At 72.1% G+C, this 227,893-nt stretch carries 196 protein-coding genes, 2 tRNA genes and 7 pseudogenes (1 of these 205 cut by a window edge); 119 read left to right on the forward strand and 86 right to left on the reverse strand.

Annotation, left to right across the window (positions count from 1 at the left end):
* The coding region (locus ACFWJX_RS04080) for a DUF397 domain-containing protein (protein ID WP_383237341.1) at nt 1-100 on the forward strand (100 nt) is incomplete at its 5' end.
* Between the two features lie 74 nt (nt 101-174).
* Here the strand turns inward: ACFWJX_RS04080 and serC are convergent.
* Nucleotides 175-1,293 (reverse strand): phosphoserine transaminase, encoded by a 1,119-nt coding sequence (gene serC, locus ACFWJX_RS04085; RefSeq protein WP_383236483.1) that lies wholly within the window; start codon nt 1,291-1,293, stop codon nt 175-177.
* 134 nt (nt 1,294-1,427) lie between these two features.
* Here serC and ACFWJX_RS04090 point away from each other — a divergent pair, with 134 nt between their 5' ends.
* The 11 genes from ACFWJX_RS04090 (at nt 1,428) to ACFWJX_RS04140 (ending at nt 16,940) form a co-directional block, all read left to right on the forward strand.
* Nucleotides 1,428-4,334: an FAD-binding and (Fe-S)-binding domain-containing protein gene (locus ACFWJX_RS04090; protein WP_383236486.1), complete on the forward strand. Its 2,907-nt coding sequence runs from the start codon at nt 1,428-1,430 to the stop codon at nt 4,332-4,334.
* 117 nt (nt 4,335-4,451) lie between these two features.
* A complete protein-coding gene (locus ACFWJX_RS04095) occupies nt 4,452-5,576 on the forward strand; it encodes a lipid II:glycine glycyltransferase FemX (RefSeq protein ID WP_383236488.1) in 1,125 nt (374 codons plus the stop codon).
* A 153-nt stretch (nt 5,577-5,729) separates the two neighbouring features.
* Nucleotides 5,730-6,677: a DMT family transporter gene (locus ACFWJX_RS04100; RefSeq protein WP_383236490.1), complete on the forward strand. Its 948-nt coding sequence runs from the start codon at nt 5,730-5,732 to the stop codon at nt 6,675-6,677.
* A gap of 155 nt (nt 6,678-6,832) precedes the next feature.
* Nucleotides 6,833-7,624, forward strand: coding sequence for a TIGR03084 family metal-binding protein (locus ACFWJX_RS04105; protein ID WP_383236492.1), 792 nt, complete (start codon nt 6,833-6,835; stop codon nt 7,622-7,624).
* Nucleotides 7,624-9,306, forward strand: a complete 1,683-nt coding sequence (locus ACFWJX_RS04110) for an acyclic terpene utilization AtuA family protein (RefSeq protein ID WP_383236494.1) — start codon at nt 7,624-7,626, stop codon at nt 9,304-9,306. The genes ACFWJX_RS04105 and ACFWJX_RS04110 overlap by 1 nt, the downstream gene beginning before the upstream one ends.
* Nucleotides 9,303-10,901, forward strand: coding sequence for an acyl-CoA carboxylase subunit beta (locus tag ACFWJX_RS04115; protein ID WP_383236497.1), 1,599 nt, complete (start codon nt 9,303-9,305; stop codon nt 10,899-10,901). Before ACFWJX_RS04110 ends, ACFWJX_RS04115 begins: the two co-directional genes overlap by 4 nt.
* Nucleotides 10,902-10,912: 11 nt before the next feature.
* The gene (locus tag ACFWJX_RS04120; RefSeq protein WP_383236499.1) at nt 10,913-12,760 is read left to right on the forward strand and encodes a biotin carboxylase N-terminal domain-containing protein; all 1,848 of its coding nucleotides are present in this window, start codon (nt 10,913-10,915) and stop codon (nt 12,758-12,760) included.
* A gap of 55 nt (nt 12,761-12,815) precedes the next feature.
* Nucleotides 12,816-13,952 carry an acyl-CoA dehydrogenase family protein gene (locus tag ACFWJX_RS04125; RefSeq protein ID WP_383236502.1) on the forward strand — a complete coding sequence of 379 codons (1,137 nt, stop codon included), beginning with the start codon at nt 12,816-12,818 and terminating at the stop codon, nt 13,950-13,952.
* Nucleotides 13,953-13,987: 35 nt separating this feature from the next.
* Nucleotides 13,988-15,556, forward strand: coding sequence for a 4-coumarate--CoA ligase family protein (locus tag ACFWJX_RS04130; RefSeq protein ID WP_383236505.1), 1,569 nt, complete (start codon nt 13,988-13,990; stop codon nt 15,554-15,556).
* Between the two features lie 47 nt (nt 15,557-15,603).
* Nucleotides 15,604-16,341, forward strand: coding sequence for an enoyl-CoA hydratase family protein (locus ACFWJX_RS04135; protein ID WP_383236508.1), 738 nt, complete (start codon nt 15,604-15,606; stop codon nt 16,339-16,341).
* Entirely contained in the window at nt 16,329-16,940 is a 612-nt protein-coding gene (locus ACFWJX_RS04140) for a TetR/AcrR family transcriptional regulator (RefSeq protein ID WP_383236510.1), read from the forward strand. The genes ACFWJX_RS04135 and ACFWJX_RS04140 overlap by 13 nt, the downstream gene beginning before the upstream one ends.
* Before the next feature lie 42 nt (nt 16,941-16,982).
* On the opposite strand, the gene pdxH is transcribed toward ACFWJX_RS04140, so the two are convergent.
* Entirely contained in the window at nt 16,983-17,612 is a 630-nt protein-coding gene (gene pdxH / locus ACFWJX_RS04145; protein WP_383237344.1) for a pyridoxamine 5'-phosphate oxidase, read from the reverse strand.
* A 278-nt stretch (nt 17,613-17,890) separates the two neighbouring features.
* Here pdxH and ACFWJX_RS04150 point away from each other — a divergent pair, with 278 nt between their 5' ends.
* Complete coding sequence (locus ACFWJX_RS04150) at nt 17,891-18,991, forward strand: citrate synthase 2 (RefSeq protein ID WP_383236513.1); 1,101 nt, start codon at nt 17,891-17,893, stop codon at nt 18,989-18,991.
* A 16-nt stretch (nt 18,992-19,007) separates the two neighbouring features.
* Here ACFWJX_RS04150 and ACFWJX_RS04155 read toward each other — a convergent pair whose 3' ends face one another.
* Nucleotides 19,008-20,036: an isopenicillin N synthase family dioxygenase gene (locus tag ACFWJX_RS04155; protein ID WP_383236516.1), complete on the reverse strand. Its 1,029-nt coding sequence runs from the start codon at nt 20,034-20,036 to the stop codon at nt 19,008-19,010.
* A 650-nt stretch (nt 20,037-20,686) separates the two neighbouring features.
* Here ACFWJX_RS04155 and ACFWJX_RS04160 point away from each other — a divergent pair.
* From ACFWJX_RS04160 to ACFWJX_RS04170, 3 genes are all read left to right on the forward strand, one after another.
* Nucleotides 20,687-21,118, forward strand: a complete 432-nt coding sequence (locus ACFWJX_RS04160) for a RidA family protein (RefSeq protein ID WP_383236518.1) — start codon at nt 20,687-20,689, stop codon at nt 21,116-21,118.
* A 31-nt stretch (nt 21,119-21,149) separates the two neighbouring features.
* Nucleotides 21,150-21,602: a GNAT family N-acetyltransferase gene (locus ACFWJX_RS04165; RefSeq protein WP_383236521.1), complete on the forward strand. Its 453-nt coding sequence runs from the start codon at nt 21,150-21,152 to the stop codon at nt 21,600-21,602.
* 126 nt (nt 21,603-21,728) lie between these two features.
* Complete coding sequence (locus tag ACFWJX_RS04170) at nt 21,729-23,180, forward strand: PAS domain-containing protein (protein WP_383236524.1); 1,452 nt, start codon at nt 21,729-21,731, stop codon at nt 23,178-23,180.
* Between the two features lie 33 nt (nt 23,181-23,213).
* On the opposite strand, the gene ACFWJX_RS04175 is transcribed toward ACFWJX_RS04170, so the two are convergent.
* Entirely contained in the window at nt 23,214-23,969 is a 756-nt protein-coding gene (locus ACFWJX_RS04175) for an SIS domain-containing protein (protein ID WP_383236527.1), read from the reverse strand.
* A 605-nt stretch (nt 23,970-24,574) separates the two neighbouring features.
* On the opposite strand from ACFWJX_RS04175, the gene ACFWJX_RS04180 reads away from it, so the two are divergent.
* Nucleotides 24,575-25,267 (forward strand): metal-dependent transcriptional regulator, encoded by a 693-nt coding sequence (locus ACFWJX_RS04180; protein ID WP_086767908.1) that lies wholly within the window; start codon nt 24,575-24,577, stop codon nt 25,265-25,267.
* Between the two features lie 523 nt (nt 25,268-25,790).
* On the forward strand, nt 25,791-26,738 hold the full coding sequence (locus ACFWJX_RS04185) for an alpha/beta fold hydrolase (RefSeq protein WP_383236530.1): 948 nt from the start codon (nt 25,791-25,793) through the stop codon (nt 26,736-26,738).
* A gap of 41 nt (nt 26,739-26,779) precedes the next feature.
* On the opposite strand, the pseudogene ACFWJX_RS04190 reads toward ACFWJX_RS04185, so the two are convergent.
* Both ACFWJX_RS04190 and ACFWJX_RS04195 read right to left on the reverse strand, forming a co-directional pair.
* Nucleotides 26,780-27,055 (reverse strand): annotated as a pseudogene (locus ACFWJX_RS04190) (ATP-binding cassette domain-containing protein); the annotation flags it as partial.
* Between the two features lie 95 nt (nt 27,056-27,150).
* On the reverse strand, nt 27,151-27,813 hold the full coding sequence (locus ACFWJX_RS04195; protein WP_383236533.1) for a bifunctional DNA primase/polymerase: 663 nt from the start codon (nt 27,811-27,813) through the stop codon (nt 27,151-27,153).
* A gap of 288 nt (nt 27,814-28,101) precedes the next feature.
* Between ACFWJX_RS04195 and ACFWJX_RS04200 the strand changes: the two genes are divergently transcribed.
* Nucleotides 28,102-29,487: a transcriptional regulator gene (locus tag ACFWJX_RS04200; protein WP_383236535.1), complete on the forward strand. Its 1,386-nt coding sequence runs from the start codon at nt 28,102-28,104 to the stop codon at nt 29,485-29,487.
* 200 nt (nt 29,488-29,687) lie between these two features.
* Nucleotides 29,688-31,340, forward strand: a complete 1,653-nt coding sequence (locus ACFWJX_RS04205; protein WP_383236538.1) for a hypothetical protein — start codon at nt 29,688-29,690, stop codon at nt 31,338-31,340.
* Nucleotides 31,341-31,367: 27 nt separating this feature from the next.
* On the opposite strand, the gene ACFWJX_RS04210 is transcribed toward ACFWJX_RS04205, so the two are convergent.
* Nucleotides 31,368-32,696 carry an ABC transporter substrate-binding protein gene (locus tag ACFWJX_RS04210; protein WP_383236541.1) on the reverse strand — a complete coding sequence of 443 codons (1,329 nt, stop codon included), beginning with the start codon at nt 32,694-32,696 and terminating at the stop codon, nt 31,368-31,370.
* 118 nt (nt 32,697-32,814) lie between these two features.
* Here ACFWJX_RS04210 and ACFWJX_RS04215 point away from each other — a divergent pair, with 118 nt between their 5' ends.
* Both ACFWJX_RS04215 and purU read left to right on the forward strand, forming a co-directional pair.
* The gene (locus ACFWJX_RS04215; protein WP_383236544.1) at nt 32,815-33,315 is read left to right on the forward strand and encodes a hypothetical protein; all 501 of its coding nucleotides are present in this window, start codon (nt 32,815-32,817) and stop codon (nt 33,313-33,315) included.
* Nucleotides 33,316-33,389: 74 nt separating this feature from the next.
* Nucleotides 33,390-34,274: a formyltetrahydrofolate deformylase gene (gene purU / locus ACFWJX_RS04220; protein WP_383236547.1), complete on the forward strand. Its 885-nt coding sequence runs from the start codon at nt 33,390-33,392 to the stop codon at nt 34,272-34,274.
* Nucleotides 34,275-34,309: 35 nt separating this feature from the next.
* Here the strand turns inward: purU and ACFWJX_RS04225 are convergent, their stop codons facing one another.
* Nucleotides 34,310-35,506, reverse strand: a complete 1,197-nt coding sequence (locus ACFWJX_RS04225; RefSeq protein WP_383236550.1) for a maleylpyruvate isomerase N-terminal domain-containing protein — start codon at nt 35,504-35,506, stop codon at nt 34,310-34,312.
* Nucleotides 35,503-36,087: a sigma-70 family RNA polymerase sigma factor gene (locus ACFWJX_RS04230; RefSeq protein WP_383236553.1), complete on the reverse strand. Its 585-nt coding sequence runs from the start codon at nt 36,085-36,087 to the stop codon at nt 35,503-35,505. The genes ACFWJX_RS04225 and ACFWJX_RS04230 overlap by 4 nt, the downstream gene beginning before the upstream one ends.
* A gap of 350 nt (nt 36,088-36,437) precedes the next feature.
* Between ACFWJX_RS04230 and ACFWJX_RS04235 the strand changes: the two genes are divergently transcribed.
* Both ACFWJX_RS04235 and ACFWJX_RS04240 read left to right on the forward strand, forming a co-directional pair.
* Nucleotides 36,438-36,818, forward strand: a complete 381-nt coding sequence (locus ACFWJX_RS04235) for an STAS domain-containing protein (protein WP_383236556.1) — start codon at nt 36,438-36,440, stop codon at nt 36,816-36,818.
* A 163-nt stretch (nt 36,819-36,981) separates the two neighbouring features.
* Nucleotides 36,982-37,494: an EF-hand domain-containing protein gene (locus tag ACFWJX_RS04240; protein ID WP_383236558.1), complete on the forward strand. Its 513-nt coding sequence runs from the start codon at nt 36,982-36,984 to the stop codon at nt 37,492-37,494.
* A gap of 72 nt (nt 37,495-37,566) precedes the next feature.
* On the opposite strand, the gene ACFWJX_RS04245 is transcribed toward ACFWJX_RS04240, so the two are convergent.
* Nucleotides 37,567-39,087: a class I adenylate-forming enzyme family protein gene (locus ACFWJX_RS04245; protein ID WP_383236560.1), complete on the reverse strand. Its 1,521-nt coding sequence runs from the start codon at nt 39,085-39,087 to the stop codon at nt 37,567-37,569.
* Between the two features lie 156 nt (nt 39,088-39,243).
* Here ACFWJX_RS04245 and ACFWJX_RS04250 point away from each other — a divergent pair, with 156 nt between their 5' ends.
* From ACFWJX_RS04250 to ACFWJX_RS04265, 4 genes are all read left to right on the forward strand, one after another.
* Nucleotides 39,244-40,437, forward strand: coding sequence for an amidohydrolase family protein (locus ACFWJX_RS04250; RefSeq protein WP_383236563.1), 1,194 nt, complete (start codon nt 39,244-39,246; stop codon nt 40,435-40,437).
* A complete protein-coding gene (locus tag ACFWJX_RS04255; protein ID WP_383236564.1) occupies nt 40,437-41,570 on the forward strand; it encodes an acyl-CoA dehydrogenase family protein in 1,134 nt (377 codons plus the stop codon). The genes ACFWJX_RS04250 and ACFWJX_RS04255 overlap by 1 nt, the downstream gene beginning before the upstream one ends.
* Before the next feature lies 1 nt (nt 41,571).
* Complete coding sequence (locus tag ACFWJX_RS04260) at nt 41,572-42,510, forward strand: acyl-CoA dehydrogenase family protein (protein ID WP_383236566.1); 939 nt, start codon at nt 41,572-41,574, stop codon at nt 42,508-42,510.
* 519 nt (nt 42,511-43,029) lie between these two features.
* Nucleotides 43,030-43,551: an ATP-binding protein gene (locus tag ACFWJX_RS04265; protein ID WP_383237347.1), complete on the forward strand. Its 522-nt coding sequence runs from the start codon at nt 43,030-43,032 to the stop codon at nt 43,549-43,551.
* Nucleotides 43,552-44,011: 460 nt separating this feature from the next.
* On the opposite strand, the gene ACFWJX_RS04270 is transcribed toward ACFWJX_RS04265, so the two are convergent.
* Nucleotides 44,012-44,938, reverse strand: coding sequence for a cyclase family protein (locus ACFWJX_RS04270; protein ID WP_383236568.1), 927 nt, complete (start codon nt 44,936-44,938; stop codon nt 44,012-44,014).
* A gap of 86 nt (nt 44,939-45,024) precedes the next feature.
* Between ACFWJX_RS04270 and ACFWJX_RS04275 the strand changes: the two genes are divergently transcribed.
* The 3 genes from ACFWJX_RS04275 (at nt 45,025) to ACFWJX_RS04285 (ending at nt 48,220) form a co-directional block, all read left to right on the forward strand.
* Nucleotides 45,025-45,891 (forward strand): SDR family oxidoreductase, encoded by an 867-nt coding sequence (locus ACFWJX_RS04275; RefSeq protein WP_383236570.1) that lies wholly within the window; start codon nt 45,025-45,027, stop codon nt 45,889-45,891.
* 125 nt (nt 45,892-46,016) lie between these two features.
* Complete coding sequence (locus ACFWJX_RS04280) at nt 46,017-47,162, forward strand: acyl-CoA dehydrogenase family protein (RefSeq protein ID WP_383236573.1); 1,146 nt, start codon at nt 46,017-46,019, stop codon at nt 47,160-47,162.
* 8 nt (nt 47,163-47,170) lie between these two features.
* Entirely contained in the window at nt 47,171-48,220 is a 1,050-nt protein-coding gene (locus ACFWJX_RS04285) for a Zn-dependent alcohol dehydrogenase (protein WP_383236576.1), read from the forward strand.
* 274 nt (nt 48,221-48,494) lie between these two features.
* Here ACFWJX_RS04285 and ACFWJX_RS04290 read toward each other — a convergent pair whose 3' ends face one another.
* Nucleotides 48,495-49,556: a GlxA family transcriptional regulator gene (locus tag ACFWJX_RS04290; RefSeq protein ID WP_383236579.1), complete on the reverse strand. Its 1,062-nt coding sequence runs from the start codon at nt 49,554-49,556 to the stop codon at nt 48,495-48,497.
* Nucleotides 49,557-49,690: 134 nt separating this feature from the next.
* Between ACFWJX_RS04290 and ACFWJX_RS04295 the strand changes: the two genes are divergently transcribed.
* Entirely contained in the window at nt 49,691-51,004 is a 1,314-nt protein-coding gene (locus ACFWJX_RS04295) for an MFS transporter (protein WP_383237350.1), read from the forward strand.
* Between the two features lie 140 nt (nt 51,005-51,144).
* On the opposite strand, the gene ACFWJX_RS04300 is transcribed toward ACFWJX_RS04295, so the two are convergent.
* On the reverse strand, nt 51,145-51,900 hold the full coding sequence (locus tag ACFWJX_RS04300) for a helix-turn-helix domain-containing protein (protein WP_383236582.1): 756 nt from the start codon (nt 51,898-51,900) through the stop codon (nt 51,145-51,147).
* 232 nt (nt 51,901-52,132) lie between these two features.
* Between ACFWJX_RS04300 and ACFWJX_RS04305 the strand changes: the two are divergent.
* The 3 genes and pseudogenes from ACFWJX_RS04305 (at nt 52,133) to ACFWJX_RS04315 (ending at nt 54,682) form a co-directional block, all read left to right on the forward strand.
* Nucleotides 52,133-52,799: pseudogene (locus ACFWJX_RS04305) on the forward strand (DUF4097 family beta strand repeat-containing protein).
* A 102-nt stretch (nt 52,800-52,901) separates the two neighbouring features.
* Nucleotides 52,902-53,894: an ATP-binding cassette domain-containing protein gene (locus ACFWJX_RS04310; protein ID WP_383236585.1), complete on the forward strand. Its 993-nt coding sequence runs from the start codon at nt 52,902-52,904 to the stop codon at nt 53,892-53,894.
* Nucleotides 53,891-54,682 (forward strand): ABC transporter permease, encoded by a 792-nt coding sequence (locus tag ACFWJX_RS04315; protein WP_383236588.1) that lies wholly within the window; start codon nt 53,891-53,893, stop codon nt 54,680-54,682. The genes ACFWJX_RS04310 and ACFWJX_RS04315 overlap by 4 nt, the downstream gene beginning before the upstream one ends.
* A gap of 226 nt (nt 54,683-54,908) precedes the next feature.
* Here ACFWJX_RS04315 and ACFWJX_RS04320 read toward each other — a convergent pair whose 3' ends face one another.
* The 7 genes from ACFWJX_RS04320 to ACFWJX_RS04350 all read right to left on the reverse strand — a co-directional run bounded on the left by ACFWJX_RS04320 (nt 54,909) and on the right by ACFWJX_RS04350 (nt 64,540).
* Nucleotides 54,909-55,493 carry a flavin reductase family protein gene (locus ACFWJX_RS04320; protein WP_383237353.1) on the reverse strand — a complete coding sequence of 195 codons (585 nt, stop codon included), beginning with the start codon at nt 55,491-55,493 and terminating at the stop codon, nt 54,909-54,911.
* Between the two features lie 113 nt (nt 55,494-55,606).
* Nucleotides 55,607-56,446, reverse strand: a complete 840-nt coding sequence (locus tag ACFWJX_RS04325) for an enoyl-CoA hydratase/isomerase family protein (RefSeq protein ID WP_383236591.1) — start codon at nt 56,444-56,446, stop codon at nt 55,607-55,609.
* A gap of 88 nt (nt 56,447-56,534) precedes the next feature.
* A complete protein-coding gene (locus tag ACFWJX_RS04330; protein ID WP_383236593.1) occupies nt 56,535-58,760 on the reverse strand; it encodes an acetate--CoA ligase family protein in 2,226 nt (741 codons plus the stop codon).
* Between the two features lie 170 nt (nt 58,761-58,930).
* Entirely contained in the window at nt 58,931-60,436 is a 1,506-nt protein-coding gene (locus tag ACFWJX_RS04335; protein WP_383236596.1) for a flavin monoamine oxidase family protein, read from the reverse strand.
* Nucleotides 60,437-61,018: 582 nt separating this feature from the next.
* Nucleotides 61,019-61,189, reverse strand: coding sequence for a hypothetical protein (locus ACFWJX_RS04340; protein WP_383236599.1), 171 nt, complete (start codon nt 61,187-61,189; stop codon nt 61,019-61,021).
* Nucleotides 61,190-61,361: 172 nt separating this feature from the next.
* Complete coding sequence (locus ACFWJX_RS04345; protein WP_383236602.1) at nt 61,362-62,555, reverse strand: flavin-containing monooxygenase; 1,194 nt, start codon at nt 62,553-62,555, stop codon at nt 61,362-61,364.
* 404 nt (nt 62,556-62,959) lie between these two features.
* A complete protein-coding gene (locus tag ACFWJX_RS04350; protein ID WP_383237356.1) occupies nt 62,960-64,540 on the reverse strand; it encodes a subtype B tannase in 1,581 nt (526 codons plus the stop codon).
* A 231-nt stretch (nt 64,541-64,771) separates the two neighbouring features.
* Here ACFWJX_RS04350 and ACFWJX_RS04355 point away from each other — a divergent pair, with 231 nt between their 5' ends.
* From ACFWJX_RS04355 to ACFWJX_RS04375, 5 genes are read left to right on the forward strand one after another with little or no spacing between them, the layout of a single operon-like run.
* The gene (locus ACFWJX_RS04355; RefSeq protein ID WP_383236604.1) at nt 64,772-65,221 is read left to right on the forward strand and encodes a DoxX family protein; all 450 of its coding nucleotides are present in this window, start codon (nt 64,772-64,774) and stop codon (nt 65,219-65,221) included.
* Nucleotides 65,222-65,261: 40 nt separating this feature from the next.
* Nucleotides 65,262-65,663: a Zn-ribbon domain-containing OB-fold protein gene (locus ACFWJX_RS04360; RefSeq protein WP_383236607.1), complete on the forward strand. Its 402-nt coding sequence runs from the start codon at nt 65,262-65,264 to the stop codon at nt 65,661-65,663.
* 42 nt (nt 65,664-65,705) lie between these two features.
* A complete protein-coding gene (locus tag ACFWJX_RS04365; RefSeq protein WP_383236610.1) occupies nt 65,706-66,311 on the forward strand; it encodes a GNAT family N-acetyltransferase in 606 nt (201 codons plus the stop codon).
* Between the two features lie 4 nt (nt 66,312-66,315).
* Nucleotides 66,316-67,125: a CbrC family protein gene (locus ACFWJX_RS04370; RefSeq protein WP_383236613.1), complete on the forward strand. Its 810-nt coding sequence runs from the start codon at nt 66,316-66,318 to the stop codon at nt 67,123-67,125.
* A 9-nt stretch (nt 67,126-67,134) separates the two neighbouring features.
* A complete protein-coding gene (locus tag ACFWJX_RS04375; protein WP_383236616.1) occupies nt 67,135-67,944 on the forward strand; it encodes a methyltransferase domain-containing protein in 810 nt (269 codons plus the stop codon).
* 380 nt (nt 67,945-68,324) lie between these two features.
* Here ACFWJX_RS04375 and ACFWJX_RS04380 read toward each other — a convergent pair whose 3' ends face one another.
* The 3 genes from ACFWJX_RS04380 to ACFWJX_RS04390 are packed head-to-tail and all read right to left on the reverse strand — an operon-like array spanning nt 68,325 to nt 70,459.
* On the reverse strand, nt 68,325-68,990 hold the full coding sequence (locus ACFWJX_RS04380) for a pyridoxal 5'-phosphate synthase (protein WP_383236618.1): 666 nt from the start codon (nt 68,988-68,990) through the stop codon (nt 68,325-68,327).
* 14 nt (nt 68,991-69,004) lie between these two features.
* Nucleotides 69,005-69,280, reverse strand: coding sequence for a hypothetical protein (locus tag ACFWJX_RS04385; protein WP_383236621.1), 276 nt, complete (start codon nt 69,278-69,280; stop codon nt 69,005-69,007).
* A 9-nt stretch (nt 69,281-69,289) separates the two neighbouring features.
* Nucleotides 69,290-70,459, reverse strand: coding sequence for an acetyl-CoA acetyltransferase (locus tag ACFWJX_RS04390; RefSeq protein ID WP_383236623.1), 1,170 nt, complete (start codon nt 70,457-70,459; stop codon nt 69,290-69,292).
* A 113-nt stretch (nt 70,460-70,572) separates the two neighbouring features.
* Here ACFWJX_RS04390 and ACFWJX_RS04395 point away from each other — a divergent pair, with 113 nt between their 5' ends.
* Both ACFWJX_RS04395 and ACFWJX_RS04400 read left to right on the forward strand, forming a co-directional pair.
* The gene (locus ACFWJX_RS04395; RefSeq protein ID WP_383236626.1) at nt 70,573-71,760 is read left to right on the forward strand and encodes an acyl-CoA dehydrogenase family protein; all 1,188 of its coding nucleotides are present in this window, start codon (nt 70,573-70,575) and stop codon (nt 71,758-71,760) included.
* Nucleotides 71,757-72,329: a nitroreductase family deazaflavin-dependent oxidoreductase gene (locus ACFWJX_RS04400; protein WP_383236628.1), complete on the forward strand. Its 573-nt coding sequence runs from the start codon at nt 71,757-71,759 to the stop codon at nt 72,327-72,329. Before ACFWJX_RS04395 ends, ACFWJX_RS04400 begins: the two co-directional genes overlap by 4 nt.
* On the opposite strand, the gene ACFWJX_RS04405 is transcribed toward ACFWJX_RS04400, so the two are convergent.
* A complete protein-coding gene (locus ACFWJX_RS04405; RefSeq protein WP_383236631.1) occupies nt 72,253-72,876 on the reverse strand; it encodes a LysE family translocator in 624 nt (207 codons plus the stop codon). The genes ACFWJX_RS04400 and ACFWJX_RS04405 overlap by 77 nt on opposite strands.
* Before the next feature lie 82 nt (nt 72,877-72,958).
* Between ACFWJX_RS04405 and ACFWJX_RS04410 the strand changes: the two genes are divergently transcribed.
* Entirely contained in the window at nt 72,959-73,411 is a 453-nt protein-coding gene (locus ACFWJX_RS04410; RefSeq protein ID WP_073493728.1) for an Lrp/AsnC family transcriptional regulator, read from the forward strand.
* 147 nt (nt 73,412-73,558) lie between these two features.
* Here ACFWJX_RS04410 and ACFWJX_RS04415 read toward each other — a convergent pair whose 3' ends face one another.
* Nucleotides 73,559-74,194, reverse strand: coding sequence for a TetR family transcriptional regulator (locus ACFWJX_RS04415; RefSeq protein WP_086771955.1), 636 nt, complete (start codon nt 74,192-74,194; stop codon nt 73,559-73,561).
* A 134-nt stretch (nt 74,195-74,328) separates the two neighbouring features.
* Between ACFWJX_RS04415 and ACFWJX_RS04420 the strand changes: the two genes are divergently transcribed.
* Nucleotides 74,329-75,051 carry a VOC family protein gene (locus ACFWJX_RS04420; RefSeq protein ID WP_383236634.1) on the forward strand — a complete coding sequence of 241 codons (723 nt, stop codon included), beginning with the start codon at nt 74,329-74,331 and terminating at the stop codon, nt 75,049-75,051.
* A gap of 257 nt (nt 75,052-75,308) precedes the next feature.
* Nucleotides 75,309-77,678, forward strand: coding sequence for a PQQ-binding-like beta-propeller repeat protein (locus ACFWJX_RS04425; RefSeq protein ID WP_383236636.1), 2,370 nt, complete (start codon nt 75,309-75,311; stop codon nt 77,676-77,678).
* A gap of 43 nt (nt 77,679-77,721) precedes the next feature.
* On the opposite strand, the gene ACFWJX_RS04430 is transcribed toward ACFWJX_RS04425, so the two are convergent.
* The 4 genes from ACFWJX_RS04430 to ACFWJX_RS04445 form a co-directional block, all read right to left on the reverse strand.
* Entirely contained in the window at nt 77,722-78,168 is a 447-nt protein-coding gene (locus ACFWJX_RS04430) for an anthrone oxygenase family protein (RefSeq protein WP_383236639.1), read from the reverse strand.
* A 177-nt stretch (nt 78,169-78,345) separates the two neighbouring features.
* On the reverse strand, nt 78,346-79,119 hold the full coding sequence (locus ACFWJX_RS04435; protein WP_383236642.1) for an enoyl-CoA hydratase/isomerase family protein: 774 nt from the start codon (nt 79,117-79,119) through the stop codon (nt 78,346-78,348).
* Nucleotides 79,116-79,532 carry a Zn-ribbon domain-containing OB-fold protein gene (locus ACFWJX_RS04440; RefSeq protein ID WP_383236645.1) on the reverse strand — a complete coding sequence of 139 codons (417 nt, stop codon included), beginning with the start codon at nt 79,530-79,532 and terminating at the stop codon, nt 79,116-79,118. Before ACFWJX_RS04440 ends, ACFWJX_RS04435 begins: the two co-directional genes overlap by 4 nt.
* Before the next feature lies 1 nt (nt 79,533).
* On the reverse strand, nt 79,534-80,682 hold the full coding sequence (locus ACFWJX_RS04445; protein WP_383236648.1) for a lipid-transfer protein: 1,149 nt from the start codon (nt 80,680-80,682) through the stop codon (nt 79,534-79,536).
* Between the two features lie 94 nt (nt 80,683-80,776).
* Between ACFWJX_RS04445 and ACFWJX_RS04450 the strand changes: the two genes are divergently transcribed.
* Nucleotides 80,777-82,387 carry a FadD3 family acyl-CoA ligase gene (locus tag ACFWJX_RS04450; protein ID WP_383236649.1) on the forward strand — a complete coding sequence of 537 codons (1,611 nt, stop codon included), beginning with the start codon at nt 80,777-80,779 and terminating at the stop codon, nt 82,385-82,387.
* A 54-nt stretch (nt 82,388-82,441) separates the two neighbouring features.
* On the opposite strand, the gene ACFWJX_RS04455 is transcribed toward ACFWJX_RS04450, so the two are convergent.
* From ACFWJX_RS04455 to ACFWJX_RS04465, 3 genes are all read right to left on the reverse strand, one after another.
* Entirely contained in the window at nt 82,442-82,894 is a 453-nt protein-coding gene (locus tag ACFWJX_RS04455; protein WP_383236651.1) for a phospholipase, read from the reverse strand.
* Between the two features lie 246 nt (nt 82,895-83,140).
* On the reverse strand, nt 83,141-83,335 hold the full coding sequence (locus tag ACFWJX_RS04460; protein ID WP_383236653.1) for a hypothetical protein: 195 nt from the start codon (nt 83,333-83,335) through the stop codon (nt 83,141-83,143).
* Between the two features lie 216 nt (nt 83,336-83,551).
* Entirely contained in the window at nt 83,552-86,521 is a 2,970-nt protein-coding gene (locus ACFWJX_RS04465) for a BTAD domain-containing putative transcriptional regulator (RefSeq protein WP_383236655.1), read from the reverse strand.
* A gap of 244 nt (nt 86,522-86,765) precedes the next feature.
* Here ACFWJX_RS04465 and ACFWJX_RS04470 point away from each other — a divergent pair, with 244 nt between their 5' ends.
* The 6 genes from ACFWJX_RS04470 (at nt 86,766) to ACFWJX_RS04495 (ending at nt 94,219) form a co-directional block, all read left to right on the forward strand.
* Complete coding sequence (locus ACFWJX_RS04470; protein WP_383236657.1) at nt 86,766-88,001, forward strand: amidohydrolase family protein; 1,236 nt, start codon at nt 86,766-86,768, stop codon at nt 87,999-88,001.
* A 5-nt stretch (nt 88,002-88,006) separates the two neighbouring features.
* The gene (locus tag ACFWJX_RS04475; RefSeq protein ID WP_383237359.1) at nt 88,007-88,921 is read left to right on the forward strand and encodes an LLM class F420-dependent oxidoreductase; all 915 of its coding nucleotides are present in this window, start codon (nt 88,007-88,009) and stop codon (nt 88,919-88,921) included.
* A 9-nt stretch (nt 88,922-88,930) separates the two neighbouring features.
* Nucleotides 88,931-89,701: an SDR family NAD(P)-dependent oxidoreductase gene (locus ACFWJX_RS04480; protein ID WP_383236660.1), complete on the forward strand. Its 771-nt coding sequence runs from the start codon at nt 88,931-88,933 to the stop codon at nt 89,699-89,701.
* A 126-nt stretch (nt 89,702-89,827) separates the two neighbouring features.
* Complete coding sequence (locus tag ACFWJX_RS04485) at nt 89,828-90,946, forward strand: LLM class flavin-dependent oxidoreductase (protein WP_383236663.1); 1,119 nt, start codon at nt 89,828-89,830, stop codon at nt 90,944-90,946.
* 97 nt (nt 90,947-91,043) lie between these two features.
* Nucleotides 91,044-92,774: an amidohydrolase family protein gene (locus ACFWJX_RS04490; protein WP_383236666.1), complete on the forward strand. Its 1,731-nt coding sequence runs from the start codon at nt 91,044-91,046 to the stop codon at nt 92,772-92,774.
* Nucleotides 92,771-94,219, forward strand: a complete 1,449-nt coding sequence (locus tag ACFWJX_RS04495; protein WP_383236669.1) for an aldehyde dehydrogenase family protein — start codon at nt 92,771-92,773, stop codon at nt 94,217-94,219. The genes ACFWJX_RS04490 and ACFWJX_RS04495 overlap by 4 nt, the downstream gene beginning before the upstream one ends.
* Nucleotides 94,220-94,271: 52 nt before the next feature.
* On the opposite strand, the gene ACFWJX_RS04500 is transcribed toward ACFWJX_RS04495, so the two are convergent.
* From ACFWJX_RS04500 to ACFWJX_RS04510, 3 genes are all read right to left on the reverse strand, one after another.
* Nucleotides 94,272-94,568, reverse strand: coding sequence for a type II toxin-antitoxin system PemK/MazF family toxin (locus ACFWJX_RS04500; RefSeq protein ID WP_383236672.1), 297 nt, complete (start codon nt 94,566-94,568; stop codon nt 94,272-94,274).
* Nucleotides 94,565-94,795: a hypothetical protein gene (locus ACFWJX_RS04505; RefSeq protein WP_383236675.1), complete on the reverse strand. Its 231-nt coding sequence runs from the start codon at nt 94,793-94,795 to the stop codon at nt 94,565-94,567. The genes ACFWJX_RS04500 and ACFWJX_RS04505 overlap by 4 nt, the downstream gene beginning before the upstream one ends.
* 64 nt (nt 94,796-94,859) lie before the next feature.
* Nucleotides 94,860-95,252 carry a nitroreductase/quinone reductase family protein gene (locus ACFWJX_RS04510; protein WP_383236678.1) on the reverse strand — a complete coding sequence of 131 codons (393 nt, stop codon included), beginning with the start codon at nt 95,250-95,252 and terminating at the stop codon, nt 94,860-94,862.
* 86 nt (nt 95,253-95,338) lie between these two features.
* Between ACFWJX_RS04510 and ACFWJX_RS04515 the strand changes: the two genes are divergently transcribed.
* Entirely contained in the window at nt 95,339-96,148 is an 810-nt protein-coding gene (locus ACFWJX_RS04515) for an endonuclease/exonuclease/phosphatase family protein (protein ID WP_383236681.1), read from the forward strand.
* Between the two features lie 6 nt (nt 96,149-96,154).
* Here ACFWJX_RS04515 and ACFWJX_RS04520 read toward each other — a convergent pair whose 3' ends face one another.
* Nucleotides 96,155-96,715 (reverse strand): Scr1 family TA system antitoxin-like transcriptional regulator, encoded by a 561-nt coding sequence (locus tag ACFWJX_RS04520; RefSeq protein ID WP_383236684.1) that lies wholly within the window; start codon nt 96,713-96,715, stop codon nt 96,155-96,157.
* A gap of 27 nt (nt 96,716-96,742) precedes the next feature.
* Here ACFWJX_RS04520 and ACFWJX_RS04525 point away from each other — a divergent pair, with 27 nt between their 5' ends.
* Entirely contained in the window at nt 96,743-97,156 is a 414-nt protein-coding gene (locus ACFWJX_RS04525; RefSeq protein ID WP_383236687.1) for a cytidine deaminase family protein, read from the forward strand.
* A gap of 29 nt (nt 97,157-97,185) precedes the next feature.
* Here ACFWJX_RS04525 and ACFWJX_RS04530 read toward each other — a convergent pair whose 3' ends face one another.
* Nucleotides 97,186-98,163, reverse strand: coding sequence for a helix-turn-helix transcriptional regulator (locus ACFWJX_RS04530; protein WP_383236690.1), 978 nt, complete (start codon nt 98,161-98,163; stop codon nt 97,186-97,188).
* A gap of 137 nt (nt 98,164-98,300) precedes the next feature.
* Between ACFWJX_RS04530 and ACFWJX_RS04535 the strand changes: the two genes are divergently transcribed.
* The 4 genes from ACFWJX_RS04535 to ACFWJX_RS04550 all read left to right on the forward strand — a co-directional run bounded on the left by ACFWJX_RS04535 (nt 98,301) and on the right by ACFWJX_RS04550 (nt 103,262).
* On the forward strand, nt 98,301-98,696 hold the full coding sequence (locus tag ACFWJX_RS04535; protein ID WP_383236693.1) for a RidA family protein: 396 nt from the start codon (nt 98,301-98,303) through the stop codon (nt 98,694-98,696).
* Between the two features lie 330 nt (nt 98,697-99,026).
* Nucleotides 99,027-99,893: an LLM class F420-dependent oxidoreductase gene (locus ACFWJX_RS04540; RefSeq protein ID WP_383236696.1), complete on the forward strand. Its 867-nt coding sequence runs from the start codon at nt 99,027-99,029 to the stop codon at nt 99,891-99,893.
* A 124-nt stretch (nt 99,894-100,017) separates the two neighbouring features.
* Nucleotides 100,018-102,603: a bifunctional FO biosynthesis protein CofGH gene (locus ACFWJX_RS04545; RefSeq protein ID WP_383236698.1), complete on the forward strand. Its 2,586-nt coding sequence runs from the start codon at nt 100,018-100,020 to the stop codon at nt 102,601-102,603.
* A gap of 83 nt (nt 102,604-102,686) precedes the next feature.
* A complete protein-coding gene (locus tag ACFWJX_RS04550; RefSeq protein WP_383236701.1) occupies nt 102,687-103,262 on the forward strand; it encodes a hypothetical protein in 576 nt (191 codons plus the stop codon).
* Here ACFWJX_RS04550 and ACFWJX_RS04555 read toward each other — a convergent pair whose 3' ends face one another.
* Nucleotides 103,263-103,766 (reverse strand): DUF2165 domain-containing protein, encoded by a 504-nt coding sequence (locus ACFWJX_RS04555; protein ID WP_383237362.1) that lies wholly within the window; start codon nt 103,764-103,766, stop codon nt 103,263-103,265. It abuts the gene before it with no gap.
* A gap of 123 nt (nt 103,767-103,889) precedes the next feature.
* Here ACFWJX_RS04555 and ACFWJX_RS04560 point away from each other — a divergent pair, with 123 nt between their 5' ends.
* Nucleotides 103,890-105,008, forward strand: a complete 1,119-nt coding sequence (locus tag ACFWJX_RS04560) for an ADP-ribosylglycohydrolase family protein (RefSeq protein WP_383236704.1) — start codon at nt 103,890-103,892, stop codon at nt 105,006-105,008.
* Here the strand turns inward: ACFWJX_RS04560 and ACFWJX_RS04565 are convergent, their stop codons facing one another.
* Nucleotides 105,009-106,580, reverse strand: coding sequence for a sodium:solute symporter family protein (locus ACFWJX_RS04565; protein ID WP_383236707.1), 1,572 nt, complete (start codon nt 106,578-106,580; stop codon nt 105,009-105,011). It abuts the gene before it with no gap.
* Between the two features lie 126 nt (nt 106,581-106,706).
* A complete protein-coding gene (locus ACFWJX_RS04570) occupies nt 106,707-107,492 on the reverse strand; it encodes an SDR family oxidoreductase (protein WP_383236710.1) in 786 nt (261 codons plus the stop codon).
* An 89-nt stretch (nt 107,493-107,581) separates the two neighbouring features.
* Between ACFWJX_RS04570 and ACFWJX_RS04575 the strand changes: the two genes are divergently transcribed.
* Nucleotides 107,582-108,421, forward strand: a complete 840-nt coding sequence (locus ACFWJX_RS04575) for a hypothetical protein (protein ID WP_383236713.1) — start codon at nt 107,582-107,584, stop codon at nt 108,419-108,421.
* A gap of 20 nt (nt 108,422-108,441) precedes the next feature.
* Here the strand turns inward: ACFWJX_RS04575 and ACFWJX_RS04580 are convergent, their stop codons facing one another.
* Together ACFWJX_RS04580 and ACFWJX_RS04585 are read right to left on the reverse strand one after the other, a co-directional pair.
* On the reverse strand, nt 108,442-110,340 hold the full coding sequence (locus ACFWJX_RS04580) for an MFS transporter (RefSeq protein ID WP_383236716.1): 1,899 nt from the start codon (nt 110,338-110,340) through the stop codon (nt 108,442-108,444).
* 170 nt (nt 110,341-110,510) lie between these two features.
* Entirely contained in the window at nt 110,511-113,069 is a 2,559-nt protein-coding gene (locus tag ACFWJX_RS04585; protein WP_383236719.1) for a D-alanyl-D-alanine carboxypeptidase, read from the reverse strand.
* Nucleotides 113,070-113,231: 162 nt separating this feature from the next.
* Here ACFWJX_RS04585 and ACFWJX_RS04590 point away from each other — a divergent pair, with 162 nt between their 5' ends.
* The 3 genes from ACFWJX_RS04590 to ACFWJX_RS04600 all read left to right on the forward strand — a co-directional run bounded on the left by ACFWJX_RS04590 (nt 113,232) and on the right by ACFWJX_RS04600 (nt 115,578).
* Nucleotides 113,232-113,987 (forward strand): GPP34 family phosphoprotein, encoded by a 756-nt coding sequence (locus ACFWJX_RS04590; RefSeq protein ID WP_383236722.1) that lies wholly within the window; start codon nt 113,232-113,234, stop codon nt 113,985-113,987.
* Nucleotides 113,988-114,288: 301 nt separating this feature from the next.
* Nucleotides 114,289-115,143 carry a helix-turn-helix domain-containing protein gene (locus tag ACFWJX_RS04595; protein WP_383236725.1) on the forward strand — a complete coding sequence of 285 codons (855 nt, stop codon included), beginning with the start codon at nt 114,289-114,291 and terminating at the stop codon, nt 115,141-115,143.
* 243 nt (nt 115,144-115,386) lie between these two features.
* Nucleotides 115,387-115,578 (forward strand): DUF397 domain-containing protein, encoded by a 192-nt coding sequence (locus tag ACFWJX_RS04600; RefSeq protein WP_383236728.1) that lies wholly within the window; start codon nt 115,387-115,389, stop codon nt 115,576-115,578.
* Between the two features lie 121 nt (nt 115,579-115,699).
* Here the strand turns inward: ACFWJX_RS04600 and ACFWJX_RS04605 are convergent, their stop codons facing one another.
* The 3 genes from ACFWJX_RS04605 to ACFWJX_RS04615 form a co-directional block, all read right to left on the reverse strand.
* Nucleotides 115,700-116,554, reverse strand: coding sequence for a MerR family transcriptional regulator (locus ACFWJX_RS04605; protein WP_383236731.1), 855 nt, complete (start codon nt 116,552-116,554; stop codon nt 115,700-115,702).
* 91 nt (nt 116,555-116,645) lie between these two features.
* Nucleotides 116,646-117,149, reverse strand: a complete 504-nt coding sequence (locus tag ACFWJX_RS04610) for a glutathione peroxidase (RefSeq protein ID WP_383236733.1) — start codon at nt 117,147-117,149, stop codon at nt 116,646-116,648.
* Between the two features lie 9 nt (nt 117,150-117,158).
* On the reverse strand, nt 117,159-118,205 hold the full coding sequence (locus ACFWJX_RS04615; RefSeq protein ID WP_383237365.1) for an ArsR/SmtB family transcription factor: 1,047 nt from the start codon (nt 118,203-118,205) through the stop codon (nt 117,159-117,161).
* Nucleotides 118,206-118,281: 76 nt separating this feature from the next.
* Between ACFWJX_RS04615 and ACFWJX_RS04620 the strand changes: the two genes are divergently transcribed.
* Nucleotides 118,282-119,493: an MFS transporter gene (locus ACFWJX_RS04620; RefSeq protein WP_383236736.1), complete on the forward strand. Its 1,212-nt coding sequence runs from the start codon at nt 118,282-118,284 to the stop codon at nt 119,491-119,493.
* Here ACFWJX_RS04620 and ACFWJX_RS04625 read toward each other — a convergent pair.
* Nucleotides 119,478-119,588 (reverse strand): annotated as a pseudogene (locus tag ACFWJX_RS04625) (MarR family transcriptional regulator); the annotation flags it as partial. The gene ACFWJX_RS04620 and the pseudogene ACFWJX_RS04625 overlap by 16 nt on opposite strands.
* A 183-nt stretch (nt 119,589-119,771) precedes the next feature.
* Between ACFWJX_RS04625 and ACFWJX_RS04630 the strand changes: the two are divergent.
* The 3 genes from ACFWJX_RS04630 (at nt 119,772) to ACFWJX_RS04640 (ending at nt 121,185) form a co-directional block, all read left to right on the forward strand.
* A complete protein-coding gene (locus ACFWJX_RS04630; RefSeq protein ID WP_383236739.1) occupies nt 119,772-120,233 on the forward strand; it encodes a hypothetical protein in 462 nt (153 codons plus the stop codon).
* Between the two features lie 59 nt (nt 120,234-120,292).
* A complete protein-coding gene (locus ACFWJX_RS04635) occupies nt 120,293-120,670 on the forward strand; it encodes a winged helix-turn-helix transcriptional regulator (protein ID WP_383236741.1) in 378 nt (125 codons plus the stop codon).
* 203 nt (nt 120,671-120,873) lie between these two features.
* Entirely contained in the window at nt 120,874-121,185 is a 312-nt protein-coding gene (locus tag ACFWJX_RS04640; RefSeq protein ID WP_383236744.1) for a hypothetical protein, read from the forward strand.
* A 194-nt stretch (nt 121,186-121,379) separates the two neighbouring features.
* On the opposite strand, the gene ACFWJX_RS04645 is transcribed toward ACFWJX_RS04640, so the two are convergent.
* The 5 genes and pseudogenes from ACFWJX_RS04645 to ACFWJX_RS04665 all read right to left on the reverse strand — a co-directional run.
* Nucleotides 121,380-122,015, reverse strand: a complete 636-nt coding sequence (locus ACFWJX_RS04645; RefSeq protein ID WP_383236747.1) for a hypothetical protein — start codon at nt 122,013-122,015, stop codon at nt 121,380-121,382.
* A 503-nt stretch (nt 122,016-122,518) separates the two neighbouring features.
* Nucleotides 122,519-122,668: pseudogene (locus ACFWJX_RS04650) on the reverse strand (IS701 family transposase); the annotation flags it as partial.
* A gap of 135 nt (nt 122,669-122,803) precedes the next feature.
* Nucleotides 122,804-123,346 carry a GNAT family N-acetyltransferase gene (locus ACFWJX_RS04655; RefSeq protein ID WP_383236750.1) on the reverse strand — a complete coding sequence of 181 codons (543 nt, stop codon included), beginning with the start codon at nt 123,344-123,346 and terminating at the stop codon, nt 122,804-122,806.
* 98 nt (nt 123,347-123,444) lie between these two features.
* Nucleotides 123,445-123,738: pseudogene (locus ACFWJX_RS04660) on the reverse strand (NUDIX domain-containing protein); the annotation flags it as partial.
* Nucleotides 123,705-123,800 (reverse strand): annotated as a pseudogene (locus tag ACFWJX_RS04665) (XRE family transcriptional regulator); the annotation flags it as partial. The pseudogenes ACFWJX_RS04660 and ACFWJX_RS04665, both read right to left, overlap by 34 nt.
* Nucleotides 123,801-123,909: 109 nt before the next feature.
* Here ACFWJX_RS04665 and ACFWJX_RS04670 point away from each other — a divergent pair.
* Nucleotides 123,910-124,113 (forward strand): annotated as a pseudogene (locus ACFWJX_RS04670) (tyrosine-type recombinase/integrase); the annotation flags it as partial.
* 71 nt (nt 124,114-124,184) lie between these two features.
* On the opposite strand, the gene ACFWJX_RS04675 reads toward ACFWJX_RS04670, so the two are convergent.
* From ACFWJX_RS04675 to ACFWJX_RS04685, 3 genes are all read right to left on the reverse strand, one after another.
* Nucleotides 124,185-124,257: transfer RNA gene (locus tag ACFWJX_RS04675), tRNA-Arg, on the reverse strand.
* A 62-nt stretch (nt 124,258-124,319) separates the two neighbouring features.
* Nucleotides 124,320-125,942 carry an IclR family transcriptional regulator C-terminal domain-containing protein gene (locus tag ACFWJX_RS04680; protein WP_383236753.1) on the reverse strand — a complete coding sequence of 541 codons (1,623 nt, stop codon included), beginning with the start codon at nt 125,940-125,942 and terminating at the stop codon, nt 124,320-124,322.
* Nucleotides 125,943-126,058: 116 nt separating this feature from the next.
* The gene (locus ACFWJX_RS04685) at nt 126,059-127,387 is read right to left on the reverse strand and encodes a M6 family metalloprotease domain-containing protein (RefSeq protein WP_383236756.1); all 1,329 of its coding nucleotides are present in this window, start codon (nt 127,385-127,387) and stop codon (nt 126,059-126,061) included.
* A 353-nt stretch (nt 127,388-127,740) separates the two neighbouring features.
* On the opposite strand from ACFWJX_RS04685, the gene ACFWJX_RS04690 reads away from it, so the two are divergent.
* Nucleotides 127,741-128,388, forward strand: a complete 648-nt coding sequence (locus tag ACFWJX_RS04690) for a TetR/AcrR family transcriptional regulator (RefSeq protein WP_383236759.1) — start codon at nt 127,741-127,743, stop codon at nt 128,386-128,388.
* Nucleotides 128,389-128,659: 271 nt separating this feature from the next.
* Nucleotides 128,660-130,195 carry an MFS transporter gene (locus ACFWJX_RS04695; RefSeq protein WP_383236761.1) on the forward strand — a complete coding sequence of 512 codons (1,536 nt, stop codon included), beginning with the start codon at nt 128,660-128,662 and terminating at the stop codon, nt 130,193-130,195.
* A 27-nt stretch (nt 130,196-130,222) separates the two neighbouring features.
* On the opposite strand, the gene ACFWJX_RS04700 is transcribed toward ACFWJX_RS04695, so the two are convergent.
* Nucleotides 130,223-130,732 (reverse strand): MarR family winged helix-turn-helix transcriptional regulator, encoded by a 510-nt coding sequence (locus ACFWJX_RS04700; RefSeq protein ID WP_383236764.1) that lies wholly within the window; start codon nt 130,730-130,732, stop codon nt 130,223-130,225.
* A gap of 170 nt (nt 130,733-130,902) precedes the next feature.
* On the opposite strand from ACFWJX_RS04700, the gene ACFWJX_RS04705 reads away from it, so the two are divergent.
* Complete coding sequence (locus ACFWJX_RS04705; RefSeq protein ID WP_383236767.1) at nt 130,903-131,712, forward strand: dioxygenase; 810 nt, start codon at nt 130,903-130,905, stop codon at nt 131,710-131,712.
* A 30-nt stretch (nt 131,713-131,742) separates the two neighbouring features.
* Here the strand turns inward: ACFWJX_RS04705 and ACFWJX_RS04710 are convergent, their stop codons facing one another.
* On the reverse strand, nt 131,743-132,261 hold the full coding sequence (locus ACFWJX_RS04710) for a GNAT family N-acetyltransferase (protein ID WP_383236770.1): 519 nt from the start codon (nt 132,259-132,261) through the stop codon (nt 131,743-131,745).
* A 205-nt stretch (nt 132,262-132,466) separates the two neighbouring features.
* Here ACFWJX_RS04710 and ACFWJX_RS04715 point away from each other — a divergent pair, with 205 nt between their 5' ends.
* Together ACFWJX_RS04715 and ACFWJX_RS04720 are read left to right on the forward strand one after the other, a co-directional pair.
* Nucleotides 132,467-133,462, forward strand: a complete 996-nt coding sequence (locus tag ACFWJX_RS04715) for an RNA polymerase sigma factor RpoD/SigA (protein WP_252555591.1) — start codon at nt 132,467-132,469, stop codon at nt 133,460-133,462.
* A 578-nt stretch (nt 133,463-134,040) separates the two neighbouring features.
* Complete coding sequence (locus ACFWJX_RS04720) at nt 134,041-134,814, forward strand: TetR family transcriptional regulator (protein WP_383237368.1); 774 nt, start codon at nt 134,041-134,043, stop codon at nt 134,812-134,814.
* 8 nt (nt 134,815-134,822) lie between these two features.
* On the opposite strand, the gene ACFWJX_RS04725 is transcribed toward ACFWJX_RS04720, so the two are convergent.
* Entirely contained in the window at nt 134,823-135,833 is a 1,011-nt protein-coding gene (locus ACFWJX_RS04725) for a helix-turn-helix transcriptional regulator (protein ID WP_383236774.1), read from the reverse strand.
* Nucleotides 135,834-136,030: 197 nt separating this feature from the next.
* On the opposite strand from ACFWJX_RS04725, the gene ACFWJX_RS04730 reads away from it, so the two are divergent.
* The 5 genes from ACFWJX_RS04730 to ACFWJX_RS04750 all read left to right on the forward strand — a co-directional run bounded on the left by ACFWJX_RS04730 (nt 136,031) and on the right by ACFWJX_RS04750 (nt 142,638).
* The gene (locus ACFWJX_RS04730) at nt 136,031-137,470 is read left to right on the forward strand and encodes an MFS transporter (RefSeq protein ID WP_383237371.1); all 1,440 of its coding nucleotides are present in this window, start codon (nt 136,031-136,033) and stop codon (nt 137,468-137,470) included.
* A gap of 242 nt (nt 137,471-137,712) precedes the next feature.
* Complete coding sequence (locus tag ACFWJX_RS04735) at nt 137,713-138,474, forward strand: DeoR/GlpR family DNA-binding transcription regulator (RefSeq protein WP_383236777.1); 762 nt, start codon at nt 137,713-137,715, stop codon at nt 138,472-138,474.
* On the forward strand, nt 138,471-139,418 hold the full coding sequence (gene pfkB / locus ACFWJX_RS04740) for a 1-phosphofructokinase (RefSeq protein WP_383236780.1): 948 nt from the start codon (nt 138,471-138,473) through the stop codon (nt 139,416-139,418). The genes ACFWJX_RS04735 and pfkB overlap by 4 nt, the downstream gene beginning before the upstream one ends.
* A gap of 601 nt (nt 139,419-140,019) precedes the next feature.
* Nucleotides 140,020-142,101: a fructose-specific PTS transporter subunit EIIC gene (locus tag ACFWJX_RS04745; protein ID WP_383236782.1), complete on the forward strand. Its 2,082-nt coding sequence runs from the start codon at nt 140,020-140,022 to the stop codon at nt 142,099-142,101.
* Nucleotides 142,102-142,209: 108 nt separating this feature from the next.
* The gene (locus tag ACFWJX_RS04750; protein ID WP_383236785.1) at nt 142,210-142,638 is read left to right on the forward strand and encodes a hypothetical protein; all 429 of its coding nucleotides are present in this window, start codon (nt 142,210-142,212) and stop codon (nt 142,636-142,638) included.
* Between the two features lie 44 nt (nt 142,639-142,682).
* Here the strand turns inward: ACFWJX_RS04750 and ACFWJX_RS04755 are convergent, their stop codons facing one another.
* The 4 genes from ACFWJX_RS04755 to ACFWJX_RS04770 all read right to left on the reverse strand — a co-directional run bounded on the left by ACFWJX_RS04755 (nt 142,683) and on the right by ACFWJX_RS04770 (nt 147,385).
* Nucleotides 142,683-143,429 carry a DUF6227 family protein gene (locus tag ACFWJX_RS04755; protein WP_383236788.1) on the reverse strand — a complete coding sequence of 249 codons (747 nt, stop codon included), beginning with the start codon at nt 143,427-143,429 and terminating at the stop codon, nt 142,683-142,685.
* Nucleotides 143,430-143,627: 198 nt separating this feature from the next.
* Nucleotides 143,628-144,848 (reverse strand): Ig-like domain-containing protein, encoded by a 1,221-nt coding sequence (locus tag ACFWJX_RS04760; protein WP_383236791.1) that lies wholly within the window; start codon nt 144,846-144,848, stop codon nt 143,628-143,630.
* Nucleotides 144,849-144,995: 147 nt separating this feature from the next.
* Nucleotides 144,996-146,054: a P1 family peptidase gene (locus ACFWJX_RS04765; RefSeq protein WP_383236794.1), complete on the reverse strand. Its 1,059-nt coding sequence runs from the start codon at nt 146,052-146,054 to the stop codon at nt 144,996-144,998.
* Nucleotides 146,055-146,134: 80 nt separating this feature from the next.
* A complete protein-coding gene (locus ACFWJX_RS04770; protein ID WP_383236797.1) occupies nt 146,135-147,385 on the reverse strand; it encodes a low temperature requirement protein A in 1,251 nt (416 codons plus the stop codon).
* A gap of 190 nt (nt 147,386-147,575) precedes the next feature.
* On the opposite strand from ACFWJX_RS04770, the gene ACFWJX_RS04775 reads away from it, so the two are divergent.
* Nucleotides 147,576-147,758, forward strand: a complete 183-nt coding sequence (locus ACFWJX_RS04775) for a hypothetical protein (RefSeq protein ID WP_073495991.1) — start codon at nt 147,576-147,578, stop codon at nt 147,756-147,758.
* 61 nt (nt 147,759-147,819) lie between these two features.
* On the opposite strand, the gene ACFWJX_RS04780 is transcribed toward ACFWJX_RS04775, so the two are convergent.
* The 6 genes from ACFWJX_RS04780 to ACFWJX_RS04805 form a co-directional block, all read right to left on the reverse strand.
* A complete protein-coding gene (locus ACFWJX_RS04780; protein ID WP_383236800.1) occupies nt 147,820-148,284 on the reverse strand; it encodes an MscL family protein in 465 nt (154 codons plus the stop codon).
* 138 nt (nt 148,285-148,422) lie between these two features.
* Nucleotides 148,423-149,082 (reverse strand): RcpC/CpaB family pilus assembly protein, encoded by a 660-nt coding sequence (locus ACFWJX_RS04785; RefSeq protein WP_383236803.1) that lies wholly within the window; start codon nt 149,080-149,082, stop codon nt 148,423-148,425.
* Nucleotides 149,083-149,232: 150 nt separating this feature from the next.
* A complete protein-coding gene (locus ACFWJX_RS04790; protein ID WP_383236806.1) occupies nt 149,233-150,066 on the reverse strand; it encodes an S-methyl-5'-thioadenosine phosphorylase in 834 nt (277 codons plus the stop codon).
* Between the two features lie 140 nt (nt 150,067-150,206).
* A complete protein-coding gene (locus ACFWJX_RS04795; protein ID WP_383236809.1) occupies nt 150,207-150,521 on the reverse strand; it encodes an FmdB family zinc ribbon protein in 315 nt (104 codons plus the stop codon).
* 67 nt (nt 150,522-150,588) lie between these two features.
* Nucleotides 150,589-151,881, reverse strand: a complete 1,293-nt coding sequence (locus tag ACFWJX_RS04800) for an MFS transporter (protein WP_383236812.1) — start codon at nt 151,879-151,881, stop codon at nt 150,589-150,591.
* A 276-nt stretch (nt 151,882-152,157) separates the two neighbouring features.
* A complete protein-coding gene (locus tag ACFWJX_RS04805) occupies nt 152,158-153,660 on the reverse strand; it encodes a potassium/proton antiporter (RefSeq protein WP_383237374.1) in 1,503 nt (500 codons plus the stop codon).
* Between the two features lie 269 nt (nt 153,661-153,929).
* Between ACFWJX_RS04805 and ACFWJX_RS04810 the strand changes: the two genes are divergently transcribed.
* Nucleotides 153,930-156,770 (forward strand): penicillin acylase family protein, encoded by a 2,841-nt coding sequence (locus tag ACFWJX_RS04810; RefSeq protein WP_383236815.1) that lies wholly within the window; start codon nt 153,930-153,932, stop codon nt 156,768-156,770.
* Between the two features lie 84 nt (nt 156,771-156,854).
* Here ACFWJX_RS04810 and ACFWJX_RS04815 read toward each other — a convergent pair whose 3' ends face one another.
* A complete protein-coding gene (locus ACFWJX_RS04815; protein WP_383236818.1) occupies nt 156,855-157,472 on the reverse strand; it encodes a 5-formyltetrahydrofolate cyclo-ligase in 618 nt (205 codons plus the stop codon).
* 93 nt (nt 157,473-157,565) lie between these two features.
* Here ACFWJX_RS04815 and galU point away from each other — a divergent pair, with 93 nt between their 5' ends.
* The 7 genes from galU (at nt 157,566) to ACFWJX_RS04850 (ending at nt 163,377) form a co-directional block, all read left to right on the forward strand.
* A complete protein-coding gene (gene galU, locus ACFWJX_RS04820) occupies nt 157,566-158,477 on the forward strand; it encodes a UTP--glucose-1-phosphate uridylyltransferase GalU (protein WP_383236821.1) in 912 nt (303 codons plus the stop codon).
* Nucleotides 158,474-159,796 (forward strand): gephyrin-like molybdotransferase Glp, encoded by a 1,323-nt coding sequence (gene glp, locus ACFWJX_RS04825; protein WP_383236824.1) that lies wholly within the window; start codon nt 158,474-158,476, stop codon nt 159,794-159,796. The genes galU and glp overlap by 4 nt, the downstream gene beginning before the upstream one ends.
* A 108-nt stretch (nt 159,797-159,904) precedes the next feature.
* Entirely contained in the window at nt 159,905-160,417 is a 513-nt protein-coding gene (moaC, locus tag ACFWJX_RS04830) for a cyclic pyranopterin monophosphate synthase MoaC (RefSeq protein WP_383236827.1), read from the forward strand.
* On the forward strand, nt 160,414-160,929 hold the full coding sequence (locus ACFWJX_RS04835; protein WP_383236831.1) for a molybdenum cofactor biosynthesis protein B: 516 nt from the start codon (nt 160,414-160,416) through the stop codon (nt 160,927-160,929). The genes moaC and ACFWJX_RS04835 overlap by 4 nt, the downstream gene beginning before the upstream one ends.
* Complete coding sequence (locus tag ACFWJX_RS04840; protein ID WP_383237377.1) at nt 160,926-161,594, forward strand: GNAT family N-acetyltransferase; 669 nt, start codon at nt 160,926-160,928, stop codon at nt 161,592-161,594. The genes ACFWJX_RS04835 and ACFWJX_RS04840 overlap by 4 nt, the downstream gene beginning before the upstream one ends.
* A 170-nt stretch (nt 161,595-161,764) precedes the next feature.
* A complete protein-coding gene (gene glpR / locus ACFWJX_RS04845) occupies nt 161,765-163,189 on the forward strand; it encodes a gephyrin-like molybdotransferase receptor GlpR (RefSeq protein ID WP_383236834.1) in 1,425 nt (474 codons plus the stop codon).
* A 114-nt stretch (nt 163,190-163,303) separates the two neighbouring features.
* Nucleotides 163,304-163,377, forward strand: a tRNA-Ala gene (locus ACFWJX_RS04850).
* A 115-nt stretch (nt 163,378-163,492) separates the two neighbouring features.
* On the opposite strand, the gene sbnB is transcribed toward ACFWJX_RS04850, so the two are convergent.
* On the reverse strand, nt 163,493-164,524 hold the full coding sequence (sbnB, locus tag ACFWJX_RS04855) for a 2,3-diaminopropionate biosynthesis protein SbnB (RefSeq protein ID WP_383236837.1): 1,032 nt from the start codon (nt 164,522-164,524) through the stop codon (nt 163,493-163,495).
* A 35-nt stretch (nt 164,525-164,559) separates the two neighbouring features.
* Nucleotides 164,560-166,800 carry an MMPL family transporter gene (locus ACFWJX_RS04860; RefSeq protein ID WP_383236839.1) on the reverse strand — a complete coding sequence of 747 codons (2,241 nt, stop codon included), beginning with the start codon at nt 166,798-166,800 and terminating at the stop codon, nt 164,560-164,562.
* 230 nt (nt 166,801-167,030) lie between these two features.
* Here ACFWJX_RS04860 and ACFWJX_RS04865 point away from each other — a divergent pair, with 230 nt between their 5' ends.
* Nucleotides 167,031-167,993 (forward strand): ATP-binding cassette domain-containing protein, encoded by a 963-nt coding sequence (locus ACFWJX_RS04865; RefSeq protein WP_383236842.1) that lies wholly within the window; start codon nt 167,031-167,033, stop codon nt 167,991-167,993.
* The gene (locus ACFWJX_RS04870; protein WP_086769269.1) at nt 167,986-168,762 is read left to right on the forward strand and encodes an ABC transporter permease; all 777 of its coding nucleotides are present in this window, start codon (nt 167,986-167,988) and stop codon (nt 168,760-168,762) included. Before ACFWJX_RS04865 ends, ACFWJX_RS04870 begins: the two co-directional genes overlap by 8 nt.
* 599 nt (nt 168,763-169,361) lie before the next feature.
* Here the strand turns inward: ACFWJX_RS04870 and ACFWJX_RS04875 are convergent.
* Nucleotides 169,362-170,330 carry a LuxR family transcriptional regulator gene (locus ACFWJX_RS04875; protein ID WP_383236845.1) on the reverse strand — a complete coding sequence of 323 codons (969 nt, stop codon included), beginning with the start codon at nt 170,328-170,330 and terminating at the stop codon, nt 169,362-169,364.
* A 231-nt stretch (nt 170,331-170,561) separates the two neighbouring features.
* On the opposite strand from ACFWJX_RS04875, the gene ACFWJX_RS04880 reads away from it, so the two are divergent.
* The 13 genes from ACFWJX_RS04880 (at nt 170,562) to ACFWJX_RS04940 (ending at nt 194,111) form a co-directional block, all read left to right on the forward strand.
* Complete coding sequence (locus ACFWJX_RS04880; protein ID WP_383236848.1) at nt 170,562-170,822, forward strand: hypothetical protein; 261 nt, start codon at nt 170,562-170,564, stop codon at nt 170,820-170,822.
* 323 nt (nt 170,823-171,145) lie between these two features.
* Nucleotides 171,146-171,349: a hypothetical protein gene (locus ACFWJX_RS04885; RefSeq protein WP_383236851.1), complete on the forward strand. Its 204-nt coding sequence runs from the start codon at nt 171,146-171,148 to the stop codon at nt 171,347-171,349.
* Between the two features lie 28 nt (nt 171,350-171,377).
* Nucleotides 171,378-172,382, forward strand: a complete 1,005-nt coding sequence (gene sbnA / locus ACFWJX_RS04890; RefSeq protein WP_383236854.1) for a 2,3-diaminopropionate biosynthesis protein SbnA — start codon at nt 171,378-171,380, stop codon at nt 172,380-172,382.
* Nucleotides 172,379-180,235, forward strand: coding sequence for an amino acid adenylation domain-containing protein (locus ACFWJX_RS04895; protein ID WP_383236856.1), 7,857 nt, complete (start codon nt 172,379-172,381; stop codon nt 180,233-180,235). The genes sbnA and ACFWJX_RS04895 overlap by 4 nt, the downstream gene beginning before the upstream one ends.
* Nucleotides 180,232-187,203 carry an amino acid adenylation domain-containing protein gene (locus ACFWJX_RS04900; RefSeq protein WP_383236859.1) on the forward strand — a complete coding sequence of 2,324 codons (6,972 nt, stop codon included), beginning with the start codon at nt 180,232-180,234 and terminating at the stop codon, nt 187,201-187,203. Before ACFWJX_RS04895 ends, ACFWJX_RS04900 begins: the two co-directional genes overlap by 4 nt.
* 101 nt (nt 187,204-187,304) lie before the next feature.
* A complete protein-coding gene (locus tag ACFWJX_RS04905; protein ID WP_383236862.1) occupies nt 187,305-187,508 on the forward strand; it encodes an MbtH family protein in 204 nt (67 codons plus the stop codon).
* A 64-nt stretch (nt 187,509-187,572) separates the two neighbouring features.
* Nucleotides 187,573-187,827 (forward strand): acyl carrier protein, encoded by a 255-nt coding sequence (locus ACFWJX_RS04910; RefSeq protein WP_383236865.1) that lies wholly within the window; start codon nt 187,573-187,575, stop codon nt 187,825-187,827.
* The gene (locus ACFWJX_RS04915) at nt 187,824-189,044 is read left to right on the forward strand and encodes a beta-ketoacyl-[acyl-carrier-protein] synthase family protein (RefSeq protein WP_383236867.1); all 1,221 of its coding nucleotides are present in this window, start codon (nt 187,824-187,826) and stop codon (nt 189,042-189,044) included. Before ACFWJX_RS04910 ends, ACFWJX_RS04915 begins: the two co-directional genes overlap by 4 nt.
* A gap of 2 nt (nt 189,045-189,046) precedes the next feature.
* Nucleotides 189,047-190,165, forward strand: a complete 1,119-nt coding sequence (locus tag ACFWJX_RS04920) for a beta-ketoacyl synthase N-terminal-like domain-containing protein (protein WP_383236869.1) — start codon at nt 189,047-189,049, stop codon at nt 190,163-190,165.
* Nucleotides 190,166-190,290: 125 nt separating this feature from the next.
* The gene (fabG, locus tag ACFWJX_RS04925; protein WP_383237380.1) at nt 190,291-191,010 is read left to right on the forward strand and encodes a 3-oxoacyl-ACP reductase FabG; all 720 of its coding nucleotides are present in this window, start codon (nt 190,291-190,293) and stop codon (nt 191,008-191,010) included.
* A 53-nt stretch (nt 191,011-191,063) separates the two neighbouring features.
* Nucleotides 191,064-192,179: a class I SAM-dependent methyltransferase gene (locus ACFWJX_RS04930; protein WP_383236872.1), complete on the forward strand. Its 1,116-nt coding sequence runs from the start codon at nt 191,064-191,066 to the stop codon at nt 192,177-192,179.
* Between the two features lie 434 nt (nt 192,180-192,613).
* Entirely contained in the window at nt 192,614-193,810 is a 1,197-nt protein-coding gene (gene metK / locus ACFWJX_RS04935) for a methionine adenosyltransferase (RefSeq protein WP_383236875.1), read from the forward strand.
* Nucleotides 193,811-193,826: 16 nt separating this feature from the next.
* Complete coding sequence (locus tag ACFWJX_RS04940) at nt 193,827-194,111, forward strand: acyl-CoA carboxylase subunit epsilon (protein ID WP_383236877.1); 285 nt, start codon at nt 193,827-193,829, stop codon at nt 194,109-194,111.
* A gap of 89 nt (nt 194,112-194,200) precedes the next feature.
* Here the strand turns inward: ACFWJX_RS04940 and ACFWJX_RS04945 are convergent, their stop codons facing one another.
* Nucleotides 194,201-196,189: a serine hydrolase domain-containing protein gene (locus tag ACFWJX_RS04945; RefSeq protein ID WP_383236880.1), complete on the reverse strand. Its 1,989-nt coding sequence runs from the start codon at nt 196,187-196,189 to the stop codon at nt 194,201-194,203.
* A gap of 173 nt (nt 196,190-196,362) precedes the next feature.
* On the opposite strand from ACFWJX_RS04945, the gene ACFWJX_RS04950 reads away from it, so the two are divergent.
* Together ACFWJX_RS04950 and ACFWJX_RS04955 are read left to right on the forward strand one after the other, a co-directional pair.
* A complete protein-coding gene (locus tag ACFWJX_RS04950) occupies nt 196,363-197,604 on the forward strand; it encodes a sensor histidine kinase (RefSeq protein ID WP_383236882.1) in 1,242 nt (413 codons plus the stop codon).
* Nucleotides 197,589-198,236: a LuxR C-terminal-related transcriptional regulator gene (locus ACFWJX_RS04955; RefSeq protein ID WP_383236885.1), complete on the forward strand. Its 648-nt coding sequence runs from the start codon at nt 197,589-197,591 to the stop codon at nt 198,234-198,236. Before ACFWJX_RS04950 ends, ACFWJX_RS04955 begins: the two co-directional genes overlap by 16 nt.
* Here ACFWJX_RS04955 and ACFWJX_RS04960 read toward each other — a convergent pair.
* Both ACFWJX_RS04960 and ACFWJX_RS04965 read right to left on the reverse strand, forming a co-directional pair.
* A complete protein-coding gene (locus ACFWJX_RS04960) occupies nt 198,229-200,619 on the reverse strand; it encodes an ABC transporter permease (RefSeq protein ID WP_383236886.1) in 2,391 nt (796 codons plus the stop codon). The two genes, ACFWJX_RS04955 and ACFWJX_RS04960, sit on opposite strands and share 8 nt — an antisense overlap.
* Nucleotides 200,613-201,371: an ABC transporter ATP-binding protein gene (locus ACFWJX_RS04965; RefSeq protein ID WP_383236888.1), complete on the reverse strand. Its 759-nt coding sequence runs from the start codon at nt 201,369-201,371 to the stop codon at nt 200,613-200,615. The genes ACFWJX_RS04960 and ACFWJX_RS04965 overlap by 7 nt, the downstream gene beginning before the upstream one ends.
* Before the next feature lie 167 nt (nt 201,372-201,538).
* Between ACFWJX_RS04965 and ACFWJX_RS04970 the strand changes: the two genes are divergently transcribed.
* Together ACFWJX_RS04970 and ACFWJX_RS04975 are read left to right on the forward strand one after the other, a co-directional pair.
* Nucleotides 201,539-202,864: a sensor histidine kinase gene (locus ACFWJX_RS04970; protein ID WP_383236891.1), complete on the forward strand. Its 1,326-nt coding sequence runs from the start codon at nt 201,539-201,541 to the stop codon at nt 202,862-202,864.
* Nucleotides 202,804-203,496: a response regulator gene (locus ACFWJX_RS04975; RefSeq protein WP_383236894.1), complete on the forward strand. Its 693-nt coding sequence runs from the start codon at nt 202,804-202,806 to the stop codon at nt 203,494-203,496. The genes ACFWJX_RS04970 and ACFWJX_RS04975 overlap by 61 nt, the downstream gene beginning before the upstream one ends.
* Before the next feature lie 12 nt (nt 203,497-203,508).
* Here ACFWJX_RS04975 and ACFWJX_RS04980 read toward each other — a convergent pair whose 3' ends face one another.
* On the reverse strand, nt 203,509-203,991 hold the full coding sequence (locus ACFWJX_RS04980) for a GNAT family N-acetyltransferase (RefSeq protein WP_383237383.1): 483 nt from the start codon (nt 203,989-203,991) through the stop codon (nt 203,509-203,511).
* Between the two features lie 80 nt (nt 203,992-204,071).
* Between ACFWJX_RS04980 and ACFWJX_RS04985 the strand changes: the two genes are divergently transcribed.
* Nucleotides 204,072-204,875, forward strand: coding sequence for an exodeoxyribonuclease III (locus ACFWJX_RS04985; RefSeq protein ID WP_383236897.1), 804 nt, complete (start codon nt 204,072-204,074; stop codon nt 204,873-204,875).
* Here ACFWJX_RS04985 and ACFWJX_RS04990 read toward each other — a convergent pair.
* Nucleotides 204,863-205,513: a MerR family transcriptional regulator gene (locus tag ACFWJX_RS04990; protein WP_383236900.1), complete on the reverse strand. Its 651-nt coding sequence runs from the start codon at nt 205,511-205,513 to the stop codon at nt 204,863-204,865. The genes ACFWJX_RS04985 and ACFWJX_RS04990 overlap by 13 nt on opposite strands.
* A gap of 158 nt (nt 205,514-205,671) precedes the next feature.
* On the opposite strand from ACFWJX_RS04990, the gene ACFWJX_RS04995 reads away from it, so the two are divergent.
* From ACFWJX_RS04995 to ACFWJX_RS05010, 4 genes are all read left to right on the forward strand, one after another.
* Nucleotides 205,672-207,192: a flavin-containing monooxygenase gene (locus ACFWJX_RS04995; protein ID WP_383236903.1), complete on the forward strand. Its 1,521-nt coding sequence runs from the start codon at nt 205,672-205,674 to the stop codon at nt 207,190-207,192.
* Complete coding sequence (locus tag ACFWJX_RS05000; RefSeq protein WP_383236906.1) at nt 207,189-208,100, forward strand: alpha/beta fold hydrolase; 912 nt, start codon at nt 207,189-207,191, stop codon at nt 208,098-208,100. Before ACFWJX_RS04995 ends, ACFWJX_RS05000 begins: the two co-directional genes overlap by 4 nt.
* Nucleotides 208,097-208,981 (forward strand): SDR family oxidoreductase, encoded by an 885-nt coding sequence (locus ACFWJX_RS05005; protein WP_383236909.1) that lies wholly within the window; start codon nt 208,097-208,099, stop codon nt 208,979-208,981. The genes ACFWJX_RS05000 and ACFWJX_RS05005 overlap by 4 nt, the downstream gene beginning before the upstream one ends.
* Before the next feature lie 90 nt (nt 208,982-209,071).
* Complete coding sequence (locus ACFWJX_RS05010) at nt 209,072-209,287, forward strand: hypothetical protein (protein ID WP_383236911.1); 216 nt, start codon at nt 209,072-209,074, stop codon at nt 209,285-209,287.
* Nucleotides 209,288-209,465: 178 nt separating this feature from the next.
* On the opposite strand, the gene ACFWJX_RS05015 is transcribed toward ACFWJX_RS05010, so the two are convergent.
* Nucleotides 209,466-212,807, reverse strand: a complete 3,342-nt coding sequence (locus ACFWJX_RS05015) for a S41 family peptidase (RefSeq protein ID WP_383236914.1) — start codon at nt 212,805-212,807, stop codon at nt 209,466-209,468.
* Nucleotides 212,808-212,962: 155 nt separating this feature from the next.
* Here ACFWJX_RS05015 and ACFWJX_RS05020 point away from each other — a divergent pair, with 155 nt between their 5' ends.
* The 5 genes from ACFWJX_RS05020 to ACFWJX_RS05040 all read left to right on the forward strand — a co-directional run bounded on the left by ACFWJX_RS05020 (nt 212,963) and on the right by ACFWJX_RS05040 (nt 217,968).
* Nucleotides 212,963-213,565 (forward strand): TetR/AcrR family transcriptional regulator, encoded by a 603-nt coding sequence (locus ACFWJX_RS05020; RefSeq protein ID WP_383236917.1) that lies wholly within the window; start codon nt 212,963-212,965, stop codon nt 213,563-213,565.
* Nucleotides 213,566-213,692: 127 nt separating this feature from the next.
* Complete coding sequence (locus ACFWJX_RS05025; RefSeq protein WP_383236920.1) at nt 213,693-215,981, forward strand: MMPL family transporter; 2,289 nt, start codon at nt 213,693-213,695, stop codon at nt 215,979-215,981.
* A gap of 290 nt (nt 215,982-216,271) precedes the next feature.
* Nucleotides 216,272-216,499, forward strand: coding sequence for a hypothetical protein (locus tag ACFWJX_RS05030; RefSeq protein WP_383236923.1), 228 nt, complete (start codon nt 216,272-216,274; stop codon nt 216,497-216,499).
* 84 nt (nt 216,500-216,583) lie between these two features.
* Entirely contained in the window at nt 216,584-217,126 is a 543-nt protein-coding gene (locus ACFWJX_RS05035) for a YbaK/EbsC family protein (RefSeq protein WP_383236925.1), read from the forward strand.
* Complete coding sequence (locus tag ACFWJX_RS05040) at nt 217,123-217,968, forward strand: EamA family transporter (RefSeq protein ID WP_383236928.1); 846 nt, start codon at nt 217,123-217,125, stop codon at nt 217,966-217,968. The genes ACFWJX_RS05035 and ACFWJX_RS05040 overlap by 4 nt, the downstream gene beginning before the upstream one ends.
* A 54-nt stretch (nt 217,969-218,022) precedes the next feature.
* Here ACFWJX_RS05040 and ACFWJX_RS05045 read toward each other — a convergent pair whose 3' ends face one another.
* Nucleotides 218,023-218,421, reverse strand: coding sequence for a VOC family protein (locus ACFWJX_RS05045; protein ID WP_383236931.1), 399 nt, complete (start codon nt 218,419-218,421; stop codon nt 218,023-218,025).
* Nucleotides 218,422-218,736: 315 nt separating this feature from the next.
* Between ACFWJX_RS05045 and ACFWJX_RS05050 the strand changes: the two genes are divergently transcribed.
* Together ACFWJX_RS05050 and ACFWJX_RS05055 are read left to right on the forward strand one after the other, a co-directional pair.
* Nucleotides 218,737-219,582 (forward strand): arylamine N-acetyltransferase, encoded by an 846-nt coding sequence (locus tag ACFWJX_RS05050; RefSeq protein ID WP_383236934.1) that lies wholly within the window; start codon nt 218,737-218,739, stop codon nt 219,580-219,582.
* Nucleotides 219,583-219,647: 65 nt separating this feature from the next.
* A complete protein-coding gene (locus ACFWJX_RS05055; RefSeq protein WP_383236937.1) occupies nt 219,648-219,935 on the forward strand; it encodes a DUF1876 domain-containing protein in 288 nt (95 codons plus the stop codon).
* A gap of 26 nt (nt 219,936-219,961) precedes the next feature.
* Here the strand turns inward: ACFWJX_RS05055 and ACFWJX_RS05060 are convergent, their stop codons facing one another.
* From ACFWJX_RS05060 to ACFWJX_RS05085, 6 genes are all read right to left on the reverse strand, one after another.
* Nucleotides 219,962-221,152, reverse strand: coding sequence for a serine hydrolase domain-containing protein (locus ACFWJX_RS05060; protein WP_383236940.1), 1,191 nt, complete (start codon nt 221,150-221,152; stop codon nt 219,962-219,964).
* A 74-nt stretch (nt 221,153-221,226) separates the two neighbouring features.
* A complete protein-coding gene (locus tag ACFWJX_RS05065) occupies nt 221,227-221,631 on the reverse strand; it encodes an organic hydroperoxide resistance protein (protein WP_383237386.1) in 405 nt (134 codons plus the stop codon).
* Nucleotides 221,632-221,830: 199 nt separating this feature from the next.
* Entirely contained in the window at nt 221,831-222,313 is a 483-nt protein-coding gene (locus ACFWJX_RS05070; RefSeq protein ID WP_383236943.1) for a MarR family winged helix-turn-helix transcriptional regulator, read from the reverse strand.
* Nucleotides 222,310-223,068, reverse strand: a complete 759-nt coding sequence (locus ACFWJX_RS05075) for an energy-coupling factor ABC transporter ATP-binding protein (protein ID WP_383236946.1) — start codon at nt 223,066-223,068, stop codon at nt 222,310-222,312. Before ACFWJX_RS05075 ends, ACFWJX_RS05070 begins: the two co-directional genes overlap by 4 nt.
* The gene (gene cbiQ, locus ACFWJX_RS05080) at nt 223,056-223,817 is read right to left on the reverse strand and encodes a cobalt ECF transporter T component CbiQ (RefSeq protein WP_383236949.1); all 762 of its coding nucleotides are present in this window, start codon (nt 223,815-223,817) and stop codon (nt 223,056-223,058) included. Before cbiQ ends, ACFWJX_RS05075 begins: the two co-directional genes overlap by 13 nt.
* A 1-nt stretch (nt 223,818) precedes the next feature.
* A complete protein-coding gene (locus ACFWJX_RS05085) occupies nt 223,819-224,874 on the reverse strand; it encodes an energy-coupling factor ABC transporter permease (RefSeq protein WP_383236952.1) in 1,056 nt (351 codons plus the stop codon).
* Nucleotides 224,875-225,080: 206 nt separating this feature from the next.
* Here ACFWJX_RS05085 and ACFWJX_RS05090 point away from each other — a divergent pair, with 206 nt between their 5' ends.
* Nucleotides 225,081-225,437: an SsgA family sporulation/cell division regulator gene (locus ACFWJX_RS05090; RefSeq protein WP_383236955.1), complete on the forward strand. Its 357-nt coding sequence runs from the start codon at nt 225,081-225,083 to the stop codon at nt 225,435-225,437.
* A 4-nt stretch (nt 225,438-225,441) separates the two neighbouring features.
* Here ACFWJX_RS05090 and ACFWJX_RS05095 read toward each other — a convergent pair whose 3' ends face one another.
* Complete coding sequence (locus tag ACFWJX_RS05095) at nt 225,442-227,109, reverse strand: penicillin-binding transpeptidase domain-containing protein (protein WP_383236958.1); 1,668 nt, start codon at nt 227,107-227,109, stop codon at nt 225,442-225,444.
* Nucleotides 227,110-227,274: 165 nt separating this feature from the next.
* On the reverse strand, nt 227,275-227,893 hold the end of the coding sequence (locus ACFWJX_RS05100; protein ID WP_383236961.1) for a penicillin-binding transpeptidase domain-containing protein. It continues 1,016 nt past the right edge of the window; 619 of the gene's 1,635 nt are visible here — the last part of the coding sequence; its start codon lies off the right edge, out of view; it ends in the stop codon at nt 227,275-227,277.

Consider the following 227,893-nt stretch of genomic DNA (forward strand, 5'->3'; position numbering starts at 1 on the left):
CGACCACGGCCGAGCCGTCCGCGACAGCAAGCGCCAGGACGGCCCCCTGATCGCCGTCTCCGGTCAGAGCTGGCAGACTTTTGTCTGCCAGTTCGCGTAGGTGGCTGTCGGAGCAGGACGTACGAAGGGCGCCCGGTGTGACACCGGGCGCCCTTCGCTGTCGTGCGGGAGCTGCTACAGCTGCTCGATGACGTAGTCGACGCACTTCGTGAGGGCCTCGACGTCCGCCGGGTCGATCGCCGGGAACATGGCGACGCGGAGCTGGTTGCGGCCGAGCTTGCGGTAGGGCTCGGTGTCGACGATGCCGTTGGCGCGGAGGACCTTGGCTACGGCCGCCGCGTCCACCTCGTCGGTGAAGTCGATCGTGCCGATGACCTGGGAGCGCTTGGCGGGGTCCGACACGAACGGGGCCGCGTGCTTGGACTCCTCGGCCCAGCCGTACAGGCGGGTCGACGAGTCCTTGGTGCGGGCCGTCGACCAGGCGAGGCCGCCCTGGCCGTTGATCCACTCCAGCTGCTGGTTCAGCAGGAAGAGGGTGGAGAGGGCCGGGGTGTTGTACGTCTGGTTCTTGCGCGAGTTGTCGATCGCCGTCGGGAGCGAGAAGAACTCCGGGACGTGGCGGCCGGACGCGTGGATGCGCTCCGCGCGCTCGATCGCGGCCGGGGAGAACACGGCGATCCACAGGCCGCCGTCGGAGGCGAAGGACTTCTGCGGGGCGAAGTAGTAGACGTCCGTCTCGGCGATGTCGACCGGCAGGCCGCCGGCTCCGGACGTCGCGTCGACCAGGACCAGCGCGCCCTCGTCGGCGCCCGCGACCCGCTTGACCGGGGCCGCGACACCGGTCGAGGTCTCGTTGTGCGTGAAGGCGTACACGTCGACGCCCGCCTCGGCCTGCGGGTCGGGGTGCGTCCCCGGGTCGGAGGCGATGACCGTCGGCTCGGCCAGCCACGGCGCCAGCTTGGCCGCCTTGGCGAACTTGGAGCTGAACTCGCCGAAGTTGAGGTGCTGCGACTTGTTCTCGATCAGGCCGTGCGTCGCGATGTCCCAGAAGGCGGTGGAGCCGCCGTTGCCGAGGATCACCTCGTAGCCCTCGGGGAGCTGGAACAGCTGGGAGATGCCCTCACGCACCTGGCCGACCAGGTTCTTGACCGGGGCCTGTCGGTGGGAGGTGCCGAGGAGCGACGTGCCGGTGGCGGCCAGGGCGTCCAGCGCCTCCACCCGCACCTTGGAGGGGCCCGCGCCGAATCGACCGTCGGCGGGCTTGATGTCAGCAGGAATCCGGATCTCAGCCACGAGGCGAGCGTATCCGGTGGAGAAACGTGCCCGAAACGTCGTCCGTCCGATGAGACGCCCGAGACACCGTTCGGAGGGGGGCGGCGGACAGGCGTCCCATGTCGGTCGGCCGTACCAGCTGCTTTGCTTGACCCATGTCGGATCTCGAGGCCGAGCTGCGCAAGGCCGTCCGGGGCGATGTCGGCTTCGACGTCACCTCGCGGGCCCTCGTCACCATGGACGCGTCCAACTACCGGCGGGTCCCCGCGGGGGTCGTCGCTCCTCGGGACGCCGATGACGTGGCGGCCGTACTGGAGGTGTGCCGGGCGCACGGGGTGCCGGTCGTGCCGCGGGGCGGGGGGACGTCGATCGCGGGGCAGGCCACGGGTACGGGTGTCGTCCTGGACTTCACCCGGTACATGAACCGGCTGGTCGGGCTGGACGCCGGTGCCCGGACGGCCGTCGTGCAGCCAGGGCTGGTGCTCGACCGGCTCCAGGAGGCCGCCGCCCCGCACGGGCTCCGCTTCGGGCCCGATCCGTCCACGCACAGCCGCTGCACGCTCGGCGGGATGATCGGCAACAACTCCTGCGGGTCGCATTCCGTCGCCTGGGGGACGACGGCGGACAGTGTGCGCGAGCTGGACGTCGTCACCGCGCGCGGGGAGCGGCTGCGGCTCGGGCGGGGGTGGGCCGGCGCGCCCGACGGGCTGCGGGCACTGGTGGAGGGTGAGCTGGCGCGGCTGCGCACCGGATTTCCCGAGCTGCCCCGCCGTATCTCCGGATACGCCTTGGACGCCCTGCTGCCCGAGAAGGGCGCCGACGTGGCCCGGTCGTTCTGCGGCTCCGAGGGCACCCTGGGTGTGCTCACCGAGGCGGTGGTCGGTCTCGTCGAGGCGCCACGCGCGCGTGCGCTCGCCGTGCTCGGGTACGCCGACGAGGCCGCCGCCGCCGAAGCGGCCGCCGGGCTGCTGCCATGGGGGCCGCTGACGGTCGAGGGGATGGCCGCCGACCTGGTGCGTTCGGCGGCGGGGCTGCCGCGCGGCGGGGCGTGGCTGTTCGTGGAGACGGGCGGGGACTCGGCCGGTGAGGCACGCGCGCGTGCGGAGACGATCGTGCGGGCGGCCGACGCCGTGGACGCGCGCGTGGTGACGGACGGCACCGGGCAGCGCGCCCTGTGGCGCATCCGGGAGGACGCCAGCGGTACGGCCACCCGGATGCCGGACGGCACGGAGGCCTGGCCCGGCTGGGAGGACTGCGCGGTGCCGCCCGCCCGGCTCGGCGTGTATCTGCGGGACTTCCGCGCCCTGCTGACCGCACACGGCCTGCGCGGCACGCCGTACGGGCACTTCGGGGACGGCTGCATCCACGTCCGCATCGACTTCGACCTGCTCACCGAGGCGGGCGTCGGCCGCTTCCGCCGCTTCTCGGAGGAACTGGCCGACCTGGTCGTCGCGCACGGCGGCTCGCTGTCCGGGGAGCACGGCGACGGGCAGGCCCGCGCCGAACTGCTGCCGCGGATGTACGGCGACGAGATGGTCGCCCTCTTCGGGCGGGCGAAAGCCGTCTGGGACCCCGACGACCTCCTCAACCCCGGGATGCTGGTCCGCCCCGCCCCCCTCGACTCCGGCCTGCGCTTCGCCGTCCTGCCCCGCGAGCCCGTAGACGTGGCCTTCGGCTACCCCGGTGACGGCGGCGACTTCACCGCCGCCGTCCGCCGCTGCGTGGGCGTCGCCAAATGCCGTACGACCACGGCGTCCGGGCCCGCCGTCATGTGCCCCTCCTACCGGGCCACGGGCGAGGAACGGCACTCCACGCGTGGGCGTGCCCGCCTGCTGCACGAGATGCTCGCCGGTGAGGTGGTCACCGACGGCTGGCGGTCGGAGGAGGTGCGGGAGGCGCTCGACCTCTGCCTCTCCTGCAAGGGCTGCCGCTCGGACTGCCCGGTCGAGGTCGACATGGCCACGTACAAGGCGGAGTTCCTCCACCACCACTACGCGGGCCGCCGCCGCCCGGCCGCCCACTACAGCATGGGCCGCCTGCCGGTCTGGCTGCGCTGGGCGAGCCGTACGCGCACGGCATCGCTCGTCAACGCGCTGGCGGGGGTGCGGCCGCTGGCGTGGGTCGCCAGACGGGTGGGTGGGATCGCTCCGGAGAGGGGCATTCCGCGGCTGGCACGGGAGACGTTCAGCGGGTGGTGGCGGGGAAGGGGGCCGCAGGGAGGCTCCGGTGACCTCGTCGTCCTGTGGCCCGACACCTTCACCGAGCACCTCTCTCCCTCCGTCGGGCGGGCGGCCGTACGGGTGCTGGAGGCGGCCGGGCTGCGGGTGGCGCTGCCGCCGACCCTGCGGATGCGGGGGCGGCCGGTCGGGGACGGGCGGTCCCGGAGTGCGGCGGCTCTCCTGACGGCCCGGCGCGGGCGGGTCTGCTGCGGGCTGACGTACGTCTCCACCGGGCAGCTCGACCACGCGCGCGCGGTGCTGCGCCGCACCCTCGACCTGATGGAACCGGTGCTGGAGACGGACGCGCCGGTCGTCGTGCTGGAGCCGAGCTGCGCCGCCGCCCTGCGGAGCGACCTGCCCGAGCTGCTGCACGACGACCCGCGCGCGGCCCGTCTCGCCGCCCGCGTCCTCACCTTCGCGGAGACCCTGGAACGGCACGCCCCCGGCTGGCGCCCGCCCCGGCTCGACCGCCCCGCCGTCGGCCAGACCCACTGCCACCAGCACGCGGTCCTCGGCGACACGGCCGACCGCCGGCTGCGCGAGGCCGCCGGGCTCGACGGCGAACTGAGCGGCGGCTGCTGCGGCCTGGCGGGCAACTTCGGCTTCGAGACAGGACACTTCGAGGTGTCGGCGGCCTGCGCGGAGGAGCAGCTCCTGCCGTCCGTGCGGGCGGCCGACCCGTCCGCGGTCGTCCTCGCGGACGGCTTCTCCTGCCGGACCCAGCTCGAACAACTGGCCGACGTGCGGGGGTGGCACCTCGCGGAGGTGCTGGCGGAGGGGCTCACGGACGGGCGGACCGACGGGCACGGGGCCGACGGCGGACCGCCGGATCTGGCTCTTTAGGACACCGATTCGGCACGCGCGCGTGACGGACACGCAGGCGCTGGAGGCGTTCGGTCCCGGGGACGGGCGTGGCTGACTTCTACGCTGGCCGGACCGCCGTCCGAAGGAGCCCCGCGCATGAGCCTGCGTGTCCAGACGATCACCCGTGACGAGCACCTGGCGTTCGTCGCGGCACGTCCCTCCGTCAGTCATATGCAGATCCCCGCCTGGGGCGACGTGAAGCCGGACTGGCGGGCGGAGAGCCTCGGCTGGTTCGACGAGCGGGGGGACCTCGTGGGGGCGGGGCTGGTGCTGCTGCGGCCGCTGCCGAAGCTGAAGCGGTACCTGGCGTATCTGCCCGAGGGGCCCGTCGTCGACTGGTTCGCGGCGGACCTCGTCGAGCGCTGGCTGAAGCCGATGCTCGCCCACCTCAAGGCGCGGGGCGCGTTCTCGGTGAAGATGGGCCCGCCCGTCGTCGTACGCCGCTGGAGTGCCGACGCCGTGAAGGACGCGATCGCCGATCCGGGCGCCCGGCGGCTGCGCGACGCCGAGCCCACCTCCACCGAACCGCGCGCCATCGACCTCGCGGAACGGCTGCGCGGCGCCGGCTGGCGGCAGGCCGAGCAGGGCGGCGAGGACGGCTTCGCGGCGGGACAGCCGCGGTACGTCTTCCAGGTGCCGTACGCGGGGCGGTCGCTGGAGGAGATCCAGGGCGGCCTCAACCAGCAGTGGCGGCGCAACATCAAGAAGGCGGAGAAGGCGGGCGTCAAGGTCGTCCGCGGCGACCAGGAGGACCTGGCCGCCTTCTACGGCCTGTACGCCGAGACCGCCGAACGGGACCGGTTCATCCCGCGCCCCCTGGCCTACTTCCGGCGCATGTGGACCGCGCTCAACGCCGAACACCCCGACCGGATGCGGCTCTACCTCGCCCACCACGACGGCGAGATCCTCGCCGCGGCCACCATGATCACCGTCGGCCAGCACGTCTGGTACTCCTACGGCGCCTCCACCAGCCGCAGACGCGAGGTCCAGCCCAACAACGCCATGCAGTGGCGCATGATGTCCGACGCCCACGAGCTCGGCGCCGCCGTCTACGACCTGCGCGGCATCACCGACACCCTGGAGGACGGCAACCACCTCCTCGGCCTCCTCCGCTTCAAGGTCGGCACGGGCGGCCAGGCGGCGGAGTACCTCGGCGAATGGGACTTCCCGCTGAACCGCGTGCTCCACCGGGCGCTCGATCTGTACATGGCGCGCCGCTGAGGCCTACGGGCGGGCGCCCGCGCACCTGGCTCTGCCGGACAGTGGCAAATTCCCTTCACACTCCTGACGTGGTCCATTACCCTGGACTACGCAGTACATCGTGATGCACGCCACGCATTCTGGCACCGAGCCCACCGAACCCCTGGACCGCCCGTGAGTACCCCCGACACCGCCGCGCCCACCCGGCAGCCCGCCACCTCGGCCGGTACGGCCACCACGGCCCCCGCCCCCGCCCGGTGGGGCGCCCTCGGTCCCGTCGGGCTGGTGCTCGCCGGAGGGGTGTCCGTCCAGTTCGGCGGCGCGCTCGCGGTGACCCTGATGCCGCGGGCCGGTGCGCTGGGCGTCGTGGCGCTGCGGCTGCTGGTCGCGGCGATCGTCCTGCTCGTCGTCTGCCGGCCCAGGCTGCGCGGGTACTCCCGCGCCGACTGGGGCACGGTCGTCGTCTTCGGCATCACCATGGCCGCGATGAACGGCCTCTTCTACCAGTCCGTCGACCGCATCCCCCTGGGCACCGCGGTCACCCTGGAGGTCCTCGGTCCGCTCGCCCTCTCCGTCCTGGTCTCGCGGCGCGCCCTGAACCTCGTGTGGGCCGGGCTCGCGCTCGCCGGCGTGTTCCTGCTCGGCGGCGGCGGAGTCGGCGAACTCGACCCGCTGGGCGCCGCGTTCGCGCTGACGGCGGGCGTGATGTGGGCGGCGTACATCGTCTTCAGCGGCCGTACCGGTCGCCGCTTCCCGCAGGCGGACGGGCTCGCGCTGGCGATGGCGGTGGGTGCGGTGCTGTTCCTGCCGCTGGGCATCGTCGAGTCGGGCACGAAGCTCCTCGACCCGGTGACGCTCGGCCTGGGCGCGGCGGTGGCGATCCTGTCCTCCGTCCTGCCCTACACCCTCGAACTCCTCGCCCTGCGTCGGCTGCCCGCCTCCACCTTCGCGATCATGATGAGCCTCGAACCGGCCCTCGCGGCGGCGGCCGGCTTCCTCATCCTCGACCAGACCCTGTCCACCATGGAGGCGGCGGCGATCGCCCTGGTCATCGCGGCAAGCATGGGCGCGGTACGGACCCAGGTGGGGCGGCGGAGGAGTGCGGCGGTCCCGGAGGCGTGAGGGTCCCGCCGGGGGGCGGACGGGTGTGCGGGAGGGGTGCTGCCGGGGCGGGTGGGTGGGGGTCGGGGGCGTGCCACCCGCACCCCCGCCCACCTCGGCAATAAATCATGCAAGCATGCTTGCTTGTTTCTGGGGCCGCTGCCATGCTCCTCCCCATGGCCGACCCGACGCCCGTGCTCGACGACCTGTGTGCCGAAAGCGACGAACTCGACCGGCTGGTGGCCGGGGCGAGTCCGGATCGCTGGGGCCTCCCGACCCCCGCCCCCGGCTGGACCGTCGCCCACCAGATCGCGCATCTCGCCTGGACCGACCGCTCGGCCCTCGTCGCCGTCACGGACGAGGACGGGTTCCGGACCCTGGTCGAACAGGCGCTCGCCGCCCCCGACTCGTTCGTCGACCAGGGCGCCGAGGAAGCCGCCGGACTCCCGCCCGCCGAGCTGCTGTCCCGCTGGCGGGAAGGCCGCGCCGCCCTCGACGAGGCGCTGCGCAAGGCCCCGCCCGGCGCCCGCTTCCCCTGGTACGGCCCCCCGATGGCAGCCGCCTCCCTCGCCACCGCCCGCCTCATGGAGACCTGGGCCCACGGCCTGGACGTGGCCGAGGCCCTCGGGGTCACCCGCGCCCCCACCGACCGCATCCGGCACATCGCCCGCCTCGGCGTCCGCACCCGCGACTTCGCCTTCGGCGTGCACGGGCTCCCCGCCCCCGCCGACCCCGTCCGAGTAGAACTCCACAGCCCCTCCGGCGAGTTGTGGGCGTACGGCCCCGAGGGCACCCCCCAGCGCGTCACCGGCCCCGCGCTCGACTTCTGCCTGCTGGTGACCCAGCGCGCCCACCGTGCCGACCTCGCGCTGCACGCCGAGGGGCCCGACGCCGACCGCTGGCTGGACATCGCCCAGGCCTTCGCGGGGCCGCCCGGCCCCGGCCGCCCACCGAAGGAAGCCAGCTGATGACGGCCCGGCCCCTGCGCGTCGGCAACTCCTCCGGCTTCTACGGCGACCGCTCCGAGGCGATGCGCGAGATGCTCACCGGCGGCGAACTCGACGTCCTCACCGGCGACTATCTCGCCGAGCTGACCATGCTGATCCTCGGCCGGGACCGCCTCAAGGACCCCTCCGCCGGATACGCCCGCACCTTCCTGCGCCAGCTGGAGGAGACCCTCGGCCTCGCCCACGAGCGCGGGGTCAGGATCGTCACCAACGCCGGCGGGCTCGACCCGGCCGGACTCGCCGACGCCGTACGGGCGTTGGCGGACCGGCTCGGCATCGCCGTACGGGTCGCGCACGTCGAGGGCGACGACCTCGGGTCCCGGTATCCGAGCAGCCTCACCGCGCACGCCTACCTCGGCGGGTTCGGCATCGCCGCCTGTCTGCGGGAGGGCGCGGACGTCGTGGTGACCGGGCGGGTGACGGACGCGGCCCTGGTCACCGGGCCCGCCGCCGCCCACTTCGGCTGGGGGCCCACCGAGTACGACCGGCTCGCGGGGGCCGTCGTCGCCGGGCACGTCCTGGAGTGCGGGACGCAGGCCACCGGCGGCAACTACGCCTTCTTCAGGGAGGGTGACGTCCGCAGGCCCGGCTTCCCCCTCGCCGAGCTGCACGCCGACGGCAGCAGCGTCATCACCAAGCATCCGGGCACGGGCGGCTTCGTCGACGTCGGCACGGTCACCGCGCAACTGCTGTACGAGACGGGCGGCGCCCGGTACGCGGGACCGGACGTCACCGCCCGGCTGGACACCGTACGGCTCACCCAGGACGGCCCCGACCGCGTCCGGATCGACGGCGTGCGGGGCGAGGCGCCGCCGCCGGACCTCAAGGTGGGCCGCACGCGGATCGGCGGGTTCCGCAACGAGGTCGTCTTCGTGCTGACCGGACTCGACATCGAGGCCAAGGCGGAGCTGGTGCGCGGGCAGATGGCGGAGGCGTTCGCCAAGTCGGCACCGGAAGAGATCCGTTGGGATCTGGTCCGCACCGACCGTGCCGACGCCGGGACGGAGGAGACGGCGAGCGCGCTGCTGCGGCTCGTCGTCCGCGACCCGGACCAGAGCGTCGTCGGGCGGGCGCTGAGCGGCGCGGCCGTCGAGCTGGCGCTGGCCAGTTGTCCCGGCTTCCACGTGCTCGCGCCGCCCGGCAAGGGCGCCCCCTACGGGGTGTTCGAGGCCGCGTACGTCCCGCAGGGCGAGGTGGACCACGTGGCCGTCCTCGCCGACGGCCGCCGCGTCCCCGTACCCCCGGCCGCCGACGCCCTCGGCCTGGACGACGTACCGCAGCCGCCGCCGCCCGAGCCGCCGCCGGCCGGGCCCGTGCGGCGGGCACCTCTCGGGCTCGTCGCCGGGGCCCGCAGCGGCGACAAGGGCGGGGACGCCAATGTGGGCGTATGGGTGCGGTCGGAGGCGGCCTGGCGGTGGCTCGCCCACACCCTCACCGTCGACCGGTTCCGCGAACTGATCCCCGAGAGCGGCGAGCTGCGCGTCACCCGGCACGTCCTGCCCCGGCTGCGCGCCCTGAACTTCGTCGTCGAGGGCCTCCTCGGCGCCGGTGTCGCCTCCCAGCACCGCTTCGACCCGCAGGCCAAGGCGCTCGGCGAATGGCTGCGCTCCCGCCACCTGGACATCCCGGAGGACCTGCTGTGACCGTCCTGTCGTCGGCGCTGGACCCCCACGGCCCCGACCACCGAGCCCACCGCGACAGCATGCTCGCCAAGCTCGCCGACCTCGACGCCGAGCACGCGAAGGCGCTGGCGGGCGGCGGCGAGAAGTACGTCGCCCGGCACCGGGGGCGCGGCAAACTGCTGGCCCGCGAGCGCATCGAGCTGCTCCTCGACCCCGACACCCCGTTCCTGGAACTGTCGCCGCTGGCGGCCTGGGGCAGCGAGTACGCGGTCGGCGCCTCCCTGGTCACCGGCATCGGGGTCGTCGAGGGCGTCGAGTGCCTGATCACCGCCAACGACCCCACCGTGCGCGGCGGCGCCAGCAACCCGTGGTCGCTGAAGAAGGCCCTGCGCGCCAACGACATCGCGCTCGCCAACCGGCTGCCCTGCATCAGCCTGGTGGAGTCCGGCGGCGCCGACCTGCCGTCGCAGAAGGAGATCTTCATCCCCGGCGGCGCGATCTTCCGGGACCTGACCCGGCTGTCCGCGGCAGGCATCCCGACCGTCGCCGTCGTCTTCGGCAACTCCACGGCCGGGGGCGCGTACGTCCCCGGCATGTCCGACCACGTGATCATGGTCAAGGAGCGGGCGAAGGTGTTCCTCGGCGGGCCGCCGCTGGTGAAGATGGCGACCGGCGAGGAGAGTGACGACGAGTCGCTGGGCGGCGCGGAGATGCACGCGCGCGTGTCCGGTCTCGCCGACTACTTCGCCGTCGACGAACAGGACGCCCTGCGCCAGGCCCGGCGGGTCGTCGCCCGCCTCAACCACCGCAAGGCGTACGACGATCCCGGACCGGCCGAGCCGCCCAAGTACGACCCGGAGGAACTCCTCGGGATCGTCCCCGGCGACCTCAAGGTGCCGTTCGACCCGCGCGAGGTGATCGCCCGGATCGTCGACGCCTCCGACTTCGACGAGTTCAAGCCGCTCTACGGGACGAGCCTGGTGACCGGCTGGGCCAGCCTGCACGGCTACCCGGTGGGCATCCTCGCCAACGCCCAGGGCGTGCTGTTCAGCGCCGAGTCCCAGAAGGCCGCCCAGTTCATCCAGCTCGCCAACCAGCGCGACATCCCGCTGGTCTTCCTGCACAACACCACCGGCTACATGGTCGGCAAGGAGTACGAGCAGGGCGGCATCATCAAGCACGGCGCGATGATGATCAACGCGGTCTCCAACTCGAAGGTCCCCCACCTCTCCGTCCTCATGGGCGCCTCCTACGGCGCCGGCCACTACGGCATGTGCGGGCGCGCCTACGAGCCCCGCTTCCTGTTCGCCTGGCCCAGCGCCAAGTCGGCCGTGATGGGCCCGCAGCAGCTCGCCGGGGTGCTCTCCATCGTCGCCCGCCAGTCGGCCGCCGCGAAGGGCCTGCCCTACGACGAGGAGGGCGACGCCGCCCTGCGCGCCATGGTCGAGCAGCAGATCGAGTCGGAGTCGCTGCCCATGTTCCTGTCCGGGCGGCTGTACGACGACGGTGTCATCGACCCGCGCGACACCCGCACCGTCCTCGGCCTGTGCCTGTCCGCCGTCCACACCGCCCCCTACGAGGGCGCGCGGGGCGGCTTCGGCGTCTTCCGGATGTGAGGGATCTTCCAGTGATCACTTCTGTGCTCGTCGCCAACCGCGGCGAGATCGCCTGCCGCATCTTCCGCACCTGCCGTGCGTCGGGAATCCGGACGGTCGCCGTGCACTCGGACGCCGACGAGAACGCCCTGCACGCGCGCGTGGCCGACACGGCGGTACGGCTGCCGGGTGCCACGCCCGCGGAGACGTATCTGCGGGCCGACCTGATCGTGAAGGCGGCCGTCGCGGCGGGCGCGGACGCCGTGCACCCCGGCTACGGCTTCCTCTCCGAGAACGCCGACTTCGCGCGCGCCGTCCAGGACGCCGGCCTCGTCTGGATCGGCCCGCCGCCCGAGGCCATCGAGGCCATGGCGTCCAAGACGCGCGCGAAGGCGCTCATGGGGCTCGCCCCCCTGCGCGCCGACGAGGTGACCGAGTCCGACCTGCCGGTCCTGGTGAAGGCCGCCGCGGGCGGCGGCGGACGCGGCATGCGCGTCGTACGGGGCCTGGCGGAGCTGAAGCCCGCCCTGGAGGGCGCGCGCGCCGAGGCCGCCGGCGCCTTCGGTGACGGCGAGGTCTTCGTCGAGCCCTACGTGGAGAACGGCCGCCACGTCGAGGTGCAGATCCTCGCCGACACCCACGGCACGGTGTGGGCGCTCGGCACCCGCGACTGCTCCCTCCAGCGCCGCCACCAGAAGGTGATCGAGGAGGCCCCGGCACCCGGACTCCCCGACGAACTCGCCGACGAGCTGCGCGCGCTGGCCGTGCGGGCCGCCCGCGCCGTGGACTACACAGGCGCCGGAACCGTCGAGTTCCTCGTCGCCGACGGCCGCGCCCACTTCCTGGAGATGAACACCCGCCTCCAGGTCGAGCACCCCGTCACGGAAGCCGTCTTCGGCCTCGACCTGGTGGCGGAGCAGATCCGCGTCGCGGAGGGCCACGCCCTGGCCGCCGAGCCGCCACGCGCGCGTGGCCACGCCGTCGAGGCCCGCCTCTACGCCGAGGACCCGGCGTCCGACTGGACCCCGCAGACCGGCACCCTGCACCGCCTCGCCGTCCCCGACGGCGTCCGCCTCGACACCGGCTTCGGCGACGGCGACACCATCGGCGTCCACTACGACCCCATGCTCGCCAAGGTCGTCGCCCACGCCCCCACGCGCGCGGAGGCCGTCCGTACCCTCGCGGGCGCCCTGGAGAAAGCGACCGTCCACGGCCCGGTCACCAACCGCGACCTCCTGGTCGCCTCCCTGCGGCACGAGGAGTTCACCTCCGCCCGCATGGACACCGGCTTCTACGGCCGCCACCTCACGGCCCTCACCGCACCGGCCCCCGACCCGTACGCCCCGCTGGCGGCGGCCCTCGCCGAGGCCCACGGCCGTTCCCGCTTCGGCGGCTGGCGCAACCTGCCCTCCCAGCCGCAGACCCGCCGCTATCTCCTGGCGGGCGAGGAACACGAGGTCCGCTACCACCACACCCGGACCGGCCTCACGGCGGACGGCGTGCACGTCGTCCACGCGGACCCGGCCCTCGTCGTCCTGGAGGCGGACGGCGTACGGCGCAGGTTCCGGGTGGCCCGCTACGGCGACCGCGTCCACGTGAACGCCACCACCCTCACCGCGCTGCCCCGCTTCCCCGAGCCCGAGAACCAGCGCGCCCCCGGCTCCCTGCTGGCCCCGATGCCCGGCACGGTCGTCAAGATCGCGGATGGACTTGTCACCGGATCGAGTGTCCGGGCGGGCGAACCGATCGTGTGGCTCGAAGCGATGAAGATGCAACACGTCATCTCGGCACCGACGGCGGGGACGCTGACGGCACTGCCGGTGACGACGGGACAGCAGGTGGAGGTCAACGCACTACTGGCGGTGGTGCAGACCCCCTAGGCGCGTCAGGAACCGCACGACCAGCCACGGACGAGCCGCACGCGAAGGAGCCACCATGACCACCCTCATCGAGTCCGACGAGCACAAAGCCCTCCGGGCAGCGGTATCCGACTTCGCCAAGGACCACCACGCCTCCACGAACGGAGACCTCTGGCAGGAAGCCGCCAAGCTCGGCTACATCGGCGTCAACCTCCCCGAGGAGTACGGAGGCGGAGGCGGCGGCATCGCCGAACTCTCCCTGGTCCTGGAAGAACTCGGCACCGCGGGATCCCCCCTGCTGATGATGATCGTCAGCCCGGCCATCTGCGGCACGGTGATCGCCCGCTTCGGCACGGACGCCCAGAAGCGGGAGTGGCTTCCCGCCCTCGCCGACGGCTCCCGCCTGATGGCCTTCGGCATCACCGAGCCCGACGCCGGCTCCAACAGCCACCGCATCACCACCACCGCACGCCGCGACGAGGCGAGCGGCGACTGGCTGCTGACCGGCCGCAAGGTGTTCGTCTCCGGCGTGGACATCGCCGACGCCACCCTCATCGTCGGCCGCACGGAGGACTCCCGCACCGGCCGCCTCAAGCCCTGCCTGTTCATCGTCCCGCGCGACGCCCCGGGTTTCACCCGGCGGCCCATCGACATGGAACTGCAGGCAGTCGAGAAGCAGTTCGAGCTGGTCCTGGACGACGTCCGGCTGCCCGCCGAGGCGCTCGTCGGCGACGAGGACGCGGGGCTGCTCCAGCTGTTCGCCGGCCTCAACCCGGAGCGCATCATGACGGCCGCGTTCGCGATCGGCATGGGCCGCTTCGCCCTCGGCAAGGCGATCGCGTACGCCCGCGAGCGCACCGTCTGGAAGACCCCCATCGGCGCCCACCAGGCCATCGCCCACCCCCTCGCGCAGGCCCACATCGACCTGGAACTGGCCCGCCTGATGATGCAGAAGGCGGCCCATCTGTACGACGCCGGGGACGACGTCGGCGCGGGCGAGGCCGCCAACATGGCGAAGTACGCCGCCGGGGAGGCCTGCGTGAAGGCGGTCGACCAGGCGGTGCACACCCTCGGCGGCAACGGCCTCACGCGCGAGTTCGGCCTCGCCTCGTTGATAACGGCCTCGCGCGTGGCTCGTATCGCCCCGGTGAGCCGGGAGATGATTCTCAACTACGTCTCCCACCAGACCCTGGGCCTGCCCAAGTCGTACTGACCGTCCGGTCGTCCGCCGGCCGGCGAGGAGGAACCGTGTTCCGCAGCGAGTACGCAGACGTCCCGCCCGTAGACCTCCCCATCCACGACGCCGTGCTGGGCCACGCCGCCGAGTTCGGCGACCTGCCCGCCCTCGTCGACGGCACCGACGGCACCACCCTCACCTACGAGCAGGTGGACCGGTTCCACCGGCGGATCGCCGCGGCCCTCGCCGAGGCCGGCGTCCGCAAGGGCGACGTCCTCGCCCTGCACAGCCCCAACACCGTCGCCTTCCCCACCGCGTTCTACGCCGCCACGCGCGCGGGGGCCACCGTCACCACCGTGCACCCGCTCGCCACCGCCGAGGAGTTCGCCAAGCAGCTCGGTGACTCGGCAGCCCGCTGGATCGTCACCGTCTCCCCGCTGCTGGAGACGGCCCGCCGGGCAGCCGAACTGGCGGGCGGCGTCGAGGAGATCTTCGTCTGCGACAGCGCCTCCGGGCACCGCTCACTGATCGACATGCTCGCCTCCGCCGCCCCCGAGCCGCAGGTCGCCATCGACCCGGTCGAGGACGTCGCCGCCCTGCCCTACTCCTCGGGCACCACCGGCGTCCCCAAGGGCGTGATGCTCACCCACCGGCAGATCGCCACCAACCTCGCCCAGCTCGAACCGGCGATCACGGCGGGCCCCGGCGACCGCATCCTGGCGATCCTGCCCTTCTTCCACATATACGGCCTCACCGCTCTCATGAACGCGCCGCTGCGCAAGGGCGCCACCGTCGTCGTCCTGCCCCGCTTCGACCTGGAGACGTTCCTCGCGGCCATCCAGAACCACCGCATCACCGGCCTGTACGTGGCCCCGCCGATCGTCCTCGCCCTCGCCAAACACCCGGCGGTCGCCCGGTACGACCTGTCGTCCCTGCGGTACGTCATCAGCGCCGCCGCACCCCTGGACGCCGGCCTCGCCGCCGCCTGCTCCGCGCGCCTGAACCTGCCGCCCGTCGGCCAGGCCTACGGCATGACCGAGCTGTCGCCCGGCACGCACGTCGTCCCCCTGGACGCCATGCGGGAGGCTCCCGCCGGCACCGTCGGCAAGCTGATCGCCGGCACCGAGATGCGCATCGTCTCCCTCGACGACCCCGACAAGGACCTCGACGTCGGCGAACCGGGCGAGATCCTCATCCGCGGCCCCCAGATCATGAAGGGTTACCTGGGCCGCCCCGACGCCACCGACGCCATGATCGACGGCGACGGCTGGCTGCACACCGGCGACATCGGCCGCGTCGACGCCGACGGCTGGCTGTTCGTCGTCGACCGGGTCAAGGAACTCATCAAGTACAAGGGGTTCCAGGTGGCCCCCGCCGAACTGGAGGCCCTGCTCCTCACCCACCCCGGCATCGCCGACGCCGCCGTCGTCGGCGAGTACAACGACGACGGCAACGAGGTGCCGCACGCGTACGTGGTCCGCCAGCCGACCGCCCCCGACCTCGCCGAGGGGGAGGTCGCGATGTACGTCGCCGAACGCGTCGCGCCGTACAAACGCGTCCGCCTCGTCACCTTCATCGACGCCGTCCCGCGCGCGGCCTCCGGGAAGATCCTGCGCCGCGAACTGAGGGACCGCCCATGACCGCACCGGAGCAAGCGCCCCGGACGGCGACGGAGGGAGCAGCATCCATGGCCTCGCTGATCGGCCGCACCCGTGACCGCGGCGTCGAGACCCTCAGCCTCGACGCCACCGGCATCCGCAACGCGCTCTCGGCGCCCCTCGTCGCCGCACTCGCCGACGCGCTCACCGACTGCGCCGAGGACCCCGACGTCCGGGCGGTCGTCCTCACCCACACCGGCGGCACCTTCTGCGCCGGCGCCGACCTGCGCGACCCCCCGGCCCCGGACGCCTTCGTCGCCCTGCTGCGGCAGCTCGTCGAACTGCCCAAGCCGGTCGTCGCCCGCGTCACCGGACACGTCCGCGCCGGCGGCCTCGGTCTCCTCGCCGCCTGCGACATCACCGCCGCCTCCACCGCGTCGACCTTCGCCTTCACCGAGGTACGCATCGGCGTGGCCCCGGCGGTCATCTCCCTGCCGCTCCTCCCGCGCACCGACCCCCGCGCCCTGTCCCGCTACTACCTCACCGGCGAACGCTTCGACGCCCCCGAGGCGGCCCGCATCGGCCTGCTCACCGCGACCGCCGACGACGTCGACGCCGTACTCGCCCCCGTCCTGGACGGTCTGCGCAAGGCCGCGCCCCAAGGCCTGGCGGAGACGAAACGACTGCTCACGGTTAGGGTGCTGGAGGCGTTCGAGCGGGACGCGGCCGACCTCACCGCGCTCTCCGCCCGACTGTTCGCCTCCCCGCAGGCCCGCGAGGGAATGACGGCATTTCTCGAACGACGGGAACCCGCATGGGTGTTGTGAGCCCGATCGACCGCGACCGCGCCCCCAAGCAGGACCGCAGCCGGGCCACTCGGCAGCGGCTCCTGGAAGCCGCCGTGTCCTGCCTCGCCGAACACGGCTGGGCGGGCTCCACGGTCTCCGTCGTCGCCGAGCGGGCCGGCGTCTCCCGCGGCGCCGCCCAGCACCACTTCCCCACCCGTGAGGACCTCTTCACCGCCGCCGTCGAATACGTCGCCGAGGAACGCTCCCTCGCCCTGCGCGCCCTGTTCCCGCAGGGCGCGGCGGGCGACCGGCGCGCCGTCGTCTCCGCCCTCGTCGACCTCTACACCGGCCCCCTCTTCCGGGCCGCCCTGCACCTGTGGGTCGCCGCCTCCAACGAGGAACAGCTCCGCTCGCGCGTCACGGAACTCGAGGCCCGCGTCGGCCGCGAGACCCACCGCATAGCCGTCGAGCTCCTCGGCGCCGACGAGTCAGGGCCCGGCGTCCGCGAAACCGTCCAGGGTCTCCTGGACATGGCCCGCGGCCTCGGCCTCGCCAACCTGCTCACCGACGACGCGCCCCGCCGCGACCGGGTCGTCACCCAGTGGGCGGCCCTGCTGGAACAGAACCTCGGCCGCTGAGCGACCGGTGCGGGGCGATCGTCCGGATCAGGCGGGCGGGCCTCACGGGCTGAGCCGCTCCACCCGCCAGGCGCCGTCCGCCTCCGCCACGTACCGCAGGCGGTCGTGCAGCCGGTTCTCCCGGCCCTGCCAGAACTCCACCGACTCCGGCGCCACCCGGAAACCACCCCAGTGGGGCGGCACCGGCACCTGCTCACCCTCCGGATAGCGGGCCGCCAGCTCGGCGTAGGAGGCGTCGAGGTCGTCGCGGGACGCGATCACCGCGGACTGCACGCTCGCCCACGCGCCGAGCTGCGAGCCGTGCGGCCGGGACCGGAAGTACGCCACCGTCTCGTCCCGCCCGGTGCGCCGTCCCACGCCCCGCACGATGACCTGCCGGGCCATCGGGTGCCACGGGAACAGCAGGGAGACGTGCGGATTCTCCGCGAGGTCACGGGCCTTGCGGGAGTCGTAGTTGGTGTAGAAGACGAAGCCCTGCTCGTCGAAGTGCTTCAGCAGCACCGTGCGGGAGGAGGGCCGCCCCTGGGCGTCCGCCGTGGAGACGACCATGGCGTTCGGCTCGAACAGGTGCGCCTCCGCGGCGGCCTGCTTGAACCAGCGCGCGAACTGCTCCACGGGAGTGGCGGCCAGATCGGCCTCGTCGAGGCCCTCCGCCCGGTACTGCTTGCGCATGGAGGCGGGATCGGGAGAGACGGTTTCTGCGTGGTCCACGCCGTCATCTTGCCGCACCGGAGCGCCCGGCAGCAGGGCCTTCCCCACCCGCAGGTGGCACTGAGTGCCGTGACACTCCCCAAAGGTGGCACTCGGGGATATGGTGCTGGTGCCATCCCGGTGGGGTGACCGCCGACCGCACGGGGCATCACCGGGGTGACCGCCCAGGACCGCGAGTCCCCGCACGGACCGTGGATCCACCGGCGCCATCTGTCGCACACATCACGAGGAGCCGCCTGATGTCCGACTTCGTACCCGGACTCGAAGGAGTCGTCGCGTTCGAGACGGAGATCGCCGAACCGGACAAGGAGGGCGGCGCACTGCGGTACCGGGGCGTCGACATCGAGGACCTGGTCGGCCACGTCTCCTTCGGCAACGTATGGGGCCTGCTCGTCGACGGAGCCTTCAACCCCGGACTGCCGCCCGCAGAGCCGTTCCCCATCCCCGTCCACTCCGGTGACATCCGGGTCGACGTCCAGTCCGCGCTCGCCATGCTCGCCCCCGTCTGGGGCCTCAAGCCGCTCCTCGACATCGACGCCGAGCAGGCCCGCGAGGACCTGGCCCGCGCCGCCGTCATGGCGCTGTCGTACGTCGCCCAGTCCGCCCGCGGCCAGGGCCGGCCCATGGTCCCGCAGAGCGAGATCGACAAGGCCCAGTCCGTCGTCGAACGGTTCATGATCCGCTGGCGCGGCGAGCCCGACCCCAAGCACGTCGCCGCGGTCGACGCCTACTGGACGTCCGCCGCCGAGCACGGCATGAACGCCTCCACCTTCACCGCCCGCGTCATCGCCTCCACCGGCGCGGACGTCGCCGCCGCCCTCTCCGGCGCCGTGGGAGCCATGTCCGGGCCGCTGCACGGCGGGGCCCCCTCCCGCGTCCTCGGCATGATCGAGGAGATCGAACGCACCGGCGACGCCGAGGCCTACGTCAAGCAGGCCCTCGACAAGGGCGAACGCCTGATGGGTTTCGGCCACCGCGTCTACCGTGCCGAGGACCCCCGCGCGCGCGTGCTGCGCCGTACCGCCCGCGAACTGGGCGCACCCCGCTTCGAGATCGCCGAGGCACTGGAGAAGGCGGCCCTCGCCGAACTCCACGCCCGCCGCCCGGACCGCGTCCTGGCGACCAACGTGGAGTTCTGGGCGGCCATCGTCCTCGACTTCGCCGAGGTGCCCGCGCACATGTTCACGTCGATGTTCACGTGCGCCCGCACCGCCGGCTGGTCGGCGCACATCCTGGAACAGAAGCGCACCGGCCGCCTCGTCCGCCCCTCCGCCCGCTACATCGGCCCCGGCTCCCGCGGCCCCCGCGAGATCGAGGGCTTCGACGACATCGCCCACTGAACCGAACCGGCGGCCGTCACGCGGGGCTGAGCAGCTCCGCGTGATGCCGCTCGGCGACCAGCGGATGGGCCCGCAGCTTGCCCTTCAGCTCGTTGAACCCGTACTCCGCGAACAGCGGGTTGGCCGGATCGTCCGTCACACCGGGCGCGGCGGAGGCGTGCGGGAACGGCAGCGGCTCCACGCGGGCGTCCAGCCGCGGGTTGTAGAAGAACGGCACGGAGAACCGCTCGACCGCGCTCGGCGGCGACACCACCCGGTGGTTGGTGGCCAGCAGATAGCCGTTCGTCGCCACCTCCAGCAGCTCACCGAGATTGACGACGAAGGCCCCCGGCAGCGGCGGCACGTCATGGAAGAGCCCGTCCTCGCGCTGCACCTGGAGCCCGCCCACCTGGTCCTGGAGCAGCAGCGTCAGGAACCCGTAGTCCTTGTGGGCGCCGACCCCCTGGCCGGTGCCGTCGCCCGCGCTCCCCGGATAGCGCACCAGCTTCAGATGCGGATGCGCGCGCTCCCCGAACACCGGGTCGTAGAAGTCCGCGGGCGCCCCGATCGCGGCGAGCAGCTCGTGCAGCAGGCTCTGCGCGACACCGCTGAGCCGCTCGACCCACCGCAGCGCGGCCACCCGCAGCTCGGGCAGCCCGGCGGGCCACTGATTGGGCCCCTCCAGCCACCAGTAGGCGGGCTCCCCGGGTCCCGGCACCCGCGCCGGCCGCTCCGCCCCGATGTCCAGCTGGTCGCGCCAGTCCTGCCGGCCGCCGGTCCGCTCGTCACCGGTCCGCGTGTAGCCCCGGAAGTGCGGCGAGTTCACGTTGTCGATCGCGAGCCGCTCGGCCTCGGGCAGCGCGAAGAACCGCCGCATCGCGGAGGTCAGCGCAGCGGTCTCCTCCTCGCTCACCCCGTGCCCCACGAGCTGGAAGAACCCCACGTCGTGCGCGGCGCTGTGCAACTGCGCGTGCAGCAGCGCACGGGCCCGTGGCCCACGGTCGGCGGCGGAGAGATCGATGATCGGCAGTTGCTGGTACGACGGGTTCGTCGACACGTTCGTCATGGTGCGTCCGCAGGGTGTACGGGTCCCGCGCGAGCGCCGTGGGTGGGGCGGGCGCACGGGTGCCAAGTGGGCAGAGAAGGGGGAAACGCGGGCGGCTGCTGTACCGCGAAGGGGGCCGGACAGCTCAGAGGGAGCGTCGACAGCCCATGCTCGTGACGCGGACGTAGTCCACGTGGCGGCGTCGAACGAGCGAAAGCATGCGCTCAGAGTACTCCTCGCCCATGAATCCGTAAGTGGCGCACATCACGCACCGAAGATTCAACGGAGAGGCGGCCAGGACGGCAGGGGTCCCGTAAACGCAGGCGACCCGCGAGTCTGGTCCTCCGGGGGAGGGCCGGCCGGACTTACCGGCGACTCGCGGGTCGGGTGACTGCGTTGAACTGGCCGGCTGCGTGCGTCTCGCACACGCTGGTCCGGCACCCACTACTGGGTGTGGTGGCGGGCCGCTAGCCCGCAGTCACCTCACGAGTCCGGGAATCACACATCTACCGGATCACCTCCTTTCGCGTGTGCCGACACCTTAAGAACCGTTCCGCCGCCCGATCAACCGTTTTTCGGAAGAGGCTCGTCCACGCGCCCGGCGGACGAGTCGGCGGACGACCGGCGGCCGACCGGTGGACGTACGTTTTCCGCTCACCTAGCGTTCCCGCATGACCTCCCCCAGGACCTCCCCCACGGCCGAACGACGGGCCATCCTCAGCGGCTCCACCTTCGAGGAGCAGATCGGGTACGCGCGTGCCGTCGTCGACGGTGACTGGGTGCATGTGTCGGGGACGACCGGCTACGACTACGCGACGATGACCATCTCGGACGACGTGGTCGAGCAGGCCGAGCAGTGCCTGCGCAACATCGGGGCCGCGCTGGGGGAGGCGGGGTGCGGGTTCGCGGATGTCGTGCGGGTGCGCTATCTGCTGCCCGACCGGGCCGACTTCGAGCCCTGCTGGCCGGTGCTGCGCGGCTGCTTCGGCGAGGTGCGGCCGGCGGCGACGATGATGGTGTGCGGGCTGGCCGACCCGCGGATGAGGATCGAGATCGAGGTGTACGCCCGCCGCCCCGCGAGGCAGGACCCGCAACCCCGTTGACGCCCGCCCGGCCGCACGATTGCCTGGGGCCGTGACCGATCTTCGTCTTCGTATCGCGCCGGTCGCCGGCGACGCCATGCTCGAACAGTGGCGGCACGTCCACAACGCGATCGTGCCCCCGGCCGCCATGTCCCCCGACGAGGCACGCACGCGTGCCGACCGCTACCGCCTGGAGAACGCCTACGTCGGTGACGTCCTCGTCGGCTGCTCGACGGTGCGGCCCCCGGCGGGCGAGGAGGCGGTGGCGACCGTCATCGCGCGCGTGCTGCCGCCGTACCGCCGTCGCGGGCACGGGGCCGCCCTGTACGACCACGGTCTCGCCCACGCGCGCCTGCTGGGCGCCCGTGCCGTGGAGACGTGCGTGCTGGCCGTCAACGAGGACGGTCTGCGGTTCGCCGAGGTGCGCGGGTTCGTCGAGACGGAGCGCTATGTGCTGGAGGGCGAGAGCGACGTCTGGGTCGACCTGCGGCTGGCCGCGCTCTAGCAGGACGAGACGTACCTGGCAGGACCGGCGTACAACGATTCCTCAGCAATCTTGCGGGAACCATATGTGGGCTGCGTCACGTTCAAGTTGAATGAGGGCACGTGAGCGAATCCTGAGGGGGTCCAGGTGAGTGCTTCCCGCCGTAGTGGGACCACCGACGAACTGGGACCGGACGAGCCCGAGCGGCCCGGCCCGGAGGGTCCGGACGGCTCGGATCTGCTCGCCGCGCTGCTCGACGGGATGGACGCGGCGCTGTGCGCCTTCGACGCCGACGGCGTCGTCACCCACTGGAACCGCGAGGCGGAGCGCATCCTCGGCTGGACCGCCGCGGAGGCGGTCGGCCGGCCCGGCTTCGCCGGCTGGGCGGTGCGCGAGGCGGACGCCGAGGAGGTCGAGGGCCGGCTGATGGCGGCCATGCGGGCGCCCGGCCGGCAGGTGCACGAGTTCGCGCTGCTGACCAAGGACGGCGGCCGGGTCCTGGTGCGCACCCAGTCCGCCGCCGTCCGCGGCCCCGACGGCAAGCCCGCCGGGCTGTACTGCGCGTTCAGCGAGGTGCACACCCAGATCGACCTGGAGCGCTCCATCGCGCTCAGCGAGGCCCTCTTCGAGGACGCGTCCTGGGGCGTGGTCCTCGTCGACGCCGACCTGCGCCCCGCCGTCGTCAACGCGCACGCGGCCCGCGCGCTCGGCACGGGCCGTTCGGCGGTCCTGGGCCGCCCGCTGGGCGACCTGCTGACCCGCGGCGTCGAGGAGCTGGAGAACGCGCTGACGCACGTCCTCGCCGAGGGCGCCCCGCCCGCGCCCGCCGAGATGTGGGTGGGCGTGCGGACCCCGGAGGGCGAGAAGCGGCGCTGCTGGCGCAGCGGGTTCGTGCGGCTGGCCTCGCCGCTCGCCGAGGAGCCGGTGCCGCTCGGCGTCGGCTGGCTGTTCCAGGACGTCACCGAGGCCAAGCAGAGCGAGCAGGAGGCGGCGCTGCTGCGCTTCCGGACGAACCAGCTGCACCGGGCGTCGCGGGCGGCCGCCGAGTGCGAGGACCCGGCGGAGGCGGCGACGGTCCATCTCGACTTCGCGCTCGCCGGGTTCGCCGACCATGCGGTGATCGACCGTGTGGCGGGCCCGCCGAGGGCCGACGGGGAGTCGGGTGCCCCGCCGCGTCTGGTGCGGGTGGCGGCCACGCCCTCGGGCGCGCCGGGCCCCAGCGTCCTCACCGGCCACGCGGGCCTGCCCGTGGGATACGCGGAAGGCCACCCGGCCCTCCAGTGCGTGGCCCGCGCCGGCTCGGTGCGCGCCTCCGCGGGCAGCGTGGCGTCGGACCGGGCGCGCGAGTGGGCACGCGCGCGTCAGTGGCCCGAGGACACCGTGCACGCGCTGTGCGCGGCCCTGCGCAGCCGGGGCCGCACCCTGGGCGTCGTCACGTTCCTGCGCACGGCGGGCCGTACGGCCTTCGAGCGGTTCGACTCGACGTACGCCGAGGATGTGGCCGTCCGGATGGCGGCGCTCCTGGACCTGGCCGACCTCGTCGATCTCACCGGTGCCGCCGGTGCAGCCGGTTCCTCCGAGGGCGGTGACGACGCCTGACGCGCGCGTGACCCTCGCCCCCGGTGCGGTTCGTCAGCGCCGGTAGAAGATCCGGTCCCGGTACTCGTCCATGATCCGGCCGTTCCACTCGTGGCCGCCGTCGATGTTGCCGGAGCGCAGCAGCGGGGGTTCGATGCCGCGTTCCGCGAGGGAGGCGGCCGCGGTGGCCATGACCGCCTGGAGGAGGGCCGAGGTGACGACGGTGGACGCGGGCGCGAAGGGTGCGGGGACGGTGTCGAGGGTCAACTCGGCGTCGCCGACCGCGATCTTCGAGTCGAGGACGAGGTCGCAGTGATCCTTGAGGAAGGTTCCCGACACGTGCCGGGACGTGGTCTCGGTGGCGTACGCCACCGAGGTCACGCCGATGACCTTCACGCCCAGGGCGCGCGCGTTGAGGGCCATCTCCACGGGCAGGGCGTTGCGGCCCGACAGCGAGACGATCACCAGGGCGTCGCCCGCGCGCACCGGCGAGGTGTCCAGGACGGCGCTCGCCAGGCCGTCCACGCGCTCCAGGGCGGAGCCGAGGGTGGCGGGAACGACGTCGACGCCGACGACGCCCGGCACGGCGAGCAGGTTCATCAGGGCCAGGCCGCCGGCGCGGTAGACGACGTCCTGCGCGGCGAGCGAGGAGTGGCCCGCGCCGAAGGCGAAGAGGCGTCCGCCGGAGGCGACGGTGTCGGCGAGGAGGACACCGGCCGCCTCGACGGCCACCGCCTCCTCGTCGCGAACCCGCTGCAACAGGCCGATCGCGGCGTCGAAGAACTGTGCGGCGGGCGTGCGGTCACTCATCCGAGGGGCCCCTTTGCCGTATCCGGTGTCCGTGTCCGTGTCGCGGATCACCGTGCGGTCTGGACCAGGGCGCTGTCAACATGGCGGGAGGCGCGGTCCGAGTGGAGGCGGCGCCGGGCTGTTCGGGGAGAGGCGGGCGACGCATCGCCGGCGACCGGGGGAGTCGGCGGCTCCACCGGGAGGCGGCAGACCGGCCGCGAAGACCGCTGGGACAGCGCGTCGGTGGCGGTCCGGGGCCGTCCGGAGTACGGCGACCGCCGGGGTGCCCTCAGGGCGCCCGGGGGCACCCCGGGTGCTCCGAGGGCTTCCGGGACCGTCCTGGGGCGCCGGGGAGTCAGACCCGCCCGTGGGAGTGCCCAGGGCCGCCGACGACCGCCCCACGGCCGCCGTGGACGGGTCGGTGCCCCCGGCCGAAGGTGCGTGGCCGTCCGGGAAGGTGGCAGGGTCGTCCGGGGTTGACGTCGCGGGTGGCATGAACCCTGGCGTAACGCCCTTGTTCCAACGGCGCGGCACGCTTGTCAGTGGTATCCGGCAGAATTGAAGCCAGGGCCAGCGCACGAGCCGGAGAGCCGTCCAGCCTCCGGCAATCTCATCAAGGGGCACGTATGTCCGGACTGATCGACACGACGGAGATGTATCTCCGCACCATCCTCGAGCTGGAGGAGGAAGGTGTGGTCCCCATGCGCGCCCGGATCGCGGAGCGGCTCGACCAGAGCGGTCCGACGGTCAGCCAGACGGTGGCCCGCATGGAGCGGGACGGCCTGGTCTCCGTGGCCAGCGACCGGCACCTGGAGCTGACGGACGAGGGCCGTCGCCTCGCCACACGCGTGATGCGCAAGCACCGCCTGGCCGAGTGTCTCCTCGTCGACGTGATCGGCCTGGAGTGGGAGCAGGTCCACGCGGAGGCGTGCCGCTGGGAGCACGTGATGAGCGAGGCCGTCGAGCGCCGGGTCCTCGAGCTGCTGCGCCACCCCACCGAGTCGCCGTACGGCAATCCCATCCCCGGCCTCGAGGAGCTGGGCGAGAAGGAGATCGCCGACCCGTTCCTGGACGAGGGCATGGTGTCGCTCGCCGACCTCGACCCGGGCCTGGAGGGCAAGACGGTCGTCGTCCGCCGCATCGGCGAGCCGATCCAGACGGACGCGCAGCTGATGTACACGCTGCGGCGGGCGGGTGTGCAGCCGGGCTCGGTGGTGAGCGTGACGGAGTCGGCCGGCGGTGTGCTGGTCGGCAGCGGGGGCGAGGCGGCCGAGCTGGAGGCGGACGTCGCCTCCCACGTGTTCGTCGCCAAGCGTTGACCCGAGCGGGGAGCTGAATGCTGAGCGCTGTTCAACTCATGGGGCTGCCGGGGTAGTTGAGGCGTTCTGTCGATCTGGTCGAATCGGTGATTCCCTGGGCCGAATCGCAGCGCTCCGGCGCTGCGCGTGCCAGTCTGTCGCGTGAGGCATATGACCTGAGGGGGCGGGATGATGTGCCGCAGACCATGGGAGGGCCCCGGCGCCTCGCGGCGCCGGGGCCTGTCCTCCCCTGTTCCGACCTGGAGCCCCGAGCTCTCAAGGTCGGTCCCGTCGGACCGGTTTCCCCGATCGGTCCGCCTCCCGCTGAAGGTCTCCCCTGGGCAGCGGCGATCATTCCTTGAGCGTGGTCACTCGAACGAGGGGTGTTGCCGGCGGAAGCGGGTTTCTTCGAATGGGCATTCGATAGCCTGCGTGTGAAGTAAGCAGCACAGCGGTACGACGGCAGACACGACGCGTGACCGGACCGGCCGGCTCGACCGGGAGCGAGGGGTCCGAGCGGGAAGCGAGGGGGGTGCCAGGACCTATGGCGCGACGCATCGACGTGACCGGGGCCGGCGGCGTACGCCTGGCGGCCTGGGAGTTCGGCGACCCGCCCAAGAAGGACCCGGCGGACAACAGGTCGGAAGCCATGATTCCGGCCCAGTCGACCGGCGAGCCGAGCAGGGAGAACGGGGCGGGGCTCGGGTCGACGGCACCCGAGCGCACCACCGGCGTGCTCTTACTGCACGGCCTGATGGGCCGTGCCTCGCACTGGGCGTCCACCGCCCGCTGGCTCTCCGAGCGGCACCGTGCGGTCGCCCTCGACCAGCGGGGCCACGGCCAGAGCGAGAAGCCGCCGAAGGCCGCCTTCACCCGTGAGGCGTACGTCGAGGACGCCGAGGCCGCCCTGGAACAGCTCGGCCTCGGCCCCGCCGTCCTGGTCGGCCACGCCATGGGCGCCCTGACCGGCTGGCAGCTCGCCGCCAAGCGCCCCGACCTGATCTCCGGCCTGATCATCTGCGACATGCGGGCCTCCGCCCTCGGCGCGGCCTCGCAGCGCGAGTGGGCCGACTGGTTCGAGTCCTGGCCCGTCCCCTTCGCCACCCTCGCCGACGTCCGCAAGTGGTTCGGCGAGGACGACCCGTGGGTGGAGCGGCCCAACCCGGCGCGCGGTGAGTTCTACGCCGAGGTGATGCAGGAGTCCCCCGACGGCTGGCGCCCCGTCTTCGAACCCGAGCAGATGCTGAAGTCCCGCGAGACCTGGGTCTACGACGCCCACTGGGAGGAACTCACCCAGGTCCGCTGCCCCACCCTGGTCGTCCGCGGCCTCGACGGCGAGCTGGGGCGCGCTGAGGCACAGGAGATGGTGCGGGTGCTGCCGCTGGGGGAGTACGCGGAGGTGGCCGAAGCCGGTCACCTCGTCCACTACGACCAGCCGGAGGGCTGGCGCACGGCGATCGAGCCGTTCCTGGACGGAGTGCTCGCCCGCTGAGGGAGGGACAGACCTCTGAGAGGGCCCAGGAGCCCCCTCGCACCGGGCAGTCCCCGCAACCGTCCGCTGTAGGCGAGGAGTTCGCGCCCGGAGAGCCGCTCGAACAGCCGCAGCCCCTCGGGCAGCACCCCGATCCGGGCCTTCACCTCGACCGGGTCCCGCCACACGTCGTGCCCGACGACCTCCACCGTGCCCTGGTCGGGCCGCAGCAGTCCGGTCACCATCGACAGCGTCGTGGTCTTCCCGGCCCGGTTGGGCCCGACCAGCCCGATGAACTTCCCCGCGGGCAGATCGAGATCGATCCCGGCGACGGCCACCCGCTGCCCGAACCGAGGTTTCGTACGCGCACGGACGTCATGGCTGAACCCTACGGAGGGAACCGTGCCCCGAAGGGGCGCGAGGCCCCAAGTCCCTAGCGGTCCCTCCCGCACGCGTACGCCAGTGGCGAGATCAGCTCCTCCGCGTCCGGCAGCCACCGGTTCGCGGGCGTGGGCCGGCAGGCCCACTGCACGGCCCCCCGGGACCCGAACCGCGTGGGCGGCGCCGCCACGTACGCCCCCTCGCCCAGCACGACGAGGTCGAGGGACGACAGCGTCCACCCCACCTTGCGCACCAGATCCGGCACCTTGACCGACGCGCCGGGAAGGACGAAGAAGTGCATCCGCCGGTCCGGCGTCAACGTGACGGGACCCAGCGTCAACTCCATCCGCTCCATCCGCGCCAGCGCGAGGAACCCGGCCGTCTCCGGCACGGAGATGGCGTCGAAGGTCCGTCCGGTCGGGAGCAGGATCGACGCGGTGGGCTGCTTCTGCCACATGCGGCGCGCGGCGGTCGCGCTGCCCGTCGCCTGCGTCGCCCACTCGGGCCGGGTCGGATGCGCCCCGGGCGCCGGACACGCCGGGTTGTCGCAGGAGCAGCGCTGCGTCCCGTCGACGGCTTCCAGCCAGGTGCCGGGGAAGACGTCCCAGTGACGTTCCTCGGCGTAGCGAACAGCGGTCTCCAACAGCGATTCTCCGCGCTGCTTCGGGATCTGGGTGGCCTCGGCGCCCGCGATGGTGTCTTCCACGATGAACACAACTCTGGGCGTCACCAGGGGTTACGGCCCGCCCACGTGCGCGGGGGAGGAGCATCGATTCGGCGTCCGGGGCGCACGGGTGCATGGGTGGGGGCGCGCGGGAGGAATGAGCGCGGGAGCGGGTAGGCACGCTTGGGGGCGGCTTCCGTCTTTACCCAGGCAATCCTGGCATGTCTCGCATTCTCGTCGGGTCCGCGGGGCATTGATCTTCGCGGCCGGAATTTTTCGGTGGAAGACACATCAACTCGGTGCGCGGGAAAGGCACCGCAGCCACAGGGGGTAGTGCCCATGGCCGCAAGGCCGCTCGTCGCGCGGCAGCCGAACGAACGGTTGCAGGCGCTCATCCAGGAAGCGGGATGCTCGAACGCCGGGCTCGCCCGCCGCGTGAACATGTGCGGCGCCGAGCACGGCCTCGATCTGCGCTACGACAAGACGTCCGTGGCCCGTTGGCTGCGCGGACAACAGCCGCGGGGGCGCGCCCCGGCGATCATCGCCGAGGCCCTGGGCCGCAAACTCGGCCGTACGGTCACGATCGACGAGATCGGCATGGCCAACGGCAAGAACCTCGCGTCGGGTGTCGGTCTCCAGTTCTCGCCGACGGTACTGGGGGCCATCGAGCAGGTCTGCGAGCTGTGGCGCAGTGACGTGGGCCGCCGGGACTTCCTTTCGGGATCGTCCGTGGCCGCCTCCGCGCTCGTCGAACCGAGCCGCGACTGGCTGATCTCCTCGCCCGACGCGCAGGTGGCGCGCTCGGCGGGTCCCCGGGTGGGCCTGTCCGACGTCGCGGCCGTGAAGGCGATGACCCAGGCGCTCGTCGAACTGGACCACCAGTACGGCAGCGGGCATGTGCGCCCGGTCGTCGTGCACTACCTCAACAGCGTCGTCTCCGGCCTGCTCGCCGGTTCCTACCGGGAGGCGGTGGGGCGCGAACTCTTCGCGTCCGTGGCCCGGCTGACCGAACTCGCGGGCTACATGGCCATCGACACCGGCCAGCCCGGCCTCGCCCAGCGCTACTACATCCAGGCCCTGCGCCTCGCCCAGGCGGCCGGCGACCGCGGCTACGGCGGCTATGTGCTCGCCGCCTCCATGAGCCACCTCGCCGCCCAGCTCGGAAACCCGCGCGAGATCGCCCAGTTGGCGCGGGCGGCACAGGAGGGCGCGCGGGGGCGGGTGACGCCGCGCGCGGAGGCCATGTTCCATGCCGCCGAGGCCCGCGGGCACGCGCTCATGGGCGACGTACGGGCGGCGCAGGTGGCGTCCGGGCGGGCCGTGTCCGCGCTGGAGGCGGCCGATCCGGCGGCCGGGGACGATCCGGCGTGGATCGCGCACTTCGACGAGGCGTACCTCGCCGACGAGTTGGCGCACTGCCACCGCGACCTCGGGCAGGCCGAGGCGGCGGCGCGCTGCGCGGAGCAGTCGCTGGCCGGACACCCGGAGAGCCGGGCCCGCCGACGGGCCATCGGATATGTGCTGTTGGCCACGGCCCAGGTTCAGCAGCGCGAGATCGAGCAGGCCTGCAACACCGGCCTGAAGGCGGTGGAGTTGCTGGAATCGCTCCGCTCCAACCGGGGCGCCGAGTACCTGGAGGACCTCCAGCAGCGGCTGGAGCCGTTCCAGGAGGAGGCCGTCGTCAGGGAGTTCGGGGCGCGACTGGATCTCCAGGCAGCCGCGTGAACATCCGGGGCGCCGTGGCGTGAACGGCCGGGAAACGGCCCGCCGCCGCACGATCGGCGGCGTATACAGCGCACGGCGTCCCGGTTCCGTTACCCACGGCACCGGAAGGAGATCACGACCTGAGCTGCGTGGCACGGGGTTCCGGGAACCCGGTAGCGTGAGCCGACGATTCCGAAGGTCCCCCATCAGTAGGAGTCCCGGTGACGCAGAGTGGACAGGGCGAGGAGCCCTCGGCGCGGACCGCGCACGAAGGCATCGTGCTGCCCTCCGACGGTGGGGAACCCCTGCTGCCGGGCACGACGAACGGCCCGCGGCAGGACCCCTACGCCGGCCAGCAGCAGTACGGCGGCCAGCAGCCCCCGCCGCCGGGCCCGCCGGCCGGCGGGCAGACCTGGGGGCAGCCCTGGGGACCGGAGCAGCAGTCCGGGCAGCAGTCGGGGCAGTCCTGGCCGCCCCCGGCGGACCGGCAGCAGTGGGACGAGGGCCGGCAGTGGGACACCCCGCAGCCGACGGGCCCCGACGCATGGCGTGCCGCCCCGCAGGCCGGACACGGACAGGGCGCGGGCCCGCTGCCGCCCGAGGGCGCCCCGGCACCGTCGTCGTACGGCCACGGCGTGCCGGCCGCGCCGCTGCCGCCCATGGAAGACAGCGCCACCCGGTACATACCTCCCGTCCCGGCACACGCCGACGAGGGCGTCACCCAGTACATACCTCCCGTCCCGGCACACGCCGACGAGGGCGTCACCCAGTACCTGCCGCCCGTCCCGGCGCCGGTGGACGAGGGCGCGACGCAGTACATTCCGCCGGTCGCGCCGGGTGCCCTGCCGCCCGAGTCGCCGGCGGAGTCCACCCACTTCCTCGGCCGCGCCCAGCAGAACGGCCCGGGACCGCTGCCCACCCACGGCGGGCAGCACGGCTCCCACGCCGACGCCGAGGCCACCCAGTACATCCCGCCCGTGACCGGCCAGAGCCCGTACGGCGCCGGCGAGCGGCAGCCGCCCGCCGAGTTCGACAACCTCTTCCGCGGCGGCGCGGGCGACGACGGCCCGGCCGGGGCCACCCAGCAGATGCCGCGCTTCTCGGAGCCCGAACCGCCCGCATACGGCGCCCGCCCCGCGGCCCACGCCCAGCCCGCGCACGCCCAGCCCGCCTACACCCCGCCCGGCGGCGGCTCCGGCGGGCGGCGCGCGATGCGGGACGACGGCCACGGCGGCGGCCGTAGCGGCTCGCGGGTGCCGCTGCTCGCCGCGATCGGTGTGGCTCTCGTCGTCGTCGGGGTCGGCGCGGGCGCGCTGCTCTCCAGCGAGGGCGGTGCCGACCAGGGCGACGACAACAAGACCGTCGCCGCGTCGGCGCCCGCCACCGAAAGCTCGGCGTCGGCGTCGGCCGACGCGGCCGAACAGCAGGCGATCGCTCTGGACAAGCTCCTCGCGGACAGCGGCAGCAGCCGGGCGACGGTGATCGGCGCGGTGGCCGACGTGAAGAAGTGCGGCAACCTCGCCAAGGCCGCCGCCGACCTGCGGGACGCGGCGACGCAGCGCACCGGGCTGGTGACGAAGCTGTCCGGCCTGACCGTCGACCAGCTGCCGGAGCACGCCGCGCTGACCACCGCGCTCACCAAGGCCTGGCAGGCCTCCGCCTCCGCCGACAACCACTACGCGGCCTGGGCCGACCAGGTGGCCGCGGAGAAGGGCAAGCTCTGCAAGAAGGGCCAGGCCCGCTCCACGGGCCAGACGCAGGAGGCCAACCGCGCGAGCGGCACGGCGAGCGCCCAGAAGACGCAGGCCGCCAAGCTGTGGAACGCGATCGCGAAGACGTACGGCCTGACAGAGCGGCAGCCGACGCAGCTGTGAGCCGGGAGGGGGCGGGCCGGCGTCGGTTCAGTCGACGTCGGCGTTCTCCAGCGTCCTCGTGACGTCGACGAAGCCCTCCTTGGCCGCCGCGAGCCGGCCCTGCTTCACGGTCTGAAGCGTCACGTTGGCGTTGACCAGGCGCGGGAAGCCGATCGAGGCCAGCTGGTCCGTGAACTCCCAGCGCAGGGTCGGCGTGAGCCCGCCCGTGCTGACCTTCAGGCCGTCGTCGAGGGCGCCGCTGACGGTGTCGGCGGTCACCGCGCCGCCACCGAGCGACTCCACGACCTTCTTGAACACGGTGTAGGCGATCCAGGTGGTCTGCACGCCGGTGTCCGCCGGGTCGATCCGGGTGTCGGAGAAGGCGCTCTCGCTGATCACCTTCTTCATCGGGTCCCAGCGCGGGTCGCTCGCCACCGGATACCAGCCGGTGACGTAGGCCCCCTCGAAGGCGCTGGACGCGCCGCCGGTGGAGTTGATGACCGTCTGGTCGACGCTGCCGAGGACGGTGGCGGTGCTCACGGTGGGGTAGTCCCCGCGGCCGCGCCGGAAGGAGTCCATGAAGGTGCCGGTGCGGTCGCCGAGGGCGGGGATCACACACCCCTTGCCGTTCTCACCGGACTCGTCCTCGGCGGTCGCCTCCTTCAGCGCGGCATCGGCCTGCGCCGAGTACTCGGTGGCGTCCTCCGCGGCCTGCTGGTCCACGGCCTTGTCGTGGCCGCCCGCCGTGAGCCCGGCGTCGAGCATGGCGGGCAGGGCGTCACCCGCGATGGTGTCGGGGCGTACGAGGGCGACGCGGCCGCAGCCCGCGGCGAGTTCCTTGCCGAGGCCCGCCAGCAGCGCGGGCTGGCCGCCGTTGACGGGGTAGGAGAGCGGGCTGATGAACTCGTCGTTGGTGACGCCGTAACCGCCTATGTAGGGAATGCCGGCGCCTTCCAGATGCGGAAGGAAGGACTCGGAGTGCTGGCTGTAGGAGCCGAGCACGGCGACCGCGTCCGCCTTGACGGCCTGCCGGGCGCACTTCGCGGCGTCCACGGTGTCGTTGTGGTCGTTGCAGGTCAGGACCTTCAGCTTGCGGCCGTTCAGCCCGCCGTTGGCGTTGACCCAACGGGCGTAGGCGCGGGCGAAGGCCGGCATACCGGGCTTGTTGGTGGCCGCGGTGCCCTCGGGCGCCCACGTCATGACGACGATCGAGCCGTCCCCGGAGCCCCCCGTGGCCCCGGGGACGAGCCCGCAGCCGGCGGCGAGTGACGCACTGGCCACCAGGGCGCCCGCCGACAGAGCGGCGAATCTGAAAGGCCTGGTGGGGCGGAGAAACCTGGGGAGGAAGGTGCTTCGCGTGCGTTGCCTGCCGGTCATGTCCACGCACGATTCCGTCACATGACCAACCTCGGAGTGACCCACGGTCAACACCGGGTGACAGGGAGGTGAATTACGGGGGCTGGTGAGGCCAGCGGGACGGGGAAACGTACGATCGATGACCGTGCAAGGTTCGGAGAACTCTTCCCGTCGCGGCCGTCGCTCCTCCACCATGGGCGGCATGCCACTCAACGACATGCCGTGGTGGCGCTGGCGCAGCAATGTGCGCTCCGCGCTGCACATGCTCTCCGATCCGGTGTTCCAGCGGGACGTCTGGCTGGCCGGCGTCGACGGATACGGGGACGTCACCGACGCCGTGTACCGCCTGGTCGAGGACACCTGGCTCGACAACTGGTCCGCCGAGAAGTACGTCGGCACGATCTTCCGCGACTCCCAGGAGGCCGCGCTCGTCGACACCGCCGTGCTGCGCGTCCTGCGGATCATGCACCAGGTCGGTCCCGACGCCCCGGTCTCCGCGTACGTCGACCACGAGGGCTGGCCCGACGCCGTACGGGCGGCACGCGACGCCCACGTACGTCTCGCGGTGGCCGACGGCGAGGAACCGGACACCGCGCCGCGCACGCTGGAGGTCTTGCGGATCATGACGCGGACGGCGTGACGGGGAACGGAGTGTGATTCCGTCCTGCGGACGGCGTTCCTGCGCGTGTGACCTCTCATGAGACCCTGTGCTGCATGAGTGAGCAGTCCACCCGCGCCACGGCGACCCTCGCCGACCAGTACGTCCTCACGCTGTCCTGCCCCGACAAGCAGGGCATCGTGCACGCCGTGTCGAGCTACCTGTTCATGACCGGCTGCAACATCGAGGACAGCCAGCAGTTCGGCGACCACGACACGGGCCTGTTCTTCATGCGCGTCCACTTCTCGGCGGAGTCGCCGGTGACCGTGGACAAGCTGCGGGCGAGCTTCGCGGCGATCGGCGACTCCTTCCACATGGACTGGCAGATCAACCGGGCCGACGAGAAGATGCGCATCATCCTGATGGTCAGCAAGTTCGGCCACTGCCTGAACGACCTGCTGTTCCGCGCCCGGACCGGCGCGCTGCCGGTGGAGATCGCGGCCGTGGTGTCCAACCACACCGACTTCGCCGAACTGGTGGGTTCGTACGGCATCCCCTTCCACCACATCGCGGTGGCGAAGGACAACAAGGCCGAGGCGGAGGCGCGGCTGCTGGAGATCGTCCGCGAGGAGAGCGTCGAGCTGGTCGTCCTGGCCCGCTACATGCAGGTGCTGTCGGACGACCTGTGCAAGCAGCTCAACGGGAAGATCATCAACATCCACCACTCCTTCCTGCCGAGCTTCAAGGGCGCGAAGCCGTACCACCAGGCGCACGCGCGGGGCGTGAAGCTGATCGGCGCGACGGCGCACTATGTGACGGCCGACCTCGACGAGGGGCCGATCATCGAGCAGGAGGTCGAGCGGGTCGGGCACGACGTCACGCCGGACCAGCTCGTGGCCGTCGGGCGGGACGTGGAGTGCCAGGCGCTGGCGCGGGCCGTGAAGTGGCACGCGGAGCGGCGGATCCTGCTGAACGGGCGGCGCACGGTCGTCTTCGCGTAAGCGAGTCCGCTCCTTCCGGCACCGGGCGCTGGTTCCTACATCCGGCTCAGGGACGCCGCCGCGGACAGTACGTCGCTGATGGCCGTACGGTCGCCCACCTGGCCCGCCGCCGCTTCCTCCGGGGAGACGTGGCCCGCCGCGAGCCGGCAGAACTCCACGTCGTCCAGGGCTACATGGGCCACCTCGTGGTCGGCGGAGCCCATCGCGGCGGGGGAGTCGAGGGGGATGAGCCACTCGCCGCCGCCCAGCCCCTCGATCTCCAGCCGCAGGCTGCGGCCGGGGTGGCCCGCGGTCACCAGATGCCGGGTCTCGCCCGGCGAGGTGAGTCCCGCGCGGCGGCGTTCGGCGAGGGCGCCGGGCAGCATCCGGGCGGCCAGGTCGATCATGCCGCGCAGATGGCGCGGCGCGGGCGGCTCGTAGGGGTAGTCGACGGCCTCGGCGATGTCCACGGCGTGCACCCAGCACTCGAAGGCCCGGTCCACCAGTGCGTCCCGCAGCGGCAGTTCGAAGTCGCCGTACGACACCGGCATGGTGCCGGGGCCGCTGCCTGTGAAGGCCGCCGTGCGGACGACCGCGTGGGTCTGGTCCCGCCAGGGGCCGCGCACGGACCGCGTGGGCGGGAAGTGCGAGGCCTCCCAGAACGCCTCGGTCCGCTCGGCGGGCGATCCCACCGGCTTGCCCGCCGTGCCGCCGGTGACCGGGCCCAGCGGATCGTCGAGACCCAGCGCGATGGCGACCAGCCCGTCCACCGCGAGCAGGTGCGCGATCACGCCGGCGACGGTCGTACGGCGGCTGGTGGCGTCCGCGCCGCGGAACCAGCGCAGCCGCACCGGCGCGTGCCACTCCGCGTCCCCGAAGTCCTGCAGCAGCGCGTCCAGCCGCGCGGTCTCGGCGTCGTACGACATCGCCCAGTCGGGCACCGGGATGCGCGGCGGGCGCCGGTCCAGGCAGCTCTCCAGGACGCGGGTGCGCAGGGCCGGGTCCAGGTCGAGGCTGTCGGGGCGCTGGAGCAGGCCGACCGCCTCGCGCAGCCGCCGGGCCTCGTCGGCGCAGGCCCCGCAGTCGCCGAGGTGGTCCTCGACGGCGGCGGTCTCCTCGGCCGAGCAGGCGGCCAGCGCCCAGGCTCCCAACAGCGCCTTGAGCACGGGGTGTTCCAGGCGGAGGGCCGCGGGTGCGCCTTCGGTGCCGGGGTCGTCGCCGTCGTACGGGTCGACAGGGTCTGCGTCGGTCATGCCGCACCCCCGTAACGTCCGGGCGGGGCGCCGGGGGCGGCGGCGTCGTGGGCCGTGGAGAGAAGTTGCAGGCCGAGGCGGAGGCGGCGACGGGCCTCGTCCTCGGTGACGCCGAGGTCGGCGGCGGTCTGGCGGTAGTCGCGGCGCTGGAAGTACGCCAGCTCCAGTGCGGCGCGCAGCGGGGTCGGCATCGACTGGACGATGTAGTCGGCGCGGGCGGCGACCGAGGCGTGACGGACCTTGTTCTCCAGTTCCTCGGTGCCGCCGGAGCCGTCCAGCGCGAGCGCCGCGCTCTCCGTGGCGCGCAGCCGCTGCACGGCCAGGCGGTGGGTCAGGGCGGCGACCCAGCTGCGCAGGGGGCCCTGCCGGGGGTCGTAGGAGTCCGGGTGCTCCCACACGTGCGCGAAGACCTCGCGGGTGACGCCGTCGGCGGCCCGCTCGTCCCCCAGCACGCGATGGGCGAGACCGTGCACGAGCGAAGCGAACCGGTCATACAGCTCACCGAGGGCGGCGGCCTCGCCGCGCGCGAGCCGCTGCTGCATCTTGCGGTCCCAGCGGGGCGGTGCGTCCTTCTTCGCCATGCGGCCCCCTCAGCCCTGCCCGTGCCCGGCGCCCCCCACCGGGGCCTGTCCCTGTCCAGCCTGCGTGCATCGTCGCCTCGAATGTAGTCGGCACGTCCGACGACGCACGCCCCTTTGCTGCAATGTGCGCCCCCTGTGCCGCGGCGGGTGGTAAAGGCATGCTCCGGCGCGTCTACCCGCCCTGCTCGCGATCAGGCTTGATCGGAGCAGATCGAACAGGACCGATACCGACTGGAACAAGCCTCTTTCTCGCATCGACCGTTTTCCACCCTTAGTTTCGGGGAACGGCCGCTGGGCAGCCGCGCTGCGAGGAAGCGAAGGGACAGCTTCCGTTCGGGCGGATGAAGGGCGTGGTGGTGGCTTTCAAAGTGACCGGCGGTGAGCGGGGCGGATGGGCCGTGCTCCGCGTGTCGGGCGAGCTGGACCTGGTGACGTCGCCGGTGCTGCGTCAACGGGTGCACGACGAGGTGGCCGAGGGCCGCCACAGTCTCGTCCTGGACCTCTCCGAGGTGCATTTCTGCGACTCCAGCGGGGTCGGCGTCCTCATCGCCTCCCGGCGGCTGATCCGCTCCTGCCGGGGACGCCTGCGGCTGATCCTGCCGGCGCGTGGCGCGGTGGAGGACTCCCACGTCAACCGGGTCCTGGGCGCGCTGGGCGTGCGCCGCCTCTTCGACGTGTACGGCGATGTCGCCGAGGCCGTCGACGAAGGCAGCGAGCCGCTGTCCGCCTGACCGGCTCCGGTGAACCACGTCACGGTTTCTGCCACATCCTCGTACCGGAATTCCCTCGGTCCTGGCACAGGTGTCACCTTCCCGCCGCCCGGATGTCGCCGGCGTCGTACGCTCCCCTGCGGACACCCACACCCGACGTGATGACGTAAGGCGGCCCAGAGACATGGTGAGCAGCGAGTACGAGCGCAGGATCGCCGCCCGGTTCGCCACCTTCGACCAGGACGGCAACGGCTACATCGACCGCGTGGACTTCGCCTCCGCGGCGAAGGCCGTGCTCGCCGAGTTCGGCGTGGCGGCCCGGTCCGGCAAGGGGCAGGCGCTGTACGCCGGCGCCGAGGCGTTCTGGCAGGGCATGGCCGGGATCGCCGACCGGGACGGGGACCAGCGCATCACCCGCGACGAGTTCGTGGGCGGGGCCGCCAAGCGGCTCCGCGACAACCCCGAGCGGTTCGCCGAGATCGCCCGGCCCTTCCTGCACGCGGCGCTCGACATCGCGGACGCGGACGGCGACGGGCGGGCCACGGTCGACGACACGGAGCGGGTGCTGAGGGCACTGGGGGCGAGCGAGGAAGTCGCCCGCGGGGCGGCGGCACTGCTGGACGCCGACGCGGACGGGGTCGTGGGAGAGGCCGACGTCGTCCCGGCGTTCGCCCGCTACTTCACCGTCCCGGAGTAGCCGGCCGCCACGGGGCTCCGCCCCGGACCCCGGCCGGGATCCGGTCCCCTGGCATCCCTCCCGAGCCTTCCCTCAACCCCCCACCCCCGAATACCTCTCCCGCAACCGGTACTTCAGCACCTTCCTCAGTGTCTCGTTCCGCGGTAGCGCGTCCACCACCTCCAGTTGTTCCGGCAGTTTGTGTACCGAGAGGCCCGCCGCCCGTAGGTATGCCGTCACCGTGTCCAGGGTCAGGTTCTCGGTTCCCTCCTGTTGCTCCACCACCGCGCACACGCGCTCTCCCCGTTCCGGGTCCGGGAGGCCGATCACCGCCACGTCTCCCACCGCGGGGTGGGTGTGGAGGAGGTCTTCTATCTCCTTCGCCGAGATGTTCTCGCCCTTGCGGATGATCACGTCCTTCAGGCGACCGGTGAGGATCAGGTGGCCGGTGCCGGTGACGTGGCCCAGGTCGCCCGTGCGGAGGAAGCCGTCCGGGTCGAAGGCCTCCGCCGTCTGGGCCGGGTCCAGGTAGCCCTGGCAGACCGCCTCTCCGCGCAGGCGTACCTCGCCGTCCACGATCCGGATCTGCATGCCTTCCGGCGGGCGTCCCTCCGTCGTCGCCAGGTTGTCGGCCGTGTCGTCGGGGGAGCCCATGGTGATCATCGGAACCTCGGTCATGCCGTAGCCGTGGGTGAGCTGCACGCCCATCTCGCGGACCACCGAGTGGTACAGCTCGGGGGGTTTGGGCGCTCCGCCGCCCGCGAGGAGGCGGAGGGTCGGGATCACCGGGACGCCCGGCCGTTTCCGCTGTTCCGCGAGGAACATCGAGTAGAACGCCGTCGAGCCGCCCGCCACCGTGACGCCGTGCCGGCGGTACTCCGCGAGCGCGTCCGGCAGGGCGAAGTGCTCGAACATCACCGCCGGGAAGCCGTACAGGAGCAGCATCACCGTGTAGTCGGGGCCGGCGATGTGCGCGTAGGGGAAGGCCATCGAGCCGACGTCGTCCGCCGTGAGGCACAGCGCGTGGGCGAGGCAGGCGCCGCCCGCGATGAGGGAGCGGTCCGTGTGCAGGACGCCCTTGGGGTCGGACGTCGTGCCCGAGGTCCAGTAGATCCAGCGCACGGAGGTGCCCTCGGTGGGCGGGGCGGGGAGTACCGCCGGGTCGCCCTCGGGCAGGTCTTCGTACGCCTCGAAGACGCCCCTCGCGCCCAGCCGTCGGGCCATCTCCGTGTGGTCGAAGCCACGCCACACGCCCGGTACGGCGAAGAACTCCGCCTTGGACTCGCGCAGGGCGAAGCCGACCTCGCGGTCCCGGTAGAAGGGGATCACGGGGGTCTGGACGGCGCCGAGGCGGGCCAGGGCGAAGGACAGGACAGCCGTCTCCAGGCGGGTGGGGAGCTGCCAGGCGACGACCGTGCCGGGGCGTACGCCCATGCCGTACAGGCCCGCCGCGGTGCGCTCGGCGCGGTCGCGGAGGGCGCCGAAGGTCAGGGCGCGGTCGTCCTGGAGGAGGACCGGGCGGTCGGGGGTGAGGGCGGCTCGGCGGGCGAGCACGTCCCAGAGGGTGCGGGACGCGCCCAGGTCGGTGGCGGTGTCGGTGGCGGTGTCGGGCACGGCGACCCCCTCTTCGGCTGACGGTCAGTCAGATCGTGCGCAGAGCGTAGGGCCGGGTGCCTTGTCGGTCCAGGGGTGCGGGGCTAGCCTGCCCGTAGACCTGAACTGACGGACCGTCAGAAAAAGCGGACCGTGTCGGCCCGGCGGAGGGGACCCATGACCGAACTGCCCCGCATCATCAGCGTCGACGACCACGTCATCGAGCCCGCCCACCTCTTCGAGACCTGGCTGCCGCGCAAGTACCGCGACCGCGGGCCGAAGCCGCTCACCGCCGGTATCGGTGATCTGGCCTACGTCGGCGGCAAGTACCGGATCACGATGGACCCGGACGGCCCGCCCACCGACTGGTGGATCTACGAGGACCTCAGGTTCCCGTACAAGCGCAACATCGCCGCCGTCGGCTTCGACCGTGACCAGATGACCCTGGAGGGCATCACACGCGCGGAGATGCGGCCCGGCTGCTGGGACCCGGCCGAGCGGCTGAAGGACATGGACCTCAACCACGTCGAGGGCAGCCTCTGCTTCCCGACCTTCCCGCGCTTCTGCGGGCAGACCTTCGCCGAGGCGCACGACAAGGAGGTCGCCCTCGCCTGCGTGCGCGCCTACAACGACTGGATGGTCGAGGAGTGGTGCGGCGACAGCGGCGGGCGGCTCATCCCGCTGTGCCTGATCCCGCTGTGGGACATCGGCCTCGCGGTCTCGGAGATCCGGCGCAACGCCGCCCGCGGGGTGCGCGCGGTGACCTTCTCCGAGATCCCCACCCACCTCGGCCTGCCGTCCATCCACTCCGGCTACTGGGACCCGTTCTTCGCGGTCTGCCAGGAGACCGGGACGGTCGTCAACATGCACATCGGGTCCTCGTCCCAGATGCCGGCCGCCTCCCCGGACGCCCCGCCCGCCGTCCAGGCCGCGCTCAGCTTCAACAACGCCATGGCCTCGATGATGGACTTCCTGTTCAGCGGGGTGCTGGTGAAGTTCCCGACGCTCAAGCTGGCGTATTCCGAGGGCCAGATGGGCTGGATCCCGTACGCCCTGGAACGCGCCGACGACGTCTGGGACGAGCACCGCGCCTGGGGCGGCGTCCGCGATCTCATCCCCGAGCCGCCGTCGACGTACTACTACCGGCAGATCTTCTGCTGCTTCTTCCGCGACAAGCACGGGGTGGCGTCGCTGGACGTCGTCGGGCGCGACAACGCCACCTTCGAGACCGACTACCCGCACGTCGACTCGACCTTCCCGCACACCAAGGAGGTCGCCCTCGACCACGTCAAGGGCCTCGACGACGAGACCGTCCACAAGCTGATGCGCGGCAACGCCATCCGCATGCTCGGCCTCGACCTCGACCGCTGATGGACCTCGCGGACAGCGCCGAGGAGGCCGCGTTCCGGGCCCGGCTGCGGGAGTGGCTGGGCAAGGCGCTCCCCACCCTCCCGCCGAGGCCGTCCCCCGCCGACTGGCCGGGGCGCAGGGCGTACGACCTCGGCTGGCAGCGGATGCTGTACGACGCCGGGTACGGGCACGTCCACTGGGACGCCCCGCCCGGTGTCCGGCTGGTCTTCCTGGAGGAGACGGAGAAGGCGGGCGCGCCCTACGTGGGCGCCAACTTCGTCGGACTCCTGCACGCCGGGCCGACCGTCGCCGCCGAGGGGACGGACGCCCAGCGGGCCCGCTGGCTGCCGCCGATCCTGCGCGGCGAGGAGGTCTGGTGCCAGGGCTTCAGCGAGCCCGGCGCCGGCTCCGACCTCGCGGCACTGCGCACGCGCGCGTGGCGCGACGGGGACCACTACGTGGTCAGCGGTTCCAAGATCTGGACCTCGCACGCCGAGGTCGCCGACTGGTGCGAACTGCTGGTGCGCACCGACCCGAAGGCGCCCCGGCACCGCGGGATCACCTGGCTCGCCCTGCCCATGGACGCGCCCGGCATCACCGTACGGCCGCTGCGAACCCTCGCCGGGTCCACCGAGTTCGCGGAGGTGTTCCTCGACGAGGTGAGGGTGCCGGTCGACCACCGCGTCGGGGCGGAGAACGACGGCTGGCGGGTCACGATGGTGACGCTGTCCTTCGAGCGCGGCACCGCGTTCGCGGGCGAGGTCGTCGCCTGCCGGCGGGTCCTCGGCGAACTCGCCCACGAAGCGCGGCACAACGGCCGCTGGGACGATCCCGTGCTGCGCCGCCGGCTCGGCGGGCTCAACGCCGAATTCCGCGCGCTGTGGCGGCTCACCCAGTGGAACGTGAGTGCCGCGGAGGCCTCCGGCGGAGTGCCGGGCCTGGCGGGTTCGGTTTTCAAACTGAGGTATGCGCAGGCGCGCCAGGACCTGTACGACGCCGCCGCCGACGTCCTCGGCGACGCCGCCCTCGACCTCGACCGGCCCTGGGTGCTCGACCGGCTGACCTCCCTGTCGTACACCATCGCGGCCGGGACATCGCAGATCCAGCGGAACATCGTGGGCGAACGGATCCTGGGGCTGCCGAAGGGACGATGACGTGCGTTTCCAACTGAGCGGGGATCAGCGGGCCTTGAGGGACGGGGTGCGGCAGGTGCTCGCGCGGCGCTTCGGGCCCCGGGAACTGCGGGCGGCGGCCGACCGGCCGCCCTCGCTCGACCGGGCCCTGTGGCGGGCACTCGGCGACGCCGGGTTCTTCGCGCTGCGGCTGCCGGAGTCCGAGGGCGGAGTCGGACTCGGCCTGCCCGAAGCCGTGTTGGCGTTCGAGGAGGCGGGCCGGGTGCTGCTGCCCGGCCCGCTGATCGCCACCCACCTCGCGGCCGGACGCGTCCCGGGCGCCGCGACCGGCGAGACGGTCGTGACGGCCGTCGACGGCGGCCTGGTGGAGTGGCTGACGCAGGCGGACGTGGTGGTGGGGGGCGGGGAAAGGGGGGTGGCCGGGTCGGGCGCGGTGGTGCTGCGGTCGGTGGATCCGCTGACGCCGTTGCATCGGGTCCCCGCGGCGTCTGCCGTACCCGCAGGCTCGGAAGTCGTCCCCGACCCCGTCGCCGTTCTCCTCACCGCCGCCGAGCAGCTCGGTGGAGCCACGCGCGCGTGCGAACTGGCGGTGCAACACGCTCGGACACGCGAGCAGTTCGGGCAGCCGATCGGAGGCTTCCAGGCCGTCAAGCACCTGTGCGCGGAGCTGCTGGTACGGGTGGAGGTGGCGCGGGCCGCCGTCTACGCGGCCGCCGTCACCGCCGACCCCGCCGACATCGCGGCGGCCCGGCTCCTCGCCGACGAGGCCGCCGTACGCGGCGCGCGCGACTGTCTTCAGGTGTACGGAGGGATGGGGTTCACCTGGGAGGCGGAGGTGCATCTGGTGCTGAAGCGGGCATGGGTGCGCACGCGGCGTGCGGGGGGCAGTACGGAGAGTGAGGAGCTGTTGGCGTGCGAGCTGCTGTCCGGGGCGGGCTCCGAGGGCGCCGGCCTGCGGTGATGGGCGCCGACCGCGAGGTGTGTCGATGATCGTGGCACCGCCCGATCACACAGCGTGAGATGTGGTTGTGGCCGATGCGTGACCCGTCACGGGCCGGAGTCGGGGAGTCGCTCCGGTACCTTCTGTGGGATGCGAGTGGCTACGAGCGCGAGCCGTGCCGGTGGTGCCCCCGGGGCAGTGCCGGATCCGACGGTGCGCGCCCCTGCTCGCAGGCTGGACGGGCGCGGGAGCATGGCCTGTTCGACTCCCCGCAACGAGCGTCGCACAGTATGTCGCACGCGTACTCCTTCGCGCTGGAATATGCCCGAAGCGCTTGTTGGGGTGACTGTATGTCAACCAAGCTGTCTCGTAAGGGAATCACGTTCCGTCACTCCGCCTCTGGCTGTTGTTCTGGTCATGCGGAAAATGGCTACGATCGTGGCCCTCGTCGTCATGGTGCTCGGGTGGCTTGCGTGGTTCACGTGGCGCGCGGCCATGTGTCCGCCGGTTCGGATGGTGTGAGCGGTGCAGGTGCTTCAAGTGCAGCTGGAGATCCGGCCCGACCCCGCTGAAGTGGGTCGCGCCCGGCGGTGGGCCCGTTCGCGCATCGCCGGGTCCGGGATAGAGGCCGACGAGCCACTCGCCGAGACGCTGATCCTGCTCATCTCCGAGCTGGTCACCAACGCCGTGGTGCACACCGGCTGTCCGGCCGTGCTGCGGCTCTCCCTGCCGGGCGTCGCGGCCGGGGAGGCCACCGTCCGGCTGGAGGTGGCCGACAGCAGTAACCGGGCGCCCGTGCCCCGCTGTGTGGGCGACGAGGCCACGGGTGGCCGTGGTCTCGCCCTCGTGGACGGCCTCGCGGACCGCTGGGGCTGGAGCGTCGAGGGCCCCGGTAAGCGCATCTGGTGCGAACTCGACCGCTGCGCCCGGCCCGTCGACGGCGCCGGCCACGGAGGTGCGGCGGAGCGTGGCGGTGCGGCGGAGGGCGGCGTTACGGCGGAGGGTGGGGGCGGTTCCTTCCGGTCGCCGGTCTACGAGGGGTTCGCGTACGAAGCCGTGTGACGGTGCACGGCGTACGGGGTGCCGGACGGCGCGCGGGGCACGGTGCACGGTGTACGGGTGCAGAAAGCGCTGTCGGCCTGGCCGGGGCGGGCGGCGGTGCGCCTGGATGTGCTTCCGTGCGCGCCCGTCACAAAGGGGATGTAAGTCACAAATCCCCGATCGGGTGTTGACGCCGGGTGTCCGTTTGATCACGCTTATGGTCAGCGATTCGCCGCGAGGGGACGACGAGGGTTCCGGTGACGGGGACCCCCGCCGAGTGTGGGTCGTGATTCGGCGTCGGGTCCCGCAGGGCCGGGGGGAGACCGGGGCGGGTACGCCGAGTCGGATGGTGGCGCGCGGTGCCGTGCTCGGGGCGGGCAGCGGCGCGCCGCCATCCGGCGTAGTCCATCGGGTGGTTGGCCGCCCGTGACCCCGTGGCCCCGCGGGGTGTCCGCCAGAGGGGTGACCCCGCGGGTGTCCGTCAGAGCACGGCCACCGGCGCCACCGGCGTCCCGGTCCCGCCGGCGAACGGCTCGGGCATCGCGGAGAGCAGGAACGCGTAACGCTTCTCTTGTCCACAGGCTGTGGACAACTTTTCGAGATTCCAGTTCTGGCCCTGCATCATGCCCATCTCCACCAGGTGCAGCGCGTGCACCGGCAGCCACAGATCCTCGATCTCGGGCGGGAACACCTCGAACGTCAGCGTGTCGTTGGCGACCGCCGCCACGTCGCGCGCGTGGAACCACTCCGGCGTGCGCACCGACAGCCCCGGTGACGGATGCGCGTACGCCTGCCGGTCGCCGGCCAGGTAGAGCCGCATCTGCCCGGTCCGTACGAGCACGATGTCGCCCGCCCGCACCCGCGTCCCCGCCAGTTCCTCGGCCGCCTCCAGGTCCTCCGGGGTGACCGCGTGTCCGCCGTCCAGCCGGTCGACGCCACGCGCGCGTGCCACGTCCAGGAGGACCCCGCGCGAGACGACGTACCTGGCCTTGTCGATGCCGCTGAACTCGGCGCCGCCGTGCGCGGTGACGGTGCCGGCCGGACGGCCGTTGTAGATCCGGCCCGAGTGCGAGACGTGCGGCAGCGCGTCCCAGTGGGTGGCCGCCTGGAGGCCCATCGTCACGGCGTCGTCGCTGCACGCCACCGTGCCCGGTCCGAAGATCTCCTGATTGATCTGCACCATCGTGTGCAGGGGGTTGACCCGCCCCGGGATCATCCCGGTCTGCACGCCGTCCTCGCGCAGTGGCAGCGCGAGCGGGACGCGGCGCCCGGTGCGCACCTCGGCGGCCGCGCGCCGTACGACCTCGTCGGTGATCAGGTTGAGGGTGCCGATCTCGTCGCCGGTGCCCCAGCGTCCCCAGTTGTTGACGCGCTCGGCGATGTCGTGGAACTCGACGGGCAGTGCCATTCGGTGCCTCCCCGGGGCTTGTCGCCGGGTATCCGACGGGACATAAAATCTAACGGTCCGTCAGAAACTGCGGGAAGGGGCCGGGCGTGGGGAACTTCTTGACCGGCAGGGCCGTCGCCGTCACGGGCGCCGGACGAGGGATCGGCCGGGCGGTGGCGCTCGCCGCGGCGGCCGAGGGAGCGAGCGTCGTCGTCAACGACTACGGCGTCTCCATGGACGGCGGCTCGCCCTCCAGTGAGGTCGCCGAGGCGGTCGTCAAGGAGATCGAGGCGGCCGGCGGCCGGGCCGTCGCCGTCGCCGACGACATCTCGACCATGGCGGGCGGCCAACGGGTCGTCGACACCGCCCTGTCGGCCTTCGGACGGCTCGACGGGGTCGTGTGCGTGGCCGGGATCCTGCGCGAGCGGATGCTGTTCAACATGACCGAGGACGAGTGGGACCCGGTCATCGCCACCCACCTCAAAGGTACGTTCACGGTGTTCCGGGCCGCGTCGGCGGTGATGCGCGCCCAGCGCTCGGGCACCCTCATCGGCTTCACCAGCGGCAGTCACCAGGGGTCGTACTCCCAGGCCAACTACAGCGCGGCCAAGGGCGGGATCATCTCGCTCGTGCGCAGCGCCGCACTCGGGCTGCACAAGTACGGGGTGACCGCCAACGCGGTGGCGCCCGTCGCCCGTACGCGGATGTCGGCCGGCGTACCGATGGAGCTGACGGAGATCGGGGAACCCGAGGACGTGGCCGCGCTGGTCGTCTACCTGCTGTCCGAGCGGGCCCGGGAGGCGGGGGTGACCGGACAGGTGTACACGGTGGCGGGGGCGAAGATCGCCGTGTGGGCGCAGCCACGTGAACTGCGTTCCGCCTATGCCTCCGGCGGCTGGACCCCGGAAACGATCGCGGAGCTTCTGCCCGGATCGGTGGGAGTCGATCCGATGCCGTTGCTGCCGCCGGGGTGAGGGGGCTCGGCTGTCGGTCGGGTGCGGTGGGTGGGGGCAGGTCGCGCCCACGCGGCGGAGCCGCACGGCGACGCGGCCCCGCGCCCCTTGGGTCAGATGATCTTCCCCCGATGTGAGGAGTGGCCGTGGAGTTCGGGTTCTCTGCTCTCGACGAGGCCTTTCGGGGCGAAGCCCGGGAATGGCTGGGTCTGCATGCCCCCCATGCCGTCGATCGGCGGGCCTGGGAGCGGGCTCTCGGCGCCGACGGGTGGATCGGGATCGGGTGGGAGGAGGGCGGATACGGGAATCGGGTCGCGAGTCTCACCCAGCAGGTCGTCTGGGCCGAGGAGTACGTGCGGTCGGGGGCGCCGGGGCGGTCCGGGCACATCGGGGAGAAGTTGCTGGCGCCGACGCTGCTCGCGCACGGCACGGCGGAGCAGAAGGAGCGGTTCCTGCCGCCGATCGCCGCCGGGGCCGAGTTGTGGTGCCAGGGATACAGCGAGCCCGGTGCCGGGTCGGATCTCGCGGGCGTGCGGACGCGGGCGGAGCGGGTGACGGACGGGTCGTATCGCGTCACCGGGCAGAAGATCTGGACCTCCCTCGCCCATGAGGCCGACTGGTGCTTCGTGCTGGCGCGGACCGATCCGGCGTCGGTGCGGCACCACGGGCTGAGTTTTCTGCTCGTGCCGATGGACCAGCCGGGGCGGATCGAGGTGCGGCCGATCCGGCAGCTGACCGGGACGAGCGACTTCAACGAGGTCTTCTTCGACGGGGCACGCGCGCGTGCGGAGCATCTCGTCGGCGCGGAGGGTGACGGCTGGCGGGTCGCCATGAGCCTCCTCGGCTTCGAACGCGGGGTGTCGACGCTCGCCCAGCAGATCGGGTTCGCCGAGGAGTTGGGGCGCGTGGTCCGTACGGCCGTGGAGACCGGCGCCGCCGACGACCCCGTCGTACGCGACGGGTTGGTGCGGTTGTGGGCGGAGCTGCGGACCATGCGGTGGAACGCGCTGCGGACGCTGGGGGGTTCGGCCGGGCCCGGCGCGCCCAGCGTGGCCAAGCTGCTGTGGGCGGGCTGGCACCAGCGGCTCGGAGAGCTGGCGGTGCGGGTGCGGGGCGCGGAGGCGGCCGTGGGACCGGCGCGCTGGTCGCCCTCCGCGCCGTACGAACTGGACGAGACGCAGCAACTGTTCCTGTTCTCGCGGGCCGACACGATCTACGGCGGCTCGGACCAGGTCCAGCGCACGATCATCGCCGAGCGGGTGCTCGGACTGCCCAGACAGCCCAAGGGATAGGGGACGTGATGCGGGGCGTGTTGTTCGACGGGAAACGGGCCGAGGTCGTCGACGACCTGGAGGTACGGGAGCCGGGGCCGGGGGAGGTGCTCGTGGCCGTGTCGGCGGCCGGACTGTGCCACAGCGACCTGTCGGTGATCGACGGGACGATCCCCTTCCCGGCGCCGGCCGTCCTGGGGCACGAGGGCGCGGGCGTGGTGGAGGAGGTGGGCGCGGGGGTCACGCACGTGGCGGCCGGGGACCATGTCGCGCTGTCCACGCTCGCCAACTGCGGGACGTGCGCGGAGTGCGACCGGGGGCGGCCGACGATGTGCAGGCAGGCCATCGGGCGGCCCGGCCGGCCGTTCTCGCGGGGCGGGCGGCCGGTGTACCAGTTCGCGTCCAACTCGGCGTTCGCGGAACGCACGGTCGTCAAGGCGGTCCAGGCCGTGCGCATCCCGAAGGACATCCCGCTGCCGTCCGCCGCGCTGATCGGCTGCGGGGTGCTGACCGGCGTAGGAGCGGTGCTCAACCGCGCGCGCGTGGACCGCGGGGACAGCGTCGTCGTCATCGGCACGGGCGGCATCGGGCTCAACGTGCTCCAGGGCGCGCGGATCGCGGGCGCGCTGCGGATCGTGGCCGTCGACGTGAACCCGGCGAAGGAGGCCGTGGCACGGCGGTTCGGGGCCACCGACTTCCTGACCTCCGCCGAGGGGGTGCGGGAGCTGCTGCCGACGGGCGCGGACCATGTCTTCGAATGCGTCGGCCGGGTGGAGCTGATCCGGCAGGCCGTCGACCTGCTCGACCGGCACGGCCAGGCGGTGCTCCTCGGAGTGCCGCCGGCGACCGCCGAGGCGTCCTTCCGCGTCTCCTCCCTGTTCCTGGACAAGTCGATCCTGGGCTGCCGCTACGGGGCGTCCCGGCCGCAGCGGGACGTCGCCCTGTACGCCGAGCTGTACCGCACCGGCCGCCTCCTCCTCGACGAACTCGTCACCCGGACCTACCCGGTGGAGGACTTCGCGCAGGCGACGGCGGACGCGGAGGCGGGGCGGGTGGCGCGGGGGGTGCTCACGTTCTAGAGGATCCTCCGGGGGTCGTCCGGGGGTCGTCCGGGGACCGCCCGGGATCGCCCGGGGATCGCCAGGGCGATCGGCGCTTGTGGATATCCGGGCCCTGGCCGCCGGGTATTCGGTCATGTACGCGGCCGCCGGGGCGGGTTACGCGGCGACCGGCTCCCTCGCCGGTGCGCTGCTCCCCGTGGGCGCGCCGTCCACGGCCGTCCCGGCCGGGGTGGGGGTGACCCCGGTGCTCACGGGCGTCGGCCGGTGGGGCGAGACGCGGCACGCCGCCCGTTCAGCGCGGGGTGCCGACACCGCCGTAGCTCTCGCTCCCGACGAGTCCCGTTCCGGTGGCTCCGGCACCCTCGGTGATTCTGGTTCGGAAGGTGCGGCGATAGGCCGTCGGGGTGACCCCGAGCGCCGCCTGTAGGTGCTGGCGCATCGACTGGGCGGTGCCGAAGCCGGCGTCCCGGGTGATCTGGTCGACCGAGAGGTCGGTGGACTCCAGGAGGTGCCGGGCGCGTTCGACGCGCTGCTGGGTGAGCCACTGGCCGGGGCTGACGCCGACCTCCTCGCGGAAGCGGCGGGTGAACGTCCGTACCGACATGGCCTCCTGGGCGGCCATGTCCCGCAACTGGATGGGCTCGTGGAGGCGGCCGAGCGCCCACGCGCGCGCGGCGGTGGTGCCGGACAGTTGCGGATCGGGCACGGGCCGCTCGATGTACTGCGCCTGCCCGCCGTCGCGGTGCGGCGGTACGACCGTACGGCGGGCGACCTCGTTGGCGACGGCCGTGCCGTGGTCGCGGCGCACCATGTGCAGGCACAGGTCGATGCCGGCGGCGACGCCCGCCGAGGTCAGAACGTCGCCGTCGTCGATGAAGAGGACGTCGGGGTCGACCCTGACGCTGGGGAACAGCTGCTGGAGACGGGCGGCGTCGGCCCAGTGCGTGGTTGCGGGGCGGCCGTCGAGGACTCCGGCGGCGGCCAGCACGTACACGCCGGTGCAGATGGAGGCGAGGCGGGTGCCGGGGCGGATGTGGGCGAGGGCGGCGGCGAGGTCGTCGGTCAGGACGCCCTCCTCGAAGACCGGGCCGAGTTCGTACGACGCCGGGACGATCACCGTGTCGGCGGTGGCCAGGGCCTCCGGGCCGTGCGCGACCTGGATGGCGAAGTCGGCGTCCGTCTCGACCGGGCCGGGCGGCCGGACCGAGCAGGTGACGACCTCGTACAGGTGCCTGCCCTCGGGGTCCTTGGGGCGGCCGAAGATGCGGTGCGGGATGCCCAGCTCGAAGGGGAGCAGGCCGTCGAGGGCGAGGACGACGACGCGGTGCGGGCGGAAGCCTGCGGAAGGGCTCATGGCCCGATCCTAACGAATATCGTCCTTCGGGCCACTCGCTCGGAGAGATCGCGGACCCGAAGCTCTATGACGTGACTCAGGCAGATGCGACTCAGGCGGACGTGAACCGGACAGGCGGGTCCGAGGCGGACGCGGTGGAAGCCGCCGGTGGGGCTCCCCCTGCCGGGAAGCGGCGGCCGCGGATCCACCGGGCGTGGTTCGTCGCCGCCGTCACCTTCGTCACGATCATCGGTGCGGCGGCCTTCCGCTCCCTGCCCGGCCTGCTCATCGAGCCGCTGAACGACGACTTCGGCTGGTCGCGCGGCACGATCGGCGCGGCCGTCTCGATCAACCTCGCCCTCTACGGGCTCACCGCCCCCTTCGCGGCGGCGCTGATGGACCGTTTCGGCATCCGCCGGGTGGTGGCCGTCGCGCTGACCGTGATCGCGGTCGGCTCCGGCCTGACGGTGTGGATGACGGCGGCCTGGCAACTGCTGCTGTGCTGGGGCCTGTTGGTGGGCCTCGGCTCGGGCTCGATGGCGCTCGCCTTCGCCGCGACGGTCACCAACCGCTGGTTCACCGAACGCCGCGGCCTGGTCAGCGGCATCCTCACCGCCGCATCCGCCTCCGGTCAGCTGATCTTCCTGCCGCTGCTGTCCTGGATGATCACGCGGTACGACTGGCGCCCGGCGGCGGTGACGGTCGCTCTCGCCGCCCTCGCGGTCGTGCCCTTCGTCTGGCTGCTGCTGCGTGACCATCCGGCGGACGTCGGGCAGATGCCGTACGGGGCGAAGGAGTTCGTGCCCAAGCCGCCCCCGGTGCGGGGTGCGGCGCGGCGCACGGTCGCGGTCCTGTTCTCGGCGGTGCGCACGGGCCCGTTCTGGCTGCTGGCCGGAACCTTCGCGATCTGCGGCGCCTCCACCAACGGTCTGGTCCAGACCCACTTCGTGCCGGCCGCCCACGACCACCACATGCCCGTCACGGCGGCGGCCTCCCTGCTGGCGGTGATCGGCGTGTTCGACGTGGTCGGCACGATCGCCTCCGGCTGGTTCACGGACCGCTTCGAACCGCGCCGCCTGCTGGCGGTGTACTACGCGCTCCGCGGCATCTCACTCCTCTTCCTGCCGATCCTGCTGGCCCCGACGGTCCACCCCCCGATGATCTTCTTCATCGTCTTCTACGGCCTCGACTGGGTCGCCACCGTCCCGCCCACCCTGGCCCTGTGCCGCGAGCACTACGGCGAGGACAGTGCCATCGTCTTCGGCTGGGTCCTCGCCTCGCACCAGGTCGGTGCGGCCCTGGTCGCCTTCCTCGGCGGCGTGGCCCGCGACACCTTCGGCTCCTACGACGTCGTCTGGTACGCCGCGGGGGCGCTGTGCGCGGCGGCGGCGCTGATGGCCCTGGTCATCAGGCGCGGGCCCACGGATCCGGCCGTGCCCGGTGTACCCGCCGGGCCGGTGGCGGCCTGACGGGCCGGTGGCGGCCTGACGGGCCGGTGGTGGTCCAGGAGTGGATGGGTCGCGGTGGGGTCGCCCCTGCCGGGCGCGACAGCCAAGGTGGCTGAAGGCGGAGGCTCTGTCTGTCCGCGGTGACTGAGCGCGGAGGCTGTCTATCCGCGGTCCGGGCGTGGTGTGTCGGTGCCGGTCGGGGGTGCGGCGGCCGACGTGTGGAGGATGTCGCGGGCCTGTTCGGCGGCGCGGGTGATGCTTTCGGTGACGAAGTCGAGGAAGCGGGCGACGTTTTCGAGGCGGGTCGCGGCGGGGGTGTGGGGGCCGAGGACCTTGGTGCCCTGTCGTGCGATGTCGACGATCTGGGCGGTGGAACGGGCGCTGGCGAGCATGGCCTGGTACCAGATGTCGTCGTCGACGATGTAGCGCTCGCGGCGGCCTTCGTCGCGCTCGCGGCGCACCATTGCCTGGCTCTCCAGGAACGTCACCGCCTTCGAGATGGAGGCCGGGCTGACCTGGAGGCGCTGGGCGAGTTCGGCCGCGGTGAGACTGCCGCTGTCGGTGAGGGTGAGGCAGGCCATGACCCGGGACATCATCTTGGGCATGCCCGAGGCCATCATGACGGTGGTGAACGTCTCCTCGAACGCGGCGACGGCCTCCATGTCACGTCCGTCGACCGGCGGAGGCGCCTGCGTCCCGCGGGGGGCGGCGGGCCTGCGGCGGTGGGTGCGGTGTTCGGTGGCGCGGTGGGCGAGGTCGGCGCGGTAGCTGGTGGGGCCCCCGTTGCGCATGACCTCACGCGTGACGGTCGAGGTGGGGCGGTCGAGGCCTCGGGCGATCTCGGCGTAGGCGAGGCCGTCGGCCAGTCCCGAAGCGATCTGCTGGCGTTCGGCCTGGGTGAGTCTGCCTCCCGGCATCACGGTCTCCCTCGTGCTCTGCGGTGGTCCCCGGTGCCCAGAGCATAGCGTTCACCTTCATTCTATTGCAACGATAGGTCGCTGTCGTTGCGTTAACTTCGAGGGCCGGTGCAACGATTATGGGCATGTGACCTGCTGAGATAGTGATTCGACGCAACAGGCACGTTGTTAGATCTGTGAACGCAACGTAGCGTTTCCGGTGTCAGAAACAATGAGTCGCAGGGAGAGCACGATGCAGAAGTTCGAGACCCCCGCCCCGATCGCCGCCGTCCTCGACATCCCGGCCGGACGCATCCAGTTCATCGCGGCGGACCGCGCCGACACCACCGTCGAGGTCCTGCCCACCAACCCCTCCAAGAGCCGCGACGCCAAGACCGCCGAGCAGACCACCGTCGCCTACGCCGACGGTGTCCCTGCGGATCACGGCCGCGGCCCCCGGCAGTCGGCTGACCGGCCCGTCCGGTTCTGTGGAGGTCACCGTCCAACTGCCCGCCGGCTCCCGCGTCGAGGCCAAGGCCGCGAGCGCCGAGCTTCGTGGGGTGGGACGCCTGGGCGAGGTCGTCTTCGACGGCGCCTACCGCCAGATCAAGATCGACGAGGCGGCGGGCGTCCGGCTCACCGCGATCGACGGCGACGTCGAGATCGGCCGGCTGGGCGGCCCGGCGGAGATCAGCACCGCACGCGGCGACATCCGCATCGCGGAGGCCGTACGCGGCACGGTCGTGCTGCGCACCCAGGCCGGCGACATCTCGATCGCCGCCGCCGCCGGTGTCTCGGCCGCCCTGGACGCCGGCACCGGACACGGCCGCATCAGCAACGCCCTCAAGAACGACGGCACCACCGAGCTCGACATCCGCGCCACCGTCTCCCACGGCGACATCACCGCCCGCAGCCTGTGAGACCCCCGCGGCCTCTGAGACCCCGCAGCCCGTCAGCACCCCGCAGCCTGCGAGACCCCGCAGCTTGTAGACCCCGCAGCTTGTAGAAGAGGAGTACCTTTCATGACCAGCTTGGCGATCGCGGCGAACGGGCTGCGCAAGTCCTACGGCGACAAGGTCGTGCTCGACGGCATCGACCTGGCCGTCCCCGAAGGAACGGTCTTCTCCCTGCTCGGCCCGAACGGGGCCGGCAAGACGACCGCCGTGAAGATCCTCTCCACGCTCATCACCGCGGACGCCGGTGACCTGAAGGTCGGCGGTCACGACCTGGGCGGCGATCCGCAGGCGGTGCGTGCCGCGATCGGTGTCACGGGTCAGTTCTCCGCCGTCGACGGCCTGATCACCGGCGAGGAGAACATGCTCCTCATGGCGGACCTGCACCACCTCCCCAAGAGCGAGGGGCGCAGGGTGGCCGCCGAGCTGCTGGAGCGCTTCGACCTGACCGAGGCCGCGAAGAAGCCCGCCTCCACCTACTCCGGCGGCATGAAACGCCGCCTCGATCTCGCCATGACGCTGGTGGGCGATCCGCGGATCATCTTCCTCGACGAGCCCACCACCGGCCTCGACCCTCGGTCCCGCCACAACATGTGGCAGATCATCCGCGGACTCGTCTCCGACGGCGTCACCGTCTTCCTCACCACCCAGTACCTGGAGGAGGCCGACGAACTCGCCGACCGCATCGCGGTACTGAGCGACGGCAGGATCGCCGCCGAGGGCACCGCCGACGAGCTGAAACGCCTCGTTCCCGGCGGCCACGTCCGGCTGCGCTTCGAGGACCCGCAGGCCTACGAGGCGGCCGCCACCACGCTGCGCGAGGTCACCCTCCCCCACTCCCGGCTCCGCTCGAGCGGGGGGACCCCCATCGACGAGGCCCTCACCCTGCAGATCCCCTCCGACGGCAGCCAGCGCGAACTGCGCGCCATCCTCGACTGGCTGGACGCGGCCGGCATCGAGGCCGACGAGCTGACCGTGCACACCCCCGACCTCGACGACGTCTTCTTCGCCCTCACCGGCCCGAGCAGCGTCCCCCACCAGTCCAAGGAGAACGTCCGATGAGCGCCCTCTCCCTGGCCGTCCGCGACTCGAACACCATGCTGCGCCGCAACCTCCTGCACGCCCGGCGCTACCCCTCCCTCACCCTGAACCTGCTCCTCACGCCGATCATGATGCTGCTGCTCTTCGTCTACATCTTCGGCGACGTGATGAGCGCCGGCATCGGCGGCGGCACCGCCGACCGCTCCGACTACATCGCCTACATCGTCCCCGGCATCCTCATGATGACCATCGGCAGCACCGTCATCGGCGCCGCCGTCTCCGTCTCCACCGACATGGCCGAGGGCGTCATCGCCCGCTTCCGCACCATGGCCATCCACCGCGGCTCGGTGATCATCGGGCACGTCGTCGGCAGCGTCCTGCAAGTCCTCGCCAGCCTGCTCCTGGTCGGCGCCGTCGCCGTGGCCATCGGCTTCCGCTCCACCGACGCCACCGCCCTGGAATGGCTGGCCGCGTTCGCCCTGCTCGCCCTGTTCGCCCTGGCCCTCACCTGGATCGCCGTCGGGATGGGGCTCGCCAGCCCCAACGCCGAGGCCGCCAGCAACATGGCCATGCCCCTGATCCTGCTCCCCCTCATCTCCAGCGCCTTCATCCCCGCCGACACCATGCCCGGCTGGTTCCAGCCCATCGCCGAGTACCAGCCCTTCACCCCCGCCATCGAAACCCTGCGCGGACTCCTCCTGGGCACCGAGATCGGCAACAACGGCTGGATCGCCATCGCCTGGTGCCTGGCACTCTCCGCCCTCGGCTACCTCTGGTCGACCTCCCTGTTCAACCGCGACCCCAAGTAACCGACACCCATGGCAACACGGGCCACCGCACCTCCCGCCCCAGGGCGGCGTACGTCCGACACCGCGTCGGGTACGCCGCCCTGTCGGCGTTCCTGGCCCTGACCGCGCAACCCGGCGAACCCGTGCGGGGGAAGAGTCGGAAGGACCGAAAGAACCGAAAGAACCGAAAGAACCGAAAGAACCGGAAGAACCGGAAGAACCGGAAGAACCAGAAGGACCGGAAAGGCTAGAGGAACCGCCCCCGGTGGAACAGCAGTGGCGCCTCGTCCCCGTCGGCCGCTCCCAGGGCGTTCACACGGCCTACGACGATGAGGTGGTCGCCGCCGGTGTGGACCGCGTGGATCGTGCAGTCGATCCAGGCGAGGGCGCCGGTGAGGCGGGGCGCGCCCGAGGCTGGGGCCGGGGCGTGGGCGACGCCCGCGAACTTGTCGGCGCCGCTGACGGCGAAGGCACGGCACAACTCACGCTGGTCCGCGCCGAGGACGTTGACGCAGAAGACGCCCGCGGCGGCGATCCGCGGCCAGGTCGTGGACGTACGGCCGACCATGAAGGCGACGAGGGGTGGGTCGAGGGAGAGGGACGAGAAGGACTGGCAGGCGAAGCCGGCGGGGGATTCGCCCGGGGCGGTGGCCGGTGCTGTCACAACGGTCAGCCCCGTCGCGAAGTTCCCCAGCACCCGGCGGAACTCCCCCTGATCGACCGGCGCCCGCTCGTCCTCACGGACGCAGCGCAGCTCCGGGCGTGGCAGCGGCTCGACCGGCCCTGCCCGAAGATGCCGGACGGCCGCGGCCGCCGCGCCTGCGTGTCCCATCATGTTTCCCATTGAAACTGACGGAACGTCAGATGGGAAGGGGCTCGGGGCGTGGGGGCGGCGGCGGCGCAGCTTCCGGTGGTGTTCGTGCTGTCGCGGGCCCCTGAACGCCGTCACCGGCCCCGGAACCGGGCCTCCCGCCGTTCCGCGAAGCTGGCCACGCCCTCCTGGGCGTCCGTGGTGGTCATGTTGATCTCCTGGGCGGCGGCCTCGGCGGTGAAGGCGGTGGCGCGGTCGCTGTCGAGGGAGGTGTTGACGAGGTGTTTGGTCAGGGCGAGGGCTCGGGTGGGGCCGTCGGCGAGGCGGTCGGCCCAGGCGCGGGCCGTCTTCGCCAACTCGTCGGCGGGGACGACGCGGTTGACCAGGCCGAGTCGCTCGGCGTCCGGGGCCGTGAGCGCGTCGCCGAAGAACATCAGCTCCTTCGCGCGCTGCGGGCCGAGGAGACGGGGCAGGAGGTATGCCCCGCCGCCGTCGGGGACGAGTCCGCGGCGGACGAACACCTCGATGAAACGGGCCGGTTCGGCGGCCAGGACGAGGTCGCAGGCGAGGGCGAGGTGCACGCCGAGGCCGGCCGCCGTGCCGTTCACGGCGGCGATCACCGGCTTCTCGCAGTCGAGGACGGCGGCGATCAGGCGTTGGGCGCCCAGGCGGAGGGTGCGGGCGACGTCGCCGGGGATCCGTTCGCCCGTCGCTCCGCCGCCCCGCAGGTCCGCGCCCGCGCAGAAACCGCGGCCCGTTCCGGTCAGGACGACCGCCCTCACCTCCGGGTCCGCGGAGGCTTCCGAAAAAAGTTGGATCAGACGTTCGCGCAGGTCAGGGGTGATGGCGTTGAGGGATTCGGGGCGGTTGAGGGTGAAGGTCGAGACGTGATTGTCAGTGGCGTGCCGTACCAATGACTCAACGGAATTTTCCGGCTTGTCGGTCAATGGCGATGCACGGGGGTAATCAGGCATGTTCATCTCATTCCGCTCGGTGGCGGCGGTCGCAGCAGCAGCAGCGGCGGTGTGGGCGGCACTGGCGGCATCGGCTTGCGGTCGCGGCTCAGCGGCACACCGCCAACGCGTCCAGGGCCACCGCCCCCTGCCCCCACGGCAGGACCACCAGGGGGTTGATGTCGAGTTCCGCGAGGTCGTCCCCCAGTTCCAGAGCCATGCGTTGCACTCGCAGGACGACCTCCACCAGCGCGTCCAGGTCGGCCGGTGGGCGCCCCCTGACCCCGTCCAGCAGGGCCCGCCCGCGCAGTTCGGCGAGCATGTCGCGGGCCTGCTCCTCCCCGAAGGGCGGCACGCGTACGGCCACGTCCCGCAGGACCTCCACCAGGACCCCGCCCAGTCCGACCGTGACCGTCGGCCCGAACAGCTCGTCGTGCGTGACGCCCACGACCATCTCCACGCCCCGTTCGACCATCTGGCACACCAGGACGCCGTCCAGGTCGACGCCCTCGTAGCGGGCGATGTCGGTCAGCTCGCGGTAGGCGTCGCGGACCTGGCTCGCGGAGGTGAGGCCGACCTTGACCAGGCCCAGTTCGGTCTTGTGGGCGATGCGCTCACCGGACGCCTTCATCACCACCGGGTAGCCGACCAGCCCGGCCGCCCGCACGGCCGCCGCCGCGCTGGTCACCAACTGCTCACGCGGCACCCGGATCCCGTACGCCCGCAGCAATTGCTTGGCCGCGTGCTCGCTCAGCTGCTGACCTGGGCGCATCAGCATCTTCGCCTTGCGGCTGGACGGCGACAGGGTTCGGGGAGCCTCGTCGAAGGGGGATCGGTAGGCCGCCGCGAACCGGTGGTGGCCGAGGTAGGCGCGCACGGCGGTCAGACAGTTGCCGACCGTGCGGAAGGTCGCGACGCGGGAGGAGCCGAGGAGTACGTCCCGGTACGCGGGCTCGGTGCCGACCGGCGACCCCCACACCACGCACACCAGCTTGTCCGTCCGCTCGGCCGCGTCCACCAGGTCCCGCACGAGCCGGTCGCTCAGTGGGGGGAACGGGCCGGTGATCGGGCAGATCAGGACGCCCACCTCCGGGTCGTCCAGAAGCGCGTCGATGATCTTCCGGCCGCGCTGGTCACCGACGGGATGGCCGCCGTTGTCGACCGGGTTGGCGACGTTCAGGTACTCCGGTATCCACTGGTGCAGCTCCGCCTGCCGGGCCGCGGACAGCTCGGGGAGCCGCAGCCCGGCCGCCGTCGCCAGGTCGGCGACATGCGCGCCGGTGCCGCCCGAGATCGCGTACACCACGACCCCGTCCGCGCGCGGCGGCCTGGCCCGCGCCAACAGGGCGGCCGTGTCCTGGAGTTCGTCGAGCCCGTCGACGCGGATCACGCCGTACTGGCGCATCGCCGCGTCCACCACCTCGTCCGCGCCGGTCAGCTTGCCGGTGTGGGTGGCGGCGGTGCGGGCGCCGGCCTCGGTGCGGCCGACCTTGACGGCGACGACCGGAACCCCGCGGCGGGCGGCCCGGTCGGCGGCGAGCAGAAAGGCCCGGCCGTCCTTCAGGCCCTCGACGTAACAGGCGATGGCGCCGACCTCGGGGCGTTCGGCGAAGTAGGAGAGGAAGTCGGCGGTCTCCAGGTCGGCCTCGTTGCCGGTCGGCGCCCAGTGGGAGAGGCGGATGCCGAGTTCCTGGAGGGCGAACACCGGGCGGCCCTGATGGCCGGACTGGGTGATCAGCGCGATCGCGGGCCCTTCGAGATCGTCCCGGAAGTGCTCGAAGGCGTTGAGGTTGGTGTTGGGCCCCAGCAGCCGTATCCCCGAGCGGGCCACGGCCGCCGCGAGCCGTTCCTGGGCCGCCGCGCCCTGGGCGCCGGTCTCCGCGAAACCGGAGGCGAAGACGACGGCGAACTTCACCTTCGCCTCGGCGAGTTGCTCGATCACCGGCAGTGGGTCGGCGACCAGCAGCACCGCCAGGTCGACCTGCTCGGGCAGGTCGGCGACGGACGGGCAGCAGGGGATGCCGAAGACGGCGGTGCGGGTGGGATGCACCGGGTGCAGCCGCGCCCCCACCCGCTCGGCCCATCCCACCAGTTGGCGTGTGACACCGGTGTTCGGGCGTCCTTCGGCGTCCGAGGCGCCGATCACCGCGACCGATCCGGGCCGGAAGAACCGGTCCAGATCGGGGACCTCGGCATACAGCGGGCGCCCGCTGACGTCCCGGTCCTCCGCATCGGCGGGCCGGCCGTGGACGGCGGGCCCGGGTCGCTCGTCGCACGCGAGAACCCGGGCCCGGCGGGAGTCGGTGGTGAGGGTGCCGTGGGTTGATCCAAGCATCGGTCCGCCCCGCTCCTCTGTGACTGACTGGTAACTGACGCTCTGTCAGATTACCGAACTGACGGGATGTCAGGAATGGGCGTGCACGGAGGATGTGCGGCAGAGGCGGAGTTGGGCGAGCAGGAGCGGAGGGGCGGGGTCGGGCGATGTCCGGCGGGCAGGGCCGGTGACTACAGAGCCGCCAGCACCTCCTTCGCCGCCCGCTCGCCCGAGCGCACGGCGCCGTCCATGAAGCCCATCCAGTGGACGGAGGTCTCGGTGCCGGCCCAGTGGATGCCGCCCACGGGCTGGCGCAGGGCCGGACCGTACTGGGTGAGGACGCCGGGCGCGGCGATGGAGACGGGGCCGCCGCGGGTGTAGGCCTCGTTGTTCCAGCGCTGGAGGACGAAGGAGGTGGGGGTCTTGGCCCGGTCGCCGAAGTAGGTGGCGAAGTCCGTGAGGACGGCCGCCTTCACGGTGTCGGCCGGGGCCGCGTCCAGTGCGCGCATCTTGTCGGCCTCGATGAAGCCCATCAGCGCGCCGTAGGAGGCGTCGGGCGGGGAGTTGTCGAAGGTGGAGCTGACCGCGCCGGTGTCGCTGACGACCTGGCCGTTGAGGCCGTCGGCCCGCCAGAAGGGGGTGTCGTAGAGCGCGATCGCCTTGCCGACGGAGGCCATCGGCAGGCGTTGGGTGAGCTGGTCGCGGCCGGCCGGGAGGAGGGGATCGTAGGAGATGCGGGCCGCGAGCGGCGGGGGTACGGCGACCACGACCCGCTTGGCGGTGACGGTGACGCCGTCGGCCGTCACGACGTACGAGCTGCCGGACCGGGTGATCGTGCGCACCGGGGCGTTCAGGACGACGCGGTCGCCGAGCGTGGCGGCAAGCTTGATCGGCACCAGTTGGGAGCCGCCGACGAAGCGCAGTTCCTGGGCGCCGTTCGCGGTCTCGGTGAGGCGTTCCAGGGTGCCGGGGGTCTGCTCGTTGCCGGCGGCGGCGATGTAGAAGAGGACGAACAGGAGGGAGAGTTCGCGGGGCTCGGCGGAGAAGATGGAGGTGCAGGCCACGTCGAGGAGGAACTTGGCCGACGGGATCACGGCGTTGGCCCGCAGCCAGGACTCGAAGGTCTGCCGGTCCCACTCGGCGGCCTTGGCGGCGGTCCAGGGGGCGTCGACCGGGACCTGCTTGGCCATGTCGTTCAGCGAGGCCTGCACGATCGCCGCGTTGGCGAGCCCGGCCGCGTCGACCGGCGGGACCGCGCCGAACAGGCCGTCGGTGGCGTACGCGGTCTTCTTGCCGTCCTTGTAGAGCAGGTTCTTGCCGGTGTTGTAGGTGGCGAAGGTCGCCACGCCCAGGGAGTCGGCGAGCGCCTTGATGCGGTCCTGGGTCGGGCCGATGAACTCGCCGCCGCCCTCGGTGACCCCGCCGTTCGGGAGGGTCAGGCCGAGCACCCGGCCGCCGACCCGGTCCCGGGCCTCCAGGACGGCCACCGTCCGCCCGGCCGCCACGAGATCGCGCGCCGCGGTGAGTCCGGCGAGGCCGCCGCCGACGATCACCACGTCCACGGTCCGCGAGGCCGCGGCGGCCGCCGCGGAGGCGTTCCCCGTGGCGGTCGCGGTCAGGGTGCCGGCCCCGGCGATGGCGGCGGTGCCGCCGAGCAGGGAGCGGCGGGAGAGGGGGAGCTGTCTGCCACGTGCCACGTGCGTCCTCCGTCGTGCTTCGAGCGCTTCGAGAGCGAGAGGGGTGGATGGGAGTGGGCGAACCCAAAAGGTGAACAGGGCTCACATTCTGGGGGTGAGCGGGGGCACGGGACAACGCTCTGGGCGCGGTGACGTGAGCAACTGAGGGCGGATCGGGGGCTGTTGAAGCGCAGGTTCCGCTCAGAAACGACGCAAAGGGGTTGTATCGGCCGGGGGCGCTGTCGTGATCGCCTCACCTGGGGGAGGAGTCCCTCGGCGCCCTCGGCTCCGGAGACTTGTCTTGCGTGCGTTCGGACTTCCGGTGGTGCTGCTTCCGGTGGCTGTCCGCCTTCTGGCGGTGACCGGCTGCTCGGCGGACGACGCGGGGCCTGGCCGCCCGGCGCGGTCGGGCCACCCTTCCGTACCCCCTTGGTCTCGCCCCGCCGATCCCGCGCAGCCGCCCGCCGAACCCCCCGTCGGCCGGCCGTCCGAGCTGGACGGCCCGGAGACCCTCGCCGTCCGCCAGGGGGTGACGCAGGGCAGGCGCAGTGTCGGGTTCGGGGAGGGGATGAAGGGGGACGCGCTGACCGTCGCTGTGCGGTGTCAGGGCGAGGGGACCGTCGAGGTCACCGTGCGACCGGCGGCGGTGTCGTTCCCGCTGGCCTGCCGGGCCGGCCAGGTGACGACCGCCAAGAAGCACCAGTTCGACGTCTCGGGCGTGGAGAGCGAGGGCACGGTCACCGTCGAGGCGCCCACCGCCGTGCGCTGGCCCATGACGGTCGGACGCAGCCCGGCAGCGGAGCCGGAGCCGGAGGCGGAGGGCGGAGGGCGGAGGCGGAGGGCGGAGGGCGGAGGCGGAGGGCGGAGGGCGGAGGCGGAGGGCGGAGGCGGGACCGGGGCTGTAGTCGGCGGTGCCGCTCCGCTCCCTCAGCCCCGCCCCGCTCCCTCAGCCCCGCCCCAGCTCCCGGCGTACCGCCTTGGCGATGCGTTCCGCGTCGATCGACAGTTCGCGGAGAGTGCCGCTGATGGGGGTGGTGAAGCCGGTGAAGTAGAGGCCGGGGGCGGCGGCCGGGGCGTGGGCCCCGTGGGCGGTCGGTCTGCCGCGGGGATCGAGGACGTCGAGGTGGCCGACCAGGTCTTCCAGGGCACGGACGTAGCCGGTGGCGGCGATCACGGCGTCGGGCTGGACGCGCGTGCCGTCGGCGAGGACGACCTTGCCGTCCTCGAAGCCGTCCACGGCGGCCACGATCTCGACCTTCCCCTTGCGTACGGCGTCGATCAGGCCGACGTCCTGCACCGGGATCGCCCCTTCGTGGACGCGGGTGTAGAGCCCGGTGTCGGGGCGCGGCAGCCCCTGCGCCGACAGGTCCGGCAGGCTCATCTTGGCCAGCACCCGGGAGATCCGGTCGACGAGGCCGACGGGCAGCCGCCGTACGAGGATGCCGCTGTACTGGGCGGGCCAGCCGGCGGTGGTGCGGCGCACGATGTGCGGGACGGTGCGCACGGCCAGCCGTACCCGCCCGGCGCCGCTCTCCACGAGGTCGACGGCGATCTCGGCACCGGTGTTGCCGACGCCGACGACGAGGACGTCCCGACCGGCGTAGGGGGCGCCGTTGCGGTAGGCGGAGGCGTGGGTCAGTTCGCCGGTGAAGGTGTCGCGGCCGGGCCAGTCCGGCAGGGCCGGGGTGTGGTTGTAGCCGGTGGCGACGACGACCGCCGCGCCGGTCAGCTCGCGTCCGCCGGAGGCGTGCAGCAGCCAGCCGGTGCCGTCGGGGGTGCGTTCGACACGGGAGACCTCGACGCCGGTGACGACCTCCAGCTCGTGGTGCTCGGCGTACTTCTCCAGGTACCGCACCACGTCGTCGCGGGCCACCCACCGTCCGAAACGGCGGGGCATCGGCAGGCCGGGCAGGGCCGAGCGGCGCCGGGTGGTGTGCAGGTGCAGCCGGTCGTAGTGACGCCGCCAGGACGCGCCGACGCGGTCGGACTTCTCCACCACGACGGCACGTATCCCCTGGGCACGCAGCGCGTACGCGGTGGCGAGGCCGCCGGGGCCGCCGCCGATGACGTAGACCGGCCGGTCGGCCGGGATCGCAGCGGTGATCGCGGAGGGGTCGGGCGTCGGTGCGGAGTCTTCCATGAGCGCGAGCGTAATCACGCAGGACATTGATGGGTCTCGGTCAAGACCGGAATTGGTTGCGGATCGATCACGCGTGTACGGGTGGCGTGTGCGTTTGGTGACGTAGGTCACCTGGCTGTGAACGGCAAGGCGCGGCAAGGCGCGGCAAGGCACGGCACGGCAAGGCACGGGGCTCGGTCGCCTGGTCGTGGTCGTGCTCGTGGACGCGGCCGTGGATGTGGACGGGGTCGTGGATGTGCCGCGACGCCGGGCCCAGGTGCGCGTGGGTCCGGCGTCGCGGGAGGCGGCGTCGATTCTTATGACGGGAAACGGACGCCGCCGCTCAGGGGGTGGCCCGGTGCAGAGGCCACCGGAAGGCCATCGGAAGGCCACCGGAAGGCCAGCGGAAGGCCACCGGCGCGGGGCTACTTGGCGGCCTTGTGCCCCGTCACCTTGGCGATCCACCGGATGAAGTCGCCCGGGTCGGTGTTGGCGCCGTGGCCCTGGTCCCAGTAGTAGAGGTGGCTCACGTCGTCGCCGAGGCCGTGCGCGGCGGCGGCGAGGTTGGCGGAGACCGTCAGCGACGTGTCGGAGTCCTTGGCACCCAGCCGGATCCACCAGTGCTTGCTGCGACCGGGGTTGGGCTTGTCGACCAGGTGGTACATCGGGTTCATCAGCCGCAGCAGGTCGGGGATGTCACCGTCGAGCCGCTTGTTCGTGAGGCCGGTCGTGTCGTTCTTCTGGCCGTACGCCGTGAAGTGCCGGGCGAGCGTGGTGCCCGTGCCGAACTCGTTGTTCTCGCCCGTCGACAGGTCGAAGGCGTCGAACGCCGGGACGTTCTTCTTGCGGGCACCGACGTGGGTGAGGAAGTCGGCCCAGGAGAAGGAGGCCTTGCCGTTCTTCCAGGTGATGAACGTGTTGGCGGCGAGGTAGGTCGCCCGCGCCGAGTCCGACAGGGCGGTGAGGAAGGTGGTGGCCGACGGCTCCAGGTACTGCTTGACCAGGTACTCGTCGTAGTTGCGCGCGGTGAGCGTGCCGAAGCCGCTCAGCCCCTTGAGCTTCAGGGAGGCCTGGTACTCGGCGAACTGCGCCCGCAACTCCTTCGACACGCTCTGGTCGACGACCGCACCGGCGGAGGTGGCGTTGGCGCCCCAGTTCCACTCGTAGGAGCCGTCGGCGTGCTCCAGGTCGGTGATCGGGCACCAGGCGCCGGTCGCGAAGATCGCGTCGGAGGCGTCGGCCGCGCCGATCTCCTTGAGGTACGTGGCGTAGTCCGGGCTGTCGCCGGACGCGCCGAGCAGCGAGGACAGGGCGCCGCCCGCGCTGGTGCCGGCGGAGACGATCCGGTCGGTGTCGCCGGGGATGCGGCCCTTGTTGGCGCGTACGTACCGGACGGCGGCCTTGAGGTCGACGATCGCGGCGGGGGCGACGCCGTAGTACTCGCCGGCGGAGTTCTTGAGGGTACGGCCGCGGGCGCCGGGCTCGACGACGACGTACCCGGCGGCCAGGGCCAGCAACTGGTTGGTGCTGAGGGCGCCGCCGGTGGCGTTGGTGTCGCCGGTCGCGTTGGAGGCGGAGGCGGAGGGGCTGGGCGCGCCGCCGCCACCGCCCGTGGGGCCGCCGGAGCCGCCGCCGATCCCCGTCGCGTCCGCGACCGAGGACGGCATGTAGCCGCCGACGGAGTTCGCGAACAGGATCGGCGCGTTCGAGGCGTCCACCGCGGTGCCGTCGATCTTCACCGGGACGCTGACGTTGAGGCTCTGGTACTTCTCGTCCACCGGCTTGGCGACGTAGGTGATCGCCTTCCAGAAGTGGTAGGTCACCGAGTGCTCGGTGCCGGCCGTGTCCGTGACGGTGGTCGTCAGCTCGGTGTGGGCGTCCGGGTCGAAGGCCAGGGAGCCGAGGGTGTCCGAGGCGGACGTGGACGAGGTGTCGCTCGACGAGGCCTGGGCGCTGAGGGCGAGGCCGCCCACCGCCGCGGCGCCGGCGGTGGCCCCGATACCCATGACGACCGACCTGCGCTTGACTGCCCTGTGCTTCACGGTTCGACTCCCTCGATGCGGGTGGCTTGCGTCAGCGAACGTATCCAGGTTGACGACAAAATTGCCAACAATCCGTGGGACTTCATGGGGGATGCACAGATTCGCGGCGCGGGCACAGCTCTTTCTCATCGGACGGTCAGTGGAGGGCTGCTCGTGGCCTTCCCGGTCCGCTGGATCTGACGTACCGTCAGTTCCATGGACACGATCTGGCTCACCGGCGCGCAATGGCTGGCCGTGCTGCGGATCGGGCTCGGCCTGTGGTGGCTGGAGAGCTGGCGGCACAAGGACAGGAAGGGCTGGTTCGAGCGCGGTACCGGCATCGCGTGGGCGGCGGACATCGCGGCCGGGCACCGCTGGAGCGCCGTACGGTCCGGCTTCGACGCGGTGGTGGCACCGAGGCCGCGCGCGATGGCGTACGTCGTCGTGTACGCGGAGCTGGCGCTCGGCCTGGGCCTCGTGGTCGGGTTCCTCACGCCGATCGCCCTGGTGGGCGGCCTGCTGCTGAACCTCCTCTACTTCACCCTCATGATCCACGACTGGGCCGAGCAGGGGCAGAACGCGATGATGGCGCTGATCTCGGTGGTCGCGCTGTTCGGGATGGCCTGGCAGAGCTGGTCGCTGGACGGCACGCTGGGGTGGTTCTGATGGGCGGTTCCCATGGGGCACCTCTGCCGCGGTGTCTCCGATGAGCTCGCGGTACGACGTCCCGGAGACCGATGCCTTCACGCGCGCGTACTGGGAGGCGGCGGCCGAGGGCCGGCTCCTGATCCGGCGCTGCGGGGCGTGCGGGCGGGCCCATCACTACCCGCGGGAGTTCTGCCCGCACTGCTGGAGCGAGGACGTGCGCTGGGAGGAGGCGAGCGGCCGGGCGAGCCTCTACACCTGGTCGGTCGTCCACCGCAACGACCTGCCCCCCTTCGGCGAGCGGACGCCGTACGTCACCGCCGTCGTCGACCTCGCGGAGGGCCCGCGGATGGCGACGGAACTGGTGGGCGAGGCCGAGCCGCGGGCGGGGGCGGAACTGGAGGTGGCGTTCCGGGAGGGGGTACCGGTGTTCGGCCTCGCCCTTCGCGGGCACGAGGAGTGAAATCCGACGCGTGTGCGAAAGCGGCCGGTGTTCAATGACGGGATGACCGATCTCCAGGAGCCGTACGCCGGCCCGCCCGCCCCGGTGCTCGACGGCCACGGCCTCCGTCTACGGGCCTGGGACCCCGAGTCCGCCACCGACGTCGACGCGTGGCTGCGCGGATACCTCGACCCCGAGTTCCTGCGCTGGAACACGCCGCTGCGGGACATCACGGACACCGCCGGTGCGCGGGAGTCGCTGCGCGGCAAGGCGGCGGCCATGGAGGCCGGCACCGGCGTGACCTTCTGCGTCACGGACGCGGAGGACGGGACGATCCTCGGGCAGGTCGGCCTGAACGCGATCGACCGCATCCAGAGTTCCGCCAACGTCGGCTACTGGGTGCTGCCCGAGGCGCGCGGCCGGCAGGTGGCCACTCGGTCGCTGCGGCTGGCCACGAGCTGGTTCTTCGCCCGGATCGGCCTCCACCGGCTGGAGTTGGGTCACGCCCTCGGCCACGAGGCGTCCTGCCGGATCGCCGAACGCTGCGGATTCCGCTACGAGGGCATCCTGCGTGGCGCGATGTGGGAGGCCGGCCGCCGGGACGCCTGGCGAGACGTCCACCGCCACGCCCGCCTCGCGACGGACCCCGACCCGGCCGCGCGGGGGTGACCTCGTGGGCTCCAGCGTCTACGTCTACAAGTTCCGCGACGGCGACGTCGTCCCCCTGGACGGGGCACAGGTCCGGGAGGTGCTCGTACCGTACGCCCCGTACGAGGTGCCCGAGGGCGAGCCGGTCGAGTGGGTACGGGCGGCCGACGGCAGCGAGGCCGACGTGAGCGTCGATCACGGTGTGGCGTTCAACCGCCCGGGACCGGGCGTGCTCGACGTCATCGCCGAACTGACCCGCCGTACCGGCGCGACCGTGCTGCTGCTCAGCGCCGACGGATCGGCGATCGTGACGAGCGAGTCCGACCGCCTGCACCTGCCGCCGGACCTCCAGGCGAACGCGGTCGTGGTCCCGCCGCCCGCCATGACGGGCCGGGCGATCGGCCTGGTCGTCAACCCACGGCCGGAACCACGTCATCGGCCCATGCTCCCGCCGTTCCCCTACTACGCCGACCCGGTGGGGACGGGCGCGGTGATCGCCGCCGACGAGACCTGCGCCTGCTGCGGGCACGACCAGGGGTGGATCTACACGGGCGCGGTCCACGGCAAGGACGTACCGCCCGGCCGGCTCTGCCCGTACTGCATCGCCTTCGGCACCGCCGCGAAGCGTCACGGCGCGCACTTCAACGAAGTCCCGCCGGACGGGCTTTCGGACGCGGCCGTCCGCACGATCCGCGAACGCACCCCGGCCCCGGCCGCGTCGGCCGGCCAACCCTGGCCGACACACTGCGGCGACGGGGCGGTGTACGTCGGGGAGGGCATGTTCCGCTGCCGGATCTGCGAGACCGAAGCCTCTGTCCCCGACCTGCGTGTTTGACTCGCGGGCATGTCGACGACTCTCGGGGCGCCCCGACCGGACCAGGCCTCCTACATGCTGCGGGCCGCGGCAGCGGAAGCCGGCCGTGCGTACAAGGCGCAACTGATCGAATGGTTGGACCTCGCGCCGGGGCACACCGTCCTCGACGCGGGCTGCGGCCCCGGCACCGACCTGCCCGCCCTGGCGGAACGCGTGGGTGACGAGGGCGGGGTGATCGGCGTCGACCGCGACCCGCAGATGCTGGAACGGGCGCGGGAGCGTACGGCCGGGCTGCGGGCGGTGGAGCTGCGCGAGGGCGACGTCCATGCGCTGCCCGTCGCCTCCGGCGCGGTGGACCGGGCCAAGACCGACCGCGTCCTGATGCACGTGGCCGACCCGGCCGGTGCCCTGGCCGAACTGCACCGCGTGACCCGCCCCGGCGCGGTCGTCGCCCTTGCCGAGCCCGACTGGGACACCCTCGTGGTGGACTCCGAAGACCTCGACACGAGCCGTGCCTTCACCCACTACACCACCGGACACGCGGTCCGGAACGCCACCATCGGCCGCAGCCTCGCCCGCCTCGCCGCAGCGGCCGGCTTCCACATCAAGTACGTGACCGCGACGACCCCGGTCTTCCGTGACCTCCCCGACGCCGATCACACCCTCGGCCTCGGCCGCAACCTCCAACAGGCCATCACCCAGGGCCATATCGACGAGGCGCGGGGCCACCGCTGGTTCGAGGGCCTGTCGGAGGGACCGTTCTACGCGTCGTTCACGCTGGTGACGGTGACCGGCGTGCGCGGCCCGCTCACAGCAGGTGGTCGGCCTGCCCGGACTTGATCTCCAGAGATCCGGGAGAGGCGGAAGAGTTACATTCGAGACACCATCGGTGCCGATACTGTCGAGACGCCGGAGACTGATCACTTCCTCCGCCACACGTGCCGACGGGACGCAGCAGCGGACTTGGGACTACCACCCTTGCCACGTGCCGCGGCACTCTCAGCCCGCTGAGCCGCGAGGGCCCGGCGTTCCCGCAGCTGTTCGACAGACAGGCTCGCCAGATCGGCGTACCAGTTGTCGTAGAGCTTCCAGCGACTCATCGTCCCAGGATGCCGACAAGCACCCCCGGGCCTCACCGATTTTCTGGCACCCAGAGGACACGGAGGAACCCGCGGCTCGCACGGAGGAACCCGCGGCTCGCCGCCCCTACCGCCTCTGCCTCACGGCCACAGCAGCCCCCGCGACCAGCCTCCCTTCCCCCGCCGGTAGGCCACCCGTACATGCTGCCGCCGGGCGTCACCCTGGAAGAACTCCACCTCGTCCGGGCGGAGTCGGTACAGCGTCCAGGTCGGTGCCTCGGCGGCAGGGTTCGAGCCGGCCTCGTCCCAGGCGGCGGACGACGCGGTCGCCAGGGTCTCCAGTGAGGGCAGGGCTTCGCTCTGGTGGCCGGTGAGGGCGGCCGCCAGTGCTCCCGTCGACCTCGCGCGCAGGTCGGCCTGCGCTTCGGCCGCCGGGGCGACGGACACCGGGCCGCGGAGACGGACCTGGCGGCCCAGCGCGGGCCAGTAGAAGGTGAGGGCCGCGAAGGGACGGGCGTCGAGCTGGCGGCCCTTGCGGCTGGTCGCGTGGGTCGCGAAGGACCAGCCGTCCTCGTCGGCACCGTGGAGCATCACGATCCGCGCGTCCGGGAGGCCGTCCTCGTCCGCGGTCGACAGGGTCATGGTGTGGGGCTCCCGTTCCCCCGCCGCGACCGCCTCGGCGAACCAGGACGTGAACAGCGCCAGCGGCTCGGCGGGGGCCGCCGCCGGGTCGAGGGGCGGCAGCTCGGTCACCTCCGGGTCCCACACCCGCAACGACCGCAGCAGCTCGTGAAGATCAGTTCCCATGGTCCGAGTATCGGTCAGGGCAGCGCCCGGTACGCGGCCGGAGGGTCTTCCAGCTCGGGCCGTTCCACCACGTACCGGTCCCCGTGGAGCGTCAGCATCGCCCAGTGCCACGCCTCGTCGTGGAAGACCAGCCCCCGGTACGGCTGATCGGCCGGCTCGTACGGGTAGTTCGCCGACGCGGCCGCCCAGGACTCGGCGAGACCGAGCCCGCCGTACCGCCGCATGACCCACGCATACCGGCGCCGCTCACTCACCAGGCACTCGACGTACGCCGCCTCGCTCCACGTCATGCCGTGACCCTAGAACGTCCCCAGCACCACCGTCCCCGACGAGCAGAACCATCCGCCCGTCCCCGAAGCCACCCCCAGCCGGGGCAGGCCTCCGTCGCGTCGTCGTACCTGCCGGGCCCCCGCCTCGCCGCGCAGTTGCCGTACCGCCTCGACCAGGAGGAACAGGCCGCGCATGCCGGGGTGCTGGGAGGAGAGGCCGCCGCCGTCCGTGTTGACCGGGAGGTCGCCGTCGACCCGGAGGCGGCCCTTCTCGACGTACGCCCCGCCCTCGCCCTTCGCGCAGAAGCCGAGGTCCTCCAGCGTCACGAGGGTCATGTAGGTGAACGCGTCGTAGATCTGCGCGAAGTCCATCTCGGCCGGGGTCACTCCCGCCCGTTCGAAGGCGAGCCTGCCGCTGACCGCCGCCGGGGTGACCGTGAAGTCGTCCCACTCCGTCATGCTCGCGTGGGAGACGTGCTCGCCGGTGCCGAGGATCCACACCGGGTCGGTACGGCAGTCCCGCACGTACTCCTCGGCCGCCAGCAGGACCGCCGCGCCGCCGTCGGAGCGGACGCAGCAGTGCAGTTTCGTGAAGGGGTCCGCGATCATCGGGCCGGACAGAACCTCGTCGACCGTGAGCGGGGCGCGGAACATCGCGTCCGGGTTCAGGGCCGCGTTGGCCCGTGCCTGGACCGCCACCTCCGCCAACTGCTCGACGGTCGTGCCGTGTTCGATCATGTGGCGGCGGGCCGCCATGGCGTACTTGGCGATCAGGGTGTGGCCGTAGGGCACCTCGAACTGGAGCGGACCCCGCGCGCCGAACGCGTACGTGCCCGTGCGGCGCCCCGCCCGCACATCCGCGCGGGCCGTCGAGCCGTACGCCAGCAGCACCGCGTTCGCGTGACCCGCCCCGATGGCGTCCGCCGCGTGCGCCGCCATCACCTCCCAGGTCGAGCCGCCGACCGAGGTGGAGTCCACCCAGGTGGGGCGCAGGCCCAGGTAGTCGGCCACCTCGACCGGCGCGAGCGTGCCGAGTCCTGCCGAGGCGAAGCCGTCGATCCGCGAGCGGTCGAGACCCGCGTCCGCGAGCGCGCGGCGGGCCGCCTGGGCGTGCAGCGCGTACGGCGTCGCGTCGTCCACCCGGCCGCAGTCGGACAGCGCCACCCCGACCACGGCCACCTTCCGCTTCCCCACCGTCATAAATGTGACGGTACATCAGATCTGGTGGGCGGCGGCAGGTGTCGGATGGCTGGGAATCCAGGGCCCCAACCCCTAATATGACGCGCCGTCAGTTACCGAGGGGAGTTCCGTCCATGGACCCCAGCTTCACCGCCGAACAGGACGAGATCCGCCGCACGCTGCGGGAACTGCTCCACAAGCGATCCGGCCCGCACGAACTGCGCGCCGCCCTCGACACCCCCGCCGGTCACGACCCCGCCCTGTGGGCCGCCCTCGCCGACCACCTCGGCCTGCCGGGCCTCGCCCTCCCGGAGGCGTACGGCGGTGTCGGCTGCCCCGTCGCCGACCTCGCCCTCGCCTGCGAGGAGACCGGACGGACCCTCGCCCCCTCCCCGCTCCTCGCCACCTCGGTCCTCGCCGCGCCCTTGATCCTCGCCCTCGGCACCGACGCCCAGCGAGCCGCCCTCCTCCCGCGGATCGCCGCCGGCACCCTCACCGCCACCCTCGCCGTCCCCGCCCCCGCCCTCACCACGGCCCTCGCGCTGACCTGCGGGAACGACGGCGACTGGGCCGGTGGTGGCCGGGCCGGAGGCGTCCAGGCCCGCCGGGTCGCGGGCACCTGGCGGCTGTACGGCGAGGCGGCCCAGGTCCTCGACGGGCACAGCGCCGGCCTGCTGCTCGTCGCCGCCCACACCGGGGGGTACGTCCGCTCCCGCACCCTCCTCTTCCTCGTCCCGGGGGAGAGCGAAGGGCTCGTCCGCGTACGGCAGACCGCGCTGGACGCCACCCGTGCGCAGGGGCACGTCCAACTACGGGACGTGGAAGCCGAGTTGCTGGGGAGCGGTGACGAGCAGGACGTCCCGGAGGTCCTCGCCCGGCTCGGCGACCGGGCCGCCGCCGTCCTCGCCTGCGAAGCCGTCGGCGCCGCCGACCGCGCGCTGGAACGGACCGTGGAGTACGTCGGGCAGCGGGAGCAGTTCGGCCGGGTGATCGGCTCCTTCCAGGCCGTCCAGCACCGGCTCGCCGACGTCTACGTCCAGCTCCAGGCGGCCCGCTCCGCCGCCTACTACGCGGCCTGGGCGACGGGCCGGGACGAACGCGTCGGCGGGCTCGCCCTCGCCCAGGCGCTGGAGGCCCTGCGCACGGCCGCCGGAGAGGCGGTCCAGCTCCACGGCGGCATCGGTTTCACCTGGGAGCACGAGGCCCACCTGTACTTCAAGCGCGCCGCCGGCGACGAGCTGCTGTTCGGACCCGTGCACCGGTTGCGCGCCCACGCGGCCGACCGGGCCCGCCTCTTCACCCGGAAGGAGGTGACGGTGTGATCCGCTTCCGGGGCAGCCGACCGCAACCGTCTCCGCACCTCGGCGTCCGCCTCGTCCAGAAGGTCTCCTCCACCCCCGCCTTCGCCAAGGTCGCCCCGCACCTCATCCCCGCCCTCGACCGGGCCGTCCACCGCCTCACCCGGGGGAAAGTCCTGGTCAGTGCCCAGTTGCTGCCGGGTCTCGTCCTCACCGCGACCGGGGCCCGCAGCGGGCAGCCCCGGCGTACGCCGCTCGCCTGCATGCCCGAGGAGCACGGCCGCGGCTGGATCCTGATCGGCTCGAACTTCGGGCGCTCGGGCCATCCGGCGTGGACCGCCAATCTGCTCGCCCATCCGGACGCCGAGGTCAGCTGGAAGGGCGCGGACATCCCGGTGACGGCCCGGCTGCTCACGGGGGAGGAGCGGGCGGCGGCCTGGCAGGCGGCGCTGGCCTTCTGGCCGCCGTACGCGACGTATCAGGCGCGGGTCGAGCGGGAGATCCGCCTCTTCCGGCTCAGCCGCCGAGAGCCAGCCGCTGGACCAGCAGAAACGCCCCGATCCCCAGCATCGCCGCCCCCGACGTCCGGGTGACCGCGCGGGCCGCCACCGGGCGGGCGCCCAGCAGCCTGCGGGCCAGGACGCCCACCGTCGCGTAGACGGCGGCGCAGCACGCCATGTGCAGCAGCCCGAGGGTGGCGGTCTGCGCCGGGACCGGCAGACGCGCGTCGTGGGTGACGAGGAACTGGGGCAGGACGGAGAGGTAGAGCAGCAGGCCCTTGGGGTTCAGCCCGCTGATCGTGGCGCCCCGCAGGAAGACCCGCCGCCGGTCCTGCTCCACCGCTTCCCCCGCCTGCGGCACCCCCGGCCGGCGCAGCACGCTCCACCCCAGCCACACCAGGTAAGCCGCCCCCGCCACGGTCAGCGCGGTGAGCAGCTCCGGCGACCCGGCGACCAGGACCGCGAGGCCGGCCGCGGCCAACGCCGTGTGCAGGGCGTACCCGCTGACCAGTCCGGTCACGGCCAGGCCCACCGAGCGGCCGCGCAGCCCGGCGGCGATCACGTACGCCCAGTCGGCGCCCGGCACGCACACCAGCAGCAGGTCCACGGCGAGGAAGGAGATCAGCGTTCCGGAGTCCATGAGGGGGACATTAGGCGCGATACGGCCGAAGGTGTTCCCGAAGTTTTCACGAACTGGTGCGGTCCGGGGGAGGATCTGTCTCATGGACGACGTGGACCGGAAGATTCTTGCCGAGTTGCAGCAGGACGGGCGGCTGACGGTGACCGAGCTGGCCGCGCGGGTGCGGCTGAGCGTCTCGCCCTGCCACCGGCGGCTGCGGGAGCTGGAGCGGTCCGGGGCGATCAGCGGCTACCGGGCGGTGGTGGAGCCGACCGCCGTCGGGCTGACCTTCGAGGCGCTGGTCTTCGTCTCGATGCGGCAGGAGGACCGGGACACGGTCGCCGAGTTCGAGCGGGCCGTCGGCGAGGTGGAGCACGTACTGGACGCGCAGCGGCTGTTCGGGGAGCCGGACTACCTGCTGCGGGTGGCCACCGCCGACCTCGCGGCCTTCCAGCGGCTGTACGACGAGCGGCTGGCGACCCTGCCGGGGGTGCAGCGGCTCACGTCGACGCTGGTGATGAAGCACGTGGTGCGCGACCGTCCCCTGCCGGGCTGACCCACCCGATGCCCCTCGGGGCCCTCCCTCCGAGTCAAGCGCCCGCATAGCGCGGCAGGCGGTGGTTCATCCGGATGACCGGATGGACCACCGCCTGCCAGACAGGACGTGGGACGTGGGGATAAAGCGGGTCGCGGCTGCCGCGGGCTATTTCGTCGGCTTCTTGCCGGTGACGCCCAGGTGCACCAACAGTGCGACGTTCGGCTTGAGTTCAGCCTGCTTGACGCCCCACGCGGTGAAACCCTTCTGGTGGGAGGCGACCGCCGCGAGCATCGCGACCAGCGAACCGGCGATCGCGCCCGGGTTCACGTCCTTGTCGACCTTGCCCTTGGACTGCAACTCGGCGACGGCGTCCGAGAGGGAGTTGTTCACCGAGTTGAGGATCTTCATGCGGAGTTTGTAGAAGCGTTTGTCGCCCTCGGCCGCGCCGAGGTCGACGACGCGGAGGATCGCGTCGTTCCTCTTCCAGAACTCCAGGAACCCGTCGACGAGTTCCTGCGCGGTCTGCCAGCCGGCCTTGCCGACCCAGGACCGCCCCTCCAGCAGCTCGGTCAACCCGGCGCCCTCGGCGGCCATTTGCTCCGCGATCTCCAGGACGGCGCCCTCGACGTCCGGGAAGTACTGGTAGAAGGTCGCGGGCGAAGTGCCCGCCTTCCGGGCGACATCGATGACCTTGACGTCCCGGTAGGGAGAGGAGCTGAGCATCTCGCTGAGGCAGTCGAGCAACTTCTGCCGCGTCGCCTGCCCGCGCCGACCGGCCACGCGGCCGTCGACGGTACGCACTTGTCCTGTCATGCCGTCAGCTTACCGAGGGGTGATCGGAGCGCGATTCGGCCGACTGCAAATGGGGTGCGCGGGGGTACGGAGGCGGGTGTGCCTGGTCTGCGGCTTGCGTGAACCGCCGTTAGTTTGACTGTATGGCCGAAAACAGGGCATCGGTGTACGCAGAGGGCGTCCCCTGCTGGGTGGACGCGCAGCTCCCCGACGTGGACGCGGGCAAGCGGTTCTACGGAGGGCTGTTCGGATGGGCCTTCGAGGAGGCGTACGGCTCCTCCGTGTGGGCCCGGCTGGACGGTGCGCCGGTCGCCGCCCTCGGCCGCAAGACGGACGGCCGGATGCCCACCGTGTGGACGGTGTCCTTCGCGACGCCGGACGCGGAGGCGACCGTACGCCGCATCCGGGCGGCCGGCGGGCAGGTCGTCATGGCGCCGACGCCGGTCGACGGGGCGGGTGTCGCGGCCCTGGCCACCGACCCCGAGGGCGCGGTCTTCGGCCTGTGGCAGGCGGGCAGTCACCCCGGTTTCGGGGTACGGCACAGACCCGGCGCGTTCGCCTGGGCGCAGCTGTACGCCCGTGACACCGAGACCGCCAACACCTTCTACGGCCATCTCTTCCACGAGGCCCTGTTCGGACCGGACGCCGTGCCCGACTTCGGGCGGGCGCCGGTCTCCGACGTCTTCCCCGAGGTCATGCCGCCGCACTTCCTCGTCCACTTCGGCGTCGAGGACTGCGAGGCGGCGCTCGGCGCGGTGAGCCGGCTCGGGGGGCGCGTGCAGGCGGGCCCGTTCACCGCCTCGTACGGAACGGTGGCCGTCGTCACCGACAATCAGGGGGCGTCGTTCGCGCTGCTTCAGCGCTGAGCCGTCTCCTGCTCGCCGTACGTATGAGGACACGTACGGGAGCAGGTGTGCGGGCATGCGTGCGGGCCGGGCACATATACATGTGCTCGGTTGTACGTATATGAAATGAGACACCCCGATTGTTCCGGGGTTCGCAACCGGGCGCCCGGCCAGGAAGAATCAGGGTGCGTGCCGCCATGGCGGTGCGGTGGTGAGACGCTGCACGGGGTCGCGTACACATATGGGTGACGCGGCCCGTACGGGGAGGTGGCAGGCAAGTGGTGGATCAGCTGACGCAGCACGATCCGCGGCGGATCGGGCCGTTCGAGGTGCTGGGACGGCTGGGGGCCGGCGGCATGGGGCTGGTCTACCTCGCGCGTTCGGCCTCCGGCCGCCGCGTGGCGATCAAGACGGTCCGCACGGAACTGGCCGAGGACCAGCTGTTCCGGGTCCGCTTCACCCGCGAGGTGGAGGCGGCGCGGGCGGTCTCCGGCTTCTACACGGCCGCGGTGGTCGACGCCGATCCACGGGCGGCCGTGCCGTGGCTGGCCACCGCCTATGTGCCCGCGCCCTCCCTCGAAGAGATAGTGAACGACTGCGGGCCGCTCCCGGCCCAGGCGGTGCGCTGGCTGGCGGCGGGCATCGCGGAGGCCCTCCAGTCCATCCACGGTGCCGGGCTCGTCCACCGTGACCTGAAGCCCTCCAACGTCCTCGTCGTCGAGGACGGTCCCCGGGTGATCGACTTCGGCATCGCGTCCGGCGTCTCGAACACACGTTTGACGATGACGAACGTCGCCGTCGGCACCCCCGCCTACATGTCGCCCGAGCAGGCCAAGGACTCGCGCAGCGTCACCGGCGCCAGCGACGTCTTCTCCCTCGGCTCCACCCTCGTCTTCGCGGCCACCGGACACCCCCCGTTCCACGGCGCCAACCCCGTCGAGACGGTCTTCATGCTGCTCCGCGAGGGCCCCGACCTGGAGGGCCTCCCGGACGAGCTGCGCCCGCTCATCGACTCCTGCATGCAGATGGAGGCCACCGGCCGCCCCAGCCCCGCCGACCTCCAGGCCCAGCTGGCCCCGCACCTCTTCGCCGGCTCCGACGACAGCGGTACGGCGTCGGCGTGGCTGCCCGAGAAGGCGGTCGCCCTCATCGAGACGCGTCGTGGCGGCCGGCTGCCCGTCAAGTCGGCGGCGCCCGCGAGCCCCGGCGCCGCCGGCGGCGTGGGCATGGCCCGGCCCGCCGTACCGCCGCCGCCCGCGCACGACCCCGTGGTGCCCGCCCGTACGGCGCCCGCGCCCGTCGCGGTCGGCGCCCCCGACACCGGTCCCGTCCGGCTGGCCGGAGCGGCCGTGCCGATCGGGCCCGGCCCGCGGGTCGCCGACGTCCGCGCCACCGCCGCCGTCAGGGCGCCCGTGCCCGAGCCCGGCCTGGTCGCCTCCTGGGCCCGGCCCCGCCCCGGCGTCAACGGCGCCGACCCGGCCCCCGCCGCCGCGCCCCCGCCCGCCGCGGAGACCCCGGCGGGCTGGCGCCCCTGGCGGTTCCGCATGTCCAACGACGTGTGGGGCACCCCGGCCGTCGCCGGAGACCTCGTCTACGTCACCTCCTTCGAGGTGCACGCCCTGGACGTGGCCACCGGCCGCCGCCGCTTCAAGACGCGTGACGTGGCCTGGTCGATGGCGGTGGCGGACGGGCGTATCCACGCCTCCGACGGTCCCACCCTGTTCGCGCTGGACGCCCGCGAGGGCACCGACCTGTGGCGGCTGCCCACCGACTCCTGGGTGTACTGCCTCAAGGCCGAGCGGGGCACCGTCGTCACCGGCACCCGCGGCGGCGGCATCCAGGCCTGGGAAGCCTCCACCGGGCGGAAGCTGTGGGAGGCCACCGGCTGCCAGACCGACTTCGAGTCCCCGGAGGCCGGCCCCGCCCTCCACGACGGCACCGTCTACCTCTGGCAGGACGCCCGCCTGCGCGCCCTCGACGCCCGCACCGGCGAGGAACGCTGGTCGTACCCCATCGGCGACTCCGCCTCCTGCAGCGGCGTCCCGGTCCGGGTGACCGCGGCCCCCGACGGCTACGTCTACATCGCGGCCGGCACCCGCGTCCTCGCCGTCGACGCGGCGAGCGGCATGGTCCGCTGGCACTTCGAGGCCCCCGCGGTCTTCCTCTCCCCGCCCACCTTCGTCCCCGGCCCCGCGGTCACCGGAGGTGGCATCTACCTCGCCGACTACCTCGGCACGGTGTACGCCCTCGACGCCACCGACGGCCGCGACCGCTGGCGCATCGCCACCGAGGCCCGCTCCTCGATCGACCCGGTGCTGGTCGCAGCGGGCCACGTCCACGTCGGCAGCGGCAAGGGCCTCTACACCCTCGACGCCGTCACCGGCACCCCCAAGTGGCGCTTCCAGGCGGGCGGCGACATCGTCGGCTCCCCGGCGGTGGCCGAGGGCCGCATCCACTTCGGCTCCACCGACCACCTCCTCTACACGCTGAAGGCCGACGACGGCCGCCTCCGCTGGAAGCTGGCGACCGGCGGCGAGATCACCGGCACCCCGGTGGTCCGTGACGGCGTCGTCTACGCCTGCAGCAAGGACCGTTGCGTCTACGCCCTGGACGCGGAGAAGGGCACCGGAACGGCGCGAACGGCGTAGGCCGTTGCTTCTGCGCCCGGCCGGCCGGACCGACCGGGCGGCCTCAGACCAGGGCGACCGCGAACAGCACGAACGCGAGCACGATGACGCCCACGCGGACGTAGTGGTACAGGTTCCAACGCCTCGCCTGCTGCTTCCAGTCCGCGGGCGCGCCCTCCTGTGACCAGGTCTTGGCGCGCGAGTTGATCGGCACCAGCAGCAGGACCGACATCACCACGCTCACCACGAGCAGCGCGTCCCCCGCGACGACCGATGAGGCGCCGTCCCCGCCCCACGCCAGCGCGGCCCACGCCATGCCGAGGGCGAGCGAGCTGATGTACCAGATCGGCATGACCCCGCCGACCACGCGGGCCCCCTCGCTGTGTGCGGCGAGTCTGGCGTCGTCCGGCAGCCGGTTGAAGATCGGGTTGACGAACACCGCCACCGCGAACTCCACGCCCACCATCAGCCCGACCACGACGATCGTGATGACGGCCAGTGTGTCCTGCATGTGCCCTCCCCCGGGATTGCCCTAGCGGCGCTAGGTTCTGATTCGATGCTAGACGATTCGCTGCTCGATTGTCTAGCGGCGCTAGCGGCGCGGGGTGGCGGCGGCACACACGGAGGATCGGACGGGGGTGCTCCGCCACTGCGACGTCGACCCCACCGCCCTCCCGGACAACTGACCTCACCTCACCCGGAAGCCCCGGGCCCGCCGCCCGGCGAAGAGTTCCGCCTGGTGCTCGGCGGGCAGGTTGCCCAGCGCGACGAGGTGCGGCGCCTGCGCGAATCCGGCGGCGAGGGAGGTCTCCTTCGCCGCCCACAGCGCCCGGACGGTCCCCTGGACGGCGGCGGGCGGGTACCCGGCGACGACGGTCGCGCAGGCCACGGCCGCGTCCAAGGCCCGCCCCGCCTCCGTCAGTTCGCAGACCAGGCCGATCTCGTGGGCCCGCCGGGCCGACATCCGCTCCGCCGTTCCCATGAGCATCATCCGCGCGACCTCCCCGTACGGCATGCGCTGCGCCATGAGCACCGACTCGTAGGCGCTGACCATGCCGTACGTGGTGTGCGGGTCGAAGAAGACGGCCTCGGCGCCCGCGACGAGGAACTCGCACTCCCCGAGCAGGTAGAAGGCGCCCCCGCAGGCCATCCCCTCGACGGCGGCGACGACCGGCTTCCACAGGTCGTTTGCCTTGGGCCCGACGGTGAGCAGCGGATCGTCCTGCATGTAGGGCGAGCCGGGCTGCGGTACGACGGCGTCCCGGTCGATGCCCGTGCAGAACGCCCGCCCCCCGGCCCCGGTGAGGACGACGGCCCGCACGGAATCGTCGAACCGCAACGCCCTCCACACCTCGGTGAGTTCGTGCGCGGTATCGAGGTCGATGGCGTTGAGGCGTTCGGGCCGGTCGAGGGTGACGACGGCGACGCCGGTGTCCTGGTCGGTGGCGAGGCGCAGGCTCACGGGCGTTCCAGGACCCACTGCGGAAGGCCGCGCTCGTCGAACACCGCGTGCACGCGGGCGCCGATGCGGACCCGGTCGGCGGGGAAGGAGCCGAGCGGCGCGCCGGCCTCGGCGACCAGGTTCCCGATGAGCCGGACGCGGGGCGCGTCGGCCAGCTCCACGAGGACGACGTTGTACGGCGCGTGCGCGGCGTAGTCGGGCAGCAGGGGCGGGTGCGGGACGGCGTACGACCAGACGCGTCCGCGGCCCGAGGTGAGCCGCCACTCGGTGGCGAAGGACTGGCAGTGCGGGCAGCAGGGCCGGGGCGGGAAGCGGGGTTCGCCGCAGTCGGCGCAGGCCTGCACGCGGAGTTCGCCGAGGGCGGCGTACCGCCAGAAGGGGGCGCCGTCGGCGTCGACGACCGGTTCGAGCATCTCAACTCCTCAGGAGCAGCGCGGAGGTGGGGACTCCCTCTCCGGCGGTGACGAGACAGGTCGCGGCGCCCGGCACCTGGGCGGTGCTGGTGCCGCGCAGTTGCTTCACGCCCTCGGTGATGAGGTTGAAGCCGTGCACGTAGGCCTCGGAGAGCCCGCCGCCGCCGGTGTTGAGGGGCAGCCGGCCGCCGGTCTCCAGGGCGCCGCCCTCGGTGAACGCGCCCCCTTCGCCCCGGCCGCAGAAGCCGTACCCCTCCAGGGAGAGGGGGATCAGGGGCGTGAACGCGTCGTAGATCTGGGCCACGTCGACGTCCTGCGGGGTGAAGTCGGCGTGTTTCCACAGGTGCCGGGCGGCGGTCCAGGCCGGCCCGGTGAGCGGGTCGTCGGTCCAGTAGTTGACCATGCCGTGGTGCTGGGCGGGCAGGCCCTGGGCGGCGGAGTGGACGTACACGGGCCGCCGGGCGCAGTCGCGGGCCCGCTCGCGGCTGACGACCACGCAGGCCAGCGCGCCGTCCGTCTCCAGGCAGTTGTCGTAGAGGCAGAGGGGTTCACTGATCCAGCGGGAGGTCATGTACGACTCGCGGGTCAGGGGGCGGTCGTACATGACGGCGGCCGGGTTCTGGTTGGCCCGGTTGCGGCAGGCGAGGGCGATGGCGAAGAGGTGGTCGCGGGTGACGCCGTACTCGTGCATGTAGCGGCGGGCGAGGAGCGCGATCTCGTCGACGGGCCGCAGCAGGCCGAAGGGGCGGGTCCACTGGGCCGGGGTGGGCAGCTGGACGGCGGTGTTCGTCCACGGGCGGGGGCCGCTGCCCCGCTTGCGCGACCGCCAGGCGACTCCGACGGTCGCCTGACCGGCGGCGATGGCGGCGGCGAGGTGGGCGACGGTGGCGCAGGACCCGCCGCCGCCGTACGGGACGCGGCCGAAGTAGGTCAGGTCGCCGAAGCCGACGGCCTTCGCCAGCTCGACCTCGTCCGTCTCCTCCATCGTGTAGGAGGCGAGGGCGTCGACCTCGCGGGGCGCGATCCCGGCGTCGTCGAGCGCGGCGACGACGGCACGGCAGGCGAGGGTCTTCTCGTCCTCGGGGAGGTGCTTGGCGAAGGGCGTCTGCCCTATGCCGACGATGGCGGTGGCGTCCTTGAGACCGGCCACGGGGGTCACCTCCACTGAAGCCCATTGAGCTGACAGAGCGTCAGGTTACAGCTAATCTGACGGACAGTCAGCTCATGAGTGCCGGGAGGTCGTCATGCGCGGTGAGGGTGCCGGGGAGTGGGGGACGATCCCGGAGCTGGTCCGGTGGGCGGCGCACCGGTACGCGGACGTCGAGGCGGTGGTGGAGGGCCGTACCCGCGTCTCGTACGGCGAACTCGGCGCCCGCGTCGAGCGGTCGGCGGCCGCCTGCCTCGCGCGGGGCGTCCGGACGGGCGACCGGGTCGCGATCTGGGCGCCGAACTCCCTGGACTGGATGGTCGCCGCGCTCGGCGCGGTGTCGGCCGGCGCGGTGCTGGTGCCGCTGAACACCCGCTTCAAGGGCGGCGAGGCGGCGGACGTCCTGGCCCGCAGCCGTGCCCGGCTCCTCTTCGTCACCGGCACGTTCCTCGGCACGTCGTACGTCGCCTCGCTGCGACGGGCGGCGGGCGAGGGACCGGGGGAGGGGCCGCTGCCCGGACTGCCCGCGCTGGAGACGGTGGTGGTCCTCTCGGAGGACGCGCCGACGAGCTTCCGCACCTGGAAGGACTTCCTCGCGAGTGGGGAGGGCGTGAGCGCGGCGGAGGTGCGGGCACGGTCGGCGGAGATCTCCGGCCCGTCGCCGTCGGACATCGTCTTCACCTCGGGGACGACCGGCCGCCCCAAGGGCGCGGTCATCACCCACGCGCAGACCCTGCGGGCGTACGACATCTGGTGCGACCTGGCGGGCCTGCGCCGCGGCGACCGCTACCTGATCGTGAACCCCTTCTTCCACACCTTCGGCTACAAGGCGGGCGTCATCGCCTGCCTCATGCGGGGCGCGACGATGGTTCCGCAGCCGGTGTTCACCGTGGACACCGTGCTGGCGAACGTGGCCGCCGAGCGGGTCTCCGTGCTGCCCGGCCCGCCGACCCTGCACCAGTCCCTGCTCGACCACCCGGCGCGGGACGCCTACGACCTCTCCGCGCTGCGGCTCGTCGTGACGGGCGCGGCGGTCGTGCCGCTGCGGCTGGTGGAGCGGCTGCGGGGCGAACTGGGCGTGAGCACGGTCCTCACCGCGTACGGCCTGTCCGAGGCGAGCGGCATCGTCACGATGTGCCGCCGCGGCGACGAACCGTCGGTCATCGCGTCGACGTCCGGCCGCGCGATACCCGGCACGCAGGTGCGGGTCGTCTCGGCGACGGGAGCCGAACGGGGCCCCGGAGAGCCCGGAGAGGTCCTGGTCCGCGGCTTCAACGTCATGCGCGGCTACTACGAGGACGAGCCGGGCACCGCCGAGGTGCTGACCCCGGACGGCTGGCTGCGCACCGGCGACGTGGGCGTCCTGGACGACGCCGGCAACCTCCGCATCACCGACCGCATCAAGGACATGTTCATCGTCGGCGGCTTCAACGCCTACCCGGCCGAGATCGAGCAACTCCTGGGCCTGCACCCCGACGTGGCCGACGTGGCGGTCGTCGGCGTGCCGGACACCCGACTGGGCGAGGTCGGCAAGGCGTACGTGGTCCGCCGCCCGGGTTCCGTACTCACCGGCGACGACCTGATCGCCTGGTCCCGACGCGAGATGGCGAACTACAAGGTGCCGAGAGCGGTCGAGTTCATGGCCGAACTGCCGCGCAACGCGAGCGGGAAGGTGGTGAAGGGGGAGCTGCGGTCGTGGTCGTGTTGACGAAGGCCGCACGGCTGGTGCGGGGCGCCCACCGCGAGCGCCCCGCGGGCGGGCTCAGCCGAGGGCGCGGACGGCCTGGTAGTACGTCCAGGCCGTGCTGTCGCAGGCCGTCCCGGTGGCGCCGCCGTAGTTGTTGCACACGCGCTTGAGGTCTTCGTAGAAGGCGCTGTCGAGGCGGGACTTGTTGGCGTCGAAGGCGCCGATCGCCTTGTAGTTGCGGTAGCCGAAGTCGTGCCGGGCGCAGGACGTGGAGAAGGGGAAGCCGAACGGGTTGTCCGGCGAGGAGGAGCAGTAGTCGGTCGTCCAGTTGAAGCCGTACGCGGACCAGGCGGACTGGTTCGAACGGGCGGCCGTCCACTGGCTGTAGCTCGATGCGCTGGTCTGCGTCCAGCTCGCGAGGACCTGGGGCTTGTCGGCGGGAGCGGCCTCGGCCGCGGTCGCGGTGGCGAACACGGCTCCGAGCGCGAGGGTCGAGGCGGCAAGAGTGGTACCGAGTCTGCGGTGCATCCCACACCTCCATGAGGCTGTCGCCCGCCCATCGGGCAACAGGTTCATGTCAAGATGGTTGCCGTCCGCGAGACTCACTCACACCCCGTCAGCCCGAAGGATCTCTGAACTCCGGGATGCGCTGGACGAGCGGAACATCAAGCACCGCTTCGGCCGGGTGAGTCGGCGGTCCGCCGGACACACCTCGACCGCGGCGGCCCCCCTCCGCGCCGCCGCGGTCGATCGGTCCCCGTGTGTGGTGAAGGCCTACTTGCCGTCGCCGTCCAGATCCAGGGCGGGCGGGGCCGGCATCGCGTTGTTGAGCGTGACGATCGCCTCGTCCGTGGCGGGCTCGCTCGGCATCGCGTTGTTGAGGGTGGTGATCGTCTCGTCCGTCGCAGGCGGCGTGGGCATCGCGTTGTTCTGCGGAGAGACGGGCGCGTCCTTCTTCTGGTCGGTCATGGGACTGAGTTCCTCTGCTGTGGTGACGAGTGAGGAACGCCCGTCCGGAGGCTCCCCCGAGTGCTGCCGGACGGGCGCTCGGAGCCGCACACTAACCGGTCGGCTCCTGGCCGAACCGTCTGCCCCCCGACGCGACGGTCCGACTGGTAAGACAGTGCCGGGTGCGGATAAACAAACGCTGAACGCCCGCGGCCCGGCCGGGGAGCAGCGCGTCCGTCACCCCGCGGACGCGTGCGCCAGCAGCCGGCGCGCGATGTCGGACTCGGGTGCGCCGCTCTGTTCGTAGAGGGCGAGCGCGTCCTGCCAGCAGGCCCTGGCCCGGTCCACCTGCGCCAGCTCGGCCAGGGCACGTCCCAGGAGCGTCAGCACGTTCCCCCGCATCCGGTCACCGCCGATGCATCCCAGGGTGAGCGCCAGTTCGGCGTGCTGCGCCGCCTGCGCGGGACGGTGCGCGGCGAGGTGCACCTGCGCGATACGGAAGTTGGTGACGCCTTCCCACAGCCGCTGCCGGTGCTCGTTGAAGATCCGCAGGGCGTCGGAGAACTCTGTCAGTGCCTCGGCGTGACGGTCGGCCTGGGTCAGCGCCACCCCCAGCGCGAAGTGGCTGTTGGCGAGACGTACCGACCGGCCGATCTCGCTGTGCGCGGCGAGCCCGCGGCGCGCGATCTCGACGGCCTTGTCGGTGTTGCCCATCCCCAGGTACGCGCGGGACAGATTGCCCAGGGCCGTGGCTTCGAAGGGCCGGTTGCCCGCGGCCCGCAGACCTTCGAGGGCCTGGTCGAAGAAGACTTTGCCGTCACCGAAACGGCTCTGGTGCAGGCAGACGAGCCCGCGGTTGTTGGCCACCCAGCTGACGGCGGTGGCGTCGTGCGCGGTCTCCGCGAGCGCCATGGCGACCTGGGCCTCGTCCTCCGCCTGCTGGATGCGGCCGGAGACCAGGAGCACATCGCTGAGGACCGTGCGCGCCCTGCCCTCCGCTCGTTCGTCGCCCATGGCCCTGGTGGCCTCACAGGTGGCCCGCGCCGTCGTCTCGTACTGGTGGGAGTTGGCTCCCGACTCGGTCAGGTCCTTGGCCGCCCACAGCAGATCGACGGCCCGCCGGAGTCTCTCCGTTCCCGCCGCCTGCCGTACGCAGGCCAGCAGCGGCCCCGCCTCCGTGTACAGCCAGTCCAGGGCCGCGGCCCCTTCGGTGAAGCGCAGCCCCGGATAGCTGGTGGGCTCCAGGTCGTCGACCAGCCGGTCCCGGGGGTGCTCGATCGCGTACACCCGGGCTGTCGTCGCCAGATAGAAGTCCAGCAACCGCGACATCGCCGCCGCTCGCTCGCCCGGCGACGACTCGTCGCGTTCGGCGCAGGCACGCGCGTAGAGGCGGACCAGGTCGTGGAAGCGGTAGCGGCCCGGTGCGGCGGACTCCAGGAGGGAGGTGTCGACCAGGGACTCCAGCAGGTCCTCGGTCTCCTCGGGCGGCAGGTCGAGTACGGCCGCCGCCGCGGCGAGGGACATGTCGGGGCCGTCCGCCAGGCCCAGGAGGCGGAACGCGCGGGCCTGGGCCGGTTCCAGCTGGCCGTAGCCCAGTTCGAAGGTGGCCTTCACCGCCAGGTCTCCGGCCTGGAGTTCGTCGAGGCGGCGGCGTTCGTCGGCGAGTTTCGCGGCGAGGACGGACACCGTCCAGGTGCGCCGGGCGGCCAGCCGGGACGCGGCGATGCGGATCGCGAGCGGCAGGAAGCCGCAGGCGGCGACCACGTCCAGCGCGGCCTTCCGTTCCGACGCGACCCGTTCCTCGCCGACGATCTTCGTGAACAGCGCGAGCGCCTCTTCCGGCGACATCACGTCCAGGTCGACGAGGTGGGCCCCGGCCAGGTCCACCATCCGCACGCGTGAGGTGACGAGGGCCGCGCAGCCCTCCGTGCCGGGCAGCAGCGGACGTACCTGCGCGGCGTCCTTGGCGTTGTCCAGCAGGACCAGCACGCGCCGGCCGTCGAGCATCGAGCGGTACAGCGCCGCCCGTTCCTCCAGGGAGTCCGGGATCGCCGAGTCGGCGGCGCCGAGGGCGCGGAGGAAGGCACCGAGGACCGTCTCGGGTTCGGCGGACCGCGAGCCGGCGCCCTGGAGGTCGACGTAGAGCTGCCCGTCGGGGAAGGCGGGGCGGGCCCGGTGGGCGACGTGCACGGCGAGGGTCGTCTTGCCGACGCCGCCGATGCCCGCCAGCGCCGACACGGCCATGACGCGACCGCCGTCACCGCCGTCCCCGGACGCCCCGGCGAGCACCTCGCTCAGCTCGGTCACGAAGGAGGAGCGACCGGTGAAGTCGGGCACCGTCGCGGGGAGCTGCGCGGGCCGCACCGGGGCGGCGCTCGGCTCGGCCTGCGGCGCGGACGGCTCCGCGAGGTCCGGGTCGGCCTGGAGGATGCGGCGCTGGAGCGCGCGCAGGCCCGGTCTCGGGTCGACGCCGAGTTCCTCGGCGAGCAGCCGCCGCGTGTCGGCGTACACGGCGAGGGCCTCCGCCTGCCGGCCGCTGCGGTACAGCGCCAGCATCAGCAGTTCGCGCAGCCGCTCGCGCAGCGGGTACGCCGCGGTCAGCGCGGTCAGTTCGGAGACGGCCTCCGCGTGGCAGCCCTGCTCCAGGTCCATGTCGAGGCGGGATTCGAGGAGGCCGAGCCGCCACTCCTCCAGCCGCACGCGCTGCGCCTCCGCGTAGGGGCCGGGTACGCCGGCCAGCGCCTCGCCGTCCCACAGGCCGAGGGCACGGTTCAGCAGCTCGCGCGCCCGGCCCAGGGCACCGGCCCCCTTCGCCTTCTCCGCCTCGGCCGCCCACTCCTGCGCCGCCGCCAGGTCCAGGGCGCCCTCGCCGAGCCCGCGCACCGCGTATCCGCCGGACTCGCTGACCAGCACACCCGGGTCGAGGACCTTGCGCAGCCGGGAGGCGTACGTCCGTACCGCCGCCAGCGCCTGCGACGGCGGCTCCTCGCCCCACAGGGCGTCGATCAGCTCGGCGGCGGTGGCCGTACGGCCCTCGCGGAGCAGGAGGGCGGCGAGCAGGGCGCGTTGCTGGGGTGAGCCGGTGGCCAGCGGCTGTTCGCCGCGGCGGGCGCGCACCGGGCCGAGCACGTCGAAGCGCAACGTCTCCGGCTCCCGGAGGGAGCCCGGACGCTTCTGCTCCGGCACGCGCGGTACACGGTCGTCCATCGGGCTCCCCCTAGGCATGATGACCAACTATGTCAGTTTGCCCTGTCCATGCCCGGACCGTCAGCCGTGCGAGACGCCGATCACAGGGCGGGGCACGGGAGTCCACAGGGTCGTCACACGGTCTCCTCACACGGGAGTCGACGCGCTCGGCACACGCTCTCCGCGCGCGTTCGATCACCGTCGCTCGCCGAACGCTCCCGGCACACTTGCTGACGGTCCGTCAGATCGGCGCTACCGTGCCCTCATGGAGACCCATGAGAGCTTTCCGCAGATCATCTCCGTCGACGACCACACGGTCGAACCCCCCACGGTCTGGCAGGACCGCCTGCCGAAGAAGTACCTCGACACCGGCCCCCGTACGGTCCGCGCCCCGCTGCGCGAGATGACCTTCCTCGGCGGGCGCTTCAAGCCCGTCATGGGGGAGCCCGGCGACGAGGGTCCGGTCGGCGACTGGTGGGTCTACGAGGACCTGCACCGGCCCCTGACCCGCCTCGACACCGCCGTCGGCTACGACCGCGACGAGATCAAACTGGAGGTGATCACGTACGAACAGATGCGCCCCGGCTCCTACGACGTCCCCGCCCGCCTCGCCGACATGGACGTCAACCACGTCCAGTCCGCCGTCTGCTTCCCCACCTTCCCCCGCTTCTGCGGGCAGACCTTCACCGAGGCCGCCGACCACGAGCTGGGCCTGCTCTGCGTGCGCGCCTACAACGACTGGATGGTGGAGGAGTGGTGCGGCCCCGCCGCCCACGGCCGGCTGATCCCCCTCACCCTCATCCCCCTCTGGGACGCCGGACTGGCCGCCGCCGAGGTCCGCCGCAACGCCGCCCGCGGCGTCCGCGCCGTCGCCTTCTCCGAGATACCCCCGCACCTGGGCCTGCCGTCCGTCCACACCGATGCCTGGGACCCCTTCCTCGCCGCCTGCGACGAGACCGGCACCGTCATCGCCATGCACATCGGCTCGTCGAGCCGCATGCCGTCCACCTCCGCCGACGCCCCGCCCGCCGTCGGCTCCACCATCACCTTCGCCAACTGCTGCTTCTCGATGGTCGACTGGCTGATGAGCGGCAAGTTCGAGCGCTTCCCCAACCTCAAGATCATGTACGCCGAGGGGCAGATCGGCTGGATCCCCTACATCCTGGAGCGCGCCGACGTCGTCTGGGAGGAGAACCGCGGCTGGGGCGGCGTCGCCGACAAGGTCCACCGCCCGCCGTCCGAACTGTTCACCGAGCACGTCTACGGCTGCTTCTTCGACGACGCCTTCGGGCTGCGCAACCTGGACTCCATCGGCGTGGGGAACGTGCTCTACGAGACGGACTACCCCCACTCCGACTCCACCTGGCCCAGGTCCCGCGAGGTCGGCGAGGCGCAGATGGGCCACCTGGACGCCGACGTCGTCGACCGGATCGTCCGCGGCAACGCCATCGACCTGCTCGGGCTGACGCCGGACGGCCTGTGGGCCGGTGGGACACGGTGACCGGCCTGGAGTACGGCATCCAGCTCCCCGTCCAGTCCCAGTCCACCCTCTACACCGAGCCCTGGGAGACCGGCGCGGGCCCGGCCGACCTGGTCGCCGTCGCCCGCGCCGCCGACCGCGCCGGGTTCGCGTACGTCGCCTGCTGCGACCACGTCGCCATCCCGCGCCGGCTGGCCGGGGCCATGAGCACGGTCTGGTACGACCCGGTCGCCACCCTCGCCCACCTCGCCGCCGTCACCGAACGCGTCCGACTGCTCAGCCACGTCGCCGTGGTGGGCCTGCGGCACCCCCTCCTCACCGCCAAGCAGTACGCCACCCTCGACCACCTCAGCGGCGGCCGGCTGATCCTCGGCGTCGGCGCCGGACACGTACCGGAGGAGTTCGAGGCGCTCGGCGTCGACTTCCGGCAGCGCGGCGCCCTCCTGGACGAGACGATCGACGCCCTGCGCGCCGCACTCGGCCCGGAGGAGTTCCCCGAACACCACGGAAAGGCGTACGACTTCGAGGAACTGGGGCAACGGCCCAGACCCGCCCAGACCCGCGTCCCCCTCTGGGTCGGTGGCTCGTCACCCGCCGCCGTACGCCGGGCCGCCCTCAAGGGCGACGGCTGGCTCCCGCAGGGCGACCCCAGGGACCGCCTCCCCGCACAGATCGCCCGCATCGGACAACTCCGGGGCGACGACCCGCTCACCACCCCCCTCACCATCGGTGCCCTCACCGAACCGCTCTACGTAGGCACCCCCACCTGGGACGTCGGCCGCCGCACCCTCCACGGCAGCCCGGAGTCGATCGCCGAGTCACTCCGGGCGTACGGGGCGATGGGCGTCCACCAGATCCAGGTCCGCTTCCGCTCCCGCAGCCGCACCGAACTCACGGACCAGATGACGGCGTTCGGCGCCGAGGTCGCCCCCCACCTTTGAGGAGAACCCATGGGCAAGCTCCAAGGACGCGTCGTCCTCGTCACCGGGGCCGCGCGAGGCCAGGGTGAACAGGAGGCGCGGCTGTTCGCCGAGGAGGGCGCACGGGTGGTCGTGGCCGACGTCCTCGACGAGCAGGGCACCGCCCTCGCCGAGGAGATCGGCGCGCTCTACGTCCACCTGGACGTCGGCGAGGAGACGCAGTGGCGGGAGGCGGTGGACGCGGCCGGGCAGGCGTACGGTCGCCTCGACGGCCTGGTCAACAACGCCGGCATCCTGCGCTTCAACGCCCTCACCGACACGCCCCTCGACGAGTTCATGCAGGTCGTGCGGGTCAACCAGGTCGGCTGCTTCCTCGGGATCAGGACGGCCGCCCCGGCGTTGACCGACGGCGGCACGATCGTCAACACGGCCTCGTACACGGGCCTGACCGGGATGGCGGCGGTGGGGGCGTACGCGGCGAGCAAGCACGCGATCGTCGGGCTCACCCGGGTCGCCGCCCTGGAACTCGCGCCACGCGGGATCAGGGTCAACGCCGTGTGCCCCGGCGCGATCGACACCGCGATGTCCAACCCGGCCGCGCTGGATCCGACGGCGGACGCCGAGGAGACCACGAAGGCACTGGACGGGCTGTACCGCAAGCTCGTGCCTCTGGGCCGCATCGGCCGCCCGGAGGAGGTGGCCAGGCTGGCCCTGTTCCTCACCTCGGACGACTCCTCCTACATCACCGGGCAGCCCTTCGTGATCGACGGGGGATGGCTGGCGGGGGTGTCCGTGATCTGACTTGCCGTCAGCTATTGACGGTGTATGCGGCCGGTGCCACAGTCGGCGGAGCCGCCCTATCTGACGGTACGTCAGATAAGACTCGGACGGCCGGGACGACAACCTGACTCGGGACGGTGAACCTCCTTGGAATTCGGGCTCTTTGTACAGGGATACGTCGGCAAGCGGGCCGAGACCGACCCCCTCGCCGAGCACAAGGCACTGATGGAGGAGACCGAGTACGTCATCCAGGCGGACCGGTCCGGCTTCAAGTACGCCTGGGCGTCCGAGCACCACTTCCTGGAGGAGTACTCCCACCTCTCCGCCAACGACGTCTTCCTCGGCTACCTGGCCCACGCCACCGAGCGCATCCACCTCGGCTCCGGCATCTTCAACCCGCTCGCCCAGGTCAACCATCCCGTGAAGGTCGCCGAGAAGGTCGCCATGCTCGACCATCTCACCGAGAACCGCTTCGAGTTCGGCAGCGGACGCGGCGCCGGCTCGCACGAGATCCTCGGCTTCCTCCCCGGCATCACCGACATGAACCACACGAAGGAGATCTGGGAGGAGACCATCGCCGAGTTCCCCAAGATGTGGCTCCAGGACGAGTACGTCGGCTTCCAGGGCAAGCACTGGCAGCTGCCGCCCAGGAAGATCCTGCCCAAGCCGTACGGCAGCTCCCACCCGGCGATGTGGTACGCCGCCGGGTCGCCGCCGTCGTACGCGATGGCCGCCCGCAAAGGGCTCGGGGTGCTGGGATTCAGCATCCAGAAGGTCGCCGACATGGAGTGGGTGCTGGAGCAGTACAAGACGGCGATCGTGAACGCCGAGCCGATCGGCGACTTCGTCAACGACAACGTGATGGTGACGACGACGGCGATCTGCGCGCCCACGCACGACGAGGCGATCCGGATCGCGGTGAGCGGCGGGCTGCACTATCTGCCGTCGCTGGTGTTCCGGTACCACGACACGTTCCCCCGTCCCGAGGGGTTCCCCGAGTGGCCCGAGACGCTCCCCGAGTACACCCCCGAGTTCGTCGAACTCCTCGTCGAGGAGGAGCTGTTGATCTGCGGCGACCCGGACGAGGTGCTGCGGCAGTGCAAGCGGTGGGAGCAGGCCGGGGCCGATCAGCTGAGCTTCGGACTTCCTGTCGGGGTGCCGAAGGAGGAGACGCTGCAGACGATCCGGCTGATCGGGGAGCATGTGATTCCGAAGATCGACACGGATCCCGTGCACCGGACCACGCGGTTCCGGCAGGCCGGCTGAGCTGTGCCGGCGGCTGCGGCCCCGGATGGGGCTGGTCGCGCAGTTCCCCGCGCCCCTTCCGGGCGCTCACCACACGGACGCTTGAGGAGGCACCCCCATGCTCGATCACGTCATCAGAGGCGCGACCGTCGTCGACGGGACGGGGGCGCCGGGACGCATCGCCGACGTCGGTGTCCGGGACGGGCGTATCGCCGCCATCGGGGCCGTCACCGAGGAGTCCCGTACGTCCGAGGACGCCTCCGGGCTCGTCCTCGCGCCCGGCTTCGTCGATCCGCACACGCACTACGACGCCCAGCTGTTCTGGGACCCCTACGCCACCCCGTCCCTGAACCACGGGGTGACGACCGTCGCCGCCGGGAACTGCGGCTTCACCCTCGCCCCCCTGAACCCCTCCCGTCCCGACGACGCCGACTACACCCGCCGGATGATGTCCAAGGTGGAGGGGATGTCGCTGGTGGCGTTGGAGGAGGGGGCGCCCTGGAGCTGGCATTCGTTCGGGGAGTATCTGGATGCCCTGGAGGGGCGGATCGCGGTCAACGCCGGGTTCATGGTCGGGCATTGCGCGCTGCGACGGTATGTGATGGGCCCGGACGCGGTCGGCGGACAGCCGAGCGAGGAGCAGCTCGCACGGATCGTCGGGCTGCTGCACGAGGCGATGGACGCCGGCGCCTGGGGCTTCTCCACCACACAGTCCTCCACCCACTCCGACGGCGACGGGCAGCCGGTCGCCTCCCGCCACGCGCGCCCGGCGGAGCTGCTGGCGCTGGCGAAGGCGGTGGGCGAGCACGAGGGCACGCAGATCGAGGCGATCGTCGCGGGCTGCCTGGACCAGTTCAGCGACGCCGAGATCGACCTGTTCGCGGAGATGAGCGCGGCGGCCGGACGCCCCCTGAACTGGAACGTCCTCACCATCGACGCGGCCGTCCCCGAGCGGGTGCCCAGGCAGCTCGCGGCGAGCGAACGGGCGCGGAAGGCGGGCGGCAGGGTGGTCGCCCTGACCATGCCGATCCTCACGCCGATGAACATGTCCCTGGGCACCTTCTGCGCCCTGAACCTCATCCCCGGCTGGGGCCCGGTCCTCGGCCTGCCGGTCCCGGAGCGCATCGCCCGCCTGCGCGACCCGGAGGTCAGGGCGGAGCTGCTCAGGCGCGCGGACTCCAAGGAGGCGGGCGTGTTCCGGCGGCTGGCGAACTTCGGCCGCTACGTCATCGGCGACACCTACAGCGAGGCGAACCGCGGCCTGTCCGGCCGGGTCGTGAAGGACATCGCGGCCGAGCGCGGCCAGGACCCCTTCACCTGCCTGGTGGAGATCTGCGCGGCCGACGAGCTGCGTACGATCCTGTGGCCCATGCCGCCGGACAACGACCCCGCGTCCTGGGCGCTGCGGGCCGAGACCTGGCAGCACGAGGACGTGCTGCTCGGCGGCTCCGACGCCGGCGCGCACCTGGACCGCATGTGCGGGGCGCCGTACACCACCCGGTTCCTCGGGGACTGTCTGCGCGGGCGGAAACTGGTCGGGCTCGAGCAGGCGGTGAAGATGCTGACGGACGATCCGGCGCGGCTGTTCGGGCTGCGCGGGCGGGGCCGGATCGAGGAGGGCTTCCACGCCGACCTCGTCCTGTTCGACCCGGAGCGCATCGAGGCGGGCCCCGCGACCCTCGTGCACGACCTGCCCGGCGACAGCCCGCGGCTGGACTCCAAGGCGCTCGGCGTGCGGGCGGTGTGGGTCAACGGGGTGGCGGCGATCCGGGACGACGTGGTGACCGGTGCCGTACCGGGGAAGGTGCTGCGCTCGGGGCGGGACACCCGGACGGTGGGCACCCGGTGAACCAGCGGCTGTTCGTCGGCGGCCGGTGGGCCGAGCCGGACGGCGGTCACTACGAGGTGACCGATCCGGCGACCGAGGAGACCGTCGGGTGGGCGCCGGAGGCCTCGCGGGACCAGGTGCTGGCGGCCTGCGCCGCGGCCCGCGAGGCCTTCGGCCCGTGGTCGCGTACGGCAGCCGGGGAGCGGGCGGCGGTGCTGGCGCGGGCGGCGGACGTCATCCGCGGCCACCTCGTGCCGTACGCCGAACTCGCGCAGGCCGAGACCGGCGCGACGACGGCGACCGCGCGGGCCATGCAGGTCGGCGTCGGCGCCGCCCGTTTCCGGCGGTACGCGCGCGTGGAGCCCGCCGAGTGGGCGATCGAACCGCAGATCAACGAGGCGGGCCCGATGGGGAGGGCGGGAGTGATGGGCGCGCTGGCCGTCCGCCAGCCCGTCGGGGTCGTCGCCTGCATCACGTCGTACAACAACCCGTGGGCGAACCCGGCGGGCAAGATCGCCCCGGCGCTCGCGACGGGCAACACGGTCGTGGTCAAGCCCGCCCCGCAGGACCCGCTGTCCGTCTACCGGATGGCGGAGGCGCTGGAGGCGGCGGGCGTGCCGCGCGGGGTGGTGAACGTGGTCTCCGGCCGCTCGGTCGACGTGGGGGAGACGGTGGTGGCCTCCCCGGACGTCGACATGGTGAGCTTCACCGGCTCCACGGCGGTCGGGCAGCGCATCGCCGAGGCGTGCGGCCGGTCGATGAAACGGCAGCTGATGGAACTCGGCGGCAAGGGCGCGGCCCTGGTCCTCGACGACGCCGACATCGGCTCGGCCGTGGCCGGCATCGGGACGACCTTCTCCTTCTACAGCGGCCAGATCTGCACCGCCCCGACCCGCGTACTGGCCCAACGGGGTGTCTACGACCGCCTGGTGGACGGCCTCACGGCGTACGCCCGCCGCCTGAAGGTGGGCGATCCGCGCGACCCGGACACGGTGGTCGGCCCGCTGATCTCGGCGGCCCACCGGGACCGGGTGGAGTCGTACGTGGAACTGGGGCGCAAGGAGGGCGCGGTGCTGGTGACGGGCGGCGAACGCCCTGCCTTCTCCGACCGGGGCTTCTATGTCGCCCCCACCCTCCTGGCCGACTGCACGAACGACATGCGGGTGGCCCGCGAGGAGATCTTCGGCCCGGTCGTCGTCGTCATCCCCTTCGACGACGAGGAGGAAGGCGTCACCCTGGCCAACGACAGCGACTACGGCCTCATCGACTACGTCTGGTCCGGCGACATCGCGAGAGCCTTCCGCCTCGCCCGCCGCCTACGGGCCGGAGGCGTCGGCATCAACACCGTCGGCCGCAACATGGAGGCCCCGTTCGGCGGCTTCAAGAGGAGCGGGGTCGGCCGCGACGTCGGCTCGTACGCGCTGCACGCGTACAGCGAGGTGCAGTCGATCGTGTGGCCGGGGTGAGGGTGGGGTGAGGCCGGTTGTCCGTTGCCCGCTCCCCGGCTGCGGCTTCGGGCTACAGGTCCAGTACGGCCCGCAGCCCCATCTCGACGGCCTCCATGACCGGCTCCTCCACCGGCCCCAGGTCTTCGGTGAACCGGGTGGCGGACAGGGTGCGGAACTCGCCCAGCACGACGGTGCCCGCCGAGGGCGAAACCACGGGGATGTCCACCAGCGTGGCCTCGCGAACCTGCTGCGGATGGATCAGCACGCAGGTGGCCGACTTGTGCTCGTTGAGGGCGTCGGACGAGATCACCAGAACATGCGCGTGTCCCCCGGCGAAGCGCAGTTCGTAGACGTGACCTCGCTTCACCGGCCGGCCACCCGTCCCCACCGCTCCAACGTGGCCTCTTCGCTCTCGGACGGCTCCGCGGCCGTCGTCGCGATGCCGGCCTCGGCACGCACCCGCGCGGACTTCGCCATCTCCTCGGCGAGCATCTCCCGGCGCAGTATGCGAGCCGTGTAGGCGGAGGCGTTGCCCTTGGCCTTCACGAAGGCCGCCACCTCGTCGGGCAGGCTCATCGTCATGTTGATCGTCATGCCGTCATCATGCTGATGTTCATGGTGCCGGTACCGCGACCTGAACGACACGACCGCCCCCTGCTCAGCCGTCCAGATCCACCCGCACCGTCAGCAGGTTCGTCCCCAGGGCCCGCACCGCGACGCTGTTGAACCGCGGCAGGCCGCGCAGGCGCGCCGCCGCGTCGTCGTCGGGCAGCAGATGTGCCGTTCCCGTGTGCCACCGCCCGCCGATCCGCACCCGCACGCGCGGATCGGCCCTGATGTTGCGGACGTACTGGGACAGCTCCCCGAACTCCGACACCAGCCAGAAGACGTTCCCGACACGCCGCCCTCCCACCGGCGTCTGCCGCGGCAGCCCGGACGTGCGGCCGGTCGTCTCGATGACGGTCTGAAAGGGGAGGCGGCGGAGGAGAGGGTTGAGGCGGCGCTGGATGGCGGTGGTGGCGCGGAATCGTCGGTCGTTGAGGCGGGACATCGTCGGTGCGACTCCTTCACACAAAGGGCTCGAACTGTTGCTTCAATGGTCTCGGATGCGCGAGCGACGAAGACGGGTGGCTGCGGATGCGGGTCGTGACCTGGAACCTGTGGTGGCGTTTCGGACCGTGGGAGGCTCGGCAGAAGGCGATCCTGTCGGTCCTGCGGGAGCTGGACCCCGATGTCGTCGGCCTCCAGGAGGTGTGGGCCACCGGTGAGGAGAACCTCGCCGAGTGGCTCGCCGGTGAGTTGGGCCTGCACTGGGCCTGGGCGCCGTCCCACGCCCCCGAGCGGTGGCAGCGGCGGATCGGCGACGCGTCGGTGGAGATCGGCAACGCGGTACTCAGTCGCTGGCCGGTGGTGGCCCAGGACGTCCTGCCGCTCCCGACGCCCACCGACGTCGCCGACGGCCGCCTGGCCCTCCACACCCGCCTGGCCGCGCCCGCCCACGACATCCCCTTCTTCACCACCCACCTCACCTCCCAACTCCACGCCTCCGCGGTGCGCTGCCGCCAGGTCGAGTCCCTCGCCGAGTTCGTCGCCCAGCACCGGGGCGACACCCCGTTCCCGCCCCTCGTCACCGGCGACTTCAACGCCTGGCCCGACTCCGACGAGATCCGCCTCTTCGGCGGCCACAAGACGGCCCCGCCCGTCCCTGGCCAGGTGTTCCTCGACGCCTGGGAGTACGCCGACCCGACGGCCCCGTGGGCCACCTGGGACGCGGCGAACCCGTACGTGGCGAAGGGCGGCATGCCCAACGCCCGCATCGACTACGTCCACATCGGCGTGGGCGGACCGGTCCGTGTGCGGAGCGTGCGGCGGGCGGGGGACGCCCCGGTGGACGGCGTATGGGCGTCGGACCATGCGGCGGTGGTGGCGGACCTCAGCGTTTCTTGACGGTGGTCAGGAGCGCGGCGAAGGCGGCGGGGCGGCGGTGACGACGGGTTGGGCGGGTTCGGCGGATTCGGTGAGGTGGATGGTGGCGGGGGAGGAGGCTGTGTGGACGCAGGATTCGCCCTGGCCGCAGTAGGACGACTTCTGCCAGGTGTAGGTGTGCATCGGCTTCCTTTCACAGGTCGTGGATGAGGTTGTGGATGAAGTCACGGGACTTCGACGGCTCCAGAGCCACCTGTTCCTGCGGTCCAACAGGATGCGGTACATCTCCAACTGGGCCTCCGCGTCCACGAGTACGGGGCCATGGGACTGGTCCAGCGAGACGGTGTCCAGGCGGGCGACAGGTCCCGACGCGTAGTGGACGTTCTGCCCTGATCCCGGGTATGCGCCGATGACGAACGGGATCACCCGGATGGTGACGTGCTCGCGCTCGCTCTGCTCAGCCAGGTGCTGCAACTGGCGCTTGGCGATGACGGGTCCGCCGACGGGTACGCGGAGGGCGACTTCGTGGATGACTGCGCGGAACGTGGTGGGAACGATCTGCTCCAGTACCGAAATCCGCTTGTGCACCCGCCTCACGCAGGTCAACGTCGCCTGATGACCTCGCAGATCCCCCACCTCGACGACGAACTCGTCCAGGCCGCAGCGGACGTGGCCCGCACGCGCTGCCGCGGCGACAACCACACCATGGCGGCCGCGGCCCGTGCCCAGGACGGCCGGATCGTCACCGCGGTGAACGCCTATCACTTCACCGGAGGGCCCTGCGCCGAGCTGGTCCTCATCGGTGCGGCGGCCGCTCAGGGCGTCTACGAACTGGACACCGTCGTCGCCGTGGGCGACCGCGACCGCGGGGTCGTTCCCCCGTGCGGCCGGTGCCGTCAGGTTCTCCTCGACTACTTCCCCGCCCTCAAGGTCATCGTCGGCGAGGGCGACCGCCTCCGCACGGTCCTCATCACCGACCTGCTCCCCGAGAGCTACGTCTGGGCCGACCACCAACTCGACGCCGAGTAGAGACTGAACACTGCCCGACACGGCACTGGCTAGGGCGGCGCTCCGTAGCGGGTGGCGACCATGGCGGCACGGTCGCGGATGGCCGTACGCAGCTCTTGCGGGGCCAGGACCTCCACGTGCGTGGCGTGCTGCCACACGGCCCATTCGGCGTGCCGTCGATCCTGGAAGATCAGGTTCAGTCGCAGCCGGCCGTCCGCGTCGGTCTCTTCGGACCGGACGGTCAGGGCGGTGCCCACCAGGTGATCCCGCCGCGCCGGGTCCACCCGCACCAGCACGGCGATCTGCTCGTCGCCTCCGGTCCGGAACCGCGTGTTGCGTTCCTGCCAGGTCCGGTCCAGGTCGACCGTGCCCGGTCGTTGCGCGGGTTCGTCGAGTGCCTCGGCGGCCAGCACCCGGGACAGCCGGTAGGTGCGGTCCACGCCGCTCCTCGTGGCCAGCAGGTAGCCCTGCTCGCGCACGGTGACCAGGCCGATCGGGTCCACCGTGCGCCACTTCGGGGCCTGGTCCACGGCCGCGTATCGGATGCGCAGTCTGTGTCCGGCGAAGACCGCACGCCGGACCTCGGCCCCTATGGTCGCGGACACCTCGTCCGCGGCCACGGGGCGCGCGAGGAGGTCGGTCTCCGGGTCGATGAGCAATCGCTGCGCCGCGCCGACCGCGGTGTCCCGAAGGCCTTCGGGCAGTGCGTCGACCAGTTTGAGCATGGCCGAGGCGAGCGCCGAGCCGAGGCCGAACTGCTGGGCACCCCGCCGTGATCCGGCGACCAGCAGGGCGAGCGCCTCGTCGTGGTTCAGTCCGGTGAGCGCTGTCTGGAAGCCGGGCAACAACGCGAAACCGCCGTGCCGGCCGCGCTCGGCGTAGACCGGCACACCGGCCGCGGACAGCGCCTCCATGTCACGCAGCACCGTGCGGGTGGACACCTCCAGCTCACGGGCCAGCGTGTCCGCGGTCATCCGGCCGCGCCGGCGCAGGAGGAGCACCAAGGAAACCAACCGGTCGGCGCGCACGGGAACACCCTAGCGAAATACATGACTTGGGATGTCATGTTTAGTTGGCAGGCTCCCTCACACGACGCCAAAGCCCGTCGGCGGCCGAGTCGATGGATGTACGCGGTGTCGGTGAATCGAATGGAGCCAGTGCTGCAATGGAACGCAATGCGGTCAACCCGGTGCCGTGGTCGGTGGAGATGGGCTTCAACCAGGGTGAGGTCGTCTCCGGGCACTCGCGCACCCTGTACATCTCGGGGCAGACGGCCATGAGCAGCGAAGGCAAGCCCGAGCACGACGGTGACATGGCGGCGCAGCTGGCGCTGAGCGTCGCCAACATCGAGGCCGTGCTCGCCGAGGCCGGCATGTCCCTCGCGGATCTCGTCCGGCTCAACGTCTACACGACCGACGTCGACCTGCTCTTCCAGCACTACGGCGTGCTGGCGGGACGGCTCGCCGCCGCCGGGGTCGCGCCGACCACCACGATGCTCGGGGTGACGCGTCTGGCGATCCCCGGCCAGATGGTCGAGCTGGAGGGCACCGCCGTCGCATGAGGTGATCGCGTCTCCTCCGCCGCTCGTGCCGTCGAACCGGCGCGAGCGGCGGGCAGGTCGGCGACCCTCTTCAGGCGGGCGGAACTCCCCTGGAAGCGGCGGGTATCGGCGGACACGGGGATGCCATGTGCGCGGGACGGGAGAAACGTCACCCGCCCAAGCCGACCGGTCGGTATGGACACGTGGTCCGTCTCCCGGTACAGATGAGGACGTCACCCGCGGCGAAAGAGCCGCACAACCCCACAACCCCAGAAGCCGCACAGCGTCACAGCCCCAGCCAGCCAGCCAGCCAGCCGCCCAGCCCGAGCCGCCCGCGTCGAAAGGCCGCCCATGCGCATCGCCGTCACCATCTTCCTCACCGACGAGACGATCACCCCCACCCGCCTCGCCCGCGAGCTGGAGCAGCGCGGCTTCGCCGGGCTCTACCTCCCCGAGCACACGCACATCCCCGTCGAGCGCACCTCCCCGTACCCCGCCGGCGGCGACCTGCCCCGCGAGTACGGCCGTACCCTCGACCCCTTCGTCGCCCTCGGCCAGGCGGCGGCCGTGACGGAGGGGCTCGGCCTCGGAACCGGCATCACCCTCGTCGCCCAGCACGACCCGATCGACCTCGCCAAGCAGATCGCGACCATCGACCACCTCTCCGGCGGCCGTTTCACCCTCGGCCTCGGCTACGGCTGGAACGTGGAGGAAGCCGCCGATCACGGGGTGGAGTGGCGTACCCGCCGCGACCTGGTCCGCGACCGGATGGCGCTGATGCGGGCGCTGTGGAGCGAGAAACCCACCGCGTACGAGGGCGAGTTCGGCAGCGTACGGGCCAGCGACGCCCACCCCAAGCCCGTGCAGAAGCCCCGCGGCCCGGTCACCGGCCCCCGCACCCTCGTCGGCGGCGCCGCCGGCCCGAAGCTGTTCGCGCACATCTGCGAGTACGCCGACGGCTGGCTGCCCATCGGAGGGCGCGGCCTGTCCGAGTCGCTGCCCGTCCTGCGCGCGGCGTGGGCGGACGCGGGCCGCGACCCGGCGGCCCTCCAGATCGTGCCGTACGCCGTCCACCCGTCGCCCGGCAAACTCGCGCACTACGCCGAACTGGGCATCGAGGAGGTCGTGGTGCAGCTGCCGCCGGCGGGGGAGGCGGACGTGCTCAAGGCCCTCGACGAGTACGCCCCCTACCTGCCCGGCGCGGCGGACGAGCGGTGACCCCGACGCCGGAGCACCGGTGACCCGGACGTCCCTCCACAAGTGACACGGTGTGACGTATGCCCCTGAGGGACGAATCGGGCGCTCCCGCCGGTCCTGATCAGCGCGTACGTATGCTCAAAGGATGACGACTTCCGCGATCTCCGGAACCGGCCCCACCGAGAACTCGCTGCGTCGCGCCCTCAAACGTGCCCGGGACGGCGTCGCCCTCGACGTCTCCGAGGCGGCCGTTCTGCTCCAGGCCCGGGGTGAGCACCTCGTCGACCTGGCCGCGTCCGCCGCCCGGGTGCGGGACGCGGGCCTGGAGGCGGCCGGCCGCCCCGGCGTCATCACCTACTCGAAGAGCGTCTTCATCCCGCTCACCCGGCTGTGCCGGGACAAGTGCCACTACTGCACGTTCGTCACCGTGCCCGGCAAGCTGCGGCGCGCCGGGCACGGCATGTTCATGTCGCCGGACGAGGTGCTCGACATCGCCCGCAAGGGCGCGGCCCTCGGCTGCAAGGAAGCGCTCATCACCCTCGGTGACAAGCCCGAGGACCGCTGGCCGGAGGCGCGCGAGTGGCTCGACGCGCACGGCTACGACGACACCATCGCCTACGTCCGCGCCATCTCCATCCGCATCCTGGAGGAGACGGGCCTGCTCCCGCACCTCAATCCGGGCGTCATGACCTGGACGGACTTCCAGCGGCTCAAGCCGGTCGCCCCGTCGATGGGCATGATGCTGGAGACGACCGCGACCCGCCTGTGGTCGGAGCCCGGCGGCCCGCACTTCGGCTCCCCGGACAAGGAACCCGCCGTACGGCTGCGCGTCCTGGAGGACGCGGGCCGCTCGTCCGTCCCGTTCACCTCGGGGATTCTGATCGGCATCGGGGAGACGTACGAGGAGCGCGCGGAGTCGCTGTTCGCGCTCCGCAAGGTCTCCCGTGCCTACCACGGCATCCAGGAACTGATCATCCAGAACTTCCGCGCCAAGCCGGACACGGCGATGCGGGGCATGCCCGACGCCGAACTCGACGAGCTGGTCGCGACGGTGGCGGTCGCCCGCCACATCATGGGCCCCAGCGCCTGCCTCCAGGCCCCGCCCAACCTGGTCGACAGCGAGTACGAGCGGCTGATCGGCGCCGGTGTCGACGACTGGGGCGGGGTGTCCCCCCTCACCATCGACCACGTCAACCCCGAACGCCCCTGGCCGCAGATCGACGAACTGGCGGAGCGGTCGGCGGCGGCAGGCTTCGAGATGCGCGAACGGCTCTGCGTGTACCCGGAGTTCGTCACCCGCGGCGAACCCTGGCTGGACCCGCGCCTGTTGCCGCACGTGCGCGCGCTCGCCGACCCGGAGACGGGCCTGGCCCTGCCGGACGCCGTCGTCGAGGGCCGCCCGTGGCAGGAACCCGAGGAGGCCTTCGAGGCCACCGGCCGTACGGACCTGCACCGGACCATCGACACCGACGGCCGTACGTCCGACCGCCGCGACGACTTCGACGAGGTGTACGGCGACTGGGGCGCTCTGCGGGAGGCCGCCGCCCCCGGCATGGTCCCGGAGCGCATCGACACGGACGTACGGCAGGCGCTGGCGACGGCGGCCGACGATCCGACGAAGCTGACGGACGCCGAGGCGCTGGCGCTGCTGCACGCCGACGGGCCCGCGCTCGACGCCCTCTGCCGCATCGCCGACGACGTCCGCAGGTCGGTGGTCGGCGACGACGTCACCTACATCGTCACGCGGAACATCAACTTCACCAACGTCTGCTACACCGGCTGCCGTTTCTGCGCCTTCGCGCAGCGCCGCACCGATGCCGACGCCTACACGCTCTCCCTCGACCAGGTGGCCGACCGGGCCCAACAGGCCTGGGAGGTCGGCGCGGTGGAGGTCTGCATGCAGGGCGGCATCCATCCGGACCTGCCCGGCACGGCGTACTTCGACATCGCGAAGGCGGTGAGGGAGCGGGTGCCCGGCATGCACGTGCACGCCTTCTCGCCGATGGAGGTCGTCAACGGCGCGACCCGCACCGGGATGTCCATCCGCGAGTGGCTCACCGCCGCGAAGGAGGCCGGGCTCGGCTCGATCCCCGGTACGGCGGCGGAGATCCTCGACGACGAGGTCCGCTGGGTCCTCACCAAGGGCAAGCTGCCGACGGCCACTTGGATCGAGGTCGTCACGACGGCCCACGAACTGGGCATCCGCTCCTCGTCGACGATGATGTACGGCCATGTCGACCAGCCGCGGCACTGGCTCGGCCACCTGCGGACCCTCGCCGGGATCCAGCAACGGACCGGCGGCTTCACCGAGTTCGTGACTCTCCCCTTCATCCACACCAACGCGCCGGTGTACCTGGCGGGCATCGCGCGGCCCGGCCCGACCATGCGGGACAACCGCGCGGTCACGGCGATGGCCCGCCTCCTGCTCCACCCGTACATCCCCAACATCCAGACGAGCTGGGTGAAACTGGGCTCCGAGGGCGCGGCCGAGATGCTCCGCTCGGGAGCCAACGACCTCGGTGGCACCCTGATGGAGGAGACGATCTCCCGCATGGCGGGCTCCTCCTACGGCTCCTACAAGTCGGTCAAGGACCTGATCGAGGTCGCCGAGGCGGCCGGCCGCCCGGCCAGGCCGCGCACCACCCTGTACGGCGAGGTCTCCGAGGAGCGGCAGCGGGCCGCGCAGGCGTCCGACGGCCATCTGCCGGAGCTGCTTCCGGTCCTGGACTGACCGGACCGACGGCGGGGAGAGCGGGGGCCTCGCAGTACGATGATCGGGCTCCCGGTGTCGGGGGCCCGAGACTGAGGAGATGCGTGCCCGTGCCTGCCCGACGGCTTCCTTCGTGGGCCTGGGTCACCGGTCTGACGGCCGGCGCGATCGTCGTGGTCGGCGCCCTGACGGTGCAGGCCGACAAGGGCCCGCACCCGACGGCGACCGGGGCGAAGCCCTCCGCCTCGGCCTCCGCGGACGCCAAGCCCTCGGCCTCTCCCTCCCCGACCCCCACGGCCGCGCCCGTTCCCGACGGCTCGGGCACGGGCCGCCGTATCGTCTACTCCCTCGGTCAGGACCGGGTCTGGCTGGTCGACGCCGACGACGCGGCCCGCCGCACCTTCACGGTCTGGCCGGGCACCGTGGACCCCGCCTCCGGCAGCTACACGGTGTCCCTCCGCAAGGACGCCACCACCGGCTCCGACGGCGTGGAGATCGAGCACATCATCTACTTCTCCGCGAAGTCGGGCGTCAACATCGCCTTCTCCAACGCGGTCGACGGCTCCTCCCCGCCCCCCGCCTCCGGCGCCCTGACCGGCGGCATCCGCATGCCGAAGGCGGACGGCGCGGCCCTGTGGGCGTTCGGCGCGACAGGAACGAACGTCAGGGTCGTCGAGTGATCAGCCCTCACGCCCACCCTCGGCCGGCAGATACTGCGCGAGCAGCACGACCCCGCTGAACACGAACACCCGGGTCGCGGCGTCCAGCCCGTTCCAGTCCTCCGACTGCCACATCGCGAACCACTCCCCACCGATCGCGATGAACCCACCCCCGAACAGCAGCATCACCATCAGCAGCCCGTACGTCGACACCTGCCGGGCCCTGCCCAGATCCCGCCGCGCCCAGAACCACGTCCCGGCGACCAGTACCAGCGCGGCGACGGTCTCCCACGCGATGATCAGCACATACGCGGCATCCTGAAGCCCCTCCCCGGTCACCGCCCGCCACATCAGATCGTCGTCCTTGAACGTCGTGTCCATGGCCAGAACGTGCCGGACGAACTGCTGATTGGTCCCGAAGTCGGTGATGTTCCCGAAGGCCACCAACGCGGTGTAGAGCGCGACGGAGGCGGTGAGAAGAGTGACGGCGAGACGGACGGCGCGCGAGGCGGGGGTGGAGGTCATGGCTGCCATGGAGGAGGTGTGCCCGGAAAAGGGGCATGACATGTCCACGGCCTCCCAATGCCACGGCTCCATTCGATTACAGTGGCGAACGTCGTACGTACGGACGGTGCCCGGGAGGTCTAGGTGGGTGCGACAGGTGGGGCCGTCTGGGGGCGTACCGAGCAGCAGGACTTTCGCAGTCGGGTACGGGGCACGCTGCTCGGCTCGGCCGTGGGGGACGCCCTCGGAGCGCCCGTCGACCGGCTGGGCCTGGAGGAGATACGGCAGGCGCACGGGCCCGAGGGGCTCGTCGACCTCGCCCCCGCCTACGGGCGGCGCGGTGCCGTCACGCATCTCACCCAGCTGACCCTGTTCAGCGTCGACGGGCTGATCCGGGCCCACGTGCGGCGGGACACCGGTGCCTGGTATCCGCCGACCGATCTGCACCGGGCGTATCTGAGATGGGCCGCCACCCAGCGCGACTGGGGGCCCGACCTGCGCCGCAAGGACGACGGCTGGCTGGCCCACGAGGAGTGGCTGTACGTCCGCCGCGACCCGGCCCGCTCCCTCCTCCTCGGCTTCGGCGACGACATCATGGGCACCCTCGCCGCGCCCAAGAGCCCCGGCGAGGACGGCCCCGAGGCCACCGCCCGCTCGGCCCCCTTCGGGCTGCTCGTCGGCTGGGAGCCGCAACTGGTGGCGCAGCTCGCCGTGGAGTGCGCGGCGCAGACCCACGGCCACCCCGGCGGCTACCTCACGGCGGGCGCGTACGCGGTCACCGTGCACGCGCTGGCCCGCGGCGACAGCCTCGACGGCGCGGTGCAGCGGGCGCTCGCGCTGCTGTCCGCCCGGCCGGGACACGAGCCGGTGTCGGAGGCGTTGCAGCACGCGCTGGGTGCCGTACGGCAGGGGATGCCCGGCCCGGCGCGGGTGGAGGAGCTGGCCGGGGCGGGGACGGCCCCGGCCGTGCTGGCGGCGGCCGTCTACTGCGCCCTCGCCGCCGAGGACGTAGGCCACGGTCTGCGTCTCGCCGTCAATCACGGCGCCCCCTCGGCCGCGACCGGTGCGCTGACCGGCGGCCTGCTCGGAGCCTTGCACGGCGAGACGGCCCTCCCCCCGGCCTGGCTGGCCGAGCTGGAGGGCCGTCCCACGATCCTGGAACTGGCGGACGACTTCGCGATGGAGATGACCCAGGGCCCCGCCCTGCACACCCCGGCGGGCGCGTCCCCGGGCTGGCTCGCCCGGTATCCCAGAGGTGCCTAGCTAGTCCTTCACCGCCGTCGGCATCGTGTCCCGCGGCTCGGGGACCTCGGCCGCCGCCGACATCGCCCCGCCGCCCCCGTCCGTGTTGATCCGCTCGATGAGCGCGAGCCGTTCCGGAGTGTCCTCCGGCTTCAGGAAGCCGATCAGGATGTAGAGGACGAGGGAGACCGCGAGCGGTATGGACACCTGGTACTGGAGCGGTACACCGCCGTCGACGTTCCAGTTGATCGGGTAGTTGACCAGCCAGAAGGCGAACAGGCCCATCGACCAGCTCACCAGCGCCGCCGTCGGACCGGAGCGGCGGAACGGCCGCAGCAGACCGAGCATCATCGGGATCGCCATCGGGCCCATCAGCCCGGCCACCCACTTGATGACGACGGTGATGATGTCCTTGAACGCGGGCGAGTTGACCTGCGTGGCCGCCGCCATGGACAGACCGAGGAAGACGACCGTCGCGATGCGGGCCGCGATCAGCCCCGACCGGTCGTTCCAGGCCCGCGCCCGCGCCGAGATCACCGGCGCGCAGTCACGGGTGAAGACGGCGGCGATGGCGTTGGCGTCGGAGGAGCACATCGCCATCGTGTGGGAGAAGAACCCGACGATGACCAGGCCCAACAGCCCGTGCGGCAGAAGCTGTTCGGTCATCAGGCCGTAGGAGTCGGAGCCGTCCGGCTTCTGGGACTCGACCAGCAGCGGGGACATCCACATCGGGTAGAACAGCACCACCGGCCACACCAGCCACAGGACCGCCGACAGCCGCGCGGACCGCTCGGCCTCCTTCGGGGTGGCGGTGGCCATGTACCGCTGGGCCTGGTTGAGCATGCCGCCGTTGTACTCGAACAGCTTGATGAAGAGGAACGCCAGCAGGAACACCGTGCCGTACGGCCCCACCAGCGGCTTCTCGTGGCCCTGGAGGGCCGGTTCGTCCCATGCGCCGAGGAAACCGATGTTGCGGTCGGAGAGTTCCATCACCACGGCGACGAACATCGCGACGCCCGCGAGGAGTTGGATGACGAACTGCCCCAACTCGGTGAGCGCGTCGGCCCACAGCCCGCCGATCGTGCAGTAGACGGCCGTGATGGCGCCGGTGATGAGGATGCCCTGGTTCAGCGAGATGCCGGTGAACACGGACAACAGGGTGGCGATCGCCGCCCACTTGGCACCCACGTCCACGATCTTCAGCAGCATCCCGGACCAGGCCAGCGCCTGCTGTGTCTTGAGGTCGTACCGGTTCTTCAGGTACTCCAGCGGGGAGGCCACGTGCAGCCGTGAGCGCAACCGGTTGATCCGGGGCGCGAACAGCTTGGAGCCGATCGCGATGCCGAGGGCGATCGGGAAGGACCAGGTGATGAAGGAGGTGACGCCGTACGTGTAGGCGATGCCGGCGTACCCGGTGAACATCACCGCGCTGTAGCCCGACATGTGGTGCGAGATGCCCGACAGCCACCACGGCATCTTGCCGCCTGCCGTGAAGAAGTCGCTGACGTTGTCGACCCGTTTGTGGGACCAGACTCCGATGGCGACCATCACGCCGAAATAGCCGATGAGCACGGCCCAGTCGAGACCGTTCATGTGCGTCCTCCCAGGGTTCAGCCCGGCGCTCATCGTGGGTGCTGGCGCGTGAACACGACAAGGCGGCGTAAGGTCAAGGGGAGGCAAAATCATTCGGTATGGTGGTCCCGGTTCACCTATGTGAACTCATCGCATCAACTCCCCGGCGTTGACCAGCAACGACTGCCCGGTGATCGCGCGTGCCCGGTCCGACGCCAGGAACACCGCCGCATCCGCGACATCCGCGTCCGTGGCCAGCTCCGGCAACGCCATCCGCTCCGCGAGCCGCCCCAGCACGATCTCCTCCGCCACCCCCTCCGTCGCCGCCGTGAACCGCACGAACGCCTGCACCGGCGGCCCCCACATCCACCCCGGCAGCACGGTGTTCACCCGGATCCGGTACGGCCCCAGCTCCCGCGCCAGCGAGTACATCGCGCTGGTCAGCGCCCCCTTCGACGCCGCGTACGCCGCCTGTCGCACCTGCGTCGGAGCCGCCACCGCCGACTGCGTCCCGATGAACACCACCGACCCGCCCCGCGCCTTCAGCCCGCCCAGACAGGCCCGCGTCATCCGCAGCGCGCCCAGCAGGTTCACGTCCAGCACCGACTGCCAGGTGGCGAAGTCCGCGTCCTCCAGCCCGCCGAAGTACGAGTCCCAGGCGGCGACATGCACCACCGCGTCGATCCCCCCGAACCGCTCCCGCGCCAGCCCCGCCAGCGCCGCGCACTGCTCCTCGTCCGTGACGTCCGTCGCCCGGTACGCCGTGTGCGTCCCGTCCGGATCGATCCCGGCCGCGGTCTTCGCGAGGTTCGCCTCGGTCCGCGCCCCCAGCACGGCGTTCCCGCCGTCCCGTACGACGGCCGCGGCGACCTGGTGACCGAGTCCGGCCCCGACCCCCGAGACGACGACGGTCCTGTCGACCAGCAGTGGCATGACGACCCTCCCTGACCCTGGCGCATCAACTGACGGAGCGTCAGAGTATGGGCGACCCACCGGAGAAGGAGAAGAGAAAGGGCAAGCCCATGAGCGAGGAGCCCCACGGCGACACGTACGCCGAACTGGCCGCCGTCGGCCCCTACGGGGTGCACCCCGGCCACGCCCTGATCACCATGGTCGAACCGCACCCGGGCCACGAGTACGCCTACAACCGCTGGTACGAGGACGACCACTACTACGCCGGCGCCATGGCCATGCCCTGGATGTACGCCGGTCGCCGCTGGGTCGCCACCCGCGACCTCCAGCTCCTGCGCCGCCCCGAGAAGTCGGCCGTCGCCCGGCCCGTCACGGCAGGCTGCTACCTCTCCACCTACTGGATCACCGACGGCCGCCACGACGACCACATGCGCTGGACGGTCGCCATCAACAAGCGCCTCAACCGGGACGCCCGCGTCTACCGGGACCGCACCCACGTCTTCACCGCGTTCCAGGACCACGAGACGACCGTGTACCGCGACGGCGCGGCGGGCCCCCGCGACTTCCACGCCCTGGACCACCCCTACGTCGGCCTCGTCCTCCAGGTCATCGACGCCCCGGCCCCGGAACAGCGCGCCGACCTGCTGGAGTGGCTGCGCACCCGCCACCTCCCCAAGCGCCTCACCGGCTCCCCGGCCGCCCTCGTCACCGTCTTCCGCCCGACCCCCCTCCCCGGCGACCGCATGACGTACGTCCAGCAGGTCGAGGGCGTCGACACCCGGCTCACCCTGCTCTGGTTCCTGGAGACGGACCCCGGGGACTGCTGGGGCCGGCACTTCACCGGCCTGGAGGAGGCGGTGGTGAAGACGGGCCTGGGCAAGGTGGAACTGCTGGCCCCGTTCGTCCCGACCGTGCCGGGCACGGACCGCTACGTCGACCGGCTCCGGTGAGCTTCGGCGAGCCCCGGTGACTACTCCTTCAGCTCGTCCGGACACGGAGTGCCCCGCGGCAGCTGGTACGGCGCCGCCAGCCGGTACGTCCCCGCCTCCGGTGCGAGCAGCACCGTCCACCGGTCGCCGTCCGCGTCCTCCTCCGTCTCGAAGAGACAGCCGTTGACGTTGTCGTACGTCTTCGGCTCCCCCTCGGCACGGTCCTTGGACGCCTCCGTCTCCCGCGGCGGCTCCAGGCTCTTGCCCTTCGCGTCGACGACGCTCAGCCACGGCGAGTACGGGATCCGGATCAGGATCCGGCCCGCCTCGCGCACATCGATCGTCATCTCGCCCTGCGCCGCCCGCTGCACGACCGCGTTCGGCTCGGCCAGCGGCGCCGGGGCGTTGACCCGGAACAGCTGCCAGTTGGCGTCGCCCCAGATCTGCTTCAGGTACGGCAGCCCCCGCTGCACCAGCTCCCGCTCGCGCTGCCCGCCGTCCCCGTCGGGTTCGTCCTTGGGCACGACCACGAAGTGCACGGCCCACCGCTTGAGCCACTCGCGGTAGTTCGCCGAGTTCAGGGTGTCGTCGTAGAAGAGGGGATTGCGCTCCATGTCGGCCTGCCGGTTCCAGCCGCGGGCCAGGTTGACGTACGGCGCGAGCGCGGACGCCTCGCGGTGCGAGCGGGCCGGGACGACCTCCACCCGGCCCTTCTCCGCGCCGACCTCCTGCAACTCGTTGACCAGCGGCGCCAGCTCACGCGCCCAGGACGCCGCCGGAGTCGTCCGGTAGACGTCGTCGACCGACTTGAAGCCGATCCAGCCGACGAAGACCAGCGAGGACAGCACGATCGCGTACCACTTGCGGCTGCGCGGCACCGCGAACGGCAGCGCGGCCATCAGCACCACGCCCGAGAACAGCATGGCGAGCCGGGTGATGTTGGACCCGATCTGCGAACTGATCAGCCACACCCCGAGCACGCCGAGGCCGTAGACCGCCGACGTGATCCGCACGGTCTTCCAGTCGTGCGGGACGAGCGCGAAGACGAGCGCCGAGAACAGCAGCGGCAGGGCCGCCGAACCGAACGACATCGGCTGGGTGCCGGAGAACGGGAACGCCCACGCGGACACCGCGACGACCGCGGTCGGGGCCAGCCCCAGCGCCCACGCGCCGGGCCGCCGCTTCTGGAGGAACAGCGCGACCGCGACCAGCCCCACGAACAGGCCCGCCACCGGCGACCCCATCGTGGCGAGCGCGGCGAGCGGCGCGGCGCACAGCGCCTTGGCCCACCGTTTGTAGCGCCAGCGGTGCGGCCAGCAGAACACGACCGCGACCGCGCCGAGCGCGAACATGTTGCCGAGCCCGAACGTCACCCGGCCCGACGCCGCGTTGCACAGCAGCGCGAACACCCCCGCCAGCGCGGGCCACACCGGGTTCTTCACCGGCCGGCAGCGCAGCAGGATCAGCGTCAGCAGCCCGGCGGAGATCGTCCCGGCGATCATCATCGTCGTACGGACGCCGAGCACCGACATGAGATACGGCGACACCATGCTGTACGACACCGGGTGCATGCCGCCGTACCAGGCGAGGTTGTACGCGGAGTCGGGGTGCCGGCCGACGAACTCGGCCCAGGCGTCCTGCGCGGCGAGATCCCCGCCGCTGTTCGCGAAGGCGAAGAACCACACGATGTGCAGTACGGCGGACAGAGCCGTCACCGAGAGCACGAGATGCCGGCGGAGCCAGCCGCGCACCCGGTCGGGGACCGAGTTCATGACAGGAGCGGGTGCGGGCGCGGGGGCGGGTTCGGGTGCCGTGGCGCGGTCCTGAACGCCCGTGTCGCGGTCGTGGTCACCGGACTGGGGTGCGGGCACCCGGGCCCGCCGACCGGCGTCCGGGTCCGGACCGGTCTCGTCGGCGCGTGTCGGCTCCGCAGTCGCCACCTGAAGGCACTCCCCGTGTCCCGTCTTCCATTCTCGGACGCGTCCCGTTCGCGACCGTTTCACGGCCGCGTCGCCGCGACCGCCGACCTGTCCCGTTTCGTGACGCTAGCACGCACCCCGCCGGGCGGCCGCCCGGCGGGATGCGTGGAGGACGGTGCTGGAGCGGCGGCTCAGCCGATGCGTGTCAGCTTGTCCGAGAAGCCCGGCTCGGCGAGGTCGCTCCGCAGGGCGACCGGGACCTTCACCGCGCTGCTGGTGCCGTCCCCGACGGTGAGCGTGCCCACCTGGGTGCCGGCCTTCGCCGTGTGCGGGACCTCGTCGGCGGCGAACGTCAGCTTCACCGTCAGCCCCGCCCAGCCGACCGCCGTGACGTCCTTGGTGACGACGACCGGGGTGTGGCCGCCGAGCTTGTCGTCCACGTACCCGACGACGTCGCCCTTCTTCAGGATCTTCGCCGGGGCCAGCGCGTCCTCGGCGGCGGTCAGGGCCTTTCTGCTGACGTCGTTGGCCGTCTTGAGGATGGTCGGCTTGTGCTGGCCGAGGACCGCGCCGACGATGGTGACCGTTTCACCGCCGACCTTCTTGCGGGCCGCGAAGAGGAGGTTGCCGCCGGCCGCGCTGGTGGAGCCGGTCTTGATGCCGATCGCGCCGATCTTGTAGGGCAGCTCGTTGTAGTTCGGCCAGTTGTATCCGGAGGGGTCCGTCCAGCTGGCCGCGCTGGTGATCGCCACGAGAGCCGGGATCTTCACGACCGCGTTGCCGAGCTTCACCTGGTCCTCGGCCGTGGAGACGGTGGTCTCCTTCAAACCGGAGGGGTCGGTGTACTTCGTGTTCGTCATCCCGAGTTCCTTGGCGGCCGCGTTCATCTTCTCGACGAACGCCCCCTCCGAGCCCGCGTCCCAGCGGGCCAGCAGCCGGGCGATGTTGTTCGCCGACGGGATCATGATCGCCGAGAGGGCCTGCTGGAGCGTGAGCGTGTCGCCGGCCTTGACGGAGTTGAGGGTGGACTCGCCGCTCTGGTTGTAGCCGCCCTCCTTCTCCGCGATGGCGTCGACGGTGATGTCGGGACCGTCCTCGCCCGTCTTGAGGGCGTGGCCCTTGAGGACGACGTACGCGGTCATCGTCTTGGCCACCGAGCCGATGGCGACCGGCTTCTGGTCGCCGAAGCTGTCCATCGTGCCGATGCCGTCGACGTCCATCCAGCCCTGGCCCTCGGACGGCCAGGGCAGGGCGAGCTTGCTGCCCTCGAAGGTGTACGAGTCCTGCGCGGTGAGCGTCAGCGCGGTCGCCGGCAGTGGCCGGACAGCCTGCGCGATCGCAAATGCGATCACCAGCAGGAGGACCAGCGGCGTCCAGATCTTGAGCCGGCGGCCCAGCGTCCGCAGCGGGGTCGGCGGAGGCGGCGGGGTGTTCGTCAGCTCGGCCAGCAGGTCCAGCGGCGGCTTCGGCGGCAGTGGCTGCTGTGTCGTCCGCTCGGGGCCGATCTGCGGTACGACGGCGGTGGAGTCGGCGGCGGGCTTCGCCGACCGGACGGCGGAATCGTCCAGCGGCTTGAGCGCGACGAACCTGCTGGTTCGCTCGCTCGCTGCCGCGGGCCTCTCGGCGTCGGGCTCGGGCTTGGGCTCGGGCTTGGCTTCCGGGGCCTTCGTGGCCTTCGTGTCGGCGGGCCCGGCCTCGGGGAGGTCGCCCAGCTTCAGCATGGTGGTCGGCTGATCGACCTCAGGCTCGGCAGGCGGCCGTACGGCCTTGAAGACGGCGGTGGGCTGATCGACGGGGGAGTCGGGCTCGGAGTCGCCGGACGCCTCGCTCCCGTCGGTGTCCTCGGGCGTCGCGGGTGCAGCGGCTGCCGTCTTGGCGCTGCCGACCCGGGGGTCTTCGGGCTTGGCGGCCGTACGGCTCTCGGGGGCGTCGTTCTCGTCGGCGTCGGTGCCGTCCGCCTCGGGGGCCTCGTCGCCGCTCGTGGCCCACTTGGGCGCGGACTTGGACGGGCGCTCGGTGGCGGAGTCCTCGGCAGCGGTGGCGTCGTCGGCCGCCGCCGAACCCTCTTCGGACTTCCCGGCCGTACCGGAACCTTTCTCCGGCTCCGGCTCCGGCTCCGTCTCCTCCGAGGCCTCCTCCGGCTTCTCGTCCGCCGAGGCCACCCACTCGGCCACAGCCGACCGCAGCCGATCGTCCCGGCCCCCGGCCCCCTGGGCCGCCGTCCCGGAAGGCTCAGCGTCCTCCGGGCCCTCCTCGGCCCCCGACGGCCCCGCGGAGCCCTCCGGCGAGCCTTCAGTGGCCTCCTCCGGGCTCTCGGCGGCCTCCATGGGGCCCTCCGGCTCGTCCGCGTCCTCGGCGGAAGCCTGGCCGGCGTCCTCACCCGGCTCGAGGCCCGGCTCGTCATTCGCCCGGTCGTCCGCCTCGACGCCCGCCTCGGCGTCCGATTCGGGCTCCGGTTCGGCGGTCGCCAGCTCCCGTACCGAGAGGACCCGCGTCGCCGTATCCACCCCGCCCCGGGACCCGGCCGAGGACGCCGTGGACGACGCGCCCTCACTGTCCCGAGTCACCGCGAGCCGCGGATCGCGTGCCTCGGGAACCGCTCCCGCGCTCCCCGACGTCGGTTCTGCCGACGACTCGCGCTGCTTCGACCTGTCGGGGGACTCGCCCGCCACCGATGCCTCCTCGCTGTGCCGCACGCCGACCGCGCGCCTGCCGAAAACCGTGAACCGCCCGCCCGGGACCCGTCTCACGACGGTGTCCGAACCGTGTACCAGTGTCCTGTGTAGTGGGCTTGGCTCCTGCGGTAGACGAGAACGACATACCTACTGGTTCCACTACGAACCGGTCACGCACTCTCGACAGATGAATGTGAGAGGGGTCACCCTGTCATTCATCCACGCGGGGAGGCATGGATGGGCAGGAGCCGCAGAACAATTCCGGAAGAGCTTTTGCTGCTGGCACTGGACCCGGCCACGGGTACCACTGCACAGCCGCAGTCGCTCGACCTTGGTCTGGCCGGAGCACAGCTAGTGGAGCTGGCGCTGGCCGGACGGATAGCCCCGGACGGGGATCGTATCGCCGTGGTGTCCCCACGGCCGACCGGAGATCCGACTCTGGACTGCGCGTTGGAGTTGCTGCGAAGGCGTGGCGCTCCCGTACGGGCGGTTCATTGGATTGGCGGACCCCGACTGGGGCTCCGTCAGACGTACCTCTCACATCTGGAGCGGTGCGGCATGGTGCATGCCGTGGCGGGACAGATGTGCGGAGTGCTGCCGACGACTCGCTACCAGGCGACGGAGACGGCGATCAGCCGGGAGATCAAGGCCCGGCTGGACACTGCCATCCGCACCGGCGTTCCGCCGGACCCGCGGACGGCGGCGCTCGCCGCGCTGGCGCATGCGGTCGGCCTCGGCAAGCACCTGTATCCGGGGAACGAGGGACGCTCGTCCCGATCCCGGTTGCGGGACCTGATCAGGCACGACCCCATGGGCGGCCTCGTGGCGCACGCCGTGATGGACGTCCAGAACGGCGCGGTCGCACAGCCGCGTCGTAACCCGGCCCAGGCCGGCCGTCCGGCCGGACCGGGAGGCAGGCCCGCTCCGGAACCCGCCCGTGGTGTTCCGGCGCAACCGCACCGAGGCTCCATGGCACGTGTCGTGGCGCACTGAGCCGCGGTCCCACGACACGCAGCCGTAAGGCCGCAAGGCCGTCAGACCCGTTCGGGAGCCGCCGCGGCCCGCGCGGGGTGGTGATGCCGTACGTCCCCGTGACGCACGGCCCGCCACCCCGCGCGGACGCATGTCCGGGAACGGCCGAGTCGGGCCGGCGGCGCGGCAGAAACCGCCAACCGGCCCGCCCTGCCCGCATATCCCTTGTTTTCCAGCGGTAGAAAGCACCTTGGTGGCAGTCTGCTCAACAGCAGATACGCAAAGTGTCAGTTACAGGCACGCAGCCGGAGGTGCACGTCCCGTGACGTCCAATGTCAATCCCACGGTCAGACGACGCCGGCTGGGCCAGGAGCTACGCAAGCTCCGCGAGGACAAGGGCATGACGGCCGAACAGGTCGCCGACCGCCTGCTGGTGTCCCAGTCGAAGATCAGCCGCCTCGAGAACGGCAGACGCAGCATCAGCCAGCGCGATGTGCGCGATCTGTGCGGGGTCTACGAGGTGGAGGACCAGCGGATCGTCGACTCGCTGATGCAGATGGCCAAGGACTCCCGCCAGCAGGGCTGGTGGCATGCCTTCGGCGATGTCCCGTACAGCGTGTACATCGGCCTCGAGACGGACGCGGCGAGCCTGCGCGCGTACGACCCGCAGGTGGTGCCCGGCCTGTTGCAGACCCGTCAGTACGCGGAGACGCTGATCTCGGGGGCGTTGCCGGAGACCGCGGCGACCGAGATCGAGAAGCGTGTGCAGGTGCGGATGCGCCGGCAGGAACGAATCAGCGCGGAGGAGAACCCGCTGCGCCTGTGGACGGTGATGGACGAGGCCGCACTGCGCCGGATCGTGGGCGACAAGTCCCTGATGCGCGATCAGTTGGAGCACCTCGTCGAGCAGTCGCGGCTGCCGCACGTCACCGTGCAGGTGATCCCCTTCGACATGGGCGCGCACCCCGGTCTCAACGGCCAGTACGCGATCCTGGAGTTCCCCGACGCGGCCGATTCCAGCGTGGTGTACATCGAGGGTGTCACCAGCGACCTGTACCTGGAGAAGCCGAACGACGTCCAGAAGTACAGCGTGATGTACGAGCACCTGCGGGCGCAGGCCCTGAACGTGGATCAGTCCCGTCAGTTCATCGCCGACATCGCCAAGAAGTACACCTAGGACGCTTCTGGACCCACCCGGCCGGGGAAGTGCGGCAATGTACACCCTGGCCCGGTCGGGATGGAAGTCCCACCTGGTATATGCCATCCAGTCGAGTGAATAGTCGCTTCGTACACCGATGTTGGCGAGTAGCGTCGATCACGCCACCGAGCAAGACCGTTGGCGGAAACCGTGCTGTGGGCCCGCAGTCAGGCCCTTCGTGCGGCGACAGCAACTCATCACATCTGGCAATCCGGAGCAAAAATGGCAATTCGTCAGGGCATCACGGACACGTGGACCAAGTCCTCGTACTCGACCGGCAACGGCGCGTGCGTCGAGATCAAGTCGCCGATCGTCGCGGCCATGGCCGTACGGGACTCCAAGATCCAGGACGGGCCCGTGCTGGGCTTCCCCGCCGACGCGTGGAACCTCTTCGTCGCATCGGTCAAGGCGTAGGGACTCCACAGACAGCGCCACCGCACATGCGGGACAACTTCACAGGCAGCACCGAAGGGCCCTCTCGACGAGTTCGCCGTCCTTGCCGAGAGGGCTCGGCGTTTCCCCGGCCGCTACGGGCTCATCGCACCGGGAACGCCACGTCGCACACCGGGTCCTCGGGTCCCGCGGCAGCCCAGTCGGCGAAGTAGATCTCCCGGCACGGGCCGTCGTACTCCAGGCCCTCCCGCCTCATCCACGCCTCCACCGCCTCGAACGCGGCCAGGATCTGGGGGTACGCGACCTGCGCCTTGCCGATCCGGGTGAAGGCGAGCCGCCTGGCCGGCTCCACCAGGACCGTGACCTCCCGTCCACGTCCCCGCCCGGCCACCCAGGCCCGCGCCGCCGCCTCGTCGGCGACCGGCACGCAGCACTCGACCGGTCCGTCGCTCTCCGTCGTCACCTCGGAGTGGTAGACCACGAACGGCGCCCCGGCGACGCCCCCGCAGGCCCGCGCGGCCTCCTCCAGCCGGCCGAGCGACGCGCCGATCCAGGCGGGCAGTTCGTCCGCCAACGTGTGCCGCTTCTCGGTGATCAGCACCTGCGCGGGCATCTCGACCGTCTCGACCTCGAACGCTCCGTACATCTCGGAGTTCCTTCCCGACAGACGTGCACGGAGGTACTCGGCGAGGGCGCGCTGGGCGGCGATCCGCGTCTCGACGTCCGCCCAGTAGGCGGCGAGCCGCTCGGCGGCCTCCGTGCCGTCCGTCGCGTCGATCACCTCGGCGATCCGCGCGAGCGGCATGTCGAGCTGCCGCAGCATGGCCACCAGCCGGGCGCGCTCCACCTGGCCGGCCCGGTAGTAGCGGTAACCGCTGACCTCGTCGACCTGCGCCGGCGGCAGCAGGCCCAGCCGGTCGTACAGCCGTAGAGCCTTGGCCGACAGCCGGGCCCGCACGGCGAACGCGCCGATGCTGAGCAGCGTCTCGTCGTCCACCTGATCCCTCGTCCTCCGTCGCCGGGCGGCCTTCTCCGCCCGGCGACGGGAACGCTCGGCTCTGCCCCAGGGGCAAGGTCAAGCGGGCAGGTCAGCCGAGCTGCTTCTCGATGGCGGCGACGATCTCGGCCGATTCCGGCTCGGTCTGCGGGGAGAACCGGGCGGCCACGGTGCCGTCCCGGCCGACGAGGAACTTCTCGAAGTTCCAGCGGATGTCCCCGCTGTGTCCCTCAGCGTCCGCGAACCCGACGAGCCGCTCGTACAGCGCGTGCCGCCCGTCCCCGTTCACCTCGGCCTTCTCGGTCAGCGGGAAGGTGACGCCGTACGTCGCCGAGCAGAACTCCGCGATCTCCTCGGCGCTGCCGGGCTCCTGCCCGAGGAACTGGTTGCAGGGCACCCCGAGCACGGTGAAGCCCTGGGCGGCGTACCGCTCCTGGAGCCGCTCCAGGCCGTTGTACTGGGGGGTGAGGCCGCACTTGGAGGCCACGTTCACGATCAGGACGGCCTGACCCGCGTACTGCGAGAGGTCCGCGGAACCGCCCTTGAGGGCACCGATCTCGACATCGAGGGGGGAAGCACCGGCATCAGTAGTCATCCCCGGATGCTAGCTCCGCCGAGTGACGGGGCGGCTTGCGGGGGCTGTCTCCGTTTCCGGGGCTGTCCCCGTTTCCGGGACCGTCTCCGGTTCCTGCCGGGCCCGCACCAGCACCTCTCCCGCCCCGCTCCGCGAGTACAGCACCGACCGTCCCACCCGTCCCCGCTCCACCAGCCCCGCGTCCCACAGCACCCGCAGGTGCCGTCCGACCGACCCGAGCCCCTGCCCGGTCAGCGCGACCAGCTGGGTCGTGCTCAGCGGGCCCTGCCCGAGCAGGACGAGGACGGCCGCCCGTCCGGGCCCGAGCAACGCGCTCAACGCGGCCGGCACATCCCGCTCGCGGTGATCGGCGGCGAGGACTCCGGTGCAGGGGTAGACGACGGCGTACCGCTTCCGTTCCTCCCACGACACCCACCCCGCGCGAGGCGTCACCGGCACGAACAGCAGCTCGGCGCCGGAGATCTCCCGGGGCGGATACTCGTGCGGATTGACCTGGAACCGGCTCTCCCCGAGCCACCGCGTCCCCGGCCGCAGCGAGTCCAGTGCGGCCGCCCACCCGCCCCGGCTCACCTGCGCGACCCGTGCGACGACATCCGCCTCCAGCACCCTGCGCCGCCTCTCCCAGGACGGCCGTACGGTGCTCTCCCACACCCATGTCAGCAGGTCGGCCGCCCGCTCGGGGAGGTCGTCGCGTTCCAGGACGCCCGGCAGCGGGCCGGCGAGAGAGGTCCGCAGATGGGCGCGGGCGTCGGCGGGCCGTACCGCGCGGACCCGGGCGACACCGTCCTCGAAGCTCTCCCCGTCCCTCGGTGTGGGGGTGAGGAAGTCCGCGATCCAGTCCCGGCCGAGCCCGGCCCGTACGAGCGCGCCGGTCACCGGATCGGCGGCCAGCCGCCCGCGGTGGGCGGGCAGCCACTCCCGCAGCCACGCCGTCTCGCCGGGATGCGCGCCCGCCCCCGCGTGCAGCAGTTTCAGGCACGCGAAGGTCTCGGCGAGCGGTGAGACCACGAACCGGCTGCCCGCCAACGTGTCGGCGTTCACCTGCCACCAGCCCATGAAGCCCCCATCCATGACGTTTCGCGCTCCCGCGAAACAGTAACGACCGCGCCCGGCCCCGCCCGAGACTCCCCGCATGACCGGCTACCGACAGCTCCTGCGCACCCCCGAGTTCACCCCGCTCCTGCTCTCCTCCGCCGCCCACACCGCCGCCCAGACGGTCGCGGGGCTCGCTCTCGGCACCCTCGTGCACCGCGCCACGGGCTCCCCGCTGCTGGCGGCGGTGAGCATGTTCGGCCCCTCCCTCGCCCAGGTCCTCGGCGCGACCTTCCTCCTCTCGGGCGCCGACCGCCTCCCGCCGAGAACCGCCCTGGCCGGTCTCTCCCTCGCCTTCGCCACCGTCACGGCGGTCCTCGCCGTCCCCGGCCTGCCGGTCGCGGCCGTCTTCGCGGTCGTTCTCGCGCAGGGCCTGGTCGCGGCCCTCGGCGGCGGGGTCCGCTGGGGGCTGCTCAACGAGATCCTCCCCAAGGACGGCTATCTGCCGGGGCGTTCCGTCTTCAACATGATGGGCGGGCTGATGCAGATCACCGGCTACGCCCTCGGCGGCGCCCTCGTCACCGTCCTCTCCCCGCACACCGTCCTCCTCCTGGCCACCCTCCTGCACGCCACCGCGAGCGCGACCGCCCGCCTCGGGCTTACCGCCCGCCCGCCCCGCGCCTCCGGCCGCCCCTCGGCCGCCGAGACCCGGCGCGTCAACGCCGTCCTGTGGTCCTCCCGCCCGCACCGCCTGGTCTACCTGGGCCTGTGGCTACCCAACGGCCTGGTCGTCGGCTGCGAGGCCCTCTTCGTGTCGTACGACCCCGGTGCCGCGGGCACCCTGTTCGCGTGCGGGGCGCTGGGCATGCTGGCCGGGGACCTGGCCGTCGGCCGGCTGCTCCCGCCCGCCGTCCGCACCCGCCTGGCCACCCCGCTCCTGCTGCTCCTGGCCACCCCGTACGTCTTCTTCGTCCTGCACCCGCCGCTGCCCGTCGCCGCGCTCTGCGCCACGCTCGCCTCGGTCGGCTTCGGCGCGAGTCTGGTCCAGCAGGAGCACCTGATGGCCCTCACGCCCGCCGAACTCAGCGGCCACGCCCTCGGGCTGCACTCGGCCGGGATGCTCACCCTCCAGGGCGTCAGCGCCGTCGTGGCGGGCACGGTGGCCCAACTCACCTCACCGGCCACGGCGATGGCCGTGATGGCGGCCGCGTCGATCACGGTGACCCTGACGCTGGCGGTGGCCTCCCGGCGGCAGTTCCGGAATTCCGGAAGCGGTCCGTTGAAGTTCGCTCCACGAACCAATAGCAGCTGACCCTGCTGCGGAGTGCTGCCGTAGGCCCGGCTCGCCTCCGCGTACACGGCGTTGACCAGGAACGTCGACCTCACCAGCGCGGTCACGACGCTCATCTGCGGCCTTCCCCATGCGGGCAGCCTGACGGCGGGAGGACGCGGGGGAGGAGGCCCGGACCGGGGCGGCCGACTCCCGGCGGCGTCGCCGACCTGACCGAACGGGGTTCTGTAGCAGGGGCGTTGCCCTCAAAGTGAGCCACGTCACAGCTTGTCTGCTGCTGTGGCTGCTGAACTCTGCGGATGGTGCTCCTGCTCCTCCTGATCTTTCCCGGCGGCCTGATCGCCGCTTTCGCCTTCACCGGCTACGCGTTCGGCTCCCTCGGCCGCGTCGGCCTGCGCGCGGCCGACCGCACGGTGTGGCTCCGCGGCGCCGCCGCGCTCGTCGCCGCCGTGGCGTCCCTGCTCTACACCTGGGGCCTGCTGCACCTCGTCGGAGCGGTCGTGGAGGCAGCGGAGGACGGCACCGAATCCGCCCCACTGTCCGACTGTGTGCCCTCCGGCCAGGAGGAACGGGCGTCGACCGTCGTCGACTACACCGTTTCCTACGTCCCCCTCCGCTTCGTCTGCGAGACCTCGGACGGCGGCAGCTACACGAGCGACACCGTCCCCGACTACGTCAATCCGGGCGTCCTCGTGCTGGGGCTGACCGCGGCGGGCGTGGCACTAACCATCCGAAAGTACCCTCCTCGGAGTACGGTATGAGGATGGTTACGGGCGGAGACACACATACCGATACAGGTACGGCCACGGACGCGAGCGGGATGACGTTCGTGGACCGCGTCCGCAGCGAGGGCGGCGACGGCGCGTGTCCCCAGCGCCTGGTGCTGGAGCACGTCACCAGCCGCTGGGGCAACCTGATCCTGATCGCGCTGCTGGACCGCTCGTACCGCTTCAGCGAGCTGCGCCGGACGATCGGCAAGGTCAGCGAGAAGATGCTGACCCAGAGCCTCCAGACGCTGGAGCGCGACGGCCTGATCCACCGCGACGCCAAGCCCGTGATCCCGCCCCGCGTCGACTACTCCCTCACCCCCCTCGGCCGCGAGGCCGCCGAACAGGTCCGCGCTCTGGCCCAGTGGGTGGACGAACGCATGCCGGCGGTGGAGCGGGCCCGCGAGGAGTACGACGCGAAGCGGGCGTGAGCCGGGGAACGGATGAGGCCTCAGTCAGTCACCGGAGTGCCCCCGGAAGCAGATCTCCCGGGGCGTCCCCGACTCGTCGCGCGGCACGGCGCACCGCGACCGGGGAACGACGTGAAGTCCTTGATATACGTGCGGGACTCCCACCCCGAAGCGGGTCTGACGAGCGGGTTGCCGTCGGCCGCGGTGTACCGAAGGATCGAGCGATGTCCCGGACAACAGGCACGCAGACGGCCGACCCGTGCCCCCGCTGCCGCACGGAGGCGTTCCGCCCAGGCACCCCGACACCGGAGGCGGGCCCCCACACCGCCGTCGCCTACACCTGCTCCCACTGCGCACACACCTGGTCCCGCCCGATCGACGACGACCTGGAACCCCTCGACACCGTCCGCGTGGACCTTCCCGACTCCACCCTCTACGGCACCGCCTGGCAGGTGGAACCCGACCGAGTCCAGGTACGGGGCACGGGCGGCACATGGCTGCGGTGGGTGGAACGGTGGAGGGTCATCGTCTACTGAGGGCGCCGCGGGCGTCCGGAGCAGCAACGTGGTGAACCGTCGGCCGACGCCGTACGCTTTCTTGATCGGCCAAGGACTTCGCGGGGCAACATTCATGCGAGTCGTCACGCGCCTTGCCCTGCTCGGCACCGGCGTCGCGCTGGTCGTCGGCACGATCGGTGCCACCGCCGCCCAGGCGGTTGAATAAAACCGATTCAGCAATTGACCTCGGGGCGCTTCCAATTCAGCCACAAATTCCATGATATTAACGCGGCGAAAAATATACAAAGAAGAGCCCCTGTCCAGGTGTACATCCCGCCATTGTTGCGAAAAGAAAGCAATAGAGTATGCAAGGAAAAGGCGATGGCGATGATCAATATGCAGCCGTAACTTAATACGGTAGCCAAGCGGCGTCCGTGCGAGGAAATGTCAGGGTCGAGAAACTCCTCGCCCACGGTTACGCCGAATCGAAATTTTCCCGGCGACCTGCTCGGGTATTTGCTATTCCTGCGTACAGGGCTTTCTTGGACTAGAGTGCGATCCAGAGGTACGAGTTTGGCCAGCCTCTCTTCGAGCAGGAGTGCCGCATGTGACCTGGCGCCATTCATTCCAACCATGACTTGGTGGTAAGCGACGAGAGCGCAGGCAGGAATTGGGGCGAACGCTAGAACACCGCCGTTGAGGGAAGACGCGGTGCTGGTGTATCCAGAGACGACCGCCATGTAAGTTAAGGCGAAACCGAGCACTGTGAGAGTATTCGTGAATACTGCTGCATTGTCGGCGCGTTCGGCTTGGTATATGGCGGTCAATATAGAAATTTCGTCCCCAGGGGAGGGCGGGTCGATGGGCATGGAATTCACGTCCTTCACTGAGACTTGGTAAAGCCTTCGGATGCTCGTGCAGGAGTCTCGATCGAGGAACTCTCTGTTAACTGCATCCTCAGGATGCATCCTTCCCGGCCGCCGTCGCCCTCGAACTGGAAGGCCACCGTTCCTCGCATCTGCGACGGCGCATGGCTGACTGGGTGCGGCGGCGCCAAGAATGACCAGCCCAAAACCTCGACGGCTGGACCTCACAACGAGAACGGCCCGGCCCCGCCACCCTGCGCACGACCGCGGCCGCCTCATCGACAACGAATCCTGGGGCGACAGTCGCGCTGCGGCGGTAACCGCCACTGAACGCTTCCACACCGCGCGGGTGACAGCTGAACGAGGCACTCACCCGCGAACGCGGCCGAGGCAGGCCACCCGCTGCCCGACCCTCCCGCCGGTCTTGCTTCACGAGCTGCGCCACGGCGCGGCAACGCTGGCCGGCCGCTGGACGCCGACCGTGCGCGTGCCCTTCTTCACGTCCTGTGCTGCATGCCGTCCGGGGTGGTCTCTCCGGCCCACTCGGCGATGGTCCAGCAGTTCTTGCGCGGCAGGTCCGACAGCAGGCCGAGCGCCAACTGCCGGACATGACGCCGGGGTTCGACCCGTGCGAACCGTCCCGATATCCGGTCCAATCAGGCCCTCGAATGCCTCCTGCCAGCGGGCAGGGTCTACGCTGTGACCTACGGCCACCGCATGATCGTTTGTCTTCACACACCGATGATCAACGGTGACCGCACCCTTGCCCGAACAGGCCCCCACCAGCAAGATCACAATCTATCGCTGGGGCTCAGCCGCCATTCCGCTTCGAGGACGCTGAACACCTCGGAGTCCCGCCAGCCGTCCCGGATCAGCGCGGTGTGCCGATGCCGCCCCTCGTACGTCATGCCGAGCTTGCCCAGCAACCGAGACGACGCGAGATTGCGGGGGTCACAGGTCGCGTGGATCCGGTGGAGTCCCAATTCCCCGAACCCGCGCGACAGAAGCTCTTGTCCGATCGCCGTGCCCACACCACGCCCCCAGGCCCTCGGGTGCACGATGTAGGCGATTTCGCCCTGACGATGGCGACGGCTACGAATGTGCAGCTCACCCATGCCGACGAGTTCGTTCTCGAAACGAGCGATGTAGACGAATCTCTGCTGATGGGCGTGCGACCAGGCTTCGACGGCGGTTTGCACGAACGCGCGCGTCTGGTCCTCGGTGTTCGGCCCCCAAGGCTGGTAGCGACAAGCCTCCTCAAGGCTGGCCCAGGAGTGCACTGCTTGCCAGTCGTTGAGCGCGAGCTTGCGCAAAGTCACCATGGATTGGCTCACAAGCGGATCTTGCCAGATCTCGTGGGGGCACGAGCCCGGACTTCGGTAGCCCGCCACCGCCGTCAGACCGAGCCCCACAGACCGGCGTCACCTTGCGCCAAGTCAAACTGTCGACGCACTTCACCGTCCGTGTAGGCGATGACGTGACGCGGGTCGGTGTATGTGCCGACGAGCCCGGTGATCTCCACGTCCAGTCCCGTTTCCTCCTTCACCTCGCGGACTGCGGTTCCCGGCAGGGAGTCGGTCATTTCCATGCCGCCGCCAGGCAGCGCCCAGAGATCGTTGTCCCGCCGGCGCTGGAGGAGGATGCGGCCCTCATCGTCAGTGAGCACTGCGGACGCGGCCACGACCAGGCGATGAGGGGGCGGTAGTGCATCAGCGCGAGACGGCACCGGGACTGGATGCCGTGGGGGAACTTCTCCTCGTCACCGCGCTGTTGGAGGTTGGGACTGTCCGTGAAGTGCGCGGGCTGCACACCGTGAGCCCAGCCGCGCACGCAGGGAGCGGCGGCGGCCCGTGGCCGCCAGCGCGCGCGGACGCCGTAGGCGGGCCGCCTTGATCCAGTAAAGAAACTGCACGACGCCCGGCACGGGTGTGCCACGCTCCTCACCGCTGCCGGGGTGGCTCCCCGCGTCGTGATGGAGATCCTCGGGCACAGCCAGATCAGCATCACTATGGACGTGTGCACGCACGTCGAGCAGGACACCCGGCCCGAGGCCATCAGCCACATGGATCGGCTGCTCAAGAGGAGGCCCGGTCGGGAGTGATCGCCCTCGTTGATGTCAAAAGTGGATGTCAAAGGCCCCGGACCATGATCGGTCCGGGGCCTTTTGCCCGGTGCCCCCGGCAGGATTCGAACCTGCGACACCCGCTTTAGGAGAGCGGTGCTCTATCCCCTGAGCTACGAAGGCGTGGGTCCACTGTGTGTGGGTCCAGGCGTCAGCGTACCGGAATCGGTTGGGGGGTGTGGGTGTCAGGTCAGCGGCACCGGTGTGAAGCGGGAGGCTGTGTGGAGGGCCGTTTCGATGTGGGTGGCTGTGGTGGTGAGGGCGGGGAGGAGGGTGTCGACGCAGTCCTCGGCTGTGCGGCGGGCCGTGTGGGTGGAGGTGGCGAGGGCGGCGATCGTGCGGCCGGCGCGGTCGTGGATGGGGACGGCGAGGGTGCGGACGCCCTGTTCCAACTCCTCGTCGGTCAGGGCGTGGTCGTGATCGTGGTCGTCCCGGGACAGGAGGACGCGGCCGACCGCCGTGTCGGTCGTGGCCGGGAGGCGGGTTCCGATGCGGATGTCGACGCGCATGACGTGGTGGGCGGTCACCCGGGCCGTGCACTGGATCTCGTCGCCCGTTTCCGTGAGGGCCGCGAGGTGGGTCGTTTCCTGGATGCGGTCCGTCAGGGCCCGTAGGTGGGGTTCCGCGAGGCGGGGGAGAGGGGTTCCGGCGAGTGGGGGGAAGCCGAGGGAGAGGACCCTCGGGGTGAGGGTGAAGGTGCGGTGGGGGGTCTGGGCCACCAGGTTCAGGTGGTCGTAGGTGATCAGGGCTCTGCGGGCGGTCGCCCGAGCCAGGCCGGTCGCCTTCGCCACCTCTGCCAGGGTCAGGGACTCGCGGCCTTCCCCGAACGCCGTGAGGACGGTCAGGCCGCGGGCCAGGGACTCGATGAACTCGCGGCCCAGTTCGTGCTTCGACGCACCCGTCCAGACGGCGAGGCCCGCGGGCGCCGGACCCGGTTCGGCGGGAGGGGCCTGGCGCAGGTCCTCCTCCATCTCCGCCACGGTCGTACGGAGCCGGGGGAGGAGGGTGTCGCGCAGGTCGGCCGCCGTGTGCCGGCTGGTGTGGCTGACGACGTTGGCGACGCAGGCGAGGCGTCCCGTACGGGGGTCCCGTACGGGTGCCGAGACCGCCACCAGGCCCGGCTCGATCAGCTGGTCGTCCAGGGACCAGCCGTCCGCCGCCGCCCGCTCGGTCCGGCGTACGAAGTCCTCGTCCGGGTCCTTTTCCGGCTCCTGGTCCGGGTCTTCGGCCGGGCGGGTGTGCGGGGCCGGGGGTACGGCGGGGAAGGTGCGGCCGTGCGGGTCCGTCGTCCGGCGGGTGCGCCAGCGGGTCCAGTCCGCGTCGGTCCATTCCGTCGCGAACAGCGGTCCGGGCGCGGTGCGTTCGGCCGGGAGCAGGTCGCCGATGCGGAAGCTGAGGGACATCGCGCGGCGGCGGGTCGCCTGGTGGATGAAGCGGATGCCGTCGCGGTCGGCGACCGCCAGCGACACCGACTCGTCGAGTGCGTCGGCGAGGGCGTCGGCGCGCGAGCCGAGGAGGGCGGGCAGGCGCAGTGCTGCCAGGTACGCGTTGCCGAGTTCCATCACCCGCGGGGTCAGGACCGCGTCCCGGCCGTCCAGCCGGACGTACTCCATGCGGGCCAGCGTCGCCACGATCCGGTCGACCGTGGAACGGGCCAGACCGGTTGCGCGTTCCAGGGCGCTCGCGCTCATCGTGCCGCCCGCCGAGGTCAGCTCCTCCAGGACGGCGATCCCGCGGATCAACGGCGTGACCGCCTCCTCCGGTACCTGGCTGTCCGGAGCGGCGGTCGGGGTCGTCCTGGCGGGCATCGTCTCTCCGGTACGGCGGTCGCGGCAGGTCGCCTACGGTAGCCGCGCCCGAGTCCGGCGTCGTACATCCGGCGTCGTACGTCCGTCGTCGCGCGGCCGCCGCGGCGTACGGTCGGCTACCTCCGGGTGACCCGTACCCGGTAGGTCCCCGCCAGGTCCGCCGCCACCACGGAGATCCGCACCCCGCGTGCCGCGTCCTTGAACGTCTCGCCCGGCACGAGCGGCGCGTCCGACAGCTCGGCGTGGACGTTCGGGCTGCGTGTGCAGCCGCCGCTGTCGCGCCGGGAGTCGTGGACCGTGACCGGGCCCATGCCGGTGTCGATGTTCGCGTCGACCTTGTAGACGAGGACACCGGGGCGGCACACGGCCTCGTCGTTGCCGCCGCGGGTGCGCAGTTCGACGGCGTACCCGGAGCGGCTGTTGAGCGGGACGAAGACCAGCTTGGGGCCGCCCGGCTCGGCGAGGGGGGTGAGCGCGTACTCGTGGGTGCCGGGCGCGGAGGCGCAGCCGATCTGGTCGGCGTCCAGCCAGCCCAGCTTCCACTTGTGCCAGCCGAGGAAGTCGTTGTTGGCGCCCCAGTCCTCGCTCATGATGTCCCAGTGGCCGACGGCGCCGCCGCCCTCCTGGGTGTAGAGGTCGGGCAGGCCGAAGACGTGGCCGTTCTCGTGCGGCAGGACGCGGTAGCCGGTGCGGTCGTAGGAGCCGGAGCCGTCGTCCTGGCGGGAGTAGACGAATGACGCGTTCGCGACGGGGACGCCGTCGGCGACCGGGGCCTCGTGGTTGCCGGCGAACGTCACCGACAGGACCGTGTCCAGCGCGGAGGGGCCCGCGTTCGGGGTGACCAGCACGTTCAGGAGGTCGTACGCCCGGAAGTCGACGGTCGGGTCGGCGGCGGCCACGATGTCCTGGACCAGCTCGCGGTAGCCGGGGTCGAAGGGAGCGCCGCGCTCTATGCCGTACGCCCGGAACGGCTTCGGCATCCGCAGCCAGCCGGGGACGGGGGTCTCGGCGCGGTAGTCGAGGCGGCCGTAGGACGCGGTGCGGAACCATTCCCGGGTCTGGGGGAAGAATTCGCGGAACCGGTCCTGCGCCTTGCCCCGGCCGGGTGCGTCCGAGAAGTCGATCATCAGGGTCAGGGCGCGGACGGTGCCCGCGGAGCGGGCGTAGCCGCCGGTCGTCGGGACGCCCTCGGACATCTGGACGGCGGAGCCCGCGGTGATCAGGCAGGGGGCGAGGGCGGCCGAGCGGGCCAGCGAGACGGGGCCCGCGCCGGCCGGGGTCGGGCGCGGTGCGAGGTGGCCGGTGCCGGCCGAGGTGCTGACCGTGAAGGTCAGCGCGGTCACACAGACGAGGCCGGCCGTGCGGCGCCGACGTATGCGTCGGCGGAGCGGCTCCGGAGGCGCGGCGTGGTGGCCTGCCCCGGGTCGCTCAGGCTGCGGCTGCATGCAGGAACCCTTCGCGCCAGGCAGCCACGGGTCACCGGCTGCACCCTTTCGATCACCCTCGTCGGGAGCGGGCGGGGGCGCGCGCTGGAGCGGCCGATCGTGGGTTACCGGGAGGTAGGGGCGAGGTGGGAGCGCTTGTGACCCAGGTCACGTGAAAAGAATCGGCCGCCGGGAAATAACCGGGGACCGTCTCCCCGTTTAGCCATGTGTCCGACCGAAACGGGGAACGCGTCCCCGGATCGCGAGTGACAGCAGCACCAGAAGCATCAGAAGCATCAGACGTAGCACCACAGGTACCAGCAGGACCAGCAACAGAGCAGCGCCCGTCACGTCATCGATCAGAGGAGTACGCCGTGCAGACCGCAACCGCCCCCGCGCAGCGCAAGGTGCCCCGGCCGCGCGCCGACGCCCTGCGCAACCGGGAGCGGATCGTCACCGCCGCCCGCGAGATGTTCGTCGAACTGGGCCCCGAAGTGCCGCTCGACGACATCGCCCGCCGGGCCGGCGTCGGCAACGCCACGGTGTACCGCAACTTCCCCGACCGGGAGGCCCTCGTCCGCGAGGTCGTCTGCTCCGTCATGGACCGCACGGCCCACGCGGCCGCCCAGGCGCTCGCCGAGACGGGCGACGCCTTCGGCGCGCTGGAGCGCTTCGTGCACGTCGCCGCCGACGAACGCGTCAGCGCGCTGTGCCCGATGGTCACCAGCACGTTCGACAAGAACCACCCGGATCTCGTGGCCGCCCGCATGCGGGTCGAGCAGCTCGTCGAGGAGGTCATGGAGCGCGCCCGGCAGGCCGGACAGCTCCGCGACGACGTCGGCTACGGCGACCTGATGGTCGCCGTGGCCCAGCTCAGCCGGCCTCCGGCGGGCACCGCCTGCCTCAGTGCGGACCGCTTCCTCCATCGCCATCTCCAGCTGTTCCTTGACGGACTGCGGGCCCCGGCCCGGTCGGTCCTGCCGGGCACGGCCGTGACCATGGAGGACCTGCGCCAGGCCTGAGCCACCGCAAGCCAAGCAAGCCGCCATACAAACCACACAAACCATGTAGACCACCACAAGCCACGCAGAACGACTCCGGCTCCGGCTCCATGCCGCGAGACCAGATGCGGACGATCTGCCGACGCCGCCGACGCCGACGTCACTGAACCCGATCACCGACCCGGATCCCTCCCAACGGCCGTCACCGTCGACGGGTCGTCGTCTCGCTCCGCCCTTTTTCTTTCATCAAGTCATGACATTTCCGTCACGAAGTTCCGAAGTGGGTACCTCCATGTCTGACACAGCCACCAAGGCTCCCGGCATCCGCCAGGCGGATCCGGCCCGCTGGAAAGCGCTCGTGTTCATCGCGCTCGCCCAGCTGATGGTCGTCCTCGACGCGACCATCGTGAACATCGCCCTGCCCTCCGCCCAGCAGGACCTGGGGATCTCGGACGGCAACCGCCAGTGGGTCGTCACGGCGTACGCCCTGGCCTTCGGCGGACTCCTGCTCTTCGGTGGCCGTATCGCCGACCTCTGGGGCCGCAAGCGAACCTTCGTCCTCGGTCTGGTCGGCTTCGCCGCCGCCTCGGCGCTCGGTGGCGCGGCCACCAACGAGGCGATGATGTTCGGCTCCCGCGCCCTCCAGGGTGTCTTCGGCGCACTGCTCGCGCCCGCCGCGCTCTCCCTGCTCGCCGTGATGTTCACGGACGCCAAGGAGCGCGCCAAGGCGTTCGGCATCTACGGCGCGATCGCCGGCGGTGGCGGCGCGGTCGGCCTCATCCTCGGCGGTTTCCTCACCGAGTACCTGGACTGGCGCTGGACGTTCTTCGTGAACATCCCGTTCGCGATCGTCGCCGCCGCCGGTGCCTACTTCGTCATCCGTGAGCCCGAGGGCGGCCGCAACCGCTCCCCGCTCGACATCCCGGGCGTCATCCTGTCGACCCTCGGCCTGGTGTCCCTGGTCTACGGCTTCACCCGCGCCGAGTCCGAGGGCTGGAGCGACGCTGTGACCATCGGCATGTTCGTCGGGTCCGCGGTGCTGCTGGCGGCCTTCGTGGTCGTCGAGGCGAGGGTCAAGTCCCCGCTGCTGCCGCTGCGCGTGATCACCGACCGCAACCGCGGTGGTATCTACCTCTCGCTCGGTCTCGCGATCATCTCGATGTTCGGCCTGTTCCTCTTCCTGACCTACTACCTCCAGATCGTGAAGGGCTACACGCCGGTCAAGACCGGTTTCGCCTTCCTCCCCATGATCGTGGGCATGATCACGGGCTCGACCCAGATCGGCACCCGTCTGATGACCCGGGTCGCGCCCCGGCTGCTGATGGGCCCCGGCTTCCTGGTCGCCGCGCTCGGCATGCTGCTGCTGACCCAGATGGAGATCGGTTCCTCATACGCGGCCCTGCTGCTGCCGGCGATGCTCCTGCTCGGCCTCGGTATGGGTACGGCGTTCATGCCGGCCATGTCCCTGGCCACCCAGGGCGTCGAGCCGCGCGACTCCGGTGTCGCCTCCGCGATGGTCAACACCTCGCAGCAGGTGGGCGGCGCGATCGGTACGGCGCTGCTGAACACGATCGCCGCCTCGGCCACGACCTCGTACATCGCCGACCACTTGGGCGACGCCGGCACCCGCTCCCAGCAGCAGCTGGTCCAGCTGGAGGCCATGGTGAAGGGCTACACCAGCGCGATCTGGTTCGCCGTCGGCATCCTGGTCGTCGCCGCCGCGATCGCCCTGACCTTCGTCAACGCCGGCAAGCCGGACATGAGCGCGGTCACGGGCGCGGGCGAGGACGCCGAGGACTCCGTCCCGGTCCCGGTGGTCGCCCACTGACGTGACGTACTGCCCGGGTTGTAGCGGCTAGCGCAGCCAGGGCAGGTCGGCACCCGCTTCGTTCGGCTGAAGTCCCTCGGCGACGATCTGCATGATCTCGCCGAGGGACTTCTGCTGTTCCGGGGTGAGCCGGTCGAAGAGCGCGTTGCGTACGGCGGCCACATGGCCCGGCGCCGCGTTCTTCAGGACGTCGAGGCCCTCGTCGGTCAGTACGGCGAACTGGCCGCGCTTGTCGGAGGGGCAGTCCTCGCGCCGTACCCAGCCGTTCTTCTCCAGGCGTGCGATGGCGTGCGAGAGGCGGGAGCGGGTGATCTTCGCGTCCATCGCCAGCTCGGTCATCCGCAGTCGGCGGCGGGGGGACTCGGCGAGCTTGACGAGGAGGCCGTAGTAGATGTGCGGCATGCCGGCGTCCCGTTGCAGCTGCCGGTCCATGTGGTCCTCGAGGAGGGTGGTGGCGTGCAGATACGAGCGCCAGATGCGCTGCTCCTCTGCGGTGAGCCACTGCGGCTCGTGAGCGGGTGCGGCTGCCTTCGTCATGTACTCCACTCTAAAGGGTTCGTCCTTGAAATTTAAACAAGTGGCACCTACAGTGATGGGGAGTAGGAAATTTAGAGTTCAAGCAAGTGCAGCAAGCCGAGCCATCTGAGCAAGCGGAGCTTGGAGCAGTTCGAGCTTGAGCAAGCCGAGCCGCCGAGGGAGTTGCCGCCATGTCCGCCGCCACCCAGGAGCGTGCCGTTCCGCAGGAGCGCATGCCCGCCCTGTATCTCAGCCACGGCGCCCCGCCCCTCGCGGACGACCCCGTCTGGCCCGGACAGCTCGCCGCCTGGTCCGCCGACCTGCCCCGCCCCAAGGCGATCCTCATGGTCTCCGCCCACTGGGAAGAGGCCCCCCTCGCCCTCGGCGCGGTCGAGCCGGTCCCCCTGGTCCACGACTTCTGGGGCTTCCCCGAGCACTACTACAAGGTGCGCTACGACGCCCCGGGCGCACCGGCGCTCGCCGAGAGTGTGCGCAAGCTGCTGCGCGCCCCCGGGATCCCCGTACAGGACATCCCCGACCGGGGCCTCGATCACGGGGCGTACGTCCCCCTCGTCGAGATGTTCCCGGCCGCCGACATCCCGGTCCTCCAGATCTCCATGCCGACGCTCGACCCCGTGAGGCTCATGGAGATCGGCCGCAAGCTCGCGCCGCTGCGCGACGAGGGCGTGCTCATCGCGGGCTCCGGGTTCTTCACCCACAACCTGGCCGCGCTACGGCACACCGGCGGAGGAGTGCCCACCTGGTCCTCGGAGTTCGACGACTGGGGACGGCACGCGCTGGAGAACCGGGACTGGGACGCCCTGCTGGACTTCCTGCACAAGGCCCCCGCGGGCCGGTACGCCCACCCGCGCACCGAGCACTTCGCCCCGCTGTTCGTCACCATGGGCGCCGCGGAGGTGTCCGGCGAGCTGGACGCGCAGAAGTCGGTGATCGACGGGTTCTGGCTGGGGATGGCGAAACGGTCGGTGCAGTTCGGCTGAGCCGCCGGACGTGCTACCCGGTCCGCCCCGCTACAGGTCCCTCTCGTACCAGGCGACGTCCCAGTAGCGGCCGAACTTGCGTCCCACCTCGCGGTACGTGCCCACGTGCCGGAAGCCGAAGCGTTCGTGCAGCCGCACGGACGCTTCGTTGGGCTGGGCGATGCCCGCGTACGCGCGGTGCAGGTCCTCGCCGGACAGGGCCTCGAAGAGTGCCTTGTAGAGGAGCGTGCCGACACCGCGGCCGGCGGCGTCCGGGCGGAGGTAGATCGTCACCTCGACGGAGGTCGCGTAGGCGGGCTTCGCGCGGAAGGGGCTGGAGGTGGCGTACCCCAGAATTTCCTGTGAGTCCGTGTCCGTGGCAACCATCAGCCGGTACGGGCCGTCTTCAGGGTGGGAGAGCAGCCAAGGGCGGCGCTCCTCCGGAGTGAAAATCGCGGTATCGAATGTGATCGGCGTCTCACGTACGTAGTGGTTGTAGAGGTCGGTGAGGGCTTCGAGATCCCCCTCGATTCCCGGCCTGACCTGCACCTCTGTACGTTCCGACGGCATTCGTCCTCCTCCTGGGGTCCGACAGGGTACTGCATGATCAGAAAAATCGGGGGACGGGTTGGGAATTCTGTCCTGATTCCAGTCGTTGTTTCCATCGGATGCAGGGCACCCGAGGAGAGTCCCGAGAGAGTCCCGGGAGGACCCGAGTCAGTGCGCCGGCGTCCAAGGACCCACCCGCTGACCCCACCATCGCAAGGGAGCACGCATGGCAACCCGTGCCGTCGCCCGTCGTCAGTCCGCCTCCGGCGAGACCGGCGCGGCAAGCAGCGCTCGCGTCCACGGCGGAGAGATCGCCGACCGCGATCTGGTCGGCATGTACCTCGACGAGATCGCGCGCACGCCTCTGCTCGACGCCGCCAAGGAAGTCGAGCTGTCGCAGATCATCGAGGCGGGTGTGTTCGCGCGGCAGGTCCTCGACGGATCCGAGGAGTCCAAGGCGGACGCCTCCCGTGAGGAGCTCGAGGCGCTCGTCGCCGAGGGGGAGCGCGCCAAGGACGTCTTCATCCGTTCCAACCTGCGGCTGGTCGTCGCGGTCGCCCGCCGGTACCCGCGCAGCGGTCTGCCCCTGCTGGACCTGGTCCAGGAGGGCAACGCCGGACTGGTCCGCGCGGTCGAGAAGTTCGACTACCGCAAGGGCTTCAAGTTCTCCACGTACGCCACGTGGTGGATCCGCCAGGCCATCACCCGGTCCATAGCGGACCAGTCGCGCACGATCCGGCTGCCCGTCCACCTCGTGGAGGAGCTGGGCCGGATCCGCCGCGTGCAGCGGGAGTTCAACCGCGAGCACGGCCGCGACCCGGAGCCCCTGGAGATCGCCACCGAGCTGGGTTCCAAGCCGGAGCGCGTCATCGACGTGCTCGACTGGGCGCGCGACCCGGTCTCGCTGAACATGCCGGTCGACGACCAGGGCGAGACCCAGTTCGGCGACCTGCTCGAGGACACCTCGGCGGTCTCGCCGGAGCAGTCCGTCCTCACGCTGCTGCGCAGCGAGGAACTGGACGGCCTCATCGACCGCCTCGACCCGCGCACGGCCTCCATCATCAAGATGCGGTACGGCATCGACGACGGCCGCGAGCGCACGCTGACCGAGGTCGGCAAGGAGCACGGTCTGACGCGTGAGCGGATCCGTCAGATCGAGAAGCACGCCCTGCTGGAGCTGAAGAAGCTGGCCCGGGACACCGGGTTCGAGGCGGCGGCGTAGGACGGGCCCGCGCCCGCAGGGGTTCGCGTCCGGGGCGCGAGGTGCGTCCCGGGGCGGGTTCCGGGCGGGTGCGGGTTTTGCCACCGGCGTACGCGGGGTGGCGGAACTGCGCGCAAACATGGCGGAGAAGGTCGCTTCAACCGGTGGCTCCGGGGGAAAAACCCTCCTGGGCACGGGAGTTCGAGCGACCCCTCATGAACGACAGCTTCTGAACGACCCGTCACGAACGACTTCTCTGAACCACGTCCCGACGCACCCCCCCCGGCGCCGGGACCTCCCGAGTCGGGCTTCGGCGCCGCCCCCCCCTGGCGCCGAGGTCCGGCTCTTTTTGTGCGGCGGCGCGATAGGCGTCCTTCGCGCGGCACGTCGGCGTCCGTGCCGACCGCTGGGGCGTACGGGCAGGGGGGAAGGGCGGGGCACCCCGTACCTGAACCCCGGGGTGGCCCGCCTGGATGGCAGATTGTGCCACATGGGCATAGCCTGCCGGTGTGACAAGCTCCACCCCCGCACCACTTCCCTCCTCCAACACCCCGCCCGCCCCGGCTTCACTGACCGAGCGGCGCAAGGCGGCGACCCGGATGGAGATCGCCCGAGCGGCCGCCTGTCTCTTCGCCGGCCGGGGCCTCAAGGCCACCCGCGCCGAGGACATCGCCCAGGCGGCCGGCATCGCGCCACGCACCTTCTACCGGTACTTCGCCTCCAAGGAGGAGGCCGTCGCCCCGCTCTACGCGGCCGGCGCCCAGCGCTGGGCGGAGGCGGTGCGCGAGGCCCCGCCCGAACTGTCCCTGCCCGACGCCCTGGAACACGCGGTACGGCAGACGCTCACCCCCGGCGTCGGGGTCTCGGCGGCGTCATGGGAGTGGGTCCGCACCCTCATCCGCCTCGCCTCCACCAGCCCGGCCCTGGGCAAGGTCTGGGCGGAGGTCTGCCATGCGTCGGAGGGGGCGCTGGGGGAGGTGCTGAGAGAACGGGCGGCCAGGGGGACTGCCCTGCCCGACAACGTTGCCGAGCCCGGCAGTCCCGCTGAGCCGGCCAGTTCCGCTGGGCCCGCCGAGCCCGGCAGTCCCGCTGAGCCCGGCGGGCCGACTGAGCCCGGCGGGCCGACTGAGCCCGGCAGTCCCGCTGAGCCGGCCAGGCCCGGTGAGCCCGCCAGGCCCGCTGAGCCCACCGACCTCACCGGGCCCACCCCGCGCCAGCGCTTCATCGCGGCGGTCGCGGGGGCCGCGGTCCGCGTCGCCGTGGAGAGCTGGTCCACGACCGACAGCCCCCCGAACGGCCCGGACGGTCCGGCGGAACTCGCCCTGAGGAACCTGGAGGCGGTGCGGGGGATGGAGTGGCGGGAGCGCGAGTAACGCTCCGGCTAACCGTTCCCGTTCCCGTTGGCGTCCGCGGCCCCGGCGGCATGGCCCGGCCCCGCGCCCGCTCTCCCCAACCGTCCCCCCAACTCCCGTACGCGCTCCACCAGTTCCCCCGGTGAGTGGACCGCGAACTCGTGGCCCAGCATGGCCAGGCGGACCGCGAGCCATTCCATGGGGTCGCCGGTGACGGCTCGCAGGCGGCAGCCGTCGGGGGTCTGCTCCGGGTGGCCGTACCAGGACGGGAGCTGTGCGGCGACGGTCTCGGCCGGGGCCTGGAAGGTGACCTCGAACTCGTAGGTCTCCTGGCGGCGTTGGATCGACTGGCGCAGGTACTCCGCCGCGTCCCCCTGCGGCACCTCCCGCGGGGTGAAACGGGTTCCGGTGGCGAAGGGCTGCCCCACCCGGTCGACGCGGAAGGTGCGCCAGTCGTCGCGTTCGAGGTCGTAGGCGACGAGGTACCAGCGGCGGCCGGTGGAGACGAGGCGGTACGGCTCGGTCAGGCGGCGTGACTCGGTGCCGTCCTTCGCGCGGTAGGCGAACCGCAGCCGCTCGTGGCCGGCGACCGTCGAGGCGATGACGGTGAGGGTCTCGGGCGCGATGCTGGCCCCGTCTCCGCTGGTCAGCGGGGTGGTCGCGGCCTGGAGCGTGGCGACCCGGTGGCGCAGGCGGGCCGGCAGCACCTGTTCCAGCTTTGCCAGGGCCCGTACGGACGCCTCGTCCACGCCCTCGAGCGCGTGCCCGGCGCCCGCCCGCAGGCCGACCGCGATCGCCACCGCCTCCTCGTCGTCGAGGACGAGCGGGGGCATCGCCTTGCCCGCGACCAGCCGGTATCCGCCGTCGGAGCCCTTGGTCGCCTGGACGGGATAGCCGAGTTCCCGCAGCCGGTCGATGTCCCGTCGGACCGTGCGGCGGGACACCTGGAGCCGGCCGGCGAGTTCGCCGCCGGGCCATTCGCGGGGCGTCTGGAGGAGGGAGAGGAGTTGCAGCAGCCGAGCCGGAGTGTCCGTCGTCATGCGTCCGAGGATGCCCTACCAGTAGGACACGATCTGACCTACTGCGATCCTAGTGTCCTCGCATGACCTCCAACGAGACCCAGTTCTCCGCCGGTCCCGGGCCGGCCGAGCGCCCCCCGAGGGCGGACGCCCAGGCAGCCGTGACCGCACCAGGGGCGGTGGGCGACCGACGCCGGTGGTTCGCCCTGGCGATCGTGATGACCGCGGCCTTCATGGACCTCGTCGACGTCACGATCGTCAATATCGCCATCCCGTCCATGCAGCGCGACGCGGGCGCCTCCGACAGCCAGGTCCAGTGGATCACCGCCGGTTACGCGCTCGCCTTCGCCGCCGGCCTCATCACCGGCGGACGCCTGGGCGACATCTACGGCCGCAAGCGGCTGTTCCTCCTCGGCGTCGGCGGCTTCACCATCGCCTCCGCGCTGTGCGGCTTCGCCGTGAACCCGGAGATGCTGGTCGCCTCCCGCCTCCTCCAGGGCGGCATGGCGGCGCTCATGGTCCCGCAGGTGCTGTCGATCGTGCACGCCACCTTCCCGGCGCACGAACGCGGCAAGGTCTTCGGACTCTTCGGTGCGGTCGTCGGCCTGGGCGCGGTCTCCGGACCGCTGCTGGGCGCGCTGCTGATGGAGTGGAACCTGTTCGGGCTGGAGTGGCGGCCGATCTTCCTGATCAACCTGCCGGTCGGCATCGCGGCCCTGGTCCTCGGCGGCCGCTTCATCACCGAGTCGCGCGCGCCGAAGGCGCTCAGGCTCGACCTGGTCGGCGTCGCACTGGTGACGCTCGGTCTGCTGATGCTGCTCTACCCGCTGACCCGCGGCCGAGAGCTGGGCTGGCCGCTGTGGGGACACCTGTCGATGGCCGGCGCGTTCGTCGTCTTCGGCGCGCTGGTGGCGTACGAGCGGCGCAAGGGAGCGCGGGACGGCTCGCCGCTGATCGAGCTCTCCCTCTTCCGGGTCAAGAGCTTCGCCGCGGGCATCGCGGTGCAGACGGTGTTCGGCGTCAGCCTCGGCATCTTCTTCCTGGTCTGGACGCTGTACATGCAGATCGGCCTCGGCTGGAGTGAGCTGCGCGCCGGTCTCACGGGGATCCCGTTCTCCCTCGCGGTGTCGACGGCCGCCGGTCTCTCCGTGCAGAAACTGGTCCCGCGCTTCGGCCGCAAGGTGCTCCAGGCGGGCGCCCTGACCATGGCCGCCGGTGTCCTGCTCTACCTGTGGGAGTCCGGGCGATACGGCCTCGACATCGCCCCCTGGCAGATGATCCTCCCGCTCACGGTGATGGGCGCCGGCATGGGGCTGATCGTCGCCCCGCTGACCGACGCGGTGCTGTCGGAGGTGCCGCGTGAGCACGCCGGTTCGGCGTCCGGGCTGATCAACACCGTGCAGCAGATGGGGAACGCGCTCGGCCTCGGCCTGGTGTCCGTCGTCTTCTTCGGCCGGATCGGCGAGCGGCTGACCCCGGCGGAGACCGGCCCGGAGTTCGTGGACGCCTTCCGGTACGCGCTGGGCTGGGTGACCGCGGTGCTGGGCGTCATCTTCGTGCTGATGTTCGCCCTGCCGAAGCGGCCCGCCCAGCATGTGGAGGGCGCGGGGGCGGCGGAGCTGCCGGCGGCGGAGAAGGAGCCGGAACTCGTGTCCTGAACCGGGGCCGAGCGGGCCTGACAGGGCCTGTCACGAGCGGGCCTGACAGGGCCTGTCACCTGCCGAGGTGACAGGCCCTTCTGTCGTTTCTGATCCTCTCCGCCACACTCGGACATCGCTCGAAGTCCGTTCATGCCCGAATCACGTCCGAACCTGTTTACTTTCTGGAAATCCGGGCGTAGCCTCCGTGGCGAAACCACAAGTTCGGGCATAAACCCGGTAACGGTCGGAGGCGAACGGACATGTACGCACCGGAGCGGCAGCAGGAGATCCTCCGGCTCGCCCGTGACGGCGGCCGGGTGGACGTCCTGTCGCTGGCCGAGGAGTTCCAGGTCACGGCGGAGACGATCCGCCGCGATCTGAAGGCCCTCGACCGCGCCGGCCTCGTCCGCCGCGTGCACGGCGGTGCCATACCGGTCGGACGCCTCGACTTCGAGCCGGACCTCGCCGAGCGCGAGTCCACCTCCGCCGACGAGAAGGACGGCATCGCCAAGGCCGCCCTGACCGAACTGCCGGCCGAGGGCACGATGATCCTCGACGCCGGTACGACGGTCGCCCGCCTGGCCGCCGCCCTCCCGCTGGAGGCCTCGCTCACCGTGGTCACGCACTCCCTGCCGATCGCGGCCCGCCTCGCCGACCACCCCGGCATGCAGCTCCACCTGATCGGGGGACGCGTACGGCACCGTACGCGTGCCGCCGTGGACGCCTGGGCGCTGCGGGCGTACGGCGAGATCCGCGCCGACGTCCTTTTCCTCGCGGCGAACGGATTCTCCGCCGAGCACGGGCTCACCACCCCCGACCTCGCCGAGGCCGCGGTGAAGCGGGCGGCGATGGCCGCGGCCCGCCGGGTCGTCCTGCTCGCCGACTCCACCAAGCACGGCCAGGAGCACTTCGCCCGCTTCGGCGACCTGAGCGATGTGGACCTGCTGATCACCGACAGCGGGCTGAGTCCCGACGACGCGGCCGCCATCGAGCGCGGCGGCACGGAAGTAGTACGCGCATGATCCTCACCGTCACCCCGAACCCGTCCCTCGACCGCACGTACGAGGTCCCCTCACTCGACCGCGGTGAGGTCATCCGCGCCACCGGCGAGCGCATGGACCCCGGCGGCAAGGGCGTGAACGTCTCCCGGGCCGTCGCGGCCGCCGGACGGCGCACGGTCGCCGTACTGCCCCTGGGTGGTGCGCCGGGCGCGCTCGTCGCCGATCTGCTCGACGCACAGGGCATCGAGGTCGCGCCGGTCCCGGTCGCCGGGGCCACCCGCTCGAACATCGCGCTCGCGGAGTCCGACGGGGTACTGACGAAGATCAACGCGCCGGGTCCCGAGCTGTCCGCGGAGGAGCAGGAACTTCTCCTGGAGACCGTGCGCGAGCAGTCCCACGACGCCGACTGGATCGCCTGCTGTGGCAGCCTGCCACGCGGGCTCGCGCCCTCCTGGTACGCCGACGTGGTCGCGCGGGCGCACGCCGGGGGCGCGCGGATCGCGCTGGACACCTCGGGGCGCGCGCTGCTGGAGGCGCTGCGCGAGCGGCCCGACGTCGTGAAGCCGAACGCCGAGGAACTCGCCGAGGCCGTCGGACGCCCCCTGGCGACCGTGGGCGACGCCGTGAAGGCGGCCGAGGAGTTGCGCGAGATGGGCGCACGCGCCGTGCTGGCGAGCCTGGGCGCCGACGGGCAGCTCCTCGTGGAGGACGGGGGCACCTGGTTCGCCACCGCGCGCGTCGACGCCGTCCGCAGCAATGTGGGGGCGGGGGACTCCTCCCTCGCCGGATTCCTCATCGCCGGCGGCAGCGGCCCGCAGGCGCTCGCCTCCGCCGTCGCACACGGCGCGGCCGCCGTCCAGCTGCCCGGCAGCGTGATGCCGACCCCGGCCGACCTGGACCCGGCGGTGGTGACCGTCACCGCGGAGGTACCGGTGGACCGCGAACTGAAGGAGCCGGTGTCATGACCCCCGACCTGGCGCCTGCCACGGCCCACCACCTGGGCTCGCCTGTTACGGCCCACCCCTCGGCGTCGCCTGTTACGGCCCACCACCCGGTGCCTGTCATGGTGGCCGCCCTCAACCGGGTGCCTGTCGTGACGGCCCTGCACCCGGTGCCTGTCATGGTGGCCGCGCTCAACCGGGTACCTGTCGTGACGGCCCTGCACCCGGTGCCTGTCATGGTGGCCGCGCTCAACCGGGTACCTGTCGTGACGCCCCTGCACCCGGTGCCCGGCCCGGCGGTCGTCGAGCCGGTGCCTGTCGTGGCCGTCCTCCACCCGGCGCCGCACGAGGCGTTCACGTCACCGGACCCGTTCACACCGGTAGCCCGGACGACCTCGGCCGGGACCCGGCGAGGTTCCCCGTTACTCGCCGCCCAGCACGGGCAGCGTGGCGTCCTGAGCCGCCCCGCTGACCAGGGCAGGCAGGGCCCGAACCGGCCTGCCGGCCCGCGGAGGCGGGGCTTCCCCGGTCCCGCCTCCGCCCGCCCCACCTCCCCCCACCGCACCCCCGTCCCCCTTTGCGCCCAGCACACCCCCCGGGCGATACGCGAGCGAAGGAGCCCGCGATGAGCGAGATGATCACCGCGGAACTGGTCGACCTCGACCTGTCCGCCAGCACCAAGGAAGCAGCGGCGCGGTCCCTCGCCGAGCGCATGGTGGCCCTGGGCCGGGTGACCGACCTGGAGGGCTTCCTCGCCGACGTGGCCGCCCGCGAGGCCCAGATGCCCACCGGCCTCGACGGCGGCATCGGCATCCCGCACTGCCGCAGCGCCCATGTCACCGAGCCGACGCTCGCCTTCGGGCGCAGCGCCGCCGGCATCGACTTCGGCGCGCCGGACGGCCCGGCCGACCTGATCTTCCTGATCGCCGCCCCGGCCGGGGCGGACGACGCCCACCTGACGATCCTGTCCTCCCTCGCCCGGCAGCTGATGAACGCCGAGTTCACCGACGCGTTGCGGTCGGCGGGGGACGCGGCGGCCGCGGCGGCGCTGATCCGCGGGGAGGAGCCGGCGCCTGCCGGTTCGCCTGCCGGTTCGCCCGCCGGTGCCGAAGACTCCGCTGCGGCGTCGGCGGCGGCCTCCGCCGACGCCGCAGCGGGTACCGACGCGGGCGGGGACGCGGGCGCTGACGCCGGTGCCTCCGAAGAACGCCCGTTCCGTATCGTCGCCGTCACCTCCTGCCCCACCGGCATCGCCCACACCTACATGGCGGCCGAGTCGCTGGAGAACGCGGGCCGCGCGGCGGGCGTCGAGCTGGTCGTCGAGACGCAGGGCTCGGCCGGTTTCACCCGGCTCGACCCGGCGGTGATCGCGGCGGCGGACGGCGTGATCTTCGCCCACGACGTGCCCGTACGCGACAAGGACCGCTTCGCCGGGAAGCCGACGGTCGACGTCGGCGTGAAGGCCGGCATCAACAAGCCCGCCGAACTCATCGCCGACGTGCGCGGCAGAGCCGAGCGCGGCGAGGTCACCGCGGGCGCCAAGGGCGGTACGCCGGTCGAGCGGGCCGGTGAGTCCGGCGACAACTACGGCACCAAACTCCGCAAGTGGCTGATGACCGGCGTGAGTTACATGGTCCCGTTCGTCGCCGCGGGCGGTCTGCTGATCGCCCTCGGGTTCGCGATCGGCGGCTGGGAGATCAACAAGGCGCCCTCCGTCATGGAGCACTTCTCCTGGACCCAGGTCGACAGCTGGGGCGCCCTGCTGTTCCAGATCGGCGGGGTCGCCTTCGGCTTCCTCATCCCGGTCCTCGCCGGATACATCGCCTACGGCATGGCGGACCGCCCAGGTCTGGTCCCCGGCTTCGTCGGCGGAATGATCGCCTCCAACATCGCGGCCGGCTTCCTCGGCGGTCTGGTCGCCGGTCTGCTGGCGGGCGCGGTCGTCCTCGCGATCCAGCGGATCAGGATCCCGACGGCACTGCGCGGCATCATGCCGGTGGTGGTGATCCCGCTGATCTCCTCGATCGTCGTCGGCTTCCTGATGTTCGTCGTGATCGGCAAGCCCATCGCCGAGGCCCAGAAGGGCATGACGGACTGGCTGTCCGGCCTGTCCGGCACCAACGCGATCCTCCTCGGTGTCCTGCTCGGCCTGATGATGTGCTTCGACCTCGGCGGCCCGGTCAACAAGGTCGCGTACGCCTTCGCCACGGCCGGTATCGCCGTCGCGGATCCCAGCGACTCCGCGATGAAGGTCATGGCCGCCGTGATGGCCGCGGGCATGGTCCCGCCGCTGGGCATGGCGCTGGCGACCACCCTCCGCAAGAAGCTGTTCACGCCGACCGAGCGCGAGAACGGCAAGGCCGCCTGGGTCCTGGGCGCCTCCTTCATCTCGGAGGGCGCGATCCCGTTCGCCGCGGCGGACCCGCTCCGGGTCATCCCGGCCTCGATGGCGGGCGGTGCGGTCACCGGCGCCCTGTCCATGGCCTTCGGTGCCACGCTCCGCGCTCCGCACGGCGGCATCTTCGTGGTCCCGCTGATCGGCAACCCGTTCCTCTACCTGGTCGCCATCGCGGCCGGGGTGTGCGTCACGACGGCTCTGGTCATCGTCCTCAAGGGCCTGCGCAAGCCGGTCGCCGGGGCCGCGGCTCCCGGCGGGCAGAACGGCACGGCCGTCACGGCGGAGAGGAAGCAGCCGGTGGCGGCGTAACCAGCCGCATCGCACGCGCCTTTCGGGAGACGTGCACCACCTGCGAGATACGTCACGGTCCGGGACGAAAGTCCCGGACCGTACTGTCTTCGGTGTCTACTGTTCGACATGCCTGAGCACCTCTCGATCCCCCACCCGACGGGCACGGCGGCCGTCGCCCTCGCCCTCGCGGGAGCCGCCTGGCTGATCGCGGTGACCGTCCTGCTGCGCCGCCCCCGTCCGGGCACCGGCGCGTGGGGCGCCTGGACCGGTGCTCAGCGCACGCGGCGCACGGCCCTGGGCGCGATGCGCCCGGGTCACGACGCGATACCCCCGGGACCACGCGGACGACGCCGGACAACAGGCCTACGCCGCCGGGACACACACGCACGGCGTCAGGAAACGGACGTACTCCGTCCGGGCCCGGCCCGTCCCCCGCGCCTCCCCGCCCTCCCGCCGCAGCCCCGAACCGGGCCGCCCTCGGAGACCGTCGAGCTCACCCCGGCGGAGCGGGCCGCCTTCGCGGGTCTCGTACGCCGGCTCAGCGGCGACCGCTGAATCCGCGCCGGGGCCCCGGCCCGGGGCGCCGTGGTGAGTCCGGCTCAGGAGACCTGTGCCGCCCGCCGCTCCATCGCCTCGCGGGCCGCCTTCTCGGTGGGGTACACCTCGCACATGTGCCGTCCGTCAGGAGTGGCCGTGTGCTCGACCTCCCACAGCGAGACCTCCTGGCCGTCACGGAGCAGGAACGCGTGCTCGTACAGCGCGAACCCCAGGCCGATGCGTCCCGCACGGCAGGGCCTGCCGAACGCCTGGGTGATCTGGTGCGCGAAGGCCGACATCAGCAGCGCGGCCGTGTCGGCGCCCGGCCGGTCTGCGTTCTCCGCCCGGCGCAGCAGCCGGCGCGCGTGGTCCGCCGAGTCGTCCGGCACATACACGTGCCGCGGGGCGGGGATCGGCGCCAGCTGGACCAGCACCGGCAGTTCGAAGTCCGTCGCGTCCGCCGGGAGGGGCAGCCGGGCCGTGGCGGCCCGCAGCTCCTCCTCGTCGACGTACACCTCGTGCTGCGGCTCGCTGCCCGGGGTCGGGTTGTGGACCAGCTCCCACAGGGTGAGCGCGGAGCCGTCCGACAGCAGCCAGGTGTGCCGGTACGTCTCCCGGTGCAGGCCCGCGCTGTGGTGCGCGGAGTGCAGCGAGCTGTCGTGCGCCAGCGCGCAGTCGAGCCGTCTCACACACTCGTCGGGCAGTTCGAACGAGTTCAGGGCGCGACCGAGGAGCCGCGCGAGGTGCTCCTCCGGAGTCTCGGGCGACTCGGCTGCTTCGTGCGCTGCCGTCTCGTACGGAACGCTCAAGGTTTCTCCCGGCGTTGCTGCATGTCACCTTGTGGGTGCATACCGTAGCTCCTCGGTCGGACATCATGTCCGGGAACCGGGAAAACGTACGCCGGGAAAACGCGGAAGCCGCGCGAGAAGTTCCCGCGCGGCCCGATGATTCGTCAGGAACCGCCGGTCAGAGGGCTTGTCCGCCGGAACGGGAGGCGCTCGGACGGGTCAGGTCGCGCTCCCCGCGATCCATTCGCTCCACGCCAGGTTCCACCCGTTGAGCCCGTTGTCCGGGGCGACCGTCTTGTCGGGGGAGTTCTTGACGATCACCACGTCACCGACGAGCGAGTTGTCGTAGAACCACTTGGCGGGGGTGTCGCCCTGGGCGCCCCGCGCGTCCGCGAGTCCGACGCAGCCGTGGCTGGTGCCCTCCCGGCCGAAGGGCGGATTGCCCTTGTTGTACCAGTAGTTGCCGTGGATGAAGGTCCCGGACTGTGTCAGACGCATCGCGTGCGGCACGTCCGGGATGTCGTACTCGCCGCCCAGACCGACCGTCCGGCTGTTCATCCGCGTCTGCGTGAACTTCTCCGTGATCACCATCTGGCCGTTGTACGTCGTGTGCTGGGCGCTGCCCGAGGAGATCGGGACCGACTTCAGCGTCGTGCCGTCCCGCACCACCGACATGGTCTGGGTGCCGACATCGACCGTGGAGACCTGTGAGCGCCCGATGGTGAAGGTGACCGTCTTCTTCTGCACGCCGTGGACGCCGTTGGCGCCCTGCACGCCGTCCAGGTCGATCTTCATCGTGACCTTGGAGCCGGCCTTCCAGTACTCCTCGGGCCGGAAGTCGAGCCGCTGCGACCCGAACCAGTGCCCGACCACCTTCTGCCCACTGCTGGACGAGACCGTGATGTGCGACTGGACGGCCTTCTTGTCCTCGATGGCCTTGTCGAAGGTGAACGACACCGGCATCCCGACACCGACCGTCGTGCCGTTGTCCGGCGTGTACGTCCCGATGAAGCTGTTCGCCGAGGACACCGTCGTGAAGACCGAGTCGGCCGCCACCGTCCGGCCGTTCGCGTCCTTCGCGGTCGCCGATATCTCGTACTTCGTCCCGCGCTCCAGCTGCTCCTTCGGCTTCCAGCTGCTGCCGTCCGCCGACAGCGAACCCGCCACGACCTGCTCCGTCCCGGCCACCGTCATCTTCACGGTGGCCAGCCGGCCGTCGCTCACCTTCACGCCCGTGCTGTTGATCGACGCGCCTGTCGAACCGTCCTCGGCCGAGATGACGATCTTCGCGGTCCTCGTCCTGGCCGAGTTCCCACCGCCCTTGCCGTTCTTGTCCTCGGCGTTGGCGCTGCCGCCGCAGGCGGTCAGGGTGAGGGCGCCGACCACCAGGGCGGCACAGGCCCCCAGTGTGCGCCGCGCTGTTTTGTTCGGCGTTGTCACGGGCTGCTCCAGCTTCGTGTGTTGTGCGTGATCCGCTCCAGTACGTGGGAGAAGAGGACCACCACGGCCGGTGGGGTTCCCGCCGTCCGCCGCTGAACCCATCGCGTGACAGAACCGGGACAATGACCCGCCTCCTGGGGCGACTTGCTACCGGCTCCCGTACAACTCCTCGTACGACGGCCACGTCCCGCCGGCCTCCGCCACCGACTCCGCGGCCCGCACCGCCCGTACGATCGCCCGCGTCACCATGTCCGCGCCCGCCGCGAGGACGTCGTTCAGGGCGAGCGGATGCGCGCTGCCGACAGGGCCGGTGCCGAGCGGACGCGTGCCCGTCGCCAGCGCGAACACGGTGTCCCCGTCGTGCAGCAGATGCACCGGCCGTACGGCGCGGGCGATGCCGTCGTGCGCCGTGCCCGCCAGCTTCTGCGCCTGCGCCTTCGTGAGGTCCGCGTCGGTCGCGACCACCGCGAGGGTCGTGTTCAGCGGCGGGGGCGCGCTCGCCGCGGCGCTCTCCGCCAGGCGCCGGCGGGCGGCCTCGTGCACCCGCTCCTCCGGATACTCCACCCGCCCCTGGAACAACTCCCCGTACAGCACGCCCGTTTCCGGGTCCATGACCGAGCCCGCCGCGTTGGCCACCACCAGCGCGGCCACCGTGATGCCCGAGTCGAGCACGATGGCGGCGGTGCCGACCCCGCCCTTCATCGCCCCGACCGCGGCGCCCGTCCCGGCGCCCACGCACCCCTCCGGCACCCGGGCACCGGGTGCGCTCGCCGCGGCGGCCTCCACCGCGGCCCGGCCGAACGCGGCGTCCGGGCGGGCCCGGAAGTCGCCGCCCCGCCCCAGGTCGAAGACGCACGCGGCGGGCACCACCGGCACGACGTGCGCGGGGTCCGCGCCGACCGGCACCCCGCGCCCCCGCTCCTCCAGCCAGGCCATCACCCCGGACGCCGCGTCGAGTCCGTAGGCGCTGCCGCCGGTCAGCACGACCGCGTCCACACGCTGCACCACGTTGCGCGGGTCGAGGGCGTCGGTCTCCTTGGTGCCGGGGCCACCGCCGCGCACATCCACGGCGGCCACGGCCCCGCCCTCCGGCGCGAGGACGACCGTGGTGCCGGTCAGCCACCCGTCACCGGTACGAGAGGCATGCCCCACCCGCATCCCCGCGACATCCGTCAGAGCACCGACTGTCAGAGCGTCAACTGTCATGGACCCCAGTCTGGCCCGCCCCCGTCCTGCGGGGCGGCTGTCACCCCCTTCCGCACGCCGCCTCCGTCAAGCGGACGCCCTCATACCGCCTCCGTCGCACCGTGCGGCGCCTTCTCCCGCGCGACCATGCGTGCCGTCAGCGTCGTTCCGGCGGCCACCGCCAGCGCCGCCACCAGGCCGGCCGCGAGGACCGCCCAGTCACCGAGGAAGGTGCAGCAGATGACCAGCAGCGCGGTGACCGGCAGCACCGACTGCTGGGCGAGGCCCACCTTGAAGTGGCGGGAGTGCAGCGCCCAGACGGTCAGCAGATACAGCGCCGTCGGCAGGGTCACCGCCGCCGACGCGGTGAGCGTCGACAGGTGCGCCTTGCCGACCGCCTGCTCGACGGCCACCTCCAGGCCCGCGCCGATCGCGGCGGCCGAGGCGAAGACGATGTAGTGGCCGTAGCCCCACTGGAAGGCCTCCTTGCTGGAGCGCAGCCGGCCGTGGATGGGCACCACGAAGTAGATCCACCACGCGGAGAAGATGATCAGCAGCCCGCCCGCGGCGATCGGGAGCAGTTCGTCGAGCGCGTCGTTCTCGTCGATGCCGACCTTCACGGCGACCGTGGCCGCGGCGATCGTCTCGCCGAGCACGATGATCGTGAACAGTCCGTACCGCTCGGCGATGTGGTGCGGGTGCCAGGAGGTCGGGTGGTCCTTCTCCGCGTGGACGGGAACGCACATCTCCAGCAGGGCCATCACCAGGAACAGCCAGGGCTTGCCGCCATCGGGCAGGAACAGGAGGCCCAGCCAGCCGATCTGGCAGAGCGCCACGCCCACGGCGTACCGCAGGGCCATCGCTCTCTCCGGGCCCTCGCTCGACCTTGCGACGCGCAGCCACTGCGCGGTCATCGCGAGCCGCATGATCACGTAGCCCACGACGACGGCCAGGAAGTCATGGTCCTCGAACGCCCGTGACACCCCGGCGGCGAGGACCAGGACGCCGGCGATCTGTATGAGGGTGACGACCCGGTAGAGGACGTCGTCGTTGTCGTACGCCGAGGCGAACCAGGTGAAGTTCATCCACGCCCACCAGATGGCGAAGAAGACCATCGCGTAATTGAGGATGCCCTCCCCCGTGTGGGACTCCGCCACGGCGTGCACCAGTTGCATGCCCGCCTGGGCGATGGCGACGACGAAACAGAGGTCGAAGAACAGCTCGAGCGGAGAGGCGGCGCGGTGGGCCTCGCCCCGTCCACGCGCGGTGAGCCTGCGCAGCGGCTTGGCGTGCGTCGGCGTGCCGGGGGAGGGGGAGGGCGAGGAGGGTGGCGGAGGGGGACTGGTCGTCATGGGTCCCAGCACAGCAGATAACCCCGGGAAACTCTTGCCGAGGAGTGCACGGACGGGTGACAGGGGAAGCCGCGCGTAAAGATGCAGCTCAGGAGGGTGCTGAGGGGTCCGAGGGGTCGGGGACCGGTCGGCGGCCGAGGGCCACCCCGGCCGGCCCCCCGGCGCGCACCCGGGGCCGTACCCTGGAGGCATGAGCACCCCCGCCGCCCCCGAGCCGCGCGAGCCGAAGGCCGCGCTGATCTTCGACGACCCGCTGGACCGGCAGTCCTCGGACGACACGGACCACGGATGGGGCGAGCGGCCCGGAGCCGGCGGCGACAGCGCGGCCGACCTCAAGCGCTTCCTCGACGAGAAGCCGCCCCACCACATCTGACCCCGGCGGGCCCGGCGGACGACCGCAGGCAGGGCCCCGCACAGGACCGCTACCGCTACCGCTACCGCTCGCCGTGCCCGGAGCCGCGCTGGGCGACCAGGGCGTCGCGGATCTCCTTGAGCACCTCCAGCTCGGTGATCTCGATGACCTCCTGCGTGCCCTCCTTGGCGCTCCTGCGGGCCTCCACCTTCGCCAGGTACTTCGACATCGGCAGGACCATCAGGAAGTAGACGACGGCCGCCGTGATCACGAAGGTCAGCGTCGCGCCGAGGACGGAGCCCCACAGGATCCGGACGCCCGTGGCGGTGTCGCCCGTACCGGTGCAGGGCCCCTTGATGCAGGAGTTGTAGCTGTCGAGGTTCTTCGTCCCGATGGCCCCGATCAGCGGGTTGATGACCCCCTTGACCACCGAGTTGACGATGTTCGTGAAGGCCGCGCCGATCACCACCGCGACTGCCAGATCGACGACGTTCCCGCGCATCAGGAAGGCTTTGAAGCCTTGCAAGACGCTCGCCTTTTCGCTCACCTCGGTGACACTCCTCGCATGTACAGGTTGTGGAACAAACAGCTCCGCAACCTACGTCACCCCGATGCGGGCGTGTCCAATTCGGTAGCTCGGACGAGGGACTTGACACCAGACCGGGCAGAAGGCGCACTGCGGGACTCACCACAGGGTCACCGCCAGCCGGGCCGTGGCGCTCGCGCCGGCGAGGCGGGTCGCGGTGGACCGGGGCATGGACAGCACGACCAACGCGCCGCCGTCACCGCTGCCCCCGTCGCCCCAGGCAGCACCCTTGTCACCGGCGCCGACCGAGCCGACCGCCGGCTCCGGAACCTTCGTCACGAGCGCACCGCGCGCGACGACCTCGGCCTCGCCGTCCGGCCCCGCGGCCCGTTCGGCGGGGACGACGGCGATGACGTCGACCCGGTCACCGGGGCGCAGCAGACGGACGGTGGCCGCGTCGGTGATCCGCACCGCCGCCCTCACCCTTCCGGCGGTGCGAGGGCCGTCAGCAGGGGCGCGCGCCGATGACTGCGCGCCCGTGTGCGTGCCCGCGCCCGGGTGTCCGCGAGCCGGATCGCCGTCCCGCGGGCCGGCCGCCACGAGCGCGGCGGCCGTGACGGCGAGCCCGACCGCGAGAGCCCGCCTCCGGTTCCGCACCAGCCCGTGCAGTCGGTGAAACACGCCCCGGACCCGCACCGGAGCGAACTGCGGGACCTCGCACGAGGGAGGGACGGGGAGAGAAGGAGGGCCAGGGAGAGAGGGAGGGCCAGGGACGGGAAGCGGCAGAGGGAGGGAGGGAGGGGGAGGACGAAAGGACAACGGGATCACCACCAGCGACGAGGACGGGCCTGCCCCTCCACGATGAGCCCTCGCGCCGCCGCCCGCCGGAGCCGGTGGACCACCGCCGGACTGTGGACAACTCCCTCACCCGAACGATGAGTTCCGCCCCCGACGAGGCCCCGATTGCCCCTACGGCAGCTCGAACCCGGGGTTCAGTCCGCCCAGCGCGTTCACGCACAGACAGTCCCGCTCCCCCGTCGCGGGCAGCGCGGCCACCGCGTCGAACAGGACACCCCGCATCCGGTCCACGTTCGCCGCGAACACCCGCAGCACCTCCTCGTGGGAGACGCCCTCACCGGTCTCGGCGCCCGCGTCCAGGTCGGTGACCAGGGTCAACGACGTGTAGCAGAGTTCGAGTTCACGGGCGAGTGCCGCCTCGGGATGGCCCGTCATGCCCACCACCGACCAGCCCTGCGCCTGATGCCACAGCGATTCGGCGCGGGTGGAGAACCGCGGCCCCTCGATCACGACGAGCGTCCCGCCGTCCACCGGCTCCCACTCCCGCCCGCGCGCCGCCTTCAGCGCGGCCGAGCGTCCGGTGGAGCAGTAGGGGTCGGCCAGGGACACGTGCACCACGTTGGGCACCGAGCCGTCGGGCAGCGGCAGCCCGTCGAAGAAGGTCCCCGGCCGCGACTTCGTCCGGTCGACCAGCTGATCCGGCACCAGCAGCGTGCCGGGTCCGTACTCGGGACGCAGACCGCCCACCGCGCACGGGCCGAGCACCTGGCGCACGCCGACCGAGCGCAGCGCCCAGAGGTTGGCCCGGTAGTTGATCCGGTGGGGCGGCAGATGGTGGCCGCGACCGTGCCGGGGCAGGAACGCGACCCGCCGGCCGGCGATGTCACCGAGGAAGAGGGAGTCGCTGGGCGGCCCGTACGGGGTCTCCACCTGGACCTCGGTCACGTCGTCCAGGAACGAGTAGAAGCCCGAGCCGCCGATTACACCGATCTCTGCGTTCGCCATGACCAGCACAGTAGCGGGCGCCGCTCACGGGCTTGATCCGGCTCCGGAAACCCGGCGGCTCACCGGGCTGCCCGCCGACGCCGGAGAGACACCGAGGACCCCACCGTCGTACGACGGCGAGGTCCCGGGAAGGAAGCCTGCTAGGCGGCGGAGCTGCCCGCCGAGGTTCCGGAGCTGGACGGCTTCGAGTCCGAGGAGGACGACGAAGACGACGAAGGCGTGCTCGAGGGCGTCGACGACTTCGACGGCGCCGCGGCCGGCGAGCTGCTCGACGAGGAGCCGCGGCTGTCGTTCCGGTAGAAGCCGGAGCCCTTGAAGACGATACCGACGGCGGAGAACACCTTCTTGAGGCGGCCACCGCAATTGGGGCACTCGGTGAGGGCATCGTCGGTGAACTTCTGCACCGCCTCGAGGCCCTCGCCACACTCGGTGCACTGGTACTGGTAGGTCGGCACTGTCTTCCTCCTGGCACTCTCACTCAATGAGTGCTAACGACGGTCCATACTGACGCATTCCCCGGGATCAGTCCACCGCGACCGGCAAGCGGTGACCGACGCCACGTGCGACAGTACGGCCCCGTGGCCGCCCCACCAGCCGCGAACGCAGCGCCAGCAGGGTCCCGAGGGCCAGGACCGTACCGGCCAGCGGCACCAGGAAACCGGCGCCGCCCCAGAAGCGGTCCTCCAGCTGACCGGCGGCGGTGACGGCCACCGCCTGGCCGAGCGCCACGGCGCCGGTGAGCCAGGTGAACGCCTCGGTGCGCGCGCCCGCCGGGACCAGCCCCTCGACCAGCGTGTAGCCGGTGATCAGCGCGGGCGCGATGCACATGCCGACCAGCAGGCCGAGGCCCGCCAGCAGCAGCACGGAGTGCGCCGCCCACAGGCCGGACGCGGTCAGGGCCAGCGCGGCGTACCCGACGACCAGACGCTGCTGGGGGGCCGACTTCCAGGCGACGGCGCCGCAGACCAGGCCGGAGAGCATGTTCCCGGCGGCGAAGGTGCCGTACAGGACGCCGTTCAGGCCGGGCTCGCCGATCGACTCGGTGAACGCGGCCAGCGAGACCTGCATGCCGCCGAAGACCGAACCGATGCCGAGGAAGGCCACGATCAGCACGCGCACACCGGGGATGCTCAGGGCGGAGGCGTGCTCCACGCGCGCGTGCCCGTCGACGGCGACCGAGGGCTGGGTGCCCTTCTGCGCGGCGAACAGCAGACCCCCGATCAGGGTCAGCGAGGCCTCCGTCACCAGGCCGGCGGCCGGGTTCACGGCGGTGCACAGGGCGGTCGCCAGGAGCGGGCCGACCACGAAGGTCAGCTCGTCCGTGACGGATTCGAAGGCGGCCGCCGTGGTCATCAGGGGCGAGCCCTTCAGCTTCACGCCCCAGCGCGCCCGCACCATCGGGCCGACCTGCGGGACCGAGGCGCCGGTGGGCACGGCCGCCACGAACAGCGCCCACAGAGGGGCGTGGCCCAGCGCGAGCGCCGTCAGGATCAGCCCGGAGAACGAGTGCACCAGGACGCCGGGGATCAGTACGGCGCGCTGGCCGTAGCGGTCGGCGAGACGGCCGGTGTAGGGCGCGCACAGCGCCATGGAGACACCGGTGACGGCCGCGACGGCGCCCGCGACGCCGTAGGAGCCGGTGGTGTGCTGCACGAGCAGCACGATGGAGATGGTGAGCATGGCGAACGGCTGGCGCGCGGCGAAGCCGGGCAGCAGGAACGTCCAGGCGCCGCGGGTGCGCAGCAGCTGTCCGTACCCCGGACGGGGCGACGCCGACGAGTCCTTCGACGGCTCGGAGGTGACCGTGGATGCCACGGCCCGTGCCTTTCTGCCGCCTGGTAGCGCGACCCCTTGTGTGTACGGGCGGCGCCGAGAGCTGTCCTCTTGCGCGCACTGCGGTAGATACCGGTGCCCACACGGGGGGTGTTCCGGCCGCCATACGGTCGCGCCAGCTCTGCGTCAGACAGAGTTGGTTCGATCAAGGTGTGCCTTCATCGTACAGGGATCACCGCCCGCCGTACCTGTGAAAGTGAGCACCATGGAGGGGGCCGCCTCCGAATGACGGAGGTGTGAACACCACGAAACCTGTACTTAACGCGTGTCCGAGCCGTCCGTTCCCAGCCAGTCGGCCAGCTTGCCGCCGTGCCCGACGGCGCGCAGCCGCCGCTCGGCCGCGTCCCGGACGGGGTCGGTGGCGACGACGAGGAGTTCGTCCCCGCGCCGCAGCACCGTCGTCGGCAGCGGCACGAAGGAGGTGCCGTCGCGCACGACGAGGGTGACGGCGGCACCGGCGGGCAGCCGCAGCTCGTTGACCTCGACGCCGTGCATCTTGGAGCCCTCGGGGATCGCCACCGACAGCAGATGCCCGCGCAGCCGCTCCAGCGGCGCCGACTCGATGCCGAGGTCGTCGGCCTCCGCATCCTTGCCGAGGCGCAGCGTGCGGGCCAGCCAGGGCAGTGTCGGCCCCTGGATCAGGGTGTAGACGACGACCAGGACGAAGACGATGTTGAAGATCCGGCGGCTGCCCTCGATGCCGCTCACCATGGGGATCGTCGCCAGGATGATGGGGACCGCGCCGCGCAGCCCGGCCCAGGACATGAGCGTCTGCTCCTGCCAGGGCACACGGAACGGCGTCAGGCACAGCACGACGCTCAGCGGGCGCGCCACCATCGTCAGCACCAGGCCGATGATGAGCGCCGGCAGCACGTCGTCGCCCAGTTCGTGCGGGGTGACCAGCAGGCCGAGCAGGACGAACATGCCGATCTGGGCGATCCAGCCCAGTCCGTCGGCGAAGCCGCGGGTGGCGGGCCAGTGCGGGAGTTTCGCGTTGCCCATGACCATGGACGCGAGGTACACGGCGAGGAAGCCGCTGCCGTGTGCCAGCGCGCCCGCCGCGTACGCCGTGACCGCGATCGCCATGACGGCGATCGGGTAGAGGCCGGAGGCGGGCAGTGCCACGTGCCGCAGCCCCCACGCGCCCAGCCAGCCGACCGCGATGCCGATGGCGGCGCCGATGGCCAGTTCCAGCGCTATCTCGCCCAGCAGCACGTACCAGTGCTCGACGGGGCCGACGGTGGAGAAGGCGACGACCAGGATGACGACCGGGGCGTCGTTGAAGCCGGACTCGGCCTCCAGGGTGCCCGTCACGCGTGAGGGGAGCGGGATCTTGCGCAGGACGGAGAAGACCGCCGCCGCGTCCGTGGAGGACACCACCGCGCCGATGATGAGCGCCTGCCGCCACTCCAGCCCGACCAGGTAGTGGGCGGCCGTGGCGGTGACACCCACGCTCACGGCGACCCCGGCCAGCGCCAGCACCGAGGAGGCGGGCAGGGCGGGTTTGATCTCCTTCCACTTCGTGCCGAGGCCGCCCTCGGCCAGGATCACGACCAGGGCCGCGTACCCGATGACCTGGGTCATTTCGGCGTTGTCGAAGTGGATGTTGCCGATGCCGTCCTGGCCCATGAGGACGCCGATGCCCAGATAGACGAGCAGGCTGGGGAGCCCGCTGCGCGAGGAGATCCGGACCGCCGCGACGGCGACGAGCAGGACGAGCGAGCAGACGAACAGGAGCTGGTTGAGGTGGTGGACAGTCAGCGGCGGTTCCCTTCACTGGCGTGCGCGACTCGCACGCGGGGCGCATGTACATCGGACACGAAGCTGCGGCGCCCCGGACCCAATTACTTCGTTACCTTACCTAACTCTTGACGATTTCTTGACGCTGGCCGGGGGAAGATCGAACATCCTCACGTGCTGGTTGCCGACTCCGCGTCAAGTGCCCCGGACCCCTGCGCCTATGGTTGCTCCAGCGTTCATTCATAGTCATAGCCCGACCTGCCGCTCGCGTTAGGACAGCAAGGACAGCGATGCCCCCCAACACCACCGCCTCAACGGGCGACAAGCCCGCCAAGTCCGGCAGGAAGAAGGGGCGCAAAGCCCGAATTTTCGTGCTTGTCCTGGTGCTGGCCATCATCGGAGGCATCGCGTACGGCGGCTACTGGTCCATCAGTACCGTCCGCGCCTCCTTCCCGCAGACCAAGGGTTCGATCACCCTCGACGGCCTGTCCGGGCCGGTGGACGTGAAGCGGGACGGCTACGGCATCCCGCAGATCTACGCCTCCTCCGACGAGGACCTCTTCATGGCGCAGGGCTTCGTCCAGGCGCAGGACCGGTTCTACGAGATGGACGTGCGCCGTCACATGACGTCCGGGCGCCTGTCGGAGATGTTCGGCAAGAGCCAGGTCGACAACGACGAGTTCCTGCGCACCCTCGGCTGGGACCGGATCGCCAAGCAGGAGTACGACGAGGAACTGTCGGACTCCACGAAGAAGTACCTCGACGCGTACGCCAAGGGTGTCAACGCCTATCTCCAGGGCAAGGACGGCGAGGACATCTCGCTGGAGTACGCGGCGCTCGGGTTCACCAACGACTACAAGCCCGCGCAGTGGACGCCCGTCGACTCGGTCTCCTGGCTGAAGGCGATGGCCTGGGACCTGCGCGGCAACATGCAGGACGAGATCGACCGTGCCCTGCTGACCAGCCGCCTCGGCCCGCAGCAGATCGCCGAGCTGTACCCGCAGTACCCGTACGACCGCAACAAGCCGATCGTCTGGGAGGGTCAGTACGACGAGCTGACCGAGACGTTCGAGCAGAGCGGCTCCGGTGACTCCTCGGAGGGCTCGTCGGAGGGCTCGTCGGACGGCTCGTCGGACGGCTCGTCGGAGGACGGCTCCTCGGACGGCTCGTCCACGGACGGCACGACGGGCGGTTCGGGCACCTCGTCCGACGACACGTCCGGCTCGGCCCTGGAGAGCCAGCTGGCGGGCCTCTACGACGTCCTGGACGACCTGCCCGCGGCGGTCGGCGTGAACGGCAACGGCATCGGCTCCAACTCCTGGGTCGTCGGCGGCGAGCACACGATCACCAACAAGCCGCTGCTGGCCAACGACCCGCACCTGTCGGCCTCGCTGCCGTCCGTCTGGTACCAGATGGGCCTGCACTGCCGCACGGTCTCCGCCAAGTGCGGGTACGACGTCTCCGGCTACACCTTCGCGGGCATGCCCGGCGTGGTCATCGGCCACAACGCGGACATCTCCTGGGGCATGACCAACTCCGGCGTCGACGTCACCGACCTCTACCTGGAGAAGCTCTCCGGCGACGGCTACCTCTACGACGGCAAGGTCAAGCCCTTCCTCACGCGCGAGGAGACCATCAAGGTCGCGGGCGGCACGGCGAAGAAGATCGTCGTCCGGCAGACCGAGGACGGGATGCCCCTGCTGTCCGACCGCGACGACGAACTGGTCAAGGTCGGCAAGAAGGCCACCGTCGACGACGACGCCCCCGACCGCGGGAACGGTTACGCGGTCGCCCTGAAGTGGACCGCGCTGGAGCCCGGCACCTCCATGGACGCCGTGTTCGCCATGAACAAGGCGGCCGACTGGAACGACTTCCGCAAGGCGGCCTCGAAGTTCGACGTGCCCTCGCAGAACCTGGTCTACGCCGACACCAAGAACCACATCGGCTACCAGCTGCCCGGAAAGATCCCCGTGCGAGCGAAGGGCCTCGACGGCTCGGTCCCCACCCTGGGCTGGGAGTCGAAGAACGAGTGGAACGGCTACATCGACTTCAAGGAACTGCCCTACGAGTACGACCCGGCGCGCGGCTACATCGTCACCGCCAACCAGGCCGTGGTCGACCCGGAGAAGTACCCCTACACGCTCACCACGGACTGGGGCTACGGCACCCGCAGCCAGCGGATCAGCAACCTGATCAAGGGAAAGATCGAGGGCGGCGGCAAGGTCTCCACCGACGACATGCGCCAGATGCAGCTGGACAACAGCAGTGAGATCGCCAACATGCTGGTGCCCACGCTGCTGAAGATCAACCTGGACGACCCGGACGTCCGTGAGGCGCAGGACCTGCTCCAGGGCTGGGACCGCACGCAGGACGCCGATTCGGCCGCCGCCGCCTACTTCAACGCGGTCTGGCGCAACATCCTCAAGCTGGCCTTCGGCCACAAGCTGCCCAAGGAACTGCGTGTCGAGGGCCAGTGCCTGTGGGTCGACCCGGTCGACACCACCGGTCCGGTCGACGACAAGAACAAGGTCCGTGAGTGCGGGCAGCGCGACGGCGACCAGGCGCAGCCGGACGGCGGCGACCGCTGGTTCGAGGTCGTGCGCAACCTCATGGAGAAGCCGGACAGCGACTGGTGGACGACGCCCGAGGTGGGCACCCGTCCTCCCGCCGACAAGGACCGCGACCAGCTGTTCGCGCGGGCCATGATCGACGCCCGCTGGGAGCTGACCGCCAAGCTCGGCAAGGACATCGACACCTGGAGCTGGGGCCGGCTGCACCGCCTGTTCCTGAAGAACCAGACGCTGGGTACCAGCGGCCCCGGCATCCTCCAGAACATCCTCAACCGCGGCCCGTGGAAGCTCGGGGGCGGCGAGGCGGCGGTCAACGCGACCGGCTGGAACGCCGCGGGCGGTTACGACGTCGTGTGGGTGCCGTCGATGCGGATGGTGGTCAACCTCGACGACCTCGACAAGTCGAAGTGGATCAACCTCACCGGCGCCTCCGGGCACGCCTTCAGCGCCCACTACACCGACCAGACGGACAAGTGGGTCAAGGGCGAGCTGCTCGACTGGTCGTTCGACAAGAAGGCGGTCGACGACAGCACGAGCGACACCCTGGTGCTGAAACCGTGACCAGCTGACAGGTGAACAGCTGAAGGGGCCCTCCACGCGTGCGTGGAGGGCCCCTTCGGTTTGCATCCGCTTCTTCTGTTTCCGTCAGTCGGTGAAGCGGCGCACGCCCGACGGTGTGACGACGGCGTGCACCGGCCGGTCGTGCGGCTCCTCGGGGAGGTGCCCGACGACCTCGTTGTCGTACAGCAGCACCACCAGCGAGGGATCCACGCCCGCGCGATCCAGCCGCGCGAGTACGCGGTCGTACGATCCGCCGCCGCGGCCGAGACGCATGCCGCGCGCGTCGACGGCGAGGCCCGGCAGCAGCACCACGTCGGCGTCCGTCACGGCGTCCGGCCCCAGCCGCTCGCCCGCGGGCTCGAAGAGGGCCATTTTCCCGCCGTGCTGGACGCGCGCGAGAGAGCCCTCGCCGGTGTACGCCCCCCAGTCGAGGTCATTGTCGGGCAGCAGCGCGGGGAGCAGGACGCGCACGCCCCGCGCGAGCAGCGCGTCCAGCAGCGCGAGCGTTCCCGGCTCGCTGCCGACGGAGACGTAGGCCGCCACGGTCCGGGCGCGCTCCAACTCCGGTAGCTCCAAGGCGCACTCGGCGAGCGAGGTGGCGGCTTCTCGCAGGTCATCCGTCGTCAACCTGTTCCTCACCGTGATGAACTCTCGCCGCAACATACGTTTGTGAGACTCTGCTCCGCCTTCGGTGTGGCTCATGTGTGGCTCCCGCGCGATTCCCATACGCTCATATGATCATTAATTAACCGGAGCTACAGATCCCTCACAAAGCCACCGGATAAGGTTCCCGACATGACTCAGTCGCACCCCAGGATCAGCAAGGCTGTCATCCCCGCAGCCGGCCTCGGCACCCGGTTCCTGCCGGCGACCAAGGCCACTCCCAAGGAGATGCTGCCGGTCGTGGACAAGCCCGCGATCCAGTACGTGGTCGAGGAGGCCGTCTCCGCCGGTCTCGACGACGTCCTCATGATCACCGGTCGCAACAAGCGCCCCCTCGAGGACCACTTCGACCGCAACTACGAACTCGAGTCGGCACTTCAGAAGAAGGGCGACGCCGCCCGCCTGGAGAAGGTCCAGCAGTCCAGCGACCTGGCGACCATGCACTACGTGCGACAGGGCGACCCCAAGGGACTCGGACACGCGGTGCTGTGCGCGGCCCCCCACGTCGGGCAGGAACCCTTCGCCGTCCTGCTGGGCGACGACCTGATCGACCCCCGCGACCCGCTGCTCCAGCGGATGATCGAGGTCAGGGAGCAGCACGGCGGCAGCGTCGTCGCGCTCATGGAGGTCGCCCCCGAGCAGATCCACCTCTACGGCTGCGCGGCCGTGGAGAGCACGACGGAGGGCGACGTCGTCAAGGTGACCGGCCTGGTGGAGAAGCCGGACCCGGCGGACGCCCCGTCGAACTACGCGATCATCGGGCGTTACGTCCTCGACCCGGGGATCTTCGACATACTGCGCCGGACCGAGCCCGGCCGCGGCGGCGAGATCCAGCTCACCGACGCCCTCCAGCAGCTCGCCCAGGACGAGAAGGCCGGCGGCCCGGTGCACGGCGTCGTCTTCAAGGGCCGCCGCTATGACACAGGCGACCGCGGCGACTATCTGCGTGCCATTGTCAGACTCGCGTGCGAACGTGAGGACCTGGGACCGGACTTCCGGTCCTGGCTTCGCAGTTACGTCATCGAGGAGATGCAACAGCCTTGAGCACCGCAGCGCCCCGCACCACCGGCCAGGACCGTCTGTGGTCGGTGGACGAGCACCTGGAGGACATCCTCGCCGCCGTCCGCCCCCTGGAACCCATCGAGCTGCAACTGCCCGATGCCCAGGGCTGCGTCCTGGTCGAGGACGTCATGGTGCCGGTCTCGCTGCCGCCCTTCGACAACAGCTCGATGGACGGGTACGCGGTACGGGTCGCGGATGTCGCGGGCGCGAGCGAGGAGTACCCGGCCGCCCTGGAGGTCGTCGGGGACGTCGCCGCGGGCCAGTCCGACCTCCTGCACGTCGGGCCGGGCCAGGCCGCCCGGATCATGACGGGGGCCCCGCTGCCGCCCGGCGCCGAGGCCGTCGTCCCCGTCGAGTGGACCGACGGAGGCCTCGGCGAGGGCCCGGTCCACGCGATGCGTGCCCGCAGCCTCGGCCCGGAACAGGCTTCGGGACAGGTCCGCGTGTACCGCTCCGCCGAGGCCCGCGCGCACGTGCGCGCGAAGGGCAGCGACGTGAAGGCCGGCGACCGCGCACTGGAGGCCGGCACCGTCCTCGGCCCGCCGCAGATCGCCCTGCTCGCCGCCATCGGACGCGGCACCGCACGCGTACGCCCGCGCCCGCGCGTCGTCGTCCTGTCCACGGGCAGCGAACTCGTGCAGCCCGGCGAGGAACTGCGCGGCGGCCAGATCTACGACTCCAACAGCTTCGCCCTCACCGCCGCGGCCCGCGACGCCGGAGCCATCGCCTACCGGGTCGGCGCGGTCGCCGACGACGCCGAGACCCTCCGGTCCACCATCGAGGACCAGCTGGTCCGCGCCGACCTCGTGGTCACCACCGGCGGCGTGAGCGTCGGGGCGTACGACGTCGTCAAGGAAGCCCTGTCGCACGTCGGGGACGAGGACGAGGCGGGCAGCGGCATCGACTTCCGCAAGCTGGCCATGCAGCCCGGCAAGCCGCAGGGCTTCGGCTCCATCGGCCCCGACCACACCCCGCTGCTCGCCCTGCCCGGCAACCCGGTGTCGTCGTACGTCTCCTTCGAGCTGTTCGTGCGGCCCGCGATCCGAGCCCTCATGGGGCTCAAGGACATCCACCGGCCCACGACGCGCGCGACGCTCGTCGCGGACAAGGCGCTGACCTCGCCGAAGGGGCGCAGACAGTTCCTGCGCGCCACCTGCGCCGAGGGCACCGTGCGCCCGGTCGGCGGCGCCGGCTCGCACCTGGTCGCGGCCCTCGCGCACGCCGACTCGCTGATCGTCGTCCCCGAGGACGTGGAGTCCGTCGAGCCGGGGACCGAGGTCGAGGTCGTGCTGCTCGGCTGACCGCACACGCGTGTGCCGGTCCGCAAGCCGGTCCTGGTCCGTTGCGGGCGCCCGCATGGGGGTACCGTGTCGCGCACAACACGCCCGGACCGGGAGCGCCACACCACCATGACTGTGCCTTCCCGGGGGAAGACCCCCGGACCCCCTGTGCAGGACCGACTGACGCACCTCGACGAGGCCGGCGCCGCCCGCATGGTCGACGTATCCGGCAAGGACGTGACGGCGCGGACGGCGCGGGCCAGCGGGCGCGTCCTCGTCTCGCCCCGCGTGATCGAGCTGCTGCGCGGCGAGGGGGTCCCCAAGGGAGACGCCCTGGCCACCGCCCGGATCGCGGGCATCATGGGCGCCAAGCGCACGCCCGATCTCATCCCGCTGTGTCACCCTCTGGCGGTCTCCGGTGTGAAACTGGACCTGTCGGTCGCGGACGACGCCGTGGAGATCACCGCCACGGTGCGGACGACGGACCGCACGGGTGTCGAGATGGAGGCCCTCACCGCGGTCTCCGTCGCCGCGCTCACCGTGATCGACATGGTGAAGGCGGTCGACAAGGGAGCGGTCATCACGGACATCCGGGTCGAGGAGAAGACGGGCGGCAAGTCGGGCGACTGGAGCCGGCCGTGAGCGCCGCTCCGTACCGCGCGCTGGTCGTGACCGCCTCCAACCGCGCCTCGGCCGGGGTCTACGAGGACCGGGGCGGACCGCTGATCGCCAGCGGCCTCACGGGATTCGGCTTCACCGTCGACGGTCCGCGGGTCGTGCCCGACGGAGACCCGGTGGAGGCCGCCCTGCGTGCCGCCGTGGCAGCCGGGTACGACGTGGTCGTCACCACCGGCGGCACCGGCATCTCGCCCACCGACCGCACACCCGAGGCGACCCGCGCGGTGATCGACCACGAGGTGCCCGGCATCGCGGAGGCCATCAGGGCGTACGGCCGCGACAAGGTGCCGACGGCGGTGCTGTCGCGGGGCCTGGCCGGAGTGGCGCAGCGCACGTTGATCATCAACCTGCCGGGTTCCACCGGCGGGGTCAGGGACGGGCTGGCCGTCCTGGAGCCCCTGCTGGCGCACGCCGTGGACCAGCTCCGCGGCGGTGACCACACCAGACCCGGTGCCAGTCATGGGGGTGCGAGCTGAACAGCCCGTCCTGGCCCGTCGAACTGACGGAGGGCGACATCGTCCTGCGGCCGATAAAGCTGCGCGACCAGCGGGCCTGGCGCGAGGTCAACCGGCGTAACAGGGACTGGCTGCGCCCCTGGGAGGCGACCATCCCGCCGCCCGCGCCCAGCGGACCGATCACGCACCGGCCGACTTACCGGCAGATGGTCCGCCATCTGCGGTCCGAGGCGAACGCGGGCCGGATGCTGCCGTTCGTCATCGAGTACCAGGGGCGGCTGGTCGGGCAGTTGACGGTCGCCGGGATCACCTGGGGGTCCATGTGCTCGGGACACGTCGGCTACTGGGTGGACGAGTCGGTGGCCGGCCGCGGGGTGATGCCGACCGCCGTGGCCATGGTCGTGGACCACTGTTTCCGTAGCGTCGGGCTGCACCGCGTCGAGGTCTGCATTCGGCCCGAGAACGGGCCCAGCCGCCGGGTCGTGGAGAAACTCGGATTCCGTGAGGAAGGGCTGCGGCCGCGTTATCTCCACATCGACGGAGCCTGGCGCGACCATCTCGTGTTCGCGCTCACGGCCGAGGAGGTGCCGGAGGGCCTGCTGAGCCGCTGGCGGCGCAACCGTCCGCGGAGTGCGCCCCGTGACCCGCAGAACACCCACGGGAATCCCGCAACCCCCGGAAATTGAATAAGTGTTCGAAATGATCGGGCGATGACCGTCTGAGGCGTTGAATTCACGGCTCCAGCGGCCTGCTGATCGGATCGGTCACAAAAAAAGCTCGAAATATCAGCCGGATCGTGCGACACACCGGCTCAATTGGCGGATGGCCTCGCGCAAACCCCTCTACCGTGTGAGGCGTGAGCAGCAGCGGCCTCATCTACGCAGTCATCGTCGGGGCCTGGGCCGCCTACTTGGTGCCGATGTGGCTCCGTAGGCAGGACGAGCTGAACGAGGCCCGTCCGACCGAACGCTTCAGCACCGCCATCCGGCTTCTGTCCGGCCGGGCGGGCATGGAGCGCCGGTACGCCAAGGACCTGCGGGCGCGCTCCGCCGAAGAGGGGGAGGAGCCCGACGCCGACGCGCCGGACGGTGCCACCGACTCGGTGGACGTCCGGGCCTTCGCCATGCCTCCGGCCCGTCCGCAGGTCAAGGCGACGGTCAGGGCACCGGCCCAGGAACGCGAGCAAGCCCGCCCGGAGCCGACCCGCGAGCACGTCGCCCAGGCGGCACGCGACGCCCAGGCGGCACGCGACGCCCGGGACGCACGCGACGCGCGGGACGCACGCGACGCGCGGGACGCACGCGACGCGCGGGAATCCCGCGAGCAGTCCGCCAGGGCGGCAGCCCGTGAGCAGGCGTCCAGGACCGAGCACGAGTCAGGCGCCGCCCCGGCGTATCAGCGTGTGCCCGACGCGCGGCGCGCGCCCTCCGCGCCGGCGGTTTCCGCCGCCGCTTCCGCGCAGGCGCAGGCGGCCGCCGCGCGCGCCCAGCGCATGAAGGTCCTCGCGCGCCGCAGGCGCACCACCGTCGTCCTCTTCCTCGCCTTCACCCTGGGCGCGATCGTCGCGGCCGTCGGCGGACTCGCCTTCCTCTGGGCACCCGGCGTGCCCGCCGTCCTGCTCAGCGGATACATCGCCTACCTGCGCTCCCAGGAGCGCCGCCGCTTCGCCTACCAGATGGACCGCAGGCAGGCCGAGGTCGCGGCTCAGCGGCTGCGCGAGCGGCAGCCGCGGCGGCGGGCTTCCGCCCCGGTCGCACATGCCTCCGCTTCCGCCGACCCCGGCCTCGACGCCGGCGCAGAGGAGCCGCACGAGGGCCCCGAGGCCGAGACCGACCCGGGCCTGGTGGCGCTCGCCGCGGACCGCAGGGCGCTCGTCGAGCAGACCGACCACGCAGAGTGGGTCGACCAGCAGCGCGAACGCCAGCGGCGGCCCGGCCACGGGGACAGCTGGGACCCGGTTCCGGTGCCGCTGCCGACGTACGTGACCGCGCCGGTCGCGCCGCGGGCCACCTCCGACGTGGACCTCGGGGCGCCGGACACCTGGAGCTCCGCTCGCTCCAGCTCGGTCGCGCCGGAGCAGGAGGCGGCGGACGCGGCACCCGACCACGGCGCCGCCGACGACACGGAGGACGCACCGGACGGGGACGCGGAACGGGCGGAGGGCGGCGAGCGCAGCGACGCGCGGCGCGCCGCGTCGGCCCGGCGCTCCCGCGAGCGCGGCCGCACGCCGCTGTTCGACCAGTACGAGGACGGCGACCGGCCGCGGGCCGCCAACGAGTGAGCGCCGACGAGTGAGCGACGGTGCCCGCCCGACGCCTTATTCGCGGTGGTCGGGGGCCCGGGGAACGGATTTCCAAGCACCCCGAGGGGGATGCTAGAGTTTCACTCGTTGCAAGGGCCTGTGGCGCAGTCTGGTAGCGCACCTCGTTCGCATCGAGGGGGTCTGGGGTTCAAATCCCCACAGGTCCACGCAGCATAGGGGCCCGTTCCTGATAAAGGAACGGGCCCCTTGCCATGTGTAGGCGTGACAACGCGCGGAGCCCCTGCCGGTGAGGTTGGCAGGGGCTCCGTCGTGTGCGGGGGGTCAGCCGTGCTGGGGCGGGCGGGTCGGCCAGCGGGTCGTCTCGCCGAAGAAGCCGTCGATGGCGGTGGCCTCGCCGGCCGCGCGGGCCTCCCGGTAGACGTGCAGGCCCACCGCGAGATCGAGGACGCCGAGGCCGAACGGGGAGAAGATGACCGGCTTGTCGGTGCCGGTGCTCACCTGGCCGCGGATGTGCTGGGCGAGGGTGCCGGTGATGAAGTCGCGGTGCCCGTACTTCTGTTCCGCGAGGTGCGGTGAGGTGTTGGCCTTCAAGCAGTGGTCGATGTCGTCGACGACGTTGTAGGCGTCGTTGATCAGTTCCGGGCCGATGTCCCTGAGGGAGATGTTCAGGACGACCTGGCCAGGGGCGAACGCGCCCGCGTCCAGCACGTACGGCTCCGACGCGGTCGTCGCGAAGACCACGATGTCGGCCTTGAGCAGGGCCACTTCGAGGCTCGCGGTGGTCGACGTGCGGTAGCCGAGGTGGTCGTCGGAGTGGGCGGCGAGGGCCTCGGCGTACTCGGGGACCTTGTCGTGGACGGTGACTCCCTCGAACTGCCAGCCCTGCGCGGCGAAGAACTCCAGGATGTTGCGGGCGATGATGCCGCCGCCGATCACCGAGAGGTGTCCGGCGGTACGGGAGCCGGACAACTGCTCGGCGGCCAGGACCGCGGAGGCGGCCGTACGGGCGGCGCTGATCTGGGAGGCCTCCAGGAGGGCGAACGGGTAGCCGGTGGCGTAGTCGTTCAGGAGGAGGGCGGCGCTGGCGCGGGGGATGCCGTCGGCGATGTTCTGGGGGAACGAGCCGATCCACTTGATGCCGGCCACGTCGTGCTCGCCACCCAGGTAGGCGGGGAGCGCGATGATGCGGGCGTCCGGCTTGTCGGGGAAGCGCAGGAAGTAGCTGTCGGGGTTGACCGAGTCGCCGTCGTCGTGGGCGAGGTACGTGGAGCGCACCTCGTGCACGATCTCGGGACGGGAGCGGGCGATGACCTCACGGGCCGTGGTGCCGCCGACCACGCTGAACTCGAACACGGGGCTGCCTTCCGTCAAGGTGCGGGGGGTGGGGGTCATCGGCCTGCCGCCGCGCGTGCCGGGGCCGTGGGGGCGGCCGGGGTGGGGCCGGCGGGGGTGGCCGGGCGGGACTTGCGCAGGAACTTCGGGGCCGCCCAGTTGGCGTTGCCGAGCAGGAGCATCACCGAGGGCAGCAGGACCGCGCGGACCAGGGTGGCGTCCAGCAGGACGGCGACCGCGAGGCCGACGCCGAGCTGCTTGAAGTCCTGCATCTCCAGCGTTCCGAAGACCGCGAAGACGGCGACCATGATGAGGCCGGCGCTGGTGACGACGCCCGCGGTGGTGCGGATGCCGTGCGCGATGGCGTCACGGGTGGTGGCGCCGAGGTCGTAGGCCTCGCGGATCCGGGAGACCACGAACACGTGGTAGTCCATCGAGAGGCCGAACAGGACCACGAAGACGAACAGCGGCATCCAGGACTCGACCGCACCGATGCCCTCCGTGCCGACCAGGGACGCGCCCCAGCCGTGCTGGAAGACGGCCGTCATCACGCCGTACGCGGCGCCCACCGAGAGCAGGTTGAGGAGGATGGAGGTGAGGGCGATGACGGGGGAGCGGAAGGAGAACAGCATCAGCAGGAAGGTCACGCCGAGGACGAAGGCGAAGACCGGGACGATGCTCTTCTTCAGCTGGTCGTTGTAGTCGACGGAGAAGGCGAGGTCGCCGCGGACCAGGGCGGTGGTGCCGGCGACCTTGCCGACGGTGTCCGGGACGAGGGTCTCGCGCAGGGTGGTGAGGGCCTTCTTGGAGGTGGCGTCGGAGCCGTTTCCGGCCAGCGGGACGCTCAGTTCGGCGATGTTCTCCTTCGCGTGGACGGTGACGTCGATGGCCTTGCCGGTCTGGCCCGAGGCCACGGCCTTCGCCCGGAAGTCGGCGATGGCCCGCGTCATCTCCGCGGAGTCGATGTCGGTGGCCTTGACGATGACGCTCGCGGGCGCGGGCGAGCCGGGGAAGTCCTTCTCGATCTGCTGGGAGACGACCACGGTCGGGTTGTCCGTGGGCAGCAGCTTGTCGGTGCCGAGCTTCTCCGTCTTCATGCCGAGCGCGGGCGCGGCCAGGGCCAGCAGGAAGGCGACGGCGAGCACGGCGAAGACGGCGGGGCGGGCGAGGACGCCGCGCAGCAGGACGCTGTCGCGCCGCGGGGTGCCGGAACCAGTGGCGGTGGCGGTGGCGCGGCGGGCGCGGCGGCGGCCCAGGAACGGGATGCGGCCGGCGCCGATCCGGTCGCCGAGCATGGCCATCAGGGCGGGCAGGACGGTCATGGAGCCGAGGACGGCGATGACGACGACCTCGATGGTGGCGATGGCGAAGCCCTCGAAGACGGTCAGCCCGGACAGGAACATGCCGGCCATGGCGATGCAGACCGTGATGCCGGAGATCAGCACCGAGTGGCCGGAGGTGGCCGCGGCGATCTGGAGCGCGGTGGCGTTGTCGCGGCCCGCCTCGCGCTCCTCGCGCTGGCGGCGCAGGTAGAAGAGGCAGTAGTCGACGCCGACGGCGAGGCCCATCAGGAACATCATGGAGTTGGTCATGCCGTCGACCGGCACCACGTGGCTGGTCAGGGCGAGCAGGCCGAGGGCGCCGACGCAGGCGGTCACGGCGAGCGCGATCGGCAGCAGGGCGGCGACCAGCGCGCCGAACACGGCGAGCAGGATGCCCAGCGAGACCGGCAGCGCGGTGTACTCGGCGCGCACGAAGTCCTTGCCGAGGCTGTCGTTGATGGCCTTCAGGCCGGTGGCGGCGCCGTACTGACCGAGGGTCACGTCCTGGTGGGCGGCGTCCGTCTTCTCCACCGCGTCGATGACCGGCTGGACGCGGTCCGCCGCGGTGTCCGGGTCGCCCTTGACGTCGTACTGGATGAGCGCGGCGTGCTTGTCGGCGGAGACCAGTCCGGTGGTGTCGGGGGTGTGGACGCGGGTGACGAGGCCGGTGGCCTCCAGGGCGTCGGTGGTGTCGGCGACGGCCTTGGCGAACCGGGGGCTGTCGGTGGTGAGTTCGTCGCTGCGGATGTAGATCAGCTCACCGGCCGGTTCGGTCAGGCCGGCGTCCTGGAGGATGCGCTCGGCGCGGCCCGAGTCGCCGGTTCCGTAGTCGGCCTCGGTGAGGTTGACCTGGCCCGCCGAGCTGCCCAGCGTCATCACCAGAACGACCAGGACGAGCCAGCCGAACACCGCGGTCTTCCGGTGTTCGGCACTCCACCTGCCGAGTGCGGCTGCGAGGTTCCGTTTGGCTGCCATTTCGCTTCTTCTCTCCTGCGGCATGGGGGGTGCGGGGTTCCGGGAAAAAGCTTGGCGCGGGCTCGCGGGCATTCGTAGGTCTCGCGGAGGCAGCATGCTGCGGCTGCAGAGTGCTGCCATGTCATACCAGACATAACGGGCACCTGGCCGGTATTTATCCTGCTACCTTCACGCCTCGGAAAAGGAATCCACACACACTCGGAAAGATCCAGAAGAGGGCGGGGAGGGGCATGGAATTCGCCATTCAAGCCGAAGGGTTGAAAAAGCGATTCGGTGATCACGAAGTGCTGGCCGGTGTCGATCTGAGCGTTCCACCGGGAACGGTGCTCGGACTGCTCGGCCCGAACGGCGCGGGCAAGACGACCACGGTGCGCACCCTGGCCACCCTTCTCGCGCCGGACGCCGGCCGCGCGACGGTGGCCGGTTACGACGTGGTGCGCCGGCCGCGCGAAGTGCGCCGCAGGATCGGCCTGGCCGGGCAGTACGCGGCCGTGGACGAACTGCTCACCGGGCGCGAGAACCTGGTCCTGATCGGCCGGCTGATGGGCCTCGGCCGGCGCGGCGCGCAGACCCGGGCCGAGGAACTCCTCGACGGCTTCGGGCTCCAGCACGCGGCCGGCCGGCCCTCGAAGACGTACTCCGGCGGGATGCGGCGGCGGCTCGATCTGGCCGCCTGTCTCGTCGCCTCGCCGCAGGTGCTGTTCCTCGACGAGCCGACCACCGGGCTGGACCCGGCGAGCCGGATCACGCTGTGGCAGCAGGTCCGCGAGCAGATCGCCCGCGGTGTCACCGTGCTGCTGACCACGCAGTATCTGGAGGAGGCGGACTTCCTCGCCGACCGCATCACCGTGTTCGGCTCCGGCCGGGTGATCGCCGAGGGGACCGCCGACGAACTCAAACGGAAGGTGGGTGACGAGCGGCTGGAGATCTCCGTCGAGCGCGCCGAATCGCTCGACGCGGCCGCGGCGGCGCTCGGGCGCGCGGTGTCCGAGGCACCCGTGGTCGACCGGGAGACCCGGCGGGTCGCGGTGCGGCTCGTGGACGGCATCGGGGGAGTGGCCCGCGCGGCCGCGGAACTCGAGCGGTCCGGGGTGCCGGTCACCGACTTCGCCGTGCGGCGGCCGTCGCTCGACGAGGTGTTCCTCCAACTGACCGGGACGGGCGCCCAGACCAAGGAGAGCGGCGATGAGTGAGGTCCTGGCCCTGACGGGACGGCAGATGACGCATCTGCGCCGGACACCCGAGAAGATCATCTCGGTGTCGCTCACACCGATCGCGATGGTGGTCATCCTCGGCTATCTCTTCGCGAGTGTGATCAGTGTCAAGGGCGGCGAGTACCACGACTACGTGATGGCCGGCGTGTTCGCCCAGGTCGGTCTGGCCTGTGTGGGCGCCACCGCGCTCGGGGTGGCGTCGGACCTGCGCGCGGGGCTGACCGACCGGTTCCGCTCGATGCCCATCTCGCGGGCCTCGGTGCTCTTCGCGTACACCGTGGCGGACCTGGTCACCGCGGCCGCCGCGATGGGCGCGGTGGCGGGGATCGGCCTGCTGGTCGGCTGGCGCATCCACGGCGGGTTCTTCGAGGCGGTCGCGGGGTTCGCGCTGCTTCTCGGATTCACGTACGCGATGCTCTGGCTGGGCGTGCTGATCGGTCTCGCCATGCGCAACATGGAGGCCATCAACGGCGTCACCGCCCTCGCCCTCGTGCTGTTCTCGTTCCTCTCCAACTCCTTCATGCCGCTGCGGGGACTCCCCGGGTGGCTGCGGGCGGTCGCGGAGTGGAACCCGGTCAGCTCGGTGGCCGAGGCATGCCGGGTGCTGTGGGGCAACGCCCCCGCCTCCGCGGGCGCGAGCCTGCCGGTACGGCATCCGGAACTGGCCTCGGTGCTCACCCTGGGCGTGCTGCTGGCGGTCGTCGTACCGCTCGCCCTGCGCGCCTTCCGCTCCGCCGCGGCCCGGTGAGCGGCGGGTGTCGTGGCGCCCAGCGCCACAGCCGCGACACCCGCCTCCCCCGGGGGGCGGCTTCGGTTTCCACGGCGGACCGCGCGGCAAGTGCCGCTACGGCGGCCCGCCCCACCTCTGCTTCCACGCCGGTCCGCTCTGTTTCCGAGGCGGTCCGCGGGGCGGGTGTTTCCGGGGCGGTCGGCGGAGCCTGTGTTGCTGCGCCGGTCTGCGGCGTCTTGGCCGCTACGGTGGCCCGCGGCGTCGTTGCTTCTATGGCGGTCCGCGTCCCTGTCGTTTCTACGGCGGTCCGCGGCGCGTGCGTTCCCCTGGCGGTCCGCGGCGCCTCTGCCTCTACGGCGGCCCGCAGCACTCTCGCCTCCCTGCCGGCCCGCGTCACCTCTGCGTCTATGGCGGTCCCGGGCGCTTTTGCTTCTACGGCGGCCCGCCCCATCTTTGCTGCTACGGCGGTCCGACACGCCTTCGCTTCCGCGGCGGCCCGCCTCACCTTTGCTTCTACGGCGGTCCGACACGCCTTCGCTTCTACGGTGGCCCGCCCAGCCCTTGCTTCTACGCCGGCCCGCCTCACCCGCGCGGCCGGTGTCGGCGGTTGGGGCAGGTCAGTCCGAGGTTCCGCTCTCTGCCGTCGCGCCTCTCAGCCAGCCGCGTTCTCCCGCGAGGACGCCGGCCTGGAAGCGGCTGCGGGCGCCGAGTTGGCTCATCAGTTCGGCTGTGATGCGGCGCGAGGTGCGGACCGAGACCCCTATCTTTCTGGCCACGACGTCGTCCGTGTATCCCTGGGCCAGGAGGCTGAGGATGGCGCGGGCCTGGCTGGACAGGCCGGTGCGGGAGTCGGTGATCGGCTCCTGGCCGAAGGGCGTCGCGGCCTCCCAGACGTGTTCGAACAGCGAGCACAGCGCGGAGACCAGGCCCTTGCCGCGCAGCAGCAGAGCGCCGGACGCGGTGTTCTCCGGGTCCGACGGCACCATGGCGACCCGCCGGTCGAAGATGATCAGCCGCAGCGGCAGGGTGGCCACCGTGCGCACCCGTCCGCCGAGGTCGGTCAGCCAGTCGAAGTGCGTGGTCATGTCCGGGTCGCCGAGCGAACCCTGGAGATAGACGCTGCGCATGTGGATGCCACGGCCCAGCAGGCTCTCGTCCAGTGGGCGGACCGCGCGGCGGGAATCGGCCGGCTGTCTGCTGAGCGGGATGAAGGCGCTGAGTTCCTCGGCGCACTCCTGGGACAGCTCCTCAAGCCGGGCGCGGATCATCTCCAGGCCGGTGATGCGCTCCACCTCCAGTCCGCGCTGGTTGCGGACCGCGTTGTGGTAGCTGTCGATGATCTCGGTGACGGCCTGGCGGCTGGTGGCGATGGCCTGCTGGCGTTCGGCGAGCCGGACCTCCTCCTGGGTGAGCAGCGCGGTCAGCCGCAGCTCGGGGTTGACGATGAGGAGTTCACCGGGTGGGTCCCCGGAGGGGCGGACCAGGGCGAGCCGGGCCAGCTCGTCGAGGGCGTGCCGGACCCGCTCGACGGACCAGTCCAGATGGGAGGCGAGCCCCGGCACATCCAGGTGGGGTTCCCCGACCATGGCTCGATACAGACATTCCGGATCCGATGCCAGCCCGAGTATCCGCAACACTCTTCGCCCCCTATGTACGTGTTCATACCACGTACCAGTCTCCCGCTCTCCCGGTCCCCCGCGGGCTAGGTAGATCGTCAGTGACGGCCCTCGGCTGTCCTACCGGAATGAGACACCTGTGGCGCGATTACACCCGAAGTTGACCGATTGTCGGCCAAGCTGCGAGAGCTTGCTATGTACATGATTAACGTGCGCCTGGCGCCCGGCCTCAGGCCGCTGGACGACCGTGAGCTGCGCCGGTCCGTCCGGGCGGTGGCCGGCACCCAGGACGGTGTCCAGCATGTCTACGCGGAGGTCGGTGCCGACGGCGCCGACCTCGTCCTTTTCGTGTCCGCCTCGACGCCGGCCGCCGCCCACGCGGCCGCGCGGCGGGTCGTGACGCGATCGCTGCGGGTGGAGTCGCTGCGCGGCTGGGTGATCCGGGACTGCACCGGCGACTGACCGCCGGCCGCCCGGCGGCGCGGCCGGTAGACCGGCCCGGCCCGGCCCGGCCCCCTGGATGCTCCCGGTTCCCGGAATGTTGGGCTCCTATTTCGACGGGCCCGCATATGCCGTGGGGGAATGGTTAATTCCCTTTTCCCGGAGTCCGGGAAATCAATCTGGCATGACGTTGTCACGGCAGGACCCTGACAGTCGAAAGTCTTAACCCAGGGGTCACGGGTTGTAAGAATCAACGCATCGACGAGATGCCCCGGAACTTTCTCCGAGAAACTCCGAGCGGGCCTCTCCGGAATTACCCACAAAGTTGAAACGAGGAATTAGTCATGCGATCGATGCTTCGCGTCACAGCCTGCACCGTCGTCGCCGTCGCCGCGCTCGCGGTGGGCGCGGGTTCCGCCTCCGCGAGCACGCTCACCGCGGGAGCGGAGACGACTGTCACGGTGCCGGCCGTCGGTGAAGCGGTCGCCGACCTGCTCGGGACCCTTCAGGGGCTCGGCGGCTTCCACCGCGAACCCGAGTGGTCCTGACACGGGAAGACGGGGGAGGTAGGGCACGGTGCCCATCATCGGTACCCCGCAGGAGTTCCACGAGGAAGACCTCTTCGTAGACCTGCGGCAGTTGTACGGATGGCCGCTCTATCTGAAGTGCGAGGCCTTCAACTTCGCCGGCTCGGTGAAGCTCAAGGCAGCCGCTTCCATGATCGACGCGGCCGAGCGCAGCGGCACGCTGGGACCGGACTCCGTTCTGGTGGAGTCCTCGTCGGGCAATCTGGGCCTGGCGCTGAGCATGATCGCCGCGGCCAAGGGATATCGCTTCATCTGCGTCGTCGACGCCCGCACGAACCTGACGACCCGCCAGGCCATCGAGTCGCTCGGCGGTGAGGTGCACGTCATCACCGAGGCCACCGGCGCGGGCGGGTTCCTGGGTGCCCGGCTGGACCACGTACGGGCGCTGTGCTCCGAGGACGAACGGGTGCTCTGGCTCAACCAGCACGCCAACGCCAACAACTGGATGGCGCACTACCGCACCACCGCTCCCGCCATCGAGAAACAGTTCCCCGGGCTCGACCTGCTCTTCGTCGGCGCCGGCACCACCGGCACGCTGATGGGCTGCGCCCGCTACTTCAAGGACCGCCCCGGCTCACAGGTGACGATCGTGGGCGTCGACAGCGTCGGCTCGGTCACCTTCGGCGGGCCCTCGGCCCCCCGGATGATCCCCGGCCTGGGCGCCGGCGTACGGCCGGCGCTCTTCGACGAGTCCTACGTCGACGACATGGTGCTCGTCCCGGAGATCGACACCATCCGCACCTGCCACCAGCTGGCGCGCAGCGGATTCCTCTTCGGCGGCTCGACCGGGACGGTCGTCAACGGCGCGGTGCGCTGGCTCGCCGAGCACCGGCCCGGGGAGGACGTCACCGCCGTGGCCATCTCCCCCGACCTCGGTGATCGCTACCTGGACACGATCTACCAGAGCAACTGGGTCCAGGACATCTACGGCCTCGACGAGTTCGGCCTGGGGACCGGGCCGACCCCCGCCACTTCTGGAGTGAATCAACGATGAGCGAGTCGTTCAGCCACGAACTGCCGCTCTCGCTCGCGCAGCGGGAGATGTGGTACGCCCAGCAGCTCGACCCCGGCAACCCGGTCTTCACCATGGCCGACCACCTGGACCTGCACGGCCCTTTCGAACCGGCCCGCTTCGCGGCGGCCTGGCACGGCCTGCTCGCCGAGACCGACGCCCTGCGCGCGGTGTTCACCGAGCGGGACGGCGAAGCCGTGCAGACGATCCGTGAGTTCACCTGGGAGGTCCACGAGGGCGCCCTGGACCGGGCCGACCCCGCCGACCCCACCGCCCCGCTGACCACGCCCGGTGTCGCGGTGCGCGACCTGCGCACCGAGGCCGACCCGGACACCGTCTCACGCCAGCTGATGGCCGAGGACCTGGCGCTGCCGTCCTCGCTGGCGGACGGCGCCGTACGGTGGCAGCTGCACCGGCTCGCCGACGACCACCACCGCTTCTACGTGTCGGCCAACCACATCCTGCTGGACGGCTTCAGCCGCACCCCGTTCTACCGGCGGTTCGCGGAGCTGTACGCAGGCACGGCCGGCGGTGAGTCCTTGCCGCCGCTGCGGGTCCTCGTCGACGACGAGCAGGCCTATCTCGACTCCGCGAAGCACGAGCGGGACGCCCGTTTCTGGGCGAGCCGGTTCACGGAGACCCCCGAGCCGACCCGGCTCTCCCCGCGCCGCCCGCTGCGGGCACGGCACACGCTGAGGTGGAATTCCCCCGTTCCCGCAGCGACCGTGACCCGGCTGGAGCGGGTCGCCTGGGAGAGCCGGGTCACCCTCCCCGCCGCGCTGGTCGCGGCCACCGCCTCCTACCTGGCCCGGGTCACGGGCGGCAGCCGGGTGCTGCTGACGCTGCCCGTGCCGGCCAGGACCACGCCGACGGCCCGCACGGTCCCCGGGATGCGCGCCAACTTCCTGCCGCTGCCGCTGGACGTCACTCCCGCGCTGACCCGCGACGGCCTGCTGGGACTCACCGCGGCCGCACTGCGCACCACCCTGCGCCACCAGGGCTACCGCGGTGACCGGCTGCGCCGCGAGCTGGGTCTCGCCGGGGACGCGGAGCTGTCGTACGGGCCGACCGTCAATGTGCTGGAGTCGGGGGCCGATCTGGTCTTCGGCGAGTGCACCGGCCGGCTGCACAACCTGTCCACCGGGCCCGTGCCGGGACTCCAGCTCATCTATCTGGACGCGCCCGACGGCCGCTGGACACTACGGCTGGACGCCAACCCGGGCCTGTTCACCGACGAGGAACTCGCCGCGCACGGCGAGCGGCTGCTCGGCCACCTGGAGAGCTTCGCGCTCGCCCCGGCCGCGCTGCCGCTGGGCCGGCTCGACGTCACGCTGCCCGCCGAGCGGCAGATCGTCCTGGAGGACTGGAACGCCACCGTCCGCACCGGCGGCTTCACCGACGTGGTGGAGCGGGTGCGCGAACTGGCCGCCGCGAGCCCGGACACGATCGCCGTGGACGACGGCACCGTACGGCTGTCGTACGCCGAACTGTGCGCGCGGGCCGACGAGGTGAGCCTGCGGCTGGCCGGGGCCGGGGTGGCCACCGGGTCGCTGGTGGCGCTGGCCGCCGATCCGGGGACGCAGTTCGTCGCCGCCGTGCTCGGAGTGCTCGCCACGGGCGCCGCCTGGATCCCGCTGGACGTGCACGCGCCCGTCGCCCGCGGGGCGGCCCTGCTCGCCGACAGCGGCGCGGACGCCCTGCTGTTCAGCCCCGCCCGCGAGGGATACGCCCACCAGCTGCTCGCGGCCGGCGACCACTGGCCGAAGATCGTCGAACTGCGGGACGGAGGATCCGGCGATGCTCCGACGGCTGCTGTACCGGCTGCGGGCGCGGGCGACGACCTGGCTTATGTGATCTTCACGTCCGGTTCCACCGGCCGCCCCAAGGGCGCCATGGTGCACCGGGCCGGCATGGTCAACCACCTGCTCGCCAAGGTGGAGGACCTCGGGCTGACACCCGCCGACGTGCTGGTGCACAACGCGCCCGTCACCTTCGACATCTCCGTGTGGCAGATGCTCGCCGCGCTCGTGGCCGGCGGCCGCACCCGGGTCGTGCCGCGCTCGCTGGCCGCCGACCCGCAGGGCCTGTTCGCGCTGGTCGACGAGGAGGACATCACCGTCCTGGAGGTCGTGCCCTCACTGCTGCGGGCGGCCGTCGACGACTGGGACAGCGGGGCGGCCCGGCCGACGCTGGCCTCCCTGCGCCATCTCGTCGTCACCGGCGAGGCCCTGCCCGCGGACCTGTGCCGCCGCTGGTTCACGCACTTCCCCGACGTGCCTCTGGTCAACGCCTACGGCCCGACCGAGGCCTCCGACGACGTCACCCACGCCTTCATCCGCTCCGCGGCCGACCTCGGCGACGTCCACACCCCGATCGGCTCCGCGATCCGCAACACCCGCCTGTACGTCCTCGGCGACGGCCTGCGTCCCGTGCCCGTGGGCGCGCCCGGCGAGCTGTACGTCGGCGGGGTCGGCGTGGGCCGCGGCTACCTGGACGATCCGCGCCGCACCTCGGCCGTGTTCGTCGCCGACCCGTTCGCGCCGGAGCCGGGCGCCCGCATGTACCGAACCGGCGACCGCGTACGGCACCGCACGGACGGCCGCCTGGAGTTCCTGGAACGCGTCGACCACCAGGTCAAGATCCGCGGCCACCGCATCGAACTCGGCGAGGTCGAGGCCGCGTTGCGCGGCGTCACCGGTGTCACCGACGCGGCCGTGGACGTCGCCGTGGACAGCGCGGGCTCGACCCGGCTGGCCGCGTTCGTCACCGGCGACGTCGACGTCGCCGAGGTGAAGGCCGAGCTGTCCACCACCCTGCCCGACTACATGGTCCCGGCCGCCTTCGTGGTCCTGGACCGGCTGCCGCTCACCGCCAACGGCAAGGTCGACCGCAAGGCGCTGCCCGCGCCCGACCTCACCGCCGGACAGACGGGACGCCGCCCCCGCACCCCGCGCGAGCAGGTGCTGTGCGCGGTGTTCGCGGAGGTCCTCGGCGTCGAACAGGTCGGCATCGACGACGACTTCTTCGAGTTCGGCGGCCACTCGCTGCTCGCCACCCGCGCGATCAGCCGGATCCGGGTGCTGCTCGGCGCCGAACTGCCCGTCCGGATCCTCTTCGAGGCCCCCACCGTCGCCGCGCTCGCCGAACACCTCACGGAGGCGGAGGCCGCGCGTCCAGCGGTCACCGCCCGGAAGCGGCCCGCCGAACTGCCGTTGTCCTTCGCCCAGCAGCGCCTGTGGTTCCTGGACCGGCTCGACGCGGACGCGGCCGTCGGCTACCACCTGCCGCGCGCCGTACGGCTGACCGGCCCCCTCGACCACGAGGCGCTCGCCGCGGCCCTCGGGGACGTCGTCGACCGCCACGAGTCGCTGCGCACGGTCTTCCCGGAGCGCGACGGCCGGGCCGTCCAGGTCGTCCTGTCCGCCGATAACAGACCGTTCGACCTCCCCGTCACCGAGGTCGCCGCCGGTGACCTCGGCACGGTGCTCGCCGAACGGGCCGTACGCCCCTTCGACCTCGGCGCCGACCTGCCGCTGCGCGCCGAACTGTTCACACTTTCGGACCAGGAGCACGTGCTGCTGGTGGTGCTCCACCACATCGCCGGCGACGGCTGGTCGGTGCTGCCGTTCGCCGAGGACCTGCGCACCGCGTACACGGCACGCACCGCGGGGCACGCCCCCGGCTGGGCGCCGCTCGACGTGCAGTACGCCGACTACACGCTGTGGCAGCGCGAACTGCTCGGCGACAACGCCGACCCCGGCTCCCTCGCCGCCCGCCAGCTCGACTTCTGGCGCGGCGAACTCGCCGGGATACCCGACGAGCTGGAACTGCCGGCCGACTTCCCGCGCCCGGCGCTGCCCGGTCACCGCGGCGGCCAGGTCGCCTTCCGGCTGGACCGGGAGCTGCACGAGGCGGTCACCGCCCTCGCCCGCGCCACCGGCGCCAGCGTCTTCATGGTGCTCCAGGCCGCGCTCGCCGCCCTGCTGCGCAAGCTCGGCGCCGGCACCGACATCCCGCTCGGCACCCCCGTCGCCGGCCGCACCGACGCGGCCCTGGAGCGGCAGGTCGGGTTCTTCGTGAACACGCTGGTGCTGCGCACCGACGTGTCCGGCGACCCCACCTTCCGCGAGCTGATCGGCCGCGCCCGCACCACCGACCTGGCCGCCTACGCCCACCAGGACGTGCCCTTCGAATGGCTCGTCGAGGCCCTCAACCCGGAGCGCTCGCTGGCCCGCCAGCCCCTGTTCCAGGTGCTCCTGGCACTCCAGAACAACGCGGCGACCGACCTCGCCCTGCCCGGCACCCGTGCCGAGACGACCGCCGTCCCCACCGGCACCGCCCGCTTCGACCTGGCCTTCGAACTCACCGAGGAGCAGGACGGCAAGGGCCGCCCCGACGGCATCGCCGGTCTGCTGGAGTACAGCGCCGACCTGTTCACCCACGAGAGCGCCGAGTCGGTCGCCGCCCGCCTGGTGAACTTCCTGCACGCCCTCACCGAGCGGCCGGACGCCGCGCTCAGCGGCTTCGACGCCCTGCTGCCCGCCGAGCGGGAGCACCTGTTCGGCGAGTGGAACGGCTCCGCCGCCGCGGCGCCCGAACCCACCACGATCGCCCGCCTGTTCGCCGTCCGCGCCGCCACCGACCCGCACCGCCCGGCCCTCGCGCTGCCCGACGGCACCACCGTGTCCTACGGCGACCTCGCCGACCGGGCGCACCGGCTCGCGCACCTGCTGGTGGAGCGTGGCGTGCGCCCCGGCCAGGTCGTGGCGCTGATGGCGGACCGCTCCGCGCACACGATCACCGCGGTCCTCGCGGTCCTGGCCGCCGGAGCCGCCTACCTGCCCATCGACCCGGCCTACCCGGACGAGCGGATCGCGTACGTCCTCGACGACGCCCGCCCCGCCGCCGTACTGACCACGGCCGCGGTCGCCGACCGCGTCCCCGCGACGGCCCCCGAGCCGCTCGTGCTGGACGCCGACACCACCCTCGCCGACCTCGTCGGCCGGCCCAACCGCGCCCCCGAGCACGGACCGGTGCCCGGCGACCCGGCGTACGTCATCTACACCTCCGGCTCCACCGGCCGCCCCAAGGGAGTGGTCGTCGGGCACGCCTCGGCGGCCGCGCTGACCGCGCAGGCCGGGCGGTTCGGGGTGCGGGAAGGGACGCGGCTGCTCCAGTTCGCCTCGCTCAGCTTCGACGCGGCGGCCTGGGAGCTGCTGACCGCCCTGGTCACCGGCGCGGTCCTGGTCCTGGCCACGGAGGACCAGCGCGCGCCCGGCGACCCGCTCGCCGCCTGCCTCACCGACGCCGGCATCGACGTCGTATGCCTGCCGCCGGCCGTGCTCGCGGCCTGGCCGGAGGACCGGCCGGTGCCGTCCGGGATCACCGTGATCACCGCGGGGGAGGCCTGCCCGCCCGCCCTGGTGGAGAAGTGGGCCGCGCACACCACCCTGCTCAACGCCTACGGCCCCACCGAGACGACGGTCTGCGCGACCGTCAGCGACCCGCTCGTGCCCGGCGGCAGGCCGCCCATCGGCACCCCGCTGGCGGGCACGGTCGTGCACGTCCTCGACGACGACCTGCGGCCCGTCCCGGCCGGCGTCACCGGCGAGCTGTACGTCGGCGGCGCGAGCCTCGCGCACGGCTACCTCGGCCGCCCGGACCTGACCGCGCAGCGGTTCGTCACCGACCCGTACGGGCCGTCCGGCGCCCGCATGTACCGCACCGGCGACCTGGTGCGCCGCCGCGCCGACGGCACCCTCGACTACGTCGGCCGCGCCGACGACCAGGTCAAACTGCGGGGCTTCCGCATCGAACTGGCCGAGGTGGAGGCCGCCCTGGCCGCCCACCCGGAGGTGGACCGGGCCGCAGTCGTCGTCCGCGAGGACCGCCCCGGCGACAAACGCCTCGTCGCCTACGTCGTCCCGGCGGCCGGCACGACGACGCCCCCGGCGACCCTGCGCAGCCACGTGGCCGGACGGCTGCCCGACTACATGGTCCCGGCCGCCGTCGTCACCCTGGACGGCCTGCCGCTCACCACCAACGGCAAGCTCGACCGGCGCGCCCTGCCCGCCCCCGACTACACCGACGCCACCCGCGGCCGGGCCCCGGTCACCGAGCAGGAACGGGCGCTGTGCGCGGTGTTCGCCGAGGTGCTCGGGCTCGACGAGGTCGGCGCCGACGCCGGCTTCTTCGACCTGGGCGGCGACTCCATCAGCTCCATCCAGCTCGTCGGCCGGGCCCGCGCGGCAGGCCTGCTGCTCACCGCGCAGGACGTCTTCCTGCACCGCACGCCCGCCGGCCTCGCCGCGGTGGCCCGCCCGGTGGAGGAGCAGGTCGTGCGCGGCAGGGACGACGCGATCGGCACCTTCTCACCCACCCCGATCATGCGCTGGCTGCACGCCCTCGACGGCCCCTACGACGCCTTCCGCCAGGCGGTCGCCGTCCGTACCCCGGCCGGCGCCACCCGGGCGAGTCTCGCCACCGCCCTCCAGACGGTGATCGACCACCACGACGCCCTGCGGACGAAGCTGCTCGACGAGGAGGGCACCTGGACACCGAAGGTGCGCGAACCGGGAGCGGTCAACGCGCCCTGGCTGCTGGGGCGCGAGAACGTGGCCCGGCTGGACGGCCCCGCCCTCGCCGACGCCGTACGGCGGGCCGCGCTGGCCGACGCCGGACGCCTCGACCCGCGCGAGGGCACGATGCTCCGCGCGACCTGGCTCGACGCGGGCGCCGACCGCCCCGGCCGGCTCGTCCTGACCCTGCACCACCTGGTCTGCGACGGCGTCTCCTGGCGGATCCTCCTGGACGACCTCGCCCGCGCCCACGAGGCGGCGGTGACGGGGGGTCCGGCGGAGCTGGAGCCGGTCGGCACCTCCGTACGGCACTGGGCCGGACTGCTCGCCGAGGAGGCCGTCTCCGAACGGCGGGTCGCAGAGGGCGAGTTGTGGCAGCGGACCCTGGCCGCCCCCGACCCGCTGCTCGCCGGGCGGCCCCTCGACCCGGCGCGGGACACCCATGCCACCGCCCGCACCCTGCGCCGCACCCTCGACACCGACGCGACCCGGGCGGTCCTCACCGAGGTGCCCGCCGCCTTCCACGCCGAGATCAACGACGTGCTGGTCACCGCCTACGTGCTGGCCGTCGCCGACTGGCGGCGCCGCACCCGCGACGACGCGGCCGCGGTGCTGATCGAGATGGAGGGCCACGGCCGCGAGGAGATCGCCGACGGCATCGACCTCGGCCGCACGGTCGGCTGGTTCACCACCACCTACCCGCTGCGCGTCGACCTCGGCGCGCCGGACTGGGCGGAGGTGTGGGCCGGCGGGCCCTCGGCGGGACGCGTCCTCAAGCAGGTCAAGGAGCAGCTGCGGGCCGTGCCCGACCACGGCGTCGGCTTCGGCGTACTGCGCCGGATCGCCGCCCTGCCGGGCCTGGAGCGCAGCCCGCAGCTCGGCTTCAACTACCTGGGCCGGCTGCCCGCCCCGCGCGACGTGGACTGGGCGACCACCGAGGAGTCCCCGCTCATCGCGGCGGGCGCCGACCCCGGGCTCGCGCTGCCGCACGCGCTCGGCCTCAACGCCCTCACCGAGGACGGACCGGACGGGCCGCGCCTGACCGCCGTATGGACCTGGCCGGGCGAACTGCTCGACGAGGCGGACGCCGCCGACGTCGCCGACGGCTGGTTCCGGGCGCTGCGCGCGCTCGTCGCCCACGCCCAGAACCCCGACGCGGGCGGCCACACGCCCAGCGACGTGGACCTGATCGCCCTGAGCCAGGACGAACTGGACGCATTCGAGAACGAGATGGACGACTGGGGGGCCTCCCTGTGACACGAGGACGATCCAACCTGAGCGACGTCCTGCCGCTCACCCCGCTCCAGGAAGGCCTGCTCTTCCACGCGGTCTCCGGGCGGCGGGAGCTGGACGTCTACACCGTGCAGCTGGTCCTGGACCTGTCCGGGCCACTGGACGGGGCGCGCCTGAAGGCCGCCGCCGAGCGGTTCCTCGACCGCCACCCGCACCTCAGGGCCGGGTTCCGCTACCGCGACAACGGCGACCCCGTCCAGCTCGTGCCGCGCACCATCGCCCTGCCCTGGCAGGAGGACCACGTCACCGACGGGGACCGGATCGGGAAGCTGACCGAGGAGGACCGCCTGCGGCCCTTCGACATGGCCCGCCCGCCCCTCCTCCGGTTCCGCCTGATCCGCACCGGCGACACGTCGTACCGCTTCGTCCTGACCGCCCACCAGATCCTGTTCGACGGCTGGTCGATGCCCATCATCATCGGCGAACTGTTCGCCCTGTACGGCGACCCGGCGGCCCCGCTGCCGCCCGTCACCCCGTACAAGACCTACCTCGCCCATCTCGCCCGGCAGGACGACGCCGGCGCCGAGACGGCCTGGCGGGAGGCGCTGGACGGGCTCACCGAGGCCACCCTGGTCGCCCCCGGCGGCACGGACGGCTCCCGGCTGCCCGACCATCACGTCCTCGACCTCCCGGCAGGCCTCACCGCCGGCCTCACCGCCTGGGCGAAGGAACGCGGGCTCACCCTCAACACCGTCGTGCAGGGCGCCTGGGCGACGGTCCTGGGCACCCTCACCGGGCGCTCCGACGTCGTCTTCGGCTCCACGGTCTCCGGCCGCCCGCCTGAGCTGCCCGGCGTCGAGTCGATGGTCGGCCTGTTCATCAACACCGTCCCGGTGCGGGTCACGCTGGACCCGTACGCGACCTTCCCCGAGATCCTCGGCCGGCTCCAGGAGCGGCAGGCCGCGCTCCTGCCCCACCAGCACCTCGGCGCCGCCCGCATCCAGCGGGCGGTGGGCCTGGGCGAGCTGTACGACACCGTGCTGGTCTTCGAGAACTACCCGCTGGACCCGGCCGCCCTGCGCGACCCGGTCCCCGGCCTCGCCGTGACCGGCCTGGAGGCCAAGGACGCCACGCACTACCCGCTGAGCCTCATGGCGATCCCCGGCGAACGGCTGAAGCTGACGGTCTCCTACGACCCCGGCAGATACACCGCCGCCGACGCGGCCGACGTGGTGGCCCGGCTGGAGCGGGTGCTGCGGTCGGCGGTCGCCGAACCGCGGACGCCGTCCGGCCGGATCGGCACGCTGCTGCCGGGCGAGGACGTACTGGACCTGCCCGTGCCGTCCGGCGGGGACGCCTTCACGGACGTCGTCGCCCGAGTGCGCGAGCTGTCCGCGGCCCGGCCCGACGCCGAGGCCGTCACCGACGACCACGGCAGCCTCACCTACGCCGGCCTGGCCGAACGCGCCGGCGGCATCGCCGCGCACCTCACCGGCGCGGGCGTCGGCCCCGGCTCCCTGGTGGGCGTCCTCGCCGCCCCCGGCCGCGACTTCGTCGCCGCCGTCCTCGGCACTCTCGCGGCGGGCGCCGCCTGGGTCCCCCTCGACGTCCACGCCCCGACGGCCCGCAGCGCCTCCCTGGTCGAGGACGCGGGCGTACGGCACCTGCTGGTCGACGGGGAGCACGAGGGCGCGGCACGCGAGGTGCTGGCCGCCGCCGGGGCCGACCTGCCCGTCACCCCCGTGACCGGCCTGTCCTCCGCGCCCCTCCCGGCGGCCCCCGGCGGCCCGCTCGACCTGGCCTACGTCATCTTCACCTCGGGCTCCACCGGACGGCCCAAGGGCGCCATGGTGCACCGGGACGGCATGGTGAACCACCTTCTCGCCAAGGCGGAGGACCTCGGCCTCGACGAGGACACCGTGCTCGTGCACAACGCGCCGGTGACCTTCGACATCTCCGTGTGGCAGATGCTGGCCGCCCTGGTGAGCGGGGGCAGGCTGCGGGTCGTGGGCCGGTCCACGGCGGCCGACCCGCAGGCCCTGTTCGGGCTCGCGGACACCGAGGCGGTCACCGTCCTCGAGGTCGTCCCCTCGCTGCTGCGGGCCGCGCTCGACGCCTGGGACGCGGGCGCGCGCCCGCCGGTCCTCGCCGCACTGCGGCGGCTGGTCGTCACCGGCGAGGCCCTGCCCGCCGACCTGTGCCGCCGCTGGCTCGCCCGCTTCCCCGGCATCCCCCTGGTCAACGCCTACGGCCCCACCGAGTGCTCCGACGACGTCACCCACGCCCTCATCACCGACGCCACCGGCCTCGGCGACGTACGGGCGCCCATCGGGCGGGCCGTGCGCGAGACCGGGCTGTACGTCCTCGACGACGCGCTGCGTCCGGTGCCCGCCGGGGTGCCGGGGGAGCTGTACGTCGGCGGGCGCGGGGTCGGCCGCGGCTACCTGGACGACGCCGGGCGCACCGGGGCCGTGTTCGTGGCCGACCCGTTCGCGGGGACGCTCGGCGCCCGCATGTACCGCACCGGCGACTGGGTGGTGCGGACCGTCCTCCCGGAGGGGGACGGCCGGCTGGAGTTCCTGGAGCGGCGCGACCACCAGGTCAAGGTGCGCGGCCACCGCGTCGAACCCGGCGAGATCGAGGCCGTCCTGCGGACCCTGCCCGGGGTCGCGGACGCCGTGGTCACCGTGTTCGGCGAGACCGGCAGCGCCCGCCTCGCCGCCCACCTCGCCGGCCAGGCCGACCCCGCGCGCGTGAAGCGGGAACTGGCGGCGCTGCTGCCCGAGTACATGGTCCCGGCCGCGTTCGTCGTCCTGCCCGCGCTGCCGCTGACCTCGAACGGCAAGGTGGACCGCAAGGCGCTGCCCGCCCCGGACCTCGCCGGGGTCACCACCCGTGAGCCGCGCACCCCGCAGGAGGCCGCGCTCTGCCAGGCCTTCGCCGACGTCCTCGGCGTCGAACGGGTCGGCGCCGACGACGACTTCTTCGACCTGGGCGGCCACTCCCTGCTCGCGACCCGCCTGATCAGCCGCGTCCGCGCGCTGCTCGGCGCGGAACTGCCGATGGCGCTGGTCTTCGAGGAGCCCACCCCGGCCCGCCTCGCCGCCGCCCTCCGCACGGCCGGGGCGGCCCGGCCGGCCCTCGCCGCCGCCGTACGGCCCGCGCGGCCGCCGCTGTCGTACGCCCAGCGGCGGATGTGGGTGCTCAACCGGCTGGAGGGGACGGCCGGGGCCTACCACCTGCCGTGGACGCTGCGGCTGACCGGGCCGCTGGACCGGGAGGCCCTCCAGGCGGCCCTGAACGACGTGGTCGCCCGGCACGAGGCGCTGCGGACCGTCTTCCCGGAGGCGGGCGGCGAGCCCTACCAGCGGGTGCTGGAGACGGCCGAGGTGCCGCTGGCCGCCGTCGAGGACCTCCCGGAGTTCGTCGCCCGAGGCTTCGACCTGGCCACCGAACCGCCCCTGCGGGCCGGCCTGGTGACGGCCGGCGGCGAGGAGCACCTGCTCGCCGTCGTCATCCACCACATCGCCGCCGACGGCTGGTCCAACGCCGTCCTCGCCCGCGACCTCGGCACCGCCTACCGGGCCCGGCTCGACGGCACGGCCCCCGGGTTCGCGCCGCTGCCCGTCCAGTACCCGGACTACGCGCTGTGGCAGCGGGACCTCCTCGGCGACGAGGACGACCCCGGCAGCCTCGCGAGCGAACAACTCGGCTTCTGGCGCAAGGCCCTGGACGGGCTGCCGGACGAACTCCAGCTGCCCGCCGACCGGCCCCGGCCCGCGGTCGCCTCCTACCGGGGCGCCACCGTCGGCTTCACCGTCCCCGCCGTGACCCACCGCCGGGCCGCCGCCCTCGCCGCACGCTCGGGCGCCAGCCTCTTCATGGTCCTCCAGGCCGCCCTCGCCGCCCTCTACGCCAAGCTGGGCGCCGGCCAGGACGTGCCCCTCGGCACCCCCGTCGCCGGCCGCACCGACGAGGCCCTGGACGACCTGGTCGGCTTCTTCGTCAACACCCTCGTCCTGCGCACCGACGTCTCCGGCGACCCCACCTTCACCGACCTCGTCGACCGCGTCCGCACGGCCGACCTCGCCGCGTACGCCCACCAGGACGTGCCCTTCGAAAAGCTCGTCGAGGCACTCGCCCCGACCCGGTCCCTGGCCCGCCACCCCCTCTTCCAGACCCTGCTAGCCCTGCACAACAACACCCGCCCCGACCTCGAACTCCCCGGTCTGGACGTCGAGTTCGGCGCAGCCGCCACCGGCGGCGCGCGCTTCGACCTGGCCTTCGACCTGGCCGAGGAACAGGACACCGCGGGCGCGCCCGCCGGGCTCGCCGGACGGCTGGAGTTCAGCGCCGACCTGTTCACCGAGGACACCGCCCGACGCCTCGCCGACCGGTTCGCCCACCTTCTCGACGCCATGACCGCCGACCCCGGCCGGCCCCTCAGCGCGGTCTCCGCCCTGCTCCCCGGCGAACGCGAGACCCTCCTCCAGGAGTGGAACCGGACCCCCGCCCACCCCTACGACGGCCCGCCGCACCGCTGGTTCGAACAGCGCGCCGCCGCCCACCCCGACCGCACCGCCCTCGTCTCCGAGGACCGCGCCCTCACCTACCGCGAGCTGGACGAACAGGCCGGACACCTGGCCCGCGCCCTGCGCGCCAGGGGCGCCGGACCCGGCAGCCTGGTCGCCGTCGCCCTGCGCCGCTCGGCCGAACTGGCCGTGGCCGTCCTCGCCGTCCACAAGGCCGGCGCCGCCTACCTGCCGATCGACCCGGCCTACCCCGCCGAACGCATCGGGTACGTCGTCGAGGACGCGGGACCCGTCCTCGCCCTCACCACCACCGACGTGGCGGGCGGCCTGCCCGCCCTGGACGCCGTACCGCGGCTGCTCCTGGACGAACCCGTCCCGGACGCACCCGGCTTCACCGGCGACCCGGCACCCGCCGACGCCGCCTACACCATCTACACCTCCGGCTCCACCGGCCGCCCCAAGGGCGTGGTGATCTCCTTCGCCGCCTTCGCCAACTTCCTCGCCGACCTGCGCGTGCGCCTGGAACTGGGGGAGAAGGACCGGTTCGTCGCGGTCACCACCTTCGGCTTCGACATCGCCAACCTGGAACTGTTCGGGCCGCTGATCTCCGGCGCCCGCCTGGTCCTCGCCGGACACGACACCGTCCGCGACCCCGACGCCCTCGCCGCCCTGCTGACCGACTCCCGCGCCACCGTCATGCAGGCCACCCCCACCCTGTGGCACGCCCTGGTCACCGAGCACCCGCACGCCCTCGCGGGCCTGCACGCACTGACCGGCGGCGAGGCCATCAGCCCCGCCCTCGCCGCCCGACTGGCGGCAGCCACCCGGAAGTTGACCAACCTGTACGGCCCGACGGAGACCACCATCTGGTCCACCGCCACCGAACTCGACGGCACCGGCACCCCGCCCATCGGCCGCCCCCTCGGCGGCAACCGCACCTACGTCCTCGGCCCCGACCTGCACCCCGTGCCGACCGGCGCCACCGGCGAGCTGTACATCGGCGGTGTCGGCCTGGCCCGCGGCTACCACGGCCGCCCCGGACTCACCGCCGAACGCTTCGTCGCCGATCCGTTCGCAGCCGGACCCGGCGCGCGCATGTACCGCACCGGCGACCTGGTACGGCAGCGGCCCGACGGCACGATCGACTACCTCGGCCGCGTCGACCACCAGGTCAAGGTGCGCGGCTTCCGCATCGAACTCGGTGAGATCGAGGCCGCGTTGACCGGCCACCCCGACGTCGAACAGTCGGCGGTGGTGCTCCACGAGGACCGGCTCACCGGATACGCCGTCACCGCGAGCGGCACCGAACCGGCCGACCTGCGGTCCCATGTGGCCCGCCGGCTGCCCGACTACATGGTCCCGGCCGCCCTGGTCGTCCTGGACGCCCTCCCGCTCACCCCCAACGGCAAGGTGGACCGCAAACGGCTGCCCGCACCCGCCGCACCGTCCCCGACGGGCGGCCGCCCACCGGCCGGCCCGCGCGAGGAACTGCTGTGCCGCCTGTTCGCCGAGACCCTCGGGACCGGCGCCGGACAGGTCGGCGCCGACGACGACTTCTTCGCCCTCGGCGGCGACTCCATCCGCTCCATCCGGCTGGTGGGCCGGGCGAAGGCGGCCGGAGTCCGGTTCACACCCGCGGACGTGTTCGTGCACCGGACGGCGGCGGCGCTGGCCGCGCTGGACTCCGTGGCCCTTGGCGCCGGTGTCGCCGACTCGGACACCTCGGGGGACGCCGCCTTCGCGCCCGTGCTGCCCATCCGCCCGCACGGCAGCCGCCCGCCCCTGTTCTGCGTGCACGGCGGTGTGGGCCTCGGCTGGCCCTTCCTGTCCCTGGCCGCCCACCTCCCGGACACGCCCGTCCACGCCTTCCAGGCCGGCGGAATCCAGGACGACGCCCCGCAGCCGGAATCCGTATCGGAAATGGCCGCGCAATACGTGGAAAGAATGGTGGAAATTCAGCCGGACGGCCCGTATCATATTCTCGGCTGGTCGTTCGGTGGACTGGTCGCCCACGAAATGGCCTGCCAGCTCGTGGAGTCCGGGAAGAAGGTCGCCCTGCTGGCGAACCTCGACGGTTTCCCGGCGGAGGCGGGCGAGGCTTCGGGAGCGTCGCCGGACGAGGTTCCCGACGACGCCCTCCTGAGCGGCGAACTGCGCGCCAGACTCGGCGCCGCCGGCGACGCGCTGGCGGAGCTGACCGACGAGCAGTACGCCCGCCTGCTGCGGGTCATCCGGGCGCTCGACACGCTCGCCGACACCCACCGTCCCCGCCTCCACCAGGGCGACCTGCACTTCTTCGCGGCGACGCGAGGAGACACGCACGCCACCGGCGAATCCGTCTGGGCCCCCCACACCACCGGCCGGATCGTCCGCCACGAGGTGGACGCCGACCACGACGGAATGCTGGACGCCGCCCCCGCGGCGGCCGTGGCCCGCGTGCTGACCGACCTCATGGAATGACATCCGAAGCAATCGGATGCGAATTCTGAGGAATTCCATGAAATGCCCGCGCGGGATGAGCGTGCCCGCGTCCGTGGAAAGAGAAGGGACACGTCACGGTAATGGGAAATCCGTTTGACGACGAGACCGGGACATTCCATGTGCTGGTCAACGAGGAAGGCCAGCACTGCCTGTGGCCGGCGTTCGCGCAGATACCCGACGGCTGGAAGGCCGTCCTGTCCGACGCCGGCCGGGCCGAGGCCCTCGACCACATCGAGCGGAACTGGACCGACCTGCGGCCCAGGAGCCTCGCCGAGGCGAGCTGACCTGACGGCAAGACCCCACCGCACACCACGCACCACCACACCACCCAGGAAAGGAACCGACACCATGAGTGCCATCACCATCGACGAGACCGTCGAGGCCCAGGTGAGAGCGATCGTCGCCGACGCCCTCGAACTGGAGGAGGAGCTGACCCCGACCGGCCTGTTCGTCGACGAGTACGGCGCCGACTCCCTCGCCGCGATCGAGCTGCTGTCCACGCTGGAGAAGACCTTCGGCGTGACGATCGAGCAGGACGAACTGCCCAAGATGGTCAACCTCGAGGCCGTCCTCGAGGTGCTGTCCCGGGCCGCGGCGCGATGACCGCCCGGCGTGTGGTGCTGACCGGGATCGGGGTCCTGTCCAGCATCGGCAACGGCGTCACCGAGTTCACCCGGGGCCTGCGTGAGGGCCGGTGCGGGGCAGGTCCCATCACCCGCTTCGACAGCACCGGATTCCGCAGGCAACTCGCCCACGAGGTGCACGACTTCACCCCGTCCGCATGGGTCCGCCACACGCCGGCCGAACAGCTCGGCCGCGCCACGCAGTTCTCCGTCGCCGCCGCCCGGATGGCGGTGAGCGACGCCGGGCTCGACCCGGCGGACCTGCGGGGCGGGCCGGGCCTGGTCACCGTCGGCACCACCGACGGCGAGGCCGACGCCCTCGACCGGCTCGTCGAGGCCCAGGCGAACGGCACCGAACCCGCCGGACTCGACCCGGTCGGCGTCGGACGGCTCGCCGCCCACCGGCTGGCCCTCGCCGTCGTCAAGGAGCTGCGGCTGCCGCGCGCGGTGCCCTCCGTGCTCGGCACCGCCTGCGCGGCCGGCAACTACGCCGTCGGCGACGGCTACGACGCCGTACGCTCCGGCGAGGCCGAGTGGGCGCTCGTCGGCGGGGCGGACGCCCTGACCAGGCGGACCTTCGCCGGATTCCACCGGCTCGGCCTGGTCGCCTCCGACCGCTGCCGGCCCTTCGACGCCGACCGGGAGGGACTGCTCACCGCCGAGGGCGCGGGCATCCTCCTCCTGGAGAGCCTCGACTCGGCCCGCGCCCGCGGCGCCCGCATCTACGCCGAACTCCTCGGCTACGGCCTCAACTGCGACGCCCACCACCCCACCGCACCCAACATGGACAGCGTCGCCCAGGTCATGCGGCTCGCGCTGGCCGACGCGGGCGTCAAGCCCGAGGAGGTCGACCTCGTCTCGGCGCACGGCACCGGCACCCCCACCAACGACGTCACCGAGATCCGGGCCGTCCGCCAGGTGTTCGGAGACCGCCCGCCACGCACCGTCGCCCTGAAGTCGATGCTCGGCCACTCCATGGGCGCCGCCAGCGCCCTCGGGGCAGCCGCCTCGGCCCTCGCGCTGACCCACGGCTTCATCCCGCCGACCGTCAACCACCGCTCCACCGACCCCGAATGCGCCGTCGACTGCGTGCCCAACCACGCCGTCGAGGCAGACCTCAGGGTCGTCGTCAACAACGGCCTGGCGTTCGGCGGCAACAACGCCGCCGTCGTCCTCGGCAGACACGAGGAGACCTGATCATGACGACCGTCGCGGTCCCCACGGACCGCCACTTCATCACCGCCTGGTCGGCCGTCTCGCCCTACGGCGTGGCGAGCGCCGACTACGCGCGGGGCATCGTGACGGAGGGCTCCGGCGGCAGCCGGGCCGTCCCCGTCCCCGACGGCCACGCCGCCCGAGAGGCCTGCCTGGTACCCGGGTTCGAGGTGCGCGAGGTGCTCGGCCGGGCCGGCACCCGCACCATGGACCGGGCCACCGGCCTCGCCGTCACCGCCGTACGGGAACTCTTCGACGAGGCCTCCCGCGAACAGCGGCCGGTCCCGGTCGGCACCGGCACCGCGCTGGTCCTCGGCACCACCCTCGGCAGCGCGCAGAGCCAGCACGACTTCGCCATGGCCTCCTTCACCGGCCAGAAGCCGTACGACGTGCCGGCCCAGTTCATGCCGAACGTGCTGATGAACTGCCCCGCCGCCGCCAGCGCCATCCGGTTCGGCCTCAAGGGGCCCAACACCACCCTCGCCGGCGGCCGGCCCACCGGGCTCATCGCGCTCGGCTACGCCCGCCGCCTCCTCGCGGCAGGCCGCGCCGAACGGGTCCTCGTCGGCGCCGTCGAGGAGTACTCGCCGTCCCGCTCCTGGATCGAGCACCACACCCGCGGCGCCGACGAGACGGCCGGGCCGCTCGGCGAGGGCTGCGCGCTCCTCCTGGTCGAGCCGGGCAATGGCATACCGGCCGGTCGCACCGCTCTGGCCGAACTCCTCGCCGTCGACGTCCGCGTGGACGTCGACGACGAACTCGCCAGCACGGCCGAGTCGTCCGTCCGGGACGCCCTCGCCGCCGCCGGCGTCGACCCGTCCGAGGTGTGGGCGGCCGTCGGCGGCGGACTCACCGGACGGGTCGGACACGTCGAGACCGCCCTGCTGCGGCGGCTGTTCGGCGCCACCGCCGTCACCCGCGTCGACGTCCACGACCGCATCGGCGACACCGCGGGCGCCTCCACCGCCTTCCAGCTCGCCGCGCTCCTCGCCACCGCCCGGCGCACGCCGGAGGCCCACGGCAGACCGGCCGTGATCACCTCCGTCGACCGCGACGGCTCGGTCGCCTGCGCGGTCGTACGGCTCCTCGGGGAGGCGCCGTGAACGCGGAGAACACCGCCGCGGGGAGCCGCGAGGAGAGCCGTGGGGGAAGCCGCGCAGGGGCGGACGCCCGCAGCGCTGCCGGGACCGCCGCGGGGAGTGGCGCCGGGAACGCCGTCGGGACCGCACTGATCAGCGGAGGGTCGCGCGGCATCGGGCGGGCCACCGCCCTGCGGCTCGCCCAGGACGGGTACGACATCAGCTTCGCCTACCGCTCCGACGAGGAGGCGGCGACCCGGCTCGGCAAGGAACTGGACGAACTCGGCGTGCGCTGGCTCGCCCAGCAGCTCGACGTCGTCGACGCGCGGGCCGTACGGGACTGGGTCGCCCGTACCGAGAACGACCTCGGGCCCGTCGCCGTCGCCGTCGCCTCCGCCGGCATCACCCGCGACCGCCCCCTCCTGCTGATGTCCGACCAGGACTGGCAGGACGTCATCGACACCAACCTCGACGGCACCGCCCACCTGTGCCGGGCCGCCCTCTTCCCCATGGTCAAACGGAAGTCCGGCGTCATCATCACCCTGTCCAGCGTCTCCGGCGCCGGCAACCCCGGACAGGGCAACTACTCGGCGTCCAAGGCTGGAATCATCGGCCTGACCTGCGCCCTCGCCAAGGAAGCCGCCCGCTTCGGCATCCGTGTCAACGCCGTCGCCCCCGGCATGATCGAAACCGACATGACCGCCGGGGCCTTCACCGAGGAACAGCGCGCCCGCACCCTCGCCGCCGTACCGCTCGGCCGCTTCGGCAGCGCTGAGGAAGTCGCCGAATCCATCGCCTTCCTCGCCTCCGACAAGGCCTCGTACATCACCGGCGCCGTGCTCCGGATCGACGGCGGGATCGTCGTGTGACCGGCCGCTCCACCGACCTCACCCAACCACCCCAGACCGGGAGTAGACCTGCCATGACCGCGCCCGTCGATCTCACGCCCAAGGCCACCGCCAACCACACCCCGCTCGTCGACACCCGCCTGCTGCCCGCCGACGACGACGGCGCCCGCGCCACCCACCGCGTCTACGAGCACCTCATCGGCATGTGGGCGCCCGGAGTCATCGAAGCCGCCCAGGACCTCGGCGTCTTCGCCACACTCACCGACGGCCCCGCCACCGCGGCCGGCCTCGCCGAGACCCTCGGCACCGACCTGCGCGCCACCCGTGTCCTGCTGGACGGACTGCACGCCTACGACATCGTCCGGCGCGAGCGCGGCGGCGACGGCCAGGCCGTCTACACCCTGCCCGCCTCCCTGCACGGCGTGTTCGCGCCCGACGGGCTCTACAGCCTCGCCGGAAAGATCACCCACGACCGCAACGTCGCCTGGCAGGCCTGGCGCAACCTCGCCGAGAACGTCCGCAACGGGGCGCGCGGCGAGCACGGCGGGCAGCAGGTCAACCAGATATCCGAGGAGGACTACACCTCCCTCGCCCGCGGCATCAACTTCTGGGCCCCGCCCGTCGTCTCCGTCCTCGCCGACGCGCTGCGCGAGCGGGGCTGGGGGGACGACACCGAGGCCGTCCTCCTCGACGTCGGCTGCGGCACCGGCATCTACAGCCACCTGCTGCTCAAGGCGTTCCCGCAGCTCACCGCACGCGGACTGGACGCTCCGCGGATCACCGCGATCGCCGCCGAGCAGGCGGGGCGGCTGGGCGTCAGCGAGCGGTTCTCGCCGCTCACGGCGGACTTCTGGAACGACGACTGGGGCAACGGGACGGACCTCGCGCTGTTCGTCAACATCTTCCACCTCCAGACGCCGGAGTCGGCGCACGAGCTGCTGCTGAAGACGGCGAAGGGGCTCGGCGAGGGCGGGGTCATCGCGATCGTCGACCACATCGTCGATGAGGAGGCCGGCGCCGGGAATGTGCAGAACCGGTTCTTCCGGTTGTTCGCGGCGTCGATGCTGGCGACGGGGGGTGGGGACGCGTACACCGTCCAGGACTACGACCAGTGGCTGGCGGATGCCGGGCTGCGACGGGTCGCTCTGCTGGACACGCCGATGCATCGGGTGTTGCTGGCGGGGCGTTAGTCCACGGGGTGGGTGGGGCGGGGGGCTCCGCCCCGGACCCGGTCCTCGCCCACCCGCCCGCCCGACTCGGTGGGTGGGGAGGTGGCCCCCACGGGGCTCCGCCCCGGACCCCGTCCTTGCCCACCCGCCCGCCCGACTCGGTCAGTCGAGACGGACCGTCACGGGGCTCCGCCCCGGACCCCGGCGGGGACTGCGTCCCCTGCACCCCTCTCGGGGCTCTGCCCCGGACCCCGCGGGGACTGCGTCCCCTGCACCCCTCTCGGGGCTCTGCCCCGGACCCCGCGGGGACTGCGTCCCCTGCATCCCTCTCGGGGCTCCGCCCCGGACCCCCTCCCCATCCCTCCGGGGGTTGCGTTCACCGCACCCCCATCTCCCCCCTCGCCCCCGCCCCCCTGCTCCACCCACCCACCCATCCACCCAGGAGCAACCAACCCATGACGCGACATCTCTTCACCTCCGAATCCGTCACCGAGGGGCATCCTGACAAGATCGCCGATCGGGTCAGTGACGCCGTTCTTGATGCTCATCTCGCGCAGGATCCGTATGCGCGGGTCGCTGTCGAGACGCTCATCACCACCGGGCAGGTGCATCTCGCGGGGGAGGTCTCCTCCACTGCCTGTTTCGATGTGGCCTCGCTGGTGCGGCGGCAGATTCTCGATATCGGGTACGACCACTCCGTCAAGGGGTTCGACGGGGCCACCTGCGGGGTCTCCGTGTCCCTGGGGCAGCAGTCGCCGGACATCGCGCGGGGCGTGGACGCCGACACCGCGGCCGGTGATCCGCTGGACGCGCAGGGGGCCGGGGACCAGGGGCTGATGTTCGGGTACGCCTGCCGGGACACCCCGGAGCTGATGCCGTTGCCGGTGTCGCTCGCGCACCGGCTCGCGCAGCGGTTGACGGCCGTACGGAAGGACGGCACCGTCCCGTACCTGCGGCCGGACGGCAAGACGCAGGTCACCGTCGAGTACCAGGGGAGCCGGCCGGTCCGGCTGGACACGGTCGTCGTGTCCGCGCAGCACGCCGCCGACGTCGACCTGGACACCTTCCTCGCCCCCGACATCCGGATGCACGTCATCGAGCCCGAGCTGGCCGCCCTGCGCGAGCGTGGTATCGATCTCGGCACCGACGACTTCCGGGTCCTGGTCAACCCGACCGGCCGGTTCGAGATCGGCGGCCCGACCGGGGACGCCGGACTGACCGGGCGGAAGATCATCGTCGACACCTACGGGGGCATGGCCCGGCACGGCGGCGGTGCCTTCTCGGGCAAGGACCCCTCCAAGGTGGACCGTTCGGCGGCGTACGCGATGCGCTGGGTGGCGAAGAACGTCGTCGCCTCCGGTCTCGCCGACCGCTGCGAACTCCAGGTCGCCTACGCGATCGGCAAGGCCGAGCCGGTCGGCCTGTTCGTCGAGACGTTCGGCACCGCCCGGGTCGCCGTCGACCGCATCAAGGACGCCGTCGCCGAGGTCTTCGACCTGCGTCCGGCGGCGATCATCCGCGACCTCGACCTGCTGCGCCCGATCTACGCGCAGACCGCCGCCTACGGCCACTTCGGCCGCGAGCTGCCCGACTTCACGTGGGAGCGCACCGACCGCGCCGACAAGCTCCGCGCCGCCGCGGGCCTGGGCTGAGGGGGAGGAGCCGATCATGTACACGGACCCGCCCGCGACGCCGATGCCGATGCCGATGCCGATGTCGATGCCCACGCCGATGCCGCTCCCGCTCCCGCTGCCCGTGGGGCTTCCCGCACCCGCCTTCGAGGTCACCTCCGGCGAACCCGACATGACCGAGCTGGCCGCCCTCACCCTCGTCCTGTACGCCTTCACCCAGTCCCGCCCCGAGTCGACGGAGGCCGCCCGTTCGGTGGCCGAGTGGTGGCGCCGGCGGCCGGGCGAGTACGGGACCGCGGGTTCCTGGCGGGACCGGGGATGACCGCTTCTGCCCGCCGTCACGCGGTGAGCCCGCCGCCGTCCGGGTCCGTCCCGGGCGGCGGCGGGCTCCTTGTGCGGGGCCGGGCCGGGTTACGGCAGGAGTCCGTAGGCCGCGCCCAGGCCGACCACGACCGTCGCCGCGAGGGCGTGGCAGGTGTAGGTGACCCGGCCGGCCACCGGCCACCAGCCCCGGCGCCAGGCCACCACCGTGCAGATCAGGAGGAGGGCGGTGGCGGCGGCCGCGGCCGCGACCAGGTGGGGGATCAGGGTCAGCAGGGGCGAGTCGCCGACGAGGACGGTCCGGTTGAGGGCGTTGCCGTCGCCGGTGAGCCGGATGAAGCACACGGTGGCCGTGGCCAGGATCGCGCCGGTGAGCCAGGCCAGCGTCCAGGCGAGCCGGCCGCCGGGCGCCTTGACCTTCCGGCGTCGTACGTACGCCACCAGCGGGAGGAACAGGAGGGCCGCGCCGAGGACCGCGAGGCCGCCCAGCAGGGCCTGTTGGTGCAGGGCCGGCGACTGGTACCAGGGCAGCTTCTCGAAGACCTGTGTCGGGTCGGAGGCCAGGGCCAGCCGGCCGTCGCGGAAGGCGATGCGGTCCTGCCCGGCGCGCTCCTGGAAGACGCCCGGCGCGACCGGCACCCAGTGCTGCTCGCCGACCCGCGGGTCCCGGGCCAGCCCGGTCGTGGTGAGCGTGCCGTCCGCGTCGGCGGTGACGTGCACGGAGGTGGTGAGCGCCGCGACCCGGGTCAGGTCGGAGGTGCTGGTGCGGGTGGTGCGGTAGTGGCCGGAGTAGGGGGAGGACGCGGCCTTGTCCTGCTGGGCGAGCCGGGCGGCGGCGCCGGCCGAGGGCTTGCCGGCGGGCTTGCTCCCGGTGGTGGTGGACGGGGTGTCCGCGGCGCGCTTGCCGCCGTCACCGAGCCGGTCCGCCACTCGGTTCACCAGTTCCTGGCCGGCGTAGGAGGCGCTGCCGTCGACGCCGTCGCCGTTGTAGACGACGTACACGCCGATTCCGGACGCGGGGAGCAGGGCCAGGTTGCCGTGGAAGCCGGGCAGGTCGCCGTCCTTCACCCACATGCGCTCTCCGGCCCGCCGGCGCTCCTCCAGCAGGTAGCCGATGCCGGGCAGCCGGGGGTCGTTGGCGAACTGGCGGTGCAGCATGGCGCGGGTGGAGGCGCGGGTGAGGACGGGGCCGCCGTCGTCGAGCAGGGCGCTCATCAGGCGGCCCATGTCGGCGGCGGTGGTGACCGCACCGGCGCCGGTCGGCGTCCAGGCGCCGTACTGCCCGTCCTCGGCGCGCTGCCGGCCGCCGTCGGGCCGGTAGCCGAGGGCGAGGGCGTCGGCGGTGCGGGCGTCGGGCCGCGCGAAGGTGGTGCGGGTCATGCCGAGGGGGTTCAGGATGGCGCGGTCGACGTAGGTGGCGAAGGGGGTCCTGGTGACCTGCTCGACCAGGTAACCGGCCAGCGCGACACCGTAGTTGTCGTAGCTCGCCACCTGGCCGGGCGGCCGTACCCGCTTCGGCTGGTGCTTGTCGAGGCTCTCGCCGAGTGCGCCCGCCGGCTCGGGCGAGGTGCCGCCGCGGCCGAGGATGCTGGTGTCGAATCCCGCGGTGTGCGTGAGGAGATGACGGACCGTCACCGGGTGGCCCGGGTGGCTGTCCTTGATCTGGAAGGCGGTCAGGTACCGGTTGACGTCGGCGTCCAGGCTGAGCTTGCCCTTCTCCACCTGCTGGAGCACGGCGACCGCCGTGAACAGCTTGGCGTCGGAGGCCATGAAGTAGCCGGTGCGGCGCGGGTCGCTGCGCACCTTCCGCTCCACGTCGGCCAGGCCGTATCCCTTGGTCAGCGTCTGCCCGTCGCGGTCCACCACGACGACGGAGGCGCCGGGGACGCGGTAGTCGGCCAGCTGCTTCGGCACCAGTTCGTCCAGCAGCGCGGACAGGCTCCCGCCCTGCCGTGCGGAGGCCGTACCGGCACCGGGGCTCTTACGGACGCCGTCCGCGGCGGCGGCCGGGGTCACCACGCACAGGACGGCGGTCACCACGGCCGCCACCAGGATGAGGATTCGCTCTCGGCTCGTCATGCCTTCGATTCCACCCGCCGCGGCCGTCGCGCCCCATGGCCCTGTGTGGTGTCCGGGGGGTACCCAGGTACACCCCCCGAGAGGGGACAATGGTCCCGTGATCGGCGGCACGTGGCGCACCAGGATGTAACACGTACGGCGGCAACGAGCCGCCAGATCCCAGGAGTTGTGGCATGAATATCGCCAAGGACGCGCGTACCGCAGTCGCCGGACTTCCGCTGGCCGGCCTGGCCGTCGTCGAGGTCCTCTTCTTCTCCGTGCTGGTCACCGCGGTCTCCCTGCTCGGGGCGGGCATCGGCCTCTTCCTCATCCCGGCGGCCGCGGTCGCCGCCCGCGGCACGGTGAACATCACCCGCCGGCTGGCGGGCGCCCGCCTGGAGGACGGCATCCCCGAGCCGTACCTGCCGGAGCCGCCGCGCGAGGGCGGTCTCAAGAGCTGGTGGGCCCGCACCCAGTGGATCCTCACCGACCCGGCGACCTGGCGGGACCTCGCCTGGATGCTGGTCAACCCGGTCGTCGGACTCGTCCTGGTCCTGCTGCCGCTCGCCCTGATCGCGTTCGGCGTCTTCGGTCTGCTGATGCCCGTGCTGTGGGAGGACATCAGCGGCAACGGCGGCAACAACTGGTACTGGTTCATCAAGGTGACCGACAGCCGGAGCGCGCTGTACGCCCTCGGCCTGGGCATCCCGACCCTGCTGATCGGTCTGGTCTCGGCGCCCGCCCTGATGCGGGCCCACGCCCAGCTCGCCCGCACCCTCCTCGCCCCCACCGAGACCTCCCGCAAGGTCCTGCACCTCACCCGCACCCGTTCCGAGGTCGTCAGCAGCTCCGCCGCCGAACTGCGCCGCATCGAGCGCGACCTGCACGACGGCGCCCAGGCCCGGCTCGTCGCCCTCGGCATGAACCTCGGCGTCGCCGAGCAGCTCCTCGCCAAGGACCCGGAGGCGGTCCGCGCGATCCTCGCCGACACCCGCAAGGCCTCCGCCAGCGCCCTGACCGAGCTGCGCGACCTGATCCGCGGCATCCACCCGCCGGTCCTCGCCGACCGCGGCCTCGCCGACGCCGTCCGCGCCCTCGCCCTGGACAGCCCGCTCGACGTCTCCGTCACCGCCGAACTGCCCGGCCGCGCCGACGCCCCCGTCGAGTCCGCCCTCTACTTCGCCGTCTCCGAGATCCTCACCAACGCGGCCAAGCACGCCTCCCCGACCCACGTCGCCGTCGACCTCTGGTACGCCGACGGCCGGATCCGCGCCCAGGTCAGCGACGACGGCCACGGCGGAGCCGACCCCTCGCGCGGCACCGGCCTGCGGGGCATCGAGCGCCGCCTCGCCGCCTTCGACGGAGTGCTCGCGGTCCACAGCCCGGTGGGCGGACCCACCACCCTCACCCTGGAGATCCCTTGCGCGTTGTCCTAGCCGAAGACCTGTTCCTCCTGCGCGACGGCCTGGTGAGGCTGCTGGAGGCGTACGACTTCGAGATCGTGGCCGCCGTCGACAACGGGCCCAGCCTCTTACGGGCCCTCGTCGACGAGCGGCCCGACGTCGCGGTCGTCGACGTACGCCTCCCGCCCACCTTCACCGACGAGGGCCTCCAGGCCGCCCTCCAGGCCCGCAGGCAGGTCCCTGGCCTGCCGGTGCTGGTCCTCTCCCAGTACGTCGAGCAGCTCTACGCGCGTGAGCTGCTCGCCGACGGCAGCGGAGGCATCGGCTACCTCCTCAAGGACCGCGTCTTCGACCCCGACCAGTTCGTGGAGTCCGTCCGCCGGGTCGCCGCCGGCGGCACCGCGATGGACCCCGACGTCGTCGCCAAGCTGTTCGCCAAGGACAGCAACGGCCCCAAAGGCTCCCTCGCCCGGCTCACCCCGCGCGAGCGGGAGGTACTGGCCCTGATGGCCGAGGGCCGCTCCAACGCCTCGATCGCCCAGGCCCTGGTGATCACCGAACGGTCCGTCATCAAACACACCTCGAACATCTTCGCCAAACTGGACCTGCCGGTCTCCGACGACGCCAACCGGCGGGTCCTGGCGGTGCTGGCGTTCCTCAGGTGAGCGTCTCTCTCGGCGACTCACGCAGCGCCACCCCCACCGGCAACACCGTCGCCGTCACCGCGACCAGCGCGCACGCCCCCGTCGTCCACCCGAGTGCCGGCCAGGGCACGACCACCGTCACCGGTGCCGACAGCAGCCCCAACGCGCCTGCCATGCCGGCCAGGTTGACGACCGTCACCGCCAGCCCCAGTACCGCTCCCACCGCGACCACGGTCAGCGCCTCCGCGGCGGCCCAGCGCAGGACCTGCCCGCCGGTCGCCCCGGCCAGCCGTAGCGCCGTCACGTCGCGGGCGCGTTCGGCGGCGCCCATGACGAGGGTGTTGGCGAGGGAGATGCCGGTGTAGAGGAGCGCGATGCCCAGGACGAGCAGCAGGCCGAGCCGCGTCGTGCCATCGGTCGCCGGGTGACTCGCCGCCACCCACCGCTCCTTCGGCCACACCCGTACCCCGTCGACCGCCCGCAGCCCGGCCGCGACCGTCGCCGGGTCGGCCCCGGCGCGTACCCGCACGTCGACCCGGTCGACGGCCGCCCCGCCCGCGTTGACGGCGGTGACGTACGCGCCGTTGTCGCCGGTCCCGGTGGCCACTACGGCGGCGATCCGCAGCGTCCTCGGTGTCCCGTCCCCGAGCCACACCCGCACCCGCTGCCCCACCCGGTGCTCGGCCCACTCCTCGTTCACGACGATCGACCCGTCGTCCAGATCCGCCGTCCGCCCGGCCACCACCGGCAGCCGTACGGCCCCGGCGAGCGCCCCCGGATCGACCGCCCGCGCCTCCGAACGCACCAGCGCCACCCCCTCCTCCAGCGTGTACACGGCCGTGGCGGACGACGGGAACAGCTCCGCACCGGGCACCCGCCGCAGCCGCGCCGGCGCGCCCGCCCCGACACCCGTCACCACGAAGTCCGCCGCCGTCTGCCGCCGTACCTCCGCCGCCCCGGCCTCGTCCAGGGTGGCCGTCGCGCCCAGCAGGGAGCCCGCGAGCGCCACCGTCACCAGCACGGGTGCCGCGACGGCCGCCGTGCGCCGGACCCCGGCGACGGCGTGCGCCCGCACCAGCAGTCCGGTCGTACCGGGCAGCCGGGGCACCAACGGCCGTACGAGCAGGGGTGCGAGGAGTGCCGCCGCCGTGATGAGGAGCATCGGCCGGCTGACATACGTCTTGCGGTGCAGCAGGTCACCCGGATCGGCGGCCAGCGCGTACGCCAGGGTCGCCGCCGCCGTGAGCAGCAGGGCAGCCCCGCACACCAGCCGCCCCCGCGGGAGTGCCCGCCCGTCGGCCGCCGCCTCGCGCAGCGCCCGCGTCGGCGAGGTCCGTCCGGCCCGCCAGGAGGCGACGGCCGCGCCGGCGAGGGCCACCGACAGGCCCGTCCAGAAGGCGAGATGGTACGGCCACGCGTGCCCACCGATCGCGTACCAGACCGGTGCGAGACCGCCCTCGACCACCGCCTCGCCGAGTAGCGGCGCCCCGTACGCCCCCAGCACGCAGCCCGCCGCCGAGGCGAGGACGCCGACCAGCAGTGCCTCCAGCAGGACCGTCCGCCGCAGCTGGCCCGGCGTGGCGCCCGCGAGACGCAGCAGCCCGAACTCCCGGCGCCGCCGCTCCACCGCGAAGGCGAACGTGGACGCCACGACGAACACGGACACGAACGCGGTCACCCCACCCGCCGTCCCGAACAGCGCGTTGAGCGCGGTGAGCGCCTCGCCGTCCCGCCCGGGGTCCGCGTCCGCCAGCCGCCGCCCGTCACCGGTGAGCACCCGCGCCCCGGACCCGTCCACGACCGCCCGCACGGCAACCGCGTCCGCCTCCACCACCAACTGGACCGAGACGGGAGCGAGTTGGGTGGCTCGCGCCTCCGTATGGAACACCGCGTCCTCGAAGCCGAGCCCCCGTACCGCCCCCACCACCACGTCCCCCGTGCTCAGCCGCTCACCCACACGCGCCCAGCCGCCCGTCACCACGACCTCCCCGTCCGCGCGCGGCGCCCGCCCGGCCGTCAGCTCGTACGGGGCGAACCGTGCCGTCGGCCACGGATGCCCGACCAGACCGCCCGGCCCGCCCGCCACCCGCACCGGGAACGAACGGTCCTCCGTCACCGGCCCGAGCGCCCGCAACGCGGCGACCACCCCGGCCGGCACGGGCCGCGGCTGAGCCAACTCCGCCGTCCGCACGCCGTTCGGCGTCTCCACCCGCAGCGCGTCCTGCCCCTTCACCACCACCGGTGCCGCCGCGAACCGCTCCGGCACCCGCACCGGCGCCTCCAGTGAGGCCGCCAGCGCCTGCCCCATCACCGCTACCAGGCCCACCCCCAGCGCCAGGGCGACGAAACTCCCGACGAACCCGGCCCACCGGACCCGCATCGTCCGCAACGCCACGCTCAGCATGCCGGGACCCCCTCAGCACTCTCCGGACTCTCCAGCTCCGCCATCCGCGCCGCGACCGTCCCCGCGTCCACCCCGGTCAGCTCCCCGTGCACCCGCCCGTCGACCAGGAACACCACCCGGTCCGCGTACGACGCGGCCACCGGATCGTGGGTGACCATCACGACCGTCCGGCCCTCCTCGTCGACCATGCCGCGCAGCAGCGCCAACACCTCGCGGCCCGTCGTCGAGTCCAGCGCGCCGGTCGGTTCGTCCCCGAACAGCACCTCCGGCCGGGTGATCAGTGCGCGGGCCAGTGCCACCCGCTGCTGCTGCCCCCCGGACAGCTCACCGGGCCGGTGCCCGCCCCGATCGGCCAGCCCCACCCGCGCCAGCGCCTCCCGCACCCGAGCCCGGCCCGGACGCCGGCCGGCCAGCCGCAGCGGCAGGGCCACGTTCTGCTCGGCGGTCAGGGCGGGCAGCAGATTGAACGCCTGGAACACGAACCCGATCCGCTCCCGCCGCAGCAGCGTCAGCCGCCGCTCGCTCAGCCCGGTCAGTTCGGTCCCGCCGATCCGCACCGATCCCGCGTCGGGCCGGTCCAGCCCGGCCGCGCACTGCAACAGCGTCGACTTGCCCGACCCCGACGGCCCCATCACCGCCGTGAAGGAGCCGCGCGGCAACGCGAGCGTCACGTCGTCGAGCGCGGTCACCCCGGCATCGACGGGACCGTACCTCCGCCGTACGGCGGTCAGTTGGACGGCGTGTGCGTTCATCTCGACTGCTGCTCCCACCTGTTGGACTCCGGTGGGTCCACCCCACCGCGAGGGGCCCGGCGCGGTCGCTGGGGCAGGGACGAGACCCGGGGTAGGGCCAGGCATACCTCCGGACCTCCCCCTGACCGGATGGCCCCGCCCCCGCCCCGCCTCCTACGGTGATCCGCATGCACCCCCGAACCGTGTGGCAGGCCCTGTCCCGCCCGCGCTACCCGCTGTCGCCGTGGCCCTGGCGCGCCACCGCATACCTGCTGACCGGGGCGGTGACCGGCGCGGCCGTCCTGGTGGCGCTGATGCTGTTCGCCGTGGTGGGCGGCGTCCTCGCGCTCGCCCTCGTCGGCCTGCCCCTCCTCGCCGCCCTCGCCCTCGCCGGGCTGCCCGTGGCCGCGCTGGAGCGGCGCCGACTGCGGCTCATCGACCCGGACGAGGCTGCCGACCCGCACACCGAGCCGCCCGCGCCCGGCCTGCGCAGCTGGCTCACCACCCGCCTCCGCGAACGCGCCACCTGGCTCGAACTCGGCCACACCCTCCTCCTCGCCTGCCTGCTCTGGCCGGCCGAGGCGCTCCTGCTCACCGTGGCCCTGGCCGGCCCGCTCGCGGTCACCGCGACCCCGCTGCTGCTGGCGACGGCAGGCGGCGGCCGTGAGACGAAGGTGCTCAAGACCTGGACGGTCACCGACTGGCCGACCGCCCTCGCGGCCGCCCTGCTCGGCCTGCTCCTCCTCGCCGCGGGCACCTACGTCCTCGGCGTCGCGGCAGGCGCCCGAGCCGCCCTCACCCGGCTGCTGATCGCCCCCCGCGGCGGCGACCCCGACGCCCGCGTCGTCGAACTCACCCGCTCCCGGGCCCGCCTCGTCGACGCCTTCGAGACCGAACGCCGCCGCATCGAACGCGACCTGCACGACGGCGCCCAGCAACGCCTCGTCGCCCTCACCATGACCCTCGGCCTGGCCCGCCTCGACGCCCCGCCCGGCGGCCCCCTAGCCGCCCAGCTCGCCAAGGCCCACGAGGAGGCGGGAGCCGCCCTCGCCGAGCTGCGCGAGCTGATCCACGGCATCCACCCCAAAGTCCTCGCCGACTACGGCCTGGAGGCCGCCGTCGCCGACGCCGCCGACCGCTCGCCGGTCCCCGTGGACGTCGAGTTCACCCTCCCCCACCGGCTGCCCGGGTCCGTCGAGTCCGCCGCCTACTTCGTCGTCTGCGAGGCGCTCGCCAACGTGGCCCGGCACAGCGGGGCGGACCGCGCCCTGGTCCGTGGCGAACACCGGGACGGGCGGCTCGTCCTGGAGACCCGGGACGACGGCCGCGGCGGCGCCGACAGCACCCGCGGCACCGGCCTCACCGGTCTCGCCGACCGGGTGTCGGCCCTGGATGGAAAACTGTCCCTGACCAGTCCGCCGGGCGGACCGACCCTGCTGCGTGTGGAGATCCCTTGCGAGCCGACGGAAGCCGTACGCGTACGGACAGGGGCGTCCGGCCCGCCCTGCGCATAGTCCTCGCCGAGGACAGCGTCCTGCTCCGCGACGGCCTCACCGCCCTCCTCACCCGCTTCGGCCACGAGGTCGTCGCCGCCGTGGGAGACGCGGAGGCCCTGCTCACCGCGGTCGCCGACCACACCCCCGACATCGTCGTCACCGACGTCCGGATGCCGCCCGCCTTCCAGGACGAGGGCCTGCACGCGGCGGTCCGGCTGCGTACCGAGCGCCCCGGCCTGCCCGTCCTGGTCCTCAGCCAGTACGTCCAGCGGGCCTACGCCGCCGAGCTCCTCGACTCCGGTGACGGCACCGGAGTCGGCTACCTCCTCAAGGACCGCGTCGGCCAGGTCGAGCAGTTCGTGGACGCGCTCACGGAGGTCGCCTCGGGCGGCACGGTCGTCGACCCCGAGGTCGTACGACAACTGCTGCGCCGCCGCCGCGACCCGCTGGCCCGGCTCACCCCGCGCGAGCGGGAGGTCCTGGCGCTGGTCGCGGAGGGCAGGTCCAACGGCGCGATAGCCAGGACGCTGGTCGTCTCCGAGGCGGCCGTCGGCAAGCACATCGGTGGCATCCTCACCAAGCTGGACCTGCCCCCGGCGGACGACACCCACCGCAGGGTCCTCGCGGTCCTGGCCTACCTCAGGAGCTGAGCGGCCCGTGCCTCAGGGGCGGAGCGGCTTGGCGAAGCAGCGGCTGTCGTCGTGGAAGCGGTAGTAGCCGAACTTGGTGCAGGGCTCGTAGCCGCTGGAGGTGTACAGCGCGATGGCCTCCGGCTGCTCGGTGCCGGTCTCCAGGACCATGCGGAGCCGGCCGGCCGCGCGGGCGTCCTCCTCCAGCGCGGCGAGCATCCGCCGGGCCAGCCCGCGCCCCCGCGCCTGCTTGACCACGAACATCCGCTTCAGCTCGGCGTCGCCGTCCTGGTTGCCCTCGCCGTTCTCGTCCTGGCTGCGCCAGCCGCCCGTGGCGACCGGCCGGTCCAGCTCGTCGTAGGCGATGAGATACACGCCGCGCGGCGGATCGAAGTCGGCGGGCTCCAGCACCGTGGCGTCACCGCCGTCGCCGTAGCGCTCGTGGTACTCGGCCTGGACCTCGTCGTTCAGCTTCACGGCGTCGGGGTGGTCGAACGGAACGCGACGTATATTCATGCTGCTCACGGCACATCCATGCATCACTAGGCGGCGGAGGAAAATCTGGAACCCGTCCAGTGTGCCGGTATCGTGCCCGGGTGCTGACCGTGACCTCCGTAAACGTGAATGGGCTGCGGGCCGCCGCGAAGAAGGGCTTCGTGGAGTGGCTCGCCGACACCTCCGCCGATGTGCTGTGCCTCCAGGAGGTGCGCGCCGAACCCCAGCAACTGCCGGAGACGGTCCGCGCCCCCGAAGGCTGGCACGTCACCCACGCCCCCGCCGCCGCCAAGGGCCGCGCGGGCGTCTCCCTCTACACCCGCCGCGAACCCGACGCCGTCCGCGTCGGCTTCGGGTCCACCGAGTTCGACGCGAGCGGCCGCTACGTCGAGGCCGACCTGCCGGGTGTGACGGTCGCCTCCCTCTACCTCCCGTCCGGCGAGGTCGGCACCGACCGCCAGGACGAGAAGGTCCGTTTCATGGACGAGTTCCTGGCCTACCTCAAGACCCTCCGCGAACGCGCCGCCGCCGACGGCCGCGAGGTCCTGATCTGCGGCGACTGGAACATCGCCCACCAGCAGGCCGACCTGAAGAACTGGCGCTCCAACACCAGGAACTCCGGCTTCCTCCCCGAGGAACGCGACTGGCTGACCCAGGTCCTCACCCCCGAGGCGGGCGGCTACGTCGACGTCGTGCGAGGGCTGCACCCGGACGTGACGGGCCCGTACACGTGGTGGTCGTACCGGGGACGGGCGTTCGACAACGACTCCGGATGGAGAATCGATCTTCACGTGTCGACCCCCGGCCTCGCGGCCAAGGCCGTGAAGGGCCTGGTGGAGCGGGCGGCCACGCACGACGAGCGCTGGTCGGACCACGCGCCGGTCACGGTGGTCTACGACCTCTGAACCCGTTGCAGCCGCCGGTCCAGCGCGAGTGAAAGCTCCGCCTCCACCACGCTGCGCGCCAGCGGGCGCAGGCGGGGCAGTGCCTCCTCGCCCGCATGGCGGAGGATCACGGCGGTGAAGAGTTCGGCGAGGGCGTCGGCGTGGTCGCGGACGCGGGCGCCGGCGGTGAGGACCTCGGCCAGGGGGATGCCCTCGCGGACCAGGGCGGCGGAGACCTCCAGCAGGCGGCGGCTGATGTGGACGATCTCGTCGCCGTCGGTGGCCAGGTATCCGAGGTCGAGGGCGGCGGCGAGGTTCTCCGGGGTGACCTGGCCCTCGAAGCGGGCGGCGAGTTCCTCGGGGGTGAGGTGGACCGGCTCCTCCTCGGTGGGTCCGCCGACTCCGAGCAGGTCGGCGACATCGCGGCCGTGGTCGAGGGCGTCGGCCAGTTCGGCGATGCCGGTCAGGGTGTGGCCGCGGTCCAGCAGTGCCGCGATCGTGCGCAGACGGGCCAGGTGATGGTCGTCGTACCAGGCGATACGGCCCTCGCGCCGGGGTGGCGCGAGCAGTTTGCGTTCGCGGTAGAAGCGCAGGGTGCGCACCGTGATGCCGGCCTCCCTGGCCAGCTCCTCCGTCCGGTACTCCCGCTTGTCGGTCACCCGGGAAGCCTATGTCGTACCGTCGGTAACTTTCCTTCTTCCGGCCCCTACCCATCAGTACGGAGCTGCTCTACGCTCCGATTGCGCCAGTGTTCACTGGCAGAGTCGCAGAGTCACGGCATGGGTGTCGCAGTGTCGCGAGGCAAGGAGGCGTCGGGATGACCGAGCACGAGCATGTACGGGTGGCGGTGATCGGGTCCGGGTTCGGCGGGCTGGGGGCCGCGGTTCGGCTGCGCCGGGAGGGGATCACCGACTTCGTCGTCCTGGAGCGGGCGAGCAGCGTCGGCGGCACCTGGCGGGACAACAGCTACCCCGGGTGCGCCTGTGACGTGCCGTCCCACCTGTACTCCTTCTCCTTCGCGCCCAACCCCGACTGGCCCCGCACCTTCTCCGGGCAGGAACACATCCGCGCCTACCTGGAGCACGTCGCGGACGTGTTCCGGCTGCGCCCCCACATCCGCTTCGACTCCGAGGTCAAGCTGATGACCTGGGACCCGGAGCAGCTGCGCTGGGACATCGAGACCGCGAGCGGATCGCTCTCCGCCGACGTCGTGGTGTCCGCGACCGGACCGCTCTCCGACCCGAGGATCCCCGAGATCCCCGGCCTGGAGTCGTTCCCCGGCAGGGTCTTCCACTCCGCCCGCTGGGACCACGACTACGACCTCACCGGCAAGCGCGTCGCCATGGTCGGCACGGGTGCCTCGGCCATCCAGATCGTGCCCGCGATCCAGCCGAAGGTCGGCAGCCTCACCCTCTTCCAGCGCACCCCGCCCTGGGTGATGCCCCGCATCGACCGGGCGATCAGCGGCGCCGAGCGCTGGCTGCACAAGCGGTTGCCGTTCACCACGCAGGCCCGCCGCGGGCTGCTGTGGGGCATCCGCGAACTCCAGGTGCAGGCCTTCACCAAGCACCCGAACGAACTCGGCTTCGTCGAGCGGCTCGCCAGGGGGAACATGGCCCGCGCGGTCAAGGACCCGGCCCTGCGCGCCAAGCTCACCCCGGACTACCGCATCGGCTGCAAGCGGATCCTGCTGTCCAGCGAGTACTACCCGGCGCTCACCCGCCCGAATGTGGACGTCGTGGCGAGCGGGCTGCGCGAGATCCGGGGGAACACCCTGGTCGCCGCCGACGGCAGCGAGGCCGAGGTCGACGCGGTCGTCTTCGGCACCGGTTTCCGCGTCACGGACATGCCGATCGCCGAGCGGGTCGTCGGCGCCGACGGGCGGACCCTCGCGGAGAGCTGGAAGGACGGCATGGAGTCCCTGCGCGGCGCCTCCGCGGCCGGATTCCCCAACTGGATGACGATCATCGGCCCCAACACCGGCCTCGGTAACTCCTCCATGATCCTCATGATCGAGTCCCAGCTGAACTACATGGCCGACTACCTCCGCCAGCTCGACGTCCTCGGCGGCCGGGCGGCCCTCGACGCCCGCCCGAGCGCCGTGCACGCCTGGAACCGGCGGGTGCAGGACCGGATGCGGCGCACGGTGTGGAACACCGGCGGCTGCACCAGCTGGTACATGGACGCAGGAGGCCGCAACACCACCATCTGGCCGGGGACGACGAGCGAGTTCCGCCGCGCGACCCGGCGGGTGGACCTCGCCGAGTACGAGGTCCTGCGCGCCCCGGCCGCCGAGGAGACCGCGGACCGGACCGAGCGGCCGGAGGTGACCGCGTGACGACCACCGTCGCCCTCGGCCCGTACGCCCCGCCCGCCCCCGCCCGCGTTCTGACCGCCCGCTCCGCCGACGGCACCGAACTGCACGTCGAGGTGCACGGCCCGGACGACGCCCCGGCGGTCGTCCTCGCGCACGGCTGGACCTGCTCGACCGCGTTCTGGGCGGCGCAGATCCGCGCCCTGTCCGCCGACCACCGGGTCGTCGCCTACGACCAGCGGGGCCACGGCCGTACGGCGGCGAGCCCGGCGTGCAGCGCCGACCTGCTCGCCGACGACCTCGAAGCCGTACTCACCGCGACCCTCGCGCCGGGCGAGAAGGCCGTGCTCGCCGGGCACTCCATGGGCGGCATGACCATCATGGCCGCCTCCGCCCGGCCCGCGTTCCGTGACCACGCGGCGGCCGTCCTGCTGTGCAGCACGGGCAGTTCGCGGCTGGTCGCCGAGTCCACCGTCGTACCGCTCCGGCCGGGCCGGCTGCGGACCTGGCTGACCGGGCACATCCTCGGCTCGCGGGCCCCGCTCGGCCCGGTCACGCCGCTCGCCCGCCGGATCCTCAAGTACGCCACGATGGGCGCCGGTTCGGCCCCGCACATGGTGGAGGCCTGTGCGCGGATCGTGCACGCCTGCCCGCGCCGGGTCCGGCACGCCTGGTCGAACGTCCTCGACCTGCTCGATCTCGACCACGCCGTACGGGAGTTGCGGGTACCGGCGGCCGTGATCGTGGGCTCGGCGGACCGGATGACCCCGCCCGTGCACTCCCGTCGGCTCGCCGAGGCGCTGCCGCACTGCGTCGGCCTGACGGAGCTGCCCGGCCTCGGCCACATGACGCCGGTGGAGGCACCGGAGCTGGTCACCGGCACGATCCGGAACCTCGTCACCACCCACATAGCCATGAAGGAGGGCGCATGAGCAAGGTCAGCCTCGAAGGACAGGTCGCGGTCGTCACCGGCGCCGCGCGGGGCGTCGGCGAACTCCTCGCCCGCAAGCTCTCCGCACGCGGGGCGACCGTCGCGCTGGTCGGCCTGGAGCCGGACGCGCTCAAGCAGGTCGCGGAGCGGCTGCACGGCGACAGCGGCCACTGGTACGCCGACGTCACCGACCACGTGGCGATGGCCCGCGTCGCCCAGGAGGTGAAGGAACGCTTCGGCAAGGTGGACATCGTGGTCGCCAACGCGGGCGTGGCCACCGGCGGCCCGTTCGTCGACTCCGACCCGGACGCCTGGCGCCGGGTCATCGAGGTCAACCTCATCGGCTCGGCGGTCACCGCCCGCGCCTTCCTGCCGATGCTGATGGAGAGCCGCGGCTACCTCCTCCAGATCGCCTCCCTCGCGGCGATCACCCCGGCCCCGATGATGACGGCGTACTGCGCGTCCAAGTCGGGGGTGGAGGCGTACGCGCACAGCCTGCGCGCCGAGGTCGGCCACAAGGGCGTACGCGTGGGCGTCGGTTACCTGTCCTGGACCGACACCGACATGGTGCGCGGCGCCGACCAGGACGACGTGATGCGGGAGTTGCGGCAGCGGCTGCCCTGGCCGTCCAACAAGACCTACCCGCTCGGCCCGGCCGTGGACCGGATCGTCGCCGGGATGGAGCGGCGTTCCTCGCACGTGTACGGGCAGTGGTGGCTGCGCGGGATGCAGGGGGTCCGCGGATATCTGCCGGGGCTCATCGGGACCGTCGGGCAACGGGAGATGAAGCGGTTCGAGCCCCGGCTGCGGGGCATGCGGACGGGCCTGGTCGGAGCGGGGGGCGCGGCCGACGAACAGGCCCGCGCTACACAGCGTAGTTGATCGAAATGCGCGGAATGTCCTGCCGTGTGAATCTGGTCGAGGCCCGACCAAGGGCCAATCCCCCTCACCCTCATTCGGGAGTGAACCCACATGGGTATGAAGGACAAGTTCCAGGACCAGGCCGAGCAGTGGCAGGACAAGGCCAAGCAGAAGATGGACGAGACGAAGGAACAGGCCAAGGAGCGCGGACGCCAGCGTGGTGAGCGCGAGCAGGACCCGCAGCGCCGCGAGCAGGACCCGCAGCGCACGGCCCGTGACGAGGAGGACCGCTACGACGCGGACTTCGACCCCGAGGCGATGCGGTAACGCTGGCCGCTGGGCTTGAGCGCAGAGGGGTGCCCCCCGTTTCTGGGGGGCACCCCGCGCTTGTTGTGCACCGGGGGTGTGGTCGCGCAGTTCCCCGCCGCCCCTGAGCAAGCGGCAGTACAGCTCCTTGAGGGGCGCGGGGAACTGCACGACCAGCCCCCACCGGCCCGCAGCCGAGTCACCACCCGTCCCCCCGCGGAGCGAGCCGCGGACGGGACCGGTCGGGCACGTCGGCGAGGCTCGGCGGGGACGCCGGCGGCTCCGTCTCCAGCAGGGCCAGCGCCAGCGACACCGCGTCGTCGAGCTGCGCGTGCCGCCCCTCCGCCCAGTCCAGCGGAGTCCGCAGCACCTCCAGGTCGGGGGCGACGCCGTGGTTCTCCACGGACCACCCGTACACGTCGAACCAGGCCGCGTTCATCGGTACGGTGATGACCGACCCGTCGCCGAGCTGGTGCCGTCCGGTCATGCCGACGACTCCGCCCCAGGTCCGCTGTCCCACCACAGGCCCGAGTTTCAGGAGCTTGAACGCGGCGGTGATCATGTCGCCGTCGGAGGAGGTCGCCTCGTCGGCGAGGGCGACCACGGGGCCGCGGGGCGCGTTGGAGGCGTACGACACGGGCTGGGCGTCGCGGGTGAGGTCCCAGCCGAGGATGGTGCGGGTCAGTTTCTCCACGACGAGTTCGCTGATGTGCCCGCCCGCGTTGCCGCGGACGTCCACGATCAGTGCGGGCCGGGACATCTCCATCCGCAGGTCGCGGTTGAACTGGGCCCAGCCGGAGCCGCCCATGTCGGGGATGTGCAGATAGCCGCACCGCCCGCCGCTCAACTCCCGTACGACCTCGCGCCGTTTGGCGACCCAGTCCTGGTAGCGCAGCGGCCGTTCGTCGAGGAGGGGGACGACGGCGACCCGCCGGGCCCGCCGGTTCTCGCCCTCAGCGGGGGTGAACGTCAGCTCCACGGTCGTACCGCCCGCTCCCGCCAGCAGCGGGTAGGGCCCGGTGACCGGGTCCACCGGCCGTCCGTCGACATGGGTGAGCACCGCGCCCTCGCGGATGCCGGTCCCGGCCAGCGGTGAACGTGCCTTGGAGTCGGAGGAGTCGCCGGGCAGGATCCGCTTGACCGTCCAGCTGCCGTCCCTGCAGACGAGGTTGGCGCCGAGGAGGCCCTGCCGGCGCTGGTAGTGGGGCGGGCCCTCGTTGCGGCGGGCGGCGGTGACGTAGGCGTGGGAGGTACCGAGTTCGCCGAGGACCTCGCGGAGCAGGTCGGCGAACTCGTCGGGGGAGGCGACCCGTTCGACCAGGGGCCGGTACTGGTCGAGGACCGCGTCCCAGTCGATGCCGCACATCCCCGGGTCCCAGAAGTAGGCGCGGATGAGCCGGCCCGCCTCGGCGTAGGCCTGGCGCCATTCGGCGCCCGGGTCGACCTCGTGGAGGATGCGGCGCAGGTCGATCCAGACCGTGGAGTCGAGGTCGCCGGACTCGGTGGAGGGCACCGCGCGCAGCTCGCCCTCGTCGACGACGACCAGCCGGCTGCCGTCGCCGCTGACCGCGAACCAGTCGAGGTGGTCGACGAGTTCGGACTTCTTCGCCTTGCCGAGGTTGAAGTACTCCAGTGTCGGCCGCCCGCTGGTGTCGTCCGGGTTGGCGAAGGTCTCGCCGAGCGCGCCGGAGATCGGCCAGCGCAGCCAGACCAGGCCGCCGCCCGCGACCGGGAACAGCGCCGAGTACTTGGAGGCGGTCACCGGGAACGGCGTCACCCGGCTCGCCAGGCCCTCGACCTCGACGGTCACCGTGCCGTCGCCGGCCTCGTCCTCGACCGGGTCGAGCCCGCCCGCGGCCGGCCGTCCCTCGGGGGTGAGGGCGAAGGGGGACGGGGTCGCGGAGTTCAGCGGCACCAGGTAGGGCCGGCAGCCGAGGGGGAAGGAGAGGTCGCCGGTGTGGACGTCGTACACCGGGTCGAAGCCGCGCCAGGAGAGGAAGGCGAGATAGCGGCCGTCGCGGGTGAAGACCGGGTTCTCGTCCTCGAAGCGGCCGTTCGTGACGTCGACGATCAGTCCGTCGCCCTTGCCGAGCCCGGAGATGCGGGCCATCTTGATCTGCCGCAGCGACCGCCCGATCCCCGGATGCGACCAGGTCAGCCAGGCCCCGTCCGGCGAGAACGCGAGATCGCGCACGGGCCCGTTGACCGACCGGATCAGCTCGACGACCTCACCGTCGGAGCTGTCGGAGCTGTCGGAGCCGTCGGAGTCCCCGGCGTCCGCGGTCTCGGCCGTCCCGTCTGCCTCCGCCGCCTCAGCCACCTCCGCCACCCCGTCGGACACGGTGACGAGCAGCAGGCGGCCGTCGTGGGCGGCGATCGCCAGCCGTTCCCCCGCCGGGTCGGACACCAGCTCCAGGACCCGGCCCAGCCCACCGGAGGCCAGGCGGCGCGGCGCACGGTCGCCGGTCGCGCGGGGCAGGTGGGCGATCTCGACGGCGTCCTCGCCCTCCGCGTCCGTCACATAGGCGACCTGCCCGCCCGAGCCGAGCATCTCCGGGAGCCGGACCCGTACCCCCGGTGAGTCGGTGATGGTCCGCGCGGGCCCGTCGCGGTGGGTGAGCCAGTACAGGCTGCCGCGTACGACGACCGCGCTCGCCCGCCCCGTCTCGTCCACCGAGATCCCGTCCACGTGCTGAGCGGCCGGGATCTGGTACGGCCGCCGCCCTGTCCGGGGCCCGCTCAGCCGTACGTCGATCCGGCGCGGCTCGGAGTCGGGGGACAGGTCGTCGACGATCCACAGATCCCCGGCGCACTGGTACACCACGCGGGTGCCGTCGCTTGCGGCGTTGCGGGCGTAGAAGGCGTCGTGGTCGGTGTGCCGGCGCAGGTCGGAGCCGTCGTGGGCGCAGGAGTAGAGGTTGCCGACGCCCTCGTGGTCGGAGAGGAAGGCGACCCGGCCGCCGACGAGCATGGGGGCGTCGAGGTGGCCCTCCAGGTCGGCGAGCAGCCGCTGTCCGTGCAGCCAGAGCCGGCCCATGGCGCCGCCCCGGTACCGCTTCCATGCGGCCGGTTCGTGCGGCGGCGTGCCGGTGAGCAGGAGGGTGCGGCGTTCGCCGTCGAGGTCGGCGGCCTGGAGGTCGGCGACCGGGCCCCAGGGCAGTTTGCGGCCGGGGGAGCCGTCGGGGGAGACCTTGTACGCCCAGGTGAAGTAGGAGAAGGGCTCGCCGTGGGAGGCGACGGCCAGGATATCGCCGTCCGGGGTCCAGCCGCAGACCCGGGTGTCGGGGCTGCCCCAGTACGTGAGCCGCCGCCCGGGGCCGCCGTCCGCGGGGATCAGGTGGATCTCGGGCACGAGACTGCGCCAGCTCGTGTAGGCGATGTGGCGGCCGTCGGGCGAGAAGCGGGGGTGGCCGGCCTTGGTGCGGTCGGCGGTGAGCCGCCAGGCGCGGCCGGGTCCGTCGAGCGGGGCCAGCCAGAGGTCGTCCTCGGCCACGAAACAGAGCTGGTCACCGCTGAGGTGGGGCAGGCGCAAGTAGGTCACGTTTCCATGCTTTTCCGGCACGAGGGGCCGGGCAACTTATGTGTTCTTCACCGACGTGAGCCAGCACACGTACGAAACGGTTTCGTTTCGCAGGCTGGCAGGGTATGTTCAAGGTGTACGGGACGAGTCCGTGCCGGAGTCGGAAGGTGAGTGACATGACTGAGGTCGCAACGGCGCGTCGCAGTCGCATCACGCCCGAGCGCGAGGCCGAGTTGTACACGGCCGTGCTCGACCTGCTCCGCGAGGTCGGCTACGACGCCCTGACCATGGACGCCGTCGCCGCCCGCACCCGTTCCAGCAAGGCCACGCTCTACCGCCAGTGGGGCGGCAAGGCCGAACTGGTCGTGCGGGCGATGCGGCACAGCAAGCCGGGCGGCATCGCCGACGTCGACACCGGATCCCTCCGGGGAGACCTTCATACGTTCATGTCCCGCGAGGACGACTGCACGATGGAGCGGAACTCCGACCTGATGCGGGCCCTGGCGATGGCCGTGCACTCCAACCCCGATCTGATGCGGGCGTTCAAGGAACTGCTCATCGAGCCCGAGATGAACGAGTTCCAGCGCGTCATGCAGCGCGCGGTGGACCGAGGCGAGGTGCGGGCCGACCGCCCCGCGCTGGAGTACGTCGTGCACATGCTGGTCGGCGCCTTCGCCACCCGCACCATGATCGACGGTCTGCCTCCCACGCAGGAGTTCCTGCGTTCGTACGTCGACGCCGTGGTCCTCCCCGCCCTCGGCATCCCCACCACCACCTGACCGTCCCCGCGGTCCGCCCCTCCTGACGTCACCGCTCACGTCGTCGGGCCGATCACCCCTGCCTTCCAGCGGGTGGTGGTCACCCCTGCCCTGAATCACCCCACGACATGACCGGGAGTACGCCTCCGTGGCCACGTTCCTCTATAAACTCGGCCGGCTCGCTTTCCGGCGACGGCACTTCGTCGCCCTGATATGGGTCGCCCTGCTGACGCTCGCGGGCGTCGGCGCCGCCTCCGCGCCCACACCGGGCACCACCTCCTTCTCCATCCCGGGCACGGAGGCGCAGAAGGCCTTCGACCTGCTGGAACAGCGGTTCCCGGGCGCGAGCGCCGACGGCGGGACCGGACGCATCGTCTTCAAGGCGCCCGAGGGCGAGAAGATGACGGACGCCGACAACAAGGCGACCGTCGCCAAGACCGTCAAGGAACTGAGCGACGGCTCCGAGGTCGTCTCGGTCACCGACCCGTTCACCACGAACGCCGTCAGCAAGGACGGCACGGTCGCCTACACCTCGGTGAAGTACGACGCCCCCGGCATGGAACTGGCCGACTCCACCAGGGACGCCCTGGAAGCGGCCGGCGACGACGCGCGGGCCGCCGGGCTGACCGTCGACATCGGCGGTGACGCCCTCCAGGCGGCGGCCGAGCCGGGAGCGGTCGGTGAGATCGTCGGTCTCGCGCTCGCCGCGGTCGTCCTCGTCATCACCCTCGGCTCGCTGGTCGCGGCCGGACTCCCGCTGCTGACGGCGATCATCGGCGTCGGCATCGGCGTCTCCACCATCACCGCCCTCGCCAACGCGCTCGACCTCGGCGACACCACCTCCACCCTCGCGCTGATGATCGGCCTCGCGGTCGGCATCGACTACGCGCTGTTCATCGTCTCCCGCTACCGCGGCGAACTCGCCGACGGCCGGGACCGGGAGGAGGCGGCGGGCCGCGCCACCGGCACCGCCGGATCGGCCGTGGTCTTCGCCGGACTCACCGTCGTGATCGCCCTCGCGGGCCTCGCGGTCGTCAACGTCCCGATGCTCACCAAGATGGGCCTCGCCGCGGCCGGCACGGTCGTCGTCGCCGTCCTCATCGCCCTCACCATGATCCCGGCACTGCTCGGCTACGCGGGCCGGAAGATCCGTCCGGCGGGCGAGAAGCGCAAGCCGCGCGGCGCGGGCAAGGCCGCACGGACCGAGGATTCCCAGGAGTCCCGCAAGAAGTTCGACACGTCCGAGAAGTCCGCGAAGCCTCAGGCGGCGGCCAAGGCCGGTCTCGGCACCCGTTGGGCGAACTTCGTCATCCGCCGCCCGGCCGCCGTCCTGCTGCTCGGCGTGGTCGGCCTCGGGGCGATCGCCGTCCCGGCCACCCAGCTGGAGCTGGGCCTGCCCGACGACGGCTCGCAGCCGACGTCCACCACGCAGCGCCGGGCGTACGACCTGCTGTCGGAGGGCTTCGGCCCCGGCTTCAACGGCCCGCTGATGATCGTCGTCGACGCCCAGCAGAGCGACGACCCGCAGGCCGCGGTCAGCACCGTCACCGACGGGATCAAGGACCTCGAGGACGTCGTGACGGTCACCCCGGCCGCCTTCAACAAGGCCGGCGACACCGCGACGATCACCGTGATCCCGAACTCCAAGCCGTCCTCGACACAGACCGAGGACCTGGTGCACGCCATCCGTGACGAGGGCGCCGACATCAGGGCCGACACCGGCGCGGAAGTCCTGGTCACCGGCACCACCGCGATGAACATCGACTTCTCGCAGAAGCTCAACGACGCGCTGATCCCGTACCTGGGTCTGGTGGTGGGCCTCGCCTTCCTCCTCCTCATCGTCGTCTTCCGCTCCATCCTGGTCCCGCTGAAGGCGGCCCTCGGCTTCCTGCTCAGCGTGCTCGCCGCGCTCGGCGCCGTCGTCGCGGTCTTCCAGTGGGGCTGGCTCGGCGGCCTGCTCGGTGTCGAGGAGACCGGCCCCATCATGTCGATGATGCCGATCTTCATGGTGGGCGTGGTCTTCGGCCTCGCGATGGACTACGAGGTGTTCCTCGTGACCCGCATGCGAGAGGCCTACGTCCACGGCGAGACACCGGCCCAGGCCATCGTCACCGGGTTCCGGCACAGCTCGCGGGTCGTGGCGGCCGCCGCGGTCATCATGATGGCCGTCTTCGGCGGCTTCATCACCTCCAGCGAGCAGATGATCAAGATGATCGGCTTCGGACTGGCCATCGCCGTCTTCTTCGACGCGTTCGTCGTCCGCATGGCGATCGTCCCGGCCGTCCTGGCCCTGCTCGGCAAGAAGGCCTGGTGGCTCCCGAAGTGGCTGGACCGGGCGCTGCCCAACGTGGACGTCGAGGGCGAAGGCCTCAAGGCCCTCGACTCCAGGAACTCGGACCCCGACCCGGACAAGGACCGGGAACTGGTCCGCGCATGACGCTGCGCTGAGCGGGCGCAGTAGAGAGACGGCCGGTGAGGGCTCCGTGGGGACGGGGCGTCCTCACCGGCCTTCTTCACGACCCCGTCCGCACGGGGGCCCGCCGTCGTGACGCACTTTCGGATGAACGCCGGGAACCGTGCGGGGCGAGCGGGGCCGCCGAGCGGCGGTTCTGCCCGTTCGGCGTGCATTCGGTTCATTGATGGACATGGCAGGCGAGTGTCACCGTTATAGGGGCGATCTGGAACGCAGCGCATAGGTCGGGCGTCCGGGCCGCGTCCGGTGGTCGGGTGCGCGTGCCGCGGCCGACCGGCCGTCACCCGCACCACCCGAGGAGACCCCCGTGTCCGCGTCCCCTGTTCCCGTTCCGGGACCGTCGCCACCACGGGTGGGACAACCGCTCCGACACGGCCACGCTGCGCAACCACCGTGACCGCGTGATCGACGAGGCCTCCTGGGACGAGCACCACTCCCGCAACGGCGCCCGTCACCACGGCCACGGCGGCGACCGCCACTGACGACGATCCCGCACGGACGGCCCGCCCGGCGACGGTGGCCAATCCGGTCGCCTGCCCCCTACACGCACCGCTACCGTGCCGTGCATGACGACGACAGCCGCCACTGACGCCGACGAGCCCGGGAACTCCGTGACCGCCGCGAGCTCCGGAGCCCATCCCCGTTTCGCCGAGGCCCTGGACGCCCTCGGCCTCTCCGACCTGCACACGCGCATCCGCCGCTTCCCCGACGCGACCCGCACCGCCGCCGAGGCCGCCGCCGCGATCGGGTGCGAGCTGAGCCAGATCTGCAAGTCGCTGATCTTCGCGGCGGACGGGGTGCCGGTGCTGGTACTGATGGACGGGGCGTCGCGGGTCGACGTCGAGCTGGTGCGGAAGGAACTCGGGGCCCAGAAGGTGACGCGGGCCGCCGCCGACGTCGTACGGGAGACGACCGGGTACGCGATCGGGGGCGTGCCGCCGTTCGGGCACCGTAGCCGCACCCGGGTCCTCGCCGACCGGAGCCTGCTCGCGCACGACGTGGTGTGGGCCGCGGCCGGCACCCCGCACACGGTCTTCCCCATGGCACCCGACGCGCTGGTCTCGCACGCCGGCGCCACCGTCGTGGACGTGCGCGAGCGCACCGCGTGACGCCACTGGTCACCGCGGCCGTCCTGCTCGCCGCGGTCACCCACGCCAGCTGGAACGCGATCGCCCACCGCATCACCGACAAGCTCACCGGCTTCGCCCTCATCTCGGGCGGCGGGCTGCTCATCGGCCTCGCGATGGCGCCCTTCGCCGCCATCCCCGCGGCGGCGGCCTGGCCGTACCTGCTGGTCTCGGCCGTGATCCACATCGCCTACTACGCGCTGCTGATGCGGTCGTTCCGGCTGGGCGACTTCGGGCAGGCGTACCCGATCGCGCGCGGTTCCGCGCCCCTCGTCGTCACCGTCCTGGCCGCCGTCTTCGCCCACGAGGTGCCCGACGGCTGGGCAGCCGCCGGCATCGCGGTGTCCTGCGCGGGCCTCACCGGCGTCGCCCTGTGGGGACTGCGCGGACGGCGTCCGGACTGGGCGGCGATCGGCGCGGCCCTGGCGACCGGCGTGACCATCGCCGCGTACACGGTCGTCGACGGCCTCGGCGTCCGCGCGTCCGGCTCCTCCCTCGGTTACATCGCCTGGCTGATGGCCGTCCAGGGCACGGTCCTCCCCCTGTACGCCGCCACCCGCTGGCGCGGCCGGACCCTGGCCGTCCTCCGCCCCCACGCCACCCTCGGCCTCGTCGGCGCGGCCCTCTCGGTCACCGCCTACGCCCTCGTCCTGTGGGCCCAGACCCGCGCCGAACTCGCCCCGATCTCCGCCCTGCGCGAGTCATCGATCATCGTCGGAGCGGCGATCGGCGCCATCTTCTTCAAGGAACGCTTCGGCGCCCCACGCATCGCCGCCGCAGCCCTCCTCGTGGTGGGCATCGGCCTGATGCTGCACACGGGATGAGTCCCGGCTGCCTGCCGCGGGAGAGGAGGGCGCCGGCGAAGCCCCCTCCGCCTGCTACGGCCGCGCGTACGGCCGCGTCATGATCTCCAGGTTGTGGCCGTCCGGGTCGAGGAAGTACGCGCCCCGGCCGCCGAACAGGCTGTTGGTGCGGCCGGGTTGGCTGTGCCGGGGGTCGGCGTAGTACGTGACGCCGACCGCCTCCAGGCGGGCGATCATCGTGTCGAACTGCTCCTCCGCCACGAGGAACGCGTAGTGCTGGGACTGGATCGGCTCGTCGCGCTTCTCGTAGAAGTCGAACGTGACGCCGTTGCCGAGGTCGACCGGCAGGAACGGGCCGAAGGGCGCGCCCACCGGCAGGCCCAGGATCGTGGCGAGGAACTCGGCCGACAGCTGCCGGTCATGGGCGTGCACGGCGAGGTGGTTGAGCTGGGGAAGCGTTGACTGGGCAGGCATGGTGAGTGAAGGTCTCCGGTCTCGGTGTCCAGGGTGGTGCCCTCGGCGGGGAGGGCGGGAAAGAAGGACGCGGAGAGGGGACGGCGGGCCTCTGGCCCGCCTCGCGCTCACGCCGAGGCCGGGCGCCTCACTCGTGCGTGGCCCATGGCCGACCCGGCAGTCACCCGGGTGACGGTAGTGGCCGCCCCAACTGCCCGCAAGGATGTTTCCGGCCGGACCGGACCACCGGTGCCTCCGCGACCTGGGACCGACGGCTCAGGCCCGCTCCCGCCCCCGTCCGAGGCAGCCCGGTGCGGCTGTGGCTACGGTGAAGTCATGTCTGACAGCGCCCCGTTCACCCCCGACGACCTCGACGCCTACTTCCGCCGTATCGGCCGGGACGGCGCCCGGCGCGCCGACGTGGCCACGCTGAAGGGCGTACACCTGGCCCACGCCCGCGCCATCCCCTTCGAGAACCTCGACCCGGTCCGTGGCACTGCCCCCTCCCTCGCCCCCGCCGACCTGATCGCCAAGCTCGTCGGCAGCCGGCGCGGCGGCTACTGCTACGAGCACAACACCCTCTTCGCGGGCGTCCTGGAGGCGCTCGGCTTCGGGGTGACACGGCTCGCGGCCCGCGTGGTCGTCGGCGCCGAACGGTTCGAGGACCGCCCGCGCACCCACATGACGCTGCTCGTCGAGATCCCCGGCGAACCGCGGCCGTACCTCGCCGACGTCGGTTTCGGCGCCCCCGGCGCACTCCTGGAGCCCGTCCCGCTGACGTCGGACACCGAGTTCCGCGCCGCGGGCCGCCGGCACCGCCTGGTGCACGCCCCGCACCGCGGCCCGCTGGAGCTGTGGGTGCTGGAGACGCATGCCGCAGGGGACGGAACCCCCTGGCAGGCCCAGTACGCCTTCACCCTCGAGCCCTTCGAGCACCCCGACTTCGAGGTCATCAACTGGCACATCGCCACCAACCCCCGCTCGCCCTTCAGCCGCCGCCCCTACGCCCAGCGCGTCACCCCCGACCGCCACCTCCTGCTCAACGGCGCCCTCCTCACCGAGACCCGAGCCGACGGCACGGTCACCGAGCGGGAACTGACCCAGAGCGCGGAGGTGCGCAAAGTGCTCGCCGAGGACTTCGGCATCGACGTCCCGGACGACGGCACGAACCTGCTGACCTGACCGAGTGGGTGCGCGTGGGCTTATCGAGGAGCACCCTGGAAGCAGATGTTCCGGAGGTGACCGTCATGACGCACACCGCAGTGCACACCGCAGTCGGATGGCACGTCGAGCTGGAGTTCGAGGAGGATGATCAGCACACGCGCGCGGCGGCGCTGGTCAGGTTGCCCGACGGGTCCGAGGTCCGGGCCCATGGGCATGCCAGCCGGCACCGGGTCGACCCCAACCAGCCGCGGGTCGGCGAGGAGATCGCCGGCGCCCGAGCCCTGAACGAGATCGCCATGCAGCTGCTGACCAAGGCCCACAGGGAGATCGACGACGCTTCGGGGAGGACCTCGCACCCGATCCACGTGTGAGCGGGCGGGAGGAGAACGTCCGCTCCTCAGCCGGCGGTCGTCGTCGCCGTCCGCACCGCCCGTACCAGCGCCTGCGCCCGCGGGTCCGCCGTCACGCTCGACCGGAAGCCGTTGGTGACGTACCCGAAGGCGATGCCCGACTCCGGGTCGGCGAAGCCGAGGGGGCCGCCGCGGCCGGGGTGGCCGAAGGAGGCGGGGGACAGCAACGGCGAGGCGCTGCCGTGCAGCATGTAGCCGAGGCCGAAGCGGGTGTTCACGACGAGCACCCGGTCCGCCCCGGCCGACCGCTCACCGCGGGCCGTGTCCACCGTCTCCGGGGCGAACAGGCGGCGGTTGCCGTCGACCTCGCCGATCAGTGAGGCGTAGAAGCGGGCCAGGCCGTCGGCCGTGGCGATGCCGTTGGAGGCGGGCAGGGCGGCCGCCCGGTACGCCGGATCGTTCTCGTCGGGCAGTGGGGTGATCGCGGCGAAGGCCCGCCGGGTGAGGGAGTCCGGGTCGGCGTAGGCGTCGGCGACGGCCCGCTTGGGCCGGGTGCGCAGCGCACCCGCCTGCGCGGGTGCCTCGGTCTGCCCGACGCGCCCCACGCGCGCCCGCTCGCGCTCCGGCAGACCGAGCCACAGCTCGGCCCCGGCCGGTCCGGCGATCTCGTCGGCGATCCACGCGCCGACGGTCCGCCCGGTGACCCGCCGGATCAGCTCGCCGGTCAGCCAGCTGTAGGTCTGTGCGTGGTAGCCGTGGTCCGTCCCCGGCTCCCAGACCGGTGCCTGCGCGGCGACCGCCGCCGCGCCGAGACCGGGGTCGGCGGCCTGGGCGGGCGTGAGCGGCCGGTCCAGCACCGGCACGCCCGCGCGGTGCGCGAGTACGTCCCGCACGAGGGTCCGGTCCTTGCCGGCCGTCTTGTACTCCGGCCAGTACGCCCCCACCGGCGCGTCCAGATCCAGCTCCCCGCGCTGCCACAGCATCAGCAGGACGGCGGCGGCGACGCCCTTCGTCGCGGAGCGCACGATCTGGGCGGTGCCCCGCTCCCAGGGCGTCCCGCCCTCCGAGTCCGGCGGCCCGCCGTCGACGTCCCGGTTGCCGCCCCACAGGTCGACGACCTTGTGCCCGTCCCGGTAGACGGCGACGGCCGCTCCCCGCTCCCCGAGCACCTCGAAGTTGCGGGCGAACGCCTCCCTGACCGGCTCGAAGCCGGCGGTCACCGTGCCGTGCACATCCACGTCCGTACGTCCTCTCGGCTCACCTGCGACCCCGAGGACAACCCCGCCGCGGAACCGTCGATTCCTTGGTCCGGCTAACCCAGGAGGATCGTTACGTCGATGTTGCCGCGTGTCGCGTTCGAGTACGGGCAGACCTGGTGCGCCGCGTCCACCAGCTGGGCGGCGAGGGCCGCGTCGAGCACGGGCAGCGAGACGCTGAGGGCGACCGCGAGGCCGTAGCCCTGGGTGCTGTTGGGGCCGATGCCGACCTTCGCGGCGACGGTCGAGCCGGTGAGATCGAAGCCCGCCCGGTTGCCGACCAGGATCAGCGCGTTGTGGAAGCAGGAGCTGTAGCCGGCCGCGAAGAGCTGCTCCGGGTTGGTGCCGTTGCCGTCGCCGCCCAGTTCCGGCGGCATGGCCACCTTCAGCTCGATCTGTCCGTCCTGGCTGGTCACATAGCCGTCCCGGCCACCGTGCGCGGTGGCCTCGGCGACGTACATGATCTTCGTCGGACGGGTGTCGATCGTGTCGGCGGTGCTGACGGTGTCGACGGCGGCGCCTTCGGTCACTGTGGGACCTCCCCCAGAGCTGTGCCCAATTGCATCGTGCACAAGGTACCGGCCGGTAGGAAGTTCTCGGGGCACCAGGGTGGTAACCACGGGTAACCGAGGGGAGTGGAGCGGGCGCCGCCCGAGGGGCTCAGCGCCCCCGTTCCGCCGCCCCGTGCGCCTTCTCCGCGATCCCCCACAGCTCCTCGCGCAGCCGCGCGACCTGCGCCGTGTCGAGCCCCGTCGACGCGAGCAGCGCGCCGGGCACCCGCTCCGCGCGCGCCTTCAGTTCCTCCCCGCGCCCCGTGCAGGCGACGAGCACCGAGCGCTCGTCGCGCGCCGAACGCTCCCGGTGCACGAGCCCCGCCGCCTCCAGCCGCTTCAGCAGCGGCGACACCGTGCCGTAGTCGAGGCGCAGGGCCGTCGCCAGCTCCTTGACCGTGGTCTCGCCGCGCTCCCACAGCACCAGCAGGACGAGGTACTGCGGGTACGTGAGACCGAGGTCGTCGAGGAGCGGCCGGTAGGCGGCCGTCACCGCGCGCTGGGCCGCGTACAGCGCGAAGCACAGCTGCTCGTCCAGCGACAGCGAGCCCTCGCCCGGCCGGTCCTGGTGGGTCACGCGCGCATTCGTCACGCACCCATTGTCACGGAGCGCGGGTCGAAACCGAACGGCAGCTCCAGCCGGTGCGCGCGCATCAGCGCGTCGTCGGCGAGCAGTTCGGCCGTCCGCCCGTCCGCCGCGATCACGCCCTCGCTGAGGATCATGGACCGCGGGCACAGTTCGAGGGCGTACGGCAGGTCGTGCGTGACCATGAGGACCGTGACGTCGAGGGAGCGCAGGATGTCGGCCAGTTCGCGGCGCGAGGCGGGGTCGAGGTTGGAGGACGGCTCGTCCAGGACGAGGCTCTCCGGCTCCATCGCCAGCACGGTCGCGACCGCCACCCGGCGGCGCTGCCCGAACGACAGATGGTGCGGCGGACGGTTCTTGAACTCGGCCATGCCGACCTGCGCGAGCGCCCGGTCCACACGCTCCTCCAGCTCCGCGCCCCTCAGCCCGGCCGCCGCGGGCCCGAACGCGACGTCCTCCCGCACGGTCGGCATGAACAACTGGTCGTCGGGGTCCTGGAAGACGATCCCGACCTTGCGCCGGATCTCCGCCATGTCCCGCTTGCCGACGGGCAGCCCGGCGACCGTCACCGTGCCGGTGCCGCCGGTGAGGATGCCGTTGAGGTGCAGCACGAGGGTGGTCTTGCCGGCGCCGTTCGGCCCGAGCAGGGCCACCCGCTCCCCGCGCGCGACCGAGAAGTCCACGCCGAACAGGGCCTGGTGGCCGTCGGGGTAGGCGAAGGCGAGGCCCGAGACCTCGAGGGAAGCAGTCACAGGGTCCATCCCAGCACGCAGACGACGAGGGCGGCGAACGGCAGGGTCAGCGCGTGGGACCACTGCGCGCGCGAGGCGGTCACCTCGTCGATCACCGGCATGGAACCGGCGTACCCCCGGCTGACCATGGCCAGGTGCACGCGCTCCCCGCGTTCGTAGGAGCGGATGAACAGGGCACCCGCGGACTTGGCGAGGATGCCCCAGTGCTTGACGCCGCTCGCCTCGAACCCGCGTGACTCCCGCGCGATCCTCATGCGCCGCATCTCGTCGGTGATGACATCGCCGTAGCGGATCATGAAGGAGGCGATCTGCACGAGCAGCGGCGGCAGCCTGAGGCGCTGGAGGCCGAGGAGGAGTTCGCGCAGTTCGGTGGTGGAGGCGAGCAGGACGGAGGAGGCGACGCCGAGGGTGCCCTTGGCGAGCACGTTCCAGGCGCCCCACAGTCCGTTGACGCTGAGGGAGAGTCCGAGGACGTCCACCCGCTCGCCCTCGGCGACGAACGGCATCAGCACGGCGAAGGCGACGAACGGCACCTCGATCAGCAGCCGCTTCAGCAGGAAACCCGCCGGCACGCGCGCGTGGAAGGCGACGGCGCCGAGCAGGACGGCGTACAGGCCGAACGCCCACATCGCCTCCCGCGGGGTCGACACGACGACCACGACGAAGGCGAAGGCGGCGGCGAGCTTGGTGTGCGGCGGCAGCACGTGCACGGGCGAGTGTCCGTGCCGGTAGAGCCGGTGCGCGTGCCCCGCGCCCACGTCAGACGTTCTCTACGGTCGTCGGGGACGCGTCGGTGTCCCGGCGCCGGCGTACCGCCCAGAACACGGTGCTGCCCGCGACGACGGTCACGCCGACGCCGATGACGCCCGCGAGCCCGCCGGACAGCCGGGCGTCCGTGACGTCCTTGACGCCGTAGTCGGCGAGCGGGGAGTCCGAGACGGCGTGCTCCTCGGTCTTCTTGTCGATGCCCTTGTCCGCGGCGACCTTCTCCAGGCCGTCCGGACTCGAGGAGGCGTAGAAGCTGACGAAGCCGGCCAGGACGAGGGAGGTGACGAGGCCGGTCACCCACAGCGTGCGCCGGGAGGTGCGCGCGGCGACGGGCGCCGTGCGGGGCTCCTCGGCGGGCGCGTCCACGAGTTCGCCGTTCACCCGCAACCGGAGCTTCTGCTGCAACCCGCGCGCCCCGTACACGAGATCCGGCCGTACGGCGATCACGGCGCCGACCGTCAGCGCGGTGATCGTGGCCTCACCGATGCCGATCAGCACGTGCACGCCGACCATCGCGGTGGCCACCTTGCCGATCGCCACGTCGGTGGTGCCGCCGACCGCGTACATCAGCGTGAAGGCGAGGGCTGCGGCCGGCACGGACAGCAGTGCCGCGACGAACGAGGCGGCGGTGACGGAACGGGGGGTGCGCGGCAGCACCGTCAGCAGGCCGCGGAAGACGGCGTAGGCCACCACCGTGGTCACGACCGCCATGTTGGTGATGTTCACGCCGAGCGCGGTCAGGCCGCCGTCGGCGAAGAGGATGCCCTGCATCAGCAGGACCACGGACACGCACAGGACCCCGGTGAAGGGGCCCACGAGTATCGCGGCCAGCGCACCGCCGAGAAGATGGCCGCTTGTTCCGGCCGCGACGGGGAAGTTGAGCATCTGTACGGCAAAGATGAACGCGGCCACCAGGCCGGCCAGCGGCGCGGTGCGCTCGTCGAGTTCGCGGCGCGCCCCGCGCAGGCTCACGGCGATGGCGCCCGCGGCGACGACTCCGGTCACGGCAGAGGTCGGGGCGTTGATGAATCCGTCGGGTACGTGCACCGTTCGATGATAGTGGCTTAATGCGAATGGGTTGCAAGAGCGAGTCCGTCTTGTGCGGCTTCCGCGTGTGGCCCGGTGGTGAGGTTCGTGTATCGCACATGTGAGATACGCCCGCCCCAGAGGGCGGGAGCCGCAAAATATGCGACATTGGAGGGGGAGCGGACGCACAGCTTCCGCACAGGTCACGCAGAGTGAGAGGGTGGTCGATGTCTGTAGTCGAGCAGTACGCGCGAGCCCACATCGTCACGGACGCGGACCTGGTCGAGGAGGAACAGACCGCCGTCCCCGTCGTCCTGCGCTACGACCCCGACGACGACCCGCGCGCCGTCCGCGTCGGACTCCCCGGCACCCATGAGTGGACGATAGCCCGCGCCCTCCTCGAACAGGGCCTGCGCGCCCCGGCCGGCAGCGGAGAGGTCCGTGTGTGGCCCTGCGGACGCGTCCAGGCCATCGTCGAGTTCCACTCCGCGCAGGGCGTCTCGGTCGTGCAGTTCGAGTCCAAGACGCTCATGCGCTTCCTGCGCCGGACCTACACGGCCACGGCGCAGCCGGTCGGCAACTGAACCGTCAGCCGCCCGCCTTCAGCAGCGCCGCCACGATCGGTCCCGCCGACTCGCTGCCGTGGCCGCCCTGCTGGACCACGCCGGCTGCCGCCAGGTCACCGCGGTAGGCGGTGAACCAGCCGTTGGGCTGCTTCTGCCCGTCGACCTCCGCCGAGCCCGTCTTGGCGCCGTAGTCCGGGCCGAGCCCGGCCATCGCCTCGGCAGCCGTGCCGTAGGCGGCCGTGTAGTTCATCAGCTCCCGCAGCTGCGACACCGTCTCCGAGGACATCGTGCGCGCGGCCTTCGCCAGGCTGCGGTCGTCGACCGACGGGGCGACCAGATACGGCTGGTGGAAGCTGCCCGACTTGACCGTCGCCGCGACCGACGCCATGTTCAGCGGGTTCATCCGCACCCCGCCCTGGCCGATCAGCTCCGCCGCCTTCTGGGCCGCCGACTGGACCGGCACCGCGCCGTCGAAGGTCGGCACGCCGATCGCCCAGTTGTTCAGCGACAGGCCGAAGACCTGCTGGGCCTGCTTGGTCAGGCTGTCGTCGTCGAGCTTGCCCGCCTGGCTGATGAAGGCCGTGTTGCAGGAGCGCGCGAAGCTCGCCTTGAAGGTGCCGTTCTTGATCTCGAACTTGTCGTCGTTCTGGAACTTCCAGCCGCCGTACGTGAAGTACTTCGGGCACGGATGCGTCTGGTCCGCCGACGCCAGGTCCTTCTCGATGAGCAGCGAGGAGGTGATGACCTTCATCGTGGAGCCGGGCGCCAGCGAGCCCTGGAACGCCGTGTTGAAGTTGGGGTTGCTGTTGGCGACCGCGAGGATCTCGCCCGTCGAGGCGCGGGTCACCACGACCGACGCCCGCGCGCGGCTCGCGACCTGCTTCTCGGCGGCGGCCTGGAGGGACGGGTTCAGCGTCGTCCTCACCGTGCCCGGCGTGCCCTCGCTCAGCTCCAGCAGCGTCTTGTCGGAGGACTTCTTCGCCTTCGACGCCTTGCCGCGCTCCACCCGCAGCTCGACCCCCGCCGTACCGCCGGCCTTCTTGCCGTACTTCTCGCGCAGCCCGTCCAGGACCGTGCCCAGCGACGGGTACTTCTTCGCGGTCAGCTCACCGCCCTCGCGGTCGAGCGCCTTGACCGGCGGATCGCCGGCCTCGCCGGTCACCAGCCTGTCCCCGTCGGCCAGATCGGGGTGCACCACCGACGCGTGCCAGTCGACCAGCGGCTTGCCGTCGGCGGCCCGCCGCACCACGGTCAGCGCGCTGTCGTACGCCACCGGCTTGCTGGTCCTGCCGAAGGTGACCGTGCCCTTCACGGCGAAGGGGACCTTGTCGCCCGCGCGCGTGCCCGCCGTGAGGGTGGCGCCGGTGATGCGGGCGTCCTTGGTGTAGCCGGTGAGCAGGGCGGTGGCGGCCGCCGGGTCGTCGGTGACCGCGGCGGCCTGGGCGACCTTGCCCTGCTGCCAGGCGGTCAGGAAGGTCCGGGCCGCGGTGGTGACCTCGGTCGCCGACAGGGGGCCGGTCCTGACCGCCGGCTTCTTCGCCGCGGTGGCCGAGGCGTCCTCGGCCGCCGCACCACCGCCGTACAGCGCGTAGACGCCGATGCCGGCGCCGCCGACGACGACGGCGATCATGCCGGCGACCATGGCCGGCCGCTTGCTCCGTCGCTCGGCGACGCGCCTTCTCTTGCCCACTGCCCGCGATCCTCCGTGTTCTACGGGGGGCCGCCTCGCCCCACTGTCCCCGCTGTCCCCGCTGTGCGAGCCGCCCTCACCGGCACCAACGACGGCGCCCAGCCTAGAGTCCCCGCCTGTGGGGGTGACGTCACCTGTGACGTCAGCCACGCCCAACGAGTGGCGTCAGGCGCCCGATCGCAGTACGGCGGCGACGATCGGGCCGGCCGCGTCGACGCCGTGACCGCCGTCCTGGACCATGGCCGCGGCGGCGACATCGCCCCGGTAGCCGGTGAACCAGCTGTCGGACCGGGCGTTCCCGTCGACCTCCGCCGAGCCGGTCTTCGCGCCGATCCGGCCGCTCAGCCCCGACATCACCTCGGCGGCGGTGCCACTGGTCGCGGTGCGGTTCATCATGGCGCGGAGCTGCTCCACCGTGCTCGCGGGCAGCCCGCGCGCGTGGGCGAGTTCCCGGCCGTCGAGGCTCTGCGGCACGATCACCGGCTGCCGGAAGGCGCCCGTCATCGCGGTCGCCGTCACCGACGCCATGTTCAGCGGGTTCATCTGGACCTGGCCCTGGCCGATCAGGGCGGCCGCGGTGTCGGGGCCGCCGGAGGCCGGGACGGAGCCGTCGAAGGACGGGATACCGGTCTGCCAGTCGAGGCCGATCCCGAAGCGGTCCGTGGCCTCGTTGGTCAGCGAGTCGACCTTCACCTCGTCCGCGTACTTCACGAACGCCGTGTTGCAGGAGCGCGCGAAGCTCTCGGAGAGGGTCGCGTTCTCGTTCGGCTTCATGTTCTTGATG

Source organism: Streptomyces sp. NPDC058335 (genome assembly GCF_042723915.1).
GTDB lineage: Bacteria > Actinomycetota > Actinomycetes > Streptomycetales > Streptomycetaceae > Streptomyces.

What these genes read in the sequence shown, in the direction of transcription:
- ACFWJX_RS04175 (WP_383236527.1), bottom strand. Translation starts at nt 23,969, where the DNA reads ATGAGTGACCGCACGCCCGCCGCACAGTTCTTCGACGCCGCGATCGGC.
- ACFWJX_RS04945 (WP_383236880.1), bottom strand. Translation starts at nt 196,189, where the DNA reads ATGACGAGCCGAGAGCGAATCCTCATCCTGGTGGCGGCCGTGGTGACC.
- ACFWJX_RS04285 (WP_383236576.1), top strand. Translation starts at nt 47,171, where the DNA reads ATGCGGGGCGTGTTGTTCGACGGGAAACGGGCCGAGGTCGTCGACGAC.
- ACFWJX_RS04290 (WP_383236579.1), bottom strand. Translation starts at nt 49,556, where the DNA reads ATGAGCCCTTCCGCAGGCTTCCGCCCGCACCGCGTCGTCGTCCTCGCC.
- ACFWJX_RS05020 (WP_383236917.1), top strand. Translation starts at nt 212,963, where the DNA reads ATGACTGAGGTCGCAACGGCGCGTCGCAGTCGCATCACGCCCGAGCGC.
- metK (WP_383236875.1), top strand. Translation starts at nt 192,614, where the DNA reads ATGACGCGACATCTCTTCACCTCCGAATCCGTCACCGAGGGGCATCCT.
- ACFWJX_RS04345 (WP_383236602.1), bottom strand. Translation starts at nt 62,555, where the DNA reads ATGGAAGACTCCGCACCGACGCCCGACCCCTCCGCGATCACCGCTGCG.
- ACFWJX_RS04930 (WP_383236872.1), top strand. Translation starts at nt 191,064, where the DNA reads ATGACCGCGCCCGTCGATCTCACGCCCAAGGCCACCGCCAACCACACC.
- pfkB (WP_383236780.1), top strand. Translation starts at nt 138,471, where the DNA reads ATGATCCTCACCGTCACCCCGAACCCGTCCCTCGACCGCACGTACGAG.
- ACFWJX_RS04355 (WP_383236604.1), top strand. Translation starts at nt 64,772, where the DNA reads ATGGACACGATCTGGCTCACCGGCGCGCAATGGCTGGCCGTGCTGCGG.
- ACFWJX_RS04200 (WP_383236535.1), top strand. Translation starts at nt 28,102, where the DNA reads ATGGCCGCAAGGCCGCTCGTCGCGCGGCAGCCGAACGAACGGTTGCAG.
- ACFWJX_RS04340 (WP_383236599.1), bottom strand. Translation starts at nt 61,189, where the DNA reads ATGGGCCAGCGCACGGCGGTGGGCGCCTCGACGGTGACCGTGCCCTCG.
- ACFWJX_RS04620 (WP_383236736.1), top strand. Translation starts at nt 118,282, where the DNA reads ATGACCGGCTACCGACAGCTCCTGCGCACCCCCGAGTTCACCCCGCTC.
- ACFWJX_RS04885 (WP_383236851.1), top strand. Translation starts at nt 171,146, where the DNA reads ATGCGATCGATGCTTCGCGTCACAGCCTGCACCGTCGTCGCCGTCGCC.
- ACFWJX_RS04185 (WP_383236530.1), top strand. Translation starts at nt 25,791, where the DNA reads ATGGCGCGACGCATCGACGTGACCGGGGCCGGCGGCGTACGCCTGGCG.
- ACFWJX_RS04960 (WP_383236886.1), bottom strand. Translation starts at nt 200,619, where the DNA reads ATGCTGAGCGTGGCGTTGCGGACGATGCGGGTCCGGTGGGCCGGGTTC.
- ACFWJX_RS04950 (WP_383236882.1), top strand. Translation starts at nt 196,363, where the DNA reads ATGAATATCGCCAAGGACGCGCGTACCGCAGTCGCCGGACTTCCGCTG.
- ACFWJX_RS04150 (WP_383236513.1), top strand. Translation starts at nt 17,891, where the DNA reads ATGTCCGACTTCGTACCCGGACTCGAAGGAGTCGTCGCGTTCGAGACG.
- ACFWJX_RS04815 (WP_383236818.1), bottom strand. Translation starts at nt 157,472, where the DNA reads ATGAGCCACACCGAAGGCGGAGCAGAGTCTCACAAACGTATGTTGCGG.
- ACFWJX_RS04710 (WP_383236770.1), bottom strand. Translation starts at nt 132,261, where the DNA reads ATGCCGTCGGAACGTACAGAGGTGCAGGTCAGGCCGGGAATCGAGGGG.
- ACFWJX_RS04725 (WP_383236774.1), bottom strand. Translation starts at nt 135,833, where the DNA reads ATGACGACGGACACTCCGGCTCGGCTGCTGCAACTCCTCTCCCTCCTC.
- ACFWJX_RS04640 (WP_383236744.1), top strand. Translation starts at nt 120,874, where the DNA reads ATGTCCCGGACAACAGGCACGCAGACGGCCGACCCGTGCCCCCGCTGC.
- ACFWJX_RS04180 (WP_086767908.1), top strand. Translation starts at nt 24,575, where the DNA reads ATGTCCGGACTGATCGACACGACGGAGATGTATCTCCGCACCATCCTC.
- ACFWJX_RS04105 (WP_383236492.1), top strand. Translation starts at nt 6,833, where the DNA reads ATGGCCGACCCGACGCCCGTGCTCGACGACCTGTGTGCCGAAAGCGAC.
- ACFWJX_RS04775 (WP_073495991.1), top strand. Translation starts at nt 147,576, where the DNA reads ATGAGCACCCCCGCCGCCCCCGAGCCGCGCGAGCCGAAGGCCGCGCTG.
- ACFWJX_RS04685 (WP_383236756.1), bottom strand. Translation starts at nt 127,387, where the DNA reads ATGCAGCCGCAGCCTGAGCGACCCGGGGCAGGCCACCACGCCGCGCCT.
- ACFWJX_RS04610 (WP_383236733.1), bottom strand. Translation starts at nt 117,149, where the DNA reads ATGACTACTGATGCCGGTGCTTCCCCCCTCGATGTCGAGATCGGTGCC.
- ACFWJX_RS04375 (WP_383236616.1), top strand. Translation starts at nt 67,135, where the DNA reads ATGTCGACGACTCTCGGGGCGCCCCGACCGGACCAGGCCTCCTACATG.
- ACFWJX_RS04440 (WP_383236645.1), bottom strand. Translation starts at nt 79,532, where the DNA reads ATGCTCGAACCGGTCGTCGACGCCGACGGCGCCCCCTTCTGGCGGTAC.
- ACFWJX_RS04995 (WP_383236903.1), top strand. Translation starts at nt 205,672, where the DNA reads ATGACCGAGCACGAGCATGTACGGGTGGCGGTGATCGGGTCCGGGTTC.
- ACFWJX_RS04315 (WP_383236588.1), top strand. Translation starts at nt 53,891, where the DNA reads ATGAGCGCCCTCTCCCTGGCCGTCCGCGACTCGAACACCATGCTGCGC.
- ACFWJX_RS04225 (WP_383236550.1), bottom strand. Translation starts at nt 35,506, where the DNA reads ATGACCGACGCAGACCCTGTCGACCCGTACGACGGCGACGACCCCGGC.
- ACFWJX_RS05090 (WP_383236955.1), top strand. Translation starts at nt 225,081, where the DNA reads ATGTCTGTAGTCGAGCAGTACGCGCGAGCCCACATCGTCACGGACGCG.
- ACFWJX_RS04325 (WP_383236591.1), bottom strand. Translation starts at nt 56,446, where the DNA reads ATGCCTGATTACCCCCGTGCATCGCCATTGACCGACAAGCCGGAAAAT.
- ACFWJX_RS04095 (WP_383236488.1), top strand. Translation starts at nt 4,452, where the DNA reads ATGAGCCTGCGTGTCCAGACGATCACCCGTGACGAGCACCTGGCGTTC.
- ACFWJX_RS04455 (WP_383236651.1), bottom strand. Translation starts at nt 82,894, where the DNA reads ATGCACCGCAGACTCGGTACCACTCTTGCCGCCTCGACCCTCGCGCTC.
- ACFWJX_RS04350 (WP_383237356.1), bottom strand. Translation starts at nt 64,540, where the DNA reads ATGGGTATCGGGGCCACCGCCGGCGCCGCGGCGGTGGGCGGCCTCGCC.
- ACFWJX_RS04410 (WP_073493728.1), top strand. Translation starts at nt 72,959, where the DNA reads ATGGACGACGTGGACCGGAAGATTCTTGCCGAGTTGCAGCAGGACGGG.
- ACFWJX_RS04705 (WP_383236767.1), top strand. Translation starts at nt 130,903, where the DNA reads ATGTCCGCCGCCACCCAGGAGCGTGCCGTTCCGCAGGAGCGCATGCCC.
- ACFWJX_RS04255 (WP_383236564.1), top strand. Translation starts at nt 40,437, where the DNA reads ATGGACCTCGCGGACAGCGCCGAGGAGGCCGCGTTCCGGGCCCGGCTG.
- ACFWJX_RS04540 (WP_383236696.1), top strand. Translation starts at nt 99,027, where the DNA reads ATGCGCATCGCCGTCACCATCTTCCTCACCGACGAGACGATCACCCCC.
- moaC (WP_383236827.1), top strand. Translation starts at nt 159,905, where the DNA reads ATGACTGTGCCTTCCCGGGGGAAGACCCCCGGACCCCCTGTGCAGGAC.
- ACFWJX_RS04565 (WP_383236707.1), bottom strand. Translation starts at nt 106,580, where the DNA reads ATGAACGGTCTCGACTGGGCCGTGCTCATCGGCTATTTCGGCGTGATG.
- ACFWJX_RS04715 (WP_252555591.1), top strand. Translation starts at nt 132,467, where the DNA reads ATGGCAACCCGTGCCGTCGCCCGTCGTCAGTCCGCCTCCGGCGAGACC.
- ACFWJX_RS04555 (WP_383237362.1), bottom strand. Translation starts at nt 103,766, where the DNA reads ATGACCTCCACCCCCGCCTCGCGCGCCGTCCGTCTCGCCGTCACTCTT.
- ACFWJX_RS04615 (WP_383237365.1), bottom strand. Translation starts at nt 118,205, where the DNA reads ATGGGCTGGTGGCAGGTGAACGCCGACACGTTGGCGGGCAGCCGGTTC.
- ACFWJX_RS04695 (WP_383236761.1), top strand. Translation starts at nt 128,660, where the DNA reads ATGTCTGACACAGCCACCAAGGCTCCCGGCATCCGCCAGGCGGATCCG.
- ACFWJX_RS04465 (WP_383236655.1), bottom strand. Translation starts at nt 86,521, where the DNA reads ATGGACGACCGTGTACCGCGCGTGCCGGAGCAGAAGCGTCCGGGCTCC.
- ACFWJX_RS04360 (WP_383236607.1), top strand. Translation starts at nt 65,262, where the DNA reads ATGAGCTCGCGGTACGACGTCCCGGAGACCGATGCCTTCACGCGCGCG.
- ACFWJX_RS04155 (WP_383236516.1), bottom strand. Translation starts at nt 20,036, where the DNA reads ATGACGAACGTGTCGACGAACCCGTCGTACCAGCAACTGCCGATCATC.
- ACFWJX_RS04600 (WP_383236728.1), top strand. Translation starts at nt 115,387, where the DNA reads ATGGCAATTCGTCAGGGCATCACGGACACGTGGACCAAGTCCTCGTAC.
- ACFWJX_RS04330 (WP_383236593.1), bottom strand. Translation starts at nt 58,760, where the DNA reads ATGCTTGGATCAACCCACGGCACCCTCACCACCGACTCCCGCCGGGCC.
- ACFWJX_RS04250 (WP_383236563.1), top strand. Translation starts at nt 39,244, where the DNA reads ATGACCGAACTGCCCCGCATCATCAGCGTCGACGACCACGTCATCGAG.
- ACFWJX_RS04490 (WP_383236666.1), top strand. Translation starts at nt 91,044, where the DNA reads ATGCTCGATCACGTCATCAGAGGCGCGACCGTCGTCGACGGGACGGGG.
- ACFWJX_RS04125 (WP_383236502.1), top strand. Translation starts at nt 12,816, where the DNA reads ATGACCACCCTCATCGAGTCCGACGAGCACAAAGCCCTCCGGGCAGCG.
- ACFWJX_RS04980 (WP_383237383.1), bottom strand. Translation starts at nt 203,991, where the DNA reads ATGAATATACGTCGCGTTCCGTTCGACCACCCCGACGCCGTGAAGCTG.
- ACFWJX_RS05055 (WP_383236937.1), top strand. Translation starts at nt 219,648, where the DNA reads ATGACGCACACCGCAGTGCACACCGCAGTCGGATGGCACGTCGAGCTG.
- pdxH (WP_383237344.1), bottom strand. Translation starts at nt 17,612, where the DNA reads ATGCGCAAGCAGTACCGGGCGGAGGGCCTCGACGAGGCCGATCTGGCC.
- ACFWJX_RS04510 (WP_383236678.1), bottom strand. Translation starts at nt 95,252, where the DNA reads ATGTCCCGCCTCAACGACCGACGATTCCGCGCCACCACCGCCATCCAG.
- ACFWJX_RS04750 (WP_383236785.1), top strand. Translation starts at nt 142,210, where the DNA reads ATGCCTGAGCACCTCTCGATCCCCCACCCGACGGGCACGGCGGCCGTC.
- purU (WP_383236547.1), top strand. Translation starts at nt 33,390, where the DNA reads ATGAGTGAGCAGTCCACCCGCGCCACGGCGACCCTCGCCGACCAGTAC.
- ACFWJX_RS04535 (WP_383236693.1), top strand. Translation starts at nt 98,301, where the DNA reads ATGGAACGCAATGCGGTCAACCCGGTGCCGTGGTCGGTGGAGATGGGC.
- ACFWJX_RS04230 (WP_383236553.1), bottom strand. Translation starts at nt 36,087, where the DNA reads ATGGCGAAGAAGGACGCACCGCCCCGCTGGGACCGCAAGATGCAGCAG.
- ACFWJX_RS04240 (WP_383236558.1), top strand. Translation starts at nt 36,982, where the DNA reads ATGGTGAGCAGCGAGTACGAGCGCAGGATCGCCGCCCGGTTCGCCACC.
- ACFWJX_RS04915 (WP_383236867.1), top strand. Translation starts at nt 187,824, where the DNA reads ATGACCGCCCGGCGTGTGGTGCTGACCGGGATCGGGGTCCTGTCCAGC.
- ACFWJX_RS04870 (WP_086769269.1), top strand. Translation starts at nt 167,986, where the DNA reads ATGAGTGAGGTCCTGGCCCTGACGGGACGGCAGATGACGCATCTGCGC.
- ACFWJX_RS04385 (WP_383236621.1), bottom strand. Translation starts at nt 69,280, where the DNA reads ATGACGTGGAGCGAGGCGGCGTACGTCGAGTGCCTGGTGAGTGAGCGG.
- ACFWJX_RS04970 (WP_383236891.1), top strand. Translation starts at nt 201,539, where the DNA reads ATGCACCCCCGAACCGTGTGGCAGGCCCTGTCCCGCCCGCGCTACCCG.
- ACFWJX_RS04450 (WP_383236649.1), top strand. Translation starts at nt 80,777, where the DNA reads ATGCGCGGTGAGGGTGCCGGGGAGTGGGGGACGATCCCGGAGCTGGTC.
- ACFWJX_RS04545 (WP_383236698.1), top strand. Translation starts at nt 100,018, where the DNA reads ATGACGACTTCCGCGATCTCCGGAACCGGCCCCACCGAGAACTCGCTG.
- ACFWJX_RS04765 (WP_383236794.1), bottom strand. Translation starts at nt 146,054, where the DNA reads ATGACAGTTGACGCTCTGACAGTCGGTGCTCTGACGGATGTCGCGGGG.
- ACFWJX_RS04770 (WP_383236797.1), bottom strand. Translation starts at nt 147,385, where the DNA reads ATGACGACCAGTCCCCCTCCGCCACCCTCCTCGCCCTCCCCCTCCCCC.
- ACFWJX_RS04875 (WP_383236845.1), bottom strand. Translation starts at nt 170,330, where the DNA reads ATGGTCGGGGAACCCCACCTGGATGTGCCGGGGCTCGCCTCCCATCTG.
- ACFWJX_RS04865 (WP_383236842.1), top strand. Translation starts at nt 167,031, where the DNA reads ATGGAATTCGCCATTCAAGCCGAAGGGTTGAAAAAGCGATTCGGTGAT.
- ACFWJX_RS04420 (WP_383236634.1), top strand. Translation starts at nt 74,329, where the DNA reads ATGGCCGAAAACAGGGCATCGGTGTACGCAGAGGGCGTCCCCTGCTGG.
- ACFWJX_RS04860 (WP_383236839.1), bottom strand. Translation starts at nt 166,800, where the DNA reads ATGGCAGCCAAACGGAACCTCGCAGCCGCACTCGGCAGGTGGAGTGCC.
- ACFWJX_RS05050 (WP_383236934.1), top strand. Translation starts at nt 218,737, where the DNA reads ATGTCTGACAGCGCCCCGTTCACCCCCGACGACCTCGACGCCTACTTC.
- ACFWJX_RS04720 (WP_383237368.1), top strand. Translation starts at nt 134,041, where the DNA reads ATGGAGATCGCCCGAGCGGCCGCCTGTCTCTTCGCCGGCCGGGGCCTC.
- ACFWJX_RS04380 (WP_383236618.1), bottom strand. Translation starts at nt 68,990, where the DNA reads ATGGGAACTGATCTTCACGAGCTGCTGCGGTCGTTGCGGGTGTGGGAC.
- ACFWJX_RS04630 (WP_383236739.1), top strand. Translation starts at nt 119,772, where the DNA reads ATGGTGCTCCTGCTCCTCCTGATCTTTCCCGGCGGCCTGATCGCCGCT.
- ACFWJX_RS04645 (WP_383236747.1), bottom strand. Translation starts at nt 122,015, where the DNA reads ATGCCCATCGACCCGCCCTCCCCTGGGGACGAAATTTCTATATTGACC.
- ACFWJX_RS04570 (WP_383236710.1), bottom strand. Translation starts at nt 107,492, where the DNA reads ATGCCACTGCTGGTCGACAGGACCGTCGTCGTCTCGGGGGTCGGGGCC.
- ACFWJX_RS04730 (WP_383237371.1), top strand. Translation starts at nt 136,031, where the DNA reads ATGACCGCGGCCTTCATGGACCTCGTCGACGTCACGATCGTCAATATC.
- ACFWJX_RS05005 (WP_383236909.1), top strand. Translation starts at nt 208,097, where the DNA reads ATGAGCAAGGTCAGCCTCGAAGGACAGGTCGCGGTCGTCACCGGCGCC.
- ACFWJX_RS04470 (WP_383236657.1), top strand. Translation starts at nt 86,766, where the DNA reads ATGGAGACCCATGAGAGCTTTCCGCAGATCATCTCCGTCGACGACCAC.
- ACFWJX_RS04395 (WP_383236626.1), top strand. Translation starts at nt 70,573, where the DNA reads ATGGACCCCAGCTTCACCGCCGAACAGGACGAGATCCGCCGCACGCTG.
- ACFWJX_RS04405 (WP_383236631.1), bottom strand. Translation starts at nt 72,876, where the DNA reads ATGGACTCCGGAACGCTGATCTCCTTCCTCGCCGTGGACCTGCTGCTG.
- ACFWJX_RS04905 (WP_383236862.1), top strand. Translation starts at nt 187,305, where the DNA reads ATGGGAAATCCGTTTGACGACGAGACCGGGACATTCCATGTGCTGGTC.
- ACFWJX_RS04215 (WP_383236544.1), top strand. Translation starts at nt 32,815, where the DNA reads ATGACCGTGCAAGGTTCGGAGAACTCTTCCCGTCGCGGCCGTCGCTCC.
- ACFWJX_RS04575 (WP_383236713.1), top strand. Translation starts at nt 107,582, where the DNA reads ATGAGCGAGGAGCCCCACGGCGACACGTACGCCGAACTGGCCGCCGTC.
- ACFWJX_RS04480 (WP_383236660.1), top strand. Translation starts at nt 88,931, where the DNA reads ATGGGCAAGCTCCAAGGACGCGTCGTCCTCGTCACCGGGGCCGCGCGA.
- ACFWJX_RS04310 (WP_383236585.1), top strand. Translation starts at nt 52,902, where the DNA reads ATGACCAGCTTGGCGATCGCGGCGAACGGGCTGCGCAAGTCCTACGGC.
- ACFWJX_RS04430 (WP_383236639.1), bottom strand. Translation starts at nt 78,168, where the DNA reads ATGCAGGACACACTGGCCGTCATCACGATCGTCGTGGTCGGGCTGATG.
- ACFWJX_RS04920 (WP_383236869.1), top strand. Translation starts at nt 189,047, where the DNA reads ATGACGACCGTCGCGGTCCCCACGGACCGCCACTTCATCACCGCCTGG.
- ACFWJX_RS05075 (WP_383236946.1), bottom strand. Translation starts at nt 223,068, where the DNA reads ATGGACCCTGTGACTGCTTCCCTCGAGGTCTCGGGCCTCGCCTTCGCC.
- ACFWJX_RS04090 (WP_383236486.1), top strand. Translation starts at nt 1,428, where the DNA reads ATGTCGGATCTCGAGGCCGAGCTGCGCAAGGCCGTCCGGGGCGATGTC.
- ACFWJX_RS04160 (WP_383236518.1), top strand. Translation starts at nt 20,687, where the DNA reads ATGACCTCCCCCAGGACCTCCCCCACGGCCGAACGACGGGCCATCCTC.
- ACFWJX_RS04880 (WP_383236848.1), top strand. Translation starts at nt 170,562, where the DNA reads ATGATTAACGTGCGCCTGGCGCCCGGCCTCAGGCCGCTGGACGACCGT.
- ACFWJX_RS04515 (WP_383236681.1), top strand. Translation starts at nt 95,339, where the DNA reads ATGCGGGTCGTGACCTGGAACCTGTGGTGGCGTTTCGGACCGTGGGAG.
- ACFWJX_RS04390 (WP_383236623.1), bottom strand. Translation starts at nt 70,459, where the DNA reads ATGACGGTGGGGAAGCGGAAGGTGGCCGTGGTCGGGGTGGCGCTGTCC.
- ACFWJX_RS04895 (WP_383236856.1), top strand. Translation starts at nt 172,379, where the DNA reads ATGAGCGAGTCGTTCAGCCACGAACTGCCGCTCTCGCTCGCGCAGCGG.
- ACFWJX_RS05045 (WP_383236931.1), bottom strand. Translation starts at nt 218,421, where the DNA reads ATGCCTGCCCAGTCAACGCTTCCCCAGCTCAACCACCTCGCCGTGCAC.
- ACFWJX_RS04525 (WP_383236687.1), top strand. Translation starts at nt 96,743, where the DNA reads ATGACCTCGCAGATCCCCCACCTCGACGACGAACTCGTCCAGGCCGCA.
- ACFWJX_RS04365 (WP_383236610.1), top strand. Translation starts at nt 65,706, where the DNA reads ATGACCGATCTCCAGGAGCCGTACGCCGGCCCGCCCGCCCCGGTGCTC.
- galU (WP_383236821.1), top strand. Translation starts at nt 157,566, where the DNA reads ATGACTCAGTCGCACCCCAGGATCAGCAAGGCTGTCATCCCCGCAGCC.
- ACFWJX_RS04300 (WP_383236582.1), bottom strand. Translation starts at nt 51,900, where the DNA reads ATGCCGGGAGGCAGACTCACCCAGGCCGAACGCCAGCAGATCGCTTCG.
- ACFWJX_RS04210 (WP_383236541.1), bottom strand. Translation starts at nt 32,696, where the DNA reads ATGACCGGCAGGCAACGCACGCGAAGCACCTTCCTCCCCAGGTTTCTC.
- ACFWJX_RS04745 (WP_383236782.1), top strand. Translation starts at nt 140,020, where the DNA reads ATGAGCGAGATGATCACCGCGGAACTGGTCGACCTCGACCTGTCCGCC.
- ACFWJX_RS04590 (WP_383236722.1), top strand. Translation starts at nt 113,232, where the DNA reads ATGGGCAGGAGCCGCAGAACAATTCCGGAAGAGCTTTTGCTGCTGGCA.
- ACFWJX_RS04790 (WP_383236806.1), bottom strand. Translation starts at nt 150,066, where the DNA reads ATGGCGAACGCAGAGATCGGTGTAATCGGCGGCTCGGGCTTCTACTCG.
- ACFWJX_RS04505 (WP_383236675.1), bottom strand. Translation starts at nt 94,795, where the DNA reads ATGACGATCAACATGACGATGAGCCTGCCCGACGAGGTGGCGGCCTTC.
- ACFWJX_RS04735 (WP_383236777.1), top strand. Translation starts at nt 137,713, where the DNA reads ATGTACGCACCGGAGCGGCAGCAGGAGATCCTCCGGCTCGCCCGTGAC.
- ACFWJX_RS04140 (WP_383236510.1), top strand. Translation starts at nt 16,329, where the DNA reads ATGGGTGTTGTGAGCCCGATCGACCGCGACCGCGCCCCCAAGCAGGAC.
- ACFWJX_RS04135 (WP_383236508.1), top strand. Translation starts at nt 15,604, where the DNA reads ATGGCCTCGCTGATCGGCCGCACCCGTGACCGCGGCGTCGAGACCCTC.
- ACFWJX_RS05065 (WP_383237386.1), bottom strand. Translation starts at nt 221,631, where the DNA reads ATGTACGTCGCCGAGGCCACCGCGCACGGTGGCCGGGACGGCTATGTG.
- ACFWJX_RS04635 (WP_383236741.1), top strand. Translation starts at nt 120,293, where the DNA reads ATGACGTTCGTGGACCGCGTCCGCAGCGAGGGCGGCGACGGCGCGTGT.
- ACFWJX_RS04270 (WP_383236568.1), bottom strand. Translation starts at nt 44,938, where the DNA reads ATGGCACTGCCCGTCGAGTTCCACGACATCGCCGAGCGCGTCAACAAC.
- ACFWJX_RS04810 (WP_383236815.1), top strand. Translation starts at nt 153,930, where the DNA reads ATGCCCCCCAACACCACCGCCTCAACGGGCGACAAGCCCGCCAAGTCC.
- ACFWJX_RS05035 (WP_383236925.1), top strand. Translation starts at nt 216,584, where the DNA reads ATGACGACGACAGCCGCCACTGACGCCGACGAGCCCGGGAACTCCGTG.
- ACFWJX_RS04910 (WP_383236865.1), top strand. Translation starts at nt 187,573, where the DNA reads ATGAGTGCCATCACCATCGACGAGACCGTCGAGGCCCAGGTGAGAGCG.
- ACFWJX_RS04965 (WP_383236888.1), bottom strand. Translation starts at nt 201,371, where the DNA reads ATGAACGCACACGCCGTCCAACTGACCGCCGTACGGCGGAGGTACGGT.
- ACFWJX_RS04940 (WP_383236877.1), top strand. Translation starts at nt 193,827, where the DNA reads ATGTACACGGACCCGCCCGCGACGCCGATGCCGATGCCGATGCCGATG.
- ACFWJX_RS04680 (WP_383236753.1), bottom strand. Translation starts at nt 125,942, where the DNA reads ATGCCCGCCAGGACGACCCCGACCGCCGCTCCGGACAGCCAGGTACCG.
- ACFWJX_RS04320 (WP_383237353.1), bottom strand. Translation starts at nt 55,493, where the DNA reads ATGGGACACGCAGGCGCGGCGGCCGCGGCCGTCCGGCATCTTCGGGCA.
- ACFWJX_RS04700 (WP_383236764.1), bottom strand. Translation starts at nt 130,732, where the DNA reads ATGACGAAGGCAGCCGCACCCGCTCACGAGCCGCAGTGGCTCACCGCA.
- ACFWJX_RS04110 (WP_383236494.1), top strand. Translation starts at nt 7,624, where the DNA reads ATGACGGCCCGGCCCCTGCGCGTCGGCAACTCCTCCGGCTTCTACGGC.
- ACFWJX_RS04460 (WP_383236653.1), bottom strand. Translation starts at nt 83,335, where the DNA reads ATGACCGACCAGAAGAAGGACGCGCCCGTCTCTCCGCAGAACAACGCG.
- ACFWJX_RS05010 (WP_383236911.1), top strand. Translation starts at nt 209,072, where the DNA reads ATGGGTATGAAGGACAAGTTCCAGGACCAGGCCGAGCAGTGGCAGGAC.